This window comes from Thiomicrorhabdus chilensis DSM 12352 (assembly GCF_000483485.1).
GTDB lineage: Bacteria > Pseudomonadota > Gammaproteobacteria > Thiomicrospirales > Thiomicrospiraceae > Thiomicrorhabdus > Thiomicrorhabdus chilensis.
Genome location: NZ_KI519609.1, coordinates 1,931,217 through 2,161,902 on the forward strand (window position 1 = coordinate 1,931,217; position 230,686 = coordinate 2,161,902).

Below are 230,686 nucleotides of genomic sequence, written 5' to 3' on the forward strand. Positions count from 1 at the left end.
CTGTTCACCCAGTTTTTCGAGATAAGCGATAATAAAGCCAATTAAATCACTTTTCAGCCATTAACCATGACCCAAATCACTGTCTGCTCACATCTTTGTCCGCATCAAGCACTCCATCTGAGCAAGGTTTTGGGGTTACCCTTAATTTCAACGCCGCCTCCTGCAAAACAGCTCGGCGAGCAGATGATACTCGACTGGTATCATTACAAGAACCAATGCCCTGAAGAGGCACCCAAACTAGGACTGTTCTCTTCGCACAGCGGCCCGGTGAGCATCGACTTCATCAGCGGCAAAAAAAACCATCGTCGCCAATTTGGCGGAGGCAAAGGCCAACCTTTGGCACGCGCCATCGGCATCAGCGGAGAAAACACACCCAGTGTACTGGATGCCACCGCTGGAATGGGCGGCGACGCCTTTGTGTTTGCCACACTGGGATGCCGGGTTGTGATGGTCGAACGTTCACCGATTGTTGCCGCGCTACTGCAAGACGCGTTGGACAGAGCCCTCAATGCGTCAAATCTCGACCCCGATGTGCGGGAGATTGTCGGCAGACTGTCACTGGTTAATGCCGATGCGGCCGACTACCTGTTAAACCAACAGCCTCAAGTTGAGGTGGTCTATATGGATCCGATGTATCCGGACAAGAAAAAAGCGGCATCGGCCAAAAAAGAAATGAAGGTATTGCAACAATTATTGGGGCCGGACATGGATAGCGAGAAACTGCTGGACGCGGCCCTGAGAACCGCCAACAAACGCGTGGTGGTCAAACGCCCCGCCAAAGCCCCAACCATAAAAGGCATTCAACCCAATGCAGAAATCAAAAGCCCCAACACCCGTTACGACATTTATTCCATTAAGGCCCTGAAGGCGGCCGGTTTGATTTGATTCAGGTTGGATTAACATAAAAAATGAACAGGCCTGTTCAGTTTGCAAACGCCATTTAAACCCGCGTTAACTTGATTGCTAGGTAAGCTCTTTTTACGAAGAAATCGAATGGAATATCGGAAAAGGAAGCGGTTAAAAATTGATATTGATACCACGCCCCGTCTCCGCGCTTCGACTGAGTGTCTTTTGTTTTTTGCTGGAAAAGAGACTATTTAAGATGGTGGCGTAACAACGTCAAAAACTCAAAGCCGTAACGCGCCAGTTTGCTTTCGCCCACACCGCTGATTTTCAACAATTCCGTATCGTCTTGCGGCTTATGGGTCGCCATTTCCACCAAAGCGGCATCGCCAAACACCACATAAGCCGGCACCTCTTCGCTTTCGGCAATTTCTTTGCGCAGGGTTCGCAAGGCTTCGAACAAATCGCGGTCGGCATCCGATAATTTATCCCGAGGCGATTTACCACCAAGCCTGCCCGTTTTGGACAAGACTTTTTTGGGCAAGGCCAGTTGCAGTTCAACCTTACCCTTTAACAAGGGGCCAGCGGATTCGGTGAGGCGCAACACCGAAAAATGCTGCACGTCCTGAAACAAATAACCCAGATGAATCAGCTGCCGGATCAGGCTCGACCACTCGTCGACACTGTACTCCTTGCCAATGCCATAGGTACTGAGTTGCTGATGACCCGATGAGCGAATGCGTTCATTGTCGGCACCGCGCAACACATCAATCACATGACGCACACCAAACCCCTGATCCAGACGGTAAACGCAGGACAGCGCCTTTTGCGCCGCCAATTTGCCATCAAACAGAGTCGGAGGGTTCAGGCAGACATCGCAGTTTCCGCAGGGTTTCTGACTGGCTTCACCAAAATAGTTGAGCAATACATTACGTCGGCAAGTCTGCGATTCGGCAAACGCCACCATGCTGGAGAGTTTGAAATTCTCGATGCGGCGCTGCTCTTCATTCGCCACCTGCTCCACAAAATGCTTGGCGGTGGCCACGTCCTGCATGCCGAACAACAGCAAGGCTTCCGACTCCAGGCCGTCACGGCCTGCACGGCCGGTCTCCTGATAATATCCTTCGATATTCTTGGGCAGGTCGTAATGCACCACAAAACGCACATTGGATTTATCGATGCCCATGCCAAAGGCGACCGTGGCGACCACAACATCCACTTCGTCGCGCAAAAACTGATGGTGCACTTTCTGGCGGATTTCACCCGGCAGCCCAGCATGATAGGCCTTGGCGTTATAGCCTTCGTCGATCAACTTCTGCGCCACCTCTTCAACACGCTTGCGGCTCAAGGCGTAAACAATGCCGCTCTCCTTGCGGGTTTCCTGCTCGCGCTGTTCGAGAAAGGCCAACAGCTGTTTCATAGGCTGACGCTTTTCAAGAACGGTATAACGGATATTGGGTCGGTCAAAACTGCTGACGTGAATTTGCGGCTGATGCAGGTGCAAACGCTGCAGAATATCATGGCGTGTGGCATGATCGGCGGTCGCCGTCAAAGCGATAAAAGGCACGCTTGGAAACAGGTCACGCAAGCGCCCCATTTGCGCATATTCCGGTCTGAAGTCATGGCCCCACTGCGAGATGCAGTGCGCCTCGTCGATCGCAAACAAGGCAATCGGCAGGCTTTGCAAGGTTTGCAGAAAGTGGGTATTTAAAAGCCGCTCCGGCGACACATACAGCAGATCCAATTGGCCGTTATGCAGCTGCATCATGACCTGGTCTGCAGCTTCGTAATCTAGCGAGGAGTTATAATAGGCTGCACTGACGCCGTTGGCTTTCAATGCCGTGACCTGATCCTGCATCAGCGCAATCAAAGGCGAGACCACCACTGCGGTTCCTGGGCGTATCAGAGCCGGAATCTGGTAACACAAAGACTTTCCGCCACCGGTGGGCATCAACACAAAACAGTCTTGACCCGACACCACATCATCAATAATGGAAGCTTGCTGCGGACGAAACTCGTCGTAACCGTAGACGCTCTTCAAAAGCTGAAGAGCCTGTGTCTGAATGGAAAAGTGCGTCATGAACCTAAAAGCCGAGGAAGAATCAAATGGGTCGTCAAGATAGACGATTGCCAAGCAAAACACAAGACCTTAAAGCCGCAAAACAGGATGAAGCCAACCTAAGATCAAGCAGGCCTGTTGATTTTAAAAAACGCTTTTAATTCAATCCACTGCCGCCATAGAAGCCAAAAAACACCACTAAAACCTAATCCCTACCAAATTACTCAACTTTTATCGATTTACAAGGTAAAATGGTCAGGCCTGCCGATTTTTCGCAGCTTGCTCAATGTTGTTAGCTGGCTTGCTATAAATAACCTTAAGCAAACTTTTATAGATGTAAAAATCATTAAAAAGGGACAAATACGAAAATGACCAAATCGATTTTGCTACTGACCATGATTCTGACGTGGATGCCATTCAGCAGTCAAGCTGAAGACTTCAAACCCTCCTCCGCCGTCACCGCTTTAATGCCGATTGTGATGGACAATCTCGACACCCTGAAACTGACACCGAAACAACTGGATGAGGTACGCGCCATCGCACGCGCCAACTTTTCGGAAGTGGAATACATCAATGCCCAATACCATAACCTCAAAAGCGCGCTCAAGGACGAGACATTGGACTTAAGCGGCAACAAGACACAAAGCCTGAAACTCATTAGCGAACTGGCGGAACTTGACCGCAAACGCATGACCTTGACAATCGAATGCGTCTACGGCCTCAAACAGATTCTGAGCGACGTTCAATACGATGAAGTGATTGCAATCCTGGAGTTTCACGGCTGACTCTCCATCATCGAAAGGCCTGCCTGTTTTCAAAACAGGCCTTCATCCCAATAGGCCTGATTACCAAAATGCGCCACCAGAAAATCGATGAACACGCGCGCCTTATGGGACAAATAACGGTTCTGGGGATAGACCGCATAGGCATGTATGAAAGGCAGTTGATACTCTTTTAACACCGGAACCAACTCGCCTTGACGCAGGGACTGCCAAACAATAAAGGTAGGTGAGAAAATCACCCCATGTCCGCTCACGGCCATCTGCCGAAGAAAGTCGCCGTTATTTGCATGAATCTGCCCGGATGCCTGCACCGGGTGTGCATAGCCGTCAGAGTCGGTCAAATGCCAAACTCCGTTGCGATCTCCGGTGTAATGCAGCACCTTATGCGACTTCAAGTCTTCCGGAGTCTGCGGTTCGCCACATTGCTGCAAATAATCCGGGCTAGCACACAACACAAAGCGAATCGGCACAATTTTACGCGCCTGAATGGACGCGTCTTTAAGCTCGCCGATGCGAAACGCCAGATCAAAGCCTTCCTCGACCATATCCACCTCGCGGTCCGAAAAATCGATTTTCAAAACCAAATTGGGATGCGTTTTGGCAAAAGCATCAAACGCTGAGGTCAGATGCGCCAGCCCAAAAGATAAGGGCACCGCCACCCTCAAGGTTCCGCTTAGCTGCTGCTCATCCCGATGAATCGCCGAATTCATCTCCTCAACCGACTCCACCACCTTAAGTGCACGTTCGTAATAGAGCTTGCCGGCCTCGGTCAAACTCGAGGTTCGAGTGGTGCGCTGAATCAATTTGCAAGCCAAGCGCGATTCCAAATCGGCCAAACGACGACTGACTGCAGACTTTGCCAAGTTTAATTGCTCCGCGGCTTTGCCGATGCCTCCGGATTCGACAATGCGAATGAAAATCTGCATCTCTTCCAGCTGACCCATGCCCCCTCCTTGTGTTGTTTTTGTTCTTAAAACAAGAACAGTGTTTTGGTATTTTGGCGGTTTTTCACGGTTTAATCAATCGCTAAACTGATCCATAAATTATGGGAGACAAAACATGGAAAACAGCATTCGCCAACTACAACAAATTTACCAAGGACTGCCCGCTTCCGACGGGGATGGCGTCAAGCTGACCCGCATCATCGGTCAGCCGAAACTGAAAAACCTGGATCCTTTTTTAATGCTGGATGCCTTCGGCACCGACCAACCGATGGACTACATCGGCGGCTTCCCTCCGCATCCGCACCGCGGTTTTGAGACGGTCACCTATCTGCTCGCCGGAAAAATGCGCCACCGTGACAATCAGGGCAACGAAGGCGTGATAGAACCCGGCGGCGTGCAGTGGATGACGGCCGGAAGCGGCATTGTCCATTCGGAAATGCCGGAACAGGAAGAAGGTCTACTGATGGGATTTCAGCTGTGGGTGAATCTGCCCGCTTCCGCCAAAATGACACCGCCGGCCTATCAAGAATACACCCCAGATCAAGTTCCGCAAGAGCTTTGGCCAAGCGGCACCAAGATCAAAGTCATTGCCGGCCGCACCGATCAAGGCACTTCCGGAATCATTCAAAACGACATGGTGCATCCGACCTATCTGGACGTTGAACTGCAAGCTGGAGAAGTTTTTACGCAAACACTTAAACCGTTTGAAACCGCTTTTTTCTATCTTCATCAGGGCCAGCTCGCAATTGAAGATACTGAACAACAGTCAGGATCCCAGCTTGAAAGCAAACAGCTTGGCCTTTTAGGTCCTGGGCAACAGGTGCGAATTAAAAACACCGACCAACAGGCAAGCCGCTTTTTGCTGATTGCCGGCACCCCGCTGAACGAACCCATTGTCCAGCGCGGCCCCTTTGTCATGAACAGTGAAGCCGAAATCCGCCAGGCCTTCGAGGATTATCACAACAATCGTTTTTAACCAGGCCTGCCGGTTTTCATCTCAACCTGAATGGGTACTGGATTATTTGACCCCAGAATTAGCATACATATATTAGGCGTTCCAATCACAAACGATTGGAACGCCTCAAGCCTCCACAAAACAGACTTTTCCGAGTCACACAGATTTTGCCGGTTGCTCAACGCCACCCAACACCACAATTTAATTTCAGTAAACGCTTGACAAAAAAAACAAAGGCTGTATAGTCCATCCTAAGAAAGAAATTCAATTGTTTACCTGCTCGATCATCGTAGTTATTATTCATAATCTCCGTTCTCCGTAGTTTTAAGTACCAGTCTATTTTTTTCGCACAACGCCTTTCCAGGCACCCATTTTTTATAAATTACAGGATAATTATTATGTCTAATACATCTACAGGAACTGTTAAGTGGTTCAACGAAGCTAAAGGTTTTGGTTTTATCGAACAGGAATCAGGTCCAGACCTATTTGCTCACTTCAGCGCTATTACTGGTGCGGGCTTCAAAACCCTTGCTGAAGGTCAAAAAGTTGAGTTCACTGTTGCTCAAGGTCCAAAAGGTCCACAAGCTGAAAACATCGTTGCTCTTTAATTAAGCAACTTTGATTTAAGCCTTTAAAAAGGGCGAGACCATCCGGTCTCGCCCTTTTTTATTGCCCAAAATATTTCTTCAAAGATTCACATCAGGTTCCTTTACCAACAGGCCTGTTGAAACTCAGGAACCTTTTAACTCCAGCACACGACTGTAAATGGCCTTTTTCTTTTGCCCGCTATAATCGACCAGAATGTCGGTAATCTGTTTGACGGGCAGATTCTGCTTCAACATACTCACAATCAGCTCATCATAATCCCCTGCTTCCTGCTGAGGCTCGGCCACATCCCCCATCACCATCAACACGAATTCGCCGCGAACCTTGTCAGGATGATCCGTAAAGTACCGCAAGACCTCTTCAATACTGCCCGGCACGAACTGTTCAAAGGCTTTGGTCATCTCCCGTGCCGCAACCATTTGGCGCTTTTCTCCCAGCACCGTTTTCAACGCCTGCAAAGAATCCATTAAACGATGTGGAGATTCGTAAAACACCAAGGTTCGAGTATCCGTCTGAAGACTTTCCAGCACCTGAAGGCGCTTTTGGTTTTTTGCCGGCAAAAAACCCTCATAGCTAAAACGGTCGGTTGGCAAGCCCGCCGCGGACAAAGCGGTAATCACCGCGGAAGGCCCAGGAATGGGCACCACCTTGACGTCCTGTTGACGCAAAAGTTTGACCAAGTGAAAACCAGGGTCATTGATCAACGGCGTACCGGCATCGGAAACCAAGGCTCCGCTCTCACCTTGCTGCAAGCGTTCCAACAGTTGTTCACTGCGGGCCTGCTCATTATGATCGTGCAAGCTGATTAAAGGCCGCTTAATCGCCATGGCCTGCAGCAGCTTCTGGGTATGTCGGGTGTCTTCCGCCGCCACCCAGTCCACCGATCCAAGCACTTCGATTGCCCGGTGGGTAATGTCCTTAAGATTGCCGATAGGCGTGGCCACGATATAAAGAGTGCCACTGTTGATTGCACTGGGGGACTGGCTGTTGTTTTCCATAAAATCCTTCTGGTATATGTTTGGCTTATCTTCTATTGTTTTTTATTTGCTGCAATTGCGGATAAACCGTCCTAAACCATTCAATTCGCTATATAATCTGCACCATGATCAATCGTGAACCATTCTATAAAAAAATGCACCAGACCACTGCTTTAATTATCGTTTCTTCGCTGTTAACCACCCTGTTTTTGGGTCTTTCCGGCTGTAGCATGCCCGGCGACAGCAAACGCGCCGAACCGCAAGCGGACATTGTCTTGAGCCAGGCACAGCAAAAATCCGCCCAAGAATTGAAACTTGATGAACTGCAACAGCAGATTCGCATGGCACAGCAGCAAAAAAACTGGAAACGTTATGTAGCCTTAAGCGAACAACTCTGGCAACAAGCCGATGAGGAAAACCAGGCGGCCATCGAATACATGGTCTGGCACACTTTATCCCAGGAGTTTGACAGCCCGGAGAAAATCGCATTACTCGAGCAATCCCAAGATCGCGCACTGCAGAGCTGGGCCAGCCTGCTTGACGCACAACAACAACCCGGACTCTATGCACTCCAGGCCTTGGCGGATGCCGCCACTTTTCATAGTGACGCCCTTTATGTAAAACACTTGGTTCCGGCTCTGCAGATGCGTTTTAAAAACCGTCAAACGGTTCGCCAACTCGCGATTCTATTGCCCTTCAAAGGCAAATACCAGCAGGTAAGCTCGCAAATCCGCAACGGCTTGCTCAAGGCCTATATGCTCTCCAATCGCACTATTGAACTGAGGTTTTACGATTCCAGTGAAACCGATGAAGTCGCCCAACGTTACCGTCAAGCCAAACAAGACGGTGCCGACCTGGTGATTGGCCCCTTGACCAAAGAAGCGATTGAAGCCTTAATTGCCGAGAACATTACCGGTTTTCTGGCCTTGAACAGCGTCGACAATGCAAACATCAAAGCGTTCAACTTCCGCTCACAAAGCGAAAGCCTGCAAATCACTCAACAACTGCACCGTATGCAATACCAGCGCATCGGCATTCTCAGCAGCGAATCCAGCCGGGACACCAGCACGGCCATGGAACTGCGCGCCAAGTGGTTGAACACCCCGGAAAACCAAGCCTTATTACACCAATACCCGTTGAAAAACCCAAACCTCAGAAAAGCCCTGGGCGGACTGATCAATGAAGAGGCCAGTCAGGCGCGTTACAATAATTTGCGCTGGCTGCTGCGTCAAAAGCTGGAGTTTTTCCCGCGAACCCGCCAGGACTTGCAAGCGATTGTATTGATTGGCAACGCCAACCAGGTGGCGGTATTCCATCCGCAATTCGAGTTCTTTCAGCTGGACATTCCGGTTTATGCCACCTCAAACCTGACGCCAAGCAATCTCCAAAACATCGAACGCAACCAGGACTTGGCCAAGGTCATTTTCCCGACCATGCCGGCACTGTTCAAAGCGCACACCCTCAAGACCCCGCTGGAAGCGTTTGGCTGGGACAGCTTCCTGCTGGCCACGCAACTGGCTAATCTGGCCCCCAACCTATGCCTGACTCAAGGGCAAGGCGGCCTGCTTTATCAGGACGAAAGTCAACAAATAGACAAGAAACTGATCTGGGCGCAATATTCTGATAACGGTATCTTGATGCGTTGGGTACCGCCCGCACCCTCTCCTGAAAACAAAGATGAGATGCAAAACCCTCTACAGGATAAAATCACCCCCACTCAGACACCTGATAAGAAGTTATCAGCGCCGGAAACGAACAGTGGTGAAATCAAACTGGAAAGCGAGCCCTCTCCACGCCGCCAACCGATTATATTGCAATAATCGCCCCTGGCCATGAAAGTTATTCAACACCTGAAAAACAAGTTGATTGGCCAACAAAAAGAGCAGCAAGCTGCCGCCTGGTTAAGAAAACAGGGTTATGAGATTCTTGCTGAAAACTACCTCTGTCGCGGAGGAGAAATCGATCTGATCGGATTCAAGCAGGCCTCCAACCAATTGATTTTCTTTGAGGTCAAGTACCGAAAATCCACTAAATACGGGCATCCGGCGGAGTTTGTGACTTCGCAGCAACAGCAAAGAATCATCCGCTGCGCCGAGCTGTTCCTACTCAAACATCCTTTATATCAAAATGCCCGCATGCAGTTTGACGTGCTCACATTTGTGGACGATCAGGCCTTGCCGGTTCGCATTGAAAACGCCTTCGGCCAATAAGGCTTATCCACTTATCCCAAAGTTATCCACAGGTAAGTCCAAACTTAGTTTGTCCGCTTGTTTGCGCTTTTCGGCATTCAGTACCACCGGCAGGGTTTTCAAAACCGAGTCTGGATTGAGGCTCATCGCATCAATGCCCAACTCCACCAAAAACTCGGCAAACTCCGGATAATCTGAGGGCGCCTGTCCGCAAATACTGATGTGTTTGCCATGTCGGTGTGCACCTTCAATCGCCATTTGCACCATCTTCTTGACTCCGGGGTCGCGCTCATCATAATCGAAGGCCACCTTGGCGGAATCCCGGTCCACCCCCAAAACCAGCTGGGTAAGGTCGTTGGTGCCTATCGAAAAGCCGTCAAAATACTGGGCAAACTCATCAATCAACAGAACGTTATTAGGGATTTCCACCATCATGTATACCTGCAAGCCGTTCACGCCTCTCACCAGACCGTTTTCAGCCAGGTTTTCAATCACCCGCTTTGCCTCTTCGACCCTGCGGCAAAACGGAATCATGATAATCACGTTATCCAACCCCATAACATCGCGAACGCGTTTGATTGCTTGGCATTCCAACGCAAAACTGGCTTTATAATCGGCATCGTTGTAACGGGATGCGCCTCGAAAGCCAAGCATCGGATTCTCCTCTTCGAGCTCGAAATCAGAGCCGCCAATCAGCGCCGAGTATTCGTTGGACTTAAAATCCGATAATCGCATCACCACCGGTTTTGGATGAAAACCGGCTGCAATGGTACCGATTCCCTCCGATAGTTTTTGTACAAAATACTGTTCACCGTTGACAAAGCCCTGGGTCAATTGCGCAATCGTGACGCGCTCTTTTTCACTGCTGACCCGCTCGGGATTAAGCAATGCCTGCGGATGGACTTGAATGCTGTTATTGATAATGAACTCCATACGCGCCAAGCCGATGCCGGCATTGGGAATCGAATTCAACTGAAACGCCAATTCCGGATTGCCGAGGTTCATCATCATTTCCGTTGTTGGCGACTCTAAATCACACAAGTCGGTCTGATTGATTTGATAAGCCACTTCACCGGCATACACACGCCCTTCATCGCCTTCCGCACAGGAGACCGTCAACAGCTGACCATTCTGAATCAGCTCGGTTCCTTTGCCGGTGCCGACTACAGCGGGAATTCCCAACTCACGGGCAATAATGGCCGCATGACAGGTGCGTCCTCCACGGTTGGTGATGAGGGCGGCGGCTTTTTTCATCACCGGCTCCCAGTCGGGCGTGGTGATGTCCGAAATCAGGATTTCACCCTCTTGAAACTCATGCAGAAATTCCACTGACGAAATCACGCGCGCGCGTCCACTCGCCACTTTACTGCCGACAGAACGTCCGGTCACGATGGGTTCTGGAGGTTGTTCGGTCAGCTCATAACGCTCCAATATGGAACCTTTTCGTTGAGACGACACGGTTTCCGGACGCGCCTGAACCACAAACAGGTTGCCGCTTACTCCGTCTTTTGCCCACTCCATATCCATTGGACGCGCCTGTCCGGCTTTTTCACTGTAATAACGCTCAATTTTGATGGCATACTCGGCCAGGCTCAAAGCCTCCTGATCACTGATGCAATAACTTTTACGTTCCGCTTGAGTGGTGGGAACATTCTTGACCGGCTGTCTGCGGTTGCTGTCTGTCGCGTAAATCATCTTGATTTTCTTGGCACCCAGGTGGCGTTTAATGACACTCCTGAAGCCCTTATTAAAGGTAGGTTTGTGCACATAAAACTCATCCGGGTCGACCGCGCCTTGCACCACATTCTCCCCCAGCCCGTACGCGCCGGTAATCAGCACTACATCTTTGAAACCGGTTTCGGTATCAATGGAAAACATCACGCCCGATGAAGCCATATCGGAACGCACCATCAATTGCACCCCGATCGAAAGCGCCACCTCAAAATGCCCAAACCCCTGGTCGATACGATAGTGAATCGCACGATCGGTAAACAGACTGGCAAAACAGTGTTTACAGGCATCGATATAGGCGCTCAAACCGGAAATATTCAAATAGGTATCCTGCTGGCCGGCAAAACTCGCGGTCGGTAAATCTTCAGCCGTAGCCGAGCTGCGTACCGCCAGAGAGATCGTATGGTCATATTCGGCCACCAAGGTCTCGTAAGCATCCACCATCTCTTGATAAAGTGCATCCGGCAGTTTGGCGTTGTACAGCAATTCGCGCGCCTGCGCGCCACGCCGCTGAAGATCCTGAGTGCTGTCCGAGTCCAGTGGATCCAATATCTCATGCAAGGTGTTCAACAGGTCATTCTCATCCAATATCGCACGATAGGCCGCCGAGGTGATGGCAAAACCGTTTGGAATCGGCACGCCTTGCGGCACCAGACTCTGATACATCTCCCCCAGAGAAGCATTTTTACCCCCCACCAATGGAATATCGTCAATTCCCAACTCGGCAAAAAAACGAATAAAACGGCTGGAAGAAAAGGACTGTTCAACAGGCATGAGTCGCCTCCTATTTTGATCGATACTGGACAAATTCAAAGATGCATTTGCAGTCAATCCAAACCGAATCGACTGCTTCACAGCTTACGCCTATTAAGTAGTATTATCCAGACCGAACCGATACTTTTTAAACAACGTTTTTCAACAAAAAAAATTGCACAACTACAGGATTCCAAAGCGAAAACAGGCAGGCCTGCCTGTTTTCAGAAATGCGTTCAGACGGCTATAAAGCTACTTTTGAACCACAATGCGAACAAAACGCCCATCCCGCAAAGGGGTGTTCTCTACCACCTTAAATCCAAGACTGCGTAACATAAACACGATGTCATCGGCATGATATCGATTGTGCTCCAGGAAATGGTCAAACACATCCTCTACTTCATCGCGCTCCACTGCTTGGTTCCATAAGGTTTTTTGTGGGTATTTGTGCGTCAAATAATTTTCTAAAGGCTGACGAACCAAATCGATAATACAAAAACGTCCACCGGGTTTAAGCCATTGATAAACGGCTTTAAACATCAACACCGGTTGAGGCAGTTCATGCACCAGCATATTCGCCATGACCACCGCTACACTCTCAACGGCAATATTCGCCTGAGGCTGGTTTAAATCGTCTTCAATCAAATGCCCATTATCCGGCAGAGCCAAGGGCGCGCTCAACATATAAGGCGCCGCCTCAATCCCCAAAACCCGGTTATGCGGATAACGAAGCGCCAAATCCTTGACGAACTGACCGATGCCTGCCCCTAAATCCAGCAGCACATCCTGTTTATCAATGACGGTACCCATTTGAGCATTCCAAAATTCCCAAAAGTCGTTATCGTGACGAGACTCATAGGTGGATGTGATCATCTGCCGAGCATGCTCGCCATCCCCACCGTGATGTTTCAAAATCTGTGCCTGCGTTTTTTCCATAATTGCTTCACCTTATTTGGCCATTACCGAAGCGTTTGCCCTGCGTAATCGCCGTTTTCTGTTATTCATATGTCCATTATCTCTGCTTTTGAAGCGGCCATAAAGAGACTGTCTCCATTCAATCATTGTTTTTTTTGCCTCCAAAAGAGGAATCACCTTAGTCTATAAGACTGTTGCAAAAAAGCTCTTTTGGCAAATGGAGTCTTAACACCATGTCTTAATTCATTTTTTCATAAAAATAAACCCGGACTATTCCATTAAAAAAACTAGGGAATAAAAGCTTGGATTAAAAAAGAATATGTTAAAATTTGCCGTTATTATGACCATTAAACACACCATATCGGCGTTGCCTAAGCCATCGCCTTAAAAGGAAAATTTTGAAACGGATTTCAATCTTTGCCGCGTTTTTGTTAAGCACGCTGTTCTCGTGGAGTGGCCACGCCGAGACTGGCGGTGCTTCTCCCGTGTATTTTGCGCCCTTGCCAATGAGCAATGCCAAACTAAATTTGGTGAAAAGTCAGCTCATCATCCAAACCATCGAAAAGGCTTTGGATCGCCCCGCCATTCCCAAACTTTACGACACTTATCAAGCTATCATAGATGCCTTTCTAGCCGGAGAAGTGGATTTTGTTGAACTGGGTCCCCTTACCTATCTTGCGCTTAGCGAACGAACCGAACAGGTTTCCCCGCTGGTTTCCGTCAACCAAACGACCGAACAGAAGCAATATCAGTGCGTAGTCGCCGCTCCGATTGACGGCATTGACCGACTCTCGCAACTGAGCAAAAACCCTGATAGCAAAGTCGCTCTGACCCGCCCTCTATCCACTTGCGGTTGGTTACTGACGGAACACCTGCTGAAACAAAATGACATCCAATTGTCCGAACTGCCCACAAAATTTCTGGGCACTCATCAAGAAGTCGCTTTGGCTTTGGTGCGCAAAGAATATGCGATTGGCGGTCTTGCCAGCTTTGTGGCGGAACGTTACGCCCCACTGGGTTTGAAAATTCTTGAAACATCCGATCCCTTGCCGCAATTCATTGTTGCAGGAAACCCCAAAACCGTGAGCCGGGAAGAACTTCAAAAGGTGCAAGAAACCTTGCTGAACACCCAACCCAAGCAAGGATGGGGCATAGGCTCCCAAGGGTTCAGTCGTTTTTCAGAAGACCTGTTTGAAGGTTTAAAAGCCATCCAGGCCAAGGGAACACGGGACTTGATGCCTCTGGAGAACCAACAATGAAGTGGCAAAAAGTCCGTAAAAACCTTTTACTCAAAGACGCCGTGGTGGCATTTTCGGTTGCAATCTTAATCTGGATAATACTGTTCCAGAGCATCCAGCGTGAATATCAAGGAGACATCGAAAACCATTTACATGAAACCATCAACAATCAGAATATGAGCTGGTTGGCGGCCACCAAAATGTTTCAACGTGGTGCTCAGGCACGTTTCCAAGCCTCTATCTATCAGCCGGAGGTGCTCGATTTGCTGGAAAAGGCGCTTGACCCCCAACAAACCCAACAGGCCCGGCTTGAACTTTATCGTCTTCTCTACCCCTACTATCAGCAACGCCTGCTGTTGAACAGCGGCCACTTTCACCTTCACTTTCATACGCCGGACAATCGAAGTTTCTTGCGATTTCATCAGCCTGACAAGTTTGGCGACGACCTGAGCGACGCGCGCCCGACCATTGTCAAAGCTAATCAGACTTTAAAACCAGTGTTTGCCTTTGAAAGCGGAAAAGTGATTTCCGGATTACGTCATGTGTTTCCGATTATCTACAAAGGAAAGCACCTTGGAAGCGTGGAATTTGGCCAAAAATTCGAATCCCTGCGTAAGGAGATTGCGCTTTTCAACCCACAGCACGAATACACCATTATCTATCAGGCCACCCCCTTAAAAGCCAAGCAGTTCAAGCAGTTCGCCTACCTATATGCCCCCAGTCAGTTTTCGGCTGACTGGCTAGAAGAAGATCCTTTCCGCCTGTTGCCGCAAACGCCGTTACCCCTGTCTCAAAACTTTCATCAAATTGCCAAACAAGCGAGTGCTGACACAGCTTTAAAACAGGCTTTGGCCAATGGCGAAAATTACGCCAATACCTACCTTTGGAACAAAAGCTATTTCATCTTGGCTTTTACCACCATTAAGGATGTCAACAATCAGACCATGGCCTATCTGGTGTCCCTCAAGCAAACCGACAACATCACCACCCACCACGAAAGGGTTTCGGATTTCAATGCCATCCTGACATTAATCATGGTTTTGGTGGCACTCGGACTCTGGCGCATTCTCATCTCCAGACGAAATGAAATTCACCGCAAGAGCTATCTTGAGAGCATCAACAACACCATGAGTGAAGGTTTGTATGTGGCCGATAACAATGGTTTGATCACCACCGCCAATGTCGCCGCCCAAAAAATGCTGGGCTATAGTGAAAACGAATTAATGGGGCAAAACGCGCATAAACTTTTCCATAAAGCCAATGCTGAAAAATCCGCCGCTACGCGCTGCCCGATTGAAATGGCAGCCAAACATAAAAAGGCGTTTCATGGCGAATTGATGTTCCGCACTAAACAGCAAGAGCCAGTCATGGTTTCCGTGTCCAGTCGCCCCCTGTTTGTCAATCAACTACAGGAAGGGGCTGTTGTCAGCTTTACCAATATCACCGAACAAAAAACCCAGGACGAAGCACTACGCATTGCCGCCACCGCCTTTGAAACCCAGGAAGGCATCATGATCACCGATCCCAAAGGCACCATCCTGCGGGTCAATCAAGCCTTTACCCGACTCACCGGCTATCACCAGAAAGAGGTGATCGGCAAAAAACCCAACATTCTCAGCTCCGGCCGACAGGACAAAGACTACTACCGCCATATGTGGCAATCTTTATACAAAGACCACTTCTGGCAAGGTGAAATCTGGAACCGCCGTAAAGACGGACGTGTTTATCTGGAGTGGCTGACCATCACGGCCGTGCTCAACAAGAAAAACCACATCACGCATTTTGTGGCGAACTTTTCCGATGTAACCGAACGCCATCACGCCCAAGAGGAAATTCAGCAACTGGCCTTTTTTGATCCACTCACCAAGCTGCCAAACCGGCGCTTACTGCTGGATCGCTTGGATCATGCGTTACTGAACTCGCAACGCAATCATCAATGCGGCGCCCTGTTCTTTATAGACCTGGATAATTTCAAGACCCTGAATGATTCCAAAGGACACATGACAGGCGATCTGCTGCTTATAGAAGTGGCCAACCGTTTGACCCGCTCAGTCCGCGAAGTGGATACGGTCTCCCGGATCGGCGGCGATGAATTCGTTATTTTGATGGAAAATCTCGGAGAGAATATCGACAAAGCCAGCCACCAAGCTGAAGAGGTCGCACTAAAAATTCTGGAGGTCTTCAGGCAACCTTTCAAACTTAAGGATGCCTTGCATCACACTTCTCCCAGTATTGGCGTTGAAGTGATCAACTGCAAACACATGCATTCCGATGAGATTTTGATGCATGCCGATTTGGCCATGTATCAGGCCAAAAAACACGGTCGCAACACCGTGCGTTTCTTCGATCCGCAGATGCAAATCAGTGTCGAAAAAATCGCCAACTTGCAGAATGACCTGCGCAACGCCATAGAAAACCAAGAGTTTGAGCTTTATTACCAGCCTCAGGTCAATCAGCACGCCCAGATCATTTATGCAGAAGCCTTGATACGCTGGAACCACCACGAAAGAGGTTTTGTTTCCCCTGCCGAGTTTATTCCTCTGGCCGAAGATTCCGGTTTAATCATTCCAATTGGAGATTGGGTGCTCAAATCTGCATGTGAGACTTTGGTCAACTGGCAATCTGACCCGGCTCTGTCGCACATCAAGCTGGCGGTCAATGTCAGCGCCAAACAGTTTGCGGAAAAGGCCTTTGTGAACAAGGTCAAACAGATACTCATGGAAACCGGTGCCACCCCGGACAACCTGAAACTTGAACTGACCGAATCCATGATTCTCAACAATATCGAAAAAACCATAGATAAAATGAACTCACTCAGAGATATTGGCGTTAGATTCTCGATGGACGACTTCGGAACCGGACACTCGTCACTGGCGTATCTGAAACGTCTGCCTCTGTCCCAACTGAAGATTGACCAATCCTTCATCCGTGACCTGGAAGTGGATTCAGACGATGCCGCCATTGTTAAAACCATCATCGCGATGTCCAACACCCTAAAACTGGAAGTCATCGCCGAAGGTGTGGAAACTTTTGCACAAAAAGAATTTTTAAGGGAAAACCAGTGTTTTGTCTACCAAGGTTACCTGTTTAGCCGCCCGCTTCCCAAAATTGAATTTGAAAACCTGGTGAATACCGCGCAAAACATCAACAATCTGGATTTTTAATTCCACCTGATTGTTGAATCGAACTTCATAGACCTAAACTTAATTGGCCTGAAGTTCGATCCAACGGTCCATATAACTGAAATACAGCACCCATCTCTGCGGAACCTCTGGCTCAAGCTGTTCAAACAAGGCGCCATATCGCGCCAACTGGGCCCGATAAAGCGACACCTGCTTGTCGATAAAGACCTCTATCTGCGCTTCACTGCCTTCAAAAAAACTGGTTTTGTAGTCGATAATCCAACGCACTCCGTTTTGATCCACAAAGGTTCGGTCGACTATATGATTGGCGATGCCCTGTTCATCAAACGAGGTCAACGGATATTCACTGGCCGACTGCGCATGCCCGGACTGCAGACTCCAAACCAGCTTTTCATTTGACAGTGCATTGCTTAACGACTGCATCACCCTGCGTTCACCCTCGGCCAACAGTCCGTCTTGCAAGCCCTGCTGCTTCAACCACAGTTGACATTGCTCCCTGCGTGCCTGTAAATTCTCAAGCGGCCACTGTTCAATGCCATCTTGCGCCACCAACTCCAACACTTCATGCACCAGGTTACCGACCGAGGTATTCAACAAGGCCTGATCAGATGAAATGCCACTTGTTGCCATCCCGTCTGCCGATTGCCCCTCTACTTTAAGATCAAAATCATCAAGATCCTGCAAGATTTTATCGGCAGGCGGCACTGATTGATGCCATGCGGGCTCAAAGACCAAGCTTTCGGTCAAGCGGATACGCTGAAACGGCAAACGGCTGACTTTAGGAATTACCGTTGGCGCATCCAACAGCGTCTCGGATAGCTCAAAATCCTCAGCCAATTGCTGGAATTCACTGTCCACACAGGGCCACAAAGGTTCGAGCAGACTGCCCTTAGTGGGTTTGACGGGTTTAATAAAGCTGTCTAACTGGTCGCTTTCCGATTTGGAAGGCTGGTAGTCCGTACTGCCGAACAGATGCAGTTGTGATTTCGCTCGGGTGGCCGCCACATAAAGCAGACGGGCCAATTCGTAATCCTGTTTTTCCTGTTCGAAGCGTTTCAACAGGCCTGTCAGTAATGACTCGCTCTGTCCGCGCTGATCCAATGGCGCAATCACCAACCACTCACGCACCTTGTCTGGCACATATTTAGATTGACTCTGCGGGCTCGGGTTTTCCGGTCCCAGAAACTGCAACCATGAGACCAGCGATTTATCATTGGCTCGCGGCTTACGCCCCAAACCGGGAAGAATCACCGTATCAAACTCCAGGCCCTTGGATTTATGCATGGTCATCAATTCGATTTGCTGACTCTGTGGCGATGAATCCGCCTTGGCATACAGACTGGTAATCAACTCGTCGAGTTTCTGGCCGTTGAGGCTCTCATGATCGACGCTGGCCAAAGTCTGCCAATAAACTTCGACATTATCCAGAGCGGTTTCGCTTTCGACACTTTGCGGACCATCCAGCTGCAACCAGCACTCCCGCACCAATACCGAAAACGGCAAGCTTCCAAAGCGGTTCAAAGCGACTTCCAGTACCGGCAAGACCTGTTTCAAACGTTGGACGCCGATGTCGCTCAGAGCATTTTCCTGCCACTGATCCGTCTGGATCAACGACCAAACCGGACGGTAGAAATCCGCCCCCAAAAGTGCATGTAAATCAGGTAAAGACAACCCCACCAACGGCGAACGCAATAGCGCAATCCACGCAGGCCGGTCGGCCAGATGCATCAAAGCGCGACTCAATGCCAAGCAGTCCTGAATCTCCTGACGGGCCTGCAGAGATTCGAGCTCCACCGCCCTAAAACCGATCGACTGTTGCTTCAACAGGCTGGCAATCGTCATCAGGCTGGAACGCGTGCGTCCCAACAAAGCGATTTTTTTGTCAGGGTGGTCTTGGAGTTGTTGCAGGCGCTGCTTGATGAACTGCACCACCTCCACGGCTTCAGACTCGGAGGATTGATTCAGTGACCAATGGCTGAACACTGCCTGTTCGGTATTGCTGGAATTGGCTTGAGCCGCACTGTAACAGACCGCCCCGGTTTCAATGTTATCGTCTTTTGGAAACACCTTACGGAAGGTTTGGTTCACCCATTCGACCACCGCTTGGCTGGATCGGAAATTGATCTCCAGATTCAACGAAGTCAATTCAACCGGCCCCAAACGCCCCTGCCAAGCTTTGAGGAAATTGCCCACCTCGGCTTCGCGAAAGCGGTAAATCGACTGCATCGGATCACCGACGATGAACAGGGTGCGTCCGTCACCCGGCTGCCATCCTGCAACCAGTTTGCCAATCAGCGCATATTGCTCACTGCTGGTGTCCTGAAATTCATCCACCAGCAGATGCTGAATCTGATAATCGAGCTGCTGCGCCAGCTCGGTCGGTTCCAATTCGCTACCTAACGCCTGACTGGCGGCTTGCGCGACTTCAATAAAATCGGCCTGCCCTTGCGATCGAAACACCACTTTCAGATAGGCGGCCGCATGGGTCAGCAACTGAATCAAACCTTGCAGACTCTGCCACTGCTGGTCACTGTAAACGGGATCCGGCAGCCCTTTAAGAATCACCAGACTCTGCAAAATCTGCTCGGAGTGCGGCTGCTCCCTCAAGCCCGCCAAAACATTCAAAAAACGCGCCTTATTTTCTTTGGCTTCACCCTTCCCGGCCGGAAAACCGTTGTTTTTCGTCACGCTTTTACGCAACCCCTTATTGTCATTGGTCAACAGCCAGGTTGCGACAAGCCGCCACTTCGGCAACTCTTCAAGCCCGTCGGCCGGTATCCAGCCGCATAACGGCTGCAACCAGGCCTGCTCATTTTGCACCGCAAAATCGGCCAGTTCACAGGCCTCGGCCAATAGCGGCCATACCGCTTTCAAATGCGCCAACTGGGTCTGCATCTCCTGTTCCACAATCAATTGCAGAGCCGTTTCCAAATGCTCACGCGCGGCCTCTCCGCGCATCGCCAACAGGCTGCCCATCCATTGATCACGTTTTTGCAACATGCTTACCAATAGATTTTCAGCGCGGTTGTAGCGGCCATTGACCAGACGCAGCAAATTGGCCATGGCTTCCGAACAATCGGCATCGCGCAGCGCCAAACGTGCCGCCTCCAGATAATGAGGATCGGCCTTTTGCGCCACTTGCGGCTGCGCACCCATTTTGGAGAGCAAAGGCATCTGCCCCACCAAAAAACCATTCAAGCCGTCAATGGTCTTGATGCGCAAACGGTTCGGGTTTTCCAGCAAGGACCAGGCCTGCTCATTATTGCGCTGTATGACTTTTTGTGCGAGTTTCCAGGTGTTGATTTCATAGAGCGACGCCTTCTCGTCTAGACTTGCCTGCAAGCCTAACTTCAAGGCGCTGATGATACGTTCACGCATCTCCGCTGCGGCTTTTTTGGTAAAGGTCATGGCCACAATCTTCTCCGGCTGATCCACCTGAGAAAGCAAAGCCAAAAAACGCTGGGTCAGCAAGGCTGTCTTACCGGAACCGGCCGGAGCCTGAACGATGAACGATGCAAACGGACTGATTGCCTCAAAACGCGCTGCGCCGTCGCTCAAGGCCGTATCCGCTTCTATGCAAAACAGACTTTGCAAATCGGGTAAAGCCGGGGACTCGGCAGGTTTATCAAACAAGTCATCTATGGTGTTAGAAGCGGTCAGGTTCTTCATTCGAGCGCCTCCTGGCAGATTCCGGCTTCGGCCAACTGCGCTTCCACCTCCGGCAGCCTCAGAGCCAACAAGCTGGCGGCATAGGCTACATCGGCCGGTTTATCAAACGTCATATCGGCCACACCCTGCTGAATCGATTTCGCCAAATCCAATACCTCCTGACGCAAACTGTCCAAAAAATCTTGCCAGCGCACGCCGTAAAAGTCGTCTCCCTCTTTTTCGGATTTCTTGGCGAACACCGTCACCGAGCGCAGTTTGCTCAAAATCTCGTCTTCAGCGACCAACGCATTCAGGCTCACACCATCATCCGAGTGCAGCAGCCCATAACCGATTCCAGACACCGCATCCTGCTCTTCCATGGCATGCAAATAGACCGCTAATTGCGGCGCTTTGATTGGCGACTTTAACAAGTCACCGACGCTGGCCTTACCCGTTTTGTAGTCCAGAATCACCTTCTGCCCCTCCACCAGATCGATTCGATCAATGACGATCCTAAATTCAATGCCCGCCAATTCAATGAACGTTTCCCGTTCGGTTTCCGCCACGGCAAACGGCGGACGCTGTTTTTCAACCTCCAACCACTGTAGCAGCAGTTCCATAATTCGAGCCTGCTCAAGCTTTAAATAGGCCCCATCAAAGGCATTTTTCAACGCATCAAAACGGTTTTCGATTTGAGTCTGCAGGCGATCTGCCACCTGCTCATCGCTGAGCATCAGTAAATTCGACTGGCTACGGGTTTCTTGCCAAAAACATTCCAAAATCTCATGCACCAACGTCCCTTGGTTGGTGCTCTGCAGCCCCTCTTCGACATCCTGCAATCCATTACGCGCACCCAACCTGAAATCCAGAAACGCCATCAACGGACATTTGCTCTGCGCCTGCAGGATTCCGCTGCCGCCGGGTGCATGACTGCCTGCGGGAATTTGCGGCCCGCGGTTATCCAATTCCCACTGCAAGTCACTGCGCCGGGCAAAATGCTCGTACGCCAGACTCTGATAAGCCTGGGGCAAAAACGGCTGTGATTCGGCCAACCAGCGCGATTCCAACAGCGGACTGGCGAGCATCTCAGCCTCACCCAAAAAGGCGGCAAAACTCCACACCTGTTGCGGCGCAGCCTGACTAAGGCGCTGTGTGACCTGATGAGCGTACTTCAACTCCCGCTGCGCATCACAGCGCGGCAAGCTGTACTGCCGCTGCAAATCCATTGGCAAAAACGGATTGGGGCTGGGCATGCGCGGCCAAGCCTCGTCAGTCAGCCCCAAGACCCACAGGGCGTCAAAATGCTGCCCTCCAGCCTCCAGCATTCCCATGATCTGAATAGGCTGAAGACCGCGGCTTTGCGACTGATGCACGGTTTCCGATACAAACCGCTGCAACACTGCCAACCAGGAGTCGACCGACTGCTTCTGCTGAATCGAGGTTAACTGTTTGAATTGCGCCAACACTTCCATAAAGGTCTGTTTCTGCTGATATTCATCACTGTTCAAAGAGCGCGACTGAGCCCAGCCAAGCCGCTCAAAACAGGACTCGGCCAATTCCACAAAATCACGGATACCAATTGAGGATGTCGGCTGTTTTTCCAAAAACCGCTGCCAGTTTTGCAAACGTTTCAACAGCCCTTTAGGCAAAGCTTGGGCGGCGTCGGATTCGATCAAAGTCGGCCACCTGAAACTCGCCCATTGCAGACGTCTAAGCTTTGAATCGGCTTGTTGACGTCTTCCAATGTCTTCGGCCGTGTAAGGAGAAATCAACCATTGGCTCCACTCTTCGTAGGCACAACGGCGTTTTGGCTGGCAAAAAATCTTCAAGCTCTGCAAGGCATTTTTAACAATAGGCACTTCCAAGAGGCTGACCCCCAAAGAGAAGTTATATAAAGTCTGGCGCTGGGGACTTTGCAGATTGAGGGGCTGCTGAAAAGCCAAGGCCAACTGCTCATCGAGCTGTTGGCTTAAAGCGGATTTGTAATCGCCCAGATTAGGCGCAACCACCCCGATTTTAATCGTATGCAGCGGTTGCGTTTTCTGCAGTGCCAGCCATTGCTGCACACACCAAGAAGCCGCTTGTTGCACCTCATCGGCGGGATCGCGAGCTTTATACACATAACGCTGAGGACTGACCGGCATAACGGAATCCTCCGCGATAACCACCTCACAACCGCGTTGTTCAAGTACCCCCTGCCAACGTCGCATAATTGGCGTCAACTCGTCAAAACCATGCAATTCAATACGCTGTGGAACCCGACCTTTACCCTCGGCCAACCACTGTAAACGACTCTGTTGGCGCAATGTCTCATCTTGCCAGTTATGGCTTTCCAAAATTGATTGATAATGCTGTGCGGCTTTTTTAAACAAAGCCACTTCCTGAGAATCGAAATGCATATCTTGTGTCTGTAGGCGCTGTGTTTCATCCAGCCATTCCATCCACAAAGACCAGGCCTGATTAAGCTGTTTGGCCGTCGTCGATAGATTCAGCAAGGCTAAAGGTTCTCCCTGCTCATCCAGACGCTGTGCACTCTCCTTTTCCAGCACCTGCTCCCAAACCAGCTGTGCTTCAAACGTCGACAACCGCTTATGCGCAAAATCACCCTCCTGCAGTTCACCACGTAATAAGCAGGCCTGCTCCCATTGCTGCCACCATTGAGCCAGCGTCATAATCACAGGCGTTTCCGCAACCGTGGAAGACTGAGCCAAAAAGGCTTGTTGTTTTAAGGTTTGGGTGAGACGACTGTTGGCGGTGAGATGGATGACAGACATAGGTTTTCCGGTAAATTAAAACGGCTAAATTCGATAAACATCACATAACTGCATGAATATCTTTTCGGGAAAGAAACGCTTGCGACTCAAAAGAGTCTATTTTATCTCATTGAGAAAATGAATCAGCCCTGCCCCCTCTTGCTTAAGCCAACGTTTAGCTTGCGGGGTGTGGGGATAATGATGATTAACAAGCTGCCAAAAAGCGGGCGAATGATTGGCATGCACAAGATGGCAAAGTTCATGCACAATCACATAATCCACCACCCAGGTCGGCGCTTGCAGCAATTTCCAATTGAACTGGATGCGTCCGTCGGTATAACAACTGCCCCAGCGCGCCTTATAGGTCTTAACCGCAATACTGGCATAGGAGACTCCGATTTGTTTGGCAAAATATGGCAGGCGGGCATCAAAATAAAGCCGGGCATGGGATACGAACCAAGCTTGTATCGCTTGGCGGACTCGCTGTTTCGATTTATCGTCAGCATAATCAGACAGGCCTGTTTGTTTTGAATCACTCTTGTCCGCAGGCCACCCATAAACCATAAAATCGGATCCCTGAAGCTCACACTGCAACCGGGTCTTTGCAGTTGCATGAGGCAAACTATTCAGCCGCAAACTGCACGCCTGCCCCTCAACCCAGATGGTGTTTCCATCACTGCACTCAAAAGCTGGCGGAACCCGAGCGTTCATGCTGCCGACTTTTTTCTCAATCCAGGTCGCATTCTGCTTAAGCAGGTTAGTCAACGCCCGATCCGAAAGATGCCTGGGAACATGCAACTCCACCCCGGCGGCTTGGCTTTTCAGTGCAATCGACTTCTTGCGTGCACTCTTGACGATGGGCAGAACCTGCCCGCCTATGGTAATACTCGAAGCGGCAGCAGATCGGTCAAACACTGTCGATCTCAATCTCTGAATGCGGAATAAAGAGCATCAAATGAAATAGGCCTTTTAAGCTGCACTTTTGAGGCTGGCCAAGGTGTTTTGCGCCCAACCATTGGCATTCATATAGTTGCTGGACAGCGCCATGATATCCATGCCTTCAAAACCGGCCATCACCAATTGCGTATTGCCCTGCTCCAGCGCACGCACCAAAAACAACGCCTTGCCCATCATTCCCTGATGCTCGACCAAGGCCTGTTTAACCTGTTCAGACAAGGGCAGCTCATCGACGATATCCACCATGGGTGTTTTCAAAAAGGCGTTCAGGGTCGAAAACAAACCGACCATGAAAAACCGGTCCTTATCGTCAAACTGGCCGATTGCCTGGGCAACATTTTCCAGAAACTTGGCACGCACCAATGCCACCACCAATAACTCCAGCGGCACATCGTCGGTATCCGAAAGCATCAGCATATTGACCCAGAACTTGAGACGCTTGAGTCCCATCATGGTGACCGCTTCTTTCAGGCTTTCCACCACATGAGACAGGTTGTTTTTGGGGTGGTTGATGGCGGTAAGCAGTCGATGGGTCAAGCCCACATCCGACCCGATGGTTTCGGTCAAACGTTCAAACGAGACCTCCGGATCATTGACCTCGGCCAAAAGTTTAAGCATGGCCAATTTATTGGCCGCGGGCTCCTTGTGGGTGGAGATAATCGGGTTGGTAAAAAAATACCCCTGAAAATAGATGGCACCGCGCTCTTTGAATTGCTGATAAGCCTCTTCAGTGTCCACGCCCGTCACCACAACACGGACGTTCTTCTCACTCATCTCATTGATCAGGCGCTGCAGGTCCAAATTTTCCAAATCAGAAGCATTCACCTTCACCAACCTCGCGATGGAAAGCAATTTCTCATGCTCGACATTGGGTGTATAGTTTTGAGCGGCAATTTGCACGCCCGCCTGAATCATCTCGCGAACCGCCTGAAGCGCGGCCTTGTTATTAAGCAGACTAATATCCACCTCAACCACCAAACGTGAAAGCGGTTCGATTTTAGGTAAAAGTTCAAGCTTGAGCGCCTCGATTGGCGCTTGGTAAAACACCGGCTTGCCGGCAGTCAGATCTGCAAATCCGATATTTTCTTCAACGCCCGCCCACAAAGATTGAATCTCATCATGCCACTCACCGGGCAACAAGGAAACTCCTTTGATCGGCTCAACACTGAGCTGATAGGCAAACAAAGTCTGGGTGGCGTCTAAAACAGGCTGTTTGTTCAATAACAAATTGTGATGCATATTTCTTTCCAAACTATTATCCATCGACCCTCTTACGGGGCTATGCCGAACCTGATCTCTTTAAAGCCTACGAGAAATCACGAACTTTACAAAATCAATAAGTGTCATTATAGGGCTTCCAGGCAAAAGGAAAACCCATATAAGAACATTTTATTTAAGACCCAATTTAGCGCCAAATATGCCCACCTTTAGCATAGAATAAACCCTAATTTCCCTTAGGTTTTATCAACTCTTTTTATGTCTCAACCTCAACACTTTGTCCATCAAGTCGAAACCGACCAAGAAACCGCTTTGGATGCGCTTAGCCAGGCTTGTCCTCTTACCAAAAGTGAACTGAAAAGTTGTTTCAGCAAGGGAGCGGTCTGGCTCACTCAAGGACAGCGCAAACCGGCACGTTTGCGCCGGGTAAAAAAGAAGTTGTCCAAAGGCGACAGCATTGAGCTTTACTACAATCCAAAAGTCTTGCAGGAAGTACCGCCTCAGCCCAGATTAATGCTGGACAAACAACAATACAGCGTCTGGTTCAAACCCAGGGGGATGCTGTCACAGGGCTCGAAATGGGCAGATCACAGCGCTTTGTACCGCTGGGTGGAGATGAATTTTCAAGCCGAGAATGAAACAGCAAACCGGCAGGCCTGGATTGTGCACCGTCTTGACCGGGCCACAGCAGGCCTGCAACTTCTGGCGCACAGCAAAAAAATGGCGCAAACGCTGACGCAAATGTTTGCCAGACACCAAATCGAAAAATCCTATCAAGCCATTGTGCACGGCAAGTTTCCAGTCGAAAGACAAACCTATCAAACGCCGATTGACGGCAAACCCGCCGTGACCCGGGTCGAGTTGCTGCAGTATGAAAGTCAGCGCGATGTGTCACAGGTGGGGATCACGATTGAAAGCGGGCGCAAACATCAAATTCGCAAACACCTTTCCGCAGTTGGCTTTTACATTGTTGGCGACCGTTTATACGGCAGTGAAGCCCAGGACTCCAGGCTTAATCCCGGCCATCGACCCGATCTGCAACTGACCGCTTATCGATTGGAGTTCACCTGCCCTCTGAACCAAGAGCGACTTTCGATCGAGTTACCGGACAATGAACTCGACCTTCTCGATCTTATTGAACCCGTGTCCCACGAAATTTCGCCCCCTATTCCCCCCACCGCGAGGGAGTTGTGATGCTGAACCAAATCCTCTTCCCCATCAAAGGCACCTACTACCATGAAGCCGACAAGGCATTCCAAATGGGGCTGCTAAACGTAGGTTATCCTTTGGAATTCAAGATCGAAAGCGACAACCCGCACGATCCAAACGCCATTCAGATCTGGGTCAATTACGGCCACGATCTCCGTTACCTGTTAGGCTATGTCCCGCGCCAACTGGCTTTATACTGGCAACCCTTACTTGAACAGCAAAACCCGGAGTATCGATTAACCCTTCACAAATCGGTCGCCAAAGGCAAGCTGTTCCGTCTGGAATGCCAATTGTCTATGAAACTCAACTGGCTACAACGGCTGCACTTCAAGTGGCTGGCCTTCTGGATCCGACAACAGTATCGCTTCAAACACCATTAGCAGCCAACGCATTCGCATAGCCGAAGAGCCCCGGCTCTGTTAAAATCTGCATTTCAACCGACCTTTTTGGTTGCAATCCGCCACTTTCAAATTGAGGCCGCCATGAACTCAAACTCGCCCAGCCTGGAACAATGCATCCAGCAACTGCAACAGTCCGAGAACTACCAGGTATTGCGCAAACTCAAGCCGCTTAACCAATTTCAAACACCCAATCCGTCCGTACCCACACATAAGGTATGCATCATCGACACCGAAACCACCGGACTGGATACCGACGTTTGCGAAATCATCGAACTGGGTTACCAGATTGTCGAGTTCGATTCCGAAGGAAATTTCTACCGTGTTTTGTCGGCACAGAACTTCCTCAACGAACCGGAGGGGGAAATCACCCCGGAAGTTACGCAAGTGACCGGGCTGACACTCGAAGACGTCAAGGGCCACAGCATTCCATGGCAACAAGTGGAGCAGGAACTGGCTGACGTGCAACTGTGCGTGGCGCACAACGCCTCATTCGATCGTCCGGTAGTGGAACGTTACAGTGACACCTTTGTAAATAAAATCTGGGGTTGTTCGGTGGCACAGATCGACTGGCTGAATCTGGCCGATGTCGGCTCACGCAGTCAGGAATTTTTATGTTGGAAAATCGGCCAGTTCTTCTACGGCGCACACCGTGCTTTGGACGATGTTCAAGCCCTGACCCAATTGCTGTCGATGCCGATTTCCGAACCGCAAAAACCGGCGTTTCACTTTTTACTCAAAGCGGTTCGTGTGAGTAAATCGTTAATCAAAGCCACCGGCGCGCCCTTCGACGTCAAAGACGCTTTGCGCAGCCGAGGCTATCGCTGGAATGTCAGCGAACGCGTCTGGCAAAAAGTCATCGACGATTCCGACTTGCAAGACGAACTCGCCTGGCTGATCGAACACAATACCCCGAATCCGAACGTCACCAAACTTAAAGCCACCGATAGCTTCTCGGTGCGCGCCCGATAAAAGCCGAGGTGAACTCTTGTTAGTCGACAATACCCAAACCTGCTGACTCAGGTTTGCGGTTTTGTTTGAACAGGCCTGCTGATTTCAATAAAAGTGCAATCGCCAAGAAAACATGGTTTTTTTGATCTTTTCAAAACCGGTTCAGGGTATTGTCAGAGTGTTTTATTGTTTTCCCTGCCGGGTTTTGTTACCGTGACAAATTGAGTTTTGTTTCAATTGATTTGAGGCCTGTGCACCCGCTTGTTGCAAAATACGGCAAAAGCAACCTTTCAAAGACTTCGCAAACGGGTCTTGATTTGCACTTCCTCTCCATACAGACTAGGAGATTCCATGAAATTTCGTTTCACCCGTGCATCCCAGGCCGCCTTATCGGCTTTAATTCTTTCATTTAGCGCTTCCACGACGGTATTTGCCGAAGTTCAAGGGACGCAGAATGCCGGACCGGCTCCTCAAGGACAAATGTCACACGGCCAAATGGCGCAACCGGAAATGACGACTGAGCAGAAAAACGCCATCATGGAACTACGTAGCCTGCAACAACAAATGCAGACGACGCAACAGACCTTACAAAAAACCGAACAGAAAGCCTTTGCGGACACACCGGAACTGACGCAAAAGCGCGACCAGTTGCAGGCAACCATATTCGAAAAAATGTCGGACAAGGAGTATGACGCCAAAAAGGAACTGAACGCTTTGCAAACGATGATGGCCGACTACCAGAAAAACAAACCGACACAGGATCAGATCGGCGCTTTCCGCAAACGTGAAGCGCAGTTCCAACAACGCCAACAAAAAGCCTTTCAAGACCCGGAAGTTCAGAAACAAGCTAACGCCTTAAAAGCCGATGTGGAAGCGAAAATGACACAAATCGATCCGCAAACCCCCAAGCTGATTCAACAGATGCAGACCCAATCCAAACGTTTTATGGAACTGCGCCAAAAGATGATGCACCAATAATTAAATCTTCGCCAGCCTGCCTAAAACCGGCAGGCCTGGTTACTTTGTGAGAGGTGACACCATGAGCAAGAAAGACGAATATCGAGCGATGGCCGAGGCAAAAATTGAAGAGTACGAGGCGCAACTGGCTGAACTCAAAGCCAAAGCTCAATATGAAGCGGCGGAATTGAAACTGGAACTCAACGAACAGATTGACCATCTGGAAACCAAGCTGGATGCCGCCAAAGCCGAATTTAATGAAATCAGCGACGAAGCCGGCGCCAAGTTGGAAGACTGGTCGGAACGTTTTGAAGTGCTCGCAGATGACATCGGGGCGGCGTTCAAAAAGTTCTTCCATAAATCTTCTTCAGACTAAGGCTGTCTGGGTTCAATCATCCAGTCTTTAACGGCCTGGGCAGTGCACTTTGTCCGGCCGGGGGGTGGTTCAGGGTGTTGAGATTTCAAACACCTTGGCAAGCCCGCGTCCGCGTCTGTCAGCCGCTGCACTGAGCTCTCCGTCCTGCCTTAAAATCACTTGAACGTCTCCCATGTAGTTATTGCGTTTCAGGGTATAGCCCAGCGCTTGCAATTCCTCTTTGACCGCTTCCGGCAAATCCGGATGATAGGCGATCTGATCTTTGGGCAAGAGTTGATGGTGAACTCGAGGCGCATCCACCGCCTGCTGAGCACTCAAGCCTTCATCCACCACATTGATTATTGTCTGAAATACACTGGTGATGATGGTTGAACCGCCCGGCGTGCCCACCACCATTTCGACTTCTCCGTCTTTCAGCACAATGGTCGGCGACATGGACGAGAGCATGCGTTTTTCGGGTGCCACTTCATTGGCTTTGCCGCCCACCACACCAAACACATTGGCCACACCGGGTTTGGTGCTGAAATCGTCCATTTCGTCATTCATGAGGAAACCGGCTCCCGGAATCACCACGCCACTGCCGAACGGCATATTTAAAGTATAGGTGTTGGAAACCGCATTGCCCTCGGAGTCGATAATGGAAAAATGCGTGGTTTCCGGTGATTCGAGTTTGCCGGGATGAATCTCTTCAGAAACCGAGATTTCGTCCAGCAACACCGTTGTGCTACGTTCTTTGAGATAGGTATCGGAAATCAACTTGGCCACCGGCACCTCGACAAAATCCGAATCCCCCAGATAAAAAGCGCGGTCGGCGTAAACGCGCTTTTCCAACTCGGCATAAAAATGCGTTTTCACCGCCTGTTGCGGCACGCCGTCTTTTTCGGCCTGTTTTAAGGCGGCATTCAGTTTGCCCTGCAAGTGTTGTTTCATCTTCAACAACTGCACAATGGCGACACCACCGGAACTTGGCGGCGGTGCGGACACAATCTGGCGCCCCTGCCAGTGTCCCATCACCGGGTCACGCCAAACGGCTTGGTAGGATTTCAGGTCATCCAGGGTAATCAACCCTTCATTTGCCTGCATTTCCGCCACCAGTTTCCGCGCGGTTTCCCCTTGATAAAAATCTTGCGGCCCTAACTCGGCAATACGTCTTAAGGTTTTTCCGAGTTCGGGTTGCTTGAAGACTTTCCCGGCCGTCAGCTTGCCAAAATAGTGCGTGAAATTAAGCGGCGTGGGCGATTTATCGGCAATCCAGTTTTGAAACCACTGGGCCGTGTTTTGCAGATGCTCTGAAACCTCAAAACCTTGCTCGGCCAGGTCAATCGCAGGCTGCATTAAGGTCCGCCATGGCAAGGAGCCGAAAGACTGATGCACCTGCCAGAAACCCATCACGGTTCCCGGCACACCGGAAGCCTGATACCCGACCAAAGAGCGGTATGGAATCACCTTGCCCTCTTTGTCCAGGTACATATCGCGATGCGCCGCTTTAGGCGCTTTTTCACGGTAATCCAAAAAGTAAGTTTGGGGAGTAATATCGCCTTTTTGAGAATTGGCAGGCCTGGTGTAAAGCGTCATGAATCCGCCACCGCCAAGGTTTCCGGCCTCCGGATAAGTCACCGCCAAGACAAAGCCGGCGGCCACCGCCGCATCCACGGCATTGCCCCCTTGTTGCATAATGGATTGCGCCACCTCTGCACTGTATCGGTCTGGCATAGCCACCGCTGCCGGCCTGGCCGAAACCGACAATGAAATCAACAGAGCAAACAGCGCCAGCAAGGAGAGGAACGATTTTTTTAACATAAATAATATCCAGATTCACAAAGGAAAGACATCAGGCAGATGCCTGAATCAGACAGGCCTGCTGGTTTTGCAGACCATTAAACGCGTCTTTTAAGGATACCGTAACGACCGGTTTTCGTCCATGATCAGACCCTGTTGCTTCTGAAAGGGTTAAAAACTCCGATCTGTTAGGTTCCACTCAACCAGTAAAAGCCAAAGCCTGGAATGACCAAGGTGTCTTTGAAAACTTCTGGGGTTTGCCCACTGTACAAATCAATGTACTGGCCATACTGAGGACGCGCCCAGGTACCCACATCCTCGAGATTAAGCTGTTGCGGCTTGGCATCAAAATTGGCCACCACCAACACCTCCTCACCTTGACGGTGCAGGTTATAACGACCGAACACAAACAGGTGCGGGTTGTCGACCTCAATCAGTTCCCGGTTATTGAAATCGGCAAAGACGTCAATTTCCTTGTGAACCGAAATCATGCGTTTCAAAGCGCTGAAAATCAGGTATTCCGGCGTGCCCGATTCATTTCGACGCGCCGCCTTCTCCCAATTGATATAGGGACGGTGCACCCAACGCGAATCGTCCATTTTATGCGGGTCGTCCAGGTAGGAATCGTCATTGAGGGTACCGATTTCATCGCCGTAATACAGCAAAGGAATGCCGCCAAACGAAAGAATCATGCCATGCAGCAGTAAAATCTGTTTGACGGCACTTTCAATCGCCTCCTGGTCGCCTGAATAGATCGCGTATTGCAATCCTACCAGTGAAGCCAAAGAGCCGGACACCCGCGCATCTCCGGTTTTATCGTTCTCACCAAAGGGCACACCGCGTGCATGAGAGTCATCAAACTGCCCGGTAAAATAGTCGATCAGGAATCGACGATGTTTGTAGGGTTCATAACCCGCTTGAACAATATCGCTGTCGTCAAAGCCAAAACCGATGTCGTCATGGCAGCGGATGTAATTCAACCAGGTGGCGCGCTCCAATTTGACCGGCAGGCTTTTAATTCCCTGATTGAGCAGTTTGGCGTTTTTAGTGGCCACCGCATCCCAAAGCAGCGCCATATAGGTGGCGTTATAGGCAATCTCACACTCTTTGGCGATGACCGCATCTTCACCGAAATATTTAATGACCTCCACCGGAGCCACAATCGCTTCGGCAATGAACAAGGTGCCCGGTGCGGTAACCTGACAACAGTCTTTGAGCAGTTGTAGAATAAGATGCGCTTCACGTTCATTCTGACAGGTGCTGCCCAGTTTTTTCCACAAGAAGGCCACCGCATCCAGCCTCAGAATATCGGCTCCCTGATTGGCCCAGAACAAAATGACATCCAACATTTCAATCAGCACCGCCGGATTACTGTAATTCAAATCCCACTGATAATCATTGAATACGGTCATCACCCAGCGTCCCATCTCCTCATCCCAAGTGAAATTTCCGGGCGAGGTTTGCGGAAAGATTTCAGGCATGCTCTGCTCAAACATGTCGGGAACCGTGCGGTTTTCAAAGGTGTAATAGTAATTTTGGTAAACCGGGTCGCCGGAGCGAGCCCGTTGTGCCCATTCATGCTCGTTTGAGGTGTGGTTCAGCACCACGTCCAACGCCAATAGAATATCACGCTGACGCATTTCGGAAGACAGCGCCTGCACATCCTGCAGACTGCCGACGCGGCTATCGACTTCACGGAAATCGCTGACCGCATAACCGCCGTCACTGTGGCCTTCCGGGCAGCGCATAATCGGCATGATGTGTACCAAATTGATGCCCAATTCACTGAAATAATTCAAATGCTCTGTTACGCCATTGAGGTCATCGGCAAAACCATTGCTGTAGAGCGCCATGCCAACCCACTTCTGACTCAGAAACCAGTTGTAATCTTTTTCTCGCTCCAAATCTTTCTGTTTCAGTGCCTTAGGGCGGTTAAGGTATTGGCGAGCCATGATCTCCACCAAGTGCTGGGCGTGTTGTTCAAAATCATCACGCTCACCATAAAGTTTCATCAGCAGGGAGTGAATGGCATAGAAATTCGCTCCTAAACGCGTGTAGAAGTGGCGCAAATCCTCCTCATAAAACTCGGGTTTAATACGGTTTAAAATATCGTTTAAGAGTGAATGTGAAATCTGTTCGTACATCAATCTATGCCTTTCAGGAATGAATCTCTTATTTTTTTATTTTTGAGGTGTGTTCGACAACCAAACACTTAGACCTCAAGGCTTTGTGCGAATGCCCGATAGAATTCCGGACTGCGTGAGATCGCGCCACGCAAGCCCACCACCTTGCTGGCAAACTCCTGCGCTTTTGTCAGGGTATCTTCAATCGACCAACCCGACCTCAAACCGTGGATATACACCGCAGTGAAGGCATCCCCCGCCCCCACGGCATCGACAAAATCATGATTTTTCTGGGGCTTGATTTGGTGAATTCGACCCGACTGAGTTCTCACCATGGCACCCTGTTCACCCCGTGTCACTATGAGCTGCAAGAGTTTGAATTGCGATTGAAAACGTGCCATCGCCTGTTCTAGATTAGGCTCGTCAAAGCCCAGGACTCTGAGTTCATGTTCATTGAGTTTTACCCAGCGCGCCTGATTGAGCCAATCGTATACCTCAGATCGCTTCCACCAAGGTGAACGCAAGTTCACATCCATAAAAATCGCCAATTCCGGATAGTGCGTCAATTGGGATAGGGCTTTTCTGGAAGCCTTATGACGGACCCCCAAAGTGCCATGATAAAGAATGCCGGACTTGGGTAAATTGTGCATCAATTCGGAACCGATAAAATCGTAAGCGCACTCTGGAGCGATTTTATAAACGGGTTCCTTGTCTTCAAAAAACACTTCCACGCGGCCAGTGGAATGTTTCGGGTCCACCTGAACTTGAGAAGTGTCCATTTGCCAATCGCGCATGGCCGCTAAAATAGCGTGGCCCAACTCATCGTCGCCGACTCGGGAAATTAATTTTGGTTGATCACCCAGCGCCTGCAAATGCCAAGCGACATTGAACGGAGCTCCGCCTAAAACCTGCTCTCCGGTGACAAAGCAGTCAAACAGAACCTCCCCAAAAATATAGAGCGGAGACGGGTTATTCTTCATTTGGCTTTCCTTGATTCAATTAAACGGCAAAACTCAGGCATGAAGTGGCAAACTCCTTGCAAGATTCCGCTGGCATAATTGCCGTTGTCATCCTTACTCTTTTCGCCGGCCAGATAAAGCTGCTCGACATGACCCTGGCTTGAAGACAGAATTTTGGCTTGAGTTCGAACCTCTGCGCTGGCATTGGCGACTAAAACAGATTGTAGGTGGCTGCTTAGAACGTGCAAATCATTGCCACTGTCACCGGCAAACAACAGTTGCTTGTCGGACAAGTCGAGATGATGCTGTAAAAACTCAATCGCATGCAACTTGCTGGCACTCCTGGGGAGAATGTCCAACAATCCCACCTGGGCCGGCTCATCCACACTCCAGACCAAACTCGCTGCGATATTTTGAGCCTCCAGACACCGACTAACCTGCTGCATAAGCGCATGATGATCGGCATCCAAGGGGACGTAGTAACTGAGTTTATAGGTGTTTTGCTTGGTCTCCTCCTGGCGTTCAAGTGCATCGATATCTTTCAAATAGGCTTCAAGCTGCTGTCGGTTTTTGCCCCGCCAATCCGTGCTGATCCTCTTTTCCCAGTCGGGCAATTCAATCCAGTCTTTGTCGACCACTTGATAGATTTTGGTGCCCACATCGGTGATCACAAAATCCGGTTGCGGCAGCTGATACTCCTCAATCGCTTGCTGAACGAGTTGCTGATGGCGGCCGGTCACATAGACCAAACTCACCTCGGGATTTTGACAAAAGTGGGAAAAACGAAGTCTGGCATTGACTGATTCCGGCTGATGGCCATTAGGTATCAAGGTGCGATCCAGATCGGTACATAATAGCAGTCTAAAATCGCTCACAATTCCTCCTCGCCAGAATCATTGAACTGGCTGGTGGGCTCTTTGTCTGTTTCCCGGGGGTCATGACAGCGGTCAAAAAAGTCGTAATAGTCCAAGGCCTCCAATATACCGGCCTCAAAAGGCTGCTTGGCAAAATAGATACGCTCCACATCCACCAGCCTTGAAAGCTCCTCATCGTGGCGGTTCTGCACCACTGCCGACAACGCATTGCCGCGCATCATGTCCTCATCGGCACCCGAGCCCCCTGCGACAAAAATACGTTCCAACGGAATTTGCCACTGGTTGGCCACATACCTCAAGGCCATGCCCTTGGAGGCACGCAACGGCAACACATCCAGATATTGGCCAAACGACATCTGCACATGCACCGATTGCTCCTCCTGGTGCAACACACGATTGACCTCTTCCACATCGATTACTTGCGGATTGATGTAATAACTCAGTTTAAAACGACTCTGTTCATGTTTAGGCTGTTTTTCCAGTCCAGGCAAATGGTCCAATATCTGTCTGAGCTGGTGTGGCGACCAAAGATGGTCGATATGTCGGGCCCATGCTGTATCTGCCGTGAGTTTGGGCGCATAGTATATTTCAGTGCCGCTGCTGGTAATGAGGATATCCGGTTCCGGCAATCCAAAGTTCTTCAAAAGCTTTAAGGCCGAGTCCAAACGCCGTCCGGTCGCCACCACAAACAAAGTGCTCTTACGGTTCTGGCGCAGTGCCGACACCAGTTTATGCAAGGCGGAAGCATCGCCGATGAGGTTCTGGTCAAGACAAGTCACAATGGCTCGGTCGCGATAAAGTTCATGGCGACGCTGCAATGGTTGGCGAACCAGTACTTCAGAACGCTCGGCAATGGGTCGAATCAACTGCAAATAACGTTCAGCATGGGCATCCCAGGAATAGTGATCTCTGACGCCCTGCAAGCCGTTTTGGATACACTCATCTGCAAACGCCTCGTCCTGCAACAATCTCAGTATGGCTTCACTGATCGATTCGGGTTCCAGAGGGTTAATCAGGAGGCCGTTGTGGCAATTTCCAATGATGTCGCGCGGCCCTCCATCCTCGGTGGCCACAATCGGCAAACCGGAAGCGGCCGCTTCAATCAGAGTCAGACCAAAAGGCTCGGTAAGAGCCGGATTGACAAAAACGCCATGGCTGGCGGCTGCAATGCGATAAATGAACGGAACCTGATCGCGCTGATGATGTTTCGGCAGCGCCACTTTTCCATACAGATCATAGCGGTCAATGGCCACCAGCAGTTCGTGGAATACCTCTTGCGCGCCCTCTTCCAACTCATCGATATCATCGCGATTTCCTGCAATTATGACGAGATTAGCCCGCTGCTGTAGGTCTTCCGATTGCCCAAACGCTTCAATCAAAGCAGTGATATTTTTTCGTGCATCCGGCCGGGAAAGCGCCAAGATAATCGGTTTATCGGGATGTTTCAGATGTTTGACCAAATCATGGAACAAGGCTGAGTGTAGTTCTTCTCCGGAAGGAGGCTTGAACTGTTGAAGGTCGGTACCGGGGGGCAACACGCGCATCTGCTCAGGCTGATAATAATCATAGAGTTCATACTGTTCTTCTATTTCCTGATGCGTACTGGTGATGACTCTCTCTGCGGTCGCCAAGGCCGTTTCTTCGGCCTCGATGCGACGCGACATATTATAACGTTCGTCAATCGCCTGGGAGCTAAGCCCGCTTGCCAGAAGCCGGGCTCGTTTGACACGCCCCAAAGAGTGGCCTGTATGAATCAAGGGAATGCCCAGTTGATTGGCAAGATGTTCACCGACATAACCACCATCCGCGTAGTGGCTATGAATGATGTCCGGCCAAATTTGTTCACCTCTGAAAAAATGCGTGAGGTTATCCGCAAAGACATCCAAATAATCCCACAAGTTTTCTTTGGCCAGGTACTCATCCGGGCCCGCCGCAATGCGCACAATACGCAGTTTGTCATTAAGGACTTCAATCGGTTGGGCATAATCAGCAGACACCTGCTCATCGACCACCAAACGGGTAATCAAATCAACCTGGGAGACTTGAGGATGCCGGGCGAGTGCTTGCGCCAATTCCAGCACATATAGGGTTTGGCCACCGGTATCCGCATCCCGCCCAAGTTCCAAATTGTGGCCACGGATTAAGCCGTGAATATTCAGTAAAACGATGTGGGTCTGACCTGTTGGTTGGCTCATAATTCCGCATAACTTGTTGAACGGTTAAGTATCATTCACAATTCGGTATGAATCAAAATTCACCTGGCCGCTTCGGACAGGGTTTAATCAAAATTGCGTTACCACCGCTGCCATAGCGGCTTTACAGAAGGGTTTAGAGAGTATAAGAGCTTGATTTTATAATCAAAATTTAGATTTGAATTAATTTAAACTTAGATTTGATTGTACAAAACACAGGATAAAATACAAGTCATTAGGCCAAAACAGTTCGCATTACCCGGTCTGGCTCGATGTCATAAGAGGGATAGAAACGGACAGGCCTGCCCGTTTTAGAGAAGATTCAGAGTAGACACCGAATTTACAAAGCCGGATCGATATTCCCGCCAATGCTGTTGTTGCATCGAAACCAGCCGGCAATACTGACTCGCTCTTTTCGGGTTGGTAGAACTTCATGCGGTATCTGCTCACTCATAAACACCACCAGCTTACCCATCTCAGGGGTAATCACTGCGAGTTGACAGCTTGATGCCTCATCATAAATCACCAACTCTCCGCCCCAATCAGACTGCCAGTTAGGATTCAGATAAAGCACCGTGGTCACCATACGATTGGCTTGGCCACGAAAGCTATCAAGATGTTTTTTATAAAAGTCCCCGGATTTATAAAGGGCAAAATGCGATTCATATTCAAACAACCCCAGAAACAGCGCTCGATTAAGCTGATACTGCAGCTGGGCCATTTGTTGCAGATAGGTCGTCTGCGCTAAGGTGGAACCGTTCAGCCATTTTATCTGATCCCGGCGGATCTCCTGATTGAGCTGATGAACCTGACCGCGGCCGATGCCGGCTTTTTGCAAGGCTCCCTCTTCGTCATAAAATTGCACTTCGTCCAGTAAGGCCTGACAGAGCTCGTCGGTCACCGCATGCGGCCACTCAAACCAACCCTGACAAACCAAGGCATCCAACAGTTGTTCCGTAATATCGGGGGTTATTTCCAGTGCCATACGCACGCCTCATGTTAAGTGCGCGAATTATGGGGGCAAGCCTATGTTTTAGCAACAAAAATAAACAAGAGATTCAATAAAGTAGCAGGACTACTATCTTGGCCAGCTGAAAGCCATTTGCTGTGCTTTGCATAAAACGGCAGGATCATAACTTCAATCGAGAAATCGGCGCATCCATGGTCGCGGCGATCGCCAGAATCAGCTCGCGTTCAACCTCGGCTAAACGTCCATCGGCGTGCGCACAAGCCAATAACCCCTGCACAATACGTTCTTTTAATACCAAGGAGCAGTGCGCCAACTTCTCGGCGGCGTGATCAAAATCAGTGGGCGTATAATGAGTCGTCTGAGCCCTTTCTATGGAAGACAAACCCACTACTTGCATGCCTTGCTGATAAGCCAGTTCAGCCTGCAACGGTGAATCATCTGCGTGGCCGTAATCGGCCAGCATCGACATCACCAACTGGATTTCGACACTGACGGCGTGGATTCTTCGATAGCGCACCTTGTAAGGCGAAACCAAACCGAAATGCACATCCAGAAAACGTGTCACCAAACGGTAGAGAGTCTGTTCAAACACATCCGCTTTATGATCAAGTTGAATCAGGCCGTCCATGAGCGCTTTAAAACGCCCGTATTGAGCTTCGGACAGTTCTTTAAGAGCTGGCATGGCCCTTTCAACCAGGGGCAAGCGCGCCTGCAACTCAACCTTGTGCACCATCGCCAGGGATTTTTTCAAGGCTTGCTCCAATCCTTGAAAACCGTACTCATCGATAACCGCTTGGATGGACAATTCAAATTCAGACGCAGTGTTCGAGTGCATGCCATTCTGGCTTCTTGCATCAGCGTTCAGCAATACGGCTAGCACCAATGCCATGGCTTCAGTCGGCTCTTCAATCTGCATCAAAAGCGTCTTTCGAAATTTATCGTCCGCCTCACTATGTTTTAGGCTTTCTCCCGCAAGCGGTTCCATGAGCACCGCGGTGGTCGCCAACGTCTGCATGAATTCTTGTTTTTTGTCTTCGTTTTTCTGAGCTTCTGTCTTGTCCGACACCTCGACAACGGCAGGCTTCAAGTACTCTCCCCGCCAAGTCGGATCAAGCAATTGAATACGTTTTTCCAACGCAGGATGGGTGGCGAAAAGGAAATTGAAGTGGGTGGTGAAAGCCTGTCCGAAAAACAGATGGGTCACCTGAGAGACGTCGGATTTGCGTATGCGGGATCCGTAAACATCGCCGCCAATGACTTTAAGCGCATCGGCCACCGATTGCGGATTACGGGTAAATTGCACCGCCGAGGCATCGGCCAGGAATTCACGCTGACGGCTCACGGCCGCTTGTATGATGCGTCCGAACAGAACACCAAACCAGCCAAGCAGACGGAGCACCACGCCGGCCAAAACCACCGCTGCGGCTCCACCCCCGCCCGAACGGCGACGCGAGGAGAAACCACGCCGCGAAGTCCGGGCTGACTGGGTGAAGATACGACCGAGCAGGCCAACAAATTCAATCCCGGTGATGAGCATAATCAGGCGAATATTCAAACGCATATCACCGTTGAGAATGTGACTGAATTCATGCCCAACCACGCCTTGAAGCTGGGCACGATCAAGCTTTTCAATCGCTCCCCGAGTCAAGCCGATGATCGCATCGGTCGGCGTCAAACCCGCCGCAAAGGCATTGATACTGGTCTCCTCCGGCAAGATATAGACTTCCGGCACCGGCATGCCCGATGCGATGGCCATCTCCTCCACCACATTCAGGATTCTGCGTTCATTGAAGTCTGCGGTGTTGGGCGGGATTTTACGCCCTCCCAGCGACAAGGCCACGGTTCTTCCGCCTTTGGAGAGTTCACGTCCCTTAATATAAGAGCTGATCAAAGCACCGGCGACCACAAATACCGCCACCCCTAAAAACACCAGCCAATCGCGCTCAGACAGAGCATAAAACGGTGCGCCATGAGGAGGCAGCTCATGCATGCCCAAGCCGCGCAATAACAACACCAGCACCCAGCTGCTGACCGTGGTCAGCGCCAACAACGCCAATACATAGAGGACGACCAACCAACGTGTGGTCTTTCGCGCCCGATCCTGGGAGACAAAAAAGTTCATGGCAGTATCACAACAACTTGTTCAGGCCCGGTTTCATCGTTCTAAAATGTTACTTTGGGGGCCTGCTGGATCTGTTCGCTGTCGGCGAATTCCAGCAGTTCGGCATCCGTAGGATGACCAAAGGTAGCTGCAAACAGGATTGGAGGGAAGCTCTGTCGGTAGGTGTTATAGGTCATCACCGCATCATTGAAAGCCTGACGGGCAAACGCCACGCGATTTTCGGTGGTGCTCAACTCTTCAGTCAACTGCATCATATTCTGATTGGTTTTCAGGTCAGGGTAGGCTTCCATCACCACATTCAAGCGCGACAAGGCTCCGCCCAACAGGCCTTCCGCCTGGGAAAGATGCTGAATCGCCGAAGCCTCGCCCGGATTGGCGGCGGCGGCCTTTAAAAAAGCGGCCGCCTCATTGCGTGCGGTCACAACGGCCTCGAGAGTTTCGCGTTCATGTGTCATGGCTTTTTTAGCCACTTCAATCAAATTGGGAATCAGGTCATAACGGCGTTTAAGCTGAACCTCAATCTGTGCAAAACTGTTCTGAAACCGGTTCCGGTAACTGACCAAGGTATTGTAAATATTGATCAAATAGATGATCGCAACCAGTATTATTCCCAAAACCACCCATATTGCCGTGCCCATATTATTGCCTCTCTCTGCTTGATGACCTGAATCCCCCGACACGCCCACTCCAAAACGAGCAGGCCTGTCCAAACGGGTTAAATCTAAAAATAACTATACAAGAAATATCCGTTAATCAGAATGGCTTCGGTGTATTTTATCTATATAAAACACCTTTCATAGGTGCTGATTTTGACGTATTTTATCCCCAAGGGTTTTGGCTGGCCAAAAAAGCTCTATAATGGTCTGTATCACTAAGCGCCTAGAAGTTGGGATTTTTTGCTAACATAGGCCAAAACTCAATTAAACAATCGAACGAGGATTTGATATGCATACCTTAACACGCAACATTATCATTGCTCTGACATCGTGGTTTCTGTTAGTGCCCGTCGCACAAGCCGACACCTATAACGACACCGTCAACCGTTTTCATAAAGCCAACCAATCCAAAGACTTTTTCAAAGACGCCTACGGTTTTGCGGTATTTCCAACTGTTGGTAAAGCCGGTATTGGCATAGGCGGCGCCTATGGAGAAGGCCGCGTTTACAGAGGTCTCAAACACGTTGGTGATGCCTCTCTAACGCAATTGAGTTTCGGCTTTCAGTTGGGCGGTCAAGCTTATAGCCAAATCATTTTCTTCAAGGATAAACGTGCCTTTGATGAATTCACCAGCGGCAGCTTCGAATTCTCCGCACAAGCATCGGCTGCGGTCATCACCGCAGGGGCGACCGCTGAAGCCTCCACCAAAGGGGTCAGTGCATCAGGTGGCCTGACGCAAGACAGCAACGAATCAGCCGGCGAATACTACAAAGGCATGGCCACTTTCATTATCATCAAAGGCGGTTTGATGTATGAAGCCTCTATCGCCGGTCAGAAATTTGGTTATACGCCAAAAGGTGAATGACCTGAATCTGAATAAAAAGGGCTTTCAAGCCCTTTTTTAGGATTTAACTCCCCCGTTTAGCGTAATGTCGCAAAAATGCGCGCGCCAATATTTCAACCCTTCATCAACAAGAGCATTTTATGGACTTTAGTTTTGTTAGCGACTTCTTGAGCCTGCTGGCCGGCTGGATGAAACCTTATTTAAGCCAAATCGGCCTATCCATGGCCGCCACGCTACTGGTCATTTATGGCGATGACATTGTCAAGGTGGTCAAACGTCAAATAGGCTCTCTGCAATTTTTTCTTAAAATCACCCTGTTTGTTCTTTTCTGCGCGTTTGGCTTCGCTTTCATCACCTCATTCATCACGCCTTTATTGGTCAATCTGCTAAGAGATGTCAATGACGCCTGGCTACCGATCATCATCATCGGCGGATTTTATCTGATTGGCCTGGGCGCTCAGCGCAAAGGCATGATTTAACACAGCCATAGGAATTGTTTAATGGAATACCTCAACCAACTATTATCCACCGCCAGCAGTTGGGCGTGGGGGCCTGCCATGCTGATCTTATTGCTCGGCACAGGGGTTTATCTGACGATTCGGCTGCGTTTTCTGCCTTTGCGCAACCTGTTTTATGCTTTCAGCCTGTTATGGAAAGGACGCCGCTCACAAGAAGAAGGGGACATCAGCCCATTCAGCGCTTTGATGACCGCTATGGCGGCGACCGTGGGCACTGGCAACATCGCCGGCGTGGCCGCGGCTTTGTTCATTGGCGGCCCTGGCGCAATCTTCTGGATGTGGATCACCGCTCTAGTGGGCATGGCGACCAAATACAGCGAAGCTTTATTGGCGGTGGAATACCGTGAAGTCGATGAGGATGGGCGCCACGTGGGCGGTCCCATGTACTACATCCGCAACGGCATGGGCGAAAAATGGAAACCTTTGGCTTTTGCCTTTGCCCTGTTCGGCACCATCGCCGCCTTCGGAATCGGCAACATGGTTCAGGCCAATGCGGTAGCCGGCGCCATGGAGAGCGCCTTCGGCGTCGATAATCAAATCACCGGTATCGTCTTGATGAGCTTGGTGGGACTGGTGTTGTTCGGAGGCATCAAACGCATCGCACATACCGCCACGGCGCTGGTGCCGGTCATGGCGATTATTTATATTGCTTTTTCGCTCTATATTCTCGGCGTCAATATCGAAGAAGTGCCCAGCGCGCTCTCCACCATCGTCAGCAGCGCCTTTACCGGCAGTGCGGCGGCCGGCGGGTTCGCTGGTGCCAGCATCATTCTGGCAATTCAGTTTGGCGTGGCCCGCGGCATCTTTTCCAACGAGGCCGGACTGGGAACCGCCCCCATCGCTCACGCCGCCGCAAAAACCTCAAATGCGGTTCATCAAGGTCACATCGCCATGCTCGGCACCTTCATCGACACCATCATCCTGTGCACCATGACGGCTCTGGTGATTATGGTCACCGGCGTCTGGCAGAGCGGTGAGACCGGCTCCCCGTTAACCGCACTGGCGTTTGCCACCGGATTGGATTCGGACTTCGGAGCCGTGGTCGTCGCACTGGGTCTGGCGGTGTTCGCATTCACCACCCTAATCGGCTGGAGTTATTATGGCGAGCGTTGCGCCGAATATCTGGCGGGCACCTCCGTTATCACCCCTTATCGGGTACTCTGGGTTCTGGCAGTGTTTGCAGGGGCTGCCCTGTCCAATTACTTCAACACGGTATTAATTCTTGCCGATGTGCTCAATGCACTGATGGCGATCCCCAACTTGATCGCCCTGCTGGTGCTCTCCCCAATTATCATCAAACTCAGCCAAAACAGATAACGCCTGTATTTAAAAAATACAGGCATAAAAAAAACCCAAAACCGACAGGCCTGCCGGTTTTGGGTTTCGATTTGTTCAGGCCAAGTTCATCTCGCCTGAGTATTTTCTCGGGTAGGATCAGCTGCGGCTGGTCACTTCCAATAGGTGATAACCAAACTGGGTTTTAACCGGCCCTTCAACCGACCCAACCTCAGCGCTGAACACTACCTTGTCGAATTCCGGCACCATCATGCCCGGGCCAAACTGACCCAAGTCACCGCCACTTCGCCCCGATGGACAATTGGAGTGCTGCTTGGCCAAATCCGCAAAATCCGCACCCTTGGCGATCTGCTCTTTCAGCTCGTTACATTGTTCTTCGGTATCCACCAAAATATGTCGGGCGGTTGCTAACGTCATAAATTTTTCCTTTGTTGAGTATCAAGTAAACAAGTACTGTCTTTTTGAATGGTTACTTAAAACCATTAAAGATACACACAATATAGTGACATTGAACCGATTTTCAATCCCTTTCCGCTTTTTTGTGACGGATCGACACCGGCTCATTTATAATAACGCCTATGAAAAAACCGACTCAAACTTGCAACAACGCGTATGCCTCGATTCCAATGGAATCAGTGGGCCCTTTCAAATTGATTGGCGATGTCGAAGCCGATGACCTGATGGTACCCATGGCGACCTATGAGAGCCCTCTTTGGCCTTCGGTCGCACGCGGCGCAAGGGTTTCGGCAAAAGCGGGCGGCATTCGCGTGACCGTGGTGGACGAGCGCATGACCCGTTCCATCTTGCTGCAAGCCCCTAATGCCGGCATTGCCGCTTTGAGGCTAAAAGAACTTGAATCACGCCAGGAAGATCTGCAACAGGTGGTGGCGCAAACCAGCCGCTTTGCCAAACTGATCGACACCCACCATCAAGTGGTCGGCAACCTGATCTATTTGCGTCTGGAATTCACCACCGGTGACGCTTCCGGTCATAATATGGTCACCAATGCGGCCGACCAACTCATCCCCTGGATTCTGGACGAATACACGGATTTGAGTTACGTCTCCATCTCGGCCAATTATTGCACCGACAAGAAAGTGTCCGCGGTCAACGGCATTTTGGGTCGGGGGAAATATGTGGTGTGTGAAACCACCATTTCGCGCAAACTCTGTCAACGTTATCTGAAAACCACCCCCGAGGCGATTGTTGACCTGCACATCAAAAAAGACCTGATCGGCAGCATCGTCTCTGGAGGTTTGCGCACGGCCAACGCCCACGTCGCCAATATGCTTCTGGGCTTTTATCTGGCCACCGGACAGGATGCCGCGAATATTGTCGAAGGATCGCAGGCGATCAACCATGTTGAAGTGAATGCGGAAGGTGAGCTCTACTTTTCCACCACCCTGCCCAATCTGATTGTCGGCAGCATCGGCAACGGCAAAGGCTTGGATTTTGTTGTGCAAAACCTACAACAACTCGGATGCGCCAACCCGGATGTCGAGCCCGGAGCCAACGCACGACGTTTGGCCTGCATCGCCGGAGCCACGGCTCTTTGCGGCGAACTCTCCTTATTGGCTGCACAAACCAACCCGGGAGAATTGATGGCGGCACACATCAAACTCGAACGTTCTGCCAACGCCTAACCCTATCATCCAATTAGAGTCTGATATGAGCCAAATCACCCAACGCAAGCAGGACCACATCGATGCAGTGCTCAATGATCCTCAGGTTGAGCGCCAGCAAAGCGAATTTGATCACATCAAACTGATGCATCGCGCGCTACCGGAACTCGATTTTGCCCAAATCAACACCCAAAGCGAATTTTTGGGCCATAAAATCGCCTTTCCCTTGATGATCGCCTCCATGACCGGCGGCGCGGCACAGAACCTGCAACAGATCAATCAACATCTGGCCGAGGCCGCGGAAGCCTGCCAGGTTCCGATGGCGGTGGGCTCGCAACGTGCCATGATTCAGGACCAAGCCGCCGGGGAGAGTTTCAAATTACGCCAATACGCCCCCACCGTTCCATTGATTGCCAATATTGGCGCGGTGCAATTGAATTACGGCTTTGGACTGGAACAGGCGCAACGTGCGGTCGAAACGTTACAGGCGGATGCACTCTACCTGCATCTGAATCCCTTACAGGAAGTCATTCAACCGGAAGGCGACACCAACTTTACCCAACTCGCCGATAAAATTGCACAGCTGGTGGAGTCGCTGGAGGTGCCGGTGATACTCAAGGAAGTCGGTTGCGGCCTGTCGCCTGCCGACATCGAACTAGGGTTGCAGGCCGGAGTTCGCCATTTCGATGTTGCCGGACGCGGCGGCACATCCTGGAGCCGTATCGAAGCACATCGCGCCAGTAATGAACTTGGCTTCCTGTTTCAAGACTGGGGACTGACTACGTTGCAATCCTTAAAGCTTGCGGCTCCCTACCAGAATCAGGCCGACTTTATTGCCAGCGGCGGAATACGAAACGGCATGGATATGATAAAAGCTGTTATAATGGGGGGTCGGTTGTGCGGGATTGCGGCGCCGTTGCTTGCCCCCGCATTGGATTCTAGCCAATCTGTAATCGACAAAATTGAACAATTTAAGCAGGAGTTCGCTACCGCGCAATTTCTGTTGGGCGTGGCAAATTCAGACGCCTTACATTTAAACACTGGACTCGTTCTCCCTTAACCGGGCTTGCAGCGCCACTAACAACAAACAAAACATAAAGATTCTGCTTTGAATATGAATGTAGGCATAGACTTAATCCATTTCTCCACTTCAGACTACTATTTGGGGCTTGATGCCTTCGCTGAAGAAAAAAACATCGACGTTGATAAATTTTACATCGGGATTGGGCAGGAGAAGATGTCAATCGCCCCGCCGGATGAGGATGTGGTGAGTCTTGCAGCCAAAGCGGCGGCTCCGATTCTGGAGCAGATCGACAAAAACAGTATCACCGCAATTCTGTTCGCAACCGAATCCGGTGTCGATCAGTCGAAATCCGCCGGTGTCTTCCTGCACGGCTTATTGAATCTATCTTCACGCTGCCGAGTTATTGAATTCAAACACGCATGTTATTCGGGTGCAGCGGCCTTGCAGATGGCCACCACCATGGTGCGTGCCAATCCCAAAGAAAAAGTATTGGTCATTGCCGCCGACATCGCCAAATACGACGTTGACACCTCGGGTGAAGCCACTCAGGGATGCGGTGCTGTGGCCATGTTGGTGACCGAATCTCCACGCATCATCGCCATCGAACCCGGTTCTGGTTATCACACCGAGGATGTCATGGATTTTTGGCGCCCAAATCAGCGTAAAACCGCACTGGTGGACGGAAAATATTCCACCAAAGTGTATCTTCACAGCTTAAAACAGGCCTGGCAGCATTTTACCGAAGAGACTGGACGTACCTTTGACGATATTCAACACTTCTGCTACCACATTCCGTTCACCAAAATGGCGGACAAGGCCCACCAAACCTTGGCCAAGGTGGCCAAAGTCAAACTCAGCCCGCAGGAATTCAAGGCACAGACCTTGCCCAGCCAAGTTTATAACCGCATTGTCGGCAACAGTTACAGCGCATCGCTGTTTGTCGGATTCTGCTCTCTGCTCGACAATCTGAACGAGAACATGGCTAACCGCCGTGTCAGTTTTTTCAGTTACGGTTCCGGCTGTGTTGCCGAATTTTTTACCGGTCTGATGCAACCTGGCTATGAGAAAGTTTTAATGAGCACCAGCCACCGCAAGCAGATCGAACAACGCCACCCCTTAACTTATGCCGAGTACCTGGCGTTTTATCACGAGGTCGATGACGAAGTCGAAAACATCGAGTTTGAACGCCATAATAAAGGTCCTTACCGCCTGGCAGGCATCAAAGACCACAAACGCTATTACCAAACCCTCTGACTCCAATCCACCAGAGACAGGTCAACCCTAAGGGAAAATCGCAGATGACAACACGCTGTGTCGCACCCTCCAAACTGATCCTTTGTGGAGAACATGCCGTGCTTTACGGCACTCCGGCTTTGAGCATGGCGATTGACCTCGAAACCCACTGCACTCTTGATCGCTTTAAGCATTCCGCCAATCCGTCCGGGCATTTTGAAATCACGCTTGCAGATTTCGATCAAAAGCAGAAATTTTCATTCCAACAATGGCAAGCGTTTTCCGAAACCATCAAAAAGCGTTTCCAGTCTTTTTCAAAAGGCGAAATCGCCATTCACGACGTTCTAAAGTCACCATTCGACCTGATTCTCATCACGCTGTATCTGCTACATCAGATCGAACCGATTGAAAGCGCTGACTGGCAACTCAAAATTGAATCTGATGCGCCCATTGGTCGTGGCCTCGGATCTTCCGCTGCAGTCATTCTGGCTGTTCTAAAGGCGGTACAGACACAACAAGCCACAAAACTAGATGACACAGCCTTACTGGATCTCGCCGCGCAAATCGAAGCCTATCAACATGGCCGCTCCAGCGGCATTGATCCGGCGACCATCCTAAAAGGCGGCCTGCTCAAATACCAAATGGACAACCCCATTGAAGTGCTTGAACCCCACCCTTTCAAAGCCTGGCTGATTGATACCGGAAAACCATCCAGTGCCACCGGAGAATGCGTTGAATGGGTAAAACGACACCATCAAAACGATACCCAGCTCTGGCAGGCGTTCACCCAAACTACTGCTGAAATTGAGCAGGCCTGGTTACAGCAGGATTTTGCCAAACTGCAACAAGCGATTCGTTTCAATCATCAACTCTTATGTCGGATCGGCGTAGTGCCTCAAAGCATACAGTCATTTATACAGAGTCTGGAAACACAACTCAATGCGGCTGTGAAAGTCTGTGGTGCCGGTAGCGTTGAAGGTGACAGTGCAGGCGTCTTACTCTGCCTGAGCATAGACTCTCCTTATGAATTCTGTGAAGCACATGGATATCACACACAAGCCCTCAAAATCCAAACCCAAGGAGTCCACTGTGAACTGGCTTAGTCGCGCACCCGCCAACCTCATGTTGCTGGGGGAACACAGTGTGGTCTATGGTGAACCTGCCTTGGCCTGCGCGGTGAATCAATTCATCGAAATCGAATGGCAGGCCAATGATGACGACACCGTGTGCATAGAATCTGCTTTGGCCAATTATGAATTTACTCTGGAAGAACTCAAACATGCGGCCCTGGAAGACTTGGAACACCCGAAGCTACGCTTTGTGATACAGGCGTTACGGGTCTTTGCTCCATTTTTGCAACACGGCCTGCACATCCATATCCGCAGCGGGTTTTCGTCCACCATCGGACTGGGCAGTTCTGCGGCTGTATTGGCCGCGAGCCTGCACGGATTGAACCGGATTACCCAGCAAAAGCTCGACAGACTCACTTTGTTTGATGAAGGCCTTCGCATTATCCAAAACATTCAGGGACGCGGCTCAGGAACCGATTTGGCGGCCAGCCTGAGCGGCGGCTTGATTCTATTCCAACCGGGAAATTCACAGCACAGCACGCAAATCGCTGAATTGAACCCTGAGCTGGCGGCCAAGATGCCGCTTAGCCTAATTTACAGCGGCTATAAAACCCCCACCGCCGAGGTGCTGCAACGGGTCTCGGAAAAGTGGAAGACACAAAGCGATTTGCAAAACCAGCTGTATCGAGTCATGGGGGAAGTTACTCGAAACGCCTATGAAGCCTTACAGCAAGATGACATGCCAAGTTTTTACCAACTGCTTGAAGCTTATCAAGGACTGATGGAATCACTTGGGGTAAGCGATGCCACCCTCTCTCAGATCCTTTATCAAATGCGTGACTGTTCAAGCATACAGGCCTGTAAAATTTCCGGATCCGGACTTGGAGACTGTCTGCTGGGCATAGGGGACTTCAGTGATTGTCCTGAGAAAAACCGTCGATTTCTGGAGCAATATCAGCATATCGAGGTGGAACTCACCCCCCACGGTGCAACTACCGAGACATTAAATTAACATTACCGACCACTTTTTTATAAGAACCCGAACTATGCCTTTTGAAACCCAAGCCAGCCTCAGCCCTCAAGCCTTTGTTGACCGGATCATCGGCCACAGCCAACAAGACTCCGCACTCAAACCGGCCAAGGCCTGCGGTTTTGGTGCCGCGCCGGTGAACATCGCCCTAAGCAAATACTGGGGCAAACGTGAAACCACATTGAACCTGCCGATCAACGGCAGCGTCTCCATCAGTTTGCCCGGACTGGGCACTCAGACCGATTTGAGCCTGACGGAAGGCCAACAGGATCAAATCGTATTGAACGATCAACTGCTTGAGCCGCACCATCCGTTTGCCAAACGCCTGAGCGGTTTTCTAGACTATTTCCGTCCCAATGACCACACTATGTTTCATGTAGATACCCTGAATAGCGTGCCCACTGCAGCCGGTTTGGCTTCGTCTGCTTCGGGTTATGCGGCCTTAGTATTAGCCTTAAACGACCTGTTTCAATGGCAACTTCAGCCGAAAAAGCTGTCTCTACTGGCGCGTCTGGGAAGCGGCAGCGCCAGCCGTTCGCTTTATCCCGGCTTTGCAATCTGGCATAAAGGGGAACGCGACGACGGCATGGACAGCTATGCCGAAGCCATTGAGACTTCTTGGCCGGAACTGTGCATTGGGTTATTGAAAATCGATATCGGCGAGAAGTCGGTGGGATCGACTGCCGGCATGCAGCAGACCGTCAACACCTGCGAACTCTACCAGACCTGGCCACAACAGGCCGAAAAAGACGTGCTTAAGATTCAACAGGCGATCACCGATAAAGATTTCACCCTTTTGGGAGAGACCGCCGAACATAATGCCTTAAGCATGCACGCCACCATGATTGCCACTTGGCCACCGATTCTGTACTGGCAGCCAGAATCGGTGGCCGCTATGCACACCATCTGGCAACTTCGTCAGCAAGGTGTGACGGTATATTTCACAATGGATGCGGGTCCAAACCTGAAATTGCTGTTTCTAGAAACGCAAAAGCCTGCAATCGAGCAGGCCTTTGCGGAATTGGAGGTAATTCAGCCCTTTAAGGAACCTCTGATCGAATCAGAGGTTCCTTAAACAAAGCTGATATAGTAGCGTTATTTAACCACCGATAAGGTCGGTTTCTTTTTGTCGCCTTTAACCTTATCAGTGGTTTTGCCAGAGGTTTTGTCGGACGAAGCGCCAGCAGGAGTGGATGAGTGATCGCTTTTGACCGCCGCCAATCCTGGTTTATCTGTTGACTTATCGTCTGCTTCTTCTGGATAAGGCTCGGCGGGGAACGGCATACCTTGACCGTTTTCACGGGCAAAAATCGCCAAGACCGCCTCCGGCGGGAAGCCGACTTCCTGCTCAATTCCTTGGAAGCGTGCCTTGAAATAAAACCAGTCGTTTTGCATTTCCAGCCCCACCACGGCGCTCGGTGCCACATTCAATACAATCACGCCTTCCTGAGCGAACTGCTGTGGCACCTGAATGCCCGGATAATGCGCATCCACCTGCATATGTGGTGTCCAATCATTATCCACAATCCATTCATACATGGCTCGAATGATGTAAGGACGGTTGGAAATCATCAAATCACATCTCTCATATCGAGTTCATCATCGGACAAACTTTCACTAAAGGTCTCTCTTTCCAGTACCTTAGTCGCATAATCCAAAATCGGTTTGGCGGATTTTGGCAATTCAATTCCAAGAGAGGACAAACGCCATAGCAACACCGCCATGCTGACATCAACCAAGGAGTACTCTTCATTCATGAAATAAGGCTTATGTTCAAACACCGGAATCAGCTGAATCAAACGCTCCAGAAGGTCACGACGCGCCTTTTTAACCTCATCGGCATTTTCGCTTTTGCTGATGGTCTCAACCAGCGGATACCACTCTTTCTCGATCTGACGCAACATCTGGCGAGAACGCGCTTTTGAAATCGGATCGACCGACATCAGCGGAGGGTGAGGAAAACGCTCGTCCAGATATTCAATGATGACTTGCGGGTCATACAAAACCAAATCACGGTCAACCAAAGTAGGCAGGGTGCCGTATGGGTTTAACTCCAACAAATCTTCCGGCAAATTCCCTTCTTCCACCGAGATGATCTCCAAAGGGATGTCTTTTTCTTTTGCCACTAAACGTACGCGATGAGAACTTGGACTCTTGGAATCGGAAAACAGCACCATTACCGAACGTTTAGTAATTGGAATATCAGACATGAAACGTGCTCCTAAATAAGCAATAAATCAGAATAAAAATAGAGTTTTTTAATTTTATAAATTCCCGACTATAAACAAACACAGGAACCTTATTTAGTATACACCCCTTGTCAAGTCCCTGATGTCACTCCAAAAAACCACAATAAAAAACCAGCAGGCCTGGTGGTTCTTTTATTATCAGCCAACTTTACAGAGTTTTATTGGTGCCAAATTGGCAACACTGTTTTGTCTATTTGTGCGTTTTTCTTAAACGGTTTTTTTCTTAAACTTGTTACAACTCAAGATCAATATCCATTCACGCAAGGAAACCAAATATGTCAAACCTCGTTCGCATCGATGCCAGCGCCTTGTCTCAAGGCTCCCACTCTAAAGCACTGGCGGATTTATTTGAACAAACGTGGCGGGCCAAACATCCGCAAGGTCAGGTTCAGCATCATGATCTCAGCCGTTTGAACCTTCCCCACATTGATGAAGCCTTCATTCAGGCCATGTACACCGCGGAACAAGATCGAGACATCCAACAACATCAACTACTGGAGCAATCGACCCATTTCGTCAACGAACTCAAAAGCGCAGACTGTTTGCTCATCAGCACTCCGATGTATAACTTCGGCATTCCTTCTCATCTCAAAACCTACATCGACATGGTGACGCGAGTCGGAGAAACCTTCCGCTATGGCGAAAACGGGCCGGAAGGCTTGCTCAAGATAACTCAAACCGTGGTCATCGCCGCCTCCGGTGGCGATTACACCCAGCCACCGATGGACGCGATGAATTTTGTGACGCCTTATCTGAAAACCGTATTGGGCTTTAACGGCATCGATTCTCCGCATTTTATTGAAGCCGCCGGTATGGCGATGGGAGAGGAAAAACAGCAACAGAGCCTCGAACAGGCCAAACAGACTATCCAATCCATACTCAATCAACACGATGAATAAGCTGAACAAGCACGACCGACTCCTCACTTTTGGGCGACCCCTTCGCCCTTTTTTAATTGTCTTGCAATCGTCTCATAGACACTAAGGCGTTGACAGACTAGACGTCTCTCAATCCAAAAGCCATGCCTTGTCGAATATCCCCCAGGCCTTGCTGCAATGCAAATAATCGATCCACCCCCAGTGCTACGCCGCTGCAATCCGGCAAAGGAGTTTGCGCCAAGGCCTGCAACAGGCGCTTATCCAGCGGCACAGCCGGCAAGCCACATTCTGCGCGCTGCTGCAATGAGGCTTCAAATCGATATTGATAAGTCTCGGAATCAGCCAGCTCATGGTAACCATTTGCCAACTCCATACCGTTGACAAACACCTCAAAACGCTCCGCCTGCATAGAGTCCTCCACGCAGATCTGCGCCAAAGCCGCCTCCCGAGCCGGATAATGATAAAGCACCGTGATGCCATCGCGTCCAAGCCGAGACTCAATGACCTCAGTCAACACCAGCTGCTCCCAGAGCGCCTTGTCATCCTCTTCCACCCCCAGCACTTCCGGCACCTTAAAACGTGCCAGACAGGCCCGGCATTCAGCCGCGGTCGCAGTGAAAATATCTTCGATATCCGCATAGGCTTGAAAAGCCTCACGATAAGAGAGACGTTCCACTTTGCATTGCTTGTTCAACACGGTTTGCAGCAATCCGATCACCTCGTCGATCAGATCAAACATCGAAAAGCCCAATCGGTACCACTCGAGCATCGTGAATTCCACCTGGTGGCGCGGACTTAAATCACCATCACGAAACACCTTGCCCAGATAAAAAATATCGCCGCTTCCGTTGCAGAGCAAGCGTTTCATCGGATATTCAGGTGAGGTATGCAAATAAAAAGACTGTTTTTCAGCTTCTCCCGGGATACGCACCTGGGTGGACAGGCTGTGCAGATGCACATCCGGCACGGCCGCGCTCGACAAGATTGGGGTTTCCACCTCGGTGACCGAACGGGCATAAAAAAACGCCCGCAACGTTTTTAAGAGTTGCGAGCGTTTTTTTAAGGTCTCCGCCACCGAAACATCAGACGATACAGTCATGTCTGTTGAATCCGCCTTATTTGGCACGCGAGACGTACTCACCCTTTTCGGTGTTGACGATGACTTTCTCACCGATTTGCACAAACAAAGGAACCTGAACCACCGCACCGGTATTCAAGGTTGCAGGCTTACCGCCGGTACCCGCGGTATCACCTTTAAGGCCGGGATCGGTTTCAACCACCTCCAAAGTAACTTGCTTAGGCGGTGTCACCGAAATCGGCTGTCCGTTAAACAGCGTCACCGTGCACATATCCTGTTCCGTCAGCCATTTACTGACATCGGCTACAGCCGCTTCTTCGGTCTGATACTGGTCAAAACTTTCCGGATCCATGAAGTGCCAGTGTTCACCATCATTGTAAAGATATTGCAATTCCGTATCGATGACATCGGCGGCCTCGACCTTCTCACCCGACTTGAACGTCTTCTCAAGCACACGCCCGGTGACCAGGTTACGGTATTTGACACGGTTGAAGGCTTGGCCTTTTCCCGGCTGAACAATGGTGTTTTCAATAATCGAACAAGGCTGACCGTCCATCAAAAACTTCAAACCGCCTTTAAATTCATTTGTGCTATACGATGCCATATCTTTACCTAAGCTGTTGCCTTAAAATAGTGAATTGAAACCTGCATCCATGGCGTGTCTTTGACCTTCATACGGATACAGATAAAAATAAATCCGCCTATTTTAACTTAAAAGCGCCGAGACGTAAAAGCGACGCTGAAAAAACCACAATAGACGTTATTAAAGAACCCGTAATGGCACTTCCGTTGAGCGCATGACCCAGACACCGTTATCCAAACTGAACCAACTTTGCAACGCTCTTGCGATTGATCCGCAGGATTCACGCGTCCGCGAAAATGAATTTCCTTTCAAGGCACCGCAGGACTTCATCAACCGGATTCAACCCGGACAACTTGATGACCCGCTGCTCAAGCAAATTCTGCCGGTGGCTGAAGAAGCGGTGATTCACAGCGACTTCAACCGGGATCCGGTAGGCGATCTGCAGGCCAACCCGACCCCCAGTCTAATCCATAAATACCACGGACGGGTATTGCTGATGGCCAGCCCGAAATGCGACATCCATTGCCGCTACTGCTTCCGCCGACATTTCCCTTACGAACAGCAAATCAATCAACGCCACTGGAAAACGGCTTTGCAACAGATTTCAGAGGACAACACGATTCATGAGGTAATTCTCAGCGGCGGCGATCCGTTCAGCTTGTCGGAAGCTGCGATACTCGGCTTAATCAAAGAAATCGAGCGGATCGAGCACATCAAGACCTTAAGAATCCACTCGCGTACGCCGATTGTGGCGCCTTCCAAAGCACCTTGCGGCAAACTTCTGGAATGGGCGCAAACCAGCCGACTCAACAAGGTGCTGGTGCTGCACTGCAACCATGCAAACGAACTCAGCCAATTTACCGCCGAGTTGCTGCAAACATACCGCCAGGCCGGTTTCCATCTGTTAAACCAAAGCGTACTCTTAAAGGGAATCAACGACGACAGCGAAACACTGATAACACTCAGCCACACTCTTTTTGCTCAAGGCGTATTGCCCTACTACCTGCACCAGCTGGATCGGGTTGAAGGGGCGGCGCATTTCGAAGTGCCCAATCAAGAGGCACTGGCTTTACGTCAAACGCTATTGGAGAAATTGCCGGGCTATCTGGTGCCGAAACTGGTCAAGGAAAATGCCGGCGAAGCGCACAAAACTCCGCTGTAAGGTTTGGAACAAGCCAAGCCCTGCCGATACGCTAGAAATTGTATTTCTGTTTAAAGCGACATTCGGCCTCGGGCAACCAGTCCGGCGCAGTGTAATACTGCTCATAAACCGGCTTTAAGATTTTGTTTCGATAGGCGGCATAATCAAAGCCTTTGCCTGTGACCAGATAATAAGTCACCCCTTCAATCGGCTGAATCGGTTTGACGGCCAGATCGGAAAAATATTCGGCCACTTTTTTCAGATCCTTTTCTCGGCTCACAAACAGAGTCAAGTCCTGACCGTTCAAGGCTTTGAAATCGATTTTTTTATCGTCTTCACGTCCGTACTTGGAGTGGCTCATGAAGACATGGATGTCGTCGTTTTCGCAATAATAGGCCAGAGTTGACTGACTGCTGTAATCCAAGGTAAACAACCTCTGTTGCGGCAATAAAGCACACACTTTTTGCGTTTCCGTATAAATGGCCGCCTGCGACTTCTGGGACTTGGGCAAAACCTGTTCGACAAACGGTACCAGTGCCAAGAGTGTAGCCGCAATGAGAATCGAAGATAACGCATTAAACACATAAAGGGATTTTAATCGCGCGGGGTTAAGTCCGACGTAGAGCAGGTAAAGCAATGGAATCGATAGCAACGGCCAATGCAAGCCGATCGGATTGGAAAGACTGACCAACACCAACACCAGCAATAACGGCAGGCCTGCATACAGAGCCAACTGAAGGGCTGGCTGCGTCAAGGAGCCGGCCTTGAATGGTGAGAATTGCGCATAACGCACCGCATAATAGACCCCCAACGGTGACAACATCAATACCAGCATTCCCAGATAGAGCATGACGTTAACCGGGTCTACCTGGCTCTCGCGGGTACGGGAAAAAAAATTGAACAGAATATTGTTCCAACAGTGTGTGTAATTGAAATAGAGGTTTTCCGCCACAAACAACAGAACGATGAAAGCGGCCACCAGCGGGATTTTCCAGCCATAACGCCGGAAATTCACCACACTGAAAATGAGCAGGCCTGTCAACATAAAGGCGGCGAAGTATTTGGATAAGAACGCCATGCCCAAAAACAGACCCGCAATCAACGCCCAACCGATCGATTGCGCGCTCAAGGCACGGGCAAAAGCATAAACGCCGACCAGGCCGAAAAACACCAACACGGTGTCGTTGGCGGTGATGACAAACATCAACGACACCGGCGAGACGAAAAACGCCATGGCCACATAAAACGCGGTTTTTTTATCGGCCTGCGGGTCAAGCGTCAACAAACCGTAGAGTACCAAAGCGATGGCCGCCGAAGCCATAAAGGCAAAAGAGCGGTACCAGTAGAGGTTGTCGGCCACCAGCCCCATCACGGAAAGCATCCAGCCGACCGCAGGAGGATGGTCGTAATAGCCAAGCGATACATCCTGACCCCAAAGAATGAAATAAGCTTCATCGCCGGTCAGCGGAATCCACATGAGCAACGCCGCTTTTAAAACCACAAACACCCAAAACAGGCGTTTTTCAAGATTGGACAGGCCTGCCCACAACGGGGCTAAATCGGCGGAAAAACGGGAGGAAGAGGTCAAACGATTTCCTTTCAAACAATGGTTATTCGGTGTTAATGCCGTGACAAATTAACATTCGGCTTCATCTTGACGGCAGACTGGACAAAAGGGTGACCGTCAAAGGGTCAAATTCAGAAAATTCATCACCCAAGCACTGCCGATACCGACGAGAATGCCCGCCAAGATTTCGACTTTGGAATGCCCCATGCGCTCTCGCAACACAGGCCTGTCGGATTCCGAAGCATGCTGAGCAGACTGACGGGCATTCCAACGATTGATTTCGGTGGCGTGCTTGCCCACTTGGCGTCGCAAACTGCTTGCGTCCAGCATCACCACAAACGCCAGCCCCAATGACACCACAAAAGCCGGATGCTCAATGCCTTCACGAAAAGCCACAATCGCAGCGACACTGCTGACAATTGCGCTATGGTTGCTGGGCATGCCGCCGTAACCGATCAGTTCGAATGCCAGCTTTTTAGCCCGCAGGCTGTTGATCAAAAACTTGCTGATGCCGGCCACCAACCAAGCGAAAAAAGGGGTCAATAAATAGGTCAACTCCATCTCAAGCCCCCATACCGGTTGGCCATAAGGCCCACAGCGAAGCCAACACCCAACCCAACACCGTCAGCATCAACTGCTTATCGGTCAAAAGTGCATCAGTGGGCGATTCGCCCTCCCCCAGAAATTCCACGATATACCAATAACGGAACAGCCCAAATAGCACAAACGGTACCGTCACGACCAGTTCCGGGCGCGCCGACATCACAAAAAAACTGTAAAACAGCAAGGCACCGGTCGCGGAAATCTCGGCAAACTTATCTACGATTGAGACCGAATACATTTTAAGTACCTTGCGCCCCGCTTCACCGCTTAAAGTCAGCTCCTGACGGCGTTTGATGGCGGCCAAAAACAATGCCAAGCTCAAGGTGGTGACAAACATCCACGACGATACCGGCACGTCGATTGCCATGGCGCCGGCATACACCCGTAACACAAAGCCGATGGCGATGGTGAAAATGTCCAACACCGGCTGATATTTAAGCCAATAGGAATAGGCCAGGTTCAGCAACAGGTAACTGACAATCACCCCCATGACCGCTGGCTGTACAAAAAAGCCACCGATTAATACCGCATAGAGACCGGCTAATAGAGGGTAGGCGTGAACAGGCTTGACCCAACCGCTCGCCAGCGGACGTTTAATCGATTTAACCGGATGCTTGCGGTCTTCCTCGATGTCACGCAGATCGTTGATGATATAGGTGGCGGACGACGCCAAACTGAACAGCACAAAGGCAAGCAATGCCTGACTCACCGCATAGAGTTCCAAAAACAGGCCGGCAAAGATTAAAGGCGCTAAGACAAAGGCGTTTTTGATCCATTGACGCGGCCGCATCAAACGGATCAGCCCCAGAACAACAGGTCTCTCGGAAGAAGCCGGTGCGCAGGCCGAAAGCGTTGATGTATCGGAGTCGGAATCCAATTTATTAGCGACCTGATTAGTGTTAGAATTCATCAAATTACTGAAACCTCAAACCTGTTTGACCTATTTCAAAAGGCGCCTATCTTGGAAAAAACAATCCAATCCCTAACGCGACTCCTAACACGACCTAGAGCGCGATATTTTCGCATTCAGTTGGACAGACCTAAAACAAGTTGCCCAAAACCGTGAAGATTGCGCTAATTTACACGATTTTCGCGGTCATCGCCACCGTCGCCAACATCCTCAGCCAGGATTTAAGTATCCGCATCTACTCCGGTGCCTATTCCGTTGTGTTCTCGGTATTGGTCGGCACCGCAGTGGGTCTGGTCGTCAAATATGGACTCGACAAGAAATACATTTTCAAATACCAGACCGCCGACCTACAGCACGACACGCGTACTTTCTACCTATATAGCCTGATGGGCATCGTCACGACGCTTATTTTCTGGGGCTTTGAGTTCGGTTTCGACGCGCTCTTCAACAGCAAGGAGATGCGTTATCTGGGCGGCATCATCGGTCTGGCCATCGGCTACTACATCAAATATCAGCTCGACAAACGATTCGTGTTTATCCATAGGAAATCATTATGAATACGCGTAAATCCATGTTATCCGGCTGGGGGCAATATCCACAACAACTCACTGAACGGCTAACGCCGCACTCAAAACGCGGCATCAGTGAACACTTAGCCCACTCTTCTTCGTTGGATGACTCGCCTTCCCTAATCGCCCGCGGACTGGGACGCAGTTACGGCGACAGCGCATTGGCCGAACAGGTGATGCAAACCGAACATCTGAACCACTATATGGCGTTTAATGCCGACAGCGGCGAACTGGAGTGCGCCGCCGGGGTCAGCTTCGCCGAACTGCTGGCGATCTTTGTGCCGCGCGGCTGGTTTCTGCCGGTCACCCCCGGCACCAAGTTCGTCACTGTCGGCGGCGCCATCGCCAGCGATGTCCATGGCAAAAACCACCATGTGCATGGTTGTTTCAGCCAGCATGTCACCCAATTGACCCTGGCTCTGGCAAACGGCGAGGTGGTGACCTGCTCGCCTGACGACAAAGCTCAACTGTTTCGCGCCACCTGCGGTGGCATGGGGTTGACCGGTGTGATCCTGCAAGCCCGTTTCAAACTGATTCCCATCGAAAGTGCCTACATTCAACAACGCAGCTACAAAAGCGCCAATTTGGCCGAGACTTTGGCTCTATTCGAAGAACACGATTCCGCAACCTATTCGGTGGCGTGGATTGACTGCTTGTCAACCGGTGATAAATTGGGGCGTTCATTGCTGATGTTGGGCGAGCACGCCACTGACGGCGAGCTGCAAGCCCACCGCGACAGTAAACTCAATGTACCGTTGAACATGCCCGGTCTGCTATTGAACCGTTACTCGATTCAGGCATTCAACACCCTCTACTACCATAAACACACCCAAACCCACGCCCAGAGCAGCCTGCATTACGAACCTTTTTTCTATCCGCTTGACGGCATCCGTAACTGGAATCGGCTCTACGGTAAAAACGGTTTCACCCAATATCAGTTCGTCCTGCCAAAATCAGCAGGCCTGGAGGGCATGACCCGCATACTGAAAGCCATTGCCGAATCCAAACGCGGCTCATTTCTGGCGGTACTGAAAGCCTTCGGTGAGGCCAACGACCATTACCTGAGTTTTCCGACCGAAGGGTACACCTTGGCTTTGGACTTTAAAATTGACGCCACCTTGTTCAGCTTCTTGGAGAAACTCGACCGCATCGTGCTCGATTATGGCGGTCGGCTTTATCTGACCAAAGATGCCCGCATGTCGGAAGCGACTTTCAAACAGAGCTACCCCCAGTGGCAGACATTCCAGGAAGTTCGTCACCAATATGGTGCGGATCGCGTTTTCAACTCACTGCAATCACAACGTTTAGGACTGTAAATTCATGAAAAATATCTTAGTCATCGGCGCGACCTCGGCCATTGCGGAACAGACCATTCGACTGTACGCCCAACAAGGATCCAATTTGCTGCTTTTGGGGCGTGATGAAGAAAAACTGCAACTCATTTGCAACGACGCCAACGTTCGCGGTGCCCATGAGGCCGATTTTCTACGTCTGGACGTCAACGACTTTGACAGCCATGCTTCGGTTCTGGAAAAAGCCTATACCAAACTCGGCCGCCTCGACCTGGTTTTGATTGCGCACGGTTCTCTGCCAAATCAGCAGGCCTGTCAGCAACAAGTTTCCACCACTTTGCGCGAACTCAACACCAATGCCGTAAGCACAATCTCACTGCTGACCTTGCTTGCCAATCAAATGGAACAGCAAGGCTGGGGAACCCTGGCGGTCATCACCAGTGTTGCTGGCGACCGTGGACGCCAAGCTAATTATGTGTATGGTGCCGCTAAGGGCATGCTCTCGATTTTCCTGCAAGGGCTGCGTAACCGCCTCTACCCGAAAGGCGTGCATGTGCTTGACATCAAACCTGGATTTGTCGATACGCCGATGACGGCTGACTTTCCCAAAGGGCCTCTGTGGGCCAACCCCCAAGCCATCGCCAACAGCATCGTCAAAGCCGTTGAACGCAAGCGCAATACACTCTACACGCCTTTTTTCTGGCGCTGGATTATGCTGATTATCCGCAACATTCCCGAATTCATTTTCAAAAAAATGAAGCTCTAACAGGAGTGCGGAGGATGCACCGACAGCCTCAGGCAAATACGGTACAATGATGTCCATAATTTGATAGACAATCCAGTTCAGCTGGGAACAAGTGAGACCGAATGATTAACCTTATACTCTGTGGCGGCTCCGGAACGCGTTTGTGGCCAATTAGCCGCACTCTGCTTCCCAAACAGTTTGTACCGCTGTTTTCCGGCGAATCCCTGTTCCAGAAAACCGTGGATCGCAACCAGAACTTTTGCGACGATTTTTTGATTGTTTCCAATCAGGAACAGTACTTTCTGGCCCTTGACCAGATGCTGACCTTGAATCTGAAGAGCACGCCACGTTTTGTACTCGAGCCAATGGGCCGCAATACTGCTCCGGCCATCGCCCTCTCCTGTCTGGCGCTCGATCCCGAAGAACTGGTCTTCGTCACCCCTTCGGACCACTTGATTAAAAACCAGGCCGCCTATGAAGAGGCGGTGACTCAGGCCGTCAAACTGGCCAAACAGGATCAATTGGTGACGTTCGGCATCCAACCCCACTATGCGGAAACCGGTTTTGGCTACATTGAGGCGGATGGAAACCAGGTACTTTCCTTTAAGGAAAAACCCGATCAAACCGTGGCCGAATCCTATCTGGCAAAAGGCAACTACTACTGGAACAGTGGCATGTTCTGCTTTAAGGCCGGTGTATTCTTGCAAGAGCTGAAACAGCATGCCCCGAAGATGTATGACGCTTGTCTACAAGCCTTTGAACAGACTGAGAAAGGTGAATTTCTGCGCATTCCAACAGACGCCATGCAGGCGATTCCGGAAGACAGCATCGACTATGCGGTCATGGAGAAAAGCCAACATGTCAAGGTGGTGCCCAGCGATATCGGCTGGAGCGATGTCGGTAGTTTTGAAGCCCTAAGCGCAGAGTTGCCCTGCGATGAAAACGGCAATACCCAGACTGAGAACAGCGTTTTGCTCAACGCCAAAAACAACCTGATCCTGGGACAGGACAGACTGATTTCGCTGGTCGATGTTGAAGACCTGATGGTGATCGACACCGATGACGCGCTATTGATCGCGCCCAAAGGTTCGGGTCAGAAAATCAAACAGGTGGTTGATTTGCTCAAACGACAAGGCAGCGAACTGCCGATGATTCACCAAACCGCTCATCGCCCCTGGGGCACCTACACGGTGCTGGAGTCGGAAGATAAATATAAAATCAAACGCATCGTGGTCAAGCCCGGTAAAAGATTGAGCTTGCAAAAGCACCTGCACCGCAGTGAGCACTGGGTCGTGGTTTCCGGCACCGCCACCGTCACCGTGGGCGACAAAACGCAACTGGTGCGCCCCAATGAATCGACCTACATCCCGATTGGCGAAAAACACCGTTTGGAAAACAACGGACAACTCGACCTGATTTTAATTGAAGCCCAAGTCGGCGAATACACCGGTGAAGACGACATCATCCGCTTCGAAGACAATTACGGACGTGCCTGAGAATGAATATGAAGGACAGGTTGCATAGCCATAAAATCGAGCCTCATCAAGCTTCAGTTCTGCTGGTTCTATTGATGACGCTAGTGCATATCGTCCTGGCTTTTCAGGTCGAGCTTGGCGGTGACGAAGCGCATTATGCACTCTACGGACTCATGCCGGATTGGAGTTATTTTGATCACCCGCCGCTAGTCGGCTGGCTGCAAATCCTTCCCATGTGGTTATTCCCGACCGACTGGGGTGCGCGTATCGTGCCCATCTCGCTTTATGTGTTGCTTAACATCCTGCTCTACAAAGTCACCGTGACCTTGTTCGCCTCCCCTGACCAGGCCTGCTCATTTTCAGAAACGGGCTCTGAAGTTTCGGCACACAATGGGGGTGCCTCACACTGGTTAGGTTTTTGGAGTTTGATTGCTTTAAATGGCACCTTGATGTTCCCATTGATGGGAATGGGGCAATTGCCCGACAATCCACTGATGGTGATTGTTCTGGGGCTGGTCTGGCTGGTCTGGCAGATGCTGCAAACCGAACAGGCCTCCCTTAAACAGTGGTTATTGTTGGGCTTGCTGGTTGGTTTGGCCGCCTTGTCAAAATACACCGCCGTAACGCTGGTGATCTCTTTGCTGTTGGTGATGATGGTGGAGAAACGTTGGGATTGGCTGAAACAGGCAGGACTTTGGTTGGCCGTGGTAGTTGCACTGCTAGTCATCACCCCCCTGCTTTACTGGAATGCGATGCATGAATGGGCCTCTTTTCTGTATCAGCTGCATCACGGCACCCACAATCCCGACTGGCGTATAGCGCGTTTCCTGCGCTCGCAAGCGGCTCAGTTCGTTGTCTACACACCGCTGCTTTTCTTGCTCGGCTGGTGGATGATGTTCAAAATCCGCAACTATCAAAATCAGGCAACGCGTTTACTGTTGCTGTTTGCCGTACCGGTGTTTGTTTTGTTCGCCTGGGGCTCGGGACGGGAAGAGAGTTTACCGCACTGGCCGGCTCTCGCCTGGCTGTTATTGATCCCGATCGTGGTTAATTGGCTTTGGCAAAGCCGTGCTAAATTAACGGTAAAAATCGCAGTGGCAACGCAACTGGCGTTGAGTTTGGTTTTGAGCCTGATCATGCACAGTTTTCTGTTTACGCCCTGGATTCCGTTCGAAGATCATAAAAACCCGATTCAAGGCGAATATGGCTGGAAACAGGCGGCGGAAACGGCATTGCAAATTCAAACCGAGCTCGGCAAAGATGAAGACCCGCTTCCGCTATTCGTTTCCAATTGGAGTTACGCCAGCCACTTAACCTGGTACGTACGACCGCAACCGGTCTACGTCACAACCGGAAAACAAACCCAGTTTGAGTTCTGGTTCGGCAAGGCTCAAGCGGGAATGGACGGGCTTTTGGTGGTGCCGCATTATGAAAAAATTCCGCCGCAGACCAATCAGACCAACCGATTCGAACGCTGCGAGCTGGTAAAAAAACTGCCAATCCGTACCAACGGCTCTATAATAGTGAGTTATTATTTTTATCACTGTACCAACTACTTGCGCTAACCCAAAACGGTAAAACAAGTGGTCGGCTCAGCGCAACCCTCATTCACCGAACCGGCAAGCAAACAATACTTAAAATATTATGATTTCAATTATCGTTCCAACCTATCAAGAAGTTGAAAACCTAAAACCCCTCAGCGAAATGATTCAATCCGCTCTGGAAGGCCGGGATTATGAAATCATCATTATGGACGATAATTCGCAGGACGGTTCGGTTGAACTTTGTCAGGAGCTGGCCGCAACCTACCCGATCCGCATCGTCACGCGCACCGAAGACCGAGGTTTGTCACCAGCCGTGATTGATGGTTTCGACCATGCGCAAGGCGACTATATCGTCGTAATGGATGCCGACCTGTCGCATCCGGCCAGCGCCATACCCAACATGGTCGACCAGCTGAAATCCGGTGAAAGCGATTTTGTTTTGGGCTCGCGTTATGTCGCCGGCGGTAGCATTGATGACAGCTGGACTTTATGGCGTTACATCAACTCGGCGGTCGCCACGCTTCCCGCTTTGCCCTTAACACGCGTTAAGGATCCGATGTCCGGTTTTTTTGCGGTACGCAAGGACGACATACCACAACGTAAGGATCTCTCCCCTATCGGGTATAAGATCGCTTTGGAAGTCATGGTCAAAGGGGAGTTCAAAAAAGTCAGTGAAGTACCGATCCATTTTGTCGATCGCGTGCACGGCGAATCCAAACTGACGTTGAGCGAACAGCTTAAATACCTGCGCCATCTACGTCGACTCTACCAACACAAGTTCAAAACCAAGGCCGAGTTTTTCCAGTTCGCCTTAGTCGGCAGCAGCGGTTTCATCGTCGATTTGGTGGTTTATCTGTTACTGCAAATGATGGGGCTTTCTCACACTCTTGCCCGAGCCATCTCATTTTGGCCGGCCGCTTCATGGAACTGGATGTTGAATCGTATCATGACGTTCAATCACCGTGAAAAAAGCCGCAAGAGCACCCAATGGGGTGCTTTTGTCACAAGTTCATTACTGGGCTTCTCGGTCAATTACGGAACCTACTATACTCTGACAACCTATGTGCCGTTTTTCCAAGAACACATGATTTTTGCTTTGGTCATCGGTGTATTGATGGGCATGGGTTTCAACTTCACCATTTCCAACCTGTTCATTTTCAAAAAGCTGCGGGACGAGATAAGTGACGAGTCCGCAAAACGTTAAACCGGCCTGATCAAGTCTCGCCGTCTTTGTCGCTTGTATTTGCAGGGCGGAATGCCAACTGCTGATTGACCATCTGAGTAAAGCTTTCTAATAAAGGCTTAAACGACAGTGCGTCGGCTTCAAGTTGAGCCAACACCTCATAAATCGCCTCAATGGTGGACAGGCTCTGTGAATTTTTCTGCTTGCGAATTCGATAACCTGAGGCTTGGCTGGGCTGCACGACAATTCTGGGCAAGCCTTGAAGCCGCGGATTCGTCATCATCATTTTGTGCGCTTTCCGCCAGGTACCATCAATCACCAACACCTTGACTGAATCCAGATGACTACGCAATCTAATAGATTCAATCGAGTGACTCTGAACTGGCACAAGCGATTCGCTTTCAGGGTAAAGCAGAAACACCTCCCCCTGATTCAGCCAAGCCTGAAAGGAGGCTTCAGCGGAAAAATCCTCGCCCACCCAAGTACGCACCTTGGACAGGCTCAATTGTGCGATGCGTGCTGTGCCCTTAATCTGATCGACCTCTGAGGGATGCTGTAAGATAGCAATTTCCACCCGATTGGTAACAGGACGAATCATTTTGCACAAACAGACTTTAAGCGGACGCGAGCAGGTGGAACAAATGGGTCTGGGCATAGAGGCTATAAAGTGAATTTAAAATTAAGGGTGAAACGGATGGGAACCATATGAAACACGTACTTTACCAGAAAGTCCCTGTCGATCACATTCGCGTTTTGAACCACTTTCTGAAACAACACAAGCAAAACACGGCAGGTCGTGGTGACCTAAACTACTGGGTCAAAGCTCACCATGAGATTATCGGCTGCGCACGTCTTATTTCAGTCGAACCTGACCAAACCGACACGCAAATTTTATGGTTACGAGGCGTTTATGTAAAGCCGGAAGCCCGTCATCAAGGCATCGCAAGCCAACTGTTGAAATTCATGCATCAAGATCTAAAACACAGCCTGGGCTCGGGCTATCAGACTCAAATAGAGTGTTATGCTTTCCCACACTCACACCTTGAAGGCTTCTACCAAGCATTGGGCTATTCACTGTGCGAACATTCGGCACTGCCCAAATCCCTCAAAATGTCTTATCAGCAGGCTCTAGACCATGGGAAACCTTGGTTAAGCATGAGCAGGAGCATAGTTGAATGAACGCTGAAACAAAGGCGATTCAAGAATCAGCAGGCCTGGTCACTTAAGGTCATTTCAACCCGAATTGGGTTCAGAAATCTCTTGCGTGGGCTCGCCGCCACCTTCCGCTTCATCCAGCAGGTGTTCCGGAATTTCTTTTTTGGTTTTTCCTGCCAGCTCTTTGAGCATCTCTGCCTGACGAACCAGGTTTCCGGAACCGGACATCATTTGCTTGCGCGCCGTATTGTAGCTGTTCTGGACCGTATCCAGCTGTTTACCGACTTTTTCAAAGGTTTCTACAAAGCCGACAAACTTGTCATGCACTTCAGCGGCACGTTTAATCAATTGCACGGTATTTTCACTTTGACGTTCGTAACGCCAGAGCTGTTCGATGGTTTTCAGTGTGGTAAACAAGGTGGTGGGCGTCACGACCGCCACACGTTTCTCAAAAGCACTTTCAAACACACTCGCATCCGCCTCGATGGCCATAAGATAGGCCCCCTCTACCGGTACGAACATCAACACGAAATCGGGGGCATTGAGACGATCCAGATGTTCATAACGCTTACTGGCAAGCGTATCGATATGACTTTTCAAACTATTCAAGTGCTGCTTTAGGGCAGATTTTCGAGCCGTTTCCGATTCACTGTTCAACGCCAGTTCATAGTGCACAAGCGAAACCTTGGAATCGATTACGATGTGTTTGTTATCAGGAAGGTTGATGACTACATCGGGACGCTGACGCTTGCCTTCATCGTTAACAAACGACTTTTCTCGATCGAACTCGATGCCTTCCCGCAAGCCGGAGCGCTCCAGCAAACGTTCCAATATTAATTCGCCCCAGTTTCCCTGAGTTTTACTGTCGCCTTTCAAGGCCTGCGTCAAATTCTGAGTTTCCTCACTCATTTTACTGTTGAGGCTCTGCAACTGTTTCAATTGCTCCGAAAGGCTCGCACGTCCTTCCAGGTCTTCTTTATGCGCGGTTTCCACCCGCTGCCTGAATGAATCCAGCGCCGCCTGCATGGGCTTCAAAACCGACTCAACACTCTGCTTATTATGTTCGCTTAACTGACTCTGCTTGCTTTCAAAAATCTGGTTGGCAAGCACTTTGAATTCATTGGCCAACTGCTGCTTGGCCTCTTCCAATAGTTGGATTTTCTGGTGGGCATTCTGCTTTTCATTTTCTAGTTGACTGGTCAATTCAGCGACAGCTTCTCTAAGCGCATTGTTTTTTTCATATAATTCCGATACCGCCATCTCTTTTTGCTGCAGTGTCGACCGCTGAGATTCGACCTGTTTTTCCAGTTGAATGACGGTGCCTTCCAATGGCCTTAGCAAGGTGATTTGCTCTTGAAGTTGAGCATGCTGTTGCTGCACTAACTCCAATGAGTTTGCTTTTCCTAATAAAGTGGCATGCTCGATATCAAGCTGGGTCAGCTGGCTGCGTAAGCTGCGGGAAGTTAATAATAGATAAGCACCAACCAACCAGCCGGCACCTATCAACAACAAGGCAGGGTAAGTAAGTTCAATCATGGATTAGGCGTATTCACCGTTTTGACATCTTTAAGGTCACGCTTTACCGAACGGTCATCGGCTTTCAGAATTTGCTGCTTAGGATTGGCCTTTGCCGCCTTTTGATCTAATTTGTAACTTTCTATAATGGTATTCTTTGCTGGCAAGTAGGTGCTACCAACCGGTATAAACACTTCTTTCTTATTCACCTGTAGATCCGCACCTTTGACATTACTCTTCTGGTAATCGATCGAAACATGCTTGGAAGGGCTTTTGTTGAATTGATCGTTAATACGAATCAGGCGGCTGCCATCCGGATTGACAATCACAGCGGACACGCTGAGTTTTTTTGGAAGTATAACCCGTTTCTTATAAGGAGGCTTGCTAACAACCTGTTTGGGTTTTTCCTCGACAGGCTCATCTTCAACGTGCTTGACTTGTTGGCTCTTCAAATAATTTAAACGATCCTGGTCGATTTGAGCACGCTGCTCAGGCGTCAGCATTAAACGATTCAACTCCTGTTCTGCATAGGCTAAGGACGCATTAGCCAGCAAAACAATCAATAAAAAAGCAGAAGAAAGTTTGTTTGGCGAAAACCCAGTTCGCATGTATCCATTTCCCATAACTCGTTCCTTCAAACCATCACAGTCTATAAGTTTTTAGCAGTTTTAGAATGTGAATGAAAGACAATCAAAGAGCACTCAGTCTCAACATTCCCTTTTTCAGGATCGAATTTAGCCTCGACCACTTCTGTTTTATTCTTCATTTGGTATTTGCACCTGTCTACCAGATAAAAAGGCGAAATACGTTCATTAATCGCATTCAAAAGCTTAGGCAAATCCCCATCATGCTGTAAAGACATATTGATATTCAATCGGCTAAAGTAAAAAATTCCTCTATCTACTTTAATGCCATTGAAGCGATTACTGTCCAACACCTGCTCAGGAGTGAACTGAAAGCCGAAATCGGGGATCACCAATGTTTTTTGCATTTGAATCAAAGAATCGGCCCAGAAAACACGATCCTGCTGTTTTACAATTCCCTTACGTACCAAATCCTTATATTTCGCACCGTATTGATTATACAGTTTAACCTGCAACTGCAAAAAGGTCACTTGGCTTCTCAATGAATTCAGCTCTGTCAGTTTCACTCTCTCCACCTTCTGAAGTTCGACTTGGCGTTCATTCAAAAAATGCCACATAGCTGCAAACAAACCAATTAGAACCACTAACAGGATAATCGGTTTTAGATAAAACCTTTTGAACAAGGTAGCCGATAAAGTGCTATTTAGATTCGACATCATTCACCCTCATTCTTATCTTGAACGGCAAAGCCGTTACGCTTTCATCTTCCAACTCAATCGACAAAGCCTGTTTCAAATCACGGTTCAACGGCTCCTGAACCAAGGCGACTTGAGAGATGTTCGGTACCTTTTCAAGGTCCGAAATCAATGCATCTACCCATTCGACAGGCTTCCTAAAATACTCCTCGAAAGGAAATACCCAGCCACCAATCTCAACTTCATACTGATGACTATCGAAACGTTCGACTTGCTTCCACTCCAAAGTAATCAACTGAATGTGCTGATGCTGACTGAATACGTCACTAATAGGCTTGACTTTAAAACCAACCGTTCGGTCGGTCTTCAAACTCAAAATGGCTTCAGAAAAATCAACCGATGCCTTAATTTCCTTAGCATCGATTTGTAAATCGACTTCATTCTGAAGTCGCTCTTTTTCAACAATATGGTTTTTTATTTGTTCATCCAACATTTCAATTTTTTGTTGATTCAAATAGAGATTAATCCCAAAAACCAATCCATATGTAATCAGGGATAAGAAAACCAAGGTATTAACACCAATAAGTGCCTTGTGTCCGGTGAGAACATTATTAATTTTCTTAACATAATCATTGAAATAAAACTTTCTAGGCGTATCGGACAGTAGATAGTCTGCCATCGCCTGCTCTGCAAAATAGGCTTGCGGATCGGCACCACAAAATGCTTTATCAAAGCTCAAAGCATGAAAAGTCATCGTTTCAAAAATAGCCTTTGCAAGTTCCTCTGGTGAAATGATTAAACCTTCATCCAGACAACGCTGCTCCAAGCCTGACAGACACCTTTCATCACTGTCCAAAAACACATAACCAATCAATTCGTGTTCTTTAGTCAGATTTTGATTGTAAACATAGTTTCTGGCTAATTTAGCCTCATGAATCAGAGCAGACTGAAAACCGCAAAAATCATCTTCTTCTTTATCGATCTCAATCAAACGACTGATACGCAACCGGCCGTCGTTAAAAAAGGTTTGCCGATAGGTATTCTGAGACTGCCTAGAAATTACAAAATAAGGACCATTTAACTCACTTTTTCCAAGATTGAAAACGGGCTTTAAATAACTCTTAAAGTACTCTGCCAATAAAAAAGGGGCTGAATAAATGCCAGTGACAATAATTTCGGCTTCTTCCAGCGCACTAATAAAACGCATCACATGCGTAGGGGCTGCAATGGAAGCCGATAGGATCAACTCCTCTGCTCGCCCTTCAGGATTGGTCTGGGTCAGTCCGGTCCACTGAGTATGCACAAAATCAGCACCTTCCGACTCAAGCCTTTCTATCAAGCGTTTTTCAACCGCTGACTTTTCCCACAAATAGAGTTTAGGAGATGCCTCTATTGCAATGTCTTCATCCACTAAATCCATAACCACAGAAACTTGAAGACGATTGGACAATGTGGCCAACCAATCTTCTATTGCCTGAGTCTCCTCCCAACCAAAAAACTGAGGATGCGGGAAAGACTGGCAATGATCTGAGTAGATGCCGATACCTTGATCATTTAGATAAAATACAGCTTTCACAATTATTGTACCTTCGATATGGTGTCATAAATGGGCCCTAGAACAGCAATCATAACCCAGCCCACGATAAAGCCCATCACTACCGTTAATATTGGTTCAATGGTCGGTTCGATTTTTTCGATCATCTCTTTGGCTTCTCGGTCATAAAAATAGCTTACATTTCTGAGCGCCTCGTCCATTTGACCGCTGTTTTCACCCACCTTAATCATGCGAATTGCCATAGAAGGGAAAACTTTTGCCTCCTCGAATGCTTCATTGATCGACATCCCTTCCTGAATCAAGTTCACCGCGAAATCAATATTACGCTCCAAGTAAGTATTGCCTGCCACTGTAGAAGTCATCTTCAAACTTTCGGTAAAACTGACTCCCGCACCATACATAACAGCCAATGCATTGGCGATTCGGGCCAATTTCAATTTATAGATGACCGGTCCGATAATGCTCACTTTCAGCAGTTTTTCATCTGACTTAATCCTGAAGTTTTCCGACTTACTTCGCCACCACTTAATAGCAAAGAAAATAGCGATCGGCACCACAAACAGCTCTAGTAGGTATTCGCTTATAAAGTCGGAGGTGGCAATCAGAGCAATGGTGGCAAAACCTAACTCCCCACCCATTGACTTGATGAACCCTAAAAGCTCAGGGACAACAAAGACCATCATTAGAATAACTACTGCAATTACGACAGTCGCCACAATGGCCGGATAAATCATGACCTTTTTAGCTTTTGAAATCAGTTCATCTTCCCACTTAAGCATGCCAGCCAAATCTGCCAGAATTTTATCCAATTTACCCGTACTCTCACCCACGGAAACCAATGAGATGTAAACATTACCAAAGACTTTTTCATGCTCTCTCAGGGCATCTGAAAAGGTTGAACCGCCCTGCATCGCATCATGGATGCCCGCAAGCATCTCTTTGACGGCATCGCCCTCATAGGAATCCCTTAAATCTTCAATAATCTCCATTAATGGCACACCCGCCTTAAGCAGCTGTTCGAATTGAAAGGTAATGGAAATGATATCCTTTCGACTCACCTTGGTTTTGGTAAAGCTTAAAAAATTATTAGACTGCTTTTTGCTGCTGATTAAATTAATATTTTTCTTGAGCAGTCGTTGATTCAAGTCCTTTGCATTGGCGGCCGGCATGACGCCGTTTACGCGTTTGCCAAAGCGGTTGATTCCAGTATAACGGTAATTCTCCATCTCAACCCCCTAAAGCAACTCTGTTAAATTCACCACACGACTCACTTCTTCTATTGAAGTTTCACCTTGTCGAACCCAGCGCAGGGCACTTTGCGCCATCGTCGAAAAACCATGTTTCAAAGCGGTATCCAAAATAACATGCTGCGATTCCCCTGCTAATAACATCTCATCCATTTCAGAATTAAAACGCAAAGTTTCCAAAACGGCTAACCTTCCTTGATATCCAATGTTATTGCATGATGGACACCCTTCAGCTTTGTATAATGTCACGGATTCATCGTTAGGGATATTCATTATCTGCCTTTCAAAGGCTTCCGCCTCATAAGGCTTTTTGCACTTCTTACACAATTTCCTTGCCAAACGCTGAGCAATAATTCCAATGATATTCCCAGACAAGATGGATGGTGACACTCCAATATCAATCAAACGAGGAATCGCACCTATCGCCGAATTGGTATGCAAGGTGGCAAAAACCTGATGCCCGGTCATTGCCGCTCTCAATGCCATTTCAGCAGTATCAGAATCACGAATCTCACCGACCAGAATGATATCCGGATCTTGGCGCAATAGTGCCCTGATACCCGCCGCAAAACCCATTCCAATTTCTTCGTTTACAGGTGTCTGGCGAATTCTCGACATCGGATACTCGACCGGGTCTTCAAGAGTCATGATGTTGACGCCTTCTTGGTTCAACTCATTCAAAATAGAATACAGTGTCGTTGTCTTACCAGAACCGGTAGGCCCGGTAACCAGCATAATCCCCGTAGGACGTGCCAACATCAAACGCAACTCTTCATAAGAGTCTTTATCCAACCCCAGTTTATCCAAAGGCACAATACCTTTTTCTCTATCCAAGATACGCAACACGAAATTTTCACCATGTGTTGTAGGCAAGGATGAGACACGAAAATCAATTCGCCTACCATGGACGATTAAATCCATACGGCCATCTTGGGGAAGCCTTTGTTCCGTCAGATCAAGTCGCGACATTACTTTTAGTCTGACAACCAATCCAGACCAGAATGATTTATGAAGCAATCTAACTTGTTGAAGTACGCCATCAATTCGGTAGCGTATGCGTATATAATTTTCTTCTGGCTCAAAGTGGACATCTGAAGCATTCTTTTTAACCGCATCAGTCAATATGCTATCGACAAGGCGGACCATCGGCTGAGAATACTCGCGAGCCTCAGAAATCCGGTTGATATCAATCTGACCGGTTTCAAGCTCCCTCAAAATACCGTCTATCGACAACTCATACCCATAATAGTTATCGATTGTGTTCAGAATTTCTTTTTCAACCCCTAGGGTCGGCAAAATTTGAACATCTGGCTTTTGTATGTGTCTTTTAAGCTTATCCAACAACAAAATGTCATCGGGTGAAGCCATCGCAACTTTTAATACGTTTTCACGCAGGCTGACCGGCATAATGAGATAATTGCGGGCAAACGACTCTGAAATAAAGCCGATTGCCTTTGCATCGGGGACAATTCCAGAAAGACTCATTGAATCGAAGCCTACCGACTCTCCAATGGCCTCACTCACCGCCTCCTCTGTCAAGAATCCCAAACGGAACAAAACTTCACCGAGTTTCTTGCCCGTTTTTCTTTGCTCGGTAAGGGCAATCTCTAATTGATCGGATGTAATCTTGCCATCTTCAATTAAACGTTGCCCCAAGAGTCCTGGGTGCTTCATAAATCCTCTTGTTCGATAAACTGCTTGATTGTCGCCAATCTTTGTTTGACTTGATCTGGTTTAAAATTCACCGAACCAGAATCTGCGTAGACCAAAGCAAGGGTGTAGTACTTTTCTGCTAATTGATATTTACCAAGATGATCTAAACTAACTGCCAGATTGACTAAATTATCAGAGTTTCCTTCATCAAGCACATAGGACTCAAAATAATAAGATTGAGCCTTTTCCCAGTCCCTTTCCTGTGCATACAGATTGCCGAGTGCATAATTTAAAACGGATGAATCCGGATGTTTATCAAGTACGCGTTGAATTTCTTTGCGCCATTCCGATCCGGATAAGCTATTCCCCATTAAAGAAATGACAGCCTCAAACGCCTGAAGATTTTCTGGCTCGACTTTAAGTACTTGATAATATTGCTCGATCGCTTTGGATTCTTGGTCCATTTGTGCATAAACTGCGCCTAGACCCGTTAAAGCTTTCACATTATCACTATCTTCTCGCAACACTTTATTGAATAATTGAGCCGACTTATTATATTCACCCGCATATAAAGACTGATAAGCAAGCTGTATCTCGGACTCAAATGGGACAGTCTCAACATTCAATGATAAAGTCTGAGGGGCTGTTTTAGGCTGCGCGAAAACCTTTTGACTATAAACCCTAGTCGGGGCTGTGTTTTTTGTAATTGAGTCTGCTGAAGCAGAGTTTTTTACATTTTGACTTGTCTCCTGCGTGGAGGATTCAGACTGCAGGCCATCATTCGAAACCAAATGAGATTCTTCAATCGTAGCCTGAGAGCCATCTATTACATCTTTTTCTTGCAGCTTGTCAGCGTTAGCAATCGCCTTTTTGTCGGTTTCCTGAACCTGAACATTCACCACAGGGGATTCAGCGATCTCATACTTCTGCATACTTTTTTCAAGTTTAAAACTCTGCTCTTGAAAGTACAAAACACTAAAGAAGGTTATAAAACTCAATAACAAAAAAACAGACAGCGTATAAATAACAAAGTTAGAAGACCGACCAAATATTAGACTTCGGACACTTTTTTTGGGAGACACTTTAAAACGTTTTTCTGAGGTTAATATCGAGTTACTTTGCTGCTGGAGATTGGTGGGTGGTTTAGGTGTATCAGCACTTTCAACTCTACCATCAGGCCCTGCTTGGTATCCTGGCAATTCATCCATTGTCCAAGAATAACTGTCTGAATCTGAAGACGATTTTTGAACATCGGCAATACTTTCAAACTGTTCACCAGGTACTTGTTGAGACTTGTTTACTCCCTTTCTACTAGAAGCTAGCTCAGCATTTATGGGTGGGGGCATATCCTCCATGGCAGAATCGGGCTGGACATCGACAACGGTATCAGAAGAAGAACTCGTCTTCTCAACAAATTGCCCCTTTGCAGACGAGATTTCTTTTTCATCAGTTAAAATAGCCTCATCAACAGGGGCTTCTGTAAGCTCAGGAGATTGTTGAGTCAGTTCAAGTTCATCAACGCCCGCTAAGGAAGGTTCAACCGGCTTCTCTTCTTCATTTAAAAGCTGTAAACCGGCATAAGAAGGTGTTTCTGAGGATTCATCTGTAAATTCTGTCGTAAAATCTGCAGATTGATCTTGAACTTCTGGCAGATCAGAGTCACCATCATTCAAAGCGGATGCCGATGAAACTGAAGACTCATCAACGACCTCCTCATGACTTTTATCGGTCACATCACCATGCTGTTTGTTTTCAGCGGCTTTCTTCAATGCTTCAAGTAGAACACTCACGATTCAAAATACCCGAAATTAATTACGATCTGTTTTCAAAAAAGATCTTAATGAAGACAAGTCTCCATGATCTATATCAGGGTTTTTGACCACTATCGGCCGAATAAAAATGACCAACTCACTCTTCTTGGCATAATCATCTTTATAAGAGAATAAATCACCTATAACGGGAATATCATTCGCCCAAGGTACGGCATTTTTATCATTAACATTTGAATCTTCAATCAAACCACCAATAACAGCCGTTTGCATGTCTTTTAGTTTTAAAACAGAAGCCATTTCACGTTCTTGTATAACCGGAATTCGGCTGATAATACTTTCTCTAGCAAGATCCGGGCTCGGATCATTCACATAACCGACGATTCTGGAAATAGTAGGGCGAATATTTAATGAAACATTATCATCATCACTGACAAAAGGGGTGACACTCATCATGAAGCCGACTGGTACGGTATGTACTTGAGTTTCATACGTAGTGGTACCCGCACTGGTTGTCGTTGCCGCCTCACGGTTCACTTCTATTGTGAAATACACTTCATTGTTAACCACTTTCAACAAAGCTGTCTGATTATTGACTGCCATAATTTTAGGGCTAGATAACACTTTAGTGTCACCAAACTGCTGAAGCATACGCAAACCAAGATCCCAGTCACCGCCAATGCCTGTAAAATTGAACGCGACGGCAGAATTATTTGCTAAGGTAGTAGGAATGAGACTCTGCCCTAACACACCACTTCCATCATCAGACTTAACCAAGGTTGACCAGTCAATCCCAGCCTGATACTGATCAGACAACTCTACTTCAACCACAGTTGCTTCAATCATGACTTGTTTTTCAGCACGATGCATCACATCAGAAAGGTAGTCTTTAACAGCTCGATGTTCTGCCCCCGTCGCAAACACAGTGATGACTCCTGCCTCCTCATTCACAACGATATTATTATTGATAACTTTCTTTGAACCCGAGCCACTTGCCACAGCCGTTTGCGATCCACTCTTTCCTAAGTTCAAACCAGACTGGACAACCCGGGAGAGGTTTTCCTCCAACTCATTCCAAAAATCATGCTCTGAAACAACTTTAATGTTAGCAGCGCTCCCTCCGGTTCCGCCTGCTCCACCGTTAGTACCGATACCAGATGGACCACCCACTGCCATCTTCATATCTATGGTGTCCTGACTGATTTTTTGGATATTGACATAATCTATCGAATAATTGAACCAATATGGTTTATCTGGACGTACCACAATACTATTGGGTGTAACTTCATATAGAAACCCTAACTGTATGGCAATTCGATTAAGTATGGTTGGTAAATCTTGATTGATCGCATTGATAGTCACACTACCATCAACGCCTGAATGTAAGTCCAACTGCTTGCCTGAATCTTGCGCTATTTTGAAAAGCAACTCGGAAACAGGGATATTTATAGCTGAAACAGAATATTTTTTGACCGTGTTTTGAAAATTAGGCTTAGGGGGCAATACCGCACGCTTGCTCACAATCGGTGGGATTTCCATATCACCAGACTTGGGTTCACTAAGTGTTGGTTTTTTCTCCAAATGACCATTAATTTCGAACTTGTCATCTAACGGGGGCGAAACAGGTTCTCGACTCCCATCACTAGTGGCGCATGAAACCAATAAAAAAGATGCAACTGCAGTAATGACAACAGAAGAGAAAGGTTTGATATAAGTATGTAGATTCATGAGGTATCCCAATTAACTTAGTGCCTGCTTAGTGCGCTCTAAACTATGTAAAAGTTGTTTTAACGGTGTAATAAACGGTTGTGATTTCTTCAATGCACTTGGTAAATCAATCAATTTTTCTTTTAAATAAGAATAGCTTTCCGACTTCAAATAAAGGAATTTCACTCGGTATTTTTTCGCACTTATATTCAAGTCTACCATAACGTACAATTCGTCATCAGGTATTTTGTAACGTTCATATGATTCAATTGCTTTTACAAAATCTGAAACTGAAGCCACTGACAACTGAATGACATAATTAGATGAAGGGTGAGCCAAAAGCCATTCGGCGGTTTTATAATGACGTCTCATAAGGTCAGAAACCTGTTCCTCTTTAAGACCCGTGCTTTTGAGAATCTGATATAACTTGTCCGTAGACTTATTCACTTCTGGAATAACAATGGACTCTTCATTTTCGTGCTCACCACTTAATGAAGCACTCTCAATCTCAATAGCTTGATCAACTAAATTTACATTAGGTTTTTGAAGAGTTTGTGCAGAGTGTTTCGGGGCTATCGAAGTTACATCATGGTATCGAACACTATCTGTTGAACTGAAATGAGATACTAACGCATCCTGGAATCTAAAAATGACAACATAAGAAACGATCAATACCACCAATATTGCCAAGGAAATGAGCTTGAAATTGATTTGTACCTTAGAAATATTTTCAGATGATATATTTTTAAAATGTCGTTTTTTCAATTCAACGTCACCCATTCCGAATGCTGACATCAACAACTGGTCAGCAATGGTATTGATTGATCGCGGTAGACCTGAAGAGAGTTTATGTATTAACCTCGAAAATCTTGGATTGAAATAATCAAGTCCCTTGTAACTTGCCTGTCGCATACGATAATTAAGGTAGGATTGAACCTCCTCTGGCGTCAGTGGCGGAACATGTATATGGTAAGAAATTCGATCTTTTAACTGGCGTAAATTATGTTGCTGCAGCGCATGATCAAGTTCAGGCTGTCCAAATAGAACGATCTGAACCAATTTATCGTGTTCTGTTTCAATATTACTTAATAAACGAATTTCCTCTAACGTATCAACAGACATGGCCTGGGCTTCATCAACCAGTATGACAACCTGGAGACCTTGTGAATGGAGGTTTAACAGTTCGTCACGCAATAACTTGAGTAATGAAAATTTTGCTAAACCCGGATCTGGCGAAATCGATAATTCATCAGCGATATGAAACAAGAGATCTCGCGCATTTAGATTGGGAGAATTAATATAAACAATCTTAAAGCTATCTCCTAAAGAACCGGCTAACAACCTGAGAATCGTAGTCTTGCCGCAGCCCACTTCACCTGTAACTTTAACAATCGCGTCACCACGCTTAACCACATAGATTAAGGCATTTAAAATTTCTAAACGTGACGCCTGTTCATAAAAAAAATGAAAGTCCGGAGAGTTTTTGAATGGCAACTGAGTCAAACCGAAATGACTACGATACATAGTACCCCCCTCTAAATAGCTATAATAATAGCAATAATACCCTATTTTTCAAAAGGATTGGTAATAAAGGATCATATTGAAACAGACATAAAAAACCCCGCCGATGCGAAGCAAGGGCGGGTTTAGGGATATAAGCTTGGCGATGACCTACTCTCGCATGGGACCTCCCACACTACCATCGGCGCTAAGACGTTTCACTTCTGAGTTCGGAATGGGATCAGGTGGTTCCATCTTGCTATTGTCACCAAGCAATTTGGTGCTGAAGGCTGATCTTCATCAACCTTCAAAGTTCTTTGAAACAGATCTCTTCAATCTTGCTCTATAATTCGGTTTTCGTGTATTTACTTTGAACACTCATTCAATACATCAGGACACTCTTCTATAAGAAGTCACTTTTGAGTTGTATAGTTAAGCCTCACGGGTAATTAGTACAAGTTAGCTTCATACATTGCTGCACTTCCACACCTTGCCTATCAACGTCATAGTCTCTAACGGCCCTTCAGAAGACTTAAAGTCTAGGGAAAACTTATCTTGAGGCAGGTTTCCCGCTTAGATGCTTTCAGCGGTTATCCTTCCCGAACGTAGCTACCGGGCAATGCTGTTGGCACAACAACCCGAACACCAGCGGTTCGTCCACTCCGGTCCTCTCGTACTAGGAGCAGCCCCTCTCAATTTTCCAACGCCCACGGCAGATAGGGACCGAACTGTCTCACGACGTTCTAAACCCAGCTCGCGTACCACTTTAAATGGCGAACAGCCATACCCTTGGGACCGACTTCAGCCCCAGGATGTGATGAGCCGACATCGAGGTGCCAAACACCGCCGTCGATATGAACTCTTGGGCGGTATCAGCCTGTTATCCCCGGAGTACCTTTTATCCGTTGAGCGATGGCCCTTCCACACAGAACCACCGGATCACTAGAACCTGCTTTCGCACCTGCTCGACGTGTCAGTCTCGCAGTCAATCACCCTTATACTCTTGCGCTCATTGCACGATGTCCGACCGTGCTGAGGGTAACTTCGCGCTCCTCCGTTACTCTTTAGGAGGAGACCGCCCCAGTCAAACTACCCACCATACACTGTCCCTGATCAGGATTCACTGACCGAGGTTAGAACCTCAACAATACCAGGGTGGTATTTCAAGGACGGCTCCACCATGACTAGCGTCACGGCTTCAAAGCCTCCCACCTATCCTACACAGATAGTGTCAAAGTCCAGTGCAAAGCTGTAGTAAAGGTTCACGGGGTCTTTCCGTCTAGCCGCGGGTACGCAGCATCTTAACTGCGATTTCAATTTCGCTGAGTCTCGGGTGGAGACAGTGTGGCCATCGTTACGCCATTCGTGCAGGTCGGAACTTACCCGACAAGGAATTTCGCTACCTTAGGACCGTTATAGTTACGGCCGCCGTTTACCGGGGCTTCGATCAAGAGCTTCGCATAAGCTAACCCCATCAATTAACCTTCCGGCACCGGGCAGGCGTCACACCGTATACGTCATCTTTCGATTTTGCACAGTGCTATGTTTTTAGTAAACAGTCGCAGCCACCTGGTCTCTGCAACCCCCACTAGCTTAGAGAGCAAGTCTCATCACCGGCAGGGGCACACCTTCTCCCGAAGTTACGGTGTCATTTTGCCTAGTTCCTTCACCCGAGTTCTCTCAAGCGCCTTGGAATTCTCATCCTGACCACCTGTGTTGGTTTGGGGTACGATTCTTTATTACCTGAAGCTTAGAAGCTTTTCTTGGAAGCATGGCATCAATCACTTCGTCCAAAAGAGGACTCGTCATCAGATCTCAGCATTAAACACCCGGATTTACCTAAGTGTTCTGCCTACATCCTTAAACTTGGACAACCATCGCCAAGCTGATTTAGCCTACTCCGTCCCTCCATCGCAGTAATAAAAAGTGCAGGAATATTAACCTGCTTCCCATCGATTACGCCTCTCGGCCTCACCTTAGGGGTCGACTAACCCTACGTCGATTAACGTTGCGTAGGAAACCTTGGTCTTTCGGCGAGGGAGCTTTTCACTCCCTTTATCGCTACTCATGTCAGCATTCGCACTCGTGATACCTCCAGGAAGCTTTACAACTTCCCTTCGCAGGCTTACACGACGCTCCTCTACCATGCCTTACGGCATCCGCATCTTCGGTATATTACTTAGCCCCGTTAAATCTTCGGCGCAGGCCGACTCGATCAGTGAGCTATTACGCTTTCTTTAAAGGGTGGCTGCTTCTAAGCCAACCTCCTGACTGTCTGAGCCTTCCCACATCCTTTCCCACTGAGTAATATTTAGGGACCTTAGATGGCGGTCTGGGTTGTTTCCCTCTTGACAACGGACGTTAGCACCCGCAGTCTGTCTCCCATGATTGCACTTGTTGGTATTCGGAGTTTGCAATGGGCTGCTAATCCTTGACGGACCGCTAGACCATAACAGTGCTCTACCCCCAACAGTGATACATGAGGCACTACCTAAATAGTTTTCGAGGAGAACCAGCTATCTCCGGGCTTGATTAGCCTTTCACTCCGATCCACAGCTCATCCCCGCATTTTTCAACATACGTGGGTTCGGTCCTCCAGTACCTGTTACGGCACCTTCAACCTGGCCATGGATAGATCGCCCGGTTTCGGGTCTACACCATGCAACTAATCGCCCATTTAAGACTCGGTTTCCCTACGGCTCCCCTATTCGGTTAACCTCGCTACATAATGTAAGTCGCTGACCCATTATACAAAAGGTACGCAGTCACAGAACAAGTCTGCTCCCACTGCTTGTACGTACACGGTTTCAGGTTCTATTTCACTCCCCTTCAGGGGTTCTTTTCGCCTTTCCCTCACGGTACTGGTTCACTATCGGTCGGTAGAGAGTATTTAGCCTTGGAGGGTGGTCCCCCCATGTTCAGTCAGAATTTCACGTGTTCCGACCTACTCGATTTCACACTTAAAAGAGTTTCGCATACGGGACTATCACCCTGTATCGTCAGACTTTCCAGACTGTTCTGCTACTCTTATAAATGCTTAAGGGCTGGTCCCCGTTCGCTCGCCGCTACTAGGGGAATCTCGGTTGATTTCTTTTCCTCCGGGTACTTAGATGTTTCAGTTCTCCGGGTTAGCCTCCCACAAGGGGATATCCATAAAGGATGGGTTTTCCCATTCGGAAATCCACGGATCAAAGCTTGTTTACTAGCTCCCCGTGGCTTATCGCAAGTTACTACGTCCTTCGTCGCCTTCTACCGCCTAGGCATCCACCGTGTACGCTTAGTCACTTAACTATACAACTCAAAAATAACCTTATGCCTTTTGTTAACTCCACAGGTTCTGGTAGCTATACCATTTAATGAACTTGCTTCTGCTTATAAGGTCTGATGAGTGTACGCAACTAAAAGTTTCGCTGTCATGATGTATCGCTTGAGTATTCTCAATAAATACATTTTTACCTATTACTTACAGCAATCATTCTTACGAATGATCACTTTAAGATTTTTCTCCTTAACCCCCGGGAAGGGGTTAAGTTGTGAATCACATGTCGGCGTGATTCACTTTGAGAGATCTATTCCAAATTTTTAAAGAACTTCAGTTTTATCGTGTAACTGAGAAGCGGAATTCTAACATTCACTCACTTCCCAGACAATAAGAACCGCTAATATATTCTCAATCAATCTCTAATTTCTTATCAATCAACTAAAACCACATTAGCGGTTGTTATTGGTGGAGCTATGCGGGATCGAACCGCAGACCTCCTGCGTGCAAGGCAGGCGCTCTCCCAGCTGAGCTATAGCCCCGTTTTGGTGGGTCTGGGTGGATTTGAACCACCGACCTCACCCTTATCAGGGGTGCGCTCTAACCAACTGAGCTACAGACCCAGGTCGTTCACTATTTTCATGTAATTCAGAGACAATTTATGTGAAAGCTCGCTTAAGCTCGTAACCTTTTATCTTAAAGGAGGTGATCCAGCCGCAGGTTCCCCTACGGCTACCTTGTTACGACTTCACCCCAGTCATGAACCACAAAGTGGTGACCGTCCTCCCGAAGGTTAGACTAGCCACTTCTTTTGCAGCCCACTCCCATGGTGTGACGGGCGGTGTGTACAAGGCCCGGGAACGTATTCACCGCGGCATTCTGATCCACGATTACTAGCGATTCCGACTTCATGGAGTCGAGTTGCAGACTCCAATCCGGACTACGAAGGGTTTTTTGAGATTCGCGCACTGTTGCCAGTTGGCTGCTCTTTGTACCCCCCATTGTAGCACGTGTGTAGCCCATCCCATAAGGGCCATGATGACTTGACGTCGCCCCCGCCTTCCTCCGGTTTATCACCGGCAGTCTCTTTAGAGTTCTCAACTAAATGGTAGCAACTAAAGATAAGGGTTGCGCTCGTTGCGGGACTTAACCCAACATCTCACGACACGAGCTGACGACAGCCATGCAGCACCTGTCACTGCGTTCCCGAAGGCACCAATCTATCTCTAGAAAGTTCGCAGGATGTCAAGGGATGGTAAGGTTCTTCGCGTTGCATCGAATTAAACCACATGCTCCACCGCTTGTGCGGGCCCCCGTCAATTCCTTTGAGTTTTAATCTTGCGACCGTACTCCCCAGGCGGTCAACTTATCGCGTTAGCTTTGTTACTAACCTTTTTAATAAGGCCAACAACTAGTTGACATCGTTTACGGCGTGGACTACCGGGGTATCTAATCCCGTTCGCTACCCACGCTTTCGCACCTCAGCGTCAGTTTTAGTCCAGGAAGGCGCCTTCGCCACTGATGTTCCTCCAGATATCTACGCATTTCACTGCTACACCTGGAATTCCCCTTCCCTCTACTAAACTCTAGACTAGCAGTATCAGATGCAGTTCCTAGGTTGAGCCCAGGGCTTTCACAACTGACTTACTAATCCGCCTACGCGCGCTTTACGCCCAGTAATTCCGAATAACGCTTGCACCCTCTGTATTACCGCGGCTGCTGGCACAGAGTTAGCCGGTGCTTCTTCTAAAGGTAACGTCAAATAAAGCAGGTATTAACTACTCTATCTTCCTCCCAATTGAAAGTGCTTTACAACCCTCGGGCCTTCTTCACACACGCGGTATGGCTGCATCAAGCTTTCGCTCATTGTGCAATATTCCCCACTGCTGCCTCCCGTAGGAGTCTGGGCCGTGTCTCAGTCCCAGTGTGGCTGATCATCCTCTCAAACCAGCTAAGGATCGTTGCCTTGGTAAGCCATTACCTTACCAACTAGCTAATCCTACGCGGGCTCATCCTATAGCGAAACCTTTCAAGAAGAGGGCTCCTTTACTCCGTAGAGCATATTCGGTATTAGCATACGTTTCCATATGTTGTCCCCAACTATAGGGTAGATTCCCACGCGTTACTCACCCGTCCGCCACTCGACGCCTAGAATAGCAAGCTAATCTATCGTTTCCGTCCGACTTGCATGTGTTAAGCCTACCGCCAGCGTTCATTCTGAGCCAGGATCAAACTCTTCAGTTTAATCTTGCTTGATATATTTATAACGACCATCTCTGGTCTAAACACTCGGAATTGACAAGATTCTGCATGGAAGAATTTCTTCTACCTATATACATAATTTTGTCGTTTCGAGATTTTTTATTAGGTTACTCACTTAAGGAGCTTCCACATAAATTATCTCTGAATTACCTGATTTTTAAAGAACTTAGGTCTCTTCGAGACGGTCAGCAACTTCGTTGTTTTCCGTCTCGGCAAGCTGCGTATTATATGTCCGCTCGGCCTTTAATGTCAATAATTATTTTCAAATTATTTTCTTCAAAATCCTCACGGCTATGCCGCTTTCCTTCTCGGCTCAGCGGTGAATCACCACCTCGTCTTGAAGAGGTGCGTATTATGCCCAGAGTTCGATTTAGTGTCAACACTCTTTTTGAAATTAATTTAACTTTTTATTAATTCAATAACTCATCAACTCCAGACTCAACCTCTTGAGGTTTAGTTTGGCCATTACGTTCTTTAATGACAGGCTTTGCCCAAGGCCCTGTCACATCGTAACGATAAGTGACCAAGTCTTCATTGATATCCGGTATCACTTTCATTAGTGCGTAAATGGCAAGCGCACCCAATGGGGTCGCGACCCCAGTAATGGCACTCAAGGCTGGCAATGAACTTCCCAGTGCTGGCGTTACTTCAGCTTTAAGTTTGAATTCCCTTTGAATCAAATCCACATTTCCAAACAAATCCACTGATGCAGAGGGGGCTCTCATTTTAAATCCATCTAATTGCAACAAACCGTCTTTAAACAGCGCTTTACCTTTAATATTATCGTAAGCCATGCCTTTAGTCGTGACATCCTTTAGGTTCAATGACAAACGTCGCGCAATGGAGGTCACATTAAGCAAGCCCAATAACCTAGCAAATCCAGGTTCGACATCATCCACCACACCATCCCTGATTTCAAAACCGGTCTGACCGGTCAGACCGAGTAAATCGAAACACTCGAGCCCACCCGACCAGGCCAGATTGGCTTTAAGGTCGGCTTTTTTACCGCTAAAGCCCTGTTTCAAACCTATCAACCTTGTCAGACTTTTAACATTTGAGGACGTTACCTTCAGGACAGCACTACTTTGTTTAGGCACTTTATGAAAGAAGTACTGGCCATCCAATACTCCAGCCCCATTGGCGAACACAACCTTAAGGTCTTTAAAATGCAGGGCATTACGCCCATCCTCCAACTCAAAACGCATGCTGCTCATCAGCTTGTCATTAATTGATAGGTTTTGCCCACTGAAGTTAATCCTTGGCCATGTTCCAATGGAAGGTGTCTTTGCTTTGCAAGCCTGTATTTTCTGCTCTGCCTCCTGCTCATCCACATCCGTTTTTGTGAAGGTGTCGTCAGGCAGATTAAGATGGAGCTTGCTCACACTTATGTCTAGCTGATGATCGCCTTGCAACTGAGCCACCGCATTCAAATAATCGGCACTGGAATTAAAGGATATTTGATTATTCTGCGTGCCCTGCCAAGTCAAGTTCATAGCCGGATAGGTTTCATTAAACAACTGAACTGAATTGAAAGTCAGGCTAGATTTCGCCCAAACTATCGGTTCAAGCCATTCAGTTCCTTCTTCCTTGCCCGGGGCTTGCCATTGAATCCAACCATCCAAATCCAGCAACGGCAACTGCCCATTTACGGAAACCTTGGCTTGATTAGACAGTAATGCTTGTGTTTCCCCCATCCCCAAGTTAATAGCTCCAGCAACACGCTTTTTATTCTCATCTGCCTCGTTGATCTGGAAAATAAACACCCCCAGACTTTCAACACTGCCTGTTATCCGGGTTTGCTCTGACTGACTCACCACATTTAATTTAGTGAGACCACTTAGAGCCTCCTGATTAAGCGGCGCGGGCATTTTCCATTGCGCCTTTCGCGAGTCCAGTTCAATTTCAGCCGTCAAGTTGGTCTGATCTTGTTTTTTTAGAGGCAAGGTAAAAACCGACTTCCATCCGACTTGACCATCCAGTAGAGTCGGATAGTCAGGTTCCGCCACCCCGTTACCGGTTATCTCAACCTTTTGCGCTTTTAAATCAGTACGGATATTGAAGTCCGCGTCACCTTTTTCCACCACCGCTTTGAGATTCTGCCCATTGACCGATTGCTCTGTAAATTGAATGACCCCAGCAATCTTATCCACCACAAACTGGTCATAAAGCCGCAACTTAGACTCACTCAACGTCACCTTTCCGGAAACCGTCTCGTCTCTGCCAGCAAAACCATGCACCGGAATCCAGATATCCTGCAAATCAAGCTGAAGTTTTCCCGAAAGCGCAATTTTATCCTGATCACTTAACAGCTCATTCACGCCAAGCTTAGCTGGCAATGGCGTTTCCAGAAAATAGGCCATAGCTTTCTCAGCTGGCGCACTGACCATTCCGTTAATGTGAACGGCGATATTTTTTGTATGCAAATCATCAATCAGTACTCGAACATCCTTGGCCGCAAGCCCGGGAGTCAAGGTGACTTTGTCGGAGGCAATCTCGAGGCGATATGGTGTGAAGGTGATTTTTGCATCAAGCCCCGAAAGCTCTGGCCATTTCGGCTGAAATTTCAAGCGCGCATTCTTGACAGAAACCTCCCCTCCAAATGTAGTCTCACCCTCAGTAAACGGATAATCGTTTAGATTTCCATTAAAGTAAAACTGGCCTTCCAGTTCCTCCCCGGCTAATAAGGCATTTTTCAACCAGGCCTGCAGTTTTTCGGACATCAAACCGTAAGGCAGATAATCTTTTACTTTCTGCATTGAATCTGGCGTGATTGAAAGCTGGGATTCAAGCCCACCAAAAAAGTCTCCGTGAGCGGATATTTGCACAGGCATTTCATCCCATGTCATTTTTAAAGGACTGACTTGCCATTCAGATTCAGAGAAATTCAACTTGCCTTTAAGCCTGTTTTTTATCTGGAAACGCATCGGAACCGGGTGAAGACGAGGCTCCATCACCCAAAAAGGCTTATCGACAATCACTTGAAAATCATTGCCACGTTTATCGATAAATATCTGCTCCATTGCCAACCCGGGCAGGTTCGTCACCGGCACGGACAATTTTGAGATTTCCATCGAAAGGTTTTCAACGACTAAGGTATCGACATCCAGCTCACCTTCAATATCCTGCAAAGAAAGCTCAACAGACGCATCAAAAAGATCGGCCACATTTTCGTTTTTCAAAATCGCGTGCACCATGCGCTTAAAGGGCTCGATATCAAAACGTTTGGTTGTAAAAGACAGATTCCGGTTCCCCGCAAAGGAAAGCTCAATCGGAGCAACCGTCTCAATATATTGATTATCAATCTGAAGCTGGCTGGCTGAAAAGTGCCACTTCACATCGCGCTCACCATACACTTTAGACGGGCTCTGCCAAGCCAGATCAACGCCCAATGTCTTGGGAAGCGCTTCGACACTATCAGGCCACTGCAAGGCTTGCGCATATAATTCAATGGTCGCATCCGACAGTCTGCCACCCGCCATCTCACCGCTAACATCAACCGTCAATTCCCCTTCGGGAATCACGTCATGCCATTTATCCGGCAGCAATCTCGCCAACCCTTCAAGCTCAAGCGGCTCAAACGATGTCAGAGAGAACCGTCCTCGATCAGCCCTCCCCCAAACGTTAGGTAAAAACGACCCTTTAAACTGAAATACCTCTTCCTGGAGAGAGGAGCCATATGACAGAGTAAAATCCGCTGCCATGCTCCAATTGGCACCTTTGTAGGCTTGAAAGGTTTCCACATTAATCTTAAAGGGATTCCCCTCAGTGCGAATGGAGGCTGAAAGCTCAGATATATTAACCCGCTTCCACAGCCTGTTGAGTTGTACCTTAGCAAACAGCGCCTCCACCGATTCCAGAGAAACCGGCTGAGATGATTTCTTCAGAGCACTCTCACCCTGTTTTGGCTGGAACTCCCAAAGAATCAGGTTTTCCACCTCCAAAAAATCCCCCCAACTCATCTGCGGAATCAACGGCGAAAATACATTCAAATCTATTGAGATTCTGCCGGCCTCAAACTCAAAAGTGCGATGTTCAACCAAAAGCTCTTTGGCATGCACCGTTACACCCATCCAGTTCTGATCGATATCCAGATCCTGAAAAACAATTTCTGTATCAGTAAAGGTCTCGACCACCGATCCAAACTGATTCGGAGCCCATTGCGCCCAGGAAATAAGTAAGCGCACAACCAGCAAATAAGCAACAAACAACGCAAACAGTACAAATAAAAGTTGGTGCGTTCTTCGAATCATGCCTGGCCTCTCAACTTGAACTTAATCATGCCATCCTCGTTACATCATCACCACATCAAACTGCTCAGCCGCGTAGGTGCTTTCCGCTTGAAAACGAATGCTTTTGTCCAAAAAAGCCTCTAGCTCGGCCACACTGCTGGACTCCTCGTCCATTATACGAGCCACCACACTTTCCGCCGCAATGACCCGATACTGCTTCGCATCAAACGAACGCGCCATACGGGTAATTTCCCGAAATATCTCATAAGCGACCGTTTCGGCGGTCTTAACCGTACCGCGACCATTGCACATAGGACAAGATTCACACAAGGTTCTTTCCAAACTTTCGCGGGTTCGCTTACGGGTCATCTCCACCAGCCCCAAACTGGAAATATTGCTGATTGAAGTTTTGACGCGATCCTTTGACAACTCTTTTTCCAACGCCGCCAGCACGTGGGACTTATGCTCTTCATATTCCATATCGATGAAATCAAGAATGATAATCCCCCCCAAATTACGCAAGCGCAACTGACGGGCAATCGCCTGGGTTGCCTCAAGATTGGTGCGATAAATGGTTTCTTCCAAGTTTTTATGGCCTACAAACGCACCGGTATTCACATCGATGGTGGTCATTGCTTCTGTTTGATCAATAATGAGGTAACCGCCGGACTTCAGGCTCACCCGTTTTTCAAGCGCTCCTTGAATTTCTTGCTCGATATTATAAAGATCAAATATCGGCCGCTCTCCAGTGTAAAGCCCTACTTTATCCCCCAGCTCCATTACATAGGTCTTCACAAACTGCTGCATTTTCTGCAAAGTTTCGGATGAATCCACACGGATTTTTTCGATACGGTCAATCGGAATATCGCGCATGATTCTTAAGTACAAAGGCAAATCTTCATAAATCACGCTCGGCTTGCGCGCTGCACGCCCTTTCTCCTGAACATCGTTCCATAAACGTTGTAGAAAAATAATGTCCGCCCTCAACTCATGAAAATCCACGCCTTCGGCAACCGTTCGTACGATAAAGCCCCCTTCCGACTCCTTAAACTCTGGAACTTGCTTCATTAACTCACGCAATCGATCACGCTCTTCGGCCATTTCAATTTTTTGCGAAACGCCCAGAGCTCGCTCATTCGGCATATATACCGCCATTCGCGAAGGAATGGTGACCTGCATGGTAATGCGCGCACCTTTGGTTCCTAAAGGATCCTTCACCACTTGAACCATAATCTTCTGCCCGGGACGCAGAAGCTTGGCGATGTCCTCACAGTCCTCCTCTTCGTCATGCCCGACGCTTTTCTGGCAAACATCGGAAACGTGCAAAAACGCCGCCCGTTCCAAACCAACATTCACAAACGCGGCCTGCATGCCCGGCAAGACCCGATCGACTTTTCCGATATAGATATTGCCTACCAGACCGCGTTTGTTGGTGCGCTCAACCCAGATTTCCTGAAGCACGCCGTTTTCGACCCACGCCACACGGGTTTCGTTCGGGGTGACATTGACTAAGACTTTTTCTTCGTTATGCATTGACCATGCCTTTTTATTATTTTGAATAGCCGGATGCGGCTAAGAGTTGATCCAATTCATACAGTGGCAACCCCATCACGCCGGAATAACTGCCCTCGATTTTCTCAATAAACCGGGCTCCCAATCCTTGAATGGCATAACTGCCTGCCTTCCCTTGAGGTTCTTCACTTCGCCAATAGGCTAAAATTTCTTCGTGACTTAAATCGCGAAAGGTGACCAACGTCTGATTTAACTCTGAGAACACTTGGCCATCGTAAACCACCGCCACAGCAGACAAAACGGTATGAGTCTTACCGGAAAGCATGGTCAGCATCCGACAGGCGTCGGCTTCGTTTTTTGGCTTGCCAAATACCTTGTCGCCCAGCACCACCGCGGTATCTCCCCCTATCACCCAAATTTGCTTTCCGGCTACCTTGTTAAAGCCGGCCAGCGCTTTCTCAATCGCGATGCGCCGAACATAAGAAGGGGGACTCTCGTGCGGCAAGGCGACCTCTTCCACAGGCGCATTGATTACCTCAAACTTCAATTCCAGCTGCCTCAGCAGTTCCTGTCTGCGTGGCGAGCCGGAGGCCAAGTAAAGCAATGTCGATTCATTTGTCAGCGTTTGCATAAATTTCTGCTATTATTTAGTTTTGACTATCCGTTCATTCTAACCTGTAAATAGTACGAATGGGCGTTTTACCCCACGTTTTTAACCAGCGAATCATTATGGATATTATTCTGCCAAACCACACCTCCGAATTACTTGAATCGACCTTTGATGCGGTCTATCTCTACGACCACCCTCTGTATTCGCTCATGGCCGAAAAAACCCAAATACCGTGGATGCTCATCGTTCCAAAAGCTTCTTTACAGGCCAGTGAAAACTTGGACTATATTCAACAGTTGTATGGCGAAATCTATCGTCTGATTGATTTTATCCAGAAGAATGATATTGGAGAGCATTTCAATCTCGCCAAAATTGGCAATAAAAACCCCCATCAACACATTCATTTGATTTTCAGAGAAGAGAACGACGAAGTTTGGCCGGATGCTGTCTGGTGTCATGAACCCTTAAAAGCAAGCGACAGCCGACCACAAGAACTGAAAAAAGTCTTAGCGCCCTTTTTCAACCAATGAACACGGCCTGATTTTATAGAAAACTCAGAATGAACAGGCCTGGTGACGAATCCATAGTTAAGACACTTAAACATTGAAGCAATCCAGAACTCAATCCATTGCCTGGTCAAACACTTGGGCGATATGCAAAGCCGAATACTGACCAAAATCGGCCAACTGGTGACGGCAGCTGGTGCCGGTGGCGACAATCCAATCCACTTCCTGAGCATGCTCGAGCGTCGGCAACAAAGTTTGCTCGGCAATGGTCTTGGAAACCTCATAATGCTTATAGCCAAACTCGCCGGACATACCGCAACAGCCTGACAGGATCACTTCAACCGCCACCCCCGGAATCATTTCCAAGGCTTTGCGACTATCATCCGGTTGCGCCAACGCCTTTTGGTGACAATGCACATGCAACCAGACCTTGCGTTTTACTTGTTTGAATTTCGGCAGAGTCCCCACTCCCGAGAGGCGCAGTATTAACTCCTCATAAGACAATACTTGATTAAACAAGGCTTGATAGCAGGCCTGTTCATTCTCAGAGGGTTCCAATTTAAGCAGATCACGCGCTTCATCGCGCCAAACCAACAGCTCAGAAGGCTCAATGCCCACAATATAATCACCAGACTGCCAGCTCTTGATTAACTTTACCGTCTGCGACAATGCCTGTTTGGCTTCCGCTAAAAGCCCTTGACTGATCAAAGCCCGTGGAGAGGCGCTCAAAAAAACAGGCTCTACCTGCAAGCCCATCTTGCTCAAACTGCGCAACACCGCCTGCCCCACTTGGGGCTCCTGAAACTGGCTGAACAGGTCGACCAACACCCACACTTTTGAAGCAGCCGGTATCGGTTCAACCTTTTGACTCAACCACCAGGCCTTTAGGTTTTGCGAATGCGCTTGCGGCAGTGTTCTGCGAACATCCACCCCTAGCGCTTTTTTGACCAGGCTTAAAGACTGCACCGCATTAAAGAGTCTTGGCCACTTCTGACCCAGATTGAGCAGGCCTGCATAATGCTTCATCGCCCAATCACTCAAGTCAAAAAACTTTCGTGTCTGATGAAGCACCTCGGCCTTCAAACGCGCCATATCGACATTGGCCGGACACTCTGTTTTACAGGCTTTGCACCCCAGACACAGTGCCAGCGCATCTTGCAACTCTGCATCATTCAACGCTTTTCGAGGGTCGGGTTCGGTCAAAGCATAACGCAACAAATTGCTGCGCCCACGAGTCGAATAATTTTCTTCCCGTGTCGCCTGATAGGACGGACACATGACGCCACGGCCCGCCGACTTTCGACAGGCCCCCGCGCCGTTGCATTTCTCAACCGCATCCATCAGCGATAAATCTTTAGTCCAGTCAAAGGCGGTTGACAAACGCTGTTGTGGCTGGCGATCGGCACGTAAATTGTCAGTAATCGGCGTGTCACTGATGATCACTCCGGGATTGAGTAAATTATGCGGGTCAAAGGCATATTTAATTTCTTTCAGCCAAGCGTAAACCTGCTCACCCACCTGCTCTTTGAGAAACGGGGCGCGAATGCGACCGTCTCCATGTTCGCCGGACAAAGCGCCTCGGTACTTCTTCACCAGTTTGGAATTGCGCTCGGCAATGAGTTGAAATAAGTTTTTACCCTCTGCCGTCGCCAAATCCAGCTCCGGACGAATATGAATCAAACCGACCGAAGCATGGCCATAATAAACACACCCAACTTGCAACTCGGCCATCAACGACTGTACATCCTGAAAATACTCAAACAGGTCGCGTACCGGAACAGCGGCGTCTTCAATCACCGCCACCGCTTTCTTGCGAGTGACTCTTCCCATCAACATGCCCAGTCCAGCCTTGCGTACCTCCCAGACTCTGGTAGCATCCTCTGGTTCAATAATCGGAACCGCATAAGCGCCATGCTCCAGCAACCAGGCCTGCTGATTTTGTAAACGACTGTTCAAGTCGGATGCGGAATCGTCAAACAGCTCGATCACCAGCACCGCTTGTGGATCGCCCTCAATCCAAAAACGGTTCTGCTGTTGCAGGCGATTGGCTTTTGCACCATCCAACGTCGCTTTGTCGATCAGTTCAATCGCGGCGGGTTCAAATTCAAGCAAATGCGGCACGATTTTCATCGCCGCCTCGATGGAATCAAAATGCGCGCACAACAGTTGACGATATTTGGGCAATTCAACCAAATTCAGGCAGGCCTGCTTAATGACCGCCAAGGTGCCTTCACTGCCGCAGATTAAAGGCGTTAGATTGAAGGGTTTTCCCTTAGGATTGAAAGGTTGGTGAAAACGATACAGCTCATCCAACGCATAGCCGGTATTGCGCCGTTTTATCGATGAATGAGGGTAATGTTCCAGGATGGTTTGTCCGTGGCGCTCCAGCAGATTGAACACGGTGCGATAAACATTGCCTTCGAAATCCTGTTGATTGAGCTTTTGTTGCAACTGATTGTCGCTAAGCGGGCCGAAGGTAGTTTCGGAACCATCCGCCAGAATCACATCGACGGACTTTACGTGCTCGCGTGTGGTGCCGTAATAAACAGAATAAGAGCCGCAGGAATTATTGCCGATCATGCCGCCAATCATGGCGCGATTAGAGGTCGAGGTATCCGGCGCAAACCGCAAACCGTCAGCCTTAAGACAATCATTCAAATCATCCTGAATTACCCCCGGTTCGACATCCACCTCCCTTTCTTTTGGGCGATAGGCAATGATTTTCGTTAGATGCTTGGAGACTTCAATTAGAGTCCCTGACCCGATCGCCTGACCACCCAAAGAGGTGCCACCGGCTCTAGGAGTAATAGCTTCATGGTTAATCAATAAGTCATGAACTGCTCTCGACAAAGCTCTTTGTGTAGAAGGAGCAATCACTTGAGTCGGGTACAATTCATAAACCGAAGCGTCATTAAAAGGGTTTGACTTCACCATTTAGCCACTCTTATTTACATCGTAGGTGCCACTAAGCACTATTGATTTTGAATACGATACCAATCCACAAATTTTTGGATACCCTCCTCAATCTCAGTGGAAGGTTTAAAACCAACGTCCTCCATCAGATCACTGACATCAGCATAAGTTCTGGGAACGTCCCCCGGTTGCATTGGCAAATTATTGCGAACCGCCTTTTTATCTGTGGCGGACTCGATCGCATTTATAAAACGCTCCAGTGTAATGGGCTGATTATTTCCGATGTTATAAATTTTATACGGTGCTTGGGCACTGGTAATCTCCGTCTGTTGCGATTGTGGAACATAATCCATCACACGAACCACGCCTTCGACAATATCATCGATGTAAGTGAAATCTCGTTCCATTTGACCGTGATTGAATACATCGATTGTTTCACCGTTAAGTATTTTCTTGGTAAACGAAAAATACGCCATGTCCGGACGCCCCCAAGGGCCATAAACGGTAAAGAACCGCAGCCCTGTAGTGGGAATGTTGTACAAATGACTATAGGTATGAGCCATCAACTCATTGGATTTTTTGGTCGCTGCATATAAAGAAATTGGAAAATCCACTCGATCATCCGTCGAGAATGGAATTTTAGTGTTCATTCCATAAACAGAACTGGAAGAAGCGTAAACCAGATGGGCAGTTTTTTGCTGGCGACACCCCTCCAGCACATTCACAAACCCTACAACATTGGAGTCTACATAAGCGTTCGGGTTCTCGATGGAATAACGCACGCCGGCCTGAGCGGCCAAGTGAATCACCCGATCAAATTCATACTGCTTGAAAAACTCAGCCATGGCCTCCCGGTCGGCAATATTAACCTTGAGAAAACGATACTCTTCGTCGTAACCGTTCTCCACGCAAAACCGTTCTAAAAACTCTAAACGCGCTTGCTTTAAATTCACATCGTAATAATCATTGAGATTATCAATTCCAATCACTTGATGGCCTTGCTTTAACAAAGCCTGCACTGTAAAAAAACCGATAAAGCCCGCTGAGCCAGTAACAAGTATTTTCATCTAATCATTTCCAAATAAATCTCGCGTATACACTTTTTGTTCAACATCTTTTATTTCATCGGTCATACGGTTAGCGATAATAACGTCTGCTGAAGTCTTAAAAGCTTGCAAATCTTTAAGGACTTTGGAACTGAAAAACTCGTCTTCTTGCAGAACTGGCTCATAAACGACCACCTCTATTCCCTTTGCCTTAATACGTTTCATCACTCCCTGAATGGCGGAAGCTCTGAAATTATCCGAACCCTGTTTCATCACCAAACGATAAATCCCCACTACCTTTGGATTACGTTTAATCACCGAATCGGCAATAAAATCCTTTCGAGTGGTATTGGCATCGACAATCGCGCGAATCAAGTTATTTGGCACTTCCTGATAGTTCGCCAACAACTGTTTGGTATCTTTTGGTAGGCAGTAACCACCATAACCAAAAGAGGGGTTGTTGTAATGGTCGCCAATACGCGGATCAAGCCCAACCCCCTCTATAACCTGTCTGGTGCTCAAACCATGGGTCTCGCAATAGGTGTCCAACTCATTAAAATAGGCAACGCGCATCGCCAAATAGGTATTGGAGAATAATTTCACTGCCTCGGCTTCGGTTGCATCGGTGAACAATACTGGTATGGTTTCCACATCTTTAAACGCACCTTCTAGCAAAAGGTTGGCAAACACCTCGGCTCGGGGTGATTTTTCACCCACAATGATGCGCGATGGGTAAAGATTGTCATATAGCGCCTTACCCTCCCTTAAAAATTCTGGTGAGAAGATCAGATTGTCACATTGAAGTTCTTGTTTGATACGATCCGTGTAACCAACCGGAATCGTGGATTTAATCACCATCACCGCATTCGGGTTGATTGCCATCACATCTTTAATCACAACTTCAACTGAGTGGGTATTGAACGTATTGGTTTGGGTGTCATAATCTGTTGGCGTGGCTATCACCACATAATCCGCATCCAGATAGGCTTCTTCTTTATCCAAAGTCGCTTTAAAGTTCAGTTTCTTATTCGAGAGAAAGTCCTCAATTTCAGTGTCTGAAATCGGTGATCGCTTATTGTTAAGCATCTCAATCTTTTCCGCAACGATGTCCAATGCGACCACTTCATGCTTTTGCGATAGCAACATCGCTATCGAAAGACCCACATACCCCGTTCCGGCAACCGCAATTTTCATGTTTAATCCTTTTTATGATCAGCCAGTGCACGCTTTATTATAGCGCCCGCTTGTGAATCCTTTATGGCAATTCGATAATGCTCTAGCGCAGCTAATTGCTCTGCCGTAGCCACAAATCGCTGAAACTCTTCATAAAGTCTACCTTCCTCATACAGACGTACCCAACGACGGTAATGATCCCCCATTCTTGCATTAGGCAACTTAAGCAACTGTTGGCGTTGTTGAATATTAGCTTCGAACTGTTCATAAGAACGGATAGGGTAATGATAGACTCGAATCCCAGTTTCCTTACGCGCCGACAAAAACTTTCCATAATGCTTAGCGCGGTGATTGCCGCCGCTTAATTTAATCAACCCCTTCGGATTTATGATAACTTTTGGGCTAATTGGAACTAGAAGCATGGATATCTGATCGTCTTGTTTCTGAACGTCACGATCATAACAAACCGGATAAAGTACACGGTGGCTAGCCTGTGAAAAATGATATGAGTCGCTAAGAGCCTCTTCAGTCAGCAGCATATTACTGCGTTCAACGGTGACCACCGAATCATTGGCCTTAAGATAAGATTTGAGGTCAGCTTTTTCAGGCAACCAAAACTCATCCGCGTCATTACTGACAACCCAGCGTGCGCCCAACTTATCTCGAGCATACACCGCCAACTGCTTCATCCACTTAGCCTGCTGATAGGTTTGCGACGGCTGATCGATAACATGAACTTCAAACTCCATGGACAAAGTTTGTAACAACTCTCTCGTACCATCAGTCGAACCATTATCCATTACCACAAACGCATCAACACCCAAACTCGCATGCACCCGAATATTCGCTTCAATGATATCGACTTCATTACGACACAGGATGGTCATAACCAAACGATCCGAAGGAGACTTCGGCTGTCTGGTTTGTATAAAAAAATCAATTGCGTGCTTCATTAAGCAGCTCCTCTACACTCGATATCACATTAATCCCTAGTGTGTCCATCAACGGGATAAATGACTGCTGAAATTCATTTTGGGGATCCAGCAACGCTTTCACATCCAAATCCGATCTCAACCATTTACTGGTCAACATAGTGGTACCGACATCCCCAATTATTTGGCATCCCGGTTTAAACATTGGCAAACAAAACTCAAATGCGAGTTGTGTCGGAATAACCACCTCAGCACCATTTTCCACTAACCTCAAAACATCATTTTGCTCCATCCGAGGATGATATTTAACTCCGATTTTATAACCCTGAAGCGACAAGTCCCGAATCAACTCAACCACCCGCTCCTGATAACCTGGGATTTTTTTTATGTTATTGGGGTGCGGAACCAAAATAATCACATTCAACTCTATGAGGCAATCAATTTCAAACTGCAAAACATCAGCCAAAATACGACTCAAAGAAACAATCCGCTCACATGTAAACCAATCACTAGGCAACTTATGCAGGACTTTATTCTGCAATTCCTTAACTGCCAAATCAGGCTGAAACAACCAGGCCTGTTCTATCCACGCCGAGGCACCAACAGTTTTAGGCTCTTGCCACCAAAAACCGTAGTTAATTTTTTTTAGCAAGGAATTTATTGGATCTTTAATCCATGAGTACGGCCTTCCCGCATACGAATAAAGCCCATCATCCAAATAGACGCCATGCGGCTGTCTTCCTTGCATTTTCAATTGATGCATCACATACTGGAACTCTATCCGTCGGTCACTGCCTGTGACTATTGTGTAAGGCAGAAAAATATCCAACCCCGCATCAATCATCAAAAAATTCGATTGCCGTTCCCGTAATTTCTCTTTACCCCGTGCCTTGCCAGGAAAAATCTTTACCGCCAGAAAAGGGCTCGATTGCCAATTCAGCAATGCCTGATAGTAAGGATTGGACTCTGTGCTTTTCTGATCAATCAACCATATTTCTGAGTGACAATCGGCTGCAAAACGAGTTGCCACTGCGCAAGAGAGCAAAACATTCAATGGTGTGGAAGGCAGATAAAGCACATTTCCTTGCATTACCTGCTCCTTTCTGACGATAAAGTGACTAAAGCCTCTGAGGTTTTTCCATCTAATAATAACTGCAACCTTCTTTCAGCGGCACGCCAATGGGTTTTATCCGGTGACTTCATGGCATTGCCGGGAATTGCATAATCATTCTTAAGGTAGTCTATAAAGCTATTCACTGCTGGCTCATTAACGGATAAATCGTGCAAACCTGACAACAATTCTTGTAACTGTAATTCATCCTTGACCGGATAGCTGATGCCTTCAATCGCAAACAGCGCGTCACCGAGCACCAGCACCTTTTTAGCCGCCATCAAGCCCTCGATTCCGACTGTGGAATTGACAGTCATAACGGCATCGGCATGCTCAACTAGGACTGGGGTCGAAATATCCTCAGCAAAAATCAATTGCTCACTCTGCTTCTGCTTCAAATCCGAGTAGTCTTCATCACAGGAAGGGTGCGGCTTGAAAACGAAATGATAGTCGCTACCCAACTTGTCTGCGAGGTTCTTACAAAGCGCAAACAGCTGGCGCATATTACGAATCCAGGGAGAGTGAAGGTAAATATTGCTATCCTCCACTACCTGAAAAGGGACAAAAATATACTTTTGAGGTAAGCCATTAGGACGTTCGGAAGTGCAGTATGGCACCAGAATCCGTTCATGCGTCACTCTGTTTTGATAAAAAATGGCATCTCGAGGTACGGAACTAAATGCGTTGACACCATGAGGATCAATGGCTGAAACTCCTGGTAGCGGCCCTGTCTCAAAAAAGATCGGAGATTTACCCAGCGCTTGAATTGCTTCCAACAAAACCGCCTGACGAAATTTCTTGCCGTTCCAGACTCCAACAAATTGAGCCTTTTCAATTTTTAGCCAGCGCACATAAAGAGCATACAACCAAACGGCTTGAATAAACGAAGACACTTGAAACAGCGGCCAAAACCAATTTGGGTAGTGTTTTCCTTTTCGACTGTTGCGCTTACGCACCACCAACAATTCAGCTTGCCGCCAGAGTTTGTGCAATGGATACTTAATCAACAATGCGGGGAGTTTCAAGGATTTATACCAGACTACTTTAGCGCCTAGATTCGTCTTTTCCGCCAATAAAGTGAAGTAACGACGCTGATCTTTGCTGGCAGCAAACAATACCAAAGTAGCATGATGAACTAAGTCAGACACGTGAAAGTTCATCCTGCAAACGATTCCAAACGGTTTCAGGATCAATATTCTGCAGAGACTCTTCCGACTCTGATTTGTCTCTGAACTGCTTGATATAATCCGGAGCACAAGGTGATTCGAGACGGATAACTTTGGTGCCATCGGCACCGACCAGTTTCGGATCGGTGACGCGGTACAACACCGTCATCGGCACCTCCAATGCGGCGGCCACATGGGATAACCCGGTATCGACCGACACCACGCCTTTGGCATTTTTCAACAATCTCGCCATAATATTGAGGCTTAACATCCGATCCGGCACCCAGGCCTGTTGAATTTCTGGGGAATCGGCCAAACGTAAAGCGCGCTCATGCTCTTCATCATTGCCCCACGGCAACACCACCTTGAAACCGGCGTGACTGACCTTATGCAGTAATTCAATCCAATACTCTTCCGGCCAATACTTGGTTTCCCAGGTGGTGCCGTGCAAAAACACCAGGTAACCGTCATCATTCCACTCTTTCGGCAATACCTCCGGTTTTGACCAGGCCTGCGTATTTAATCCGTAAACAATCGGCTGATCGTCATCAAAGGAGTAATTCAAAGCTTGGGCAAATAATTGACGTAAACGCAAGATGGCATGCTGTTTTTTGGCGACCGGATATTTATGTTGATAAAATAGACTCGCCAAGGGCTCGCGTGCACTTTTCAAATCAAAGCCGCTGATTGACCCCCTTATCCGTCGTCCGACCCAAACACTTTTATAGAGCCCCTGTGCGTCCAAAATCAGATCGTAACGAGTCTGATTAACCTCTTCAAAAAAAGCTTTGATTCCCTGACGGGTCTGCCCACTAAACAGACTTTTGCGCCATTTTCGTAATTCGATTGGGTAGACGGTATCCACCGCCGGATGCCATGTTGGAATCTCCGCAAACGACTTCTCCACAATCCAGTCGACTTTCAACTCCGGAATGGCCGCCAAAGCATCGGACAAAGCGGGAAAGGTATGAAAGACGTCGCCCATCGACGACATTTTAATCAGCAGAATGCGCATCTACTTAAAATCCAATACCTTAGGATTCTCAGTTAACCAATTCAGATATTTCTTAACGCCCTCGGCCACCGTATGAAACGGTTCATCATATCCCGCTTGGCGCAATAAACTGTTGTCTGCCTGAGTAAAGCTTTGATAAGCTCCTTTCAGGTGTTCGGGAAACGGAATGTATTCGATTTGACCCTTGCCGTGAAAATCGATCACCGCCTCGGCAATGTTCTTGAAGGGTTCAGCGGCCGCCGGACCGAGGTTGAAAATACCAGATTTATCAGGATGTTGCATAAACCATAAGTTCACCTTCACCACATCGTCGATATAGACAAAATCACGAGTCTGCATTCCGGCCTCATAACCATCGTAAGGGCCAAACAGCTTTAAGTTATCGCCGGCCAGCACCTGGTTATGCAATTTGAAAGCGACGCTTGCCATATCGCCCTTGTGCTGTTCGCGCGGTCCATACACATTGAAGTAACGAAAGCCCACCACCTGACTTTCCGCGTGCGGCAGAATTTGACGAACATACTGGTCGAACTGAAACTTTGAGAACCCATATACATTCAGAGGCTTTTCATACTGACGCTCTTCAATAAACGTCGGGCCATCGCCGTAAACCGAGGCTGAAGAGGCATACAGAAATGGGATTTTGCGATTCAGACAATAATTCAACACATCCTTGGAATACTCATAATTATTATCCATCATGAACTTGCCGTCCCATTCTGTGGTAGCGGAACAGGCTCCTTCATGAAATACGCATTCGATGTCCGGCAAACCTTCCTCGGCGAAAATACGCCCTTGAAAATCGTCTTTATCCAGATAATCGGCAAAATCGCAGTCCGCCAGATTAATGAACTTTTTACCATTTTTGAGGTTATCCACCACCAAAATATCGCTTCGTCCCAGAGCGTTCAATGCCTTAACGATATTCGATCCAATAAACCCCGCCCCACCTGTGACTACAATCATCCGTTTTAATCCGTTAACTCATTATTTTAGAAATCAAAAAACCGCCCCATACTAAAATGGCGATAAAAAACGACAAAAACACCGCCGCCGACCCCTGATCTTTGGCGCGCCCTGACAGTTTATGGTACTCATCACCGATTCGGTCCACCACCGACTCCACCGCCGAGTTCAACAACTCCACCACCAACACGATCAACAACACACCAATTAAAATCGTGCGCTCCGAGGCCGTTTCACCCAACCAGAATGCAAAAGGCGCCATAATGGCGATTAGAATCACTTCCTGACGAAACGCCGCTTCATGCTTCCAGGTTGACCTAAAGCCCTTCCAGGAATAACCGGCCGCGTAAACCACTCGCCTCAATCCGGTATGTGGTGACTTCATTTTATATCCTTATCGTAATCTCTGCCGTACACAATGCGCGCTTTAGGCTTAAACTCAACACTGCCCAAGGAACGCTCCTTAACCAGCAAATCGCTTTCAACCTGCATCACACTCAACCCAAAGTGAAAAAAGTCATCCAGCATAAAAGGGGCGCCACGTCGAGCTTGAAGCCTTTTTACCGTATCCGGAAAAGCCGTTTGAAACGCCTCATTACGCCAGAGTAAAAAAGGAATTTCAAGCATATTTTTTGTTACACCATCCGGACCATGACCTTTGAAATCTTTGCTGTCAAAGACCTCTTCACCATGGTCGGCAAAGAAACTCATGGCGCTGATTTGCGGCCCGGGTTTCAAAAACGAGACAATTTCGCCCAGAACATAATCGGTATAACGCACGGAATTGTCATATTCATTGATGTACTGAAGCTGTGAGGAAGACAAGTCCTCACGATACGGACGCGTCCCCTCACTACCCTGGAAAACACTGAACGATTCCGGATACCGATTTCGGTATTGCAAATGACTGCCCATTAAATGCACAAAAATCACTTTATGTTGCGCCTTGTCTTCAACGGCCTGCTTCACATAGGGCAATAAATAGCCATCGTAGCGGTTGTTTTCAACTCCATGAAAATCGTGACTGATGAAATGCGACTCATCGGCGATGGCGGCAATCGCCGTGGTCGGGGTTCTGAGTGGCTGTTGATTGGATATCCACCAGGTTTTAAACCCAGCCTTCTTGACCGCACCCAGCAAACTGATTGCTTTGGATTCAGGCAAACTTTTGTCGGATGAGGCTTCCGTAAGTGTCACGGACAAAGAAGGCCTTGTCTGGGCAAACGCCGACACCACATTATCAAATCTGATTGTCTCGGAAGCTAAGTCACTCAAGTTCGGAGAAGTCTTCCTTGGGTAACCGTAGACCTGCATATGATTGCGGTTCATCGACTCACCAATGACTACGACATAGGTCTGCGGCTTTTCAGAAAGCTTGTGAGCGCTGAACGCTTTATTCGTAAACAACGCCTGCCTCGTAGCCACTTCTTCATCCAAACTTTTTCGGTTATTGGAGTAATCCAGCGCTACTCCAACAAACCCGGGAACGGTATCAAAGAAACGGTCGCGCTGATAAATCTGTTGAATGGCCACCGCCACCATCAATATCCCCAAAAAGGCATAAAAACGCTCTTTTTTAGTTTCGACATTTTTAAAGTTCACCTGACGTAGAGACCAATAGACAATCCCTAGGTAAAGCACAAACAACAACACATTCTCAAGCGAAGCATAGGCCAGCAAAAATTCAACACTCTCGTTCGGGTCGGTCAGCATCATCGCCTCAAATGAGGCACTGGTGAATATGCCGCCAAAAGTGACTGCGTACAAAATATCAAACGCACCTGACAAGGCCATCAACGCCAACACGCCTAATAGCAGCTTTTGGGAGAGGGTTTTGCGGAACAAATACGCCAGACCACCCACCATTAGCAACCAGCCTAAACGCGCATTCAACTCAGAACTGCGAATAAAATCCACATAACCGTAAATGACAATCAATGGAAAGAAAAAGATAAATAAGGTAACCCACCAATGCGAACGTAAATACTTTCTCACATGTCCCTCTAAAGTACAGGTAATTGAAGTCGCCAATTTTAGCATTTCATCCCTCTAAAAGGGTAAAATAAGCCCTATTTACTTGCCGCTAGAAGAGTTATGGAACAACTGCAAACAAAATGGGGACGCGTCAAAGCCCACCTAGAAGCCTGGTTGATTGATCATGAAATCCTGCGGGCTTTATATCGAAACTTCCATGCACTCTCGGACAAAGCATTTCGCAGCAACCATCCGTCCCCCGCTTTCATCAAAAAACTGCACCGTCAATATGGCGTCAAAACCATCATCAGTCTGCGCCGAGCGGACGACACTGGACAATACAAACTAGAAAAAGAGGCCTGCAAACGATACGGCATCACACTGATCAATCACCCGATGTCTTCGCGCTCCCTACCGGATGTCGACAAGGTTCTGCAGGCTAAAACCATCTTGGAGCAGGCAGAGTACCCCATTCTTATCCACTGTAAATCCGGCGCCGATCGTGCTGGCCTGATGAGCGTCTTCTACAAGTTATTTATCGAGAAAAAGCCGATTGAAGAAGCCTTACAAGAACTCAGCATGAAATACGGTCATTTTCGCTGGGCGGAAACCGGCAAGCTGGACTATTTCTTCGATGATTATCTAAACTACCGAGAACAGCACCCAGACACGGAATTTCTCGACTGGCTGCAAAACCATTATGACAAGCCGACACTGAATGCCAACTTCCACAGCTCAGGCTGGGCGAACATTGTGGTCAACAAGATTCTGCGCAGGGAATAAGATTTTCTATGTTTGATAAACACACACTAAGCCTCTACAAGAGACTGCTGACCTACATCAAACCTCACTGGAAAGTGGTGCTGATCACGCTCATTGCCCTGGCAATCGCAGCCGCCATGGAACCGATGATGCCGGCCCTGCTTAAACCCCTGGTGGATGACAGTCTCATCGGCAAAGACGCTGATGCCATCGTGCAAATCCCGCTATTGATCATGCTGGTATTCATCGTCAAAGGGATTGCCGAATACGCCAGCAAAGTCACCAGTGAGTGGGTCGCACACAAAGCCATTCTGGCGATCCGCTCGGAAATGTTCGCCAAAATGAACAATTTGCCACAACAAGTTCATCACGACTACTCCACTGGAAAGCTGCTTTCCAAAGTGACCTATGACGTTCCGCAAGTCGGCGCCTCCTTAAGCCAGGCCTGGATCATCATCATCCGCGACACCTTAATCATTCTCGGGTTACTCGGTTTTCTGCTGTACACCTCATGGCAGCTGACTCTGATGATGATTGTCATCGGCCCGGTAATTGCCTTCATCATCGACCGCGCGAGCCGTCTGATGCGCCAATCCAGTAAAGAGATGCAAAACAGCATGGGTGAACTCACACAGCGCCTTGAAGAAGGCCTGAACGGCCATAAGGAAATCAAAATCTACGGCGCGGAAAGCTACGAACAGCAACGCTTTCATGATACGGCGGAAAATCTCCGTCAGCACACTATGGCCGTGGTCAAAGTCTCAGCCGCCAACGTTCCGCTGGTGCAGATGCTGGCCGCCATTGCCTTGGCTGGCGTGCTTTATGTGGCGTCTCTGATGTCGGCACAAGATCTGTTCACACCGGGTGAATTCATCGCTTTCATTACCGCCATGGCCATGATTTTCGAACCAATCCGCCGTTTGACCAACATCAACGCCACCATCCAAAAAGGCATGGCGGCCTCCGAAAGCATCTTTGAATTACTCGACCAGCCTAAAGAACCCGACACTGGCACGCGAACACTCGACAACCCGGAAGGCAAAATTGCCTTCCAAAACGTCAGTTTCACTTATGCCGGCAGCGATCGCCCGGCTTTGGAAAACCTCACCCTGACACTGGCTGCCAAGCAGACCACCGCACTGGTGGGACAATCTGGCAGCGGAAAAACCACCTTGGCCAATCTTATCACCCGGTTCTACCAACCCCAGGAAGGTCAAATCCTGATCGACCAAACGCCGATCAGCGAAGTCGAGTTGCACAACCTACGCGACCAGATTGCCTACGTTAGCCAGAACGTCATTCTCTTCAACGATACCTTGGCCGCCAACATCGCTTACGGACAAAAAGACATTCCGGAAGAGCGAATTATCCAAGCGGCTAAATCGGCGCACGCTTGGGAATTCATTGAAAAACTGCCTAACGGCCTGCAGACCATTGTCGGCGACCAGGGCTCGAGCCTTTCCGGCGGACAACGCCAGCGCATCGCCATCGCCCGCGCATTCCTAAAAAACGCCCCCATTCTGATTATGGATGAAGCCACCTCCGCGCTGGATAATCAAAGCGAGAAAATGATTCAAATCGCCATGAACGAACTCAGGCAGAACCGCACCGTTATCATCATCGCGCATCGCTTGAGCACCATCGAAAGCGCCGACCAGATTGTTGTACTCGAGCAAGGGCGCTTGGCGGAACTGGGCACACACCAAAACCTACTGGAACAAAAAGGCATATACGCTAAGCTCTATCAGCAAGGACATGATATTGATGAGTAAGGCCGCAAACAAATCCGCCCGCCGCAAGCAGGCGCCCCAATTCAAGAAAGCCTTCCTACACCCAAAATACTGGGGAATCTGGGCAGGCCTGGGGCTTCTAAGGCTGCTCGCCTTCACCCCCTATTCCTGGAAACAACCGGTCGGCAAGGCTCTGGGAAATCTAATGTACTGGCTCGCCCCCAAACGGCGGCGGCTGGCCAAAGCAAATATCGCTTTGTGTTTTAACGACAAAACAGAGACAGAACGCCAAACCCTGCTCAAACAACATTTTGAGTCGCTGGGCATCGGCCTTATGGAAATGGGCATGGTCTGGTGGGGCCAGCATAAACGCGATCACGATCACGCTTTTGAGCGCAGCCTGGTGCGTTTTATTGGCAAAGAACATCTGCTCAACGCCCAAGCGCAAAACAAAGGGGTATTGATTCTAGCCCCCCACTTCACCACCTTGGAAGTGACAGGCCTGTTCATTTCGTTTTTGACCCATTATCACGCGGTCTACCGCCCGCATGATAACGAACTGATGGATTACCTCATCGCCAAAGGGCGTTCAATCCAGTTCAGCAACGGTGATCAGGTCAAACCGGTTTCCAACGCCAACACACGACAAATGCTCAAGGTACTGAAAGCCGGGCAAAGCCTGACCATACTGCCCGACCAACGTTATCGCGCCAAAGGCCATGTTGAGGTTCCCTTTTTTGGTCACAACGCCAAGAGCAATCCCGCCACCTCCAAAATCGCCAAACTCACGGGCTGCCTGGTAGTTCCGACCTTTACCCGCCGTCTGGACGACGGACGCTATGAAGTGGAGTTTCTGCCGGCTCTGGAGAATTTCCCATCCGGCGACGACTATGCCGACACCCTCAGACTGCACCAGCTTTATGAAACTGAAATCCGCCGCAATCCGGCACAATACCTTTGGGTTCACAACCGCTGGAACCTCAAGCACTATTAATCTGGCATTGCTCCACTACTAGTCGTAATACAGCCAGTCATAAAAAAACCACCTAGCGGTGGTTTTTTTGATTCTCGGTAAACACGGGTAGAAACCAGGCCTGCTCATTTTCAAAACAAACTATCAGTGTGAATGATGATGCGGATCCCAATCTATCAAAACATATTCCGCACCGCAATATGGACACTTAGCCTTGCCGGTTTCTTCAATCGGCAAAAACACACGTGGGTGTGAATTCCATACACTCATATTCGGCGTTGGGCAATGCAATGGTAAATCCGCATAAGTCACTTCATAATAACTTTTGGAGTTGGTTTTATTGGCTTCACTCATTTCAATCTCTCCGACATTCCGTTATTTAGGCGACTCTTGTCAACCAATCCATATGCTTGGCAGAACGACCATGCACCACATCAAAGTACAGGCTCTGCAATTTCTCGGTGATAGGGCCGCGTGAACCGATACCAATCGGGCGATTATCCAACTCACGAATCGGTGTCACTTCAGCGGCCGTCCCGGTAAAGAACGCTTCATCGGCAATATACACCTCATCACGGGTGATGCGTTTTTCAACCACCTCAATGCCCTGCTCTTTCGCCAAGTTCATAATGGTTTTACGGGTAATGCCGTCCAAACAACAGGTCAGTTCCGGAGTGTAAAGCACCCCGTCCTTGACCATAAAGAAATTTTCACCGGAACCTTCAGCCACATAACCGTCGACGTCCAACAATAGGGCTTCGTCACAACCGTGGTTGACCGCTTCCTGCAGCGCCAACATCGAGTTCATGTAAGACCCGTTGGATTTGGCTTTGGTCATGGTCACATTCACATGATGACGGGTATAAGAAGAGGTGGCGATTTTAATGCCGCGGGTCAGGTTCTCTTCCCCCATGTAGGCGCCCCATTCCCATGCTGCCACCATAACATGCACTTTAAGGTTGTCCGCACGGATACCCATCCCCTCTGAGCCGTAAAATGCCATCGGACGGATATAGGCCGACTTCAGATTGTTTTCACGAACCGAAGCTCTTTGTGCCTCATTCAAAGTCTCTTTGTCGAAGGGCATCTTCATATTGACGATTTTTGCAGAGTTCATCAAACGGTCGGTATGCGCGTCCAAACGAAAAATCGACGTTCCCTGCTCGGCCTCATAGGCTCTTACACCTTCGAAAACCCCCATTCCATAATGCAGGGTGTGTGTCAGAACATGCACTTTCGCATCACGCCATGGCACCATTTCACCGTCCAACCAAATGACACCGTCTCTATCCGCCATTGTTTGCATTCAAATTACTCCACAAAAATGTATACAAATTAAATAAGAGGAATATTCTATCCTAAAATAGGTTGCTGTTAAGTGCAGAATTACCCTAATTTGCCGTAAAACCCATGAATAATCACCGAATTATGCACTTACCCCACCCCAAAACCACTATATGATGTGGAGCGTCACATTAAAATCACTTGATATTTCTTAGCATTTCGCTAAAATCATTTTTTTGGAAATTTTATTCTAAAAAAGCAACCTCGCAGCTGGAGTCAACAATTAACCGCCAACTGGTTAATCCGCGCTGCATCGGGTTGCTTTTTTGTTTTTAACCCCTTTGTTGTTACCCATTGAATGCAATGGGAATTGTATTGAAAAGGAAAATCACAACCATGTCTGACCATCTAATGACGACTTATGCACGACTCCCGGTCACCTTTGAAAAAGGTGCCGGTGCGATCCTGCAGGATACCAATGGCAAATCGTATCTGGATGCGGTAAGCGGCATTGCGGTATGCAGTCTTGGGCATGCGCACCCGGCCGTGGCAGAAGCCATCTGCGAACAGAGCCACCAACTGATTCATACTTCCAATCTTTACAATGTGGCCAACCAACAAAAACTTTCAGACCGGTTGACCGAACTCTCCGGCATGGATCGCGCCTTTTTCTGCAACTCTGGAGCGGAAGCCAACGAAACCGCACTGAAAATCGCCAAAAAATTCGGCCATCAAAAAGGCATCGACAATCCGGCGGTCATCGTCATGGAAAACAGTTTCCATGGCCGCACCATGGCCACCTTGTCGGCAACCGGCAATGCAAAAGTACATGAAGGCTTCACCCCACTGGTCGAAGGCTTTGTGCGCGTCCCGTATGACAATGTCGAGGCTGTCAAACAACACAGCGACAATGCCAATATTGTGGCGATCCTGGTCGAGCCGGTACAAGGTGAAGGTGGGGTTCACGTTCCTAAAGCCGGATATTTAACCGAATTAAAAGCCATTTGCGAACAAAACGATTGGCTATTGATGCTGGATGAAATCCAAACTGGAATTGGCCGAACCGGTAAATGGTTTGCCTTCCAACATGAAAGTGTCACTCCGGACGTCCTGACCTTGGCAAAGGCTTTAGGAAACGGCGTGCCAATCGGCTGCTGCCTGGCCAAAGGAAAGGCCGCCGATGTATTGGTACCCGGCAACCACGGCACTACCTTCGGCGGCAACCCGCTGGCCTGTGCCGCCGGACTGGCCGTACTCAACATTATGGAAATGCACAACTACATTCCGCACGTCGCCAAAAAAGGTCAAACTTTGCTTGAGCGATTCAGGGAAGAGCTCAAGGATCAATCCAGTGTGATCGAAATCCGCGGCAAAGGCTACATGATCGGCATCCAACTGGATCGTCCATGCGGCGAACTGGTGACTAAAGCGCTGGAAAATGGCTTGCTTATTAACGTCACCCGTGGCGACACCGTCCGCCTGCTACCTCCTTTTGTGATGGATACCGAACAGAAAGAACAGCTGATCACGCAACTGACTCAATTAATTCGAGAGTTCCTGGCTACCTAAACCGGGAAATCAAAATACATAAACTAAGAGGTCATTTTATGACTATTAGACATTTTTTAACATTAAACGATTTAAGCCCAGCCGAACTCAACCAGATTCTGCTGCGAGCTACCGAACTCAAAGCCATGCACAAAGCGGGCGAAATTTTTGAGCCACTTAAAAACAAAACTCTGGCGATGATTTTTGAGAAGTCGTCAACACGTACTCGCATTTCATTTGAAGCGGGCATGACCCAGCTTGGCGGGCATGCCCTGTTCCTCTCTTCAAACGATACCCAGCTAGGTCGTGGGGAGCCGATTGAAGACAGTGCCCGAGTGATTTCCAGCATGGTCGACGGCATCATGATCCGCACCTTTGAACATGACATTGTGGAGACCATGGCGCAATATTCAAGTGTGCCTATCATCAACGCCCTCACCGACGATTATCACCCTTGCCAGCTGCTTGCAGACATGCAAACTTATCACGAACACCGTGGCAGCATTCAAGGCAAAACCGTGGTATGGGTGGGCGATGGCAACAACATGTGCCATTCCTATATTAACGCTGCCAAGCAGTATGACTTCAAACTGCGCATCGCCTGTCCGCAAGGTTATGACCCCAACATGGAACTGGTTCAAGCCAATGCCGACCGCGTTGAAATCGTGCGTAACCCGATGGACGCTGCACAAGGTTCCGATTTGATTGTCACTGATGTCTGGGCCAGCATGGGCCAGGAAGAAGAACAGAAATTGCGTGAAAAAGCCTTTGCCGACTATCAAGTCAATGCGGCTTTGATGCAGCAAGCCAATCAGGACGCCTTGTTTATGCACTGCCTGCCAGCACATCGAGGCGAAGAAGTCACCTCCGAGGTAATTGACGCCAAAGACAGCGTGGTGTGGGACGAAGCCGAAAACCGCCTGCATGCCCAAAAGGCCTTGCTTGAATTCTTGATGGCCAAATAAACCTCAATACAAAGCAAATCGCCTTTTCTTTTAGGCACAAAAAAGCCCGCTTTATGCGGGCTTTTTGTTTTTTTGCAGCCTGAGAATGAACAGGCCTGTCCATTATTTATGAAAGAGAATCAGTTGATTGGGTCGGTGACATTAAAACTAACAGGTACCTTAAGACCTTTTGGCGTTGTAACCGTCACTTCAAATAGACCTGTTTCTACATCTGCATTATCCGGACTAGAAGTTAAGCTAACGAAAAAAGCAGTATAACCCGTTGTATTCAAAATTTCTGTCACCGGAACAGTCGATAGCTCACCAACTTCCGAGGCGACACTCACGGTTGAACCAGTAGGAGCAGACTGTCTGATTGCAATCGTACAATTTGCATCGTCAGGATCAGTAGCATCGACACGCTCGCCAGCTCCATCAACACAAAGTGCAGCCGTATCTTCGATTAAAATCCAGAACACGCGAGTTTCCAACCCATTAGCAAATACAACATCACCTGTTGTACAACTGCCATCCGTTTTAATCTTACCAGTCGCGGTCAAACAGCTACCTGAAGTGGTTTCATAAACCGATATGTCCGGTGAACTACTTGCCATAATAATTTGGGCACTCTGGCGAACATGAATCAACTTGCTAGCATCAGTCACCGGACACAGTCCTGTAGTATTTTCGCACGGCATACCATTGTAAATACCATCCGCCGTATCATAAATCCCGTTATTATTGTAATCATAGGGCTTTTCATCCTGGCTGAAATCATTCAAGAATCCATTGGTTGCATCCGGATTGAACACCCCATTTTCATCATCGTCACGAAACGCTTCCGGCATATCATCAAAGGAATCACCATCATCAAACACCCCCGAACCATTATCGTCGAAATAAGTTTCATGACCTATGGCATAGGCCAAAACCGTAGAACGGTGATCCTCAGGCCTAGGATTGCTACTACGCCACACCACTGAACAGGTACTATTGACTGTAGCACAAGATGGATCTATCACGCCGCCCTCTGTAGTAAAGTTGATTACCGTCCCATCTTTAACGGAATTATTAAATCGGTCTCCTAACAATACAGTTACATTAACCACTTCACCATCATGGTTCAAACCTTCTGGCGCAAATTTGTCCATAGAAAGGCTAAAGCTATTTTGATCCGGAATTCCTGTGGTAACGGTGAGCTGACTTGATTGCACAAATATACTTTCACCGTTCGGAAGCGTTACTGAGGCGGTAACCCGTACAGGTGTAGGAATTGTACCCGCCTGCACAATCGTTGAAGCCTCACCACTTGCATTAGTGTTAGCAGTGGAGGTCGACAAACTCAAACCACCGATTATGGTAGTCAATTCGAAATTCACTGGGACATCTGCAATAGGGTTACCCGAATTGTCCAACACGATGAACTTAACAACAGATGTTTCACCATAACCCGCACTTCCAGTACCCTTTAAGGAGATGATACTTGGATCAACACTGTCGAAAATAATAGAGGCCACTGATGAAGTGTCATCATTTTGTGCCGAGGTGGTTGCGAAAAACTCAAAAGTTAATTGCTCTTCAATACCATAAGTTTCGGATCTCACTGTGAACACACCAGGTGCCACACCAGACAGCAAATCATCTGGCGCTGTTAGGGTCACAGAGCGTGTTCCGATAAGTGCATTGGTTCCATCACCTGTACGAATTTCATCAGCATAAATACCATCAAAATCACCGACCGTCGTTCTTACATTTAGTATTTCATTTGGTAATGGCGTTCCTTCACCATCAACCAACGTCACTGTAATTTTGGCATCCTCACTTGTGGGAATATTCGTAGTTTCTTCAAGAGTTGAAGCGATCTGCATTTGAATTTGTAGCGAGGGTTCGCCTGTCACAGAGACGTCACCTGATTGACTACTTGGATAAAACGTATATGCGATCGATCCGCTACCGGATGCATAAGAGACCGAAACGGTTCCTTCAACCGCTCCTTCATCGACTTCAGGAGGTAACAGCACAAAACTTGCTCCACCCAATAAATCGGTTTCAGCAGTGCTTTGGGAAACAATCGCACCACCTGTTGCGGCAATGGTTATGGACTCATTTTTCACCAACGCCCCATTCGAATCAACAATTTTTACAAATACGTTTGCGACATCATTTTCACTGAATGACGTGGTAACATCTCCAGTTGAAGCACTTTTCATCTGTAAGTTAACGCCAGGAGACAGCGAATCAAAGCTCGCTGTGTCGGCACCGCCACCGCTTCCACCACAACCCGCTAGAGTTAGAATCGAAACAAGCAATCCAAACCACTTCAAAAACTTAACCATCGGTCTATACCTCTTTTCTGGAGATGAACGCTTGCGACAACGTCCCGGCATCAATAAACTCTAGTTCGCCCCCAATTGGAATACCTTGCGCCAATCGAGAAACCTTAATGTCGTATCGTTTTGCCAACTGCTGAATGTAATGCGCGGTGGCTTCACCTTCAACGGTTGGATTTGTTGCGATAATTAATTCTACCACCCCTTGCCGGGAGAAACGAGTCTCTAATTGATCCAGTCCCAATTCCTGAGGCCCAATCCCGTCGATGGGCGACAGATGCCCCATCAGAACAAAGTATTTGCCCCGGAAAATTCCGGATTGTTCGATTGCCATCATATCCGACGGCGATTCGACAATACAAAGCTCGTCGTCCTGACGGGACTGCGAAGCGCAAATGGAACAGACCGTCTCTTCGGTAAAGGTGCGACACTGCTCACAATGGTTGACTTTTTCCACCGCCTCTTCAAGCGCTTTAGCCAGTTGCGTGCCACCGGAACGATTATGCTCCAGCAGATAAAAGGCCATGCGCTGTGCGGATTTGGGGCCAACACCGGGCAAAACTCGAAACGCTTCAATTAAATCTGAAATTAAGGGGCTGTACATAGTGCTGTTTTATGATCCATAAGGCGGCTTGGAACACACGACTAAAGCGCGCTTTCCAAAACCGGCAGGCCTGTCTAAAATGGCATTTTCATGCCTGGAGGCAAATCCATACCACCCGTCAAGCCGCCCATTTTTTCCTGAGTGACTTCTTCAACATGGCGCACGGCACTGTTGACGGCGGCGGCAAATAAATCTTCCAGCATCTCTTTATCATCCATCAGGCTGTCGTCAATGGAAACCTTAACCAATTCATGTTTACCGGTCATGGTCACTTTGACCATGCCGCCGCCAGCTTCTCCGGACACTTCCATCTCGGCAATTTCCTGTTGCGCGGCCTGCATGTTTTTTTGCATGTCTTGCGCTTGTTTCATTAAATTGCCTAAACCACCTTTTCCACCAAACATCGTTTTTTCCTTTTTGTTGTGTAGTCGTTATTTATTTTTTTAATTACTTTTTTAAATTAATTTGTATCTACATCCGTGCAAACGTAGCGCATTAAACTGGTGAAATACTGGAGGTAATCACCTCCATTCCCAATTCGTTTTTAAAAGCTGCAACCATCTGATCCTGAGCAATCGAGACTTCCGCCTGACGTTGTTTTTCGGCTGCGTGACGCTGTGCCTGCTTGGCCGGCGTATCATGTTGCGCCGCTTGGGTAAAATTAAGTTTTATGCCTGCACCAAAGGCCTGTTGAACACTTTCGGTCAAACGCAAAACAGCCATATCAGTTTGCGCGAACGCTTGATCCGGGTCAACACTCAGCACCCAGTTTTGTTCGGAATAACTGACCAGAACACTTTGCCTGGCCAACTCTGCCGCCATGCCTTCCGGCTGTAATCTTTCCAACACATCCAGCCAAATTTGCAGTCGGTTCTCGTCCGTTAAGGCCACATATTGCCAGGAGGTTTGCGACTGATTTTCGGGCTGAGCTTCTACCGCCTGACTCGCTTCATGACGTTCATTTTGATCGGAAAAACTCGGTTTTTCAGATTCAATAAACGCCTTTCCTGAAGACTGGGGTGACTCAACCTCAGACACATGTCCTGAATGCTGGCCAGACCCATCAACCGAAGCAAAGCCATTAAGTTCAAATGAACTCTCTTCAACCGGTGCCACCTGTTCAACAGGGGACGATAAAAATTCTCTCGCCATAGGGGCATAGGGCTGAGCGTGTGGCGGTTCAAACGACCTGTCCTGAGGCGGATTTTCCACCTCTTCCTGCACAAGTCGCGATTCCGTTCCTTGAACGCCAGAGGCCGGTTTAGTTTGGGGGCTGGTTTGATGCTTTCCCAGCGGTTGTTTCAACCTCTGCTTAATCTGTGCTAGATGATCCGTTACTTCTGCGGCGCTATTGATATTGGCTTCAGACTGCGCATTTTGTGGCGGTACAGAAGCAGGCATCTCGTTTTCCCACGGAGGCGTCGGCTCCATGACTTCTGCTGGTGTTTGGGCGCGCGCTGCTTGCGGTTGCTGCGCGTGGTCTCCCCCGTGCTGACTCTGATGCTGAACTGGGGGTTCAGTGCTTGCCGGTTCGGCCTGCTTTTTAGACATCAACGCGCGTGCCGAAGACAGGCCTGCCAAAACCTCTTGAGGGTCGGCCTCTTGCAGTGTAGGTTCATTGTTTGGAGACGATTGCGACTGTGAAATGGAGTCATCTTCTGGGCCTTCCGAAAGCGTAGAGGCCTCAGCAGGCTGAAAAGCCAGCATTCTTAACAAAGCCATTTCAAATCCGATACGCATGTCCGGCGCCAATTGCATGTCCTGCTTGGTCAGCAACGCAATTTGGTAGAGCATTTGCACACGCTGCGGTGATAACAGCTGACTCAAAGATTGCAGCACCTCAACCGGCAAGATATTAGACTCTTCCACCCCGCCCAACACTTGCTTGAAGGCCAGTGCATGCAAGGTTTCAATCAATTGCGCCAATAGAGCCGAATAATCGACCCCCATCAGAGCCAGCTGTTGAATCACCTCTTTCAACCCTTCGGCGGAATCCTCAGCCAAGGCCTGCAAAATCGCCACGGTGTACTGCTGATCAACCAACCCCAACATCATCTGCACGGGTTCGAACATGATTTGACCCGCACCATAGGCAATGGCCTGATCCAAAAGGCTTAAGGCATCACGTGCCGACCCGTCCGCACTTTTGGCGATGAGCGCCAAGGCGCTGGCTTCGTAGGGCAGATTCTCCTGTTGCAGAATAAACTCCAGATGATTTTGAATCTGAACCTGTGTTAAACGCATTAAGTTGAACTGCAAACAACGCGACAATACGGTGATCGGCAATTTATGAGGATCAGTGGTCGCCAGCAAGAACTTCACATGTTCTGGCGGCTCTTCCAACGTCTTCAAAAGCGCATTAAAACTGCTTTTGGAGAGCATGTGCACTTCATCAATCAGATAGACTTTATAGCGCCCCTGGGTCGGCGCGAACTGCACGTTATCCAGAATTTCGCGGGTGTCGTCCACTTTAGTTCGCGAGGCCGCATCCACCTCGATCAAATCGATAAAACGCCCTTCGTCGATCGCCTTGCAGGTATCGCAGACCCCGCAAGGTGTGGATGAAATGCCTTGCTGGCAATTCAAGGCCTTGGAGAAAATCCTGGCAATGGTAGTCTTACCGACGCCTCGGGTACCGGTAAACAGATAAGCATGATGAAGACGGTTTTGATCAAGCGCATTGGACAGCGCTTGCATAACGTGAGCCTGTCCCACCAGTTCAGAGAAATTCTTAGGGCGCCATTTTCTGGCCAGTACGGTATAACTCATAGAAAATCCATTCACCCCATCACAGCTTAATTACGGTTCAAAAACAGTTCAAATCAAGCGTTATTTTAACGTGATTAAAGACAAAAAGAGAGGAAATTAGCGGCTTAATTCGGAATGAATCATGACTCAAGAAACAGAACAAAAATATAGACAAACACAGAGAATATGGAGGCGACCCTACCCGCCTGACCTCGGCGCACGCATCAGAAGGTACCGTTGCTTCCTTCCGGACCTGGCGGAGTTCCCAACTTAGCGTCGCGAGGAGACGAATAGAGCCACCATAATATGGAGCGGGTAAGGAGAATCGAACTCCTCTCATCGGCTTGGAAGGCCGAGGTAATAGCCAATATACGATACCCGCTTGGCGGAGAGCGGGGGATTCGAACCCCCGATAGGTTTGACCCTATACCCGCTTTCCAGGCGAGCTCCTTCAGCCGCTCAGACAGCTCTCCAAAAGGAATGCCGGATTATATAGGTTCAAAACCAATATGTCCAGCCAGATAAAACAAATTCAGGCTGTAAAATTTCATCAGGCCTGTTCAAACCCGTGACTAGACGTCTTGCCAACCGCCCCAGAACATCCAGCCTTTGTAACGCATTTTTTTCATTTCGCAATTCAGGCCTTCATAGGAACGTTCCCAATTCAAAACCGGACCAAAGAAAAACGCCATCATCCGCTCAAAGAAATTCATCTGCATGGAGCTGTTGCGTTCAATATCCAAACAGCTCTGATATCGTGAAACCCCGTCTTCCTCATAAGCCAAACAACGTGACATCGCCAAATTCCCAGAATCAGTTTCTGGAACACAGGTGCCTTGATAACCGATATAAAAAGGATCATTTAATACCACTTTTCTACTTGAACTCACACTGTTACACGACTGTACTGAAGAGGGCATCATAAAAAAACCCGGCACCAAACAACGGTAATCACTTGTATTAGCTGAAGGCACGATATCACTTTTGTTGTAGTCTCTAAAGGAACCCGATGAAAACCAGCCGGACGATAAAGTTTGTTCATAGGCCAACTTTTCATCTGTAGAACCCATACAGGGACACATCATGGACATCATCCCTTCCATTGCACTAAACATACCGCCTACCTCATAAAGAGGATCCTTACCATCTGCAATCAAAAGCGGCTTGTGCCCCAATACTCGAGCAAACGAAGCGTCATCGTAACCTTGGGTAAAAAACATAAAAAAGTTCACGGTATCCGGCGCCCGCCCAATCCAGGCATCATCGAATGTTGCAAGCGGATATTTGGTTTCGTCAGCATTACTGATTTTGCTATCGGTATATCCGTAATTGCAGTAGTTATTTCGGCTTTCAGAATAAGGCTCGCCCGCCCACGCCACATCAGACAAATCAGCGCCCCGGCAGCTTTCATAACGATTTTTACAGTAACAATCCTGATCATCAATATTTTCGGCATCCAAACCATAAATAGCCTTGCCTTGCGGTGTAAAACCGTAAAAGCTATTTTGGTCACTCCACAACTGTACGGCAACCGCACTGAAATCGGGAGGGTTTTCAGCCGCTCGGGGATTACTAGAGTCACTATCCAGTTCCACAAAATCGCCGTTTTCGTCAAAATTACCAAAAGTAATCGTCTTATTTAAATTAACCGCAATATCGTCGGTCGCTTGGGTATACATCCCAACCTGAGTAAGCAGATCATCAACCACCAAACTGGTTTTGTTTGCAGGAATCGCCCCTTCATCAATCGCCTTTTTGGTAATTGCAAGTTCCGAACGTAATGCGACACTGGCAACAGTTCGAGCGTAATTATCCAATTTACGGTCCAACAACTTTGCATTTCCAAATTCCATTACCTGATTAAAAGCAAACAAAGAAACGGCGATGGACGCAACTCCCAACAAAGAAATAGCACCTCGTTGCTTCCTTAGTCTTTGTTTCAAAGGTCGTACTAGCTGCTTCATTTAGTTCACCAAGGTTTTAACCAGTTTTAAGTTATTGAGGGCTTTCGTGTTCAACGGATCTTTTTGCAAGGCATCTTCAAAATAGCCTTGCGCCTCCAGATAGTTTTTCTGTAAAAGCGCGCTGAACCCAAGATTATTCAAAGCACTCACCTGAATGTTCATTTCAGGGCGTTTTAACCATTGCTGGTAGAGCTTTTCAGCGTCTGCATATTGGCCTTCTACAAGTGACAGACGTGCCAACTCCGATTCATCGTCCAAAGTCTTGTCGGGCAACTTTGCTGCTTCCTGCCACGCAATCAAAGCCAATTCGTTTTTCTGCTGGGCCTCATAAACCTTGCCCAACAGGCGATATAGACGAATGTCTTGCGACTCTGCTTTTCGCAGTTTCTTCAACAGGAATTCGGCGCGTTCATAGCGTTGACGATTGAGTTCAAGACGCACTAAATCCAAAGCGAATTGATACTCCTCCTTTTCCCCTAATTCACTCGCTAAAGGCTCTACCTGTTGCGAATATTTGGCATAATCGATCTGACTCTCAACCTTCGTGGGTATTTGCGAACAACCTCCAAGCAAAACCAGCAGGCCTGTCAAAAAGCCCAATTTCAGCCAATTTGCATGCCGAGCATGTTTATTCATATGCATTTAAAAACCTCTTCCTAGCATGACCATCTTTTCACCCAGCAATAAAATCAAATACGGCACCATCAAAAACGGCATGATGACCACCGCCATCTTCGCGGATGTTTTAGCGGCCTTCTCTTCCAAGGCCTGCTCACGATCCAGATACATTCTGCGCGAAAACTCGCTGAGCGCCTCGCTGATGGAGCTGCCCAGCTTTTCATTTTGAATTAATACCTGCACCAGGCTCTGAATATCCCTCGTGGGGTTTCGTTCTGCAAATTGGCGCAAAGCCTCGATTCGCGGCACACCCAGCTGGATTTGATCCAGAAGATACTCAAACTCATAACAAATTTCGGGGTGAATATCCTTAAGCTCCTGTGACACTCGTTTCACGGCTACCAGATAACTCAAACCTGCATTCATGCAGATATTGCACATATCCAGAAAATCGGGCAGATGCAAGCTAATGTTACTTAAGCGACTTTGCCCCATGTAAATCAAAATCCGCTCCGGTAACAGCAGCATAATAGTCGGAGCGATAATAATAGAGACAGCCGGCAAGCCCAGCCAGCTCCACAAAAGCGCCATGACCAGGGCCGATAATAAAACAGCACTGTATTTGATGAAAAAATAAGCACCAATGTAACGTTCATGCCGAAATCCAGCACTGACCAACTGACGCTGTACGGTTGCGATCTCTTTGACACTTTTAGGGCCCAAAGCTCGCCCTAAAGAGCACCACCAGCAGTGTGAATAATGGCTTTTCTGTTTGGCATATTGGCTGGCCAGCCCCACTCGAGATTTGATGCGCTCCTTCTGCAGTTGAAGATTCTGGGCTTTGAGAAGACGATTGACCAACAGCCAAACGCTGAAGAAAGCCAAACTGGCGGTAACCAACAATAAAACCGGCAAAGACAACATGATCAAAACCTCATCTTCAACATCTGGCGCAAAATTAAGGTGCCCATGCCAATTAAAACCACTGAAATTAAAAACAACTTGAAGCCTAGAGGGTCGTTCAAAAAGAAATCCATCGACTTTGGATCAAAGAAATATTTATAACCGATATAGAGCACTGGGGCACCGCCGATGAACCAGGCGGTAAAACGAGATTCGGCTGTGAGCGTCTTGAGTTTAGACTGAAAGTTTTCCCGGCGACGCATTAAACGCGACAGTTCGGTCAAAATCACCGCCAACTGCCCACCGGTTTCGCGCTGAATAATCAAGGTGATGACAAAAAACTGCGCCTCTGGCAAGTCCACTCGTCGCTGAAATTCACGCAGGATATCGCGCATACTAATGCCCAAAGTAAGCTGTTTATTGACCTCTTTGAGCTCTTGCGCCAAAGGGCCGTTCATATCTTCTGCAATCGCCGCCAAAGCCCCGTCTATACCATAACCGGAATGCAAGGAGCGCACGATGGAATCCAACATGTCTGGAAATTGTTTGCGCAACTCACGCTGACGCTGGTGAATCTTGATCGCCAAATAAAAAGCCGGTAATAGAGGCAGTATCACACTGAGCAGCACCAATTTTTCGGTGAGCACACTGTATTTGGTGGCGAGCACAAAAGCGCTGACAAACAGTAAAATTGCCTGAATCACCAGCAGACGCACAATCTCGTTTTTTTGGTTGATACCGGCTTTCTTGAATTTACCGCTGATCCACACAAACCAGGGTTTCTGTTTTTGTGACAGCAACTGATCCTGAAAACTGGTGTGTTCTGCCTGATTAATACCGACACGCACCATCAACTTTTTAAGTTCATTTTGCCGATACTGCTGACGTTTCAAGGACAGCCCGAATCCAACCAATATAAACGGAAACAGCACAGCCAGAGCCACAATGGCAAAACCTAAATCCATTACCTGACTTCCTGCTTAAAACTGAACAGATCAGGCGGCAAACGATACCCCACCGCCTCGCACTTCTTGCCACATCCGGGGCGTAAACCGGTGGCACGAAATAGACCTCGCATGCTTTCGGAGGTTTTGTCGAGCAGGTTTTCGAACACAAAGATTTCCTGCAAGACCACGTTATCCTCTTCAACCCCCACCACTTCGGTAATCGATTCGACGCGACGTTTGCCGTCTTTGCCTCGATTCACGTAAATAATGAGGTCAATCGCACTCGCAATTTGTTTGCGGATCGAGGCCGCCGGAATTTCCACACCACTGAGGTTGATCATCAACTCCAGACGGGCAATGCTGTCACGCGGACTGTTGGCGTGCAAGGTCGCTAAAGAGCCGTCGTGCCCGGTATTCATCGCCTGCAACATATCCAGCACTTCCCCGCCACGCACCTCACCCAGCACAATGCGGTCGGGGCGCATACGCAATGCGTTTTTCAAGAGTTCCCGTTGCGACACTTCCCCCGCACCTTCGGCATTCGGTGGACGGGTTTCAAGACGTACCACGTGCGCCTGCTGCATTCGTAATTCAGCACTGTCCTCTATGGTGACAGTGCGTTCGTTTTCAGGAATCAAACCGGAAAGCATGTTCAGTGTAGTGGTTTTACCAGAACCGGTACCGCCACACACCAGAATATTCAAACCGGCCTTGACCGCATAATCCAAAAACAAAAACATCTGCTCGGTCATGGAGCCGAAGGCAATCAGATCTTTTGGACGCAGATGCTGTTCCGGGAAACGGCGGATGGAGACGCTGATTCCATCCACTGCCAACGGTGGGACAATGATATTGATACGGGAACCGTCCGGCAGACGCGCATCCACCAGCGGTGAGGACTCATCCACACGACGGCCGGTGGTATACAGCATGCGATCAACCTTATTGCGCAAATGCTCCTCGCTGATGAAACTCACATCGGTCAACTCAAGCTGACCACCGCGTTCCACATAAATCTGGTTATAGCCGTTGATGAGGATATCGGAAATCGACGGATCGGCCAGCAGAGGTTCAATCGGACCCAAGCCGTAAATTTCATCCAACAACTCCACCCCAAGTTGACGCACTTCAATATCCGAAAGAGGATAGCCCATCTCCGCGGCCACTTCACGCACCAGCAATTCCAAACGTGGTTTGAGCTCCTGGCGGGTTTCCTTGCTGTCCGCTTGGTAGAAGGCATCGTCTTCAGTAGCTTTCTTTTGACAGCGATGTTTTATCTCCAAAAAAGAGGCGTTCTGCGACATATTGACATCATTCATGGCGGCTCTTCCCGCCGTTCCCATGCTCGGTTTCTCAACCTTTTCATTAGATTGCAATTCAGTCGCAACCTGACGCTGCTGTTCCACTTGACGTAAACGGTCACGAATGCTCATTTAAGACACCGCGACATTTTTGTCGATGGCCGTCGACGATGTCTTACTAGAGGGATTCTTAGACGATTTTTTCTTTACACTTCCCTTATAGGCCGACAGCCATCCGGACAACAGGCCCTTGACTCGCGCGGGCTTAGTGCCCAACTCACCCACATCAAGTTTCAGACTGCCGTTATGTAGCATATTGGCGATATTGAACAGTTGCTTGTTGACGACCGACTCCGGTTTATACTCCTTAAGCAAACGCCCTTCTTTCAAGGATTCGTTAAAGCCCAGATAATCGTTTGCCACCCGGGCAACGGTACTGACATCCAACGCGTCCACCACCTCTTCCAGCATCTCGTCATCATGACTGGTGCTACGGTTGACCACCAGCTTGATGGACTCCTTTAAATAACCAAGCTTCTGAGTCAATTGAATGGCGGTATTTACTGCCCGGAACGACGATAAAGAAGGCTCGGCCACCAGCACGATATTGTCCGATTCATCGAGACAACTTAGAGTCAAATCGGATAAGTCGCTCGCACAGTCGATGATCACATGATCGTAATAACGGCGTAACGACTGGATAATGGTTTTGATCAGTTCGCCGTTGAGGTTATCCAACTCACTGACTTCGCTTGGCAGAGACAACACATACAAGCCGGACTCGTGGCGGCTCAGGGACTTATAGATCAATTTTTCATCAAACCGGTTGAGGTTATAGACGAAGTCCGTCAAGGAGTAGAGGCGCTGCCCTTCCATGTTCAGGTATAAGGAGGTGTCGCCTAAAGGCATGTTCAAATCGACCAGCACTGTTTTGCCTTCGGTCAAATCATTTAGATGCGAGGCTAAATTGGTGGCCAGAGCGGTACAACCTACCCCGCCTTTCAGACTGAACATCGACGAGACATTACCATTTTTGCCCTGACGGCGGCGATCCTGCATGTGCAGGATCGATAATATGTTGAACACTTCGTTAGGACATTCGACAAACCCCTGAACGCCTTGATGGTTGGCCTCAATAATAAAGTCGGCATTTTTCTCTTTCAGCAAGATGTAGATCGGCACACCTTTGGCCAGGGTCAGAACCTGATTGATTTTCTCCAGAATCTCTTCCGAATTCCCGTGATATTCCATCAACACCAAACTGATCTCTTCCGGCCAGATGTGAGGAATTTCCGTCATAGGCTCCAGCAAATATTTGGACATCACCGATACGCGCACCGCTTCCTTAAGGTCTTCATCCGATCCAAAGTAAAGGGCTTGTTTTAAGGCCATAGAACTGGTGGGTAATGACTGATTCATCAGGGTTTCTCCAGGCCGATTTTGACCGACAGCTCCGGCAATGCACTTTCACCCTCTGGTAGAAGCTCTGCCACCTTGCCCATAAAGAAGCCGTCTGCGGCACTTGGTCGCTGCATACGTTCGCCCGGCAATGAAACCTTGGTGCCCTCGGCAATCGGCTCAACAAAAGTCGGGGTTACCAAAATGGCGAGTTCCGACTGATCTTTTTCGTAACTGGTTGAGCGGAACAACGTACCGATAATTGGAATATCACCCAGCAATGGGATCTTGGAAATTGAAGAGCGCAGATTATCCTGAATCAAACCACCGATGACAAAACTCTGCCCGGCCGCCAGGGTAATGGTGGTATTGGCCTTGCGAGAACGGAAGCCAGGCACCTCAATTCCTCCTGTTACAACTCCAGCACTCCCATCGATATTGCTGATTTCCGGTGCCACCGTCATCTGAATCTCGCCGGATTCGGTAATGATTGGACTGAAACGCAGACGCACGCCGAACTCTTTATAGGTCACGGTAATCGTATTATTATCTTGCGCAACCGGAATAGGTACCTCGCCCCCCACCAAAAAATCAGCTGTCTCACCCGACTGTACAATCAATTCCGGCTTAGCTAAAACACGCGCCAAGTTGTTTCCTTCAAGAATCGATAACACACCAAACAAATTCCCCTCCCTGGGATTGATACCAATTTGGAACCCGTCGGGATGCGGAAACACCATGCCCGCAGGCGTGCCCGAGGCCACATTATCGACGTTCAAAAGAAAGCTGGCTGTCGTGCCCAAGTTCCCTGGAGGAAAAATACCATAACGATCTTTTTTATCCCTGGCCGCAAAACCGCTTCGGAAAGGATTTCCCTTAACGACTTCTGCAACCCTCACCGACAGTTTGACTTGTTGCGGGCCGGTCACCTTGACCATATTAACCACACTCAAACCCAAAGCCGAGATAACCGAATGGATGCGTTTTTTCTGGGCTTTATTTGGCACTTCACCACTCAACAACACCATGTAGTTGCCCGCTAATGGCTGGGCACTGATTGAACCTGCGGATTCTTCCGACTGCAATACATCTTTGTCTTTGCGTTTACTGGCCTTCAAAGCCGCATCGTCATCAATCTGGTTGCCTATGTGATCAACTTCACGACGTACTGCACTTTCAGAATTGATCCAGATATTTTTAAGTTCATAAGAGACCGTACCCTGCGGATTCAAATCCTTAAGCAAGGTATTCAAGGTCGACTCAATCTCTTCTCGACGGGATTGATCTGGCGCCACATTCAATACTACCTGGTGATCGACATTTGGCTTATCACGATAAGTCACGATTAATTGCGTACGTCCGGCACCTTTCCCCGTAAGCAGCAATTCTTTGTTACTGAGCACCTTCACCGTCGCCAATTCAGGATTGGCAATCAAGGCACGCTTCAAGGCCTGGTCGAACTTGATGATTTGGCTGTCGGTTTCGGTCAGATTATAAACCTTGGCCAATTCTGCGTGCGCATCAACCGGGAGGATGATCAACCCCAAACTCGTCATCAATGCGGTTTTCTTAATCCAGCTGAAAATCATTTTCATCGTGTAATCACCTCTTGAACACTGTCACCCTGCATGATCTGAATCACATCGCGACTCTGCTTGGGCTTGAATTTTGGCGGACGCTGCTTAGCGCGTTCCATGACTTTGACATTGACGCCGTCGGTTTCGATCAAATCCACATCCGCCGGGCCCCTTAAGGCTAAATGAATCGCGCCGACATTCATCGCCAACGCAACCTGCTCGGCTTGACGGGTACTGACATTCAAGGCCACCATGGAAGCCTTAACAAACGCCTCACCCTGTTTATCTTCAGTGGCTTTCTGAGCTTCTTCCTGCTTCATCTTGCCCATACGGTTGGTCTGTCCGATCGACAGAACTTCAATATTCTGCAAAATGGTACGGCTGATCATGCGCTTGCCGTCGGCGCTTTCAAACACACTGATGACGTCCACATGATCACTGGGATTAAGCATTCCAAGCAGACCGCTTTCCGCCGATACCGGAATACGGATGGCACGCATACCTTTCTCCAATAAGGCCTCGACGCTACTTTCCGACTCCTCCTGCAAACCGATTTTCTGATCGATCAACCACTCCCCGACAAAAATATGCTGTTTGGCAATGTGGCCCACCACCGCATTCGGCTGTGTCACCACGCCTTGGGCAATCACACCTTCAGTCGGCACCATCAACACCTTGATGTCATCGATCTCGATTTTCTCACCGCGATACAAATCACGGTTCGCCACCACCACAGAACGCAGCTCGGGCTTTTCGATCACGGTGACAGTTTTGACCTCGGTCTTGCTTTCCGCTTCGGCGACGCGGTTTTCGACATAACCGTACACCAGTCCGACCGCCAAAATGGCAGAGAGCAGCGCAACGCCATACAGGATGAAATCACTGCGTTGAATTTTCATAATTAACTCATCAGATTTGGATTTAGGCACCCGTTAAAATAGGCATCCTCAAGAAGTACAATTGTCTTTGATACTGATAATGGTATCGACACTCATCGGGAGCATGACTTCAATCATCTCCGGCAACAATAAGGAATTGGCCGTTGCGGTGAAGTTGAGCACATAGACATCAAACCCCGAGATTGTGCTATTGGTAAAAGTAGCACTGATTGGCTCTTTAGAATTAAAGGTTACACCCTTTTCTTCTAGCGCCTGTTGCACATGGGTTTTTAAGATGGCATTGGCACCAGTTGGCAATGCCACCTTGCCCCCGCTACAAGAAGCGTAAACAGGAGCCGGGCTAAGTGAAGCACCGGATGCCAGATTGCTGACATCAGACACCTCACTGAGAATCGCACTATGCACATCCGTCAAGACATCATTGGCGGCGAAACTATTCAAGGCGAAAGCAACCACTTCCACCACGAACAAAATAACCGCCAACATAATGGGGAGCACATAGGCCGTTTCCAGCATTACGGCCCCTTGCTGAAATTTAGCAGGATGATTCAAGTCTAAAAACCGGCGTTATTCTGTTGGTGTTACACCATCAATTACAGCAGTCTGAATAGCACCGCCAACTGTACCTGCACCTGTAGTACCATCAAAAACCAATGCCGCAATTGCTGCCACGCCAGCAACCACCAACGCATACTCAATCATCGACGCGCCTTTCTGTTTTTTGACTTGTTTGGCTCTGATCATTTCCAACACTTTTGCTTCGTTCAACATCTTAACCACCTCGGTTTTGTTAAAAATTTGTGAATTCCCGTCTTCGGGTTGGAGGCCATTTAAACTTGCGCCTTTTGCGTAGTCAATAACTTTTATAGAACTTTATAAATAAAACTTTTGATTAAGCGATAAGTAAATTTTCTTGCCTTAAAAATACGCATCATACAAGAGTCTAACTGACTGATAATAAAGGATATTAATTTTCTTTTATGGGCATAAATAGGCAATATATTAGAAAATAACTATATAATTAAACCCTGTTATTTATACCCCTATAATCCATTGGTAAGATTTAGAAACCAGAGGGTTAAACAAAAAAAGGCCAGCTTAAAGCTGGCCTTTTATAAACAATGTACGCTCCTCTAAACAGAACGCAACGCGTTTAAATCTACATCATTTCCAGATCCATCTGCACGGTTTCAACGCCGGCAATAGCGCAGGCCTCGTCGTCCATGCCGTCTGGAGCACCACTCACACCGACTGCACCATACATTTTGCCGCCAGCTTTAATTGGCGTAGAGCCGGCCATAAACGCCAAGCCTTCACCCATGCTCTGTAGAGGGCTGTCGGCACGACTACCAAGCTGGGAACCTTTGACGTTGAACATCACGGCGGTGTAGGCTTTCTTCTTACTGATTCCCAATGAAACCGGTGGCGCCATGGTATCGCGCATCTGTGTCTGGACAATCCCATTACGATCGACAACGGTCACGCTGATTGGAATCCCTTTTTCACGACAAGACTCTATCGCACCCATGGCAATTTTATTGGTCACATCCACAGAAAGACGTGCCACATTGACAGTCATCGGTTCTTCGGCTACAACCGGTGTAGAAACCACGGCACTTAAACCTAACACAACCACTAATTGCTTCAATTTTTTGGCGATCATTATCCGCTCCTTATTCAATTCAATTAACTCTACAAAACCCAGCCAGTACAACCCTTGCCTAAGTTTTTAGAACTTTCATTCTAACAGGCCTTATACAAAAAACCAGCCTAGACTTCAGAGGTGAAACATAGCCATTGCCTATAAAACCCACCCCAATCATTTAAAATGCTGTTGAAAATGAGCAGGCCTGTCCATTTTCTCAAAAAAACGCCCCGTTGAAACCAGTTCAACAGGGCGTTATTAAATAAACCGTGCCGTTCAGCTAAGTTTTAAATTGTCACCCTAATCACACTTCTCGTTATGCTACACACTCCAGGAATACTTGCTTCGCGGTGCGAAGGCGAAGCCTCTTGTAAAAATGTGCAGGCCTGTCGCAGATCCTTCGACAGGCTCAGGATGACCATTTTCATTAACTTAATGACATAGCCGATCAGGATTCTTTATTTTGAGCCTGCTGTGCCGCCAAGGCCTCTTGCTGTTTGACACCGCCGTGCCACTGCCAGATGTAATACATCAGCGGAATCACCAGCAGAGTCAGAATGGTCGATGACAAGGTACCGAAAATCAATGCCACTGCCAAACCACCGAATACCGGATCGGTGATCATGATCATCGAGCCGAACATGATCGCCAAAGCAGTCAGCAGAATCGGACGGAAACGTACCTTACCGGCTTCAATCACCGCATCCTTCAATGTCTGGCCTTCCCGACGGTATTCCAAAATAAAGTCGATCAACAGCAAGGAATTACGCACCACTATCCCCGCCAACGCGATGACCCCAATCATGGAAGTGGCGGTAAATGCCTGACCGGTCAACCAGTGCCCAGGGAACACCCCGATCATGGTCAATGGAATCGCCCCCATGACAATCACCGGCATCATAAAGGACTTGTAATACCCTACCAGAATCAAGTAGATGAAAATCAAGGCCACAATAAAGGCACTTCCCATATCGCGGAACACATCCAGTGTCAGGCGCATTTCACCACCCCACAACAGGCTGTAATCCATGACATCATCCGGTTGTGCAGTCACAAAGCCCAAGTTTGCAGTATGGAATGTCACACCCGAGTTCGGCAAAGTCACACCATCGAGCATTTTGTCCAATGACAAAACCGCATAAACCGGGCTGGACTTAAGCAACTCACCACCGACCATCACCATCTTATGCTGGTCACGATCGATAATCGGCTTGGCATGTTTCACTTTCTCAATGTTTGCCACGGCCGACAAAGGCACCGCTTCACCGGAACGCGACTGCACACGTAACGACAACAACTGCTCTGCGACGGTGCGTTCCGAACGCGGCAAACGTACCAGAATATTGACCGATTCACGAACATTATCCAAATGCATGTAACCCAACTCATAGCCACTGATGTAATCACGCAACATCTTGGCCACTTGTGCCGGCGCCACACCTAACAAATTGGCTTGTTCACGGTCGATATTGACCTCATAACTTTCAATATCCGAAGTTACGGAATTATCAACATTGACCATACCATAAACATTTTCAAAAGCTTCATTCACCTCAACCGCCGCTTCACGCAATTTATCATAGTCCGGACCGTAGAGTTCGGCCATGATTTGAGTAGTCACCGGTGGCCCCGGAGGGGTTTCATAAATCTTGATATTCGCTTCCGGAAAGCTTTTACGAATCGCATCCAATTGCTCATCCACCAGAATCGCGATGTCATGCGATGACTCCGAGCGGTGATGCTTGTTCACTAGGTTCACACGGATTTGCGCAAAATTGGAACCTTGCTTGATCAAATCACCCCGCACCAGTGCCGCAAAGTCAATCGGAGCTGGACGCCCCAGGTAAACACTGTAATCAGTAACGTGCTGAGTATTGGCAATTTGCGCCCCCACATAACGCACCACCCGGTCAGTCGCTTCCAAAGCCGAATCTTCCGGCATGTCAATCTGTACAAGGAACGTGCTGGTGTTATCGTAAGGCAACATCTTCACCTCAACTCCAGCAGGATGCAACGGATTGTTCATGCCATCATCACGCAAGAATTGCAGCGCAGGCTGCAACATCGCCGCAAACAGCGCCATCAACACCACAAACAAAAACACATTTCGCTTGGTACGGCTTTCAATCAACGGATTGATTGACTTCACATACAAACGCTGCATCCAATCTTCCTTATGCACATGATGGGCATGCAGGCTTTCCCGTTTTTGCATCTCTTTAATGGCTTTTTTACCCAACCAGCGATAAGCCACATAAGGCACCAGAATATAGGCAATCACCAATGAGGCGATCATCGCCACCGGCACGTTAAATGGAATCGGCGCCATAAACGGCCCCATCATACCCGTCACAAACAACATCGGAATAAACGCCAAGATGACCGCCAAGGTCGCGACATTGGTCGGATTCCCGATCTCATTGGTGGCTTTAATCAATAAGGTGTCGAAATTTTCCGGATCAAATCCCTCATGAATGTGACGGTGTATGTTTTCAATGACCACGATGGCGGCATCCACCAGCAGCCCCAATGACAAGATCAACGCGAAAAGAGTGATTCGGTTGATGGTCTGGTCAGCAATCAAACCAACAAACAACACCACGAACAAAATCAGCGGCACCGTCAGTGTCACAATACCGGCTTCTCTCCAACCCAAAAACAGCACCAGAATGACAATGACCGAAGCTACGGCAATACCCAAGTGTTCCATCAGCAGGTTCACCGCCGCATTGGCTTTTTCACCGTCATTGCGGGTCACCATCACCTCAACATTGGCGGGAACCACGCCTTTTTTCAAGAAATCCAGCTTCTCCAAAACCGCATTGGCCACTTCCACCGCATTGGTGCCTGGCTTTTTGGCAATGGCAATGGTCACCGCTGGCTGCTCGCCATGATTGGCAATCGGCGCTTCCGGGCCAAACCCAATTCGCGTATAGGAATCCGCTTCTCGTGGGCCGTCTTCGATGGTGGCAATGTCACGCAGGAAAATAGGACGCCCCATATCGGAACCGATAATGATGTCGCCCACCTCTTTGGCGCTTCCCAAATAACCGTTTACTCTCACCAGCTGGTTTTTGTTATTGTTAACCAAAGAACCCACCGGCATGGAAGCGTTGCTGCCCTGAAGCATTTCACTGATCTGCTCAAGTGTTAAGCCGGTCAACGAAATCTTCTGCGCATCCAGCCAGACATTGACCGCACGTTTATCGCCGCCCACCACTTCGGTAAAGGAAACACCGGGGACGTTTCGTAAGTTTTCAATCAACTTCAATGAGACGTCGCGCAAGTCAAAGCCGGATAACTGATCGGAGGTTACCGCTAAGGTCATGATTGGCACATCATCCACATTGATTGGACGAATCAGCGGTTGCTGGGTGGCTGGTGGCATCTTATCCATGTTCTGCATCAGCTGGTTATAGAGCTTGACCAGACTGTCCACCTGATTTTCACCCACCTTAAACTGTACCGTCACCACACCGAAATCGTTGGCCGCAAAACCAAAGGTATGATCCACACCCGGCAAAGCATTCATAATCGCTTCCAGAGGTTTGACCACCATATTGGAAACCTCTTCCGGGGTCGCGCCGCCTTTCGGCACAATAATATTCGCCGCCGGCACCACAATCTGTGGGTTGTATTCCCTAGGTGTCACCAAATAGGCCATCATCCCCGCCAGAGTGATGGCAATCATAATCATCATGGTGATTTTGGAATGGATGAAAGCCTTGGCCAGCTTTCCGGCGATATTCAAATTTTCTTGAGGCGTCTGTTCTGATCCAGCCATGATTACGCTCCTTGACCCACAGACTCAATCGATTTAACCGTATCGCCATTCAACAAACTGCGATTATTGTCAGTGACGATCATCTCCCCAAGCTCCAGACCGGACTGGATTTCAACCTTGCCGTCCATCGCCATACCGGTTCGAACCATGGCGAAATAGGCTTTGCCTTCACGCACTACAAACACCCCTTCAATGCCTGCACGATCAATTACTGCGCTCTGAGGTACCAAGATTGTCTGACGTTCACCGCGCTTGAAACTCACGCGCGCGAAGGTACCGGTATTCACATTACTGATTGCAGGCAGACTCAATTTAACCGTATGAGAACGCGTTTTTGGATTGGCGGCACTGACTAAGGTGTAGATGGTTCCCACCAGCGGTTCAGGCTGCGCGTCAATGGTGACAATCGCTTCATCTCCGGCACGCAATACCGCAAACAGCTCACCCGCCACTTCGGTTTGAACACTGATGCTCTGCAGGTTTTCAACCACGACAATTGGTTGTCCGGGTGATGCTAAAGCCCCGGCATCGGCCAATTTCTCAACCACCACACCGTCAAACGGCGCGCGTACATTGGCGTAATTCAACTGTGATTTGGCTTGATCCAGTGCCGATTTCGCAGCCGACAGGTTTTCTTGAGCCACGCTGTACTGCAACTTCACCTTATCGTACTGCTGTTTGGAAACCGAATCTTCCTTGAACAGCTTGGTGAAACGGTCATAATCCAACTTAGCGTCGTCCAAAGCCGCAATGGCTTGCTGATAGCCTGAATTCGCCTGGCTGATCTGACTCTTGATGTCACTTGAGTCAATGCTGAAAAGCAACTCACCGCGTTTGACTTCCTGCCCGACTTTAACGTTCAAATCTTTAATGTAACCGATCAATCGCGACGAAATCTGCGCCTTCTGATCAGAAACAATCGTCCCAGGTACCACGGCTCTCATCGGAACCGTACCCAATTCCACACGCGTCACCGGCGCCTCAATCGTCTGATGCATTTCTGCCTTGCTTTGCGGTGCCTCTTCGCCTGAACACCCGGCCAATACAGCCAGTGAGGCCAATAAAGGAAGGGTGACTGCTTGATAGAACTGTTTCATAACTAACCTCAAATACTCAATCTAAATTCTGATATCGACACACCAAACTTTTTGTATCTCTAGCGTGTCTTTTAATGTTCTTTTACTACAGCGAAGCCAAATCCATGGTGCCGGTTTGCAAACGTAATTTAGCGGTCTGGATATTCTGTTCATAAGTGGCGGCCACCACCTCGGCGCGTGCTTTATCCAATAAGGCCTGACTGGCCAATACTTCGGTCATGGTCGCCACACCATTTTTATAGCGTTTCATCACCAAACGCTGCGCCTCTTCAGCCTGTTGCTGCGCCAGCTGGTTAACATGAACCTGTTTCTTGGCCACATCCAACTTATTCCAGGCGGTAATCAACCCCAGACGCAGCTGATTTTCTTGTGAACGCAATTGCGCCTCTTCAGCCTTAGCCGCTGCGGTGGCTTTATCCACACCACTGCTGGTGACGCCAAAATCGGTAATCTTCCAAGACACGACCCCTGCAACGGTATAGGACGAGCTGTCAAAACCGATTTCATCATCATTCCAATCCTGACGGGCCATGATGTTAAAACTCGGATACAGACCGGCTTTGCTTGCACCCACTGCAGCATAACTTGACGAAACCTGTTTACGTTTTGCTTCCAGTTGCGGGTTTTTAGACATCGACATGGAGAGTAAATCCTCAACGCTGTCGGCCGGCAGACTCATGTCGACACGCTGACCAATTTCGAACTGATCGGCCGGATCCAACGCCATCAACATCTTTAAACTTTCCAAAGCAATTTTTTCTTGATTTTGGGCTTTCTCCAGCCCCATACGCGCATTGGATTGATTGACTTTGGCACTTAGGAGTTCGGAACGCACCAACACCCCCTGTTCAACCAGGTTGCCCGTGGTTTTCACATAGGCATCCGCCGCCAATACTGCCTGACGTGCCACTTCAATGTAGGCTCTGGAGGTATGCACGGCTTCATAAGCCTTGTAAACATTAAAGGTCAATACCTGCTTAACGGCATTATCACCGTGTTGAGCGGCCTGAATCATGGCCTTGGCTTGATCTTCATAAGAGGAGATCTTGCCGCCGTTGTACACCGGAATCAGCATCTCGATACGAGTGTTGTAATCGGTATGGGCATCAGGTTCATTTAAGTCACCAGGAACATAATCAAGACCTTCATTCATATCAGCAAAACCAAAATCAGCAAACGTAGCCTGTCGTTGCTGCAGTTTCATGCCAAACACATTTAAAGCATTATCGGAATTGGAAGCCGTGAACGAGGCGGTGATTTGCGGCAAGCGGCTATGGCTGGCTTCGCTCAATGCGGACTTGGCCTGCTCAATACGCATGGCACTGACTGACATCTCGGGATTTTGATTCAAGGTGGTTTCAACACATCCTTTGAACTCATAGGTCTTGACCTGACCCACCATATTGGCTTGACCCATAGCAGGTACAGCCAATGACAAAGCAAACAGCAAACTGTTCAACCCCAAACGATTTTTTTGTTCCATAATGACTCCGTGCGCCGCATACAATTAATGAAAACTCGATATAACCCGATTTTAAACAAGGAAAAAGGGCTAGACACAAGTAAAAAAAGGATGTGGTAACATCCTTTTAAATTCATCCGATTTCCGACTCCAAACCGCCAATCATCCCCTCTTTGGGCGTTAAGCTAACTTTGAATCAAACCTTATCGAGTTTCAAGTTATAACACAAGCTTATTAACATATAAGAATTTTCTTATATTATAAAGAAAACGACATATAAGTAAATGCTAATAGATGGATGAAATGAGTTTTTTCAACCATACCAACTGGCCATGAAAAAAATGACTGCTCTCCGCTCGGCAATAAAGCGTCGGTTGTCGCTCACGACTTACTGCCCAATCGAGCATTTCGCGCGGTTCCACTACCTCATCCTGCAAACCGATCACCACCTCCCAAGGAACCGACACCTCTTCAATTCCTGAAAAGTCATAAAGCCCGACGGGAGGCGCCACAATCAACAGACGATCCGCCTTCAGACTGGGTTGCGCAGACAATGTCACATAAGCCCCAAATGAAAACCCGCCTAACACCAGCTCAGAAAACATCAACTGCTTGCGCGCCCAATTCACCACACAAGCCAAATCCCCCTGCTCGCCTACCCCACCGTCATACTCACCTTCACTATCACCCACCCCGCGAAAGTTATAAGCCAGCGTGCTGTAACCCAATCCTTGAAAGGATCGTTCGATGGTCGTGACCACCTTATTATCCATGGTTCCGCCAAATTCAGGGTGCGGATGACTGATGACCACCAGGCCTGCCGGTTTTTCCGAACCGGAGGAATCGACTTCCGTTAACCGAATCTCTAACTGACCCACCACCCCGGCAATGCTTAATGTTTGACTTTTTTTACGCTTCACTTGATGACCTTTTTATGAAGGATGTTTCCGAGTTGCAATTCAAAAACCCGTATCTGAAATACAAATAACTATAATGTATCCATTCTAATCCATTTACTAAACGCGGTTGAACAGTATGCCAAACCCCAAAAAAATCATTATTGATGACGCCATTCCTTACGCTCAAGCCATGTTCTCCAACCTTGGCGACATTCAACTGATGCCGGGAAGAGACATAAACGCGCAATCGGTCAAGCAAGCCGATGCCTTAATTGTGCGCTCCAGAACACAGGTCAATGAGACCTTACTAAAAAACAGCCCGGTCTCGTTTGTTGGCAGCACCGTGGTTGGCCTCGACCATATCGATCAATTGTATTTAAAAAACAATGGCATCGAATTTTATTCGGCTCAGGGGTGCAACGCCAATTCCGTCGCGGAATACATAATCACCAGTCTGCTGGATGTCGCCGAACACAAAGATTTTGAACTCAAGAACAAAACCTTAGGCATCATCGGTGTGGGCCATGTTGGCAGCCTGGTGCATCGAAAAGCCCAAGCTTTGGGCATGCGCTGTCTGCTTAATGACCCGCCTAAAGTTCGCCAAAACCCGGAGCTAGCAGACCATTACGTGGATTTGGAAAGCTGCCTCAAGGCCGACATCATCACCGTGCATACGCCCCTGACTGATTCGGGCGAGGATCCCACACACCACCTAATTTCGGCTAAAAAGTTGGCTAAAATCCAACCTAATCAAATTATGATCAATGCTGCACGCGGCGGCATCATTGATGAACAAGCCTGGGCACAAACCACAACCTTGGCCAATATCATCGACTGCTGGGAAAACGAGCCCAACATCGATTCAGCCCTCTATCAAGCCGCTTACCTAGCCACACCCCATATAGCGGGCCACTCATTGGATGCCAAAATCGCCGGTGGGGAGATGGTCTACCAACAACTCTGTAAGTTTTGGAATATTGAACCAGACGATTCCTGGAAAACACAATTACCGCCTGAGCCTAATGTGCTGCACATTCAATATAAAGAATCATTACTAAGCACTCTTTACCAAACTCTTCGACTCACCTATGACCCTAGACAAGATGACCAGGCGATACGGAATACGGACATGGCAAAACTGCACCAACAATACGAATTTTACCGAAGAAATTACCCAATACATCGAGAGTGGAAACACCATCATTTTGAAAAAACCGGCGATCAAAACGTAGATAAGTTACTCATTTCATTAGACTTTAAAATGCTTTAAAACCCGCTTATATAAGCGTATTAGCATTTCTTAATAAATAAATATTATTAGCCAACAAAAAAATTAGTATTTTCTTTTATTAAGGTTCGGAGTAACCTACGTATCGAACATAAGTTGAATGCTCAACAAATCAAAAAAACGGAGTACAAATAATGAAATTCACTCACGCAATCAAAGCCGCTCTTCTTGCCGCCGCCGTCACCACCCTGTCAGGCTGTGGCACAATGAACGCTATCGGAAACCTGAACGACGGTGCCGGTGAAACCTTTATGGAAATCTGGGACAAATGGGTAGAAGCGGAAGGTGATATCGCCGATGCGACTATGTGGGAAGTAAAAGTTGAAGAAGGCGTTGAGCTGGTTGACGTAATCGATGCCATCAACAATGTCGGGATCAACCGCAATATCAAAAACGTGGGTGAACTACCACTTTCTGAAGAGCTAAACGCTCGCGGCATCGAGTCTGGCGTTATTCACGTTATGTCTTTCTGTAATCCGGAAACCGCTCGTAAAATGACCGACTTCTCTCCTGCAATGGCTGGCTTCCTACCTTGTCGTGTAAACATTGTTGAAGAAGAAGATGGATTGCACATCTACACCATGAACATGGACATGGCGATCAAAATGGGTAAAAAGATGCCTCCTGAGTTGCTAGAAGCTACTATGCAAGTACGTGACACCATGTGGGAAATGTTGCAAAAAGGTAAGTCTGGCGCGTTCTAAGCCATCCGAGACCTAGCAAAGAACAGACTTTAAAATGGACAGGCCTGTCCATTTCATAAGCCTGAAAATCAGAGCCGCTGAATTCAATCGAGTTTAGCGGCTTTTTTTGGTTTTCTGACCCGCGCTTTCAGCAGGCCAAATCCCATTTTCATCCATAAAAACTGTGAAGGTTTAACCATCAGTATTAAGCAGCATTAAATAATCAATCCTCTTAGTACCACATCTAACCCATAAAAATTTTAAGGCCGCATAAAATTCCTTTCTTAAGACCCGCCTGAACAAACAATCCAAGACGACCAAACAATAAAGTTTTCTTATTAATTTTCAATATGTTACAGAATATCATTGTAAACTTAAATTATCGGCGCATTAGGTGTACTTATTACGCATAATCTTAATCAATCATACTAATAGCTTATAAAAATCTTTTAATTATCTAAGCTAAAAAAATTAATGCATAGTAACTCTCGACTTTAGAAGCAGGCGTCATAAGCCGGCTCATAACTAAAACAACAAAAGAGAGTACAACTCATGAGAAAAACCAAATTAGCTCTAGCAATCGCTACCTCAGCTATGATTTCAACTCCTGTATTAGCCACCAACGGTGACAACCTAATCGGACTGGGTGCCCAGTCACGCGCGTTAGGTGGTACCGGTACGGCTGCATTCTTCGGTTCAGAAAACGCTTTGACCAACCCGGCTTTGCTAGGTAAATCACAAGGCACTGAATTTGCGATTGGTGGAACTTTATTTAAGCCGGACGTTAAAGCAACTACTGATGTTGCTACAATGGGGCAACCTGCCGCCTCACAAACCAGTGACGCGGACACCAATATCATTCCAGAAGTATCTCTTTCAACCCGCATCAATGACAACTGGACGTTTGGTTTAGGGATTTTCGGTTCTGCCGGTATGGGTACCGACTATCGTGATTCCGATGCTTTATTCAATGGTTACAGCAACCTGCAGATCATGAAATTCGCACCTTCTTTGGCCTATAATAAAGACAACTTCGGTTTTGGTTTCGCCCCCGTTATTCAATATGGTGCTTTAGACATTAACTACAGAAACCAAGCCAGAGATGCCAATATGGCCCCGCAATTTTATCAAGCGGACGGTTCTATTAGTAGCAACCAATCAATGGAACCTGTCATGCAGAGCATTGGCAACGGCATGTCTTCCGACTTAGGTTATGGCTTTAACTTGGGTGCTTACTTTGATGTCACCAAAGAGTTCACCATCGCAGCCGCTTACCAGTCCGCTATTTCTATGGAATATGACGACCAAATCTCTGTTGCAGCTGACGGCTTTATGTTACCAATGTTCGGTGTAAATCTTAGTGATAAACTGGAACAGCCGGCCGAAATCAAAATTGGTGCAGCTTATACCACCGGAAACTGGATGTTCACTGCCGATGCCAAGCAGATCAAGTGGGGCGATGCAGAAGGCTATAAAGACTTCAACTGGGAAGATCAGAATGTATTCGGGCTCGGTGCCAAGTACTCTGGCAACGGTTACTGGGTAGGTGCTGGTTACAACTTCGGCTCTGATCCGATTGACAAGATTGATGACAACACCTACGCTGGCCAAGCCGTCGATCTATTCAATAACCACTTCTTCCCAGCCGTCGTTGAAAGCCACTTTACTTTTGGTGGTGGTTATAACATCACTAAAAACATGGCAATCGATGCGGCCGTTGTTTATGCGGCTGAAGTTGACAAAACAGTTGACACATCTGCCGTCAGCAACATGCTTACAAGCGGAATGGTCACTTCTTCTGAACACGAAGTCACCCACTCTCAAATCGGGTACACTGTGTCTCTACGCATGAACTTCTAATTCTTATTTAGAATTTCAAGCACTTAAAAAGCCGCTTTTCAGCGGCTTTTTTATTGTCTGCACCTTTCACGAATTCGGGTCTTGTAAATCAGCAGGCCTGTCTAAACCGCCCCACTAAAATTTTTAATTCTTTTGTCTTTTTTGTTACTCGGTTTTCCGGCATACTGTGCAAAAACCAAAAACCAAAAACCAACTGAGGCGTAAACAATGGCAAACGTTTTAATTGTAGGCTGTGGCGGAATTGGCTGTGAACTGGGACAAAAACTGGTCGAACAGGGCCACAAGGTTTATGGTCTGCGTCGTGACATCAGCGACATCCCAGATGGGATCTCACCGATTGAAGCTGATCTTTCCAACACCAAGCTGCCTTTTCCAGACAACCTGGATTATGTCTTTTACATGGCCTCGGCCGGCAAACACAAAGACGTTGCCTATTACCAAGCTTATGTCTCGGGGGTAAAACACACCCTTAAAAACCTGCAGAACCAATCGCCGAAACGCCTGTTCTTTATTTCCAGCTCTTCGGTATTTGGTCAGAGTGAGGGCGAAAAAGTCACGGAAGAGAGCCCGACCTCCGGTAGCAACTTCTCCACCAAACGTTTACTGGAGGGTGAAGAGCTCATTAATGAATCGCCATTTACCAGCACGGTGGTTCGCTTTGGTGGCATCTACGGTCCGGGACGCACGCATCTGATCGACCTGGTTCAACAAGGCAAGGCCCACTGCATGGAAGATGTCTACAGCAACCGCATCCACTCCGAAGACTGCGTGGGCATGCTGGTGCATTTATTGAATCTGAACGAGAAAAACCCTAACCAAGTCGAATCGCTTTACATCGGCGTGGACGATGAACCGACCTTGTCGTGCGAAGTGTATGAATGGTTGGCCGAACAGTTGAATGTGGCCAATATTGAGCATCTTGAACCCACTGAGAACAGTCGATTGATGCGCAGCAACAAACGCCTGTCCAATGCCAAAATCCGCTCAACGGGATATGCATTCAAGTACCCGAACTATCAGGCCGGGTACAGCGAATTAATTTAACAGAGAATCAGGCCTATTCACTTTGAACAGGCCTGGTATTGAAGTGCCACTTTCACCCATCAAGCCGTATAATCAAGCAACCAGTTTGTCATCTTGACCGAACCGGCTGCCATCCCGAGCAAACCACCGTCATCCCGACCAAAGTGGAGGGATCTCCCACCGCCGTGCACACTCCCAAAAGATGCTTCGACTACGCTCAGCATGACAGTAAATGAATGTTCAGCGTGACAAATTCACACTGTCATCCCGACCGTGAGTTAGCGACGGTCCTTATCCTCCACTTCACCTTCAATCACCGAATGGTGCTGCAATTTCTCACGCGGCTTGGGATTCGTCTCTGACCACTCCCCTTCAAAATAATCGCCCTGTGAATTCTGGTAACGAAAATGTCCTTTGGCTTGATAACCTTTCAAAGACTGGCGTATCAAACCACGGCGCACAAAGGGAATCAAAAACAGCAATCCAATCGCATCACTGATCAAGCCTGGAATAAACAACAATACGCCGCCCAAAAAAATAAACACGCCTTCCATTAACGCCAACTGAGGCACCTCACCCACTGCCATGGAGGCCTGTGCATTTTGCATGGTGGCCACGCCCTGACTACGCATCAAGGCCACACCCACAATTGCGGTGGTGACCGTCAGCAAAATGGTTGGCAAAGCACCGATGACACTGCCCACTTGAATCAGTACATAAAGCTCAATTAAGGGAATTAATAAAAAAAGTAGAAAGAAAACTTTTAACATACAGGTCTCATAATTAATTGGTGTGTAAGTCTATTGATTTAACTGGCTTCACCTAAGGAACCTCTGATTAAATCGGATTGAGATTCCTTAAAGATTCAGCCGAATCATTTTTGGCGTAAATTTAACCGGTAAAACCCACTAAATCGAATCGAACTGGTATAAAATCATTCAACCGGCACAAACGTAATTGTAATTACAATTACCGTTTGAAAATAACTGGATTTTATTGTAAACAATATTGTGAGTTTATAAGGCTTTTATCTTGGCTTTCAAGTGATTGTCCGCCGTTAAGCTTCGCACAACCCAATAATGGCCTCAAAAACAGACAAAGAGAGACTGTACTATGCGACTGATTCAACACCTACTCCCTCTTCTTTTTGGTTCACTGCTGCTGTTCGCCGCACCGGTCATTCAGGCCGACGAACTGCTGGACGTGGATGAGGCTTTCCAGCTACAGACCCCGTCGGTGGATAACGGCAAGCTGAGCGTAAAATGGATCATCGCAGACGACTACAAACTCTACAAAGACAAAATGTCGATTACGTCAAATGACCTGAAACTCGGTGAGACGATTTATTCTCCCGCCAAAGAGGTTGATGATGCGCTTTTTGGAAAAACCGAAGTCTACCAACATCAGGCGACCTTAAGCGCTCCTTATCAGGCACAACAGACCAGCGCGACGATTACCGTCAAATACCAAGGCTGTGCCGACAAGATCGGGGTTTGCTATCCTCCCCAAACCCGTGAATTGAAAGTAGACCTTCCCGCCAATACCAGTAACGGTACGGCCGCTGGTTTTGGCTCACTGTCAGAATTAAATGACCTGCTGTCGGCCAATAACGACGAGCCCGAACTGCTGGAAGCCGATGACGCCTTTAAGTTCTCAACCCAAATTAACAACGGACAGATTGTGGCGAAATGGGATATTGCCCAGGACTACCACCTCTATCAAGACAAAATCAAAGTCAAACTACTCGAAGGTGATGCAGCTGTAGGATCACTGCAATTGCCGCCTGCGGAAACCATCGACGATCCGCTGTTTGGAAAAACCAAGGTCTACCACGGCATGATTCAAGCAGGCCTGCCGATTGAAGCCATCAGTCAATCCTCTATCATCGAATTTGAATTCCAGGGCTGTTCCGCTTCGGCAGGGGTCTGTTACCCGCCCATGCGTAAAACCGTCACCCTGACCCCGGATCAGGTTCAAGCGGCCAGTTCCGACAGTGCCAGTCGATTGGCGACGGCCACCGTTGAAAATAAAGACGACCTTTCCGAAACCGATCAAATCGCCGACACACTCAAAAACAGCAGTGTCTGGATCGTCATCGCCACCTTCTTTATTTTTGGTTTATTGCTGGCGTTCACCCCTTGCGTATTCCCGATGATTCCAATCCTATCCAGCATTATTGTCGGCCAGGGAGATCAATTAACCACACGCCGTGCGTTTGTGATGTCTCTTGTCTACGTATTGGCCATGTCGGTTACCTACACGGTAGCAGGGGTCTTAGCCGGCGTGTTTGGTGAAAACTTACAGGCCGCCTTCCAGAATCCATGGATCATCGGCAGTTTCAGTGTGATTTTCCTTCTATTGGCGCTGTCCATGTTCGGCTTCTATGAACTGCAACTGCCCAACAGCCTACAGACCAAACTCACCAGCCTGTCCAATAAACAACAAGGCGGAACCCTGACTGGCGTCGCCATTATGGGCTTCCTATCGGCACTGATTGTCGGTCCCTGCGTGGCTCCGCCTCTGGCAGGCGCGCTTATCTACATCGGGCAAACCGGCGATGCCCTATTGGGCGGAACTGCGCTGTTTGCGATGAGCATGGGGATGGGTCTGCCGCTGCTGTTACTGGGAACATCAGCCGGAAAACTGTTGCCGCGTGCTGGTGGCTGGATGGATGGCGTCAAAGCCGTATTTGGTGTCATGCTGATCGGGGTCGCTATCTGGATGGCCGAACGCATTGTGCCTGCTGAGGTGACCATGCTTGCCTGGGCATTACTGTTCATTATCTCTGCCGTTTATCTGGGCGCCTTTGAAAGCACCGCCGAAAAAACCGGCTGGTTCAAACTCTTCAAAGGCTTCGGAATTGCATTGGCACTGTACGGCGTTATGATTCTGGTAGGATTGCTGGCCGGCAGCCACTCTATGTTCCAGCCGCTCAAAGTCTTTCAAGGTGGCGGAGGTTCCGCACAGCAACAATCCGAGCACCTGAACTTCAAAACCATCAAAAGTATTGAAGACCTGGAAAATGAATTGGCCAAAGGCCAACCGGTGATGCTCGACTTTTATGCCGACTGGTGTGTTAGCTGCAAAGAGATGGAAGCCCTGACTTTCACCGCCCCTCAAGTGCATGCCGCGCTTGAAGGGGTCACTTTGATTCAGGCCGATGTCACCGCCAATGACGACATCGACAAAGCCCTGATGAAAAAGTTCGGTTTGATCGGCCCTCCAGCCATTCTGTTCTTCAATAGTTCCGGTGAAGAACAAAAAGCGCAAAGGGTCATTGGCTTTAAAAACGCCGATACTTTCTCGGCGATAACGCAAAAGGCCTTTGAATAACTCTTTATGGCCGGTTCGACCCGATTGAACCGGCCATAAACCCACTTTTTGCCCCTCATTAGAAAAATCGATCTTTCATATCAGTTCATGACAGAACGCAACATTTCACGCACAAATTTTGATTTTTGCCCTCCGCTTCATAGTCTTATGGGATCACATCAGTTATAATCCGGTTACTCACCAATTGTGGATTTTAAGATGGCAAGCATTCTCGTAATAAACGGTCCAAATCTAAACATGCTCGGCAAACGCGAACCTGAAATTTACGGTCGCCAAACCCTTGCCGACATTATCGAAGATCTTGAACAGTTGGCAGATGAATATAATGTGCGTCTACGCCATTTCCAGAGCAATGCCGAACATGAAATCGTCAATCGCGTGCATCAAGCTATGGACGACGGCACCGAATTCATCATCATCAATCCGGCGGCCTTCACCCACACGAGCGTAGCCATCCGTGATGCTTTAGCCGCGGTAAGCCTGCCTTTTATTGAAGTGCATCTTTCCAATATCCACAAGCGTGAGCCATTCCGGACTCACTCCTACTTTTCGGACTTGGCGGAAGGTGTGATTGCCGGATTGGGAAGCAAAGGTTACGAGCTGGCATTGGAAGCGGCTGCCGAGAGAATTCGCTAAAGTCCAATTGGACAAATTAACACACTCATTCAAACACACAGAACAACAGCTAATAAAAATGAAAAAGCCAAACGCCCAACCCGGCTAGGCAAATAATCAAAGGAAAAAACATGGATATTCGTTCAATTCGTAAACTGATTGAAATTGTAGAGCAGTCTGACATCGCCGAAATTGAAATTAAAGAAGGCGAACACAATATTCGCATCACTCGCAGCAAAGAACCGATCATGATGACCGCGCCACAAGTTCAGTACGAATCGGCACCGGCCCAAGCACCGGCTGCGCCCGCCCCAGCCGCACCGGCTGAGGCAGAAGCGCCTGCAGAGATCAGTGGCCACCAGGTCACCTCGCCTATGGTTGGAACCTTCTACGAAGCGCCTTCCCCGGATGCGCCGGCTTTCGTCAAGGTGGGAGACAAAGTGGCTGCAGGCGACACCCTGTGCATCATTGAAGCCATGAAAATCATGAACCCGATCGAATCGGACGTTTCCGGTACCGTTAAGCAGATTATTGGCGTAAACGGCGAGCCGGTACAGTTTGGTCAACCACTATTCATTATCGAATAAGGAAGACCCCTAATGATTGAAAAAATTCTAATTGCCAACCGTGGTGAAATCGCACTTCGCGTGTTGCGGGCCTGTAAAGAACTGGGCATCAAAACCGTAGCCGTGCACTCCACCGCAGATGCCGACTTGAAACATGTATTGCTGGCGGATGAATCGGTCTGCATTGGTCCGGCACCCTCATCGGAAAGTTACCTGAACGTGCCTGCGATCATTTCTGCCGCCGAAGTCACCGATGCCGAAGCGATTCACCCGGGTTACGGCTTCCTGTCCGAAAACGCCGACTTTGCGGAACGCGTTGAAGAGAGCGGATTCAAGTTTATTGGCCCTAAAGCGGAAACCATCCGCATCATGGGTGACAAGGTTTCGGCCATTCGTGCCATGAAAGCCGCCGGCGTACCGACGGTACCGGGCTCGGGTGGCCCTCTTGGCGACGACGACGATGAAAACCACCGTATCGCCAAAGAGATTGGTTACCCGATTATCATCAAAGCCTCCGGCGGTGGCGGCGGACGCGGAATGCGTGTGGTACACACCGAAGCCAACCTATTGAAGTCAATCCAGTTAACCAAGTCGGAAGCAGGCAGCTTTTTCGGTAACCCGGAAGTCTACATGGAGAAATTTCTTGAAAATCCTCGCCATGTCGAAATCCAGGTATTGGCCGACGGCCAGGGTAACGCCGTGCATCTAGGCGAACGTGACTGCTCCATGCAGCGTCGCCACCAGAAAGTGGTTGAAGAAGCACCGGCTCCGGGTGTCACTGCCGAACAACGTGCCAAGATCGGTGCGGCGTGTGTCAACGCCTGCAATGAGATCAACTACCGTGGTGCCGGAACCTTTGAATTCCTCTACGAAGACGGCGAATTTTATTTCATCGAAATGAACACCCGTCTCCAGGTTGAACACTGCGTCACCGAAATGGTGACCGGAATCGACTTGGTCAAGGCTCAAATCGAAATCGCCATGGGCATCCCGTTAAGCCTGAAACAAGAAGACATTGTCATCAAAGGCCACGCCATCGAATGCCGTATCAATGCGGAAAACCCGGCCAAGAACTTCATGCCTTCACCAGGCCTGCTGGAACGTTTGCATTTACCGGGTGGTTTGGGCGTTCGTTGGGACTCCCATATCTATACCGGCTACACCATTCCACCGCATTACGATTCTATGATCGGTAAACTGATCTGTTTCGGCAATGACCGTACCACTGCGATTCGTCGTATGGACGTGGCGTTACAGGAAATGGTTATCAAGGGCATCGATACCAATATCCATCTGCAACGCGAAATCATGAACGATCACGGTTTCTGCGAAGGCGGTATGAACATCCACTATCTGGAACACCGTTTGGAACACCTTATTTAAAAGGACCACAAACGATTAACCGTCCCTCTTACCCCAAAAACGGGAAGGGAACATACTGAAAACCTCTTATGCAAAGCCATAAGAGGTTTTTTGCTTTTCTAGCCCGAATGTTTCATGAATTTGTACTGAGGTCGCGCAGGAAGTTGTTTTTACAAGGAAATTTTCGAAGGAGCGTCGTATCCAGGATTACGACCGACCGAGAAAATATTTCTTGTGGAATCAAGAGGCAAGCGAGATCGGTGCAAATTTGTGAAATATTCGGGCTGGACAATGAAACAAGGCTAAGGAGAAAAAATGGCTTGGATCCAAATCAACACCGTCGTCAAGGAAGCCCTTGCGGAACCTTTATCCGACGCACTGATGGAAAGCGGTGCCTGCTCGGTCACCTTTGAAGATGCCAAGGACCAACCCATTTTTGAACCGGAAATCGGCACCACCCCAATCTGGTCAACCACCAAAGTGGTGGGACTATTTGATGCCGAAACCGACGCAAAACAGGTAATTGAGACACTGACCAACTTGCTGCCGGAGATATCGGCTCAACACTACAAAATTGAACAGCTGGAAGACAAAGACTGGATTCGTGCGTGGATGGATCAATTCCAGCCCATGCGTTTTGGGGATCGTTTATGGATTGTGCCCAGCTGGCTCGAACCGCCACAAGCGGATGCGGTCAATCTGATGCTGGACCCGGGCATGGCCTTTGGAACCGGCACCCACCCAACCACCGCTTTATGTCTGACCTGGCTGGATCAACATGCCCCTGAAGGCTTGAATGTCATCGACTACGGCTGTGGTTCGGGAATCTTGGCGCTGGCCGCGAATAAACTGGGGGCTCTAACCGTTACCGGTACGGACATCGATCCGCAGGCAATCCTGGCGAGCCAACAGAACGCTCAGCGTAATCAGGCCGACATCCCTTTTGCTCTGGTCAAAGACTTTGATTCCGAACCGGTGGATCTGCTAATTGCCAATATACTCGCCGGACCTTTAAAAGAGTTGGCTGAAGAATTCGACCGTCTACTTAAACCCGGAGGAACGCTGGTCTTATCCGGACTGCTTGCCACTCAAGCCAAAGAATTGCAACGCCACTACCAATCGATTGGCATTGAACTCGACACCCTGAAAACAAATGAAGAATGGGGGCTTCTGGCCGGAACTAAGTCATGTTGAAAACAGTCGAATTTGAAAACGGGCAGGCCTGGTATCATTCTGTCTGCCCTTTGGCAACACAACCTAATCACGGTTTAAAACCGGTTCAGGCACCATGCTGAAAATCGGCCCTTATGCATTTGCACATAATCTGGTGCTGGCGCCCATGGCTGGGGTGACCGATTCCGTTTACCGAAAACTGTGTCGAGATTTCGGAGCCGACTACACCCTGGCGGAAATGGTCGCCTCGCAGAAACAGCTATGGGAAACGAAAAAATCCGCCACCCGCCAGGCCAACCCAAACGATCCGGAACCCCGCGCCGTACAACTGTTGGGGACCGATGCTCAAGAATTGGCCGATGCCGCCGTTTGGCAACAGCAGCAAGGCGCACAGATCATCGACCTGAACATGGGCTGCCCCGCTAAAAAAGTATGCAGTGTAGCCGCCGGTTCCGCGCTGATGGGAGAGCCCAATAAGGTTGCACAGATATTTTCGGCCGTGGTGGATGCCGTGGATGTGCCGGTGACGGTCAAAATCCGAACCGGACTCGATGACGAGCGAAAAAACGCCCTGCTGATTGCGCAACTGGCTCAGGAAAAGGGCTTGCAGGCGGTCACCATCCATGGCCGCACCCGCGAAGCCAAGTTCAGCGGTCAGGCTGAATACGAAACCATTCGTAGGGTCAAACAATCTCTGGACATTCCGGTGATTGCAAATGGTGATATTAACACACCCGAACAGGCCAAATTTGTATTAGAATATACGTCCGCTGATGGCATTATGATCGGACGTGCAACGCAAGGCTATCCATGGATATTTCGTGAGATAAATCATTATCTTGAAACCGGCCGGCACCTCCCATCTCCAACCTTGAACGAATTCCGCAACGCCATGCTGGAACACACCTTGGGATTGCATCAGCTGTACGGTGAAATGCTGGGCGTGCGCATCGCCCGCAAGCACATTGGATGGTACAGTCAACATCTGCCACAGGGCTCGGCTCTGCGCAAACCATTCAACCTGCTGACCGACCCAAACGAACAACTCAAGTTGATTGAGGCCTTTTTTGCAAAACGCATTTAACCAGGCCTGCTTAATTTCAATCAACCTAAAACTGATATAAACACAATGACCAAATCGACCAACAACCATTCATTAAGCGCCCAAGTCACAACGACCCTAGAAAGCTATTTTGAAACGCTTGATAAAGAATCCGCCACCGATGTCTATGAGATGGTGATTCAACAGGTGGAAAAGCCGTTGATTGAGTTTGTGTTGACCAAAACCGATCAGAACCAATCGAAAAGCGCCCAGATTTTAGGCATCAACCGCAACACCTTGCGCAAGAAAATGCAGAAATACGATCTGATCTAAACCCAATAACCAATTTATACCCAATTTTAAATTTAGTTTTCACTTTCTGGAGAAATGAACATGATGAAACCCGTTCGTCGCGCACTGATCAGTGTCTCGGATAAAACCGGCATTCTTGAATTTGCAGAATCGCTGGTCGCCATGAATGTCGCCATCCTATCCACCGGCGGCACCTATAAAGTGCTTTCCGAAGCCGGCCTACCGGTTACCGAAGTGTCCGAATACACCGGTTTTCCGGAAATGATGGACGGACGCGTTAAAACCCTGCATCCCAAAATTCACGGCGGGCTTTTGGGACGTCGCGGAACCGATGATGCCATCATGAACGAACATGGCATCGATCCGATCGACATGGTGGTGGTCAACCTATACCCGTTTGAAGCGACGGTCGCCAAAGCCGACTGCTCTTTGGAAGATGCGATTGAAAACATCGACATCGGCGGACCGACCATGTTGCGTTCTGCAGCCAAAAACCACAAGGACGTGGCCGTGGTCACCGATCCGGCGGACTATTCACGCATTCTGGAAGAGCTGCAAGCCAACAACGGCCAGCTCGCACACGCCACTCGTTTTGACCTGGCGATCAAAACCTTTGAGCAAACCGCCCGTTACGATGGAGCGATTGCCAACTACTTCGGCACCATGTTCAGTGAAGATGAAAACGATGCCTTCCCACGTACGTTTAATTCGCAGTTCGTGAAGAAGCAGTCGATGCGTTATGGCGAAAACCCACATCAGGCTGCGGCTTTCTATACCGAACGCAACCCGAGCGAAGCATCCATCTCTACCGCCGAACAGATTCAAGGTAAAGCCTTGTCCTTCAATAACATCGCCGACACCGATGCGGCCTTGGAGCTGGTCAAAACCTTTGACGATACCGCCTGTGTCATCGTCAAACACGCCAACCCGTGCGGTGTATCAATTGGCAGCAGCCTATTTGAAGCCTATGACCGGGCTTATAAAACCGATCCAACCTCGGCTTTCGGCGGCATCATCGCCTTCAACCGTGAATTGGACGCACAAACTGCGCAGGCGATTGTTGAGCGTCAGTTTGTAGAAGTCATTATTGCACCAAGCGTATCTGACGAAGCCAAAACCGTGGTAGCGGCAAAACAGAACGTACGCCTATTGGCCTGTGGTGAACTTGGCGAACAGCAAGCCGCGTATGATTACAAACGTGTAACCGGCGGTTTACTGGTTCAAGACCGTGATCTTGGCGCCGTTTCTCGAGAAGAACTCAAAGTCGTCAGCAAACGTACGCCGACCGAAACCGAAATGGATGACCTGATGTTTGCCTGGAAAGTCGCCAAATTCGTTAAATCCAATGCCATCGTCTATGTTAAAGACGGTATGACCATCGGTGTGGGCGCAGGCCAAATGAGCCGCGTTTATTCCGCCAAAATCGCCGGCATCAAAGCCGCAGATGAAGGATTGGAAGTTCCCGGTTCCGTCATGGCTTCCGATGCGTTCTTCCCGTTCCGCGACGGCATTGATGCCGCAGCGGCTGCGGGCATCACGGCGGTGATTCATCCAGGTGGATCGATGCGCGATCAGGAAGTCATCGACGCGGCGGACGAACACGGTATTGCGATGGTGTTCACAGGAATGCGCCACTTTAAACACTAAGTGGCTCAAGGGGCTTATTTGTCCAACTTCGTTGTTGGATAAAAGCTTCCGATGCTCACGTACTTCAAGTACGCTGTGCGTCGGTTCTTTTATCCGCCTAGAATTTGAACAAAGCGCCTCCTTCTTAAGAATGGTTATTCTAAAAAGAAAGAGATTAAACAAATGAAAGTATTAATTATTGGTGGCGGTGGTCGTGAACACGCCTTGGCTTGGAAAGCGGCACAATCGCCAAAGGTCTCCAAAGTCTTTGTGGCGCCCGGCAATGCGGGTACGGCGTTGGAAGCCAACTTGGAAAACGTCGAGATTTCCGTTGAAGATATCACAGGCCTGGTTAATTTCGCCAAAAAAAATAACATTGATCTTGCCATTGTCGGCCCCGAGGTGCCTTTGGTACTGGGTGTGGTCGACGCCTATAAAGAAGCCGGCTTAAAATGTTTTGGTCCGAGTGCGGCAGCAGCTCAGCTGGAAGGTTCCAAGGCCTTCTCAAAAGACTTCCTGGCCAAACATAAGATTCCGACTGCGGCTTATGAAGTGTTTACCGAAATTGAACCGGCCGTGGCCTACATCGAAAAAATGGGCGCTCCGATCGTCATCAAGGCGGACGGTTTAGCGGCGGGTAAAGGTGTTATTCTGGCCGACACCAACGAAGAAGCGATTGAAGCGGTCAATGACATGCTGGCTGGCAACAAGTTCGGCGATGCCGGTGCACGCGTGGTGATCGAAGAGTTTTTAGTAGGCGAAGAAGCCAGCTTTATCGTTATGGCGGATGGCAAACACATTCTGCCAATGGCGACGTCGCAAGACCACAAAGCACGCAACAATGGTGATACCGGTCCCAACACCGGGGGGATGGGCGCTTACACCCCTGCCCCGGTGGTCACGCCTGAAATCCACGACCGCATCATGAAAGAAGTCATTGAACCAACCATCGAAGGCATGGCGAAAGACGGCTTGCCTTATACCGGTTTCCTGTATGCCGGTGTGATGATCGACGCCTCCGGTGCGCCCAAGGTACTTGAATTCAACTGCCGTTTCGGCGATCCTGAAACCCAGCCGATCATGATGCGCCTGCAATCCGATTTGGTCGAATTGTGCTTGGCCGCCATCGACGGCAAGCTGGATACCGTCAGCGCCCAATGGGACAGCCGCGCGGCCTTGGGTGTCGTCATGGCGGCCGGAGGCTATCCGGATGCGTATCGTAAAGCGGATGTCATCTCAGGCTTGCAAAATGCCGATGCCGAAGACCTTAAGGTCTTCCATGCCGGTACGGCTTTAAATGAAAAAGACGAAGTCATCACGTCCGGCGGACGCGTTTTGTGTGTGACCGCATTGGGCGAAAACGTCACCCAGGCACAAAAACGTGCATACGAAGGGGTCAAGGCCGTTTCGTGGGATGAAGCCTACTTCAGAACCGACATCGGCCATCGCGCTATCCGACGTGAACAAGCGTAAATCCCCTGAAGGTTATCATTCAGCTTTGATTGGCTATTGATTCTCCTAATAAAAAGCACTCATATGAGTGCTTTTTTTATGCGCACTTTTTAGGTATAGTGAAAGTATTATCGGCTCTTTAATTGAGGAATTGCCATGTCATTTGATACTGTCCATAATTATTTTGAACGTCTTGTGTTTAATGAAATCCGTGAAAACTACCACGATAAAGAGCTGGATGAACAACAACTGGCCGATATGGCCTGCATCGCGCTCAACCGCATTCCACCTCGCTATATCCGTTATGACATCGACATGTCTTTTTACATGTCCACCGAAGAACATATCGAAATCGAAGAGAAAGTGCGCAAAGCGGTGCGCAAAGCCTACAAAAAGATTAAGAAACTGGATGGCCTCAATGAAGATGAATAAGAGTTGAAAATCCTGTTTGATTCTCGACAGGCCTGTCCATTCCAAAACAGACTATTACACACTAAAAAACCCTCAAAAAGAGGGTTTTTTTATGGTTAAAACATTGAACTAAACTTGGTTCTTTAGCTATTCCAAATATCTGCGGTAATGCTCTTGTACCAACCACGTGCATAATCGGCTTCTTGTTTATGCTGCTGAACACTGCCCGCGGAAGGACTGACACCGCCGGCACCAGGCACCATGTCGATTTTACCGTCTTTCATCTCATACACGGCCGCCACACTGATGCCGTAATCCTCGGCCACCAAGCTGTAACAGGTATTGACGTTTTTGGGTCTGGGCATAGCCCAATTATGAAAATGCGAGACGATGGCAGCCGCACACATCTTCCCCTGACTGCTGGCGGAATGGCCTGACTTTGGCATCTTACCGGCAATCGACGCATCGCCAATCACATGAATGCCACGATGAATGCTGGATTCAAACGTTTCCTGATTCACCGGGCACCATCCACTGTCATCGGTCAATCCGGCAGTAAAGGCCAGCTTCCCGGCTTTCTGGGGCGGAATGATGTTCAACACATCGGCTTGAACCGTGTCGTAATCGCTGTAGACCGTTTTGGTAGCCACATCCACTTTCTTGACCGTACCACCATCCATGGCCCCGATCCACGTAATCATATCACCATATTCCTGTTTCCAGCCTTCCACAAACAAGCCCATTTTAGAAAACTTGTTCTTGGCATCCAACACTAGAATCTTAGCCGTTGGATTGTACTTCTTGAAATAACTGGCGACCATACTGACGCGCTCATAAGGCCCAGGAGGACAACGGAAAGGGTTGGGCGGCGGTGCGATGACAAACGTACCGCCCGGTTTCATGTCGCGTATCTGCTCATAGAGAATTTCGGTCTGAGGGCCCGCCTGATAAGCGTGAGGAATCTGGTCGATGACTTCCTCGGAATAGCCTTCGATCATCTCATACTTGAAGTCGATGCCCGGTGACACCACTAGGCGATCGTACTTCAGCACGTCGCCGTTATCCAGCTTAACGGTTTTAGCCTGAGCGTCAATCGCGTTGACAGACTGGTGAATGACGTTGACGTCATGTTTATCCGCTAAAACCGAGTAGCTATGGGTAATGGTATCGGAATCAACCAAACCGGCCAAATACCAATTGCTGCCCGGACAGGTCATATAGGTTTTCTTTGGTTCAACCAAGGTCACCTCTATCTGCTTGTCGAAACGTTTGAGGTATTTGGCACAGGTCGCGCCGCCAAACCCACCGCCAATCACCACCACCTTGGGACCGCTAGAGTCATTGGAACTCATCGCACGCGCGCTCAGAGGTGAAATCATAGGAACCGTGGCACCCGCTGCCGCCATGGCTTTAATCAAAGTTCTTCGATTCATTTTCATCATGATACTTTCCTCAGCTAACAATTAGGGTTTCAAGGTTGAAAAATAACGGGCCAAATCTTCGATTTCTGCATCACTGTAACCCTTTATATGCCGCTGCATGACCGTGGAAGGACGTTTGCCACTTTTGAAGTTTTTGAGTTGCTCCACCATCACCTTTTCGGGATAACCGGCTAAGGCAGGAATAGCGCCCCCCACATTTTTACCTTCCGGTCCATGGCATGAAAAACAGGTAGTGGCAGAAAGTTCCGCATCACTGATTCCGGCCGAATATGATATTGTCGGCACGGCCAACACCGCCGCCGCAACCAAAACATGGATTCGCTTCTTCATTCAAAGTACCTCTTATCGATATTTTATTGGGAGACAATTCATAAGACTTAAAGAGTCGCAACCAAAATCCTACGTATTGATACGACTATTTTTACGGAAAAACCAAGAAAATAGCGAATCAAAATATCTTTACCTTGATAGATTCCACTTTTTAAAGCGAACCCTAATATGAAAATCGGACAAAAAAATACCCTCATTAAGAGGGTATATAAAAACTCAATTCATTATTTGAGTTAAAGTCGAGGGAACTGCCTCAATCTACTTGAAAGTAATCTCGCCATTTTCAACCGTAATGTGTACCGTTGAACCCGGCACGAACTCGCCTCTCAACAGACGTTGTGCCAGAGAGTTTTCCACCCGCTGCTGTATCGCTCGCTTCAATGGTCGTGCGCCATACACCGGATCGAATCCGGCCTCACCCAACAAATCCAAGGCTTCATCACTGATCTCCAACTGCAAGTCCACTTCGTGCAAACGTTGATGCAAGTGCTGCAACTGAATATTGGCAATCGAACGAATCTGCTCACGATCCAAAGGACGGAACACCACGATTTCGTCGATACGGTTAATGAATTCCGGACGGAAATGACCGCCAACGACCTCCATCACATCGGCCTTCATCGCCTCGTAATTCTCATCGCCAGCTTTCTCCTGAATGATCTGCGAGCCCAGGTTCGAGGTCATGACAATCACCGTATTCTTGAAGTCGACCGTACGCCCCTGACCGTCGGTCAAACGGCCATCATCCAAAACCTGCAACAGAATATTGAAGACATCCGGATGCGCCTTTTCCACCTCATCAAGCAGAATCACTGAATAAGGTTTGCGGCGCACCGCTTCGGTCAGATAACCGCCCTGCTCGTAACCCACATAACCCGGAGGCGCACCGATCAATCTGGCCACGGAGTGCTTCTCCATGAACTCGGACATATCCAGGCGCACAATGGCTTCCTGTGTATCGAACAGGAAATCCGCCAAGGCTTTGGTCAATTCGGTTTTACCCACCCCTGTCGGCCCCAGGAACAGGAAGGAGCCATTCGGACGATTTGGATCGGACAGGCCTGCACGGGAACGACGGATTGCATCCGAAACCGCACTGACCGCTTCCGCCTGACCCACAACCTTTTTCTGCAAGGCCTCTTCCATGCGCAATAGTTTATCGCGCTCACCTTCCAGCATGCGTGAGACCGGGATACCAGTCCAGCGGGCGACCACCTCGGCAATTTCCTCTTCGGTGACCTTGTTGCGTAACAGATGAAGCACCTCACCATCTTCGCTTTCAGCTAGTTCGGCGGCTTTGATCTTCGCTTCCAAGTCCGGAATGGTGCCGTATTGCAATTCGGACATTTTGCCCAAATCGCCCTCTCGGCGTGCCGCTTCCATCTCAATACGCGCCTGATCCAACGCCTCTTTGTATTGTTGATTACCCTGCAAGGAAGCCTTGTCTTTTTTCCATATCTCTTCCAGATCGGAATACTCTTTTTCCAGCTCGCCGATTTGGCTTTTCAGATCATCCAAACGTTTGATAGACGCAGCGTCTTTTTCTTTCTTCAGCGCTTCTCGCTCAATCTTCAACTGAATCAAACGACGATCCAGTCTGTCCATCTCTTCCGGCTTGGAATCGATTTCCATACGAATGCGTGACGCTGCTTCGTCAATCAAGTCTATCGCCTTGTCCGGCAACTGACGATCGGTGATATAACGCTGTGACAGTTTCACCGCGGCGACAATGGCCGGGTCGGTAATATCCACCCCATGATGCACCTCATAACGTTCTTTCAACCCACGCAGAATCGCAACCGTATCCTCTTCGGTCGGCTCGTCGACCAACACCTTCTGGAAACGACGTTCCAAAGCGGCATCTTTCTCGATGTATTCACGATATTCGTCCAGAGTCGTGGCTCCCAAACAATGCAATTCACCACGCGCCAACGCCGGCTTAAGCATATTCCCTGCATCCATGGCACCGTCTGATTTACCCGCTCCGACCATGGTATGGATTTCATCGATAAAGAGGATAATCTGACCTTCGTTTTTCGCCAAATCACTCAAAACCGCTTTCAATCGCTCTTCAAATTCACCGCGATATTTGGCGCCGGCTAACAGAGACCCTAAATCCAAAGACAGCACTTTCTTGTTACGCAATCCCTCAGGGACTTCACCGTTGATGATGCGTTGCGCCAAACCTTCCACTATGGCGGTTTTACCCACCCCCGGCTCACCAATTAACACCGGATTGTTTTTGGTACGGCGTTGCAAAACCTGAATGGCGCGACGGATTTCATCATCACGTCCAATCACCGGATCCAATTTACCGGATGCCGCCCGTTCAGTCAGATCGATGGTATATTTCTCCAAAGCCTGACGACTCTCTTCTGCATTCTGATCCATAACGCTTTCACCCCCACGTACTTGTTGAATCGCCTGTTCAATGGCATTTTTGTTGGCACCAGCCTGTTTGAGTAAATCCGCCACCACATCTTTGGAATCCAGTGCAGCCAAAAAGAACAATTCGCTGGCGATATAGGCATCGCCTTTCTGCTGTGCCGCCTTGTCCATCAGGTTCAAGACTTGGCCAGACTTTTGTGAAAGCTGCACTTCACCGGCTGTGCCGCTGACCTTGGGCAGGCCTTCCAGTTTTTGTTTGACCGACTGACGTAAACCCGCCACATTAACCTGAGCTAATTGCAACAAAGAGGCTTGCTCATCCAACAACGCCGATAAGACATGGATGGGTTCGATAAATTGATTATCATTTCTGACAGCAATAGACTGAGCCTGCTGCAATACCGACTGAAACTGGGTGGTAAATTTCTCTATCATGCTAATTCCCCTTAGCGTTTAAACTCATTATTACTTTACATATAGGGATGATTTCAATCACTTAAAAGTCAAAGTTAAAAAATTTTATAAAAAAATTAAGACTCACTCCAAAACCCGAAGTGCCCAGTCAAATAATTTATTAAAATGAGCATGTTACATAACAAAAATGCAAAAATTCAATTACAGTATAATGCAAATTACCAACTCCTATATTCACAAGTCCGCTACAATTAACATATAATTTTTATGGTTTTTTTGTTTCCAATTCCACAAAGTGATGCATTATGACAACCGGACCACTTCAAGATGCCGATCTTAATTTAGAAGCCTTGTTCCAGAACATGGCGGATGCGGTCTACCTGATTGACCCGCACAGCTCAAATATTATCTGGTGCAATCGTGTCGGCCATGAAGAACTGGGTTATGAAAAACACGAGATTCTGAACCACTCGGTATTGAGCCTGCAAAAAAACGTTGAAGGCCTGCCTCATTGGGATGAAGTGAAACGGGTCATTCTGAACAGCCCTTCTTTTACCTTTGTCGGCAGCCACAAACACAAAGACGGCGGGGAGATCGCGGTAGAGGTCAATACCACACACTTCGAGCACCTCGAACGCACTTATTTCTTATCGGTTGCGCGCAATGTCTCCAATCGCCTCACCATCGAAAAAGACATGCACAGTCGCAACCAACGCATCTGGTTTGCTCTCAACGAGGCCTCCGATGGGCTGTGGGAATGGGAACTTGAAAGCAACCATGTGTTTTTCAGCCCCCAACTCAAAAAAATGCTCGGTTACGGTCCGGACGAAATGGAGCCCCATGTCAAAACCTGGATCAATAACGTTCATCCGGACGATCTTGATCGCGTCGGGCAAATCCTTGAAGATCATCTGCAAGGTAGAAGAGGCAACTATGAAGCCGAATACCGATTACGCAACCGTAACGGCCACTTTATCTGGGTACATGACAAGGGCAAGATCTGTGAACGTGACGACCAGGGAAACCCTACTTTCGTGGTCGGCATGGTGGAAAACATCACCGAACGCAAACAGCTCCAGTTTCAGCTGGAGAAGTTGGCCGCGAACGATGTGTTGACACAACTGCCGAACCGCCATCAGGGTGAAGAGCATGCCAGACAACAAATCGAATCAGCGCAAAGCAATCATCAACCTTTGTGCCTGGCGGTCATCGACTTTGACAACTTCAAACAAATCAATGACCTATATGGCCATCAAAAAGGGGATGAGGTGCTGGTTTTTGGTGCCCAGCTACTGAAACAAACCTTGCGTCAGAACGACTTTGTTTACCGCTGGGGCGGAGAGGAATTCGTGGCCTTGTTCCCCAACACCCATCTGGATGACATCGAAACCATCACTTATAAAATCCACCGTGCATTTATGGAAGCGGATTGGGCCAGCATCGATACTACCCCGCTGACGGTCAGTATCGGCATCGCCTGTTGCCCTGAAATTGCGGGCGATTTTGACAATCTCATCAAACAAGCCGATTGCGCGGTCTATCTTGCAAAAGAACAGGGGCGCAATCAGACTGTTCTGGCCGATTTGCCAGCCGAACCTCAATAAACCGCGAGGATTTAACAATGGATAACTTATTCTTCATCCTTTCCAAAGTCCTGTGGGCATTTTTGAGTCCGGGCAACCTAATCATATTCGCCCTCTTATGGGGAACTTTTCTGCTGTCTCTTAACCGCATCCGCAGTGCCAAAAGAGTACTGTACACAACCAGCCTGCTGAGTTTTCTCATTATGGCTTACCCATTCAGCGACTATCTCATGCAGCCTTTGGAATCGCGTTTTGCAAAACCGGTGAGCCTGCCCGAAAAAATTGACGGCATTATCGTACTGGGTGGCGGTGAAGACCTGAAACGCTCGCTGAGCTGGAATGTCGAGGAACTGGGACTGGGAGGCGACCGTTACATTGCTGCGGCCGAACTTGCAAAACGATACCCGAAGGCCCCCGTCATTTTCACCGGCGGCAGCGGTTTGGTACAATTGCAAAACACTCATGGTGAAGGAGCGCTGGCTAAAACACTGCTCACCACCATTGGCATTGACAGCAAACGTTTGATTATTGAATCCAAATCCCGCAACACCTATGAGAACTTCCTGTACACCAAGCCCCTGCTTCCAATCGAAAGCGGCCACTACTTACTGGTAACGTCAGCCTATCATATGCCACGAGCCGTCGGTGTGGCCAGGCAACAAGGAGTGAAGGTGACGGCCTATCCGGTGGATTACCGTTCCAACAGCGACGACCTTAGACGTTGGGATTTTGACCTGTTTGATCACCTCAAAGCCTTGGAACCGGCTTGGCGTGAGTGGATCGGCTTGAGCGCTTATCATTTGACCGGTAAAACAACCGCTCTCTTCCCACCCCCTTATGAGTATACGGATAGCCGGACACGCGCAATAGAACTCGAACAAAATCAACCCAACTAACCAGGCCTGCCGGTTTTCAAACAGGCTCAAAAATCCAAGACGTTAGATGACTTTGGAGAAGCGGTTTTGCATGTCGGGTTTTAAGTACGCATCAAACACCATACAGATATTGCGAATTAACAAACGCCCTTTGGCGGTCACGTAAATATCTTCATCACTGAGTGTGATCAGGCCGTCTTCGACCATAGGGCTCAGATTCGCCAACTCAGTGGCAAAGTACTCTTTGAAACGGACATTCCATAAGGCATCAATCTTGACGAAGTTCAAATGGAAATGGCTGATCAGACGGGTAATCACATCGCGTCGCAACTCATCGTCTTCGGTCAGTTGCACCCCGCGGAATACCGCCAAATCCCCGGCATCAATCGCCTGATAATATTCTTCCAGACTTTTACGGTTTTGCGCATAGGTGTTGTTGATCAATGAAATTGAAGTGGCCCCCATGCCCACCAAGTCACATTCAGCATGGGTCGAATACCCCTGAAAATTGCGATACAAGGTTTCGTTACGCTGCGCGATCGCCAGTTCATCGTCAGGTTTGGCGAAATGATCCATTCCGATATAAACATAACCGGCTTCCAACAAACGTTCGGTGGAAGCATGCAGAATCGCCAACTTCTCATCGGCGTTGGGCATATCCGCTTCATTCATCTTTTTCTGGGTGGGGAACAGGCTCGGCATGTGGGCGTAATTGAAAATCGAAAAACGATCCGGTTCGGCTTCCAGGACGCGATCCAGAGTGCGTAAAAAACCGGCTTCGGTCTGCAACGGCAATCCATAGATCAGATCCACGTTGACCGACATAAAACCGGCTTCACGCGCGCCTTCCAGCACCTCAAACGTCTCCGCCTGGGTTTGAATGCGATTGACCGCCTTCTGCACCTTTTCGTCAAAATCCTGAACCCCCAGACTCATGCGGTTGAAGCCAAGTTCACGCAACAATTTCACCGATTCACGATTGGCTTCGCGCGGGTCGATTTCAATCGAATATTCGCCAGAGTCGTCATCATATAAATTGAAATGCTGGCGGGTTTTCTCCATCAGCTGGCGCATCTCGTCATTATTGATGAAAGTCGGCGTGCCGCCGCCCAAATGCAACTGCTCAACCTTTCGTGCTGGGTCAAACAGCTGAGACTGCATCTCAATCTCTTTGAACAGACGTTGCAGATAAGGGGTGGTTTTCGAACGGTCTCGCGTCCAAACCTTATTGCAGGCGCAGAAGAAACACACCGTATCGCAGAACGGAATATGATAATAAAGCGAAAGCCCTCGGCCCGATTCATTGCTGCGTAACGCGGCTTCTTTGTAGGCATCAATGCCAAAAGATTCCTCAAACTGAATGGCCGTCGGATAAGAGGTGTAACGTGGACCACTCTGGTTGTAACGTTTAATCAGCGCTTCATCAAACTGTATTTTCTGTTCCATCTATCCGATCCATGTTTCATTATTCATCTGGCCCGCAAGCTTAATCTAAAACCCTTGAACAAAAGTTAATCCATCTCAAGAGTTGCGCATTTATCTGCCGGCAAGGCGGTTTAAAGGCGTTTAAGGAACCTCTGATTGAATCAGATTGGATTCTGGCAACGCCAAGTTTTCCAGATCAAGGCGTGAAGTTGCAGTAATGTCCAGACCTTGCAAAACTTCACAACGCGGAGCTAGGAAACTTGGCTAAGCCCTTTCGGGCGGGGCTTAAAGCCCCGCAGAATCTCAATCTGATTCAATCAGAGGTTCCTTAAATGACCAGGCCTGGTGGATTTTGCTGTTGCGTTGAAAATCTTTCGGCATGGTTTTTTGCGTGATATCGGTGACTTCCACATCCTCAAACTCAGCTTTGGACAACTTGAATTTGCGTAAATTGGTCGAGAAAATCAACTCCCCGCCGGGCTTTAACAGCGTCAAAGTTTGCTTGATCAAGTCCACATGGTCACGCTGAATATCCAAGGTGCCTTCCATGCGTTTAGAAGTCGAAAAGGATGGCGGGTCCAGGAAAATCACGTCAAACTCGGCCTTCCCTTCCGCTGTGGATTTTTCCAGCCATTCCAATACATTCGCCTGTTCCAGACGGTGTTTGGACTCATCACAGCCATTGCTCAAAAAGTTGTGTTTCGCCCAGTACAAATAGGTCTTCGACATATCCAGGCTCAAACTGTTTTTCGCTCCATGAACCGCGGCTTCGGTAGTCGCCGTTGCAGTGTAACAAAACAGGTTCAACAGGCTTTTGCCTCTTGATTGCTGCGCCACATAAGCGCGTACATCGCGATGGTCGAGAAACACGCCGGTATCCAGATAATCGGTGAAGTTAACGCGCAATTTGGCGCCGTTTTCCATCATCGTGAAAAACTGTCGGTTCTCATCCAGACGTTCGTATTGCGAGGTGCCTTTCTGGCGTTCACGCACCTTAAAGACAATGTGATCCACCGGCAGATCAAACACCTCCGGCAAGACTGACATGGCCTCGTGCAGACGTTTTTTGGCTCGACCTCGGTCAATCGTCTTGGGCGCGGCGTATTCATTGACCACCAGCCAATCGCCGCCTTCCAGAGTTTGATAAAAATCGATCGCCAATGCATATTCCGGCATATCGGCGTCGTACACCCGGTAAGCGGAAATCTGATTGGTTTTCGCCCACTTGCGCAATCCCTTGATGTTTTTCTTCAAGCGGTTGGCGAACATCTTGGCGCCTTCGCTCTGCACCAGGTCGGGCAAAGCCATCTGAACTTCTTCCGCCAGTTTGGCGCCGCCTTTGACGGCCGGCTGACGATGAAATTCCTCTTTGATATCGAAACGGAACAGTTTACATTCCATCGGCCCATTGAAGAAGTTGTGGCTGCGTTTTGCCTTAAGCCCCAAATACATGCCCAATTCCGGGTTACAGGTCAGAATCGCCGCCTGCCATCCGTCAAATTCGTTTTTGAGGTAATTCCCCAATTCGACATAAATGCTTTTTACCGTATCCAGTTCGCCCAAGCGCTCGCCGTATGGCGGATTGGAAATCACCAGGCCTGGTGTCCAGTCCCCCCAGCGTCGACCCTGCTCAACGGTCATCTGTTTGATTTCGATGGCATCCGCATAACCGGCATTGGCGATCGCTTCTTCGGCGATATCCAATGACTTGTGCGACGCATCCGAACCGTAAATCGCTGGCAAATTGCGCAAACCTTCCGCCTCGCGCTCTTCGGCTTCCTCCACCAAACTAAGCCACAACTTGGCGTCATGCTGTTTCCAGGTCAAAAAGCCCATCTGTTCGGATTTTTCCAACCCCGGCGCCAGATCGGATGCCATCATCGCCGCTTCAATCAAGAAAGTTCCAGAACCGCACATCGGATCATACAAGGTACCACCCTGCTTGGCGATTTCCGGCCAACCGGCACGCATCAACAACGCCGCCGCCACGTTCTCTTTCAATGGCGCCTTGACCTGCTGACCTTCACGATAACCGCGCTGGTGCAGACTGTGCCCGGTCAAATCGATACTCAAGGTCAATCGGTTACGGTTTAGATGTCCGTGAACGCGCAGCTCGGGATGCATCGTATCCACACTGGGGCGACTGTTGGAAACCGTTCTGAAATAATCGACAATGCCGTCCTTGATCTTCAAGGCTCCGTAATGACTGTGGTCGATGCCCATGCCTTTCCCGGAAAACGAAACCGCAAAGGTTCCGAACGCGTCCATATGTTGATCCCAGTCGATAGCGGCGACCTCAAGCGTCAAGTCTTCCTGAGTATCCAACTCCGTCTCCAGAACCGTGAGGTAAATCCGGTTGGCCAAACGCGACCACAGACAGGCGCGGTAAGCCACTTCCAGACTGCCTTCGAAACTGACACCCCGGGGTTGTGCCTTGACATTTTCAGCGCCCAAAGCGATCAACTCTTCTCGCAACATCTCACTCAACCCACCCGGCGAGGTGGCAAAACATTTCAACATAATCGATTCCATTGATTTTTAAAGAGAAGGCCATGGGACAAACACCAAAACCATCGAGACTATTAATGCGCTCATTTTACTGTTTTAGTGTCAGCTTGATGTAAGTTTCTGTAAAATAGGCGGTTGAATTTAGTCAAAATACACAAATCAACGGTGATGACCCCATGACATTTCGATTGCGTCTTACAAGCTGGCTATTCGCACTGCTTACTCCTTTATCGCTTCACGCGGCGACAGAAGTCGAGTTTCAATCTTGGCTATCGGAATTCAAACAGCAGGCCGTCAAGCAAGGCATTTCCCAAACCACGGTGCAAAGCGCCTTCAAAAATGTCAGTCTCAACGAGAAAGTGCTTGAACTGGATCGTCGCCAACCGGAATTTACCCGTACCTTCTGGCAATATTTCGATAAGGCCGTCACCGACTGGCGCATCGTCAAAGGCAAGTATCTCTACCAAAAACACCGTAAACTGCTGGATCAAGTCACACAAAAATATGGCGTGCCGGGTCGTTATCTGGTGGCGTTCTGGGGCATGGAAACCAACTTCGGCGGTTATACCGGTAACCTGCCGATCATCGAATCGCTGGCCACTCTGGCGTTTGATCCGCGCCGCAGTGAATTCTTCAGCAAAGAACTGATGGAAGCCTTGAAAATTCTCGACCAAGGACACGTACAGGTTTCGCAAATGAAAGGCTCTTGGGCCGGCGCTATGGGTCAATGCCAATTCATGCCGTCCAACTACATGCGCTATGCGGTGGACGGCGACAATGACGGGAAAAAAGATTTATGGGGCAGCCTGCCGGATGTGTTTTTCTCAGCCGGACATTTTCTCTCCAATCTGGGTTGGCAAAAACAGGAGAACTGGGGACGCGAAGTGACCCTGCCGGACGGGTTTGATTTTTCCATTGCCGACGGAAAAACCGCCCGTTTGTTGGATGAATGGCGAAAAATGGGCTTGAAACTGGCTGATGGCCGCCCCCTGCCAAGAGAGGATATGCAAGCTAAACTGATTCTGCCGAGCGACTACCGCGGGCCGGCTTTTTTGGTGTTTACCAACTTTTCGGTTATCAAACGCTGGAACAACTCCAATAACTACGCCCTGGCGGTCGGGCATCTGGCCGACCGCATTGTCGGTCGCCCGGCTTTGAGCAAACAGGCTCCCGAGGACGATGCCGCCCTGAATAAAGAGCAGATGAAAACCATCCAGCAGCGTCTCAATGCTTTGGGTTACGAAGCCGGAAAAGCAGATGGTATCGCCGGAAGCCGCACTCGCAACGCCTTACGCGCCTTCCAGAAAGATCGGAACCTGCCTGCCGACGGATTTCCTTCTGCACGTATTCTCAATGTTTTACAGAACCCCATAAAGTAAGCACAGAACACGATGCAGACCCACTCCAGAGAGGAGACTTTTCATGGCAGATTCCAATCCTAAAACAAAAGCCATCGACCTCACCTTCCACAGGATTTTGCCGCCCAAAGCCGAACTATGCGACCACCCAGCCTATCTGTTCTGGAAGGTGCAAAGCCAATTGACCAAATTGAACAATCGGCTCACCCGTACCGCCCATCCGGCCAAAATCAAACAGAGCTAAAACAAAAACCTCTTCATAACCCGCTTGCAAAACCGGGCTTCTGCCGTTACTCTAAAAAAGCAACATTGTCGGAGTGCCTAGACTAGGCTGAGATCGCGAAAGCGGGATCCGTAGAACCTGATCTGGTTAATACCAGCGAAGGGAACAATCAGACATACAACGTTTCCGCCCATCGGCATTCGAGTTTCAAACGTCTGATTCATGCAAGATTTGCGTGAATACCCACTCACCTCATCTTCCTGAATCTTTGTCAGCTGAAACCCGGACGTTGTGTCCACAACAATTCATTACGAATTCGTCTGTTTTCTACACAAGTCTATCGTGCCCCGCCTGATTTTAATTTTTAAAAGAGGCAGAGCCGTGAGTTCAACAAACAAAACCAACCGCCGCGAATCGCGTGCACAAGCGGAAGCATTCATCAAAGACGTTTCCGGGCAATCTTTCCCTAATTCCCAAAAAGTCTACGTGCCGGGAGAAATCCATCCGATCCGGGTCGGCATGCGCCAGATTTCGGTCAGCGACACCTACGTCAGCGGCCCGCAGGACAACCCGGTAACGGAAAGCAACGAACCGATTCCGGTTTACGATACTTCCGGAGCTTATACCGATCCGAATATTGAAGTCGATGTTTACACAGGCCTGCCGAAACTGCGCCAGAGCTGGATCGAAGCTCGTGAAGACACCGAACTTCTGGATTCCGTCACCTCCCAATTCACCCAGGAGCGTCTGGCAAATGAAGGACTGGACCACATTCGTTTCGAGCACCTGCCTGCAGTGTGTCGTGCCAAAGCGGGCAAAAACGTCACCCAGATGCACTACGCCCGGCAAGGCATCATCACCCCGGAAATGGAATACATCGCCATTCGCGAAAACATGAAACGCGCCGAAGTGCGTGACGAGATGCTGACCCAGCAACACGCCGGCGAATCCTTCGGGGCCAGCCTTCCTAAGGCCATCACGCCGGAATTCGTGCGTGACGAAGTCGCCCGCGGCCGTGCCGTGATTCCCTGCAACATCAATCACCCGGAATCGGAACCGATGATCATCGGGCGCAACTTCCTGATCAAGGTCAACGCCAACATCGGTAACTCCTCGGTCGGTTCCTCCATTGCCGAGGAGGTCGAAAAACTGGTGTGGGCGACCAAATGGGGAGCGGACACGGTCATGGATCTGTCCACCGGGCGCAATATCCACGAAACCCGCGAATGGATTCTACGCAACTCGCCGGTACCGATCGGAACCGTACCGATCTATCAGGCGCTGGAAAAAGTCAACGGCATCGCCGAAGACCTGACTTGGGAAATCTTCCGCGACACCCTGATCGAACAGGCCGAACAAGGGGTCGATTACTTCACCATCCATGCGGGCGTACTGCTTCGCTACATTCCGATGACCGCCAAACGTGTCACCGGCATCGTCTCGCGCGGCGGTTCGATCATGGCCAAATGGTGTCTGGCGCACCATCAGGAAAGCTTCCTCTACACCCATTTCGAGGACATCTGCGAGATTATGAAAGCCTACGATGTCAGCTTCTCTTTGGGTGATGGCTTGCGTCCGGGCTCGATTGCCGACGCCAACGACGAAGCCCAGTTTGCCGAATTAGAAACCTTGGGCGAATTGACCCAGATCGCCTGGAGGCATGACGTGCAAGTGATCATTGAAGGCCCGGGACACATTCCACTGCACATGATCAAAGAGAACGTCGACAAACAACTGGAGGTTTGCGGCGAAGCGCCTTTCTATACCTTGGGGCCGCTTACCACCGACATCGCCCCCGGATACGACCACATCACTTCGGGCATCGGTGCCGCCAACATCGGCTGGTATGGTTGTGCCATGCTGTGCTACGTCACCCCCAAAGAGCACCTGGGTCTGCCCAACAAGGAAGACGTCAAGGAAGGTCTGATGGCCTACAAAATCGCCGCCCATGCCGGGGATTTGGCGAAAGGTCATCCGGGCGCGCAAATCCGTGATAATGCGTTGTCGAAAGCACGTTTCGAATTCCGCTGGGAAGACCAATTCAATTTGGGACTGGATCCGGAAAGAGCACGCTCCTACCACGACGAAACCATTCCACAGGAATCCGGCAAGGTGGCGCACTTCTGTTCGATGTGCGGACCAAAATTCTGTTCAATGAAAATCTCTCAGGAAGTCCGTGACTACGCCGCCCAGCAGGAAGCCACCGCTCAATCCGGCCAAATCACCGAAATCACGCTGGAAGAAATTCAAAGCGGTATGAAAGAAAAATCCCAACAGTTCCGCGAAGCCGGCAGCGAAATCTACCAGAAGGAAGCCTGACATGCCAAATACGCCCAATATCGCCATTGTCGGCGCCGGGTTGATAGGAAGAATGCTGGCGGTCAACCTGAGCGAGAGCAGACAGGTCACCCTGTTTGACAAGGATGACCGCCAAGGATCTCGAAGCGCCGCCCATCTTGCGGCGGCGATGCTGGCCCCCTTGGCCGAATCGGCAGACAGCTCGAGAATTGTCATGCAGATGGGTCAGCGCAGTCTGGCACTGTGGCCCAGTCTTCTGAAAAAACTGCATCAACCGGTATTTTTCCAACAGAACGGCAGCCTGATTCTGGCTTATGAACAAGATCACGGCAACCTGGTCGACTTCGGTCACCGCATCAAGGGAGAAATGGGAAAGGACTACACTAATCTGACCTCAGGACAACTCGCGGAACTGGAACCGGAACTGGCCCGACAGCCGCACACCTTCAAGCATGTCCTCTGGCTTCCTGAAGAAGCTCAGTTGGACAATCGCGAACTGCTTGAAAGTCTGGCAAAAACGCTGGAAGATCGGAATGTGGTTTGGCATCCAAATACCGAGGTATCAATCGAGAATCGCCAAGTCGTTTTCGATGGCCAACGCCGATCATTCGACTGGGTGATCGATTGCCGCGGTCTGGGGGCTAAAAACCAGATAGTGCAAACCAAACCCGGCAAACACAAATTGCGCGGCGTGCGCGGCGAAGTGGTGCGGCTTTATGCGCCCGAAGTCAATCTGAACAGGCCTGTCCGTTTGATGCATCCGCGTTACCCGATTTATATCGCACCCAAAACGAACCACCGTTTCGTGGTCGGAGCGACCCAGATCGAAACCGAAGACCAACGCCAACCAACCGTACGTTCCGCTCTGGAACTGCTGTCGGCGTGTTTCAGTGTGCATAAAGGCTTTGCCGAAGCGGAGATACTGGAAATCAAATCCGGCTTGCGTCCGGCATTTGAGAACAACGAACCAAAAATTCGGGTCGACGGTACTCTGATTCAGGTCAATGGTCTGTTTCGTCACGGTTATCTGCTGGCACCGGCCATAGCCGAACAGTGCGTCGCGTTGATCGATTCCACTTTGCCGAAGCCGCCTCTTTTTGAACTTTTAATCGAATTTACCGAGAATCACCATGACTGATCGCTTTCAAATTTTAGTCAACGCCACGCCACAACAAGTCAATGAGAAGACCACGCTGGCTCAAGCCGCTGTCCAGTTTGGCGCCCAACCTCCTTATGTCCTGCTATTGAACCATCACTTTATTGCCAGTTCGCAGCATGACCAAATCACACTCAAGCCCAATGACATCATTGAAGTCATTTCCGCAATCCAAGGGGGATAAGATGACAACCGATAGACTGAACATTTACGGCACCCAGCTCGACAGCCGAATGCTGATCGGCAGTGCACTCTACCCATCACCGGACGTGATGCAACAATCCATCCAAGCTTGCGGTGCCCAGGTCGTCACCCTGTCATTAAGCCGACAAAATCCGCAGGCCAACGGCGGTGCCAGTTTCTGGGATAAAATCAAATCTTTGGGTCTGCACCTTTTGCCCAATACCGCCGGGTGCCATAGCGTCAGCGAAGCGGTCAATATGGCGAAAATGAGCCGTGAACTCTTCCAGACCGACTGGGTGAAGCTGGAACTGGTCGGCGACGACTACAACCTACAGCCCGACCCAATCGAACTGGTCAAAGCCACCGAAATTTTATTGAACGACGGCTTCAAAGTTCTGCCCTACTGCACCGACGATTTGGTGATTGCCAGACATCTGGTGGAATTGGGCTGTGAAGTCATCATGCCGTGGGGCTCGCCGATCGGCACCGCCAAAGGTCTGCTCAACCCTTATGCCTTGCAGGCCATCCGTGACCGTTTTCCGGAAATCACCCTGATTGTGGACTCCGGTATCGGAAAACCGTCCCACGCCACTCAAGCCCTGGAGCTGGGTGTGGATGCGATTCTACTGAACACGGCTGTGGCTCAGGCGAAAAACCCGGTGATGATGGCCACCGCTTTCGCCCGTGCCATCGAAGCCGGTCGTCTGGCCTACCAGGGCGGATTGATTAACGAACGCTCCACCGCCAAACCCAGCACGCCGACGCTGGACAAACCTTTCTGGCATCAGGTGAAGAATGGATAAATCTTATATGGAAAATCAAAATAGACCGATTATCTGGAGCATCGCCGGTTCGGATTGCAGCGGCGGAGCCGGAATACAGGCCGACATTAAAACCGGCCATGCATTGGGCTGCGAAGTCTGTACTCTAATCACCGCCAATACCGTACAGAATTCGCAATGCCTACAATCGGTCAATCCGGTTCCCATCGCCATTTTGCAACAGCAGTTCGACTGCCTTCTGGCAGACAAACCGCCGCAAACCATCAAAATCGGGTTGATCGCCAACAACCAGCAACTCGACTGGCTGATTCGAGTTCTGAAACAGCTCAAGCAAGAATCGGCAGGCCTGGTTGTGGTGTTAGACCCGGTAATGAAAGCCAGCGTCGGCCAGGATCTGGTGGTTGAATCGATGGCATCGATGCTGTTTGACGAGCTGTTGAAACTCATCGACGTGGTCACCCCAAATCATTCCGAAGCGGCCAGCTTGGCGGAAGACGACAAATCCACCCTCTCTTCATCCGAATGGGCCGAAAAGATTCTGCAAAAAGGCTGTCGTAGTCTCATTGTGACCGGAGGTCACGGCGGCTCCAGACAGTGTGTGGTAGACCACTGTTTTTTCGAAAAGCAGCACCTTGTTTTGGAATCACCCCGAACAAACACCGCTTACGGACACGGCAGCGGCTGCAGTTTATCCACCTCCGTGGCGAGCTTTCTGGCTCACGGCTATTTGCTGCGCGATGCGTTCATTCACTCTCAGGCCTTCATCAATAAGGCCTTCTCTCTGTGTCCAAACGAGCCTAATTATTACGGTGCATTGATTCAACCCTGCTGGCCGGTCGAGAAATCATTTTATCCACAGGTTGTTCTCGACAAACCTTGTGAGTCGGTTTCGCAATCCGGTTTTGCCGATTTAGGAACCGACAAACCAGGACTCTATCCAGTGGTGGATTCGGTTGAATGGCTGGAAACACTCATGCCTTTAGGCATTGAAATCATTCAATTACGTCTCAAGAACAAGAGCGAAGCCGAACTGCGCCAGTGCATTCAACACGCGGTGAACTTGTGCAAACAGTATCCAACCCGTCTGTTCATCAACGATTATTGGCAATTGGCGATCGAATACGACGCATACGGGGTTCATTTAGGGCAGGAGGATTTACAAGCCTTGTCGGTGGAAGACCTGCAAACCCTCCAACAATCGGGCATTCGCTTGGGCATCAGCACCCACGGTGCTTATGAATTTCTGTTGGCGCAGCAGATCAAACCGAGTTATTTGGCTATCGGCGCGATTTTCCCGACCCGAACCAAAGACATGACCGGGCAGATTCAAGGAGTGAATAACCTCCGCCAAATCCTTACATTAAAAACCGACATTCCGGTGATTGCCATCGGCGGAATCACCCTGAAAAATGCCGAAGAGGTCATTAAAACCGGAGTCGACAGCATTGCCGCAGTCACCGCGATTACGCATGCGGAGAACCCTGTACAGGCCGTTAAAGTTTTGCAAACGTCGTTCTTTAAAAGGTCAAAAACGAGGCTTGAGAACGTGGTGTAATCAACACGACTCAACCGCGCCAATCAAGTTTTTTAGCCACGCGTCATTGGACAGACAAAATTTTCACCCCTTGATTCAACAAACACACAAGATAAAGCCTAAGCGGTAAAACCCTAAGTGACCTCCTAAACGGTATTGGATGAATCTCAGCCCTCAATTGCGTTAAACTAAGAATCTGGGATACTCAATGAGGAGGCCATCTCAATGGGTCGACTTTTAAGAATTGTGATGATTGCCGCGATGCTTCTGGTAAGCACACAATCGCAAGCGGATGACCTCTCGCCATCGCTGAAAACGATGCTCGATCAGAACACCTTTCCTCTCACAGAGGGGTTGGGGGTTGTGGTGCTATCTCAAAGACCGTATCTGAAACAGTTCTATCAGCAACGAGATTATCGACCAGCCTGGGAAAATGACCACCACACCGAAGAACTGATTGCTCAATTACTCCAGAGCATTAACAAGGCAACAAAGGATGGACTCGACCCGTCTCACAGCGCCTACCATAAAACGCGCATTCAACAACTCTCCGATCCTATCACCCCAGAAAATCAGGTTTTTCGCGACATCTTATTGAGTGATGCCTTCATGGCGCTTGGTTCTCACTTGTACCACGGCGTCGCGTTCAAAACAGAAGTAGACACCCTGCATCGCGTTATCCAGCCCAATCATTTAAACAGAGTGGCGCTTCTGGAAAAAGCGTTGCAAACAAGACAAATCACCTCAAGCCTATCCAGTTTGGCTCCAAGACATCCGCGTTACCAAAACCTAAAAAAGGCCTTACATAATTATCAAAAAATCGCGGATCAAGGTGGGTGGAATGAGGATCCGGAAGCCTACCTTGACCCGGAGCAGGTGAAAAAAAGACTGTTGATTACCGGCGAATTTCATGCCCCCACCGACCCAAAACCGACATCAGTCAACGGTAACTCCGTGAGTGATTCAGTCAATTGGCACTGGAGTGGATCCATAACCGATGCAGAGAACAATGACCCATTGACTGAGGCCGTCAAAACGTTTCAGCGACGCCAGCACATCACCGTTGATGGCATTGTCGGCGTGCAAACTCGTCTAAAACTTGCAGAGAGTGTTCACCAGATTATCGAGCGTATTCGTCTTAATTTAGAGCGTTGGCGCTGGTTCAATCCTCTTGTGGAGGACAACTATGTGATGGTCAATATTCCGGATTTTTCCATGCAATATATCAATGATGAGCAACGTCTGTCTATGAATGTGGTCGTCGGCCAGAAAAAGCGTCAAACGCCCATGATGCAAGCCAAGATGAGTTATCTAGTATTCAATCCTTACTGGCGAATCCCCAAAACCATCCTCGCGGAAGACATCCTCCCAAAACTCAGAAAAAACAGAGAATACCTTAAGGCCAATCAGATCACACTGTTCAGCAGTGCCGATCAAACGGAAAGTGACCCGCTCAATGCCGAAGACATTGACTGGAACCGTGTCACCCCAAATGGCATGTTACGTTACATATTCCGTCAGGAGCCCGGTCTCAAAAACCCATTGGGATCCCTTAAATTCATGTTTCCAAATAGCGAGGATATCTATATCCACGATACCTCAGCACGTTATCATTTCAAAAATAAAGCCTTTCTAGTCAGCTCCGGCTGCATCCGTGCCGAAAAGCCGATACAACTGGCTTACGAGCTCCTAGTCAACGATCACCCCGAAGTCACCTACGAATCACTCTATCAACAAATTCAAAGCGGCCAACGCCAAGTGATCTGGTTAAAGGAAAAAATACCGGTCTACCTAACGTATCAAACCGCTTGGGCCGATGAGGAGGGTATCCTCTATCTGCGTAACGATGTGTATGGCCACGACGCCAAGGTATTGAATTTCATAAAACAAATTTGAAAATCCACCCTGATTGATTTATGGTATAATTTCACATATTTAATAAATCAAACGGGGTCACTATGCCGATACACACAGAAATGAACCGCAGAAATTTTCTAAAACTGGGTGGATTAGGCGCGGCAGCTGCGTGGGCACCTACGTCCCTCTTTGCCGCCACCCCAAAACAAGACAAACATGAAGAAGCCTTTAGAACACTCTCGTTTTACAATCTTCATACCGGCGAATCACTGCGCACAACCTACTGGGAACAGGGAGTCTATCATCCAGAAGCACTTGATGAGATCCGTCACGTTCTGCGGGATTTTCGCACCGGTGAAACGCACGACATGGACATTGCACTATTTGATTTGCTCAATGACATCCGCAGAAAAACGGAGAGCAATAAAGCGTTTAACATCATCTCAGGGTATCGCTCACCCAAAACCAATGCCATGCTCAACAATACAACCCAAGGCGTGGCCAAAAAGAGCCTGCATATGGTCGGTAAAGCCATTGACATCAACCTGCCAGGCTTTGAGCTTGCACACCTCAGAAAAGTCGCCATGATGCAAAAACGCGGTGGCGTAGGGTATTACCCAGCCTCCAATTTTGTGCACGTGGATACCGGTCGCGTTCGCCATTGGCAATAATCACTTGAAGCCTCACCGCTTTGACTATGCAACCCATTCATGGTTGGACAACAAAACCGCAAGCACACTCTAAGATGTGCCTGCGGTTTTTTTATGGACGTGCCTAAGCGCGCGTATGAACACGACCCAACGATTGTTGATCCAGCCACCGCACCAACTTTCTCCCCCCTTTTTTTACAAGCCAACAAGAAAGACTGATTGCCGGTCCAATATTTTGACAGCCATTTAATTCAGTTGAAGGCTTTGATTTTATTGAGCTTGAATGAAGCCAGGATATGATAAAGTTGAACAAAGCATCGGGGCATTGGGAGAATCGGTTTTGCATGAAATAACACCTAATACGGAAATCAAAGTTTGGGACCTGGGGGTTCGAACGTTTCACTGGAGTTTAGTGGGGCTGTTCTTTATCGCCTACCTCACCGGTGACGACAACTGGGTGCATGTCTATTCGGGCTACGGCATCATCGCTCTGCTGATTTTCAGAATATTCTGGGGACTGGTCGGACCGAAATACGCACGTTTTTCCAACTTCCTCTATGGACGGGCGGCCACCAAAGCCTACGCGCGTTCCCTGCTGAGCTTTCATCCCACCCACTACCTAGGACACAACCCGCTGGGCGGCTGGATGGTCGCTTTGCTGTTGATTTCCCTGTCACTGACGACCTGGACAGGCCTGCAAGCCTATGGTGCAAAAGGCCATGGTCCACTGGCTGCTCAATGGGATCAAGCGTTCATCTCCACAGCACAGGCAGACGATGACAAACACACCAAAGAAGGGGGCGAAGCGCACGGAAATGAGGACGATTTTTGGGAGGACATCCATGAACTGCTCGCCAATTTCACTCTGTTTCTAGTATTGATTCATATTGCGGGTGTGCTTATCTCCAGCGTCCTGCACCGCGAGAATTTGATCCGTGCCATGATCACCGGCTACAAAAAACGTGACTGAGCGGCATCCATTGTCCAATGCTTTAAACAGCCGAACCGGCCTTGAGCCGGTTCGGTTTTCATCAATGCCTGCAACACGCCTCTAGGCCTTAATTACGCCATCGCGTTGCCCAATCTCTGCCGATACTGTTTGGACAATTCCGGATCGGAAGAGGACAGCATGTTCAACACCGTGACAATCAATTCACGGGCTGCGCCATCCTTATAATTTGGCTCCTGTTCAAACAGTGAAAACAGACTTTCCAAAGCGCCTTGATAATCACGCTCGGCCAGCAAGCAGACCGATAAATCGAAATAGGCATCAAAATCCAGCGGATCCTGATCCAGTCTCGCCAACAAGGCGGTTTTGCCGTCTGTTTTTCTTGCCAGCCTGTGAAAAGTCATCTGTCCAAGCAAGGCTCGTCCGGCTTCACTTTCCTTGTCTTTATCGGGCAAGCGGGAGAAGATATCCACAGCCTGTTCCCAGACTCCGACATCCAACAAAACCTGCACCATGTCCAAGGCTACGCGGGTATTGCCCGGGTCCGTTTGAATCGCTTTGGTCAAAAGGTCAACCGCACCTTGGGTATCGCCCTGCAGATGCAGTTCCCGTGCCTGCAAACGCATCTCGTCGGATTCACGGTAAATTCCAAAGTCCTTGAGCATCGCCGCAAGTTCATTGCTGTCCATCTTGCCGATTTCGGTGCGCACCACCTCACCGTCCTTGAAGACCTTAACGGTCGGCAGGTTTACGATTTCGTACTGTTCTTTAAGTTCCGGCTGTTCATAGACGTCGATTTTGGCAAACACAAATTGCCCGGCAAACTCTTGCGCCAAAGTCGATAAGGAAGTTTCGACATTAATGCAAATCTCCGAGTTGACACTCATGAACTCGACTACGACCGGGATTTTATAGGAGTTGATCAACACCAAATTGTTGAAGTTGCTCTGCGATACTTCAAAGATATAACTTTCCTTGCTACTCACGTTTTTACCTACTTATTGAATTCAATTACGATTATAGTGGCCGACGCCGAACTTGATGATAAGTTTTTGTTGGAGTCAGCATAAACATTTCATAATCTTGGCCTTTATGCCGGCACAAAAAAACCAGCAGGCCTGCTGGTTTTAAAAAATCTTAAGGCTTGGACTGATCACCCTGTGCGTCAACCGCTTGCTGCTTGGCGGCTTTCTCATGACGAGGTTTCAAAATCAATTCGTTCAAAATGAGCAGGCCTGCCCCCAGGGTAATGGCCACATCCGCAACATTGAAGGTGGCGTAATGCCAAGTGCCGATGTAAAAATCGATAAAATCGGTGACCCGCCCTTCCAGAACGCGGTCAATGACATTACCGATGGCGCCGCCCAAAACCAGATTAATGCCGATGGTTTCAACATTTAGTTGATTAGGAAGTTTCTTCAGCCAAACATAAAGGATGGCGCTGACGGCCGCCGCCAGCCCTGTGAAAAACCAACGCTGCCAACCGCCCATATCCGCCAGAAAACTGAATGCGGCACCGTGATTGTAGGTCAGGGTCCAATTCAAGTTCGGCATCACCGCCATCGGTTCACCAAAAGTCAGGCTAGTCACCGCCCAGTACTTGCTCAATTGATCAAGCACAATCACCATTACTGCAAACCAAAGGGTGCGGACAGCAGTTTTGGAAACGGCTGTAGCAGAATTTGAATCAGGCATAATGACGCTCTTCCCCTTCACCCTCTACGTTGTCCACACAACGCTGACACAGTTCCGGATGCGCTTCAATCTGACCGACCTCGTCACGATGATGCCAGCAACGTGCACATTTTGGTTTTTCCGTGGCTCCAGCATCAATCCACAGGCCTGCCAATTCCGATTCCACGGCACTGTCCGGTTTATCTGCCAAAGGTTTCACAGCGGCATCCGAGGTGATCAGCACAAAACGCAGTTCATCTTCCAACTGGTTGATTGCATCGAACAGACCGTTTTCACAATAAAGCGTGACTTCGGCCGTCAAGGAGCCTTTAATGACTTTATCGTTTCGCAACTGTTCCAACTGCTTGGAGACCGCCGAACGCACTTGCATCATCTGCTCCCAATAGGCCGAATTCATCTGCGCCGATTCATCCAATTCTGACAAACCTTCATACCAGGTTGAAACGAAAACGGTCTGGGTACGCTCACCCGGAATTTCCCGCCAGATCTCTTCGGCCGTGAAACTCAAAATCGGCGCAATCCAACAGCTTAGCGCCTCAACGATATGGTACAGAGCGGTCTGCGCTGAACGACGCGGCAAACCGTCGGCCTTGCAGGTGTATTGGCGATCCTTGATCACATCCAGGTAGAAAGCACCCAGTTCGACCGAACAAAAATGCGTGACGGCCTGATAGATGGCATGAAAATTATACTCCTCGTAAGCTTCAGTGATCTCTGTCTGCAATTTGGCCGCATGACCGATCACCCATTTATCCAGCGGCAGCAAACCCTCATAGGCCACCAGATCAGTCGCCGGATTGAAACCGTTGATGTTGGCCAACAGGAAACGCGCCGTGTTACGGATACGGCGATAGGCATCCGCGGTACGGCTGATGATCTCGTCCGACACCGTCATCTCGTAACGATAATCCGCCGCTGAAATCCACAGGCGCAGGATATCCGCACCATACTTGTTGGCAATCTCCTGAGGGGCGACCACGTTACCCTTGGACTTGGACATTTTCTTTCCGTCTTTGTCCACGGTAAAACCGTGGGTCAGCACTTGCTTGTACGGAGCCTGTCCGGATGTCGCCAAGGCCGTCAACAATGACGACTGGAACCAACCGCGGTGCTGATCCGATCCTTCCAGATACAAATCCGCCGGCGAATACAATTCATCGCGCTGATCCAGCACCGTGTAATGCGAAATCCCGGAATCGAACCACACATCCAGAATATCGGCAACCTGCTCGTAATCGTCCGCTTCGTCTCCCAACAAAGCAGCAGGATCCAAATCGTACCAAGCATCAATCGAATTCTGTTCGACCAGTTTGGCGACCTCTTCCATCAACTCGACCGTACGCGGATGCATTTCACCGGTGACCTTGTGAACGAAGATCGTAATCGGCACACCCCAGAAACGCTGACGCGAGATACACCAGTCCGGACGGCCGTCGATCATGCCTTCGATGCGATTTTGACCCCAATCCGGAACCCACTCGACTTTCTTGATTTCAGCCAACGCCTGTTCACGCAGACCGCCTTCGGTCATGGAGATGAACCATTGCGGTGTGGCTCGGAAAATCAACGGTGTTTTGGTACGCCAGCAGTGCGGGTAACTGTGCTCGATGACTTCGATATGCAGTAACGCCTTATGCTCTTTGAGCACCTCGATCACGTGGTCGTCGACCTTAAGCACGTTCTCGCCTTCAAACAGCGGCGTACCAGCCACATAGTTACCACGACCGTCCACCGGGCAATCCACTTCCAAGTCATACTTCAAACCGACCGCGAAATCTTCCTGACCGTGCCCCGGTGCCGTGTGCACACAACCGGTACCGGCTTCGGTGGTGACGTGGTCACCCAAAATCAACGGCACAATACGGTCATAAAACGGATGCTGCAAACGGATCAATTCAAACTGCTCACCGCGACCGTAAGCGATCACCTTGTAATGTTCATAGCCCCACTTGTCCATTGAATCCTTGATTTTCGCTTCCGCCAGGAACAGACGTTCCGGGCCGTGCTCGCCTTCAACCTGAACCACCGCATATTCAAGTTCCGGATTGATCGACACCGCCTGGTTGGCCGGTAAAGTCCATGGCGTGGTGGTCCAGATCACCACCGACAAAGGCCCTTCACCCAAATGGTCTTCCACATGGTGACAACGTTCGAAAAACGCCTTCTCGTCAAGCACTTTAAAGCGCACGTCAATTGACTTGGAACGCTTCATTTCATATTCGACTTCCGCTTCCGCCAACGCCGAATGCCCACCGACGGACCAATAAACCGGCTTGGTGCCTTTGACCAAATGCCCGTTCTGGATGATTTTCGACAGAGCGCGAATCTCGTTGGCCTCAAACTTAAAATCTTTGGTCAGATAAGGATGTTCCCAATCGGCCATGACTCCCAGACGCTGGAAATCGGCCATCTGGCCTTCCACCTGTTTCTGAGCATAATCTCGACAGGCCTGTCTGAATTCGGTGGCACCAATTTTTTGGCCGACCTTGCCTTTCTTCTTTTCCACATTCAGTTCGATTGGCAGACCGTGACAGTCCCAACCCGGCACAAACGGCGCATCGAAACCACTCAAGCCCTTTGACTTGACGATCATGTCCTTCAATACCTTGTTCACCGCATGACCGATGTGAATGTTGCCGTTGGCGTACGGAGGGCCGTCGTGCAGAATGAACTTCGGACGTCCGGCCATATGCTCGCGAACCGTCTTATACAAAGATTCGGACTGCCAAGTCTCTACCTGTTTCGGCTCACGATTCGGCAAATTGCCGCGCATCGGAAAATCGGTTTCTGGAAGGTTTAAGGTCGGTTTATAGTCTGTCATGCTCTAGCTTCTATGTAAGAGAGAGCTTTGCATCTATCTCATGCAAAGCTCTCTAAGAGTTATAAGAATGAAAATAAGGGCTAATCAAAATACTGTCTGGCTTGCTGCGCATCCAAACGAATCTGTTCGGTTAATGCGTCCAGGCCGTCAAATTTCATTTCCGGACGCAAATAATGCCTCAAAGCCACATCCACATGGCGTCCGTAGATTTCTTGGTCCCAATCGAACAGGTGCACCTCTATCGAAGGTCGGTGTCCGTTAACAGTCGGCCGAATGCCCAAATTGGCCACGCCCGGCCAAGGCTGCTCGGCGATGCCGTCCACAGTCACGGCAAACACACCTTGAACCGGCATCTGCAAACGTTTCGGGTTCAGGTTCAAGGTGGGAAAACCGATGGTACGTCCCAGTTTCTGTCCGTGAATCACCCGTCCGCTAAAGGTAAATGCCTTGCCCAACAAGGCCTCGGCCTCCTGCAGATCCGGCTTTTGCAGAGCATTGCGAATACGCGTACTGCTGACTCGCTGACCGTTCACACCATAGGTTGGCATATCAGTCACACTGAATCCCTTTTGCAAACCTTGCTGCTGCAAATAAGCGAAATCGCCAAGACGCTGTTTGCCGAAGCGGAAATCGTCCCCCACCACCAAATGTTTGACATTCAATCCCTGCAACAGAATCGAATCCACAAACTGCTGGGCTTGCAGACCGGCAAAATGTGCATCAAAACGCGCACACAGTACATAGTCAATCTCGGTGGCCTGAAACGCCTGCATTTTTTCACGCAAGTTCATCAAACGTACCGGCGCCTGATCGGGCGAAAAAAACTCAACCGGCAAAGGCTCAAACACCATCACCACACTGGGCAACTTCTCGACTTTAGCCTGTTTGGCAACGGAACGCAAAACCTGCTGGTGTCCCACATGAACCCCGTCGAAGTTTCCAATCGTCAGAACACAGCCATTCGTCAATGCGCCCTGAACGGAATCTAAATTGTGCAAACCTCGAATTAAGTGCATTTCACCATGATTATATAATATAAAACAAGCCGAAAATTATACCGTAAACAGGCGCTTAACTTTTTGTAAATCGTTTAAAAACCAGCTTTTTTAAGGCATTTCAAAATCAACAGGCCTGGTTATTTTTTCACCGTGGCTTTCAGCAGTCGTTTCGGATTCAATCCCAAGCCGATCAGCACCATGCCATAAATCAGAATCGCGCCTGCCACCAAGCCCAACAGCCAAGCCATTCTATGCCAGGCGTCAAAGCCAAGCCACTCGCCGGTCAACGGAGACAACCACACAATAAAGCCCACCAGCACGACATTGGCCAGCAACACCTGAACAAACAATTTAGGCCAGCCTGATAAAGGTCTGAAAACCTGCTGTTTACGCAAATACCAATAAAGCAGTCCGGCATTCACAAACGCCGAAATGGTGGTCGCCGCCGCCAAGCCCACATGCGCAAACGGCCCGATCAGAATCAGATTCAAAACGGTATTGGTCACCAAGGCCACGACCGCGACCTTGACCGGGGTTTTCATGTCTTTACGTGCATAAAACGCCGGCGCCAGAATCTTCACCAAGATAAAACCCAGCAGACCGAACGAATAGGCCATCAGACTCATGCCCGACATGCTCACATCCAGCTCGGTGAACTTACCGTAATGAAACAGGCTTATGATTAAAGGTTCAGCCAGCAACAATAACCCCAAAGTCGCCGGTAGGCCGATGATCAAAACCAAACGCAAGGCCGTGTCGATGTCTTGCCGAAAGCCCTCCCAGTTTTCGTTCGCCGCCTTTTTGGACAGGCCTGGTAACACCACCGTGGCCAAAGCCACGCCGAACACACCCAACGGAAACTCCATTAAACGATCCGAATAATAAAGCCAGGAAACCGAACCGGTTACCAAAAAAGAAGCCAAGATCGTATCGATCAGCAAATTGATCTGCGCCACCGAGACCCCAAATAATGCCGGCAACATCAGACGCTTGACCTCCCCCACCCCGGGATCGCTCTGTCTGGAGGGATGTGGCAACAAGCCCAAACGATACAAAAACGGCAGATGAAACAGCAACTGCACCACACCGGCCACCAACACCCCCCACGCCAGAGCCATGACGGGAATGTCCAGCAGAGGCGAGACCCATACGGCGAAACTGATCAGCACCAGGTTCAAAAACACCGGGGTAAAAGCCGGCACCGCAAACTGGTTGTAGGTATTCATAATGGCGGAGGAAAACGCCACCAACGAAATCAGCAACAGATACGGAAAGGTGATGGACAGCATGTCGGACGCCAGCGCGAACTTGACCGGGTCGTCGATAAATCCGGGAGCGAACACCATCATCCACAAAGAAGAGCCAAACACCCCGAAGGCCGTCAACAAAAGTAGAATTCCGCCCAAACGAAAGCTGATGGCATTCACCAGATGCTTGACCGCATCCTGACCGCGTTTCTCTTTGGCTTCGGCCAATACCGGTACAAAGGCTTGAGAAAAGGCGCCCTCGGCAAATAGGCGACGAAAAAAATTGGGGATTTTAAACGCCACAAAAAACGCATCCGCCCCCATGCTGGCCCCGAAATATCGGGCGATGATGACATCCCGCACAAACCCCAGCACACGGGAAATCATCGTCATGCCGCCGACCGTGGCGGTGGCTTTTAAAATTCTTTTCAAAATGAATGGCTTCTGTTGTTAATCGACTTTCCGCATTGTATCAAAGCTCCGTAAGAGACGCATTTAAAGCCGCTTATTAACGAGAATAAAGGCAGAAGGTGAATGGATATTAAGATTTGATAATAGAATGCCGCTAGTATTCCCTTAAGCCTCGGACTATGCCAATATTATCCTGACTGATGCCCATTCACAAATTAACAGCTCACAATAACCGTTGACAAAACAACAGGGAATCGCCATGAAAGCCGCCGAATTATTTGTCCGATGTCTGGAAAACGAAGAGGTTGAATACATCTTCGGTATCCCTGGAGAAGAGAATCTTGATTTAATGGATGCGCTGCTGGACAGTCACATCCAATTCATCCTCACCCGTCACGAGCAAGGAGCGGCTTTCATGGCTGACGTCTACGGTCGTCTTACCGGCCAGGCGGGCGTATGTTTATCCACACTCGGGCCCGGTGCCACCAATCTGGTGACAGGCGTGGCGGACGCCAACATGGATCGCGCGCCGGTCGTCGCCATCGCCGGACAAGCGGCCACGAGCCGCCTGCACAAAGAGAGCCATCAGGTCTTGGATCTGGTCAACCTGTTTGAACCCATCAGCAAATACAGTACCCAGATCCTGACGCCGGACATTATTCCGGAAGTGGTGCGTAAAGCCTTCAAGGTCGCACAGTCTGAAAAACCCGGCTGCAGCTTTATTGATTTTCCTGAAAACATCGCCTCGTTTGAGGTCAATAAGCCGCCATTAAAAAAACAAAGCGCCCTGCCGCCTGAGCCCAACAGTCATAAAGTCAAACAAGCAGCCGAGGTCATCAGCCAGGCACACTACCCCATCATCATCGCCGGAAACGGCGTGGTGCGTTCCAATGCAAGCCACGCCCTGGAAGAGTTTGCTTCCAAACTCAACATTCCGGTGGCCACCACCTTCATGGCCAAAGGGGTACTTTCTTGTGGACACGAACTTTCACTGGGAACCGTCGGACTGCAGGCCAACGACTACATTTCATGCGGTATTGACCGCGCCGACGTGGTGATTTGCGTGGGCTACGACATCGTCGAATACCAACCGCACTTATGGAACCACAATCCCGGGTGTAAAATCATCCACATCGACAGCCAACCCGCCGAAGTGGACGAGTTTTACATTGTCGAAGCGGGCCTGATCGGGGACATCGGCAGCGCTTTGGCCAAAATATCGGCCATCAGTCAGCGTCATAAAACCCCCTTCTACCAGAACCTGAAACAGCACATTGACGAGCGCATGCAGGCGTACAAGGACGACAGCGGATTCCCGCTCAAACCTCAGAAAATCCTTCACGACCTGCGCAGAGCCTTGCAACCCGAAGACATCGTCATCTCCGATGTGGGTGCGCATAAGATGTGGATCGCACGCATGTTTCAAACTCTGGCTCCCAACACCTGCATTATCTCCAACGGTTTCGCCTCCATGGGCATCGCCCTACCGGGTGCCATTGCCGCCAAGCTCGCCAAACCCAAACAAGTGGCGGTGGCGGTCACCGGAGATGCCGGATTCTTGATGAACATGCAAGAGATTGAAACCGCGGTACGTTTGCAGATACCGATTATCGTGCTCATCTGGAACGATGCCCATTACGGTTTGATCAAATGGAAACAGGAAAACCATTTTGGACGCGAAAGCCATGTCGCTTTCACCAATCCCGATTTCGTCAAACTGGCCGACGCTTTTGGTGCCAAAGGTTATCGCATCGAGAAAGCCAGCGATCTGCTACCGACCTTGAAAAAGGCGATAACAGACGATTGCGTGGTATTGATCGATTGTCCGGTGGATTACTCGGAGAATCTTAAATTGACCGAAGAACTCGGTCATTTGATCTGCCCCAGTTAGGACGTTAGAACGGTTTAAACCTGTTTGAAAACCAACAGGCCTGCTGGTTTTCAGCCTTGAGCAGAAACATCCGCTGTTTTCAAGACCTTGGCCTTGTACACAAAAGTGCCGAACGGAATCAACGAGGCGATCAAACCGAGAAAGCCTTTCATTTCCGAAAGATGGCCTTTAAGGACGTGGTAAAACAGCACGATATTGAACGCCAAAAACAGACCGCCGTGGGCACGCCCGACCCAACTGACCGCTTCCGGCATGCCGTAATTGTATTTCAACGGCATCGCCACAAACAACAGCAGCAACAATGAAGTCCCTTCCAATAAAGCCATAAATCTTAAAAATGCCATGTCATCACCTTGTTTAATAAATCCCGGGTATAAAAAAACCGGGAATAATCCCGGTTTCTTCTTAATTTATTGTCAATTTCGTTTCTAAAGTTTATGGATTCAAGGCGAAAAATAGGAGTTTACATTAAGTAAATGACTATTTTTCAACAACGAAGCCGTGAACTTTAGGGGCGAAAGAGCAATAAATTTTAGGCCATCGCTTTGATGCGAGCGTTAATGCGGCTCTTGGTACGAGCGGCTTTGTTTTTAGCGATGATGCCTTTACGAGCCATACCGTCTAGGTTTGACTGTGCATCACGGAACGCTGCATTCGCAGCCGCCTGATCACCACCGTCGATTGCTGCATACACTTTTTTCAAAGAAGTACGCATTTCAGAACGCATCGCTGAGTTATGCTGACGTTGTTTTTCTGCCTGACGTGCGCGTTTTGCTGCTTGTGCTGAGTTTGCCACTTTATTTCTCCAGTTTGTTTTTACGTGTTAACGATCCGTAGACCTATCATTAACAATTAACACAACATTGTCTTATGCGTACACAAGAACAATGACTACGTTGTTTATATCCAACCATCCGAAAACGAATGATTTGAAAAGGATTGGGAATTATCCACAATCCACGCTGACCGGTCAAGCTTTATTCCAAAACAAATTGAAAATGAAGAACTTATGGAAACTGAACAGGCCTGCTTATTTTCAAAAACAATCAAAAAACCATCCTAAGTTATAAAATTGAACGTTTTGTGATTGAAAATGCCATTTTATTGAGAAGCCTCTTTGATGACCGTGTTTCACATTTAATCTGTATCAAGGCTTCCCGTTACTATTTTTGTTCGCCAAAAATAGTAACCACAAAAAAGGCGCTCCATTTCATAAATTGGCAAGTTCTAAACTGGTTCACTGAAATGCTGAACTCGCTCCGCTCAAACAGCAGCGTTTTTTAACCGTTCACGACATTAAGAACCTTGTTCAATTTATTCCAATGAGAAACTGGCCGGTACACTTCAGACCCTATGAAACAATTGAAATCTAACGTAAAGCCTCATTGTAAAAAGGAGGATTTTTGTTCAAGGTCAAGGCAAATTTCAGCGACGTTTACGCTTGTAAACGAGCTGGAATTTAACGCAGAGATTGAACAAAAAGACCCTTTTTATTCGCGATGGTAGGGGTGGTGGTTGATGACCGACCACGCTCGGTAAACCTGTTCCGCCACCATAATACGCACCATCGGATGCGGCATGGTCAATTTGGACAGACCCCACTTCCATTGCGCCTGTTGCAGAATAGTCTGATCCAAGCCGTCTGGGCCGCCCACTATCAGGGCAATATCCTGCCCGCCGGCGAGCCAGTCTTCCATCTTATCGGCCAAGCCTTTGGTGGTGACCTGTTGTCCGTGTTCGTCCAACGCGATCAGACGCGCGCCTTTAGGAATAGCGGCCAGAATACGTTTGGCTTCCTCAGCTTTCATCTGCTCGACCGAGCTGGTTTTGCCGCGTTGCGCCATGGGCAGTTCAATCAAATTCAAACTACAGGCTTTCGGCAAACGTTTAGCGTACTCCGCATAGCCTTCCTGCACCCATTTGGGCATTTTCTGGCCGACGGTGATGAAATGAATGATCAAAATCGGTTCCCGTCTATTCGCCTTCGGCGTTGGCGGTGGATTTGATGTCCCACAATTTTTCCAACGCATAATGGGCGCGTGCGGCTTCGGTCATCACATGCACGATAGCATCCCCCAAGTCCACCAAAACCCAATCCGGCTGAGGCCCGGCTTCGACACCCAACGGCGGATACCCGGCGTCTTTAAACGCCAACGCAACCGCATTACCGGTTGATTTCACATGTGTGGTCGAAGTACCCGTTGCCACCACCATCAAATCGGCGAAGCTGCTCACTTCCGACACATCCATCACCTGGATATCACGCGCCTTGCTGTCTTCCAGCGTCTGTACAATCAAGTCTTTAATTTCAGTTAATTCCATAGTCTTTTTCAGTTTCCTTTTGCATCCCGATAAAGCTGATGCTGTTGTATATAGTCAATCACAGTCGGCGGCATCAAATAATCCACCGACTGTCCTTGATGCAAATAATTTCTCAGTGCCGTCGCACTTAAATCCAGTTGGGTCACCGGCACATCGACAATCTGTTCGCAGCACTGGCTAAAATGCCTGACATGATGGGCCCGCAGAATCTGTCCGGCCTGGCAATATAGAGGCAAGGCTTCACCCGGTCGGTGTGTGACCGCGATATTCGCCAACCGAAGTATCTCCTGCCAATTGTGCCACTTATGAAAATTGGCAAACGCATCGGTGCCCATAATCAAAACCAATGCCGTGCTCTCTTCAGAATCGGCATAACGTTGCTTCAGTGCGGCCAAGGTATCCACCATATAAGATGGCCCGCCGCGATCAATCTCGATAGTGTCCAGACAAAAACTGGGCTGACCGGCGATCGCCAATTCAATCATTTCACAACGCTGCACAGCCGACACACTCGGCTGGCCGCGATGCACCGGCTGATAACAGGGCACAAAACGCACCTGTTCCAAGCCCAGAGATTGCTGAACCTCCAACGCCGGACGCAAATGCCCGTAATGAATCGGGTCAAAGGTTCCGCCATTGATGCCAATCAGTCGCATAACTGTCCGGCTTTCATCATTGGCGAATGGTGCCGTCACCCAGCACAATGTATTTCTGCGAGGTCAGACCTTCCAAACCGACCGGGCCGCGGGCGTGGAATTTATCGGTACTGATGCCGATCTCCGCGCCCAAACCATATTCAAAGCCATCGGCAAAACGGGTCGAGGCATTGACCATCACCGAACTGGAGTCGACTTCCGCCAGGAAGCGACGCGAAGTGCTGAAGTTCTCAGTAATGATCGACTCGGTATGGCCGGAACTGTATTGGGCGATATGATCCATCGCCGCATCTGCATCGGCCACCACCCGAATCGACAGAATCGGGGCCAGATATTCGGTCTCCCAATCTGCTTCGGTTGCCGCAACGGCTTCGATAATGTCGCGGGTCTTGTCGCAACCGCGCAGTTCCACCCCTTTTTCAGCGTATTGTTTGGCCAGTTCAGGCAATACCTTTTGCGCCTGAGATTCCGCCACCAACAAGGTTTCCATGGCGTTGCACACCCCGTAACGATGGGTTTTGGCATTGACGGCCACGCGAATCGCCTTGTCATAATCCGCATCGTCATCGATGTACACATGACAGATGCCGTCCAAATGCTTGATGACTGGCACCCGTGCGTTTTGACTGATACGTTCAATCAAGCCTTTACCGCCACGTGGAATGATGACATCGACATATTCCGGCATGGCAATCAATTCACCCACCGCGGCACGGTCGGTAGTGGCCACAACCTGCACCGCGGTTTCCGGCAGGCCTGCTGTTTTCAACCCTTGCTGAATGCAGTTTGCCAGAGCCTGATTGGAATAGGCCGCTTCGGAGCCGCCGCGCAGAATCGCCGCATTACCCGACTTCAGACACAGAGCCGCCGCATCGGCGGTGACATTCGGACGCGATTCGTAAATGATACCCACCACCCCTAAAGGCACACGCATCTTTCCTACTTGTATGCCCGACGGACGGTAGCTCATGTCGGTTACTTCACCAACCGGATCCTGCAAGGAGGCCACCTGGCGTAACCCTTCTGCAATTCCGGCAATGCCGGCATCGGTCAAAGCCAAACGATCCAGCATGGCGGCGTCCAAACCGTTCTGTTTTCCGTTTTCCAAGTCCTTGGCATTTTCCGCCTTCAAAGTCTCGGCAGACTGCTCAATGGCCTCGGCCATGGCCAACAGCGCCTGGTTCTTTTCCGCGGTAGTGGCACGTACCAATACTCGTGCCGCTTGTCTGGCCTGTTGACCCAACTGTTGCATGTAGGCTTGTATATCCATGTCTGATGTTTCCTATCTTTTTCGTTATCTTTTTTTGCTTTCTATCTTCAGCATTCCATTCAACGGCCTTTAAACTGCCACCTTATTCACCAGTGCTGACAACCCCATCCACACCTCTTCGCCATTCAGGGTTTTGCGAATGCCTTTGATTTTCAAATCAATCTGCAAGGCTTCCTTAAGCAGCAATTGCCAGTAGTGCAGATTATGGCGTTGCAAGGCCGAGCCCACTTCAGCCTGACGCGACTGCCAGATTCTCAACTGTTTATAAGCCTGGGCTAACGGCATGCTCTGGCGTAATTGCGAGAGCTCCACCAACTGGCGGATCTCCTTAGACAGCAACCATAAGATCACCGGAGCTTCCAAACCTTCCTGGCGCAAACGCGTCAACATCTGCTGTGCGTAATCCAATCGTCCGGTGAGCATGGCCGAAGCCAGGGCAAACAGCTGATAATGCGCCTGATCTACCACCGTCTCGGCGATAATCTGGGCGCTGATCAGACTGTCGGCAGGATAAAGCAGGCTTAATTTAATCAACTCCTGGTCAGCCGCCAGCAGATTGCCCTCAACCCGTTCGGCCAACAAGGCGGCCGCCTCCGCTTCCAACTGCAAGCCATACTGATTGGCTTTTTGCTGACACCAGCCCGGCAAAGCCTGAGTCGGAACCGGTTTGGCCTGAATCACCAGGCCTGCCGATTCTATGGCGCTGACCCACTTGGACTTGACCTGGCGATTGTCGAGCTTTTCGCACTCCAACAACACAATCACTTCCGGGGCAAGGCCGTCTTGGGCCTGATTGAATTTGCACCACTCCTGGATGAACTTGGCGCCTTCGGTTCCCGGTGAGCCTTTCGGCATGGAAACCATGATGACGCGCTGCTCCGAAAACAGGGAACCGGCTTGGGTTTCCATCTGCAATGACTGCCAGTCAAATCCGGCATCCACTTCATAACGGTCACCGAATAGATAGCCCTGAGATTGAAGGCTGTGACGCAAACCGTCCACACAATCCCTCAAAAACAACGCCTCTTCGCCGTAAAACAGGTAAATCGGCTTGAGCGCCAGCGTATTCTGCTGCAACTGATTCAAAAAGGCGCTCGCTAAAATCACAAGAAAAGAGACTCCATTAATTCAAACGCCATGGCACTGTCCCTCTCAATCACTTGATTTATCCTCATTAAGCGGTGTTTTCAGGGCTTCGTCCTGCACGTTGCGGGTAATCAAAGCACGGTTGATGCGTTCCACTATCTGGCGTGCCAAATCTCGCGCCATCTGTTGCTGAATGGCTTCCAGTTCCCGATTCGAGGCCAACAAGGCGTTGTTGTTGATTTGATGGTCGCGATAACTGCTCACCTCTGCTCTCAGCAACAGCGATTCGGTCGCCACTTCCTGCACCTCAAAGGCCTGCTTCATGGTCAACAGAACCGATGAGACATCACCCGTGCCGGTATAACTGGTTTTGGAACGATGCGAATAGGTTCTTGCAAAAGACACCTCCAACTCGGCTCCGGCCAAATTGGGCGTCACCACCACGCCGCTGGCCTTGAGCTGCTGCCTCAAGGCATCGGCCACATCGCCTTGCACACTCTGCAAATCGGTGAGTTTGACACTTTTGAACTGAGCCTGTCCGCCGCTGTCATAACCGCGCAGGTGAAAACCGCAGCCGCTCATCACACTCGTGACCATCAGCAACAGTATCAAACTCGCGGTCATTTTCACGGCGCTGCTCGAATTTGAACAGGCCTGCTTATTTTGAAAACACGCGGCAAACGCTTTCTTCATCATGCAGAGCCTTATCCTTTAACCACCAGGTTAACCAATCGACCCGGCACCACAATCTCTTTGACAATCTCTTTGCTCTCGATGAACTTCAACACGGCGGCTTCGGCTTTCGCAGCACTCAAAATCGTCTCTTTGTCGGCGTCGGCCGCCACTTCGATTTTTCCGCGCAGCTTGCCGTTGACTTGAACCATCAGTTCGATTTCCGATTTCACCAACGCCGATTCGTCGACCTGCGGCCAAGACACATCCAGCACCAAACCAGATTTGCCGAGTGAAGCCCACAGGCTCTGAGCCATGTGTGGCGCCATCGGCGACAACATACACACCAGAATCTCCAGCGCTTCCTGCATAACCGCGCGACCCTGCGCCGAATCGTCATCGAACTTGCTGAGTTCGTTCATCAACTCCATACACGCCGCAATCGCGGTATTGAAGTGCTGACGGCGCCCCATATCGTCCGAAACTTTCTGCAAGGTTTCATGCACTTTCAGACGCAACGCCTTCTGCACCTTGTCCAGCCCTTGCGAAGAAGTGGCTGCGTCTATAGAGCCTGTTTCCAAATGTGAATGCACCTGACGCCAAACGCGGTTCAGGAAGCGGAAAGCCCCTTCCACGCCTTTATCGGACCATTCCAGACTCTGCTCCGGCGGTGCCGCAAACATGATGAACAGGCGCACGGTATCGGCACCGAATTTTTCGATCAACGCCTGCGGATCCACCGTATTCCCTTTGGACTTGGACATCTTAGAACCGTCCAGCAACACCATGCCCTGCGTCAATAGATTCTGGAACGGTTCATCAGAGTTGACCAAGCCCTGGTCGCGCATCAATTTGTGGAAGAAACGCGCATACAGCAAATGCAGAATGGCATGCTCGATCCCGCCAATATATTGATCAACCGGCGCCCAGTAGTCGGCACGTTCGTCCAACATCGCCTTGTCGTTGTCTTTGGAAGTATAACGAGCGTGATACCAGGACGACTCGAAGAAGGTGTCGAAGGTATCGGTTTCGCGTTTGGCGCGGCCGCCGCACTGCGGACATTCGCAATTCTTGAAGCTGTCCATCTTCGCCAACGGCGAACCCGAACCGTCCGGAACCACATCTTCCGGCAGACGAACCGGCAACTGTTCTTCAGGAACCGGAAGCGCACCACACGCCGGGCAGTAGATCACCGGAATCGGACACCCCCAGTAACGCTGACGAGAGATCCCCCAGTCACGCAAGCGGTAGTTGGTCTGTTTCTCACCCAAGCCTTTCTCACCCAGCGCTTTGGCCATTTCGTGCAAGGCCTGCTTGGATTTCAAACCGTCGAACTGGCCGGAGTTGACCAATACGCCTTTTTCGGTGAACGCCTGTTCGGAAACATCCGCCATCTCATCGGCACTCGGCGCAATGACCGCTTTCATTGGCAAATCATACGCCTTGGCAAATTCATAATCACGCTGGTCATGCGCTGGCACCGACATCACTGCTCCGGTTCCGTAGCCCATCAACACAAAGTTGGCCGCCCAAACCGGGACCTCTTCGCCGGTAATCGGGTGGGTGACACGAATTCCGGTGTCCACCCCTTTCTTCTCCATGGTTTCCATGTCGGCTTCGGCAGTGGAAATATGCGAACACTCTTCAATGAAACGTTCCAGCGGTTCATTGTTGATGGACGCTTTTCTGGCCATCGGGTGATCTGCGGCAATCGCCACATAGGTCACACCCATCAAGGTATCCGGACGCGTGGTGTACACATCCAAAGTATGATTCTCTTGACCGACAATCGGGAAGGAAATCTGCAGGCCTGTCGATTTTCCGATCCAGTTTTTCTGCATGGTCTTGACCTGTTCCGGCCAACCGTCCAGTTTATCCAGCCCTTCCAACAACTCTTCGGCATAATCGGTGATGCGCAAGAACCACTGAGCAATCTCTTTACGCTCAACCGGCGCACCGGAACGCCAACCCTTACCATCAATGACCTGCTCATTCGCCAACACCGTCTGATCGACCGGATCCCAGTTGACCACCGACAGTTTGCGGTAAACCAAACCTTTTTCCATCAATTTGGTGAACAGCCACTGCTCCCAACGGTAATATTCCGGATGACAGGTTGCCACCTCACGTGTCCAGTCGTAACCCAAACCAAGCGATTTCAACTGGTTGCGCATATAATCGATGTTTTCATAAGTCCATTTGGCCGGCGCCACCTTGTGCTGCATGGCCGCGTTTTCCGCCGGCAAACCAAACGCATCCCACCCCATCGGCTGCAACACATTTTTGCCCTGCATGCGCTGAAAACGCGAGATGACATCGCCGATGGTGTAATTACGCACGTGCCCCATGTGCAATTTACCGCTTGGGTAAGGAAACATCGACAGGCAGTAATACTTCTCTTTACTTTCGTCTTCGGTGACCACAAAGGTCTGATTTTCATCCCAATACTTCTGAATTTCGGCTTCGATCTGCTGCGGCTGGTACTGAACTTCTGACATGAATTAATCTTCTACTTTTTTAAAACGGTTGAATGTAACGGCTTGAAACCCTTCGGTCTTTTTCGGCAAGCCAATTTTGACTTTTTTAGCCATGCCATTGACGCTTGCAAAGGACTCTTGATAAATCAAATAAATAAGTTCAATATTATAGAGGATGTAAGACTGACATAAAGGAAAAAAACCATGAGTCAACATAAAATGTTGCACGCCTATCGAACCTTGCTGAATTTTGCCATGCGTACCGCCATTTCGGCGGAAAACGCAACCTGGTCGCTGCTGGGTAAGGCCATTGAAAAAACCGAACGCGCCGACCATGAACTGGGAGAGCTGACGGAAAAGGAATTCAAACAAGTTCAGGAGGATTTGCAGGCCGACCTGATGCAAACCGCCGAATACCTGGCCGATATGGAAAAAGGTATTGAAGAATTTTTGGACATGGATCTGCCCGTGTTGGAGAAAATCCTCATCGACAAGGCCCTGGATTTGGCCGACCCGACGGAAATCACCATCCTGAGAATGCGCCTGGCGGCGGCAATGGATGAAAACCACCCGATGTTTGAGGTAGAACACCGAAAACACTGAAAACACGCCTTAGACATGTTTCAAATTGCCAGGCTCTGCCAAAAACAGACAGGCCTGGTCAAAGTGACTATCAAGCCTGGTAGACTTTCACCAGGGGTTAATCGATGCGCCCTTTAGAAAAACGTCCACTCAAAAAATAGCGTTTGCCCAAAATAAAGGCAAAAATCATAAACAGCATAAATTCAATCGGCAGGCGTTTCCATTGCGCATAGAACGTCATGCCTTCATAGGGTTGAACCTCACCTCGCAACACTCCCTCCTCATAAGCCGGAATGGAGGTTTTGATTTGACCGTCCACACCGACAATCGCGGTATATCCGGTATTGGTGCTGCGTGCCACTTCACGCCCCAACTCAAGCGCACGCAAACGCACATCCTGCAGCTGTTGAGCGGGTTCGAAAGTACGGGCAAACCAGGCATCATTGCTCACCGTCAGCAAATACTTCGCTTCCGGCAGATATCTGGCCAGCTCTTCCCCAAACGCCATCTCGTAACAGACACTCAACCCGGCAAGCTGACCGCCCAGCATTAAGGGCGGCTGGTCGGATGGCCCTGCGGTAAAGGTGGAAAACGGAATATCGAACAAATTGGTTAGAAACGCAAACACACCATGAAACGGAAAGAATTCGCTGAACGGAACCAAGTGGCTTTTGTAATAACGCTCTTCGGGATTGCTCAAATTGACCACCGCATTGAAGTACTGGTCTTTTTCATCATTACCGTCAATCACACCGGCGACGATGTCGGTATTCAGCAGCTTGGCATCTTTAATGAAACTGTGCAATGCCCCCTTCTCAACCACATCGTAATAGGTTGGAATCGCAGTCTCCGGCCAGACAACCACATCTGCATCCATATTCTGCTTGGTATGCGATACATAGGTTTTCAAAGTCGGGTAAAAATTCTCCTGTAGCCACTTCTGTTCCTGCGGAATATTGCCTTGCACCAGAGCCACATCAATCGGGTCGCCCACCGGCTGGACCCACTGAACCTGCTGCAACAGCCCCCCGATTGACCAAAGCAAACACAAAAAGGTGCTGGGCCCCAACCAAGAACGTTGTTGCACAAACCACAACAACAAGCCGGCGCTCAGAGCGACCGCCCAGCTCATGCCCAATACGCCGAGAACAGGCGCATAGCCTTGCAACCAGGTATCCAGATGAGTGACGCCAACCTGCAGAAACGGAAAACCGCCAAACAGGGTGCCACGCAAATATTCACCCAAAACCCATACCGCGGGCAACAGACCAAACAACATCAGACCGGGGCGTTTGGCGTCATTAAAATAAAAAGCCAGCCAGCCGGAGAAAGCGGAATAGAGAGACAGGAAAAACACAAAGGCAAAGGTGGCCAAAACAGCCGCCACCAGCGGCACGCCCGAATAGAAATACATGCTGGAAAATAGCCAGCTCACCCCTACACCAAACAGACCCAAACCAAACCATAAACCGCGTTTGAAAGCGTCAAGGCGACTTTCAGCATGCATCCATAACCAGAAAATCCCGGCCAGCGCCACTAAAATTACCGGCGAAAACTCAAAGGGAGCAAACGCCAAAACCGAAGCCCCGCCCAACAAAAAGGCGATCAAATCGAATTTTTTAGGAATGAAGATCGCCAGCAGGGACGGCCAAACTTTTCTCAATTAAAGATTCTCCGGCTCATCCTGCTGTTCGGACGCTTCCAAAGGTTCAAGCGGTTTGACCAGAAACAGGTCGGCGCGGCGTTCACTGGCTTTGAGGACTTTAAAGTAAAGTCCGTAAAGTTCGATTTCTTCGTCTTCCACCGGCACATGCCCAAGCTCCAACGCCAGGGTACCGCCAATGGTTTCACTTTTCTCGTCGGAGATATCCACGTTAAAGAATCGGTTGAACTCATCCAATGCGGTAATCGCCTTGACCGAATAAGCACCGCCCACATGATTGAGGATATTATGATCACTATCCACATCATGCTCATCGGCGATGTCGCCAACAATCTGCTCAAGCACATCCTCGATGGTGACCAGGCCTGCCAGTTCTCCATATTCGTCGACCACCAAGGCCAAATGATTGCGACTGGATTTGAAATCGTGCAACAGCATGTTCAAACGCTTGCTTTCGGGCACAAATGTCGGCTCGCGATAAATCGCTTCCAACTCCTCTTTGGAGGTCAATTCACCCTTAACCACGGCACGGAACACATCCTTGGCCAGCAACACCCCGACGATTCCGCCCTGAGTGCCTTCAATCACCGGATAACGCGAATGCGAGGTTTCCAGCATTTTTTCCAAAATAGTTTCCAGCGATTCGGACGCATCCACCACCTCAATATGCATCCGCGGGATCATAATATCTCTGACGCGTGCCTCACAGACATTCAACACCCCTTCAATCATCAACTGCTCATCATTGTCGATGACCCCTTGAGACTGCGCTTCCTTAATGACTTCTAAAAGTTCTTCCCGACTCTCCGGTTCACCTGAAAATACCTTTCCAAGACGCTCTAACCACGAAGAGCCGCTACTACTGTCACTCATTAGTTTTTGTTACCTTTTTTATAAAAAATGCCGGATGAATCAACGTTCATCCGCCTGATAAGGATTGTCGTAACCCAAACCGTGAAGAATTTCGATTTCCAAGGCTTCCATCTCTTCGGCCTCATCGTCATCAATATGGTCATAACCCTGCAAATGCAAGGTACCGTGTACAATCATATGCGCCCAATGCGCTTCCAGCGCTTTATTTTGCGCCTTGGCTTCTTGCTCCACCACGTCGGCACAAATCACCAAATCCCCCAAATAAGGCAAAGCCTCACCCAAATCCAGCAGGCCTGGTGGGTTTTCAAATTCAAAGGAAAGTACGTTGGTGGGCTTGTCTTGATTGCGATAATCGCGATTCAGCGTCTGGCTCTCTTCGGCGTCCACGATACGAATGGTCAACTCATTGGCTTCATTGGCCAATTCCCCGACCAGACTGGCCTGAACCCACTCTTCACACTGTTCAAGTGTCGGAATATCCTGGGCATCAATCGCCCACTGCAAATCCACCTCAACCATGTCACCGCCCCCACTATTATTGATTGCCACGCACCTATAAAACCAAATAACTAAACTTTAGCGTGCTTACGGTCATACTGATCGTAAGCTTTGACGATTTTCTGAACCAAAGAGTGGCGCACCACGTCCTTGGCCTGATAAAAGGTAAAGCCGATGTCCTCGACGCCTTCCAGCACCTCAATCACATGGCGCAGCCCCGACTTCTGATGTTTGGGCAAGTCGCACTGGGTAATGTCGCCGGTGATCACTGCCGTGGAGGAGAATCCCATCCGCGTCAAAAACATTTTCATCTGTTCGGTGGTGGTGTTTTGCGCCTCATCCAAAATAATAAACGCCTCGTTCAGGGTACGCCCACGCATAAACGCCAGCGGTGCGACCTCAATCACATTCTTTTCAATCAGACGCTCGACCGTTTCAAAGCCCAACATTTCAAACAGGGCGTCAAACAGCGGGCGCAAGTACGGATCGACCTTCTGGCTCAAATCCCCGGGCAAAAAGCCGAGTTTTTCACCCGCCTCCACCGCCGGACGCGTCAAAATAATGCGGCGCACCTTTTCGTTTTCCAATGCTTCCACCGCACAGGCCACCGCCAGATAGGTTTTACCGGTTCCCGCCGGGCCGATACCGAAATTGATATCGTGCTCTTTGATCGACTTCACATACTGCGATTGATTAGGGTTGCGGGTCTTAATCACCTTGCGGCGTGTCTTGATCAGCTGTTGATCCACGGTTACAGGCTGTGGCTCATCCAAACCCAAATTGTGCAACGCCAAATGTAGTTTTTCCGGATCAAGCGTCTCCTGCGCTGTTTCCTCATACAGATCCAGAATCAACTGCTCGGTTTGCACCAGACGATCACCCAAACCGGTAATGGAAATATTGAACCCCCGGGAGTTGATTTCCACTCCCATGCGCAACTCAATCTGCTCCAAATGCTCGTTATGCCAGCCAAACAGGTTCTGCAGGCGCTCATTATCCTCAGGATAAAGTTTAAATTGAATAGTGTGCAGTGCTGACAATAGTGCGTCTCGGAAACTAAAAAATGGAAAAACGGGATTCAAAAGCCTGATGTCATACCATACAACAAGCTTTCAACCTTAATAATACTGTTTTTATGAAATTTCAATGACGAATCCGTTTGATTGACTTCTCATAGAGAGTCACATCAAACGGAGCCATTTCCTGAATGGCGGTCACAATTAAGTTTAGAGAGCTTTGCACGAGTGGAGCGCGAAAGAAAAATGAGGAAAAAATTGGCTGATTTTTAACCATTTTTATTCGTGCAACCATCTCGTGTTTATACCCTTTGGGTGCAAAGCTCTCGTTTAGTCAGTTTACAACGCATGAAATTGCGGTGCAACGTGTTTATCCGCTTCCGGTGTTGCCACCACTTTGCCACGCAGTGAATTGGCAAAGGCTTCGGTGATCTCCACGTCCACAAACTGGCCGATCAACTCCGGCGAACCTTCAAAATTGACCACCCGGTTATTTTCGGTGCGCCCTGCCACTTCGTTGAATTTATTGCGTGACAAACGTTCCACCAACACACTTTGCACCGTACCCAGCATGCCTTCGCTGATTTCGGCAGTCTGCTTGTTCAGCAGTTCCTGCAAGGCATACAAACGGCGCTTTTTCTTTTCCAGCGGTTCCTCGTCCGGCAGGCTCGCGGCTGGGGTGCCCGGACGCGGACTATAGATAAAGCTGAACGAACGGTCGTACTTCAACTCTTCGACCAGCGCCAGGGTTTCTTTGAAATCGTCACAGGTCTCACCCGGAAAACCGATAATGAAATCGCCCGACAAACTCAAGTTAGGACGCAAAGCACGGATTTTTCGAATGGTCGATTTGTATTCCATCACCATGTGATTGCGTTTCATCAACGCCAGCACGCGGTCGGCACCCGATTGGATCGGCAGATGCAGATGCGACACCAATTCCGGAATTTCCGCATAACAATCGATGATGCTCTGCGTCATCTCATTGGGGTGCGAGGTAGTGAAGCGGATGCGGTCGATCCCTTCCACCGCACGCACCGCATGCATCAACACCGCCAAATCGGCAATTTCGCCGTCGGCCATCACCCCGCGATAAGCATTGACGTTTTGACCCAACAGATTCACTTCACGCACGCCCTGTGCCGCCAGAGAACGGATTTCGTGCATCACATCCTCAAACGGACGACTAACCTCTTCACCACGGGTATAAGGCACCACGCAGAAAGTACAATATTTGGAACAGCCTTCCATCACCGACACCATCGCCGAGACACCACTGACTTCCGGTTCCGGCAGGTTATCGAACTTCTCGATTTCCGGAAAGGTGATGTCGATGACCGCTTTTTTCTTTTTGATGTGGTCATCGCCGCGCATTTCTAACGCCTGATCGATCATGGCCGGCAAACGATGCAACGTCTGCGGCCCGAAAATCACATCCACACTCGGCGCACGCTGACGAATCACCTGGCCTTCCTGTGACGCCACACAACCACCCACGCCAATGACGCGATTGGGTTTCGCAGCCTTCCATTTGGCCCAACGCCCCAATTCCGAGAACACCTTTTCCTGCGCCTTCTCGCGCACCGAGCAGGTGTTCATCAACACCACGTCCGCCTCTTCCGGCTCGGTCACCAGCTTCAGACCATGGGTCTTTTCCAATAAACTCGCCATCTTGTCAGAATCGTATTCGTTCATCTGACAACCGTAGGTAATAACGTAAAGTCCGCCAGTAAAAGGGGTGGTTTGCGACATACTTGTTTTCCGTGCTCGATATAGGGTTAATTACACAATTAATGCAAAGTCCATGACAAAGCTATGTAACTGAATATTATATAAAAATTAAGGTCGCGTATTCTAACACACAGACTTAACTATGTGCGTAAAAAGCAGCGGACTAAAACGAAACAAACATTCTACTAATCAACCTATTCACTGACACGCCTTTTATTAGAGCGTTCCAATAATTGCTCGGCTTGAACAGCGTATGCTTTATAAACTTTTGGCAACATTTCTTGCTGTCGATACCAAAGTAAATACTGTTTTAAATCATAAAAATTATTATCCCTAACAGCCTGATGAAACAAATTTTGCATATTATTCAAAACCAACTCCCGGTACAACTCATTACCTGAAGCGTATTTAAAGTATCCCTTTACTTCTTGTTCTGGATATTTTTTATATAAAAACAATCTGTTTTTAAAGTAATAAGTCTCAAAAGAAGCAGAGGCGCTTTGGTAAGCGTATCGCGCAATAGCCAAAACCATAACCAAAAGAACCACTACAACCCCAACCTGAATCATTCGAGAAAGTTGAAACTTAATTACTTGCGTTTTGAACTGTGTACCATAAACCAACAGCAATAACACCAAAAAATAATGTGTGGCTGACAATTCAAAAGGATAAGAAACCAACGCCTGAAGAATCAATGGCAAAGAGAGCGCCAGTAAAACAAAAAAACGCTCCCTCCCTTGTTTAAACCAATTCACCAGTAAAGCAATCAAACCCAACAAGATTGGCAACATACCAATCACACCAACTTGAATCAACCAATACAACAATTCATTGTGAGGATGTGTGATCCGGCTGATATCAAAATTTACAATCCGAGAATCCAACCATAGCTGATGTGCAAATATGAATTCCTGAAGTGCCGACGGATAATTACCTATGCCCACCCCGAACCAAAAGTTTTCTAAAAACAATTTCAAACCGCTTTCATACATAAACCAACGGATGTCTAATCCCGTCAAGACACTTGAAAACTTATCAGCAACATTAACCCCTACAACCGGTACAAAAAGGTTCAATGACAACCCAAGCAAGGATGCGATTACCCATAGTCCTAGCGAGGACTTATGATTATATAACCTCATGCGCGCGCCCCAAAGCAATAAAGCCACACCGATGGTTAATGCCAAAAACCCAACGCGAGAACCACTATTCGTCACTAAAAACACACCCAAAAATGCAAGCGCATATAATGGAAAACGCCCCCAAACATTCAAACGCTTGAAGCTTGGCTGTAGTAACAAAAACACACTCAACACCACTGCAAATGCCATAAAGCTGGCAAACATGTTTTTTTGCTGCAAAGAGCCAAGATACGCATTATGCATTTTAAGAGGAAAGTATCCAGACAAGGTATAGAGCACACCGAAAGGATCGAAACGCTGGTCTAAAGCAATCAACCCCTGAATCAAACCAAGAATCACGAACGCGTAAAACAACGAAAACCAATGATGATTTTCCCAGCGATACTGCATCAGAGCAAATACAAACAGGAAGCCAACAAATATAGCACCGGCTTGATACTTGTACTCATACCAATCACTAGTTTGCAAACCACCAATAATCAACAGTAATGTAAAAGGAAAAGAAAATACGACAACAAATAAGGAAACAACCAGACGCTTGGAAGATATTATTCTATATAGGTTCCAAACAATAAAAAGACTCGCTACAACATATACACCTAAGTTGTATGGCGTTATCAGACCCGATTGCTGACCGATATTAGGCACTGAAAAAAGATTAGCATAATAGAGAATCCCTAATAAGATTAGGCCAATTAGATTAACTGTAGTTTGAAGCATACAAAGCTCTTAGAAATAAAAAAGCCCGCATCAGCGGGCTTAAAAAATAACGCTTTATTATTTCAACTGTTTACAAAATGTTACCCCTGCTTCACTATCTGCATCATAAGCAACACTTGATCTATACTCCCCTGTTGTTGCAACACCATCATCAAGTTTATTATCAATATTTAGTGCAATGCGGTTAGGTACCAAGCTAGCACATACATATTTAACATCATCCTCAAGATTAGTACCATTACCCCCATCATTTTCATATGACAGCACACCATCCAATGCATGATCAGGGCCATCAGAATCCGCAGAAGTTCCTAAGGTACCGCCAATAAAACCTTCATTTTTTAAGTTAAACCAAAAAGAATCATCCGTAGTACCAGGATAAGATCCTGTACGATCACGATAAGCCCAATAAGCAGCTGAAACACCTTCAAGATCCTGCGTTACACTTTTAACTTTTGAGTTTTCAATCAACTCTTGACCTTTCAATACACCACCCAGTAGTAAACCGATGATGACCAATACGATTGCGATTTCCACCAGGGTGAAACCCTTTTGGTTTTGCAGTTTTGTTTGTACGTTTTTCATGTTCATTCCTCACAAATTAAAGAAGTTACCTTTCTCTAGGTGGTTCCATCATAGCAAACCGTTTTAAACAAAAAAGAGTAAAAGTTTTTTACTCCTACCATCAGGGGGCTAAATATTGAGGCAGATCAACTTAAGGCGGGTAAATTGTTGAGTTTGAGCTCAAAATTCAACTGCTGGTCATGCTGATGAAAGGCGATCTCACTGCCGACTTGTTTGAGCAGTTCACGAGTTAGAAACAGCCCCAACCCCATGCCGCTCTCACTGGTGGTCCAGAAAGGTTCAAACAGGCGTTCGGACTTTAAAGGTTCCAGACGGCCGTCTAGACAACTCTGTATCTCTACCAGCGCCCCCTCTTCTCCTTGCGATTGCACCTTGATAGAGAGTCGACAGTCTCCACCGGGGTGATCTCGATAATTGCCCAATAGGTTTTTAAACACCTCCAACAGCACCGGTCGCGCAATGCGCACCGATGCACCGCCAGTCAAGTCGGCCTGCAACTGGTACATATACAGCACTTCTTCAATTAGGATATTCAAATCAACCGAATCATCGGCAAAAAACTCTTGTAAGGGCTGCTTCATCTGTTGAATGGTATTGCTGGCCCTTAAAGCCATCACCGGTAAGGTGCTTTGCAGACGATTGAACAGTTTAAGCTTGTCCTGATCGTTATCAATGCATTCAACCTGCTCGCTGAGCAACTGGATAAACTGGGCGATGTTTTTGACTTCATGCTGAACAAACATTTGGTAACGTTCCAAACGTTTTTGTGAGGCGAGAATCTCGGCATGCTTGTGATCCAGATCCTGTTGCAGGATTTGGCTAAACGTTGTAACAATCAGGCTTAACCAGCTACTGCGTTCGCCGCGGTACTTGGGTAGATCAAACTGCAGCTCAAAACGCATATCGTCACGTTCCAAGAGTATATTCCGGTAGTTGGCTTTCGCGTGCTTTTGGCCAAAGCCTTCAAAACGTTGCTCGCCAAACCAATCAATTTGCGCTTGCAGCGACAAAATGCCAGCCTTCTCCAATATTGGCCAGGCCTGTTCAAAAAAATCTAACGCATCCTGCCCCACCTGCTGATTCAATTCATATAGTTGGGCAATTCTTTGGCTGAAACGGGCGGTTTGCTGATGGACGTAATAGGCCACCAACAGCAACACAAATCCAAACCCCACCAATCCGAGCGAAACCGCATCAACAAAAAAATTCATTGTCTTCCTACTGCCCTTCTTATGGGGTGGTGAGTGTTAATACATCATTCTAAACTTTTTTATAACATTTAGCCCATGCTTGTCACCCCGAACAACTTTTTCTGTCATATAAAAGAAAGTGTAGAAAAGATATGCCTTAAATGAGTAATCGGGATGTCAGACTGCAGTGTCACCCTGAGCTTGTCGAAGGGTCTTCAGCCGCCTTGCACACCCTTGCAAGATCCCTCCACTTCGGTCGGGATAACATATGGTAAGTGAAATGCTTTTTTGAAAATGAACAGGCCTGGTTAAAGTCTGGGTTAAACACCCCCATAAACACTTACTCTCTCTGCAGGCCGTATTTTTTAATCAAATAATAGACGTTTTCACGTTTAATCCCCAACTGGCGGGCGGTTTCATGCACATTAAAGTCGGTGTCAGCCAACACCTGCTTGAGCAATTTTTCTTCGGCCTGATTGCGAATCTGTTTCATGCCTTCACCCAAACTGGCTTCAATCTCAACCCTTTGAACCCCTTCCTGCGTTTTAAGCTTTTGGGCTTGCTCATAAAAGAGCACCGCGCGCCTGACCGAAATCAACAACGCCTCCTGAGACACCGGCTTTTCAAGAAAATCGAACGCGCCCTGCTTTAAGGCTAAGTAAGAGGTAGCCTGTGCATTTTGTCCCGTCAGAACAATGGTTTTGGCTGGCGATTGATGGTTTGCCAACCAGTCCAACACCGCCAACCCTTCCTCGGGCGTATGCTCATGAGGCGGCATGCCCATATCGAGCACCACCGCATGCGGGGCATGCTGTTTTAGGACTTGCAGGGCCTGTTTACGCGAATCGGCTTCCAACACCTCATACCCGGCGCTTTCCAATGAAAAACCCAGCATGCCACGCAGTGCTGGGTCGTCGTCGATGATTAAAATCAAAGAACTCATTCAGAATTATGGCCTGACCAATTCGCTGCCGTTTGGAACATAGTTGTAGTTAATCGAATCAAAGTCCGTCACGGTTCCACCATAATCTGTCAACATCTGATTCCAGTCTGCCTCAGACTTTGTAGTGTACAGTTCATTGGTGCCTGAACCTCCATCCAGCACACCGCCCGCTAGGTCGCCGTAAAGATACAGTTTATCGTCATCATTATTCATCAACACCGTTCCGGTGACATCGCCTTTGATGACGACAATATCATTTCCTTTTCCGGCATCAATCTCACCAATGACCGCGCCGCCAATTTCACTGATATCATCCCCGTCACCTAAAGTCGCCTGCCCACGGAGCAATATGGTACCCAATACATAGAGATCATCATTGTCCTGCCCCATGTCGGCATTACCGCCGGCTTTGATATTCCCCACCAGCTTCAACTTATCCTCACCGTCTTTTAGTTGCACATTGGCATCCAGATTTCCGCCAAGACCATCATCATCGGTATCGATGTAAAAAGAATTATCCTCACCGTTACCCACGTTCAAGTCGTTTGCCGAATCCACATCGCGACGAATGATTACCTCGTAACCTGCGTAATCCGAGTCCGTAACAGTTAAAGAGATGTTATTGAGCAGATCCAATACCTGCTGTTTGATTTCATAACCGGAAATCGTCACCATCTGATCATCATAATTGGAATCACTGAAAACACTCTTCCAAAGCAACAAATCATTGTCACAGTTCTCATTCTCTTTGCCGCTTTCGACATTACATGACGCCAATGAGGTAGCACCGCCATTCTCATTAAAGGCCACGATCACTGCAGGAATCGCACTTACCTCAACATTACTGGCCGTCGAGTTACAAGCCGTCGCCTCTTTTTTACAAACAGTATAACTTTCAGCAACGATTGGATTATCTCTTGTGGGAGGTGTTTGCAAATCAAAAGCCGGTGGGCTTTGGTTACCGAAGTAACTTGCTGAATCCGTTGGATCCGCAATGGCCGCAGCGCTTGTGGCATTGGTGTTAATACCATATGCAAATACATTTCCATATTCATCGCTGGTCACATCAAACCCCAAACCGATGTCATCAAACGGTACCGTTCCTTTGCTGGCGGTACATTCAAAACTGGCTTCACGGTTCTCGATACCATCATTATCCGTATCTGGACAAGGCATATGGCGATTCACCAACACATAATCCAACATCGCACGTTTGGTGACCTGTAAATTGCCCATGGTGTGAGCTTGATTGGCATTGTCTATGTAAGCCCCTACTGTACTGAAACCTGCCCCAATCAAAATCGAGATAATTCCCAATACAATTGCGATTTCAACCAAGGTAAACCCTTTCTGAATTTTCATCGCTCTACTTTTCATCTGAATTCTCCCGTGCCAATAATGGCCACTTTTGCTTGATTGACTGTGACCCAGGTAACAAAGTCCCGGTTTTCCCCCGTCTGGGTATCCACAAAGACTCGATCATCATCACAATTTTCCATTTCATCTGATGTGCCACCGGTGCAATTATCACGATTTACCTCTTTTCCATTCGCACCCCATGAAACCACCGTTGCAACCACGCCCTCACTTTTCTGATTACCATTCTCATCATTCACAATAATGTTTAATGACCCGCTTACACCTCCAAACGGAGGCGTGGCCAAATGAAAAAATGGGGGTAAGGTCACATTGGTTGTCGGGCGTGGATCCGTTGTATTGGTGCAAGTTGACGAACACACATCGTTGCAGTTAGAAGAAGCGGTAATGTCCGCGCAATAATAAATATTCGTATCCGGACATAACCACATATCGGCCTGGCTTCTTGTTCCAGCCTTACCCAACACACTGGCTGGCTCGCAACTGTCATTCACATAAGTCGAACTTTCGGCTCTTTGATGCACACGGTAATAGTAAGGATTACCCCACGCATCCTTTTCAGGAACCCCCAAATCATTAAAAGGCAAGGTACCTTCGCGATCAACACACACCTCAACACCGCTCGACACACTTCGGTTTTCAAGACCGTCACCATCCGTGTCTGGACATGGCACATAGGCATTGACCGACAAGTAAGTTCGCATGGAATCATGGATACGTGCCATATTCTTTTGCTCTTCCATTTTATGGTCGGTATCAAAAACCAAACCAAAAATCCCATTAAACCCAGCCAAAACCAAAGTCAGAATCAACAGGCCTATGGTAATTTCAATGATTGAAAACCCTTTCTGATTCATTATGGACATACCGCACCCCAAGACCGCCAATTACCACCACCAGGATTGGTCGTCGCATCGTAATCGTTATACCAATGCTGCATAGTGCTATCAATATCCGTGTAGTCACCGGAAGGGTCAATTCCCTGCAAGCGCCTTCTTTCAACACACACCCGGTGCGCAACCAAAGCAATCCATTCATTATAGGTAATCCCAATAATCTGATCGGCTGTGTCCGAATCGGTAATATCAGGCGTACCGGAGACAAAATTAGCATCACCGTCTTTATTCGCGGCATCCAAACCATCGTCCCCCGCATCAATGATCAGTGCGACATAACCACCCACCCCATTCAAACTCAAAATAGGATCAAACGGATCTAAACTATTTGAAGCAGAGGCCGGGTCTCCCACTAAATTATCCGGGTACAAGGGTGCATAACGTTTTGGACCGGTGCCGCCAACATTATTGTAATTGGTGTTCTGGGCACTGAATCTTTCATCCAGAAAATAAAAATATCGACCCGCTTCGGCAAAAAAAACATTACGAGTCGAGATATTCGCGGGGACAAAGCCTGAACACATTTCGGTACCGTTGCATGACCCCAACCCTACCGCACTGGTCGGATCGGGAACATAACCACTCCCCGCCACACCTGAAATCAGCGGATTGCCGCAATTGGCTTCGGTACTGTTCAAACTCCCATCCCCATTCAAATCCGGACACGGAAAATATCCCGGCGGCGGAATCTTATCACTGCCTTCCATATCGCCACTGCTGGAATCAGTCATATAGATTTCGGGCTGTAAAACCGAAAACTCCAACAAGCGCGCCTTGACCAGTTTCAACTCACTCAAGTCCTGTTCAATCTGCTCATTTTTAAAGATTGAAATCAAACTTTGATGCTTGGTTGAAAGCCACAAGGACGCAATAATCACCACCACGACAATGAACAGCATGATCACAAATCCATTTTGTTTATGGCACGGTTTCATAGAACATCCTTTTTTCATTAAATGGCCTTACAACCATATTCCATAATCTAAGTATAGAACAAAACAGCATAAACAAGAAATCCCACCTTAGTGGGATTTATCAGTTATTTACATCAATCAATCTCAAAAAACGAGTGTTACCATAAGCTTATGCCTTTGGCCTGTTGCTCCAGCACCCACTGTTGAAAGGCGGGCGGGCCATAGGCCAGGGTCAAAGGATTTTTCTCAAGTTTGTCGCTTTTAGGATCCTGCTGCTGATAAATCAGTGGGCGCATGGTCTTTTCGGCATACTGCATCAGCCATTTCAAGGTTTCTTCTGGAATCTCACGCCCGACCGGCACCGCCAAATCGACCGCCAAGCCTTGCCAGGTGAGCAAACCGTCAATCACCAAGGCACCGCATTCGTTGGGTCTAAAGTCGTCCGGCAACTTAGAGCCTTGCTTGACCCAAGCGCATTCAAATTGACGACACGGATCGACCGGACGGTTTTCATAGTCGTCACAGCCTTTTCCGGTACTGTGCGGGCATGGATGCCCGGGGTAAGCCTCACAGCCTTTGACTTTGATTTGCACCCAACCATCGCAACAGGCCGTGCAGGGTTGACAACTTCTTTGCATTCTTAGTCCTTCATCAAAACTTTATTACAATTTTGTGACAGAGTATAACGCTTAGAAATGTAAATGAGTGATGAACCGGGATAGATATTTTTTTACAGGCAATAAAAAAGCCCCGCCTGACAACAGACGGGGCTTTCAATCAAGATTAATCAAACTGACTTATGTCAGCAATTGATTAGAACTTGTGTAGAAGACCTACAGAAACTGCATTAGTGTCAGCGTCTTTAACACCTTTGCTGTTTTCGATTGAAGCATATTCAACATAACCAGTTGTCTTCTTACCGAAAGAGTAGTTTAGACCAACTGCGTAGTTAGTTGCATCTTCGTTGGCAGCTGCATCTTTATCAATGTCAACCATTGAGATTTTAGCTTTAGGCATAAATTTACCCATTTTGTAACCTAGGTTAGCTTGGATGTTTGTACCACCTTTAGAAGTATCTTCAATCGCATCACCAGAAAAGTCCTGGTACATAGCGTTAGCGATTAAACCACCAGTCGCGTACTGAGCAACCAAACGCATGTGAGAAGCTTCTGCACCGTCAGTTCCGATAGTCTGGTCAGATGCCTGGTCCATACCAGCTGCTAGGTAAAGACCTTTCTTTGAAGAACCGTAAGTCAAAGCTACAGAATATAAGTCAGAAAGTGATGACTCTTCATCATTAGCTGCAACAGTCATGTTCGCGCCTTCCTGAGGAACCATAGCAGCGATTAATTTAACGCCACCAAATTCTGGAGACACATAAGCTAATACGTTAGATACACGGTTTTCCATACCACCGCCGAATGCACCTAGACCACCCGCCATTGGCTTGTTATCAGCAAGTCCAGCATCGTTGAAAAGGTCTTTAGCCTGAATCATTTTAGTAGGAGTATCGTGACGACCCATTAGAACCGTACCGAAACCACCTGCTAGACCAACGTACTGATTACGTGCTTTCAAAACACCATTGTCATAATTGTTATCGTCGATTTCAACTTCAAACTCAAGCTTATAAATCGCTTTAAGGCCGTTACCTAGGTCTTCAGACCCTTTAACACCCAAACGTGAAGCACGAGAGTTTACTTGAGTACCAGATTTAGCGTCATTACCATCAACGTCAACCTGTTCTAGAGCCATGTTTACTTGACCATATACAGTAGGAGCGTCAGCCATTGCAACCGGAGCAGCGATAGCAGAAGCGATTGCTAGAGCAATTACATTCTTTTTCATTTTTTCAATCCTTAAGTTAGTTAAAACTGTCCACTGTCGTGAACTTGAAAGTGACTATATTGGATTCAATTTCACTACGCAACTTTTTTTTGCAAAAAAACCACATAAAGTCACTGTGTTGTTTTTTTACAACACAACCCCTGTATTTCACCTAAGACAGGAATTGATTTAAATCAATTAATCAAGCAGTTACGATAGACAATTAATTGCAGGCATAAAAAAACCCGCACAAGGCGGGTTTTTTGTTCCAGACGTTATCTGTATCAATACAAATATTAACGTTTTGAGAACTGTGGACGACGACGTGCTTTGCGCAGACCCACTTTTTTACGCTCAACCTGACGCGCGTCACGAGTCAATAGACCACGTGCACGAAGGGCTGGGCGATTGCCTTCTTCATACGCAACCAATGCGCGTGAGATACCGTGACGAACCGCACCGGCCTGACCGGTTGTACCACCACCTGTTACGGTGATGACTGCATCAAACTTCTCTAGGTTCTCAGTCGCTTCTAGCGGCTGGTTGATTACCATCAGATCCGTTTCACGCGCGAAATATTCATTGATATCACGACCGTTTACTGTCATTTTTCCAGACCCTGCACGCAAGAATACGCGAGCGACTGAGCTTTTACGACGTCCTGTTCCGTAGTATTGTTCTGTTGCCATCTTCTAATTCCTCTTACAACTCAAGTGCTTTAGGTTGTTGTGCCGTATGCGGATGATCAGCTCCAGCATACACTTTTAGTTTTTTAAACATTGCACGCCCTAGAGGACCTTTAGGCAACATTCCTTTTACTGCAAACTCAATTGGACGCTGCGGTGCTTTGTCAATCAACTTCTCGAAATTGGTTGATTTCAAATGACCGACATAACCAGTATGGTGATAGTACATTTTATCGTTACGCTTTTTACCGGTTACGGCAATTTTTTCTGCGTTGATAACAACGATATAATCACCACAGTCAGCATGTGGCGTATATTCCGGCTTGTGCTTACCGCGTAAACGAGACGCGATATCCGCCGCCAAACGACCTAAAGTTTTACCTTCAGCATCTACAATATACCAGTCGCGTTTGATTTCAGCTGGTTTTGCAACAAATGTTTTCATAATTTGTTCCTAATATTTCATGAGGCCAGTATCTGACCAATTCACGATTTAAAATGGTTAAAATCCGCTTCTCTTTTGTTATGAAGCTTTCGAATAGACTGACTATTCAATGCGCTCCATGCCTCAGAGAAACCGATTTTCTCTAATTTTAAAGTTCGCGCCTTGACCAGAAACTGGCCCCTAATAATCCAAATCCAAAAGATTCATCGTTCAATAACGATTTAACGTTAAGTCCGATCAATCCACTTACTGTTTTAACGGGCAATAAGGGGGAAGGATTAACGAGACCGAGGATTATACCGCTAAGCTTTTTAGGTTTCAATGACTTAGGTGAATTTATTTTAGGGTTAAAGTCGATAAGCAAAACCCTATTGAAAATGGACAGGCCTGCCTGCGAAACGAAGTGTCATACCGCGCACATATTACTGTCATCCTAAGCCCTTTACCACTCTCATCCTGACTGTTTTATTATTGTCATCCTGAGCTTGCCGAAGGATCTTGTGAGAGTGTGCAGGGTGGCTGGGGACACTTCGGAAAGTGCCGCGCAGCAAATACCCTTGGGGTGCTCAGGGTGACAGTGTGTTGTATTCAGGGGGAAAGCGTGTATGTTCAGGGTGGCTGTAGGGGGCTGGGAATGACTAACCTATTTGTCATCCTGAGCCTGTCGAAGGATCTTTTGAGGGTGTGCATGGTGGCTGGAGACCCTTCGACTTCGCTCAGGGTGACAGAGTGTTGTATGCAGGGGAAAGAAGTTGGTGCTCGGGTGACAGCGTATCGTGCCCAAGGTGACAAGGTTAGGGGTTCAATATGACAGTATTGTAAGTTTTAAAACAAGCAGGCCTGGTTTTAACCAGGCCTGCTTGTTTTCAATTAACCACTCAGACGTTTAAGTAACGATGTGGTTTAGACATTGAAACGGAAGTGCATGACATCGCCGTCCTGCACAATGTAGTCCTTACCTTCCAAGCGCTGCTTACCGGCGGCTTTGGCACCGGCGTCGCCATTACAGTCAATAAAATCCTGATAAGCGGTGACTTCGGCACGGATAAAGCCTTTTTCGAAATCAGTGTGAATCACACCAGCTGCTTGCGGCGCGGTAGCACCGACCTTGACCGTCCAGGCACGCACCTCCTTAACACCGGCGGTAAAGTAGGTTTGCAGGCCAAGCAACTTATAAGCGGCACGAATCACACGATTCAAACCAGGTTCATCCTGACCCATCTCTTCCAGAAAGTCCGCTTTGTCTTCAGCATCCAACTCGGCGATTTCCGCTTCGATGGCGGCACAGACCGGCACCACAATGGCACCCTGCTCTTGCGCCAACTTTTCTACGGCGTCTAAAAACGGGTTGTTTTCAAAGCCGTCTTCGTTGACATTGGCGATGTACATCATCGGTTTAATCGTCAATAAATGCAGGTCCAGCAACTCCTTACGCTCGTCATCACTGAGTTCAATCAAACGCACCAACTTACCGGCTTCGATCTCTTTTAGCACCTTCTCCAATACGGCCAAACGTGCCGAAGCGGTTTTGTCACCGCTTTTGGCGACACGCTGAACTTTCTGGATGGCTTTTTCAACCGATTCCATATCTGCCAGAATCAATTCCATATTAATGATTTCGATATCACTCAGCGGATCGACCTTACCGGCTACATGCACGATGTCGTCATTTTCAAAACAGCGTACCACCTGCACAATGGCGTCGGTCTCTCGGATGTTGGCTAGAAACTTGTTCCCTAACCCTTCACCCTTGGAGGCACCTTCCACCAATCCGGCAATATCCATGAAGTCGACGGTGGCAGACAGGACACGTTCAGGTTTCACGATTTCCGCCAATGCCTGCTCGCGCGGATCGGGAACCGGCACCACGCCAACATTCGGCTCAATGGTACAGAACGGATAGTTTGCAGATTCAATGCCCGCATTGGTCAGTGCGTTGAACAGAGTGGATTTACCCACGTTAGGCAGGCCGACAATACCGCATTTAATTGCCATTGAGATTCTCCTTAGTGAACCAGAGCTGGTTTCATTTAACTGTTGAAAAGCTTGGCACGAGTGTGGCACCAGGCTCTCTTATTTTGATTTACTTTTAGTGTGACTTAATTGGGCTGGATTACGATCGGGTGTGCAACTGCTGCATCGCGTTCTGAAAATCGCCCTTCACGAGGTCCGCTAAAACCCGGGTCGCTTCGTAACTGGCATCGTCTATCTTGATGCGGTCGGTTTTGGAAGGCGCTTTGAGCACGTAATCCACCACCTGATCGCGATGACCCGGATGGCCGATTCCCAAACGCAACCTGGCAAACCCAGGTCCCATTGCCGCGATGGTATCGCGCAAACCATTATGACCGCCGTGCCCGCCACCGATTTTCAACTTGGCGACACCCGGCTCCAAATCGAGTTCGTCATGCACCACCAAAATGGATTCAACCGGAATCTTGTAGAAATTGGCCAGCGCTTGAATGGATTGGCCACTGCGATTCATAAAAGTGGCGGGTTTAAGCAACCAGAAGTCCAACCCTTGACTTTGCACCCTGGCGGCCTCGCCTAAAAATTTGCTTTCTGGACGAAATACCACACCATACTGGCGCGCTACTTCCTCCACAAACCAAAAACCGGCGTTATGTCGGGTCTGCTCATATTTATCGCCCGGATTTCCCAGACCAACAATTAACTGAACAGATGACATACGCCGGCTCCTTATAGCTTCGAAACTTGGGGCTTAATGTCAATATTAAGCCCCAAATCCCTTACCTAAGCGGTAAGCGAAAATTACTTACGTTTTGGCTTAGTGATGTTTACAACCGATTGGTCGTAGTCGGTGTTGCCGTGAGTCAAGGCTGTGATCACCACGCCTTCTGGCAATGCCAACTCAGACAAACGCAAGCTTGCGCCCGCTTCCATAGTGGAAACATCGACGGTAATCGCCGTTGGCAAGTCTTTAGCCAAACAACGAATTTCAACGGTAGGCTGAAGGATCGTCATCATGCCACCCATCTTCACACCCGGCGCTTTTGACTTACCAGTGAAGTTGAATGGAACATCTTTAGTGATGTAAGTCTTATCACCAGCGCGCTGTAGGTCGATGTGAGATACATCGCCCGTTGCTGGGTGACGCTGAATGTCTTTTACAACACAGCTTTCAGTCTCACCACCGGCTACATCAATCGTCAATACCGAGTTGAATAGATCGGCATTTTCAAATGCGTGCTTAATGAAGTTACCTGCAAAAGCAACCGATACGGCGTCTTTATCCGCACCATAAATGATTGCCGGTACTTTACCCGCATGACGAAGGCGGCGGCTCGCACCTTTCCCTTCTTCCGTACGGATTTCTGCTGTCCAATTTTGGCCCATTGTTCTTTCTCCAATAGTGACACTCTTTTCTCATCAAAGGGTAGATATCATCCGATACTACGCGACCTTAACAAAACAATAAGAATATCCAGTTATAAATCTTGCAATTCGCGACCAAATGCAAGGAAAGCGAAGATTATACTCAAAAAAAGAGGATTTTCCAGCTTTTTGCATTTTTTTGTAGTTTTTTCAATCACTTCTTTCAAACAGAGCTTTGATTGCATTGCAAACAAAAAACGCCCCATTAAGGAGCGTTTTCAACAGGCCACTGACAGAAGACAATCAGTGAGTCATCAAGGCCGTTACCGATTCTTCCTGGTGCACACGTCGAATCGTCTCGCCCAGCATGTTGGCAATGGTCACTCTGCGAATCTTGGGGCAAGCCATCGCTTCCGCGGTAGCGGGAATGGAATCAGTCACCACCAACTCTTTCAGGACAGAGTTGTTGATGTTCTCAACCGCCGGACCGGAAAGCACCGCATGCACCACATACGCAGAAACGCTTTTGGCACCTCGATCCATCAATGCCTTTGCTGCTTTGCACAAGGTACCGGCGGTATCCACCATATCGTCGATAATCAGGCAGTCACGCCCTTCGATATCACCGATGATATTCATCACTTGAGACACATTGGCTTTTGGACGACGCTTGTCGATGATCGCCATATCGGCATCCACCGCTTTGGCAACCGCACGGGCACGCACCACACCACCCATGTCCGGAGAGACGATGGTGACATTATCCAGATCACAGTTCTTCTGCATATCTTCAACTAGAAGCGGCGAACCGTAGATATTGTCCACCGGAATGTCGAAGAAGCCTTGAATTTGGTCGGAGTGCAAATCGACGGTAATCACACGATGCGCTCCGGCGACGGTAATCATATCCGCCGATAAACGCGCAGTGATGGGGACGCGAGCCGAATGAGGACGACGGTCCTGACGGGCAAAACCGTAATAAGGCACCACGGCGGTAATACGAGCGGCCGATGCGCGTTTGAGGGCATCGATCATCACCAACATTTCCATCAAATTGACGGCGGGTTCAGGAGTACAGGTGGGTTGTAAAACATAGACATCTTGACCACGAACAGATTCTTTAATTTCAACCATGATTTCGCCATCGCTAAAACGGCCTACATCAGCTTTTCCAAGAGGAATGTCGAGATATTGGGAGATTTTTTCTGCAAGACTGACGTTTGCGTTTCCCGCAAAAATCATGACATTTTTATTAGCCATTTAAGGCGCTCCTGTTCGAGGATAATAATGACTTGGGGAATTCAGAAGGGATATTGGCAGGGCTGGCAGGATTCGAACCTGCGGTACACTGGATCAAAACCAGATGCCTTACCGCTTGGCTACAGCCCTTTAATATCGCTGTCGTTAAAGACAGGTGCGTATTATCCACTTATTTCTTCCAAATTCAAGCAATAATTTCAATTTTTCCATACATAATTCATCGCTGCAAAGAACAAAACACTCAACGAATCGTCCTACCCGCCTGCAAATTATGAATAAGCTGTTGATATCGCTGATTATTTAAATACTGCTGTTGATATTTCGCCCACAACTGCCTGGCCTTCTCTGTTTTACCCAGCTGCCATTGAGTGGCCACCAAGTGAATCAGAACCTCTTCATCGACCTTGATCGCCAAGGCCTTTTTCAAATAGGCCTCGGCCTGCAGGTAGTTCTTTTGCTGGTAGGCCAGCCAGCCTATGCTGTCCAATACATAATAACTCTGAGGAGCCAATTCTAAAGCTCGTTTCAACAAAACTTCAGCTTCATCCAACTCAATCGCGTGTTCCGCATAATAATAGCCCAAGGCATTCAAGGCATCGACATCGTTCGGCTGCAGCACCAACACCCGTTTTAAGTTATCGACGTAATCCTCAAACCGCTGGGTGTCATACAGCAAAATGGACTGGGCCAGCAGAAGATCCACGTTTTCTTTATCCAAAGCGATGGCCTGATCGTACATGGCAATCGACTCATCCCATTTCTGCACGGCGCGATAAAAAATCGCCTTGGCCCGCAAGACCTTGACCTTATCGGCGACCGTTTCTGCCTCAACCTGATTCAATACAGCCATTGCTGGTTGCTCTCCCTGTGTGGCAAACAGTATTTCCGATCGGTGCAACATGGCATCCACCACATAAGGTTGCAATTCAACTTTCTCGAAAAAGGAGAGCGCTCGATTCAATTCCCCTTGCTCCTGACTGAGCACACCTAAATAGTAATGACCTACAGACTCATAACCCGGACGTGTCGCAACTTGTTCCAAATTGGCTTGCGCTTGGGGAAACTTCTGCAACTCAATCTGCAAAAGCGCCAACGACAAACGAGAAGTCGTGGCACTAGGGTTGGCCTTTAAAATGGACAGGTAACGATTCTCGGCCTGGGTAAAGCGATCTGCCTTAACTTCAAGGCGAGCCATCCTCTCCTGCACCAACCAGTCACTCGGATTGCGTTCAAGATAATCTTTTAAGCCCTCCAGGCCTTTGTCCGCTGATGCAAACTGCAAATAGACTTTGGAAAGCAACTGATAAATTTGCGATTCGTTCTCAGCCAAATCTTCTTTGGACATGATCAGCAAGGATTTTTTCAACAAATCCACCGAACGATCATAGGCTTCAAAACGGGCTGCCAGAAAGCCACCGCCATAAAAGGCTTGCCAAACGTCCGGATTAGCCTTTACCAGATAATCGAAAAAAGCCAATGCCATATCAGGCTTGGCACTGCGCCCGACGCGTTGCACGGCGGCCAGCACATCCTGTTGCAGACTATTGGGTGAATTAGATCGATAGCGTTGCCACTGCTCTATCGCCGAATCCAAGTCACCGGAACGCAAAGACATCAGATAGGCGGCACGCCACGGGGTCGGTTCATCAGGCTCCACTTCAAGCCACAATTGAGTAGCACGGTCAATATTGGACTCATCATAAGTTCCCATGGAAAGCTCAAACGCACGCTTGGCCAAACCGACATCACGGGTTTTAAGCGCCAACGGATATATGATTTCAAACGCATCCACCATCATGCCTTTTTCAGCCATGACCTCAGCCGCCAGAACCTGATACAGGTAAGTTGCATTCACATCCTCCAGCACCAACTTCTTACCGGACGCAACCTGATCTGAAACCTGAGGGACTGAATCTTCAGACGACATCACCGCCGACTGCTTGGAGGACTCTACCGAGGCGCAGGCACCTAAAGTCAGCAAGGCCGTAAAAGCCGCCCATTTGCATACATTAAATTTCATCCAACACGGTGCCTTAAAAGCATTTAAAACCATCTTTGTTTTTTCCTATGCGCAGATCTTAAAAAAATGCGCGTCAATCTTTACAGCCTTGTAAAGGCTAAATCTTGTGTGTGCAACAGGCCAATTCCCTTAAAAAACTTGCAATTAAGCCCATAATTTAGCAGAATTACGCCTCTTTGGTTGCAATTCACTCTGGAACTTTTTTGATACGGTATTTCACTCGATTATGAAGCTACTCACATTTGGCGTTAATCACGAGACCGCGCCGGTCGATATCCGTGAAACCGTTTCGTTCTCACCAGACCAGGCTCAATCGGCCATGACCGAACTCAAGAATCTGCATTTAGTCTCAGAGTGTATCATTTTATCTACCTGCAACCGAACCGAAATTTACTGCACCCTCAAAGCCGACAACTGTGAACAGCTGATTCTAGAATGGCTCCACCAGTTTTTCAAACTTCCGGACAGCACCCTAACGCCGTTCCTGTATCGCCACCAATCATTGGAAGCGGTCAAACACATCATGCAGGTGGCCAGCGGACTGAACTCGCTGGTGCTTGGAGAGCCCCAGATTTTCGGCCAGATCAAGGACGCCTACAACCTGGCACACAAGACCGGTAGCATTCACCACACCTTAGAGAACCTGTTTCAACACATTTTCCGCACCGTCAAACAAGTTAGAACCGACACCGCCATCGGCTCCAGCCCGGTTTCCGTGGCCTTTTCCGCCGTCACCCTCTCCAAACAATTCTTTGGCGATTTATCCGAACAGACCGCCCTGCTGCTGGGGGCTGGAGAGACCATTGAATTGGTGGCCCGTCACCTTAAAGAGAGTCATATCGGTAAACTGATTATCGCCAACCGCACCCTGGAACGCGCCCACAACCTGGCCGAACTGGTGGGGGGTTATGCGATTGAACTGGACGAAATTCCCGACCATCTGCACGAAGCCGACATTGTTATTGGTTCTACCGGCAGCCCAAGCGCGATTCTTAAGAAAGCACAGGTTGAACCGGCTTTGAAAAAGCGCAAGAACCGTCCCATGTTCATGGTCGACATCGCGGTACCGCGCGACATCGAATCCAGCATTGAACAGCTTGAAGATGTCTACCTCTACACCGTTGATGACTTGCATGAAATCATCGAAGACAATAAACAGTCCAGACAGACGGCGGCACTGGAAGCGCAGGAAATCATCGACCTTCAAGCCCAGAGCTTCATGGCGCAAATCAATGCCATTCAGCAGGTCAATCCGGTCATCCAGCAATATCGCCAAGAGTCCATGAACATCAAACAACAAGCGATGGAACAGGCCTTGCATCAGCTGGAACTGGGAGCCGATGCGGAAGAAGTGGTTAAGAAACTGGCAAACCAACTCACCAATAAACTGCTGCACACACCGACCAAACAGCTTCATCAAGCTGGCCTAGACGGCCAGAGCGCCTTGATTGAAACCGCCAAAACCCTGTTGATTGGCGACACTCAAACGCCCCCAAAAACACCCAAATAGCCCCTTGAAACTCCGACGTCGCGTACGTCATCTAACATGATTGAGACCACCTTGTGAAAGACTCCATTAGAACCAAACTGCAAAACCTGGTAGAACGCCTGGATGAGGTCAACGCCCTGATCTCCGATCCGGAGGTCATCGGCGACCAAAACAAATTCAGAGCCTTGACCAAAGAGCACGCCCAACTGACCCCGGTGGTGGAAACCTTTACCGCGTTTGAAAGCGCGGAAGGCGACCTTCAGGAAGCCAAGGAGATGATCAAATCCGGCGACCCCGACTTGAAAGAGATGGGACAGGAAGAACTGCCCGGACTGGAAGTTCAGATCAGCGGATTTGAACAGGATTTGCAGAAGATGCTGCTACCGCGAGACCCCAATGATGACGCTAATATCTTCCTGGAAATCCGAGCCGGAACCGGCGGTGATGAAGCCGCGATCTTTGCAGGCGACCTGTTTCGCATGTACAGCCGTTATGCGGAAAAGATGCGCTGGCAGGTCGAAGTCATCAACTCCCAGGAAGGCGAACACGGCGGTTACAAGGAAATTATTGCCCGCATCATCGGCGACGGCGCCTACTCAAGACTCAAGTTCGAATCCGGTGCGCATCGTGTCCAGCGCGTTCCCTCAACCGAAACCCAGGGGCGGGTGCATACCTCAGCGGCCACGGTTGTCATCATGCCGGAAGCGCCGGATGTCGAAGAAGTGGAGTTGAACCCGGCTGACTTGAAAGTCGACACTTTCCGTGCTTCAGGTGCGGGCGGGCAGCACGTCAACAAAACCGACTCCGCGATTCGCATCACTCACTTGCCGACCGGCACGGTGGTGGAATGTCAGGACGAACGTTCCCAGCACAAGAACCGTGCTCGCGCCATGTCACTTCTGGCCTCTCGCATCATGGACGCGAAACGCCAGGTGCACGAAAAAGAGATCGCCCAGGAACGTAAAAGCCTGGTCGGCAGCGGCGACCGTTCCGAACGCATCCGCACCTACAACTATCCACAAGGTCGCGTGACTGACCACCGCATCAACCTGACTTTGTATAAACTGGACGAAATCATGGCTGGCGGCATGGAACAGGTCATTGAACCGCTGATCAATGAATACCAGGCTGAACAGCTGGCGGCCCTGAGCGCAGAATAACCCTTTCCGGGAGCAAGACGTGAACAGCATTGCCCAAACACTGCAATCGGCCAGTCAACGGCTTCAAAGCCAACAAGTAAGCGACAGCCCCAAACTGGATGCCGAACTGCTGCTGTGCCACTGTCTGGGAAAAAACCGAACCTATCTGTTCACCTGGCCGGAAAAAATCTTGCAGCCGAAACAGCAAACCTGCTTTGAAGCGCTTCTGAAACAACGTCTGCAAGGCCACCCCATTGCCCACCTGATTGGCCAACGCGAATTTTGGGGACTGAACCTCAAGGTCACTCCTGACACCTTAATTCCACGTCCTGATACTGAGATTTTAGTCGAAACCGCGCTGGAGAAACTGCCTGCAAAGGATTTCACTTTTTCATTTGAAACTGGGCAGGCCTGTCCAAAACCGCACAACCAGACCTGTCGCATACTGGATTTGGGCACCGGCAGTGGCGCCATAGCGCTTGCACTCAAACACGAACGCCCGGATTGTCAGGTCACCGCCGTGGATCTGAGCCCGGCCGCCCTGCAAGTGGCGCAATATAATGCGCAGACCCTGGAGCTGGAGATCGATTTCAAGCCAAGCAGTTGGTTTTCCGGACTTTCAGAATCGGCAGTCTATGACTTGATTGTTTCCAATCCGCCTTACATTGAGGATGAAGACGAACATCTACAGCATGGAGACGTTCGTTTTGAGCCCCTAAGCGCACTCACGTCCGGAAAAGACGGCTTAAACGATCTGAAAACCATTATTCAACAGGCCTGCCCGTTTTTAACAGCCGGCGGCTGGCTCATTGTGGAACACGGTTATAATCAGGCCAGTGCAGTTCAGGCTCTATTCAATTCCTATGGTTATGTGAATGTTTGCAGCAGACAGGATTATGCGGGCAATGATCGCATCACCCTGGGACAGATACGCGCTTTAAACGAAACCTCCAAAACACAAAACGAGAGGGATAAACCCCATGTCTAAAAGCCCAAAGACCGAACTCAACGATGCGGAACTGTCACGTTACAGCCGCCAGATCCTGTTGCCGGAAATTGATTATGACGGTCAACTGACCCTATCCCAATCGCATGCGGTGATTTTTGGTTTAGGAGGTCTGGGTTCACCCGCTTCGCTTTATCTCGCCTCCGCCGGAATTGGCAAACTGACCTTGGTGGATTTTGACGAAGTGGACGACTCCAACCTGCAACGTCAGATCGTCCACAGGGAAAACAATATCGGCCAACCCAAGGTGCTCTCCGCGCAACAAAACCTGCAGGCGCTGAACCATCATATCGAGATTGAGACCGTGCAGCAAAAACTGAATGAAACGCAACTCACAGGCCTGATTGAAAGCGCCGATGTGGTTTTGGATTGTACCGACAATTTCGCCTCGCGTTTCGCCTTGAACCGCAGCTGTTACCGAGCCAAAAAACCTTTGATTTCAGGTGCCGCCATCCGCTGGGAAGGCCAGCTCAGCAGTTATGATTTCCGCAAAGCGGACAGCCCGTGTTATCAATGTCTGTACAAAGAAGAAGATGGGGTGGAATTGACCTGTAGCCAGAATGGCGTGCTCTCGCCGGTGGTTGGCATGATTGGTAGCATGCAAGCCATAGAGGCGATTAAGGCGTTGCTTAATCTACCGACCTTGACCGGAAAACTGATGATTGTCGACGCCTACAGCATGCAGATTCGCACACTCAATCTGAAAAAAGATGAAAACTGTCCGCACTGCGGAAATGTCTAACCAAAAATAAAAACGGGGGCAAGTCCCGACAGTCAACAGTAACGCTCTGCCAGATTAAGGCTGTTGTTGTGACTGCGGGCGTTTATCGATCTTAATGACAACGCGACGATTCATGGAACGGCTGTAAGCGGAATCGTTGGGAACCACCGCCTCGTTATCGGCTTTGCCTTCAATCGTCAAAAGATTCTTATCCACCCCCATATAAATGAAGGTACGAGCTACGGTTGCCGCTCTGGCCGCTGAAAGCTCCCAGTTGGAAGGGAACTGGAAATTACTGATCGGCAAATCATCAGTAAAGCCGGAAATCACCATTTTTTGACCACGCCCCGCCAGACTTTCGCCCAGTTGTTCAAGCTGTTCACGGGTTTTGTCGCTGACCGTGGCGCGCCCACTCTCAAAAAAACTGTCCGAACGCAGGGTGATTTTGGTGAAATCCGGCCCGTCCTCGATATCAATATCGCGCGGATTGACACTTTTAAGCGTCTCCCGAATTTCCGCTTCGGTGGCAGGTGGCTTTAAGTCCAGCGGATTCAATTCACTGCCGTCCTGCTTAGCAGAAGACTCGACCACAGCAATAGGCTCTTCATATTGCCCCGTCAAACTTTCCGCGAAAATTTTGCGCTCCTTGGGATCGACCACCGCCAATAGCCACATTACCAGGAAAAACACCATCAGAACCGTCATCAAATCGGCTAAAGCGATCTTCCAGGAACCTCCGTGAGCACCACCCTCGTCATGTCCACCACGCCGAGACATCAGCAACCTCTCATATTGATAACAACACTGGCAAAACAATCAAAACGTTTCATAATCCCTTAATCAACCTCGTCTCGCGGCACTTCAAATTCAGGCGGAACCCGTTGACGCCCAATCTCCACCGCCAAGTTAGGTGAAACACCGCTGGCGTAAGCTTCCATAAACGCGGCTGCCATCTCAAACAGCGAACGATCCTGGCGAATCATGACCTCAACCGCATGCACAAAAGGCGCTACCACGGCGAAAGCCATAAAGACACCGGTTAAGGTTCCGACCAAAGCGGCACCAATTGCCGTACCAATTTTCGCCACATCCATTTCACCGCCCAGCATCTCCATGGTGATAATGACCCCCAAAACGGCGGCGACAATACCGAAGCCGGGCAGCCAGTCGGCCACCTTACCGGCCGCTTTGGGTACCTCCATCATCGACTGATAAATGTCGTCGATCTGGTTTTCCAAATGATGCTGAAAATTCAAACTGGCCGGCGGATTCAGTAACAGATAGCTGAAGTTATCGACGATGAATTTTTTGAGCACCTTATGATTCAGCACTCTGGAATAGTGCATGAAAATCGGGCTGTTTTCGGGATTGACGATATGCTTTTCCAACGCCAGCATCCCTGATGAACGTGACAGGCGGGCCAACTCTTCAAGCAGTTCAAGTGTCTCACCATACAGTTGCTTATTGACCCTTTCACCGGCAAAGAAACGCCCCAGATATGCGAATGTACGTGTCCAGATATAAACCGGTGTGGAGGCCAAAAACGCCCCCAGAGAAATACCTAAAATAACCACAAGTTCGGATGGGTGCCAAAGTGCTCCGAGATTCCCGCCCATGAGGACAAAGCCCCCGAGCATACTCGCCAACACAATGATGATTCCAATGGGTTTTGCTAACATAACACATCACTTTTTAATAATTTAGAGTTCAAGACACGATCACAACTGTCGAAAAACCGTCTCAATCAAACCATTTGATTCAATGCTATGCAAAAAAGCAAAACCCATACCAGTTAGACAATTCCGACCAGTCATGACAAAATTTGAATGCTCGTTACCTGCTTCAAGGTTCGTGGCAAGGGTATACCGCGTTTGGCCCTGCTGGCGAACGCCTCTTCGATGGCGGTGGGGCCGAACACCTTTTCATACTTGCCCGCCACCAGCGACAATTTACTACCTTGCTGGAAAGCGAACACGGCATTGACTTGATGCCCTTTTGGCATCTGAATCAACTTATTGCCTTTGCCTTTCGCCAAAACCGGCAGTTCTTCGGACTTGAACACCAGCATTCTCGGCTCATCCGAGACTACCACAATCCAGTCATCCGCCTTTAGCAGTGCCGGGGTCAACACCTTGGCCTTATCCGGCAGGCTTAAAATCGTTTTACCGGACTTGTTTTTGGAATAGAGCGATTCTAACGAAGTTACAAAGCCAAACCCTGCAGAAGAAGCCAAGATGAGCTGCTCATCGGCTTGCCCCAAAAGCACGTGCTTGAAATTGGCTCCGGCGGGAGGATTCAAACGCCCGGTCAATGGTTCACCATGACTACGCGCGGAAGGCAGACTGTGCGCGGCCAATGCATAAGCTCGTCCGGTATCGTCAATAAAGACGGCATTCTGTCGGCTCTGCCCGATGGCCTGACTGCAAAACGCATCCCCCGACTTGTAACTCAATGACTGACCATCAACATCGTGCCCTTTGGCCGCCCGCACCCAGCCATTTTCAGACAAGACCACCGTCACCGCTTCGGAGGGCAGCAAATCCTGTTCACTCATCGCCTGAGCCGAACGCCCGGAGACCAATGGTGACTTACGCTCATCACCATAGGTTTCCGCATCGGCCAACAGCTCTTTCTTAACCAAAGTCTTCAAACGTGCCGCACTGCCCAGAATCTTCTCCAGTTTTTGTCTTTCCGCTTCCAGCTCGGCTTGTTCCGTGCGGATTTTCATCTCTTCCAAACGGGCCAAGTGTCTTAATTTCAGCTCAAGAACCGATTCGGCCTGTAAATCGCTTAGGCCGAAACGCTCCATCAAAACCGGCTTGGGTTTGTCCTCTTCGCGAATGATGGCAATGACTTCGTCGATGTTCAGAAATGCAACCAACATCCCCTCAAGAATATGCAGGCGCGCCAACACCTTGTCCAGACGGTACTGCAAACGACGGCGTACTGTCTCCGTGCGGTAGGTCAGCCATTCTGACAAGAGGGCCTTAAGATTCTTAACCTGTGGACGACCGTTCAAACCGATCATATTGAAGTTGGCCCGGTAACTCTTCTCCAAATCGGTGGTGGCGAACAGATGCAGCATCGCAGTTTCCACATCGACGCGTTTGGAACGTAACTCCAGTACAAAACGAACCGGGTTCTCATGATCCGACTCATCGCGTAAATCGACCACCATCGGCAATTTCTTGGCACGCATCTGCGCGGCAATCTGCTCAAGTAGCTTGGAACCGGACACCTGAAACGGCAGAGCGTCAACCACCACATTGACGCCCTCTTCAACATGATAACTGGCACGCTGACGAATTGCGCCATGACCGGTTTCGTAGAGTTTCAACAACTCTTCCGGCGGCGTGATGACTTGCGCCCGGTTCGGGTAGTCGGGGGCCGGAATGTGTTCGACCAATTCGGCCGTAGTCAGTTTAGGGTTATCCAGCAAAGCGACACAACCGTTAATGACCTCACGCAGATTATGCGGCGGAATGTCGGTGGCCATACCTACCGCGATGCCCGATGTGCCGTTAAGCAACACATGCGGAACTCGTGCCGGCAAAACCAATGGCTCGTCCATGGTACCGTCAAAATTAGGCGTCCACTCTACGGTGCCTTGACCTACCTCCTCTAACAGCAGCTGACTGAAACGCGACAAGCGGGATTCGGTATAACGCATGGCGGCAAACGATTTGGGGTCATCCATCGACCCCCAGTTGCCTTGGCCATCGACCAGAGGGTAACGAAAAGAGAAATCTTGCGCCATCAGCACCATGGCTTCATAGCAGGCACTGTCGCCGTGCGGATGAAATTTACCCAACACGTCCCCGACGGTTCGTGCCGACTTTTTGTATTTGGCGCTGGCCTTTAAACCAAGTTCCGACATGGCATAGATAATGCGGCGTTGCACCGGTTTCAAACCATCGCCGATGTGTGGCAAGGCACGATCCAAAATGACATACATCGCATAATCTAAATAGGCTTTTTCTGTAAAAGCGGCAACTGGCAGCTGCTCAATGCCTTCGTAGTTAATCACTTGTTGCGACACGCTTCACTCCCGATTCAGTGCTTATCCGTTATTTTACCAACCGCGCAGGAGACAAATGACTTGGCTTTTGCACCCGTCGCCCGCAATCCTTCGACACTTCCCACTTGAGGATACCCCAAGGCCAACAAAGACGCTGCAGCCTGTTCACGCAAGGGTTCAATTGAAGCCGATTGGACGGGCTCTAGACTCACCGCCCCCCGTTCAATATCCACCTCGACTTGCTCGACGCCCTCCAGTTTTAACAGCTGATTGCGGATGCTGTTGGCACATCCTCCACATTTGATGTTTTCTACGGCTATTTCAATTGTCATGACGCCACCCTCGGCAAACTGGCCATTGTTTGATTGGATTCAACCTAAACCGATAATCTACCACACTTTATAAAAGCTGTTCGAGCATCAGAATCACTTTTCAGCACCCAAACAGAGCAGAAGCTTTTTATTAACCTACTTATTTACTAGGTTATTGACCTATAAAAGGCTACAATAGAAATAACGTTTTACTCAATCCATAGTCATTTCATGAATCCCAGCCAAACCGAATTTACCAATTTATACTGCCAGCTATCCAGACATTTCTTCAGCGAGATAACGCCTGAAGCGCTACACGAACCGAAACTCGTGCATCATAACCGCACCTTGCATGATGACCTGCAACTGGCACTTTCTGCATCCGAACTACTCGACATGGTATCCGGCAACGGATTCCCGGCGGGCTGTCGGCCCATCGCCCAAAAATACACCGGTCATCAGTTTGGCTATTACAATCCAGACCTGGGCGATGGCCGTGGCGTACTGCTAGGACAATGGCGGGACTCAAATCAACAACCCTGGGATTTTCACCTTAAAGGCTGCGGTCAAACCCCCTACTCGCGACGGGGCGACGGACGTGCGGTATTGCGATCCGCGATTCGGGAACACCTGGGGGGCGAAGCCCTCCATGCGCTTGGCATAAACAGCACTCGCAGCCTGGCCATTTGCCACAATCTCGAGGCGGTGCGCCGGGAGACAATGGAACCGCGTGCCAGTTACATCCGCATTGCCAAGACCCATGTGCGTTTCGGCCATTTTGAATGGCTGGCGCAAATCGAGGACAAAGCCGGAATGCAACTTTTGGCCGACTATGTCATTGAAACGGTCTACCCGCATTTAAAAGCCATCGATGCCGCCGATCGCTATGCCGAACTGCTCAACACCATTGCTCACAACACCGCGGTGATGATCGCCGGCTGGCAAGCCGTGGGGTTCTGCCACGGCGTCTTGAACTCGGACAACATGTCCGTCGCCGGAGAGACCTTTGACTTTGGCCCTTACGCTTTTATGGACGATTTTGAAATCCACTTCATCTGCAACCACTCCGACACCGAGGGGCGTTATGCCTATAGCCAGCAACCCAACATTGGTTTATGGAACTGCCAGCTACTCGCCCAGGCATTTGGTTTGCTGGTTTCGGAACAGCAACAAGAGGCGGCGCTGAATACCTATGTGGAAACCTACAACCACGAATACCTGCAACGGATGCGGGCCAAAATCGGTTTGCAGGAACCCCTCCCGGAAGACCGTGAGCTGGTTGCCGACCTATTGATACTGATGGATCAATCACAACTCGATTTTCAGCATTTCTTTCTGCAACTGGCCGACTTTGAAAATGAACAGGCCTGTCTAAATGCAGGATGGCCAATGGATTCCAATAACTGGCAGGCCTGGTTAAAACGCTATTTCATTCGCCGCCAACTTGAACTGTTTCCTGAAGGGTGTTCGCAACGTATTCGCCAGCACACCCCTTTATTTGTATTGCGTAACTACATCAACCAAGAGGTGATCGCTGCGGCCGAACAAGGCGACTTCGATTTAATGGATCGCGTTTTCCAGGCGCTTGGCTCGCCTTTTGAAAAGGTGTCAGGCGTGCCTGCACGTTACTATGAGCCTCCACAAAGCGAAAACCAGAAAGGCCTCATTTTAAGTTGCTCGTCCTGATTTAACGGGCGCGTTACAGAAAAGAACGTCACTATATTACGCTTTTAAGCTAGATTTGGTTAAAATAGGATCAATTCAAAACGGCACCCATGATTATGAAAAACGCACAAAACAAATTGAACGTACAACGTCAAAGGGAGCGGGTGACAACCCACATTCCCATTGAGGTGCTTTATGAAAACCAGGAAATCAAGGGACGCCTCATCAACCTCTGTATTTTAGGGTTGGGCATTCAGTTACCCATTGCCATCCCAGCCACAAAGGCGATTACAGTGCGTTTCACCCTGGAAACGCTTTCCGCAAAAAATGAATTGGTTATCAACGGCACCGTCAAACATTGCACACAAGAAGAGCAGAGTCACTTAATCGGTATCGAATTCCCTCTACTAAGCCTTCCCGACTCGCTGGCCATTCAGAGCTTCCTTAATCGCCAGACTCAGACTGCAAATGAGACCGAGACACCCGCATGAGCGGCCTAATCGAAAACCGCGTTAATGCCCGCGTTCCGACCGACCGCCCCATCCTATTGATCGGACGCAACGGTCAGTCACATGCCAAAATGGTCAACCTTTCAATTGCCGGGGTCGGGGTACTGAGTGAACGAGGCGCCCGGGAAGGCACCGAACTGAAACTGGAATTCGAAATTCCCGCTTTCGGAGAATTCACACCGATGCAACTGGTCGGAAAAGTCGCGCACCGCCACAATGCCAGCAACCAAATCTATCTGGGCATTGTCTTTGACCAACCGAGTGCCCAAGATATTGCCGCCATTGAAGACTTTATCGCTTACAAAGAACGCCTAAAGCAACTTGGTAAACACAAGTAACACATAGCGCGCCAAAAACCCCAGGACCCGGCTCTGATCAACCGACCTGATGAATCGCCTTGAGTTTGGCGAGCTGCTCTGAATAATCGTTTTCCGCACGCGGAGAAGGACCCAACGGATCAGTTGTCAACTCACGCCCCAACAGCACTTCAAAACTGCCGGCGACCGAATGCGCCAAAGGCTCAAGTTCATAGCCGCCACCCAAAGACAAACTCAGCCTTCCACCACATAAATCCGCCGCCGTATTCTTCAACCTCGCCACAAGCTGGTTAAAACCATCAATGCTCATGCGATGTTCGGCCAGAGGATCCATCCAGTGTGCGTCATACCCGGCGAATGCGATGATGTGTTGGGGCTTGAAAGCTTGCAACTTAGGTACAATAATCTCTTCAAACGCCTTCAAATAAGCCATATCTCCAGCGCCACTGCCAAACGGACAATTTACATTGGTACCCTTTGCATCACCTTCACCAACGTGCTCGGCCGCACCGGTCATCGGCCAATAGGGGTGCTGGTGAATCGAGATCGCCATAATGCTCGGGTCATTCTCGGTCAAATCCTGAGTACCATTACCATGATGCACATCAAAATCGATAATCGCCACACGCTCGACTCCACGATAGTGTTGCAACGCTCGAGCGGCAATCACATCCGAATTGAACAGACAAAACCCCATGGCTTTGCTTTCCAACGCATGATGGCCAGGCGGTCTCAACAATGCAAATCCGTTGTCCACTTGGCGGTCATAGACGGCTAGATTTAATTGGATTGCACCACCCGCCGCCATCTTGGCTGCTTCATAAGAGGCCGCCGTCAGATAGGTATCGCCCAAATAAGGATTAAAGTACCCGCCTCCATATTCGCTGATACTGGCGATTTCATCAATATAGCCCTGAGTATGCACCCAGTTGAGTTCCTCCAACGTCGCCAATCTTGCTTTGACCGGCGTCAAAGCTTGCCATAATTCACGACGTTGCAATTCCTCATCAATCGCCACCAGACGTTGTGCATTCTCGGGATGGTCGGCTTGAGTATGCTCATAAAATAACGGATCCAGTACCACTCCTGTCGAATTTGGACTCGGCTTAATCGGTTTGCCGCAACTGGCCATGGACAGTGAAGCTCCTGACACCGCACTCAACGCCAACAATTGTCGAATAAACTCTCTGCGACCCTGCATCTCTTCCTCCTCAACCCTTAAACACTTTTCGTGCATCATTAAAGGCTTGTAAATAAAAGGTTCCATAATCGCTACGATGTTTTTGCATCTTGCTCTGCTCAAACCCTTTAGCCATATTCAGAAGGCGTCCATAGTCGCCCTCCTCTTCAAGTATTCCGTCGATAATGCTGCGACTCAAAGGCAGCTGGTTCAACACCTTTTCCAATGGCTGTCCCATGATGACATCCAGCAAAGAGAACAGGCCTGCCAGATAATACGACTCTTCGGCAGACAAGCGTTCTTTCAGGGCGATTTCCCGCATGAAAATCGCCCGCGTCAACGCCATCACAAACACCTCCGGAACCACGTCATTGACGGCCGCCATCGACAGCATCGTCGTCCAGGACTGCACCCGCTTCAGGCCAAACAGCATCATCACTTCTTTAATGGTATCGAATTCCGGCATGGAGCGAGTTCTGTACTGGTAAGCCATCTTGAGTAACTTATGTGACAAGCCTACATCACGCTCGACCACCAATTGCAACTCGTTCAGAGCAATCTGCGGGTCAGCGATCTTCTGCAACAAATCCAAAAGATTGAGCTTAGCGACCGAAACTTTTTTACCCTCGACAATCTCCGGCTTGGCAAAGAAATAGCCCTGAAACAGATCACAGCCTGAATTCAAGCAGGCCTTGTAAATCTCGCGGGTTTCCACTTTTTCCGCCAGCAGGGTCGCCTGTGTGATCTTCTTGATTTTTGAAAACAGTAAAGGAATCTTTTCCAGCGGCACCTTGTGCATTTCAAGTTTGATTACGTCCGCCAATTTCAAAAAAGGCACGTACTCTTTTTTGAAAATGAAGTCATCCAGCGCAATCTGAAAGCCCAGGTTCTTGAGTTGAGACAAGCCTTCAATCACCTCTGGAGTCGGACGAACGTCCTCAAGCACTTCAATCACGATATATTGCGGGCTGAATGCGGGATCAACCTCCGCGTGAAAGAAATTCTCCGGGAAATTGACATAAGCCTGATGCGGCCCCACCAGTTCATCCAATCCGATGCCCAGCATGGCATTATAGATAACGGTTTCTGTGGCGGTGTCACCGCACTCGAAATTGGCCTGGTTTTGAGAGGCATCTCCCCTGAAAAGGAGTTCGTAAGCCACCAACTGGCTGTTTTTATCAAAAATCGGTTGCCGACCCACAAAAATGTCAGAGTGACTCACTGTAATTAAACCATCCTAGAAACAATTAAACCAAAATATCAAAAAAAGGCCATCCGTGGCCAATCAGTTTATTTATGATACCTATAAAATCAAACCCTGTTCAAACCTGATTAAAATCAATTGCCTAGCGTTTTACAAAACACTTGATTCCCTAAAAATGAACAGGCCTGTCGTTTTTACCAGCCGTCATCGGCAAATATCGCGATAAGGTGCCAGCAAAGGGCCCAAGCCATTCAACGAAAAGCCATACTCAAAATTCCCTAAGGTTCGATGAGACAACTCAAGCTGCAACATTTTAGAGGCCGCCAGTTTATTCAAAAATTCATCGTAAGCCTCTTGCATGGCGTGCATTGAACCCAAACCAACAGAACCGAACTCGATACGAATTTTATTGGAGTGCTCCTCAACACTATCCGTGGCCTTCAATACCCCTTGCAAGCCGTCAGACTGCAAAGTCGAACCTTCCAATGAATAACGAAGCTGCAGAAGACGCGGTGACTCGCTGATCACTTCATCATTAAACAGCAAAACCTGCAATAAAGGAAAGGGCGACATACGTGTACAACTCACCCCAAAAAAGGCCTCCCGGTCTGCCAGCTTGGTAAAGAGCTCAATACCATCCACACTGCCTTGGGCATCCTCATAAATGGTGAGGTGATAATCCCCCATCACTTTTTGCTGACTGGCCGCAATCACCCCTTGAGTAATCAAGGCTCCTGTAAAAAAGACAAACACTTTCCCAAAAAACGACACCCAGCCTCTCCATTTAACATTCATACACTTAATTTTCCGGCTATAAAGTTTTCAAAACTTGAAATCATCCTATAAGCCAATCACCAAAAAACTTATAATATATAAATATACCTTATAACATTTTTACAAACGATTTTTATCGTTCTGGATTAACCATGAAACACACTATCGACGTCACCCAAAAAGAATACCTGCTTAAGCCCGATACCACTATTGTTTCGCGCACCGATTTACACGGAAACATCATTGAGGCCAATGAAGCCTTTATCGAGGCCAGCGGATTCGATTGGAGCGAACTGGTTGGCCAGCCCCATAATATCCTGCGCCATCCCGACGTACCCGCCGCCGTCTTCAAGGACTTCTGGCAAACCATCCAAGACGGCAAGCCGTGGTCACAAATTGTCAAAAACCGCCGCAAAAACGGCGATCATTACTGGGTGGTCGCCAATGCCACCCCCATTTTCGAAAACGGCGAGATCAGCGGCTACATGTCGGTCAGAACCCCCGCCAGTGAAACCCAAAAGCAAGCCGCTGAAGAAGCTTACAAAGCAATCGCTTCGGGGCAGGCGCAGTTACGTAATGGTGAAATCGATACCTTGGCCAGCAAGTTCAACCTGCTCAATCATTTTGACCTCACCCCCATCATTATGACCCTGTCTTTGCTGCTGTTGGCCTCGCTGTTGTTTCCACTGTTTTTTGAAAACCTGCTTCCCGACGTCGTTTTTGAAGTTTCCGGAATAGTTCTGACGGCCAGTATCATCTGGATCACGACTCTCAATGGACGACGCCTGAGCACTTTATCCGGACACATCGCATCACTGGCAGAAGGCAATTTCAGAAACGACATCCACTCTCAGGGAAGCAGTCTGATGAGCCGTACCCTCAGCCGCCTGAAATCCATGCAAATCAAGCTGGGGGCAGACATTGACGATGTCCATGCCGCACTCAACAACGCCAAACGCATCGAAAGCGCGCTGGATTCGGCCTCATCCAATATCATGGTGGCAGACCGCTTCAGAAGCATCATTTTTATGAACCAGTCGGTCAGAGCCATGTTAAAGGAAATTGAAGCCGACATTCAGCAAGACCTACCGGCATTCAGCGCCGACAAACTGATTCGTCAAAGCATCGATGTGTTCCACAAAAACCCGGATCATCAGCACCAGCTTCTGGACAATCTGACCCAAACCCATACGGCGCGC

The 230,686-nt window shown here is 48.8% G+C and carries 190 protein-coding genes, 5 tRNA genes, 3 rRNA genes, 1 other RNA gene and 1 riboswitch (1 of these 200 running past the window's edge); of the genes, 73 read left to right on the forward strand and 126 right to left on the reverse strand.

Annotation, left to right across the window (positions count from 1 at the left end; all coding sequences use genetic code 11):
- The first annotated feature begins 66 nt into the window (after positions 1 to 66).
- Positions 67 to 885: a class I SAM-dependent methyltransferase gene (locus B076_RS0109240; RefSeq protein WP_038150523.1), complete on the forward strand. Its 819-nt coding sequence runs from the start codon at positions 67 to 69 to the stop codon at positions 883 to 885.
- 208 nt (positions 886 to 1,093) lie between these two features.
- On the opposite strand, the gene recQ is transcribed toward B076_RS0109240, so the two are convergent.
- On the reverse strand, positions 1,094 to 2,923 hold the full coding sequence (gene recQ / locus B076_RS0109245; RefSeq protein WP_051347282.1) for a DNA helicase RecQ: 1,830 nt from the start codon (positions 2,921 to 2,923) through the stop codon (positions 1,094 to 1,096).
- 347 nt (positions 2,924 to 3,270) lie between these two features.
- Between recQ and B076_RS0109250 the strand changes: the two genes are divergently transcribed.
- On the forward strand, positions 3,271 to 3,687 hold the full coding sequence (locus B076_RS0109250; RefSeq protein WP_028487062.1) for a hypothetical protein: 417 nt from the start codon (positions 3,271 to 3,273) through the stop codon (positions 3,685 to 3,687).
- Positions 3,688 to 3,716: 29 nt separating this feature from the next.
- Here B076_RS0109250 and B076_RS0109255 read toward each other — a convergent pair whose 3' ends face one another.
- On the reverse strand, positions 3,717 to 4,628 hold the full coding sequence (locus B076_RS0109255) for a LysR family transcriptional regulator (RefSeq protein ID WP_028487063.1): 912 nt from the start codon (positions 4,626 to 4,628) through the stop codon (positions 3,717 to 3,719).
- Between the two features lie 115 nt (positions 4,629 to 4,743).
- Between B076_RS0109255 and B076_RS0109260 the strand changes: the two genes are divergently transcribed.
- Both B076_RS0109260 and B076_RS0109265 read left to right on the forward strand, forming a co-directional pair.
- Complete coding sequence (locus B076_RS0109260; RefSeq protein ID WP_028487064.1) at positions 4,744 to 5,604, forward strand: pirin family protein; 861 nt, start codon at positions 4,744 to 4,746, stop codon at positions 5,602 to 5,604.
- Between the two features lie 377 nt (positions 5,605 to 5,981).
- The gene (locus B076_RS0109265; RefSeq protein WP_028487065.1) at positions 5,982 to 6,191 is read left to right on the forward strand and encodes a cold-shock protein; all 210 of its coding nucleotides are present in this window, start codon (positions 5,982 to 5,984) and stop codon (positions 6,189 to 6,191) included.
- 123 nt (positions 6,192 to 6,314) lie between these two features.
- Here B076_RS0109265 and rsmI read toward each other — a convergent pair whose 3' ends face one another.
- On the reverse strand, positions 6,315 to 7,187 hold the full coding sequence (gene rsmI, locus B076_RS0109270) for a 16S rRNA (cytidine(1402)-2'-O)-methyltransferase (RefSeq protein ID WP_028487066.1): 873 nt from the start codon (positions 7,185 to 7,187) through the stop codon (positions 6,315 to 6,317).
- A gap of 134 nt (positions 7,188 to 7,321) precedes the next feature.
- Between rsmI and B076_RS12620 the strand changes: the two genes are divergently transcribed.
- Both B076_RS12620 and B076_RS0109280 read left to right on the forward strand, forming a co-directional pair.
- Positions 7,322 to 8,986: a penicillin-binding protein activator gene (locus B076_RS12620; RefSeq protein WP_157753549.1), complete on the forward strand. Its 1,665-nt coding sequence runs from the start codon at positions 7,322 to 7,324 to the stop codon at positions 8,984 to 8,986.
- 12 nt (positions 8,987 to 8,998) lie between these two features.
- A complete protein-coding gene (locus tag B076_RS0109280) occupies positions 8,999 to 9,376 on the forward strand; it encodes a YraN family protein (protein WP_051347283.1) in 378 nt (125 codons plus the stop codon).
- 3 nt (positions 9,377 to 9,379) lie between these two features.
- Here the strand turns inward: B076_RS0109280 and ppsA are convergent, their stop codons facing one another.
- The gene (gene ppsA, locus B076_RS12625) at positions 9,380 to 11,860 is read right to left on the reverse strand and encodes a phosphoenolpyruvate synthase (RefSeq protein ID WP_051347284.1); all 2,481 of its coding nucleotides are present in this window, start codon (positions 11,858 to 11,860) and stop codon (positions 9,380 to 9,382) included.
- Between the two features lie 231 nt (positions 11,861 to 12,091).
- Positions 12,092 to 12,775: a class I SAM-dependent methyltransferase gene (locus tag B076_RS0109290; protein WP_028487068.1), complete on the reverse strand. Its 684-nt coding sequence runs from the start codon at positions 12,773 to 12,775 to the stop codon at positions 12,092 to 12,094.
- Between the two features lie 377 nt (positions 12,776 to 13,152).
- Between B076_RS0109290 and B076_RS0109295 the strand changes: the two genes are divergently transcribed.
- Positions 13,153 to 14,013 (forward strand): PhnD/SsuA/transferrin family substrate-binding protein, encoded by an 861-nt coding sequence (locus tag B076_RS0109295; protein WP_038150525.1) that lies wholly within the window; start codon positions 13,153 to 13,155, stop codon positions 14,011 to 14,013.
- Positions 14,010 to 17,156 carry an EAL domain-containing protein gene (locus B076_RS13075; protein ID WP_051347285.1) on the forward strand — a complete coding sequence of 1,049 codons (3,147 nt, stop codon included), beginning with the start codon at positions 14,010 to 14,012 and terminating at the stop codon, positions 17,154 to 17,156. The genes B076_RS0109295 and B076_RS13075 overlap by 4 nt, the downstream gene beginning before the upstream one ends.
- 39 nt (positions 17,157 to 17,195) lie before the next feature.
- On the opposite strand, the gene B076_RS0109305 is transcribed toward B076_RS13075, so the two are convergent.
- From B076_RS0109305 to B076_RS0109320, 4 genes are all read right to left on the reverse strand, one after another.
- Positions 17,196 to 20,804 carry a UvrD-helicase domain-containing protein gene (locus B076_RS0109305; protein WP_028487070.1) on the reverse strand — a complete coding sequence of 1,203 codons (3,609 nt, stop codon included), beginning with the start codon at positions 20,802 to 20,804 and terminating at the stop codon, positions 17,196 to 17,198.
- Positions 20,801 to 23,557 (reverse strand): PD-(D/E)XK nuclease family protein, encoded by a 2,757-nt coding sequence (locus B076_RS0109310; RefSeq protein WP_028487071.1) that lies wholly within the window; start codon positions 23,555 to 23,557, stop codon positions 20,801 to 20,803. Before B076_RS0109310 ends, B076_RS0109305 begins: the two co-directional genes overlap by 4 nt.
- Positions 23,558 to 23,653: 96 nt before the next feature.
- Entirely contained in the window at positions 23,654 to 24,451 is a 798-nt protein-coding gene (locus tag B076_RS13080; RefSeq protein ID WP_051347286.1) for a M48 family metallopeptidase, read from the reverse strand.
- A 54-nt stretch (positions 24,452 to 24,505) separates the two neighbouring features.
- Positions 24,506 to 25,732, reverse strand: a complete 1,227-nt coding sequence (locus tag B076_RS0109320; protein ID WP_169721413.1) for an EAL and HDOD domain-containing protein — start codon at positions 25,730 to 25,732, stop codon at positions 24,506 to 24,508.
- Positions 25,733 to 25,969: 237 nt separating this feature from the next.
- On the opposite strand from B076_RS0109320, the gene B076_RS12640 reads away from it, so the two are divergent.
- The 5 genes from B076_RS12640 (at position 25,970) to B076_RS13085 (ending at position 29,602) form a co-directional block, all read left to right on the forward strand.
- The gene (locus B076_RS12640) at positions 25,970 to 26,905 is read left to right on the forward strand and encodes an RluA family pseudouridine synthase (RefSeq protein ID WP_051347287.1); all 936 of its coding nucleotides are present in this window, start codon (positions 25,970 to 25,972) and stop codon (positions 26,903 to 26,905) included.
- Complete coding sequence (locus tag B076_RS0109330; protein ID WP_028487073.1) at positions 26,905 to 27,300, forward strand: HIRAN domain-containing protein; 396 nt, start codon at positions 26,905 to 26,907, stop codon at positions 27,298 to 27,300. Before B076_RS12640 ends, B076_RS0109330 begins: the two co-directional genes overlap by 1 nt.
- 102 nt (positions 27,301 to 27,402) lie before the next feature.
- Positions 27,403 to 28,290 (forward strand): 3'-5' exonuclease, encoded by an 888-nt coding sequence (locus tag B076_RS0109335; protein WP_038150526.1) that lies wholly within the window; start codon positions 27,403 to 27,405, stop codon positions 28,288 to 28,290.
- Positions 28,291 to 28,620: 330 nt separating this feature from the next.
- Positions 28,621 to 29,247: a hypothetical protein gene (locus B076_RS0109340; protein ID WP_028487075.1), complete on the forward strand. Its 627-nt coding sequence runs from the start codon at positions 28,621 to 28,623 to the stop codon at positions 29,245 to 29,247.
- A gap of 61 nt (positions 29,248 to 29,308) precedes the next feature.
- Positions 29,309 to 29,602 (forward strand): sll1863 family stress response protein, encoded by a 294-nt coding sequence (locus tag B076_RS13085; RefSeq protein WP_051347288.1) that lies wholly within the window; start codon positions 29,309 to 29,311, stop codon positions 29,600 to 29,602.
- Between the two features lie 69 nt (positions 29,603 to 29,671).
- Here the strand turns inward: B076_RS13085 and ggt are convergent, their stop codons facing one another.
- From ggt to B076_RS0109385, 8 genes are all read right to left on the reverse strand, one after another.
- Positions 29,672 to 31,402: a gamma-glutamyltransferase gene (gene ggt, locus B076_RS0109350; protein WP_028487076.1), complete on the reverse strand. Its 1,731-nt coding sequence runs from the start codon at positions 31,400 to 31,402 to the stop codon at positions 29,672 to 29,674.
- 167 nt (positions 31,403 to 31,569) lie between these two features.
- Positions 31,570 to 33,525: an alpha-amylase family glycosyl hydrolase gene (locus tag B076_RS0109355; RefSeq protein ID WP_028487077.1), complete on the reverse strand. Its 1,956-nt coding sequence runs from the start codon at positions 33,523 to 33,525 to the stop codon at positions 31,570 to 31,572.
- A gap of 68 nt (positions 33,526 to 33,593) precedes the next feature.
- The gene (locus tag B076_RS0109360; RefSeq protein ID WP_028487078.1) at positions 33,594 to 34,484 is read right to left on the reverse strand and encodes a PfkB family carbohydrate kinase; all 891 of its coding nucleotides are present in this window, start codon (positions 34,482 to 34,484) and stop codon (positions 33,594 to 33,596) included.
- On the reverse strand, positions 34,481 to 35,338 hold the full coding sequence (locus tag B076_RS0109365) for an HAD-IIB family hydrolase (protein ID WP_028487079.1): 858 nt from the start codon (positions 35,336 to 35,338) through the stop codon (positions 34,481 to 34,483). The genes B076_RS0109360 and B076_RS0109365 overlap by 4 nt, the downstream gene beginning before the upstream one ends.
- Positions 35,335 to 37,533, reverse strand: coding sequence for an HAD-IIB family hydrolase (locus B076_RS12650; protein ID WP_051347289.1), 2,199 nt, complete (start codon positions 37,531 to 37,533; stop codon positions 35,335 to 35,337). The genes B076_RS0109365 and B076_RS12650 overlap by 4 nt, the downstream gene beginning before the upstream one ends.
- A gap of 337 nt (positions 37,534 to 37,870) precedes the next feature.
- The gene (locus tag B076_RS0109375) at positions 37,871 to 38,515 is read right to left on the reverse strand and encodes a 2OG-Fe(II) oxygenase (protein WP_028487080.1); all 645 of its coding nucleotides are present in this window, start codon (positions 38,513 to 38,515) and stop codon (positions 37,871 to 37,873) included.
- Positions 38,516 to 38,660: 145 nt separating this feature from the next.
- Positions 38,661 to 40,622, reverse strand: coding sequence for a M48 family metallopeptidase (locus tag B076_RS12655; protein ID WP_051347290.1), 1,962 nt, complete (start codon positions 40,620 to 40,622; stop codon positions 38,661 to 38,663).
- 41 nt (positions 40,623 to 40,663) lie between these two features.
- Entirely contained in the window at positions 40,664 to 41,260 is a 597-nt protein-coding gene (locus tag B076_RS0109385) for a LemA family protein (RefSeq protein ID WP_028487081.1), read from the reverse strand.
- A gap of 307 nt (positions 41,261 to 41,567) precedes the next feature.
- Here B076_RS0109385 and B076_RS0109390 point away from each other — a divergent pair, with 307 nt between their 5' ends.
- The 3 genes from B076_RS0109390 (at position 41,568) to B076_RS0109400 (ending at position 43,957) form a co-directional block, all read left to right on the forward strand.
- Positions 41,568 to 42,143, forward strand: a complete 576-nt coding sequence (locus B076_RS0109390) for a YSC84-related protein (RefSeq protein WP_028487082.1) — start codon at positions 41,568 to 41,570, stop codon at positions 42,141 to 42,143.
- A 119-nt stretch (positions 42,144 to 42,262) separates the two neighbouring features.
- The gene (locus B076_RS0109395; protein WP_028487083.1) at positions 42,263 to 42,601 is read left to right on the forward strand and encodes a DUF3392 domain-containing protein; all 339 of its coding nucleotides are present in this window, start codon (positions 42,263 to 42,265) and stop codon (positions 42,599 to 42,601) included.
- A gap of 21 nt (positions 42,602 to 42,622) precedes the next feature.
- Positions 42,623 to 43,957 (forward strand): alanine/glycine:cation symporter family protein, encoded by a 1,335-nt coding sequence (locus B076_RS0109400; protein ID WP_028487084.1) that lies wholly within the window; start codon positions 42,623 to 42,625, stop codon positions 43,955 to 43,957.
- Between the two features lie 117 nt (positions 43,958 to 44,074).
- Here B076_RS0109400 and B076_RS0109405 read toward each other — a convergent pair whose 3' ends face one another.
- Positions 44,075 to 44,353, reverse strand: a complete 279-nt coding sequence (locus tag B076_RS0109405) for a peptidylprolyl isomerase (RefSeq protein ID WP_028487085.1) — start codon at positions 44,351 to 44,353, stop codon at positions 44,075 to 44,077.
- Positions 44,354 to 44,514: 161 nt separating this feature from the next.
- Between B076_RS0109405 and B076_RS0109410 the strand changes: the two genes are divergently transcribed.
- Genes B076_RS0109410 through mvaD form a run of 6 tightly spaced genes read left to right on the forward strand, consistent with a single transcriptional unit; the run spans position 44,515 to position 50,990 of the window.
- Positions 44,515 to 45,579: a hydroxymethylglutaryl-CoA reductase gene (locus B076_RS0109410; RefSeq protein WP_028487086.1), complete on the forward strand. Its 1,065-nt coding sequence runs from the start codon at positions 44,515 to 44,517 to the stop codon at positions 45,577 to 45,579.
- Positions 45,580 to 45,604: 25 nt separating this feature from the next.
- Entirely contained in the window at positions 45,605 to 46,618 is a 1,014-nt protein-coding gene (fni, locus tag B076_RS0109415) for a type 2 isopentenyl-diphosphate Delta-isomerase (RefSeq protein WP_028487087.1), read from the forward strand.
- A gap of 54 nt (positions 46,619 to 46,672) precedes the next feature.
- Positions 46,673 to 47,836, forward strand: coding sequence for a hydroxymethylglutaryl-CoA synthase (locus B076_RS0109420; protein WP_028487088.1), 1,164 nt, complete (start codon positions 46,673 to 46,675; stop codon positions 47,834 to 47,836).
- Between the two features lie 44 nt (positions 47,837 to 47,880).
- Positions 47,881 to 48,918: a mevalonate kinase family protein gene (locus tag B076_RS0109425; RefSeq protein WP_028487089.1), complete on the forward strand. Its 1,038-nt coding sequence runs from the start codon at positions 47,881 to 47,883 to the stop codon at positions 48,916 to 48,918.
- Positions 48,905 to 49,897, forward strand: coding sequence for a mevalonate kinase family protein (locus B076_RS12660; protein ID WP_051347291.1), 993 nt, complete (start codon positions 48,905 to 48,907; stop codon positions 49,895 to 49,897). The genes B076_RS0109425 and B076_RS12660 overlap by 14 nt, the downstream gene beginning before the upstream one ends.
- A 34-nt stretch (positions 49,898 to 49,931) precedes the next feature.
- Complete coding sequence (mvaD, locus tag B076_RS0109435) at positions 49,932 to 50,990, forward strand: diphosphomevalonate decarboxylase (protein ID WP_028487090.1); 1,059 nt, start codon at positions 49,932 to 49,934, stop codon at positions 50,988 to 50,990.
- 20 nt (positions 50,991 to 51,010) lie between these two features.
- On the opposite strand, the gene B076_RS0109440 is transcribed toward mvaD, so the two are convergent.
- Both B076_RS0109440 and B076_RS0109445 read right to left on the reverse strand, forming a co-directional pair.
- Positions 51,011 to 51,487: a ClpXP protease specificity-enhancing factor gene (locus B076_RS0109440; protein ID WP_028487091.1), complete on the reverse strand. Its 477-nt coding sequence runs from the start codon at positions 51,485 to 51,487 to the stop codon at positions 51,011 to 51,013.
- Complete coding sequence (locus B076_RS0109445; protein WP_028487092.1) at positions 51,487 to 52,125, reverse strand: glutathione S-transferase N-terminal domain-containing protein; 639 nt, start codon at positions 52,123 to 52,125, stop codon at positions 51,487 to 51,489. Before B076_RS0109445 ends, B076_RS0109440 begins: the two co-directional genes overlap by 1 nt.
- A 314-nt stretch (positions 52,126 to 52,439) precedes the next feature.
- On the opposite strand from B076_RS0109445, the gene B076_RS0109450 reads away from it, so the two are divergent.
- Entirely contained in the window at positions 52,440 to 53,063 is a 624-nt protein-coding gene (locus tag B076_RS0109450) for an FMN-dependent NADH-azoreductase (protein WP_028487093.1), read from the forward strand.
- 97 nt (positions 53,064 to 53,160) lie between these two features.
- On the opposite strand, the gene epmA is transcribed toward B076_RS0109450, so the two are convergent.
- Both epmA and efp read right to left on the reverse strand, forming a co-directional pair.
- The gene (gene epmA / locus B076_RS0109455; RefSeq protein WP_028487094.1) at positions 53,161 to 54,141 is read right to left on the reverse strand and encodes an EF-P lysine aminoacylase EpmA; all 981 of its coding nucleotides are present in this window, start codon (positions 54,139 to 54,141) and stop codon (positions 53,161 to 53,163) included.
- A 16-nt stretch (positions 54,142 to 54,157) separates the two neighbouring features.
- Positions 54,158 to 54,724 (reverse strand): elongation factor P, encoded by a 567-nt coding sequence (gene efp, locus B076_RS0109460; RefSeq protein WP_028487095.1) that lies wholly within the window; start codon positions 54,722 to 54,724, stop codon positions 54,158 to 54,160.
- A gap of 193 nt (positions 54,725 to 54,917) precedes the next feature.
- On the opposite strand from efp, the gene epmB reads away from it, so the two are divergent.
- Positions 54,918 to 55,865, forward strand: a complete 948-nt coding sequence (gene epmB, locus B076_RS0109465) for an EF-P beta-lysylation protein EpmB (RefSeq protein WP_028487096.1) — start codon at positions 54,918 to 54,920, stop codon at positions 55,863 to 55,865.
- Positions 55,866 to 55,896: 31 nt separating this feature from the next.
- Here the strand turns inward: epmB and B076_RS0109470 are convergent, their stop codons facing one another.
- The 3 genes from B076_RS0109470 to B076_RS0109480 all read right to left on the reverse strand — a co-directional run bounded on the left by B076_RS0109470 (position 55,897) and on the right by B076_RS0109480 (position 58,924).
- Entirely contained in the window at positions 55,897 to 57,432 is a 1,536-nt protein-coding gene (locus B076_RS0109470) for an ArnT family glycosyltransferase (protein WP_157753550.1), read from the reverse strand.
- A 96-nt stretch (positions 57,433 to 57,528) separates the two neighbouring features.
- On the reverse strand, positions 57,529 to 57,972 hold the full coding sequence (locus tag B076_RS0109475) for a divergent PAP2 family protein (protein WP_028487098.1): 444 nt from the start codon (positions 57,970 to 57,972) through the stop codon (positions 57,529 to 57,531).
- Between the two features lies 1 nt (position 57,973).
- Positions 57,974 to 58,924, reverse strand: a complete 951-nt coding sequence (locus B076_RS0109480; protein WP_084205754.1) for a decaprenyl-phosphate phosphoribosyltransferase — start codon at positions 58,922 to 58,924, stop codon at positions 57,974 to 57,976.
- Positions 58,925 to 59,076: 152 nt separating this feature from the next.
- Between B076_RS0109480 and B076_RS0109485 the strand changes: the two genes are divergently transcribed.
- The 6 genes from B076_RS0109485 to B076_RS0109510 all read left to right on the forward strand — a co-directional run bounded on the left by B076_RS0109485 (position 59,077) and on the right by B076_RS0109510 (position 65,753).
- Positions 59,077 to 59,481: a GtrA family protein gene (locus B076_RS0109485; protein WP_028487100.1), complete on the forward strand. Its 405-nt coding sequence runs from the start codon at positions 59,077 to 59,079 to the stop codon at positions 59,479 to 59,481.
- Positions 59,478 to 60,809, forward strand: coding sequence for an FAD-binding oxidoreductase (locus B076_RS0109490; protein ID WP_028487101.1), 1,332 nt, complete (start codon positions 59,478 to 59,480; stop codon positions 60,807 to 60,809). The genes B076_RS0109485 and B076_RS0109490 overlap by 4 nt, the downstream gene beginning before the upstream one ends.
- A gap of 4 nt (positions 60,810 to 60,813) precedes the next feature.
- Entirely contained in the window at positions 60,814 to 61,551 is a 738-nt protein-coding gene (locus tag B076_RS0109495) for an SDR family oxidoreductase (protein ID WP_028487102.1), read from the forward strand.
- Between the two features lie 101 nt (positions 61,552 to 61,652).
- Entirely contained in the window at positions 61,653 to 63,026 is a 1,374-nt protein-coding gene (locus B076_RS0109500) for a mannose-1-phosphate guanylyltransferase/mannose-6-phosphate isomerase (protein WP_028487103.1), read from the forward strand.
- A gap of 2 nt (positions 63,027 to 63,028) precedes the next feature.
- Entirely contained in the window at positions 63,029 to 64,570 is a 1,542-nt protein-coding gene (locus B076_RS0109505) for an ArnT family glycosyltransferase (protein WP_038150528.1), read from the forward strand.
- Positions 64,571 to 64,649: 79 nt separating this feature from the next.
- Positions 64,650 to 65,753, forward strand: a complete 1,104-nt coding sequence (locus tag B076_RS0109510; RefSeq protein WP_028487105.1) for a glycosyltransferase — start codon at positions 64,650 to 64,652, stop codon at positions 65,751 to 65,753.
- Between the two features lie 10 nt (positions 65,754 to 65,763).
- Here the strand turns inward: B076_RS0109510 and B076_RS0109515 are convergent, their stop codons facing one another.
- The gene (locus B076_RS0109515) at positions 65,764 to 66,387 is read right to left on the reverse strand and encodes a tRNA-uridine aminocarboxypropyltransferase (RefSeq protein WP_028487106.1); all 624 of its coding nucleotides are present in this window, start codon (positions 66,385 to 66,387) and stop codon (positions 65,764 to 65,766) included.
- 50 nt (positions 66,388 to 66,437) lie between these two features.
- Here B076_RS0109515 and B076_RS0109520 point away from each other — a divergent pair, with 50 nt between their 5' ends.
- On the forward strand, positions 66,438 to 66,911 hold the full coding sequence (locus B076_RS0109520; protein WP_028487107.1) for a GNAT family N-acetyltransferase: 474 nt from the start codon (positions 66,438 to 66,440) through the stop codon (positions 66,909 to 66,911).
- Positions 66,912 to 66,965: 54 nt separating this feature from the next.
- Here the strand turns inward: B076_RS0109520 and rmuC are convergent, their stop codons facing one another.
- From rmuC to B076_RS0109605, 17 genes are all read right to left on the reverse strand, one after another.
- The gene (gene rmuC / locus B076_RS0109525) at positions 66,966 to 68,423 is read right to left on the reverse strand and encodes a DNA recombination protein RmuC (protein WP_028487108.1); all 1,458 of its coding nucleotides are present in this window, start codon (positions 68,421 to 68,423) and stop codon (positions 66,966 to 66,968) included.
- Complete coding sequence (locus tag B076_RS0109530) at positions 68,420 to 69,025, reverse strand: hypothetical protein (RefSeq protein WP_028487109.1); 606 nt, start codon at positions 69,023 to 69,025, stop codon at positions 68,420 to 68,422. The genes rmuC and B076_RS0109530 overlap by 4 nt, the downstream gene beginning before the upstream one ends.
- 26 nt (positions 69,026 to 69,051) lie before the next feature.
- Entirely contained in the window at positions 69,052 to 69,552 is a 501-nt protein-coding gene (locus tag B076_RS0109535) for a hypothetical protein (protein ID WP_157753551.1), read from the reverse strand.
- Positions 69,553 to 69,685: 133 nt separating this feature from the next.
- Complete coding sequence (locus tag B076_RS0109540) at positions 69,686 to 71,257, reverse strand: hypothetical protein (protein ID WP_028487111.1); 1,572 nt, start codon at positions 71,255 to 71,257, stop codon at positions 69,686 to 69,688.
- A 2-nt stretch (positions 71,258 to 71,259) separates the two neighbouring features.
- Positions 71,260 to 72,462: a type II secretion system F family protein gene (locus B076_RS0109545; protein WP_028487112.1), complete on the reverse strand. Its 1,203-nt coding sequence runs from the start codon at positions 72,460 to 72,462 to the stop codon at positions 71,260 to 71,262.
- A 9-nt stretch (positions 72,463 to 72,471) separates the two neighbouring features.
- Complete coding sequence (locus tag B076_RS0109550) at positions 72,472 to 74,157, reverse strand: GspE/PulE family protein (RefSeq protein ID WP_028487113.1); 1,686 nt, start codon at positions 74,155 to 74,157, stop codon at positions 72,472 to 72,474.
- The gene (locus B076_RS0109555; protein ID WP_028487114.1) at positions 74,154 to 75,926 is read right to left on the reverse strand and encodes a tetratricopeptide repeat protein; all 1,773 of its coding nucleotides are present in this window, start codon (positions 75,924 to 75,926) and stop codon (positions 74,154 to 74,156) included. The genes B076_RS0109550 and B076_RS0109555 overlap by 4 nt, the downstream gene beginning before the upstream one ends.
- 18 nt (positions 75,927 to 75,944) lie before the next feature.
- On the reverse strand, positions 75,945 to 77,633 hold the full coding sequence (gene mshL, locus B076_RS12665) for a pilus (MSHA type) biogenesis protein MshL (RefSeq protein WP_051347293.1): 1,689 nt from the start codon (positions 77,631 to 77,633) through the stop codon (positions 75,945 to 75,947).
- 12 nt (positions 77,634 to 77,645) lie between these two features.
- The gene (locus B076_RS13090) at positions 77,646 to 79,136 is read right to left on the reverse strand and encodes an ExeA family protein (protein WP_051347294.1); all 1,491 of its coding nucleotides are present in this window, start codon (positions 79,134 to 79,136) and stop codon (positions 77,646 to 77,648) included.
- A gap of 134 nt (positions 79,137 to 79,270) precedes the next feature.
- Positions 79,271 to 79,385, reverse strand: a 5S ribosomal RNA gene (gene rrf / locus B076_RS0109570).
- 155 nt (positions 79,386 to 79,540) lie between these two features.
- Positions 79,541 to 82,403, reverse strand: a 23S ribosomal RNA gene (locus tag B076_RS0109575).
- 434 nt (positions 82,404 to 82,837) lie between these two features.
- A tRNA-Ala gene (locus B076_RS0109580) sits at positions 82,838 to 82,913 on the reverse strand.
- 4 nt (positions 82,914 to 82,917) lie between these two features.
- A tRNA-Ile gene (locus tag B076_RS0109585) sits at positions 82,918 to 82,994 on the reverse strand.
- A gap of 75 nt (positions 82,995 to 83,069) precedes the next feature.
- Positions 83,070 to 84,615, reverse strand: a 16S ribosomal RNA gene (locus B076_RS0109590).
- The 16S, 23S and 5S rRNA genes sit together here with 2 tRNA genes alongside, the layout of an rRNA operon.
- Positions 84,616 to 85,043: 428 nt before the next feature.
- The gene (locus tag B076_RS0109595) at positions 85,044 to 88,883 is read right to left on the reverse strand and encodes a YhdP family phospholipid transporter (protein ID WP_028487115.1); all 3,840 of its coding nucleotides are present in this window, start codon (positions 88,881 to 88,883) and stop codon (positions 85,044 to 85,046) included.
- Positions 88,884 to 88,922: 39 nt separating this feature from the next.
- On the reverse strand, positions 88,923 to 90,395 hold the full coding sequence (gene rng / locus B076_RS0109600) for a ribonuclease G (protein ID WP_028487116.1): 1,473 nt from the start codon (positions 90,393 to 90,395) through the stop codon (positions 88,923 to 88,925).
- Positions 90,396 to 90,411: 16 nt separating this feature from the next.
- Positions 90,412 to 91,005, reverse strand: a complete 594-nt coding sequence (locus B076_RS0109605) for a Maf family protein (protein WP_038150529.1) — start codon at positions 91,003 to 91,005, stop codon at positions 90,412 to 90,414.
- Between the two features lie 98 nt (positions 91,006 to 91,103).
- Between B076_RS0109605 and B076_RS0109610 the strand changes: the two genes are divergently transcribed.
- Complete coding sequence (locus B076_RS0109610) at positions 91,104 to 91,514, forward strand: hypothetical protein (RefSeq protein WP_028487118.1); 411 nt, start codon at positions 91,104 to 91,106, stop codon at positions 91,512 to 91,514.
- 90 nt (positions 91,515 to 91,604) lie between these two features.
- Here the strand turns inward: B076_RS0109610 and B076_RS0109615 are convergent, their stop codons facing one another.
- The 10 genes from B076_RS0109615 to B076_RS0109660 are packed head-to-tail and all read right to left on the reverse strand — an operon-like array spanning position 91,605 to position 103,807.
- Positions 91,605 to 94,424 (reverse strand): FAD-binding and (Fe-S)-binding domain-containing protein, encoded by a 2,820-nt coding sequence (locus tag B076_RS0109615; protein WP_028487119.1) that lies wholly within the window; start codon positions 94,422 to 94,424, stop codon positions 91,605 to 91,607.
- 38 nt (positions 94,425 to 94,462) lie between these two features.
- Entirely contained in the window at positions 94,463 to 95,470 is a 1,008-nt protein-coding gene (locus B076_RS0109620) for an NAD-dependent epimerase (RefSeq protein WP_028487120.1), read from the reverse strand.
- Positions 95,471 to 96,643 carry a nucleotide sugar dehydrogenase gene (locus tag B076_RS0109625; protein ID WP_028487121.1) on the reverse strand — a complete coding sequence of 391 codons (1,173 nt, stop codon included), beginning with the start codon at positions 96,641 to 96,643 and terminating at the stop codon, positions 95,471 to 95,473. It lies immediately after the preceding gene.
- A 2-nt stretch (positions 96,644 to 96,645) separates the two neighbouring features.
- Positions 96,646 to 97,575 (reverse strand): glycosyltransferase family 2 protein, encoded by a 930-nt coding sequence (locus B076_RS0109630; protein ID WP_028487122.1) that lies wholly within the window; start codon positions 97,573 to 97,575, stop codon positions 96,646 to 96,648.
- The gene (locus tag B076_RS0109635; protein ID WP_038150530.1) at positions 97,559 to 98,644 is read right to left on the reverse strand and encodes a hypothetical protein; all 1,086 of its coding nucleotides are present in this window, start codon (positions 98,642 to 98,644) and stop codon (positions 97,559 to 97,561) included. The genes B076_RS0109630 and B076_RS0109635 overlap by 17 nt, the downstream gene beginning before the upstream one ends.
- Positions 98,644 to 99,813: a capsular polysaccharide export protein, LipB/KpsS family gene (locus tag B076_RS0109640; protein ID WP_157753552.1), complete on the reverse strand. Its 1,170-nt coding sequence runs from the start codon at positions 99,811 to 99,813 to the stop codon at positions 98,644 to 98,646. The genes B076_RS0109635 and B076_RS0109640 overlap by 1 nt, the downstream gene beginning before the upstream one ends.
- Positions 99,806 to 100,846 (reverse strand): lipopolysaccharide heptosyltransferase I, encoded by a 1,041-nt coding sequence (waaC, locus tag B076_RS0109645; protein ID WP_028487125.1) that lies wholly within the window; start codon positions 100,844 to 100,846, stop codon positions 99,806 to 99,808. Before waaC ends, B076_RS0109640 begins: the two co-directional genes overlap by 8 nt.
- A complete protein-coding gene (gene rfaD, locus B076_RS0109650) occupies positions 100,847 to 101,812 on the reverse strand; it encodes an ADP-glyceromanno-heptose 6-epimerase (RefSeq protein WP_028487126.1) in 966 nt (321 codons plus the stop codon).
- Positions 101,813 to 101,825: 13 nt separating this feature from the next.
- Positions 101,826 to 102,197 (reverse strand): diacylglycerol kinase, encoded by a 372-nt coding sequence (locus B076_RS0109655; RefSeq protein WP_028487127.1) that lies wholly within the window; start codon positions 102,195 to 102,197, stop codon positions 101,826 to 101,828.
- The gene (locus B076_RS0109660; RefSeq protein ID WP_157753553.1) at positions 102,194 to 103,807 is read right to left on the reverse strand and encodes a phosphoethanolamine transferase; all 1,614 of its coding nucleotides are present in this window, start codon (positions 103,805 to 103,807) and stop codon (positions 102,194 to 102,196) included. Before B076_RS0109660 ends, B076_RS0109655 begins: the two co-directional genes overlap by 4 nt.
- Positions 103,808 to 103,906: 99 nt before the next feature.
- Between B076_RS0109660 and B076_RS0109665 the strand changes: the two genes are divergently transcribed.
- From B076_RS0109665 to B076_RS12675, 3 genes are read left to right on the forward strand one after another with little or no spacing between them, the layout of a single operon-like run.
- Positions 103,907 to 104,569: a fused DSP-PTPase phosphatase/NAD kinase-like protein gene (locus B076_RS0109665; protein WP_028487129.1), complete on the forward strand. Its 663-nt coding sequence runs from the start codon at positions 103,907 to 103,909 to the stop codon at positions 104,567 to 104,569.
- Between the two features lie 8 nt (positions 104,570 to 104,577).
- Complete coding sequence (msbA, locus tag B076_RS0109670; RefSeq protein WP_028487130.1) at positions 104,578 to 106,320, forward strand: lipid A export permease/ATP-binding protein MsbA; 1,743 nt, start codon at positions 104,578 to 104,580, stop codon at positions 106,318 to 106,320.
- Positions 106,313 to 107,272, forward strand: coding sequence for a lysophospholipid acyltransferase family protein (locus tag B076_RS12675; protein ID WP_051347380.1), 960 nt, complete (start codon positions 106,313 to 106,315; stop codon positions 107,270 to 107,272). The genes msbA and B076_RS12675 overlap by 8 nt, the downstream gene beginning before the upstream one ends.
- Positions 107,273 to 107,395: 123 nt before the next feature.
- Here the strand turns inward: B076_RS12675 and B076_RS0109680 are convergent, their stop codons facing one another.
- The gene (locus tag B076_RS0109680) at positions 107,396 to 107,605 is read right to left on the reverse strand and encodes a zinc-finger domain-containing protein (RefSeq protein WP_028487131.1); all 210 of its coding nucleotides are present in this window, start codon (positions 107,603 to 107,605) and stop codon (positions 107,396 to 107,398) included.
- Positions 107,606 to 107,630: 25 nt separating this feature from the next.
- Complete coding sequence (locus B076_RS0109685; RefSeq protein WP_028487132.1) at positions 107,631 to 108,557, reverse strand: branched-chain amino acid transaminase; 927 nt, start codon at positions 108,555 to 108,557, stop codon at positions 107,631 to 107,633.
- A 374-nt stretch (positions 108,558 to 108,931) separates the two neighbouring features.
- On the opposite strand from B076_RS0109685, the gene B076_RS0109690 reads away from it, so the two are divergent.
- Both B076_RS0109690 and argF read left to right on the forward strand, forming a co-directional pair.
- The gene (locus B076_RS0109690) at positions 108,932 to 110,104 is read left to right on the forward strand and encodes an aspartate aminotransferase family protein (RefSeq protein WP_028487133.1); all 1,173 of its coding nucleotides are present in this window, start codon (positions 108,932 to 108,934) and stop codon (positions 110,102 to 110,104) included.
- 38 nt (positions 110,105 to 110,142) lie between these two features.
- Positions 110,143 to 111,048, forward strand: coding sequence for an ornithine carbamoyltransferase (argF, locus tag B076_RS0109695; RefSeq protein ID WP_028487134.1), 906 nt, complete (start codon positions 110,143 to 110,145; stop codon positions 111,046 to 111,048).
- Between the two features lie 119 nt (positions 111,049 to 111,167).
- Here the strand turns inward: argF and B076_RS0109700 are convergent, their stop codons facing one another.
- From B076_RS0109700 to B076_RS0109800, 22 genes are all read right to left on the reverse strand, one after another.
- Positions 111,168 to 113,363 (reverse strand): Ig-like domain-containing protein, encoded by a 2,196-nt coding sequence (locus B076_RS0109700; RefSeq protein WP_028487135.1) that lies wholly within the window; start codon positions 113,361 to 113,363, stop codon positions 111,168 to 111,170.
- A 4-nt stretch (positions 113,364 to 113,367) separates the two neighbouring features.
- Complete coding sequence (gene recR, locus B076_RS0109705; RefSeq protein ID WP_028487136.1) at positions 113,368 to 113,961, reverse strand: recombination mediator RecR; 594 nt, start codon at positions 113,959 to 113,961, stop codon at positions 113,368 to 113,370.
- Between the two features lie 74 nt (positions 113,962 to 114,035).
- Positions 114,036 to 114,365, reverse strand: a complete 330-nt coding sequence (locus B076_RS0109710) for a YbaB/EbfC family nucleoid-associated protein (protein ID WP_028487137.1) — start codon at positions 114,363 to 114,365, stop codon at positions 114,036 to 114,038.
- A gap of 91 nt (positions 114,366 to 114,456) precedes the next feature.
- Positions 114,457 to 116,730 carry a DNA polymerase III subunit gamma/tau gene (gene dnaX / locus B076_RS12680; RefSeq protein WP_051347295.1) on the reverse strand — a complete coding sequence of 758 codons (2,274 nt, stop codon included), beginning with the start codon at positions 116,728 to 116,730 and terminating at the stop codon, positions 114,457 to 114,459.
- A gap of 175 nt (positions 116,731 to 116,905) precedes the next feature.
- An RNA gene (ffs, locus tag B076_RS13205) (signal recognition particle sRNA small type) lies at positions 116,906 to 117,002 on the reverse strand.
- A gap of 14 nt (positions 117,003 to 117,016) precedes the next feature.
- Positions 117,017 to 117,091, reverse strand: a tRNA-Gly gene (locus tag B076_RS0109720).
- Position 117,092: 1 nt separating this feature from the next.
- A tRNA-Ser gene (locus tag B076_RS0109725) sits at positions 117,093 to 117,182 on the reverse strand.
- Positions 117,183 to 117,281: 99 nt separating this feature from the next.
- A complete protein-coding gene (locus B076_RS0109730; RefSeq protein ID WP_028487138.1) occupies positions 117,282 to 118,673 on the reverse strand; it encodes a hypothetical protein in 1,392 nt (463 codons plus the stop codon).
- On the reverse strand, positions 118,674 to 119,315 hold the full coding sequence (locus tag B076_RS0109735) for a tetratricopeptide repeat protein (protein WP_028487139.1): 642 nt from the start codon (positions 119,313 to 119,315) through the stop codon (positions 118,674 to 118,676).
- Positions 119,316 to 120,215 carry a type II secretion system F family protein gene (locus tag B076_RS0109740; RefSeq protein ID WP_245566348.1) on the reverse strand — a complete coding sequence of 300 codons (900 nt, stop codon included), beginning with the start codon at positions 120,213 to 120,215 and terminating at the stop codon, positions 119,316 to 119,318. It lies immediately after the preceding gene.
- A 2-nt stretch (positions 120,216 to 120,217) separates the two neighbouring features.
- Positions 120,218 to 121,159 (reverse strand): type II secretion system F family protein, encoded by a 942-nt coding sequence (locus B076_RS0109745; RefSeq protein ID WP_028487141.1) that lies wholly within the window; start codon positions 121,157 to 121,159, stop codon positions 120,218 to 120,220.
- Positions 121,159 to 122,574, reverse strand: a complete 1,416-nt coding sequence (locus B076_RS0109750; RefSeq protein WP_028487142.1) for a CpaF family protein — start codon at positions 122,572 to 122,574, stop codon at positions 121,159 to 121,161. The genes B076_RS0109745 and B076_RS0109750 overlap by 1 nt, the downstream gene beginning before the upstream one ends.
- Positions 122,575 to 123,861, reverse strand: a complete 1,287-nt coding sequence (locus B076_RS12685; protein WP_084205755.1) for an AAA family ATPase — start codon at positions 123,859 to 123,861, stop codon at positions 122,575 to 122,577.
- Positions 123,861 to 125,435, reverse strand: a complete 1,575-nt coding sequence (locus tag B076_RS0109760) for a type II and III secretion system protein family protein (RefSeq protein ID WP_245566349.1) — start codon at positions 125,433 to 125,435, stop codon at positions 123,861 to 123,863. The genes B076_RS12685 and B076_RS0109760 overlap by 1 nt, the downstream gene beginning before the upstream one ends.
- Entirely contained in the window at positions 125,432 to 126,316 is an 885-nt protein-coding gene (gene cpaB / locus B076_RS0109765; protein ID WP_028487144.1) for a Flp pilus assembly protein CpaB, read from the reverse strand. The genes B076_RS0109760 and cpaB overlap by 4 nt, the downstream gene beginning before the upstream one ends.
- Positions 126,317 to 126,364: 48 nt before the next feature.
- Positions 126,365 to 126,832: a hypothetical protein gene (locus tag B076_RS0109770; RefSeq protein ID WP_028487145.1), complete on the reverse strand. Its 468-nt coding sequence runs from the start codon at positions 126,830 to 126,832 to the stop codon at positions 126,365 to 126,367.
- Positions 126,833 to 126,883: 51 nt separating this feature from the next.
- Positions 126,884 to 127,087: a hypothetical protein gene (locus B076_RS0109775; protein ID WP_028487146.1), complete on the reverse strand. Its 204-nt coding sequence runs from the start codon at positions 127,085 to 127,087 to the stop codon at positions 126,884 to 126,886.
- A gap of 388 nt (positions 127,088 to 127,475) precedes the next feature.
- Positions 127,476 to 127,979 carry a GlcG/HbpS family heme-binding protein gene (locus tag B076_RS0109780; RefSeq protein ID WP_028487147.1) on the reverse strand — a complete coding sequence of 168 codons (504 nt, stop codon included), beginning with the start codon at positions 127,977 to 127,979 and terminating at the stop codon, positions 127,476 to 127,478.
- Between the two features lie 430 nt (positions 127,980 to 128,409).
- Positions 128,410 to 131,745 carry an efflux RND transporter permease subunit gene (locus tag B076_RS0109785; RefSeq protein WP_028487148.1) on the reverse strand — a complete coding sequence of 1,112 codons (3,336 nt, stop codon included), beginning with the start codon at positions 131,743 to 131,745 and terminating at the stop codon, positions 128,410 to 128,412.
- Positions 131,746 to 131,747: 2 nt separating this feature from the next.
- On the reverse strand, positions 131,748 to 132,842 hold the full coding sequence (locus B076_RS0109790) for an efflux RND transporter periplasmic adaptor subunit (protein WP_028487149.1): 1,095 nt from the start codon (positions 132,840 to 132,842) through the stop codon (positions 131,748 to 131,750).
- Positions 132,843 to 132,927: 85 nt separating this feature from the next.
- Complete coding sequence (locus tag B076_RS0109795) at positions 132,928 to 134,325, reverse strand: TolC family protein (RefSeq protein ID WP_051347296.1); 1,398 nt, start codon at positions 134,323 to 134,325, stop codon at positions 132,928 to 132,930.
- A gap of 266 nt (positions 134,326 to 134,591) precedes the next feature.
- Positions 134,592 to 135,224 carry an alpha/beta hydrolase gene (locus B076_RS0109800; RefSeq protein WP_028487151.1) on the reverse strand — a complete coding sequence of 211 codons (633 nt, stop codon included), beginning with the start codon at positions 135,222 to 135,224 and terminating at the stop codon, positions 134,592 to 134,594.
- 115 nt (positions 135,225 to 135,339) lie between these two features.
- On the opposite strand from B076_RS0109800, the gene B076_RS0109805 reads away from it, so the two are divergent.
- From B076_RS0109805 to B076_RS0109830, 4 genes are all read left to right on the forward strand, one after another.
- Positions 135,340 to 136,473, forward strand: coding sequence for a 4-phosphoerythronate dehydrogenase (locus B076_RS0109805; protein ID WP_028487152.1), 1,134 nt, complete (start codon positions 135,340 to 135,342; stop codon positions 136,471 to 136,473).
- Positions 136,474 to 136,625: 152 nt separating this feature from the next.
- Positions 136,626 to 137,195: a DUF302 domain-containing protein gene (locus tag B076_RS0109810; RefSeq protein WP_028487153.1), complete on the forward strand. Its 570-nt coding sequence runs from the start codon at positions 136,626 to 136,628 to the stop codon at positions 137,193 to 137,195.
- Between the two features lie 531 nt (positions 137,196 to 137,726).
- Positions 137,727 to 139,034: an OmpP1/FadL family transporter gene (locus B076_RS0109825; protein ID WP_028487154.1), complete on the forward strand. Its 1,308-nt coding sequence runs from the start codon at positions 137,727 to 137,729 to the stop codon at positions 139,032 to 139,034.
- A gap of 207 nt (positions 139,035 to 139,241) precedes the next feature.
- Positions 139,242 to 140,078: an NAD-dependent epimerase/dehydratase family protein gene (locus tag B076_RS0109830; protein WP_028487155.1), complete on the forward strand. Its 837-nt coding sequence runs from the start codon at positions 139,242 to 139,244 to the stop codon at positions 140,076 to 140,078.
- 257 nt (positions 140,079 to 140,335) lie between these two features.
- Here the strand turns inward: B076_RS0109830 and B076_RS0109835 are convergent, their stop codons facing one another.
- Positions 140,336 to 140,827: an FxsA family protein gene (locus B076_RS0109835; protein ID WP_028487156.1), complete on the reverse strand. Its 492-nt coding sequence runs from the start codon at positions 140,825 to 140,827 to the stop codon at positions 140,336 to 140,338.
- Positions 140,828 to 141,170: 343 nt separating this feature from the next.
- On the opposite strand from B076_RS0109835, the gene dsbD reads away from it, so the two are divergent.
- The 10 genes from dsbD to B076_RS0109885 all read left to right on the forward strand — a co-directional run bounded on the left by dsbD (position 141,171) and on the right by B076_RS0109885 (position 151,970).
- A complete protein-coding gene (dsbD, locus tag B076_RS0109840) occupies positions 141,171 to 143,390 on the forward strand; it encodes a protein-disulfide reductase DsbD (RefSeq protein WP_028487157.1) in 2,220 nt (739 codons plus the stop codon).
- Positions 143,391 to 143,588: 198 nt separating this feature from the next.
- Complete coding sequence (gene aroQ, locus B076_RS0109845; RefSeq protein WP_028487158.1) at positions 143,589 to 144,026, forward strand: type II 3-dehydroquinate dehydratase; 438 nt, start codon at positions 143,589 to 143,591, stop codon at positions 144,024 to 144,026.
- 110 nt (positions 144,027 to 144,136) lie between these two features.
- Complete coding sequence (accB, locus tag B076_RS0109850) at positions 144,137 to 144,592, forward strand: acetyl-CoA carboxylase biotin carboxyl carrier protein (RefSeq protein ID WP_028487159.1); 456 nt, start codon at positions 144,137 to 144,139, stop codon at positions 144,590 to 144,592.
- A 12-nt stretch (positions 144,593 to 144,604) separates the two neighbouring features.
- Positions 144,605 to 145,954, forward strand: a complete 1,350-nt coding sequence (gene accC, locus B076_RS0109855; protein ID WP_028487160.1) for an acetyl-CoA carboxylase biotin carboxylase subunit — start codon at positions 144,605 to 144,607, stop codon at positions 145,952 to 145,954.
- Between the two features lie 294 nt (positions 145,955 to 146,248).
- Entirely contained in the window at positions 146,249 to 147,127 is an 879-nt protein-coding gene (prmA, locus tag B076_RS0109860; RefSeq protein ID WP_028487161.1) for a 50S ribosomal protein L11 methyltransferase, read from the forward strand.
- A 94-nt stretch (positions 147,128 to 147,221) separates the two neighbouring features.
- Positions 147,222 to 148,190, forward strand: coding sequence for a tRNA dihydrouridine synthase DusB (gene dusB / locus B076_RS0109865; protein ID WP_028487162.1), 969 nt, complete (start codon positions 147,222 to 147,224; stop codon positions 148,188 to 148,190).
- Between the two features lie 45 nt (positions 148,191 to 148,235).
- Positions 148,236 to 148,481, forward strand: a complete 246-nt coding sequence (locus B076_RS0109870; RefSeq protein ID WP_028487163.1) for a helix-turn-helix domain-containing protein — start codon at positions 148,236 to 148,238, stop codon at positions 148,479 to 148,481.
- A gap of 63 nt (positions 148,482 to 148,544) precedes the next feature.
- Positions 148,545 to 150,107, forward strand: coding sequence for a bifunctional phosphoribosylaminoimidazolecarboxamide formyltransferase/IMP cyclohydrolase (gene purH / locus B076_RS0109875; RefSeq protein ID WP_028487164.1), 1,563 nt, complete (start codon positions 148,545 to 148,547; stop codon positions 150,105 to 150,107).
- Positions 150,108 to 150,269: 162 nt separating this feature from the next.
- Positions 150,270 to 151,559: a phosphoribosylamine--glycine ligase gene (gene purD, locus B076_RS0109880; protein ID WP_028487165.1), complete on the forward strand. Its 1,290-nt coding sequence runs from the start codon at positions 150,270 to 150,272 to the stop codon at positions 151,557 to 151,559.
- Positions 151,560 to 151,694: 135 nt separating this feature from the next.
- Complete coding sequence (locus tag B076_RS0109885) at positions 151,695 to 151,970, forward strand: late competence development ComFB family protein (protein WP_028487166.1); 276 nt, start codon at positions 151,695 to 151,697, stop codon at positions 151,968 to 151,970.
- A 122-nt stretch (positions 151,971 to 152,092) separates the two neighbouring features.
- Here the strand turns inward: B076_RS0109885 and B076_RS0109890 are convergent, their stop codons facing one another.
- From B076_RS0109890 to clpB, 3 genes are all read right to left on the reverse strand, one after another.
- Entirely contained in the window at positions 152,093 to 153,391 is a 1,299-nt protein-coding gene (locus tag B076_RS0109890; protein ID WP_028487167.1) for an NAD(P)/FAD-dependent oxidoreductase, read from the reverse strand.
- Positions 153,392 to 153,412: 21 nt separating this feature from the next.
- Positions 153,413 to 153,721 carry a c-type cytochrome gene (locus B076_RS0109895; RefSeq protein ID WP_028487168.1) on the reverse strand — a complete coding sequence of 103 codons (309 nt, stop codon included), beginning with the start codon at positions 153,719 to 153,721 and terminating at the stop codon, positions 153,413 to 153,415.
- A 258-nt stretch (positions 153,722 to 153,979) separates the two neighbouring features.
- Positions 153,980 to 156,544, reverse strand: coding sequence for an ATP-dependent chaperone ClpB (gene clpB / locus B076_RS0109900; protein ID WP_038150532.1), 2,565 nt, complete (start codon positions 156,542 to 156,544; stop codon positions 153,980 to 153,982).
- Between the two features lie 284 nt (positions 156,545 to 156,828).
- On the opposite strand from clpB, the gene B076_RS0109905 reads away from it, so the two are divergent.
- Together B076_RS0109905 and B076_RS0109910 are read left to right on the forward strand one after the other, a co-directional pair.
- On the forward strand, positions 156,829 to 158,127 hold the full coding sequence (locus tag B076_RS0109905) for a sensor domain-containing diguanylate cyclase (RefSeq protein ID WP_051347297.1): 1,299 nt from the start codon (positions 156,829 to 156,831) through the stop codon (positions 158,125 to 158,127).
- Between the two features lie 17 nt (positions 158,128 to 158,144).
- Positions 158,145 to 159,002, forward strand: a complete 858-nt coding sequence (locus B076_RS0109910; protein ID WP_028487171.1) for a YdcF family protein — start codon at positions 158,145 to 158,147, stop codon at positions 159,000 to 159,002.
- Positions 159,003 to 159,044: 42 nt separating this feature from the next.
- On the opposite strand, the gene hemN is transcribed toward B076_RS0109910, so the two are convergent.
- Both hemN and rlmKL read right to left on the reverse strand, forming a co-directional pair.
- Positions 159,045 to 160,427, reverse strand: a complete 1,383-nt coding sequence (gene hemN / locus B076_RS0109915) for an oxygen-independent coproporphyrinogen III oxidase (RefSeq protein ID WP_028487172.1) — start codon at positions 160,425 to 160,427, stop codon at positions 159,045 to 159,047.
- Positions 160,428 to 160,709: 282 nt separating this feature from the next.
- Positions 160,710 to 162,926 (reverse strand): bifunctional 23S rRNA (guanine(2069)-N(7))-methyltransferase RlmK/23S rRNA (guanine(2445)-N(2))-methyltransferase RlmL, encoded by a 2,217-nt coding sequence (gene rlmKL / locus B076_RS0109920; RefSeq protein ID WP_028487173.1) that lies wholly within the window; start codon positions 162,924 to 162,926, stop codon positions 160,710 to 160,712.
- Between the two features lie 164 nt (positions 162,927 to 163,090).
- Here rlmKL and B076_RS0109925 point away from each other — a divergent pair, with 164 nt between their 5' ends.
- The 10 genes from B076_RS0109925 (at position 163,091) to B076_RS0109970 (ending at position 173,925) form a co-directional block, all read left to right on the forward strand.
- Entirely contained in the window at positions 163,091 to 164,293 is a 1,203-nt protein-coding gene (locus B076_RS0109925; protein WP_028487174.1) for a lytic murein transglycosylase, read from the forward strand.
- A 43-nt stretch (positions 164,294 to 164,336) separates the two neighbouring features.
- Positions 164,337 to 164,516 carry a hypothetical protein gene (locus B076_RS0109930; RefSeq protein ID WP_028487175.1) on the forward strand — a complete coding sequence of 60 codons (180 nt, stop codon included), beginning with the start codon at positions 164,337 to 164,339 and terminating at the stop codon, positions 164,514 to 164,516.
- Positions 164,517 to 164,575: 59 nt separating this feature from the next.
- A riboswitch (TPP riboswitch) is annotated at positions 164,576 to 164,677 on the forward strand.
- 256 nt (positions 164,678 to 164,933) lie between these two features.
- Positions 164,934 to 166,814, forward strand: coding sequence for a phosphomethylpyrimidine synthase ThiC (gene thiC / locus B076_RS0109935; RefSeq protein ID WP_211230211.1), 1,881 nt, complete (start codon positions 164,934 to 164,936; stop codon positions 166,812 to 166,814).
- Position 166,815: 1 nt separating this feature from the next.
- Positions 166,816 to 167,931, forward strand: a complete 1,116-nt coding sequence (thiO, locus tag B076_RS12690; protein WP_084205756.1) for a glycine oxidase ThiO — start codon at positions 166,816 to 166,818, stop codon at positions 167,929 to 167,931.
- Positions 167,924 to 168,133, forward strand: coding sequence for a sulfur carrier protein ThiS (gene thiS, locus B076_RS12695; RefSeq protein WP_038150533.1), 210 nt, complete (start codon positions 167,924 to 167,926; stop codon positions 168,131 to 168,133). Before thiO ends, thiS begins: the two co-directional genes overlap by 8 nt.
- 1 nt (position 168,134) lies before the next feature.
- The gene (locus tag B076_RS0109950) at positions 168,135 to 168,935 is read left to right on the forward strand and encodes a thiazole synthase (protein WP_028487177.1); all 801 of its coding nucleotides are present in this window, start codon (positions 168,135 to 168,137) and stop codon (positions 168,933 to 168,935) included.
- The gene (thiE, locus tag B076_RS0109955) at positions 168,928 to 170,469 is read left to right on the forward strand and encodes a thiamine phosphate synthase (RefSeq protein WP_211230189.1); all 1,542 of its coding nucleotides are present in this window, start codon (positions 168,928 to 168,930) and stop codon (positions 170,467 to 170,469) included. Before B076_RS0109950 ends, thiE begins: the two co-directional genes overlap by 8 nt.
- A gap of 204 nt (positions 170,470 to 170,673) precedes the next feature.
- Positions 170,674 to 172,344: a L,D-transpeptidase family protein gene (locus B076_RS0109960; RefSeq protein WP_028487179.1), complete on the forward strand. Its 1,671-nt coding sequence runs from the start codon at positions 170,674 to 170,676 to the stop codon at positions 172,342 to 172,344.
- A 62-nt stretch (positions 172,345 to 172,406) separates the two neighbouring features.
- A complete protein-coding gene (locus B076_RS0109965) occupies positions 172,407 to 172,976 on the forward strand; it encodes a DUF882 domain-containing protein (RefSeq protein ID WP_028487180.1) in 570 nt (189 codons plus the stop codon).
- 262 nt (positions 172,977 to 173,238) lie between these two features.
- A complete protein-coding gene (locus B076_RS0109970) occupies positions 173,239 to 173,925 on the forward strand; it encodes a cytochrome b/b6 domain-containing protein (RefSeq protein WP_051347299.1) in 687 nt (228 codons plus the stop codon).
- Positions 173,926 to 174,017: 92 nt separating this feature from the next.
- Here the strand turns inward: B076_RS0109970 and B076_RS0109975 are convergent, their stop codons facing one another.
- The 5 genes from B076_RS0109975 to murJ form a co-directional block, all read right to left on the reverse strand.
- Complete coding sequence (locus tag B076_RS0109975; protein WP_028487182.1) at positions 174,018 to 174,890, reverse strand: tetratricopeptide repeat protein; 873 nt, start codon at positions 174,888 to 174,890, stop codon at positions 174,018 to 174,020.
- A 151-nt stretch (positions 174,891 to 175,041) separates the two neighbouring features.
- Positions 175,042 to 175,599 (reverse strand): signal peptidase II, encoded by a 558-nt coding sequence (gene lspA, locus B076_RS12700; RefSeq protein WP_028487183.1) that lies wholly within the window; start codon positions 175,597 to 175,599, stop codon positions 175,042 to 175,044.
- Positions 175,592 to 178,420 carry an isoleucine--tRNA ligase gene (gene ileS, locus B076_RS0109985; protein ID WP_028487184.1) on the reverse strand — a complete coding sequence of 943 codons (2,829 nt, stop codon included), beginning with the start codon at positions 178,418 to 178,420 and terminating at the stop codon, positions 175,592 to 175,594. The genes lspA and ileS overlap by 8 nt, the downstream gene beginning before the upstream one ends.
- An 80-nt stretch (positions 178,421 to 178,500) precedes the next feature.
- The gene (gene ribF / locus B076_RS0109990) at positions 178,501 to 179,436 is read right to left on the reverse strand and encodes a bifunctional riboflavin kinase/FAD synthetase (protein ID WP_028487185.1); all 936 of its coding nucleotides are present in this window, start codon (positions 179,434 to 179,436) and stop codon (positions 178,501 to 178,503) included.
- A gap of 119 nt (positions 179,437 to 179,555) precedes the next feature.
- Positions 179,556 to 181,097, reverse strand: a complete 1,542-nt coding sequence (gene murJ / locus B076_RS0109995; protein WP_084205757.1) for a murein biosynthesis integral membrane protein MurJ — start codon at positions 181,095 to 181,097, stop codon at positions 179,556 to 179,558.
- 238 nt (positions 181,098 to 181,335) lie between these two features.
- Between murJ and B076_RS0110000 the strand changes: the two genes are divergently transcribed.
- The gene (locus tag B076_RS0110000) at positions 181,336 to 182,967 is read left to right on the forward strand and encodes an acetolactate synthase large subunit (RefSeq protein ID WP_028487187.1); all 1,632 of its coding nucleotides are present in this window, start codon (positions 181,336 to 181,338) and stop codon (positions 182,965 to 182,967) included.
- Positions 182,968 to 183,017: 50 nt separating this feature from the next.
- Here the strand turns inward: B076_RS0110000 and B076_RS0110005 are convergent, their stop codons facing one another.
- From B076_RS0110005 to leuS, 9 genes are all read right to left on the reverse strand, one after another.
- On the reverse strand, positions 183,018 to 183,311 hold the full coding sequence (locus B076_RS0110005; protein ID WP_028487188.1) for a DUF3817 domain-containing protein: 294 nt from the start codon (positions 183,309 to 183,311) through the stop codon (positions 183,018 to 183,020).
- Between the two features lie 188 nt (positions 183,312 to 183,499).
- On the reverse strand, positions 183,500 to 183,763 hold the full coding sequence (gene rpsT / locus B076_RS0110010) for a 30S ribosomal protein S20 (RefSeq protein ID WP_028487189.1): 264 nt from the start codon (positions 183,761 to 183,763) through the stop codon (positions 183,500 to 183,502).
- Between the two features lie 694 nt (positions 183,764 to 184,457).
- On the reverse strand, positions 184,458 to 184,928 hold the full coding sequence (gene rlmH, locus B076_RS0110015) for a 23S rRNA (pseudouridine(1915)-N(3))-methyltransferase RlmH (RefSeq protein WP_028487190.1): 471 nt from the start codon (positions 184,926 to 184,928) through the stop codon (positions 184,458 to 184,460).
- 13 nt (positions 184,929 to 184,941) lie between these two features.
- Complete coding sequence (rsfS, locus tag B076_RS0110020) at positions 184,942 to 185,289, reverse strand: ribosome silencing factor (RefSeq protein ID WP_028487191.1); 348 nt, start codon at positions 185,287 to 185,289, stop codon at positions 184,942 to 184,944.
- Positions 185,290 to 185,297: 8 nt separating this feature from the next.
- The gene (gene nadD, locus B076_RS0110025; RefSeq protein ID WP_051347300.1) at positions 185,298 to 185,945 is read right to left on the reverse strand and encodes a nicotinate-nucleotide adenylyltransferase; all 648 of its coding nucleotides are present in this window, start codon (positions 185,943 to 185,945) and stop codon (positions 185,298 to 185,300) included.
- A 16-nt stretch (positions 185,946 to 185,961) separates the two neighbouring features.
- Entirely contained in the window at positions 185,962 to 187,215 is a 1,254-nt protein-coding gene (locus B076_RS0110030) for a glutamate-5-semialdehyde dehydrogenase (RefSeq protein WP_028487193.1), read from the reverse strand.
- Positions 187,216 to 187,284: 69 nt separating this feature from the next.
- Positions 187,285 to 188,322 carry a DNA polymerase III subunit delta gene (gene holA / locus B076_RS0110035; protein ID WP_028487194.1) on the reverse strand — a complete coding sequence of 346 codons (1,038 nt, stop codon included), beginning with the start codon at positions 188,320 to 188,322 and terminating at the stop codon, positions 187,285 to 187,287.
- A 45-nt stretch (positions 188,323 to 188,367) separates the two neighbouring features.
- Positions 188,368 to 188,997, reverse strand: a complete 630-nt coding sequence (locus B076_RS0110040) for an LPS-assembly lipoprotein LptE (protein ID WP_028487195.1) — start codon at positions 188,995 to 188,997, stop codon at positions 188,368 to 188,370.
- Between the two features lie 8 nt (positions 188,998 to 189,005).
- Positions 189,006 to 191,471, reverse strand: a complete 2,466-nt coding sequence (leuS, locus tag B076_RS0110045) for a leucine--tRNA ligase (protein WP_028487196.1) — start codon at positions 191,469 to 191,471, stop codon at positions 189,006 to 189,008.
- Positions 191,472 to 191,654: 183 nt separating this feature from the next.
- Between leuS and B076_RS0110055 the strand changes: the two genes are divergently transcribed.
- Positions 191,655 to 192,053 (forward strand): zinc ribbon-containing protein, encoded by a 399-nt coding sequence (locus tag B076_RS0110055; RefSeq protein WP_028487198.1) that lies wholly within the window; start codon positions 191,655 to 191,657, stop codon positions 192,051 to 192,053.
- Positions 192,054 to 192,150: 97 nt separating this feature from the next.
- On the opposite strand, the gene lnt is transcribed toward B076_RS0110055, so the two are convergent.
- The 22 genes from lnt to B076_RS0110170 form a co-directional block, all read right to left on the reverse strand.
- A complete protein-coding gene (gene lnt, locus B076_RS0110060) occupies positions 192,151 to 193,695 on the reverse strand; it encodes an apolipoprotein N-acyltransferase (protein WP_028487199.1) in 1,545 nt (514 codons plus the stop codon).
- On the reverse strand, positions 193,696 to 194,568 hold the full coding sequence (locus B076_RS0110065; protein WP_028487200.1) for an HlyC/CorC family transporter: 873 nt from the start codon (positions 194,566 to 194,568) through the stop codon (positions 193,696 to 193,698).
- Positions 194,569 to 194,607: 39 nt separating this feature from the next.
- Complete coding sequence (ybeY, locus tag B076_RS0110070; RefSeq protein WP_322785320.1) at positions 194,608 to 195,117, reverse strand: rRNA maturation RNase YbeY; 510 nt, start codon at positions 195,115 to 195,117, stop codon at positions 194,608 to 194,610.
- Positions 195,118 to 195,137: 20 nt separating this feature from the next.
- Positions 195,138 to 196,106: a PhoH family protein gene (locus tag B076_RS0110075; RefSeq protein ID WP_028487202.1), complete on the reverse strand. Its 969-nt coding sequence runs from the start codon at positions 196,104 to 196,106 to the stop codon at positions 195,138 to 195,140.
- A gap of 315 nt (positions 196,107 to 196,421) precedes the next feature.
- A complete protein-coding gene (miaB, locus tag B076_RS0110080; protein ID WP_028487203.1) occupies positions 196,422 to 197,834 on the reverse strand; it encodes a tRNA (N6-isopentenyl adenosine(37)-C2)-methylthiotransferase MiaB in 1,413 nt (470 codons plus the stop codon).
- A gap of 173 nt (positions 197,835 to 198,007) precedes the next feature.
- Positions 198,008 to 199,675, reverse strand: coding sequence for an O-antigen ligase family protein (locus B076_RS0110085; protein WP_084205758.1), 1,668 nt, complete (start codon positions 199,673 to 199,675; stop codon positions 198,008 to 198,010).
- A gap of 57 nt (positions 199,676 to 199,732) precedes the next feature.
- On the reverse strand, positions 199,733 to 200,260 hold the full coding sequence (locus tag B076_RS13095) for a prepilin-type N-terminal cleavage/methylation domain-containing protein (protein ID WP_028487205.1): 528 nt from the start codon (positions 200,258 to 200,260) through the stop codon (positions 199,733 to 199,735).
- A 125-nt stretch (positions 200,261 to 200,385) separates the two neighbouring features.
- Positions 200,386 to 201,471: an ATP-binding protein gene (locus tag B076_RS0110095; RefSeq protein WP_028487206.1), complete on the reverse strand. Its 1,086-nt coding sequence runs from the start codon at positions 201,469 to 201,471 to the stop codon at positions 200,386 to 200,388.
- 319 nt (positions 201,472 to 201,790) lie between these two features.
- Positions 201,791 to 202,393 carry a response regulator gene (locus B076_RS0110100; RefSeq protein ID WP_028487207.1) on the reverse strand — a complete coding sequence of 201 codons (603 nt, stop codon included), beginning with the start codon at positions 202,391 to 202,393 and terminating at the stop codon, positions 201,791 to 201,793.
- A gap of 6 nt (positions 202,394 to 202,399) precedes the next feature.
- Positions 202,400 to 203,770, reverse strand: coding sequence for a prepilin-type N-terminal cleavage/methylation domain-containing protein (locus tag B076_RS0110105; RefSeq protein ID WP_084205759.1), 1,371 nt, complete (start codon positions 203,768 to 203,770; stop codon positions 202,400 to 202,402).
- On the reverse strand, positions 203,767 to 204,636 hold the full coding sequence (locus tag B076_RS13100) for a type II secretion system protein (protein WP_157753554.1): 870 nt from the start codon (positions 204,634 to 204,636) through the stop codon (positions 203,767 to 203,769). The genes B076_RS0110105 and B076_RS13100 overlap by 4 nt, the downstream gene beginning before the upstream one ends.
- Positions 204,627 to 205,601, reverse strand: a complete 975-nt coding sequence (locus B076_RS0110115) for a hypothetical protein (protein WP_028487210.1) — start codon at positions 205,599 to 205,601, stop codon at positions 204,627 to 204,629. Before B076_RS0110115 ends, B076_RS13100 begins: the two co-directional genes overlap by 10 nt.
- Positions 205,602 to 205,738: 137 nt before the next feature.
- The gene (locus B076_RS0110120; protein WP_028487211.1) at positions 205,739 to 206,218 is read right to left on the reverse strand and encodes a hypothetical protein; all 480 of its coding nucleotides are present in this window, start codon (positions 206,216 to 206,218) and stop codon (positions 205,739 to 205,741) included.
- A gap of 175 nt (positions 206,219 to 206,393) precedes the next feature.
- Complete coding sequence (locus B076_RS0110125) at positions 206,394 to 207,428, reverse strand: porin (RefSeq protein WP_028487212.1); 1,035 nt, start codon at positions 207,426 to 207,428, stop codon at positions 206,394 to 206,396.
- Between the two features lie 275 nt (positions 207,429 to 207,703).
- A complete protein-coding gene (rpsI, locus tag B076_RS0110130; RefSeq protein ID WP_028487213.1) occupies positions 207,704 to 208,096 on the reverse strand; it encodes a 30S ribosomal protein S9 in 393 nt (130 codons plus the stop codon).
- A gap of 13 nt (positions 208,097 to 208,109) precedes the next feature.
- A complete protein-coding gene (rplM, locus tag B076_RS0110135) occupies positions 208,110 to 208,538 on the reverse strand; it encodes a 50S ribosomal protein L13 (protein ID WP_028487214.1) in 429 nt (142 codons plus the stop codon).
- 903 nt (positions 208,539 to 209,441) lie between these two features.
- Positions 209,442 to 210,533, reverse strand: coding sequence for a redox-regulated ATPase YchF (gene ychF, locus B076_RS0110140; protein ID WP_028487215.1), 1,092 nt, complete (start codon positions 210,531 to 210,533; stop codon positions 209,442 to 209,444).
- Positions 210,534 to 210,651: 118 nt separating this feature from the next.
- Entirely contained in the window at positions 210,652 to 211,227 is a 576-nt protein-coding gene (pth, locus tag B076_RS0110145) for an aminoacyl-tRNA hydrolase (protein ID WP_028487216.1), read from the reverse strand.
- Positions 211,228 to 211,310: 83 nt separating this feature from the next.
- Positions 211,311 to 211,895: a 50S ribosomal protein L25 gene (locus tag B076_RS0110150; protein ID WP_028487217.1), complete on the reverse strand. Its 585-nt coding sequence runs from the start codon at positions 211,893 to 211,895 to the stop codon at positions 211,311 to 211,313.
- 282 nt (positions 211,896 to 212,177) lie between these two features.
- Positions 212,178 to 213,134: a ribose-phosphate pyrophosphokinase gene (locus tag B076_RS0110160; RefSeq protein WP_028487218.1), complete on the reverse strand. Its 957-nt coding sequence runs from the start codon at positions 213,132 to 213,134 to the stop codon at positions 212,178 to 212,180.
- Between the two features lie 54 nt (positions 213,135 to 213,188).
- Positions 213,189 to 213,263: transfer RNA gene (locus tag B076_RS0110165), tRNA-Gln, on the reverse strand.
- Positions 213,264 to 213,375: 112 nt separating this feature from the next.
- Positions 213,376 to 215,154 (reverse strand): tetratricopeptide repeat protein, encoded by a 1,779-nt coding sequence (locus B076_RS0110170; protein WP_028487219.1) that lies wholly within the window; start codon positions 215,152 to 215,154, stop codon positions 213,376 to 213,378.
- Positions 215,155 to 215,380: 226 nt separating this feature from the next.
- On the opposite strand from B076_RS0110170, the gene hemA reads away from it, so the two are divergent.
- From hemA to B076_RS0110190, 4 genes are read left to right on the forward strand one after another with little or no spacing between them, the layout of a single operon-like run.
- On the forward strand, positions 215,381 to 216,664 hold the full coding sequence (gene hemA, locus B076_RS0110175; RefSeq protein ID WP_028487220.1) for a glutamyl-tRNA reductase: 1,284 nt from the start codon (positions 215,381 to 215,383) through the stop codon (positions 216,662 to 216,664).
- A 53-nt stretch (positions 216,665 to 216,717) separates the two neighbouring features.
- The gene (gene prfA, locus B076_RS0110180) at positions 216,718 to 217,803 is read left to right on the forward strand and encodes a peptide chain release factor 1 (RefSeq protein ID WP_028487221.1); all 1,086 of its coding nucleotides are present in this window, start codon (positions 216,718 to 216,720) and stop codon (positions 217,801 to 217,803) included.
- Between the two features lie 19 nt (positions 217,804 to 217,822).
- Positions 217,823 to 218,770, forward strand: coding sequence for a peptide chain release factor N(5)-glutamine methyltransferase (gene prmC / locus B076_RS12715; protein WP_051347301.1), 948 nt, complete (start codon positions 217,823 to 217,825; stop codon positions 218,768 to 218,770).
- On the forward strand, positions 218,763 to 219,530 hold the full coding sequence (locus B076_RS0110190) for a HesA/MoeB/ThiF family protein (RefSeq protein ID WP_028487222.1): 768 nt from the start codon (positions 218,763 to 218,765) through the stop codon (positions 219,528 to 219,530). The genes prmC and B076_RS0110190 overlap by 8 nt, the downstream gene beginning before the upstream one ends.
- A gap of 54 nt (positions 219,531 to 219,584) precedes the next feature.
- On the opposite strand, the gene B076_RS0110195 is transcribed toward B076_RS0110190, so the two are convergent.
- The 4 genes from B076_RS0110195 to B076_RS0110210 form a co-directional block, all read right to left on the reverse strand.
- Positions 219,585 to 220,286, reverse strand: coding sequence for an OmpA/MotB family protein (locus B076_RS0110195; RefSeq protein ID WP_038150535.1), 702 nt, complete (start codon positions 220,284 to 220,286; stop codon positions 219,585 to 219,587).
- A 59-nt stretch (positions 220,287 to 220,345) separates the two neighbouring features.
- Complete coding sequence (locus B076_RS0110200) at positions 220,346 to 221,188, reverse strand: motility-associated protein (protein ID WP_028487224.1); 843 nt, start codon at positions 221,186 to 221,188, stop codon at positions 220,346 to 220,348.
- Between the two features lie 131 nt (positions 221,189 to 221,319).
- Positions 221,320 to 223,548 (reverse strand): DNA topoisomerase IV subunit A, encoded by a 2,229-nt coding sequence (gene parC, locus B076_RS0110205; RefSeq protein WP_028487225.1) that lies wholly within the window; start codon positions 223,546 to 223,548, stop codon positions 221,320 to 221,322.
- Between the two features lie 14 nt (positions 223,549 to 223,562).
- The gene (locus B076_RS0110210; protein ID WP_211230191.1) at positions 223,563 to 223,859 is read right to left on the reverse strand and encodes a heavy-metal-associated domain-containing protein; all 297 of its coding nucleotides are present in this window, start codon (positions 223,857 to 223,859) and stop codon (positions 223,563 to 223,565) included.
- 210 nt (positions 223,860 to 224,069) lie between these two features.
- Here B076_RS0110210 and B076_RS0110215 point away from each other — a divergent pair, with 210 nt between their 5' ends.
- The 3 genes from B076_RS0110215 to B076_RS0110225 all read left to right on the forward strand — a co-directional run bounded on the left by B076_RS0110215 (position 224,070) and on the right by B076_RS0110225 (position 226,350).
- Positions 224,070 to 225,524: a protein adenylyltransferase SelO gene (locus tag B076_RS0110215; RefSeq protein ID WP_028487227.1), complete on the forward strand. Its 1,455-nt coding sequence runs from the start codon at positions 224,070 to 224,072 to the stop codon at positions 225,522 to 225,524.
- Between the two features lie 95 nt (positions 225,525 to 225,619).
- Complete coding sequence (locus B076_RS0110220; protein WP_157753555.1) at positions 225,620 to 225,994, forward strand: PilZ domain-containing protein; 375 nt, start codon at positions 225,620 to 225,622, stop codon at positions 225,992 to 225,994.
- Positions 225,991 to 226,350, forward strand: coding sequence for a PilZ domain-containing protein (locus tag B076_RS0110225; protein ID WP_028487229.1), 360 nt, complete (start codon positions 225,991 to 225,993; stop codon positions 226,348 to 226,350). Before B076_RS0110220 ends, B076_RS0110225 begins: the two co-directional genes overlap by 4 nt.
- Positions 226,351 to 226,387: 37 nt before the next feature.
- Here the strand turns inward: B076_RS0110225 and B076_RS0110230 are convergent, their stop codons facing one another.
- From B076_RS0110230 to B076_RS0110240, 3 genes are all read right to left on the reverse strand, one after another.
- Positions 226,388 to 227,530 (reverse strand): histone deacetylase family protein, encoded by a 1,143-nt coding sequence (locus B076_RS0110230; protein WP_028487230.1) that lies wholly within the window; start codon positions 227,528 to 227,530, stop codon positions 226,388 to 226,390.
- Between the two features lie 10 nt (positions 227,531 to 227,540).
- Positions 227,541 to 228,731, reverse strand: a complete 1,191-nt coding sequence (locus tag B076_RS12720) for an EAL and HDOD domain-containing protein (RefSeq protein WP_245566350.1) — start codon at positions 228,729 to 228,731, stop codon at positions 227,541 to 227,543.
- 186 nt (positions 228,732 to 228,917) lie between these two features.
- Entirely contained in the window at positions 228,918 to 229,508 is a 591-nt protein-coding gene (locus tag B076_RS0110240; RefSeq protein WP_028487231.1) for a hypothetical protein, read from the reverse strand.
- A gap of 131 nt (positions 229,509 to 229,639) precedes the next feature.
- Here B076_RS0110240 and B076_RS12725 point away from each other — a divergent pair, with 131 nt between their 5' ends.
- Positions 229,640 to 230,686: the 5' end (the start) of a methyl-accepting chemotaxis protein gene (locus B076_RS12725; protein WP_051347303.1), read on the forward strand. The gene runs 1,296 nt beyond the window's last position; 1,047 of the gene's 2,343 nt are visible here — the first part of the coding sequence; it begins with the start codon at positions 229,640 to 229,642; its stop codon lies off the right edge, out of view.

Excerpts from the sequence above, each read along its gene's own strand:
- lspA (WP_028487183.1), bottom strand. The coding sequence starts at position 175,599 with ATGCCTGATTCAAATTCTGCTACAGCCGTTTCCAAAACTGCTGTCCGC.
- ychF (WP_028487215.1), bottom strand. The coding sequence starts at position 210,533 with ATGGCAATTAAATGCGGTATTGTCGGCCTGCCTAACGTGGGTAAATCC.
- B076_RS0109770 (WP_028487145.1), bottom strand. The coding sequence starts at position 126,832 with ATGCTGGAAACGGCCTATGTGCTCCCCATTATGTTGGCGGTTATTTTG.
- B076_RS0109905 (WP_051347297.1), top strand. The coding sequence starts at position 156,829 with ATGACAACCGGACCACTTCAAGATGCCGATCTTAATTTAGAAGCCTTG.
- B076_RS0109505 (WP_038150528.1), top strand. The coding sequence starts at position 63,029 with ATGAATATGAAGGACAGGTTGCATAGCCATAAAATCGAGCCTCATCAA.
- B076_RS0109795 (WP_051347296.1), bottom strand. The coding sequence starts at position 134,325 with ATGGAACAAAAAAATCGTTTGGGGTTGAACAGTTTGCTGTTTGCTTTG.
- B076_RS0109895 (WP_028487168.1), bottom strand. The coding sequence starts at position 153,721 with ATGAAGAAGCGAATCCATGTTTTGGTTGCGGCGGCGGTGTTGGCCGTG.
- B076_RS0110160 (WP_028487218.1), bottom strand. The coding sequence starts at position 213,134 with ATGGCTAATAAAAATGTCATGATTTTTGCGGGAAACGCAAACGTCAGT.
- B076_RS0109260 (WP_028487064.1), top strand. The coding sequence starts at position 4,744 with ATGGAAAACAGCATTCGCCAACTACAACAAATTTACCAAGGACTGCCC.
- epmA (WP_028487094.1), bottom strand. The coding sequence starts at position 54,141 with ATGACTGTATCGTCTGATGTTTCGGTGGCGGAGACCTTAAAAAAACGC.
- accB (WP_028487159.1), top strand. The coding sequence starts at position 144,137 with ATGGATATTCGTTCAATTCGTAAACTGATTGAAATTGTAGAGCAGTCT.
- B076_RS0109375 (WP_028487080.1), bottom strand. The coding sequence starts at position 38,515 with ATGGCACTGGAAATAACCCCCGATATTACGGAACAACTGTTGGATGCC.
- B076_RS0109410 (WP_028487086.1), top strand. The coding sequence starts at position 44,515 with ATGAAAAAACCGACTCAAACTTGCAACAACGCGTATGCCTCGATTCCA.
- B076_RS13100 (WP_157753554.1), bottom strand. The coding sequence starts at position 204,636 with ATGTCCATAATGAATCAGAAAGGGTTTTCAATCATTGAAATTACCATA.
- B076_RS13085 (WP_051347288.1), top strand. The coding sequence starts at position 29,309 with ATGAGCAAGAAAGACGAATATCGAGCGATGGCCGAGGCAAAAATTGAA.
- B076_RS0110095 (WP_028487206.1), bottom strand. The coding sequence starts at position 201,471 with ATGAATTTTTTTGTTGATGCGGTTTCGCTCGGATTGGTGGGGTTTGGA.
- B076_RS0109330 (WP_028487073.1), top strand. The coding sequence starts at position 26,905 with ATGCTGAACCAAATCCTCTTCCCCATCAAAGGCACCTACTACCATGAA.
- B076_RS0109700 (WP_028487135.1), bottom strand. The coding sequence starts at position 113,363 with ATGGTTAAGTTTTTGAAGTGGTTTGGATTGCTTGTTTCGATTCTAACT.
- B076_RS0109610 (WP_028487118.1), top strand. The coding sequence starts at position 91,104 with ATGGATATTATTCTGCCAAACCACACCTCCGAATTACTTGAATCGACC.
- B076_RS0110210 (WP_211230191.1), bottom strand. The coding sequence starts at position 223,859 with ATGACAATTGAAATAGCCGTAGAAAACATCAAATGTGGAGGATGTGCC.
- B076_RS0109490 (WP_028487101.1), top strand. The coding sequence starts at position 59,478 with ATGAATACGCGTAAATCCATGTTATCCGGCTGGGGGCAATATCCACAA.
- fni (WP_028487087.1), top strand. The coding sequence starts at position 45,605 with ATGAGCCAAATCACCCAACGCAAGCAGGACCACATCGATGCAGTGCTC.
- B076_RS0110220 (WP_157753555.1), top strand. The coding sequence starts at position 225,620 with ATGAAAAACGCACAAAACAAATTGAACGTACAACGTCAAAGGGAGCGG.
- B076_RS0109255 (WP_028487063.1), bottom strand. The coding sequence starts at position 4,628 with ATGGGTCAGCTGGAAGAGATGCAGATTTTCATTCGCATTGTCGAATCC.
- rfaD (WP_028487126.1), bottom strand. The coding sequence starts at position 101,812 with ATGATTGTAGTCACAGGTGGGGCGGGGTTTATTGGATCGAATATCGTT.
- hemN (WP_028487172.1), bottom strand. The coding sequence starts at position 160,427 with ATGGAACAGAAAATACAGTTTGATGAAGCGCTGATTAAACGTTACAAC.
- purH (WP_028487164.1), top strand. The coding sequence starts at position 148,545 with ATGAAACCCGTTCGTCGCGCACTGATCAGTGTCTCGGATAAAACCGGC.
- B076_RS13090 (WP_051347294.1), bottom strand. The coding sequence starts at position 79,136 with ATGTATCGTAGTCATTTCGGTTTGACTCAGTTGCCATTCAAAAACTCT.
- recR (WP_028487136.1), bottom strand. The coding sequence starts at position 113,961 with ATGTACAGCCCCTTAATTTCAGATTTAATTGAAGCGTTTCGAGTTTTG.
- recQ (WP_051347282.1), bottom strand. The coding sequence starts at position 2,923 with ATGACGCACTTTTCCATTCAGACACAGGCTCTTCAGCTTTTGAAGAGC.
- B076_RS0109760 (WP_245566349.1), bottom strand. The coding sequence starts at position 125,435 with ATGAAAATGATTTTCAGCTGGATTAAGAAAACCGCATTGATGACGAGT.
- B076_RS0109390 (WP_028487082.1), top strand. The coding sequence starts at position 41,568 with ATGCATACCTTAACACGCAACATTATCATTGCTCTGACATCGTGGTTT.
- rpsI (WP_028487213.1), bottom strand. The coding sequence starts at position 208,096 with ATGGCAACAGAACAATACTACGGAACAGGACGTCGTAAAAGCTCAGTC.
- efp (WP_028487095.1), bottom strand. The coding sequence starts at position 54,724 with ATGGCATCGTATAGCACAAATGAATTTAAAGGCGGTTTGAAGTTTTTG.
- mvaD (WP_028487090.1), top strand. The coding sequence starts at position 49,932 with ATGCCTTTTGAAACCCAAGCCAGCCTCAGCCCTCAAGCCTTTGTTGAC.
- miaB (WP_028487203.1), bottom strand. The coding sequence starts at position 197,834 with ATGTCGCAAACCACCCCTTTTACTGGCGGACTTTACGTTATTACCTAC.
- B076_RS0109805 (WP_028487152.1), top strand. The coding sequence starts at position 135,340 with ATGCCAAACCCCAAAAAAATCATTATTGATGACGCCATTCCTTACGCT.
- B076_RS0110030 (WP_028487193.1), bottom strand. The coding sequence starts at position 187,215 with ATGGATATACAAGCCTACATGCAACAGTTGGGTCAACAGGCCAGACAA.
- accC (WP_028487160.1), top strand. The coding sequence starts at position 144,605 with ATGATTGAAAAAATTCTAATTGCCAACCGTGGTGAAATCGCACTTCGC.
- B076_RS0110150 (WP_028487217.1), bottom strand. The coding sequence starts at position 211,895 with ATGGGCCAAAATTGGACAGCAGAAATCCGTACGGAAGAAGGGAAAGGT.
- B076_RS0109550 (WP_028487113.1), bottom strand. The coding sequence starts at position 74,157 with ATGAAGCACCCAGGACTCTTGGGGCAACGTTTAATTGAAGATGGCAAG.
- ribF (WP_028487185.1), bottom strand. The coding sequence starts at position 179,436 with ATGCACTTAATTCGAGGTTTGCACAATTTAGATTCCGTTCAGGGCGCA.
- B076_RS0109310 (WP_028487071.1), bottom strand. The coding sequence starts at position 23,557 with ATGTCTGTCATCCATCTCACCGCCAACAGTCGTCTCACCCAAACCTTA.
- rsfS (WP_028487191.1), bottom strand. The coding sequence starts at position 185,289 with ATGGAATTAACTGAAATTAAAGACTTGATTGTACAGACGCTGGAAGAC.
- B076_RS0109885 (WP_028487166.1), top strand. The coding sequence starts at position 151,695 with ATGTCATTTGATACTGTCCATAATTATTTTGAACGTCTTGTGTTTAAT.
- B076_RS0109620 (WP_028487120.1), bottom strand. The coding sequence starts at position 95,470 with ATGAAAATACTTGTTACTGGCTCAGCGGGCTTTATCGGTTTTTTTACA.
- B076_RS0109400 (WP_028487084.1), top strand. The coding sequence starts at position 42,623 with ATGGAATACCTCAACCAACTATTATCCACCGCCAGCAGTTGGGCGTGG.
- B076_RS0109340 (WP_028487075.1), top strand. The coding sequence starts at position 28,621 with ATGAAATTTCGTTTCACCCGTGCATCCCAGGCCGCCTTATCGGCTTTA.
- B076_RS0109290 (WP_028487068.1), bottom strand. The coding sequence starts at position 12,775 with ATGGAAAAAACGCAGGCACAGATTTTGAAACATCACGGTGGGGATGGC.
- B076_RS0109870 (WP_028487163.1), top strand. The coding sequence starts at position 148,236 with ATGACCAAATCGACCAACAACCATTCATTAAGCGCCCAAGTCACAACG.
- B076_RS0109425 (WP_028487089.1), top strand. The coding sequence starts at position 47,881 with ATGACAACACGCTGTGTCGCACCCTCCAAACTGATCCTTTGTGGAGAA.
- argF (WP_028487134.1), top strand. The coding sequence starts at position 110,143 with ATGACTATTAGACATTTTTTAACATTAAACGATTTAAGCCCAGCCGAA.
- B076_RS0109475 (WP_028487098.1), bottom strand. The coding sequence starts at position 57,972 with ATGGAGTTGACCTATTTATTGACCCCTTTTTTCGCTTGGTTGGTGGCC.
- B076_RS0109785 (WP_028487148.1), bottom strand. The coding sequence starts at position 131,745 with ATGGCTGGATCAGAACAGACGCCTCAAGAAAATTTGAATATCGCCGGA.
- rlmKL (WP_028487173.1), bottom strand. The coding sequence starts at position 162,926 with ATGTTGAAATGTTTTGCCACCTCGCCGGGTGGGTTGAGTGAGATGTTG.
- B076_RS13075 (WP_051347285.1), top strand. The coding sequence starts at position 14,010 with ATGAAGTGGCAAAAAGTCCGTAAAAACCTTTTACTCAAAGACGCCGTG.
- B076_RS0109625 (WP_028487121.1), bottom strand. The coding sequence starts at position 96,643 with ATGAAAATTGCGGTTGCCGGAACGGGGTATGTGGGTCTTTCGATAGCG.
- B076_RS0109265 (WP_028487065.1), top strand. The coding sequence starts at position 5,982 with ATGTCTAATACATCTACAGGAACTGTTAAGTGGTTCAACGAAGCTAAA.
- dnaX (WP_051347295.1), bottom strand. The coding sequence starts at position 116,730 with ATGAGTTATACCGTACTGGCCAGAAAATGGCGCCCTAAGAATTTCTCT.
- rmuC (WP_028487108.1), bottom strand. The coding sequence starts at position 68,423 with ATGATTGAACTTACTTACCCTGCCTTGTTGTTGATAGGTGCCGGCTGG.
- B076_RS0109520 (WP_028487107.1), top strand. The coding sequence starts at position 66,438 with ATGAAACACGTACTTTACCAGAAAGTCCCTGTCGATCACATTCGCGTT.
- B076_RS0109925 (WP_028487174.1), top strand. The coding sequence starts at position 163,091 with ATGACATTTCGATTGCGTCTTACAAGCTGGCTATTCGCACTGCTTACT.
- rsmI (WP_028487066.1), bottom strand. The coding sequence starts at position 7,187 with ATGGAAAACAACAGCCAGTCCCCCAGTGCAATCAACAGTGGCACTCTT.
- B076_RS0109250 (WP_028487062.1), top strand. The coding sequence starts at position 3,271 with ATGACCAAATCGATTTTGCTACTGACCATGATTCTGACGTGGATGCCA.
- B076_RS0109950 (WP_028487177.1), top strand. The coding sequence starts at position 168,135 with ATGACAACCGATAGACTGAACATTTACGGCACCCAGCTCGACAGCCGA.
- B076_RS0110225 (WP_028487229.1), top strand. The coding sequence starts at position 225,991 with ATGAGCGGCCTAATCGAAAACCGCGTTAATGCCCGCGTTCCGACCGAC.
- msbA (WP_028487130.1), top strand. The coding sequence starts at position 104,578 with ATGTTTGATAAACACACACTAAGCCTCTACAAGAGACTGCTGACCTAC.
- B076_RS12650 (WP_051347289.1), bottom strand. The coding sequence starts at position 37,533 with ATGAGCCAACCAACAGGTCAGACCCACATCGTTTTACTGAATATTCAC.
- B076_RS0110040 (WP_028487195.1), bottom strand. The coding sequence starts at position 188,997 with ATGATGAAGAAAGCGTTTGCCGCGTGTTTTCAAAATAAGCAGGCCTGT.
- B076_RS0109445 (WP_028487092.1), bottom strand. The coding sequence starts at position 52,125 with ATGTCTGATATTCCAATTACTAAACGTTCGGTAATGGTGCTGTTTTCC.
- thiS (WP_038150533.1), top strand. The coding sequence starts at position 167,924 with ATGACTGATCGCTTTCAAATTTTAGTCAACGCCACGCCACAACAAGTC.
- B076_RS12675 (WP_051347380.1), top strand. The coding sequence starts at position 106,313 with ATGAGTAAGGCCGCAAACAAATCCGCCCGCCGCAAGCAGGCGCCCCAA.
- B076_RS0110190 (WP_028487222.1), top strand. The coding sequence starts at position 218,763 with ATGTCTAAAAGCCCAAAGACCGAACTCAACGATGCGGAACTGTCACGT.
- B076_RS0109335 (WP_038150526.1), top strand. The coding sequence starts at position 27,403 with ATGAACTCAAACTCGCCCAGCCTGGAACAATGCATCCAGCAACTGCAA.
- B076_RS0109240 (WP_038150523.1), top strand. The coding sequence starts at position 67 with ATGACCCAAATCACTGTCTGCTCACATCTTTGTCCGCATCAAGCACTC.
- B076_RS0109690 (WP_028487133.1), top strand. The coding sequence starts at position 108,932 with ATGTCTGACCATCTAATGACGACTTATGCACGACTCCCGGTCACCTTT.
- B076_RS0110085 (WP_084205758.1), bottom strand. The coding sequence starts at position 199,675 with ATGCTTCAAACTACAGTTAATCTAATTGGCCTAATCTTATTAGGGATT.
- B076_RS0109480 (WP_084205754.1), bottom strand. The coding sequence starts at position 58,924 with ATGAATTCTAACACTAATCAGGTCGCTAATAAATTGGATTCCGACTCC.
- B076_RS0109835 (WP_028487156.1), bottom strand. The coding sequence starts at position 140,827 with ATGTTAAAAGTTTTCTTTCTACTTTTTTTATTAATTCCCTTAATTGAG.
- B076_RS0109775 (WP_028487146.1), bottom strand. The coding sequence starts at position 127,087 with ATGTTGAACGAAGCAAAAGTGTTGGAAATGATCAGAGCCAAACAAGTC.
- ileS (WP_028487184.1), bottom strand. The coding sequence starts at position 178,420 with ATGACAGACTATAAACCGACCTTAAACCTTCCAGAAACCGATTTTCCG.
- prmA (WP_028487161.1), top strand. The coding sequence starts at position 146,249 with ATGGCTTGGATCCAAATCAACACCGTCGTCAAGGAAGCCCTTGCGGAA.
- B076_RS0109735 (WP_028487139.1), bottom strand. The coding sequence starts at position 119,315 with ATGCATATGAATAAACATGCTCGGCATGCAAATTGGCTGAAATTGGGC.
- B076_RS0109960 (WP_028487179.1), top strand. The coding sequence starts at position 170,674 with ATGGGTCGACTTTTAAGAATTGTGATGATTGCCGCGATGCTTCTGGTA.
- dsbD (WP_028487157.1), top strand. The coding sequence starts at position 141,171 with ATGCGACTGATTCAACACCTACTCCCTCTTCTTTTTGGTTCACTGCTG.
- B076_RS0109685 (WP_028487132.1), bottom strand. The coding sequence starts at position 108,557 with ATGCAAACAATGGCGGATAGAGACGGTGTCATTTGGTTGGACGGTGAA.
- B076_RS12655 (WP_051347290.1), bottom strand. The coding sequence starts at position 40,622 with ATGAACTTTTTTGTCTCCCAGGATCGGGCGCGAAAGACCACACGTTGG.
- B076_RS0109605 (WP_038150529.1), bottom strand. The coding sequence starts at position 91,005 with ATGCAAACGCTGACAAATGAATCGACATTGCTTTACTTGGCCTCCGGC.
- nadD (WP_051347300.1), bottom strand. The coding sequence starts at position 185,945 with ATGCGACTGATTGGCATCAATGGCGGAACCTTTGACCCGATTCATTAC.
- B076_RS0110170 (WP_028487219.1), bottom strand. The coding sequence starts at position 215,154 with ATGAAATTTAATGTATGCAAATGGGCGGCTTTTACGGCCTTGCTGACT.
- dusB (WP_028487162.1), top strand. The coding sequence starts at position 147,222 with ATGCTGAAAATCGGCCCTTATGCATTTGCACATAATCTGGTGCTGGCG.
- B076_RS0109910 (WP_028487171.1), top strand. The coding sequence starts at position 158,145 with ATGGATAACTTATTCTTCATCCTTTCCAAAGTCCTGTGGGCATTTTTG.
- B076_RS0109395 (WP_028487083.1), top strand. The coding sequence starts at position 42,263 with ATGGACTTTAGTTTTGTTAGCGACTTCTTGAGCCTGCTGGCCGGCTGG.
- pth (WP_028487216.1), bottom strand. The coding sequence starts at position 211,227 with ATGTCATCTGTTCAGTTAATTGTTGGTCTGGGAAATCCGGGCGATAAA.
- mshL (WP_051347293.1), bottom strand. The coding sequence starts at position 77,633 with ATGAATCTACATACTTATATCAAACCTTTCTCTTCTGTTGTCATTACT.
- B076_RS0109595 (WP_028487115.1), bottom strand. The coding sequence starts at position 88,883 with ATGATTCGAAGAACGCACCAACTTTTATTTGTACTGTTTGCGTTGTTT.
- B076_RS0109970 (WP_051347299.1), top strand. The coding sequence starts at position 173,239 with ATGAAGCCAGGATATGATAAAGTTGAACAAAGCATCGGGGCATTGGGA.
- B076_RS0109930 (WP_028487175.1), top strand. The coding sequence starts at position 164,337 with ATGGCAGATTCCAATCCTAAAACAAAAGCCATCGACCTCACCTTCCAC.
- clpB (WP_038150532.1), bottom strand. The coding sequence starts at position 156,544 with ATGATAGAGAAATTTACCACCCAGTTTCAGTCGGTATTGCAGCAGGCT.
- B076_RS0109740 (WP_245566348.1), bottom strand. The coding sequence starts at position 120,215 with ATGTTGTCTTTGCCGGTTTTATTGTTGGTTACCGCCAGTTTGGCTTTC.
- hemA (WP_028487220.1), top strand. The coding sequence starts at position 215,381 with ATGAAGCTACTCACATTTGGCGTTAATCACGAGACCGCGCCGGTCGAT.
- cpaB (WP_028487144.1), bottom strand. The coding sequence starts at position 126,316 with ATGAAAATTCAACGCAGTGATTTCATCCTGTATGGCGTTGCGCTGCTC.
- B076_RS0109495 (WP_028487102.1), top strand. The coding sequence starts at position 60,814 with ATGAAAAATATCTTAGTCATCGGCGCGACCTCGGCCATTGCGGAACAG.
- B076_RS0109750 (WP_028487142.1), bottom strand. The coding sequence starts at position 122,574 with ATGAGCATTCGTGACCGTTTACGTCAAGTGGAACAGCAGCGTCAGGTT.
- B076_RS12620 (WP_157753549.1), top strand. The coding sequence starts at position 7,322 with ATGCACCAGACCACTGCTTTAATTATCGTTTCTTCGCTGTTAACCACC.
- B076_RS0109360 (WP_028487078.1), bottom strand. The coding sequence starts at position 34,484 with ATGAAGAATAACCCGTCTCCGCTCTATATTTTTGGGGAGGTTCTGTTT.
- B076_RS0109635 (WP_038150530.1), bottom strand. The coding sequence starts at position 98,644 with ATGCAAGGAAATGTGCTTTATCTGCCTTCCACACCATTGAATGTTTTG.
- purD (WP_028487165.1), top strand. The coding sequence starts at position 150,270 with ATGAAAGTATTAATTATTGGTGGCGGTGGTCGTGAACACGCCTTGGCT.
- B076_RS0109730 (WP_028487138.1), bottom strand. The coding sequence starts at position 118,673 with ATGAAGCAGCTAGTACGACCTTTGAAACAAAGACTAAGGAAGCAACGA.
- B076_RS0110200 (WP_028487224.1), bottom strand. The coding sequence starts at position 221,188 with ATGTTAGCAAAACCCATTGGAATCATCATTGTGTTGGCGAGTATGCTC.
- B076_RS0110105 (WP_084205759.1), bottom strand. The coding sequence starts at position 203,770 with ATGAAAAGTAGAGCGATGAAAATTCAGAAAGGGTTTACCTTGGTTGAA.
- B076_RS0109615 (WP_028487119.1), bottom strand. The coding sequence starts at position 94,424 with ATGGTGAAGTCAAACCCTTTTAATGACGCTTCGGTTTATGAATTGTAC.
- B076_RS0109890 (WP_028487167.1), bottom strand. The coding sequence starts at position 153,391 with ATGATGAAAATGAATCGAAGAACTTTGATTAAAGCCATGGCGGCAGCG.
- thiE (WP_211230189.1), top strand. The coding sequence starts at position 168,928 with ATGGATAAATCTTATATGGAAAATCAAAATAGACCGATTATCTGGAGC.
- B076_RS0109545 (WP_028487112.1), bottom strand. The coding sequence starts at position 72,462 with ATGGAGAATTACCGTTATACTGGAATCAACCGCTTTGGCAAACGCGTA.
- B076_RS0110005 (WP_028487188.1), bottom strand. The coding sequence starts at position 183,311 with ATGGCATTTTTAAGATTTATGGCTTTATTGGAAGGGACTTCATTGTTG.
- B076_RS12640 (WP_051347287.1), top strand. The coding sequence starts at position 25,970 with ATGTCTCAACCTCAACACTTTGTCCATCAAGTCGAAACCGACCAAGAA.
- B076_RS0109830 (WP_028487155.1), top strand. The coding sequence starts at position 139,242 with ATGGCAAACGTTTTAATTGTAGGCTGTGGCGGAATTGGCTGTGAACTG.
- B076_RS0110115 (WP_028487210.1), bottom strand. The coding sequence starts at position 205,601 with ATGAAACCGTGCCATAAACAAAATGGATTTGTGATCATGCTGTTCATT.
- B076_RS0109680 (WP_028487131.1), bottom strand. The coding sequence starts at position 107,605 with ATGAGTGAAGCCAATAAAACCAACTCCAAAAGTTATTATGAAGTGACT.
- B076_RS0109665 (WP_028487129.1), top strand. The coding sequence starts at position 103,907 with ATGGAACAACTGCAAACAAAATGGGGACGCGTCAAAGCCCACCTAGAA.
- B076_RS0109790 (WP_028487149.1), bottom strand. The coding sequence starts at position 132,842 with ATGAAACAGTTCTATCAAGCAGTCACCCTTCCTTTATTGGCCTCACTG.
- B076_RS0109305 (WP_028487070.1), bottom strand. The coding sequence starts at position 20,804 with ATGAAGAACCTGACCGCTTCTAACACCATAGATGACTTGTTTGATAAA.
- B076_RS0110125 (WP_028487212.1), bottom strand. The coding sequence starts at position 207,428 with ATGAAAAAGAATGTAATTGCTCTAGCAATCGCTTCTGCTATCGCTGCT.
- B076_RS0109655 (WP_028487127.1), bottom strand. The coding sequence starts at position 102,197 with ATGAAGTCACCACATACCGGATTGAGGCGAGTGGTTTACGCGGCCGGT.
- B076_RS0109440 (WP_028487091.1), bottom strand. The coding sequence starts at position 51,487 with ATGATTTCCAACCGTCCTTACATCATTCGAGCCATGTATGAATGGATT.
- B076_RS0110240 (WP_028487231.1), bottom strand. The coding sequence starts at position 229,508 with ATGAATGTTAAATGGAGAGGCTGGGTGTCGTTTTTTGGGAAAGTGTTT.
- leuS (WP_028487196.1), bottom strand. The coding sequence starts at position 191,471 with ATGTCAGAAGTTCAGTACCAGCCGCAGCAGATCGAAGCCGAAATTCAG.
- aroQ (WP_028487158.1), top strand. The coding sequence starts at position 143,589 with ATGGCAAGCATTCTCGTAATAAACGGTCCAAATCTAAACATGCTCGGC.
- B076_RS0110120 (WP_028487211.1), bottom strand. The coding sequence starts at position 206,218 with ATGCAAAGAAGTTGTCAACCCTGCACGGCCTGTTGCGATGGTTGGGTG.
- B076_RS0109825 (WP_028487154.1), top strand. The coding sequence starts at position 137,727 with ATGAGAAAAACCAAATTAGCTCTAGCAATCGCTACCTCAGCTATGATT.
- ggt (WP_028487076.1), bottom strand. The coding sequence starts at position 31,402 with ATGTTAAAAAAATCGTTCCTCTCCTTGCTGGCGCTGTTTGCTCTGTTG.
- waaC (WP_028487125.1), bottom strand. The coding sequence starts at position 100,846 with ATGCGCATTCTGCTGATTAAAATGTCGTCGATGGGCGACGTCTTTCAT.
- B076_RS0109745 (WP_028487141.1), bottom strand. The coding sequence starts at position 121,159 with ATGGATTTAGGTTTTGCCATTGTGGCTCTGGCTGTGCTGTTTCCGTTT.
- thiO (WP_084205756.1), top strand. The coding sequence starts at position 166,816 with ATGCCAAATACGCCCAATATCGCCATTGTCGGCGCCGGGTTGATAGGA.
- B076_RS13095 (WP_028487205.1), bottom strand. The coding sequence starts at position 200,260 with ATGAAAAACGTACAAACAAAACTGCAAAACCAAAAGGGTTTCACCCTG.
- B076_RS0109510 (WP_028487105.1), top strand. The coding sequence starts at position 64,650 with ATGATTTCAATTATCGTTCCAACCTATCAAGAAGTTGAAAACCTAAAA.
- B076_RS0109630 (WP_028487122.1), bottom strand. The coding sequence starts at position 97,575 with ATGAAGCACGCAATTGATTTTTTTATACAAACCAGACAGCCGAAGTCT.
- B076_RS0109530 (WP_028487109.1), bottom strand. The coding sequence starts at position 69,025 with ATGGGAAATGGATACATGCGAACTGGGTTTTCGCCAAACAAACTTTCT.
- B076_RS0109355 (WP_028487077.1), bottom strand. The coding sequence starts at position 33,525 with ATGTACGAACAGATTTCACATTCACTCTTAAACGATATTTTAAACCGT.
- rplM (WP_028487214.1), bottom strand. The coding sequence starts at position 208,538 with ATGAAAACATTTGTTGCAAAACCAGCTGAAATCAAACGCGACTGGTAT.
- B076_RS12685 (WP_084205755.1), bottom strand. The coding sequence starts at position 123,861 with ATGAATCAGTCATTACCCACCAGTTCTATGGCCTTAAAACAAGCCCTT.
- B076_RS0109405 (WP_028487085.1), bottom strand. The coding sequence starts at position 44,353 with ATGACGTTAGCAACCGCCCGACATATTTTGGTGGATACCGAAGAACAA.
- B076_RS0110055 (WP_028487198.1), top strand. The coding sequence starts at position 191,655 with ATGAGTCAACATAAAATGTTGCACGCCTATCGAACCTTGCTGAATTTT.
- B076_RS0109450 (WP_028487093.1), top strand. The coding sequence starts at position 52,440 with ATGTCAAACCTCGTTCGCATCGATGCCAGCGCCTTGTCTCAAGGCTCC.
- B076_RS0110065 (WP_028487200.1), bottom strand. The coding sequence starts at position 194,568 with ATGAGTGACAGTAGTAGCGGCTCTTCGTGGTTAGAGCGTCTTGGAAAG.
- B076_RS0109810 (WP_028487153.1), top strand. The coding sequence starts at position 136,626 with ATGAAATTCACTCACGCAATCAAAGCCGCTCTTCTTGCCGCCGCCGTC.
- epmB (WP_028487096.1), top strand. The coding sequence starts at position 54,918 with ATGACCCAGACACCGTTATCCAAACTGAACCAACTTTGCAACGCTCTT.
- B076_RS0109280 (WP_051347283.1), top strand. The coding sequence starts at position 8,999 with ATGAAAGTTATTCAACACCTGAAAAACAAGTTGATTGGCCAACAAAAA.
- B076_RS0109500 (WP_028487103.1), top strand. The coding sequence starts at position 61,653 with ATGATTAACCTTATACTCTGTGGCGGCTCCGGAACGCGTTTGTGGCCA.
- B076_RS0109965 (WP_028487180.1), top strand. The coding sequence starts at position 172,407 with ATGCCGATACACACAGAAATGAACCGCAGAAATTTTCTAAAACTGGGT.
- B076_RS0109320 (WP_169721413.1), bottom strand. The coding sequence starts at position 25,732 with ATGCATCACAATTTGTTATTGAACAAACAGCCTGTTTTAGACGCCACC.
- B076_RS0110230 (WP_028487230.1), bottom strand. The coding sequence starts at position 227,530 with ATGCAGGGTCGCAGAGAGTTTATTCGACAATTGTTGGCGTTGAGTGCG.
- ppsA (WP_051347284.1), bottom strand. The coding sequence starts at position 11,860 with ATGCCTGTTGAACAGTCCTTTTCTTCCAGCCGTTTTATTCGTTTTTTT.
- B076_RS0109515 (WP_028487106.1), bottom strand. The coding sequence starts at position 66,387 with ATGCCCAGACCCATTTGTTCCACCTGCTCGCGTCCGCTTAAAGTCTGT.
- B076_RS0110215 (WP_028487227.1), top strand. The coding sequence starts at position 224,070 with ATGAATCCCAGCCAAACCGAATTTACCAATTTATACTGCCAGCTATCC.
- B076_RS0110100 (WP_028487207.1), bottom strand. The coding sequence starts at position 202,393 with ATGAGTTCTTTGATTTTAATCATCGACGACGACCCAGCACTGCGTGGC.
- B076_RS0109710 (WP_028487137.1), bottom strand. The coding sequence starts at position 114,365 with ATGTTTGGTGGAAAAGGTGGTTTAGGCAATTTAATGAAACAAGCGCAA.
- rng (WP_028487116.1), bottom strand. The coding sequence starts at position 90,395 with ATGCATAACGAAGAAAAAGTCTTAGTCAATGTCACCCCGAACGAAACC.
- B076_RS0109385 (WP_028487081.1), bottom strand. The coding sequence starts at position 41,260 with ATGGGCACGGCAATATGGGTGGTTTTGGGAATAATACTGGTTGCGATC.
- B076_RS0109780 (WP_028487147.1), bottom strand. The coding sequence starts at position 127,979 with ATGATCGCCAAAAAATTGAAGCAATTAGTGGTTGTGTTAGGTTTAAGT.
- B076_RS0110000 (WP_028487187.1), top strand. The coding sequence starts at position 181,336 with ATGAAAGCCGCCGAATTATTTGTCCGATGTCTGGAAAACGAAGAGGTT.
- B076_RS0109420 (WP_028487088.1), top strand. The coding sequence starts at position 46,673 with ATGAATGTAGGCATAGACTTAATCCATTTCTCCACTTCAGACTACTAT.
- B076_RS0110195 (WP_038150535.1), bottom strand. The coding sequence starts at position 220,286 with ATGTCTCGGCGTGGTGGACATGACGAGGGTGGTGCTCACGGAGGTTCC.